At 73.3% G+C, this 222,928-nt stretch carries 214 protein-coding genes and 3 pseudogenes (2 of these 217 only partly in view); 98 read left to right on the top strand and 119 right to left on the bottom strand.

Annotated elements, in window-relative coordinates; translation table 11 throughout:
- A protein-coding gene (locus tag ACIP64_RS17670) for a DUF5709 domain-containing protein (RefSeq protein WP_401587160.1) crosses the window boundary here: on the top strand, positions 1 to 158 show its final stretch. 304 nt of this gene lie to the left of the window's left edge; only the last 158 of its 462 coding nucleotides appear in the window; the start codon falls outside the window, past its left edge; the stop codon is at positions 156 to 158.
- Positions 159 to 174: 16 nt separating this feature from the next.
- Here the strand turns inward: ACIP64_RS17670 and ACIP64_RS17665 are convergent, their stop codons facing one another.
- Complete coding sequence (locus ACIP64_RS17665) at positions 175 to 1,056, bottom strand: SDR family oxidoreductase (protein WP_401587157.1); 882 nt, start codon at positions 1,054 to 1,056, stop codon at positions 175 to 177.
- 214 nt (positions 1,057 to 1,270) lie between these two features.
- Here ACIP64_RS17665 and ACIP64_RS17660 point away from each other — a divergent pair, with 214 nt between their 5' ends.
- Positions 1,271 to 1,696 carry an ATP-binding protein gene (locus ACIP64_RS17660; protein WP_401587155.1) on the top strand — a complete coding sequence of 142 codons (426 nt, stop codon included), beginning with the start codon at positions 1,271 to 1,273 and terminating at the stop codon, positions 1,694 to 1,696.
- Here ACIP64_RS17660 and ACIP64_RS17655 read toward each other — a convergent pair.
- From ACIP64_RS17655 to ACIP64_RS17645, 3 genes are all read right to left on the bottom strand, one after another.
- Positions 1,659 to 2,429, bottom strand: a complete 771-nt coding sequence (locus ACIP64_RS17655) for an NUDIX hydrolase (RefSeq protein ID WP_401587152.1) — start codon at positions 2,427 to 2,429, stop codon at positions 1,659 to 1,661. The genes ACIP64_RS17660 and ACIP64_RS17655 overlap by 38 nt on opposite strands.
- 29 nt (positions 2,430 to 2,458) lie before the next feature.
- Positions 2,459 to 3,232 (bottom strand): hypothetical protein, encoded by a 774-nt coding sequence (locus tag ACIP64_RS17650; protein WP_401587150.1) that lies wholly within the window; start codon positions 3,230 to 3,232, stop codon positions 2,459 to 2,461.
- Between the two features lie 299 nt (positions 3,233 to 3,531).
- Complete coding sequence (locus tag ACIP64_RS17645; protein ID WP_401587147.1) at positions 3,532 to 4,836, bottom strand: PP2C family protein-serine/threonine phosphatase; 1,305 nt, start codon at positions 4,834 to 4,836, stop codon at positions 3,532 to 3,534.
- Between the two features lie 174 nt (positions 4,837 to 5,010).
- Here ACIP64_RS17645 and ACIP64_RS17640 point away from each other — a divergent pair, with 174 nt between their 5' ends.
- Positions 5,011 to 6,567 (top strand): N,N-dimethylformamidase beta subunit family domain-containing protein, encoded by a 1,557-nt coding sequence (locus ACIP64_RS17640; protein WP_401587145.1) that lies wholly within the window; start codon positions 5,011 to 5,013, stop codon positions 6,565 to 6,567.
- 20 nt (positions 6,568 to 6,587) lie between these two features.
- Here ACIP64_RS17640 and ACIP64_RS17635 read toward each other — a convergent pair whose 3' ends face one another.
- Complete coding sequence (locus tag ACIP64_RS17635) at positions 6,588 to 7,469, bottom strand: ion transporter (RefSeq protein ID WP_401587338.1); 882 nt, start codon at positions 7,467 to 7,469, stop codon at positions 6,588 to 6,590.
- A 189-nt stretch (positions 7,470 to 7,658) separates the two neighbouring features.
- Here ACIP64_RS17635 and ACIP64_RS17630 point away from each other — a divergent pair, with 189 nt between their 5' ends.
- From ACIP64_RS17630 to ACIP64_RS17615, 4 genes are all read left to right on the top strand, one after another.
- Entirely contained in the window at positions 7,659 to 8,537 is an 879-nt protein-coding gene (locus ACIP64_RS17630) for an alpha/beta fold hydrolase (protein ID WP_401587142.1), read from the top strand.
- 91 nt (positions 8,538 to 8,628) lie between these two features.
- Positions 8,629 to 9,507: a helix-turn-helix transcriptional regulator gene (locus ACIP64_RS17625; RefSeq protein WP_401587140.1), complete on the top strand. Its 879-nt coding sequence runs from the start codon at positions 8,629 to 8,631 to the stop codon at positions 9,505 to 9,507.
- 103 nt (positions 9,508 to 9,610) lie between these two features.
- Complete coding sequence (locus ACIP64_RS17620) at positions 9,611 to 10,144, top strand: cupin domain-containing protein (RefSeq protein ID WP_401587138.1); 534 nt, start codon at positions 9,611 to 9,613, stop codon at positions 10,142 to 10,144.
- The gene (locus ACIP64_RS17615; RefSeq protein ID WP_401587135.1) at positions 10,141 to 10,914 is read left to right on the top strand and encodes an SDR family NAD(P)-dependent oxidoreductase; all 774 of its coding nucleotides are present in this window, start codon (positions 10,141 to 10,143) and stop codon (positions 10,912 to 10,914) included. Before ACIP64_RS17620 ends, ACIP64_RS17615 begins: the two co-directional genes overlap by 4 nt.
- A 27-nt stretch (positions 10,915 to 10,941) precedes the next feature.
- Here ACIP64_RS17615 and ACIP64_RS17610 read toward each other — a convergent pair whose 3' ends face one another.
- Together ACIP64_RS17610 and ACIP64_RS17605 are read right to left on the bottom strand one after the other, a co-directional pair.
- Positions 10,942 to 12,864 carry an FHA domain-containing protein gene (locus ACIP64_RS17610; RefSeq protein WP_401587132.1) on the bottom strand — a complete coding sequence of 641 codons (1,923 nt, stop codon included), beginning with the start codon at positions 12,862 to 12,864 and terminating at the stop codon, positions 10,942 to 10,944.
- A 498-nt stretch (positions 12,865 to 13,362) separates the two neighbouring features.
- A complete protein-coding gene (locus tag ACIP64_RS17605) occupies positions 13,363 to 13,953 on the bottom strand; it encodes a TetR/AcrR family transcriptional regulator (RefSeq protein WP_401587129.1) in 591 nt (196 codons plus the stop codon).
- Positions 13,954 to 14,099: 146 nt separating this feature from the next.
- Here ACIP64_RS17605 and ACIP64_RS17600 point away from each other — a divergent pair, with 146 nt between their 5' ends.
- The 3 genes from ACIP64_RS17600 (at position 14,100) to ACIP64_RS17590 (ending at position 16,440) form a co-directional block, all read left to right on the top strand.
- Positions 14,100 to 14,999, top strand: coding sequence for an NAD(P)-dependent oxidoreductase (locus tag ACIP64_RS17600; RefSeq protein WP_401587126.1), 900 nt, complete (start codon positions 14,100 to 14,102; stop codon positions 14,997 to 14,999).
- Positions 14,996 to 15,862, top strand: coding sequence for a hypothetical protein (locus ACIP64_RS17595; protein ID WP_401587124.1), 867 nt, complete (start codon positions 14,996 to 14,998; stop codon positions 15,860 to 15,862). The genes ACIP64_RS17600 and ACIP64_RS17595 overlap by 4 nt, the downstream gene beginning before the upstream one ends.
- A gap of 62 nt (positions 15,863 to 15,924) precedes the next feature.
- Positions 15,925 to 16,440, top strand: a complete 516-nt coding sequence (locus tag ACIP64_RS17590) for a protein phosphatase (protein WP_401587121.1) — start codon at positions 15,925 to 15,927, stop codon at positions 16,438 to 16,440.
- A gap of 11 nt (positions 16,441 to 16,451) precedes the next feature.
- Here ACIP64_RS17590 and ACIP64_RS17585 read toward each other — a convergent pair whose 3' ends face one another.
- On the bottom strand, positions 16,452 to 17,426 hold the full coding sequence (locus tag ACIP64_RS17585; RefSeq protein WP_401587119.1) for an NAD(P)-dependent alcohol dehydrogenase: 975 nt from the start codon (positions 17,424 to 17,426) through the stop codon (positions 16,452 to 16,454).
- Between the two features lie 123 nt (positions 17,427 to 17,549).
- Entirely contained in the window at positions 17,550 to 18,167 is a 618-nt protein-coding gene (locus tag ACIP64_RS17580; protein ID WP_401587116.1) for a TetR/AcrR family transcriptional regulator, read from the bottom strand.
- Between the two features lie 194 nt (positions 18,168 to 18,361).
- Here ACIP64_RS17580 and ACIP64_RS17575 point away from each other — a divergent pair, with 194 nt between their 5' ends.
- From ACIP64_RS17575 to ACIP64_RS17565, 3 genes are read left to right on the top strand one after another with little or no spacing between them, the layout of a single operon-like run.
- Entirely contained in the window at positions 18,362 to 18,979 is a 618-nt protein-coding gene (locus tag ACIP64_RS17575; RefSeq protein WP_401587113.1) for a cysteine hydrolase family protein, read from the top strand.
- A 49-nt stretch (positions 18,980 to 19,028) separates the two neighbouring features.
- Positions 19,029 to 19,709: a flavodoxin family protein gene (locus ACIP64_RS17570; RefSeq protein ID WP_401587110.1), complete on the top strand. Its 681-nt coding sequence runs from the start codon at positions 19,029 to 19,031 to the stop codon at positions 19,707 to 19,709.
- Between the two features lie 44 nt (positions 19,710 to 19,753).
- Positions 19,754 to 20,008, top strand: a complete 255-nt coding sequence (locus tag ACIP64_RS17565) for a YciI family protein (RefSeq protein ID WP_401587108.1) — start codon at positions 19,754 to 19,756, stop codon at positions 20,006 to 20,008.
- Between the two features lie 93 nt (positions 20,009 to 20,101).
- Here ACIP64_RS17565 and ACIP64_RS17560 read toward each other — a convergent pair whose 3' ends face one another.
- Positions 20,102 to 20,971, bottom strand: a complete 870-nt coding sequence (locus tag ACIP64_RS17560) for an alpha/beta fold hydrolase (protein WP_401587105.1) — start codon at positions 20,969 to 20,971, stop codon at positions 20,102 to 20,104.
- Between the two features lie 26 nt (positions 20,972 to 20,997).
- Positions 20,998 to 21,390 (bottom strand): hypothetical protein, encoded by a 393-nt coding sequence (locus tag ACIP64_RS17555; protein WP_401587103.1) that lies wholly within the window; start codon positions 21,388 to 21,390, stop codon positions 20,998 to 21,000.
- Positions 21,391 to 21,735: 345 nt separating this feature from the next.
- On the opposite strand from ACIP64_RS17555, the gene ACIP64_RS17550 reads away from it, so the two are divergent.
- The 3 genes from ACIP64_RS17550 to ACIP64_RS17540 all read left to right on the top strand — a co-directional run bounded on the left by ACIP64_RS17550 (position 21,736) and on the right by ACIP64_RS17540 (position 23,788).
- Complete coding sequence (locus ACIP64_RS17550; protein WP_401587100.1) at positions 21,736 to 22,941, top strand: PucR family transcriptional regulator; 1,206 nt, start codon at positions 21,736 to 21,738, stop codon at positions 22,939 to 22,941.
- Between the two features lie 108 nt (positions 22,942 to 23,049).
- Positions 23,050 to 23,292, top strand: a complete 243-nt coding sequence (locus tag ACIP64_RS17545) for a DUF2180 family protein (protein ID WP_360903275.1) — start codon at positions 23,050 to 23,052, stop codon at positions 23,290 to 23,292.
- 52 nt (positions 23,293 to 23,344) lie between these two features.
- Complete coding sequence (locus tag ACIP64_RS17540; RefSeq protein ID WP_401587335.1) at positions 23,345 to 23,788, top strand: Fur family transcriptional regulator; 444 nt, start codon at positions 23,345 to 23,347, stop codon at positions 23,786 to 23,788.
- A 12-nt stretch (positions 23,789 to 23,800) separates the two neighbouring features.
- Here ACIP64_RS17540 and ACIP64_RS17535 read toward each other — a convergent pair whose 3' ends face one another.
- The gene (locus tag ACIP64_RS17535; RefSeq protein WP_401587098.1) at positions 23,801 to 24,715 is read right to left on the bottom strand and encodes an AraC family transcriptional regulator; all 915 of its coding nucleotides are present in this window, start codon (positions 24,713 to 24,715) and stop codon (positions 23,801 to 23,803) included.
- A gap of 71 nt (positions 24,716 to 24,786) precedes the next feature.
- On the opposite strand from ACIP64_RS17535, the gene ACIP64_RS17530 reads away from it, so the two are divergent.
- The gene (locus ACIP64_RS17530) at positions 24,787 to 26,157 is read left to right on the top strand and encodes an FAD-dependent oxidoreductase (protein WP_401587095.1); all 1,371 of its coding nucleotides are present in this window, start codon (positions 24,787 to 24,789) and stop codon (positions 26,155 to 26,157) included.
- A 154-nt stretch (positions 26,158 to 26,311) separates the two neighbouring features.
- The gene (locus ACIP64_RS17525) at positions 26,312 to 28,450 is read left to right on the top strand and encodes a SpoIIE family protein phosphatase (RefSeq protein ID WP_401587093.1); all 2,139 of its coding nucleotides are present in this window, start codon (positions 26,312 to 26,314) and stop codon (positions 28,448 to 28,450) included.
- A 266-nt stretch (positions 28,451 to 28,716) separates the two neighbouring features.
- Here the strand turns inward: ACIP64_RS17525 and ACIP64_RS17520 are convergent, their stop codons facing one another.
- The 3 genes from ACIP64_RS17520 to ACIP64_RS17510 all read right to left on the bottom strand — a co-directional run bounded on the left by ACIP64_RS17520 (position 28,717) and on the right by ACIP64_RS17510 (position 31,101).
- Complete coding sequence (locus tag ACIP64_RS17520; protein WP_401587090.1) at positions 28,717 to 29,718, bottom strand: alpha/beta fold hydrolase; 1,002 nt, start codon at positions 29,716 to 29,718, stop codon at positions 28,717 to 28,719.
- A 100-nt stretch (positions 29,719 to 29,818) separates the two neighbouring features.
- Complete coding sequence (locus tag ACIP64_RS17515) at positions 29,819 to 30,133, bottom strand: hypothetical protein (RefSeq protein ID WP_401587088.1); 315 nt, start codon at positions 30,131 to 30,133, stop codon at positions 29,819 to 29,821.
- A 131-nt stretch (positions 30,134 to 30,264) separates the two neighbouring features.
- Positions 30,265 to 31,101 carry a polysaccharide deacetylase family protein gene (locus ACIP64_RS17510; RefSeq protein ID WP_401587085.1) on the bottom strand — a complete coding sequence of 279 codons (837 nt, stop codon included), beginning with the start codon at positions 31,099 to 31,101 and terminating at the stop codon, positions 30,265 to 30,267.
- A gap of 119 nt (positions 31,102 to 31,220) precedes the next feature.
- Between ACIP64_RS17510 and ACIP64_RS17505 the strand changes: the two genes are divergently transcribed.
- Genes ACIP64_RS17505 through ACIP64_RS17495 form a run of 3 tightly spaced genes read left to right on the top strand, consistent with a single transcriptional unit; the run spans position 31,221 to position 34,767 of the window.
- Positions 31,221 to 31,745 (top strand): PadR family transcriptional regulator, encoded by a 525-nt coding sequence (locus tag ACIP64_RS17505; RefSeq protein ID WP_401587082.1) that lies wholly within the window; start codon positions 31,221 to 31,223, stop codon positions 31,743 to 31,745.
- The gene (locus ACIP64_RS17500) at positions 31,742 to 32,428 is read left to right on the top strand and encodes an ABC transporter ATP-binding protein (RefSeq protein ID WP_401587080.1); all 687 of its coding nucleotides are present in this window, start codon (positions 31,742 to 31,744) and stop codon (positions 32,426 to 32,428) included. Before ACIP64_RS17505 ends, ACIP64_RS17500 begins: the two co-directional genes overlap by 4 nt.
- A complete protein-coding gene (locus tag ACIP64_RS17495; RefSeq protein WP_401587078.1) occupies positions 32,425 to 34,767 on the top strand; it encodes an FtsX-like permease family protein in 2,343 nt (780 codons plus the stop codon). Before ACIP64_RS17500 ends, ACIP64_RS17495 begins: the two co-directional genes overlap by 4 nt.
- 42 nt (positions 34,768 to 34,809) lie before the next feature.
- On the opposite strand, the gene ACIP64_RS17490 is transcribed toward ACIP64_RS17495, so the two are convergent.
- A complete protein-coding gene (locus ACIP64_RS17490; RefSeq protein ID WP_401587075.1) occupies positions 34,810 to 35,838 on the bottom strand; it encodes an alpha/beta fold hydrolase in 1,029 nt (342 codons plus the stop codon).
- Positions 35,839 to 36,101: 263 nt separating this feature from the next.
- Between ACIP64_RS17490 and ACIP64_RS17485 the strand changes: the two genes are divergently transcribed.
- Positions 36,102 to 36,785: a histone-like nucleoid-structuring protein Lsr2 gene (locus ACIP64_RS17485; RefSeq protein WP_401587073.1), complete on the top strand. Its 684-nt coding sequence runs from the start codon at positions 36,102 to 36,104 to the stop codon at positions 36,783 to 36,785.
- Here ACIP64_RS17485 and ACIP64_RS17480 read toward each other — a convergent pair.
- The 8 genes from ACIP64_RS17480 to ACIP64_RS17445 form a co-directional block, all read right to left on the bottom strand.
- Positions 36,764 to 37,045, bottom strand: coding sequence for a hypothetical protein (locus ACIP64_RS17480; protein WP_401587071.1), 282 nt, complete (start codon positions 37,043 to 37,045; stop codon positions 36,764 to 36,766). The two genes, ACIP64_RS17485 and ACIP64_RS17480, sit on opposite strands and share 22 nt — an antisense overlap.
- 43 nt (positions 37,046 to 37,088) lie before the next feature.
- On the bottom strand, positions 37,089 to 38,099 hold the full coding sequence (locus ACIP64_RS17475) for a LacI family DNA-binding transcriptional regulator (protein ID WP_401587069.1): 1,011 nt from the start codon (positions 38,097 to 38,099) through the stop codon (positions 37,089 to 37,091).
- 65 nt (positions 38,100 to 38,164) lie between these two features.
- Complete coding sequence (gene yicI / locus ACIP64_RS17470; RefSeq protein WP_401587066.1) at positions 38,165 to 40,444, bottom strand: alpha-xylosidase; 2,280 nt, start codon at positions 40,442 to 40,444, stop codon at positions 38,165 to 38,167.
- Between the two features lie 173 nt (positions 40,445 to 40,617).
- Positions 40,618 to 41,382: a carbohydrate ABC transporter permease gene (locus tag ACIP64_RS17465; protein WP_360904035.1), complete on the bottom strand. Its 765-nt coding sequence runs from the start codon at positions 41,380 to 41,382 to the stop codon at positions 40,618 to 40,620.
- A 53-nt stretch (positions 41,383 to 41,435) separates the two neighbouring features.
- Complete coding sequence (locus ACIP64_RS17460; protein ID WP_401587063.1) at positions 41,436 to 42,338, bottom strand: carbohydrate ABC transporter permease; 903 nt, start codon at positions 42,336 to 42,338, stop codon at positions 41,436 to 41,438.
- Positions 42,335 to 43,630: an extracellular solute-binding protein gene (locus tag ACIP64_RS17455; RefSeq protein ID WP_401587061.1), complete on the bottom strand. Its 1,296-nt coding sequence runs from the start codon at positions 43,628 to 43,630 to the stop codon at positions 42,335 to 42,337. Before ACIP64_RS17455 ends, ACIP64_RS17460 begins: the two co-directional genes overlap by 4 nt.
- 1,775 nt (positions 43,631 to 45,405) lie before the next feature.
- Positions 45,406 to 46,506 (bottom strand): NADH:flavin oxidoreductase/NADH oxidase, encoded by a 1,101-nt coding sequence (locus ACIP64_RS17450; RefSeq protein WP_401587058.1) that lies wholly within the window; start codon positions 46,504 to 46,506, stop codon positions 45,406 to 45,408.
- A gap of 184 nt (positions 46,507 to 46,690) precedes the next feature.
- On the bottom strand, positions 46,691 to 47,305 hold the full coding sequence (locus tag ACIP64_RS17445) for a TetR/AcrR family transcriptional regulator (protein WP_401587055.1): 615 nt from the start codon (positions 47,303 to 47,305) through the stop codon (positions 46,691 to 46,693).
- 65 nt (positions 47,306 to 47,370) lie between these two features.
- Here ACIP64_RS17445 and ACIP64_RS17440 point away from each other — a divergent pair, with 65 nt between their 5' ends.
- From ACIP64_RS17440 to ACIP64_RS17425, 4 genes are all read left to right on the top strand, one after another.
- A complete protein-coding gene (locus ACIP64_RS17440) occupies positions 47,371 to 48,018 on the top strand; it encodes an ester cyclase (protein ID WP_401587053.1) in 648 nt (215 codons plus the stop codon).
- An 85-nt stretch (positions 48,019 to 48,103) separates the two neighbouring features.
- Entirely contained in the window at positions 48,104 to 48,568 is a 465-nt protein-coding gene (locus ACIP64_RS17435) for a MarR family winged helix-turn-helix transcriptional regulator (protein WP_401587050.1), read from the top strand.
- A gap of 163 nt (positions 48,569 to 48,731) precedes the next feature.
- A complete protein-coding gene (locus ACIP64_RS17430; RefSeq protein ID WP_401587047.1) occupies positions 48,732 to 49,751 on the top strand; it encodes an aldo/keto reductase in 1,020 nt (339 codons plus the stop codon).
- A gap of 71 nt (positions 49,752 to 49,822) precedes the next feature.
- On the top strand, positions 49,823 to 50,242 hold the full coding sequence (locus tag ACIP64_RS17425) for an SRPBCC family protein (RefSeq protein ID WP_401587045.1): 420 nt from the start codon (positions 49,823 to 49,825) through the stop codon (positions 50,240 to 50,242).
- An 80-nt stretch (positions 50,243 to 50,322) separates the two neighbouring features.
- Here ACIP64_RS17425 and ACIP64_RS17420 read toward each other — a convergent pair whose 3' ends face one another.
- Positions 50,323 to 51,330 carry an aldo/keto reductase gene (locus ACIP64_RS17420; protein ID WP_401587042.1) on the bottom strand — a complete coding sequence of 336 codons (1,008 nt, stop codon included), beginning with the start codon at positions 51,328 to 51,330 and terminating at the stop codon, positions 50,323 to 50,325.
- A gap of 63 nt (positions 51,331 to 51,393) precedes the next feature.
- The gene (locus tag ACIP64_RS17415; protein ID WP_401587040.1) at positions 51,394 to 52,620 is read right to left on the bottom strand and encodes an MFS transporter; all 1,227 of its coding nucleotides are present in this window, start codon (positions 52,618 to 52,620) and stop codon (positions 51,394 to 51,396) included.
- Between the two features lie 290 nt (positions 52,621 to 52,910).
- Between ACIP64_RS17415 and ACIP64_RS17410 the strand changes: the two genes are divergently transcribed.
- Positions 52,911 to 53,738, top strand: coding sequence for an aldo/keto reductase (locus ACIP64_RS17410; protein ID WP_401587038.1), 828 nt, complete (start codon positions 52,911 to 52,913; stop codon positions 53,736 to 53,738).
- 113 nt (positions 53,739 to 53,851) lie between these two features.
- Here ACIP64_RS17410 and ACIP64_RS17405 read toward each other — a convergent pair whose 3' ends face one another.
- Positions 53,852 to 54,121, bottom strand: coding sequence for a hypothetical protein (locus ACIP64_RS17405; RefSeq protein WP_401587035.1), 270 nt, complete (start codon positions 54,119 to 54,121; stop codon positions 53,852 to 53,854).
- 201 nt (positions 54,122 to 54,322) lie between these two features.
- Here ACIP64_RS17405 and ACIP64_RS17400 point away from each other — a divergent pair, with 201 nt between their 5' ends.
- The gene (locus ACIP64_RS17400; RefSeq protein WP_401587032.1) at positions 54,323 to 55,279 is read left to right on the top strand and encodes a YihY/virulence factor BrkB family protein; all 957 of its coding nucleotides are present in this window, start codon (positions 54,323 to 54,325) and stop codon (positions 55,277 to 55,279) included.
- Here ACIP64_RS17400 and ACIP64_RS17395 read toward each other — a convergent pair.
- The gene (locus ACIP64_RS17395) at positions 55,194 to 55,646 is read right to left on the bottom strand and encodes a DUF3662 domain-containing protein (RefSeq protein WP_401587029.1); all 453 of its coding nucleotides are present in this window, start codon (positions 55,644 to 55,646) and stop codon (positions 55,194 to 55,196) included. The genes ACIP64_RS17400 and ACIP64_RS17395 overlap by 86 nt on opposite strands.
- Positions 55,647 to 55,762: 116 nt before the next feature.
- Entirely contained in the window at positions 55,763 to 56,899 is a 1,137-nt protein-coding gene (locus ACIP64_RS17390; RefSeq protein ID WP_401587026.1) for a PP2C family protein-serine/threonine phosphatase, read from the bottom strand.
- A 156-nt stretch (positions 56,900 to 57,055) separates the two neighbouring features.
- Here ACIP64_RS17390 and ACIP64_RS17385 point away from each other — a divergent pair, with 156 nt between their 5' ends.
- Positions 57,056 to 57,724, top strand: coding sequence for a response regulator (locus ACIP64_RS17385; RefSeq protein ID WP_401587023.1), 669 nt, complete (start codon positions 57,056 to 57,058; stop codon positions 57,722 to 57,724).
- A 16-nt stretch (positions 57,725 to 57,740) separates the two neighbouring features.
- On the opposite strand, the gene ACIP64_RS17380 is transcribed toward ACIP64_RS17385, so the two are convergent.
- Positions 57,741 to 59,012, bottom strand: coding sequence for a DUF418 domain-containing protein (locus tag ACIP64_RS17380; protein WP_401587020.1), 1,272 nt, complete (start codon positions 59,010 to 59,012; stop codon positions 57,741 to 57,743).
- Positions 59,013 to 59,156: 144 nt separating this feature from the next.
- On the opposite strand from ACIP64_RS17380, the gene ACIP64_RS17375 reads away from it, so the two are divergent.
- Positions 59,157 to 59,933: an MBL fold metallo-hydrolase gene (locus ACIP64_RS17375; RefSeq protein WP_401587017.1), complete on the top strand. Its 777-nt coding sequence runs from the start codon at positions 59,157 to 59,159 to the stop codon at positions 59,931 to 59,933.
- 174 nt (positions 59,934 to 60,107) lie between these two features.
- Here the strand turns inward: ACIP64_RS17375 and ACIP64_RS17370 are convergent, their stop codons facing one another.
- The 3 genes from ACIP64_RS17370 to ACIP64_RS17360 form a co-directional block, all read right to left on the bottom strand.
- Positions 60,108 to 60,374, bottom strand: a complete 267-nt coding sequence (locus tag ACIP64_RS17370) for a DUF4235 domain-containing protein (RefSeq protein WP_401587014.1) — start codon at positions 60,372 to 60,374, stop codon at positions 60,108 to 60,110.
- 9 nt (positions 60,375 to 60,383) lie between these two features.
- Positions 60,384 to 60,725, bottom strand: coding sequence for a hypothetical protein (locus tag ACIP64_RS17365; protein WP_401587011.1), 342 nt, complete (start codon positions 60,723 to 60,725; stop codon positions 60,384 to 60,386).
- 157 nt (positions 60,726 to 60,882) lie between these two features.
- On the bottom strand, positions 60,883 to 61,131 hold the full coding sequence (locus ACIP64_RS17360; RefSeq protein ID WP_401587008.1) for a hypothetical protein: 249 nt from the start codon (positions 61,129 to 61,131) through the stop codon (positions 60,883 to 60,885).
- A gap of 140 nt (positions 61,132 to 61,271) precedes the next feature.
- Here ACIP64_RS17360 and ACIP64_RS17355 point away from each other — a divergent pair, with 140 nt between their 5' ends.
- Both ACIP64_RS17355 and ACIP64_RS17350 read left to right on the top strand, forming a co-directional pair.
- The gene (locus ACIP64_RS17355; RefSeq protein ID WP_401587006.1) at positions 61,272 to 62,558 is read left to right on the top strand and encodes a M48 family metallopeptidase; all 1,287 of its coding nucleotides are present in this window, start codon (positions 61,272 to 61,274) and stop codon (positions 62,556 to 62,558) included.
- 98 nt (positions 62,559 to 62,656) lie between these two features.
- The gene (locus tag ACIP64_RS17350; protein ID WP_401587003.1) at positions 62,657 to 64,342 is read left to right on the top strand and encodes a glycosyltransferase family 39 protein; all 1,686 of its coding nucleotides are present in this window, start codon (positions 62,657 to 62,659) and stop codon (positions 64,340 to 64,342) included.
- A 51-nt stretch (positions 64,343 to 64,393) separates the two neighbouring features.
- Here ACIP64_RS17350 and ACIP64_RS17345 read toward each other — a convergent pair whose 3' ends face one another.
- From ACIP64_RS17345 to ACIP64_RS17320, 6 genes are all read right to left on the bottom strand, one after another.
- Entirely contained in the window at positions 64,394 to 65,317 is a 924-nt protein-coding gene (locus ACIP64_RS17345; RefSeq protein WP_401587001.1) for an SAM-dependent methyltransferase, read from the bottom strand.
- A 55-nt stretch (positions 65,318 to 65,372) separates the two neighbouring features.
- Positions 65,373 to 66,377, bottom strand: coding sequence for a MerR family transcriptional regulator (locus ACIP64_RS17340; protein ID WP_401586998.1), 1,005 nt, complete (start codon positions 66,375 to 66,377; stop codon positions 65,373 to 65,375).
- A 33-nt stretch (positions 66,378 to 66,410) separates the two neighbouring features.
- On the bottom strand, positions 66,411 to 66,947 hold the full coding sequence (locus tag ACIP64_RS17335; RefSeq protein ID WP_401587332.1) for a GNAT family N-acetyltransferase: 537 nt from the start codon (positions 66,945 to 66,947) through the stop codon (positions 66,411 to 66,413).
- A gap of 877 nt (positions 66,948 to 67,824) precedes the next feature.
- Complete coding sequence (locus ACIP64_RS17330) at positions 67,825 to 69,477, bottom strand: FAD-dependent oxidoreductase (RefSeq protein WP_401586995.1); 1,653 nt, start codon at positions 69,475 to 69,477, stop codon at positions 67,825 to 67,827.
- Complete coding sequence (locus ACIP64_RS17325; RefSeq protein ID WP_401587329.1) at positions 69,474 to 70,034, bottom strand: DUF5987 family protein; 561 nt, start codon at positions 70,032 to 70,034, stop codon at positions 69,474 to 69,476. The genes ACIP64_RS17330 and ACIP64_RS17325 overlap by 4 nt, the downstream gene beginning before the upstream one ends.
- Positions 70,035 to 70,147: 113 nt before the next feature.
- The gene (locus ACIP64_RS17320) at positions 70,148 to 70,726 is read right to left on the bottom strand and encodes a hypothetical protein (protein ID WP_401586992.1); all 579 of its coding nucleotides are present in this window, start codon (positions 70,724 to 70,726) and stop codon (positions 70,148 to 70,150) included.
- Between the two features lie 207 nt (positions 70,727 to 70,933).
- On the opposite strand from ACIP64_RS17320, the gene ACIP64_RS17315 reads away from it, so the two are divergent.
- The 4 genes from ACIP64_RS17315 (at position 70,934) to ACIP64_RS17300 (ending at position 73,552) form a co-directional block, all read left to right on the top strand.
- Positions 70,934 to 71,626, top strand: coding sequence for a FadR/GntR family transcriptional regulator (locus tag ACIP64_RS17315; protein WP_401586989.1), 693 nt, complete (start codon positions 70,934 to 70,936; stop codon positions 71,624 to 71,626).
- A 58-nt stretch (positions 71,627 to 71,684) separates the two neighbouring features.
- Positions 71,685 to 72,572, top strand: coding sequence for a DUF3626 domain-containing protein (locus tag ACIP64_RS17310; RefSeq protein WP_401586987.1), 888 nt, complete (start codon positions 71,685 to 71,687; stop codon positions 72,570 to 72,572).
- 119 nt (positions 72,573 to 72,691) lie between these two features.
- A complete protein-coding gene (locus tag ACIP64_RS17305) occupies positions 72,692 to 73,162 on the top strand; it encodes a VOC family protein (protein WP_401586985.1) in 471 nt (156 codons plus the stop codon).
- Between the two features lie 195 nt (positions 73,163 to 73,357).
- Positions 73,358 to 73,552 carry a DUF4236 domain-containing protein gene (locus ACIP64_RS17300; RefSeq protein WP_401586983.1) on the top strand — a complete coding sequence of 65 codons (195 nt, stop codon included), beginning with the start codon at positions 73,358 to 73,360 and terminating at the stop codon, positions 73,550 to 73,552.
- Positions 73,553 to 73,557: 5 nt separating this feature from the next.
- Here ACIP64_RS17300 and ACIP64_RS17295 read toward each other — a convergent pair whose 3' ends face one another.
- Positions 73,558 to 74,160, bottom strand: coding sequence for a GNAT family N-acetyltransferase (locus ACIP64_RS17295; protein WP_401586981.1), 603 nt, complete (start codon positions 74,158 to 74,160; stop codon positions 73,558 to 73,560).
- Between the two features lie 152 nt (positions 74,161 to 74,312).
- On the opposite strand from ACIP64_RS17295, the gene ACIP64_RS17290 reads away from it, so the two are divergent.
- Complete coding sequence (locus ACIP64_RS17290; protein ID WP_401586978.1) at positions 74,313 to 75,056, top strand: HAD family hydrolase; 744 nt, start codon at positions 74,313 to 74,315, stop codon at positions 75,054 to 75,056.
- Positions 75,053 to 77,395 (top strand): glycoside hydrolase family 65 protein, encoded by a 2,343-nt coding sequence (locus tag ACIP64_RS17285; RefSeq protein WP_401586975.1) that lies wholly within the window; start codon positions 75,053 to 75,055, stop codon positions 77,393 to 77,395. Before ACIP64_RS17290 ends, ACIP64_RS17285 begins: the two co-directional genes overlap by 4 nt.
- Before the next feature lie 15 nt (positions 77,396 to 77,410).
- Here the strand turns inward: ACIP64_RS17285 and map are convergent, their stop codons facing one another.
- Entirely contained in the window at positions 77,411 to 78,178 is a 768-nt protein-coding gene (gene map / locus ACIP64_RS17280) for a type I methionyl aminopeptidase (protein ID WP_401586972.1), read from the bottom strand.
- 66 nt (positions 78,179 to 78,244) lie between these two features.
- Between map and ACIP64_RS17275 the strand changes: the two genes are divergently transcribed.
- Positions 78,245 to 78,529 carry a helix-turn-helix domain-containing protein gene (locus tag ACIP64_RS17275; protein WP_401586970.1) on the top strand — a complete coding sequence of 95 codons (285 nt, stop codon included), beginning with the start codon at positions 78,245 to 78,247 and terminating at the stop codon, positions 78,527 to 78,529.
- 400 nt (positions 78,530 to 78,929) lie between these two features.
- Here the strand turns inward: ACIP64_RS17275 and ACIP64_RS17270 are convergent, their stop codons facing one another.
- The 3 genes from ACIP64_RS17270 to ACIP64_RS17260 form a co-directional block, all read right to left on the bottom strand.
- Entirely contained in the window at positions 78,930 to 79,487 is a 558-nt protein-coding gene (locus tag ACIP64_RS17270; protein WP_401586968.1) for a hypothetical protein, read from the bottom strand.
- Positions 79,488 to 85,613 carry an RHS repeat-associated core domain-containing protein gene (locus tag ACIP64_RS17265; RefSeq protein WP_401586965.1) on the bottom strand — a complete coding sequence of 2,042 codons (6,126 nt, stop codon included), beginning with the start codon at positions 85,611 to 85,613 and terminating at the stop codon, positions 79,488 to 79,490. It abuts the gene before it with no gap.
- A 359-nt stretch (positions 85,614 to 85,972) separates the two neighbouring features.
- Positions 85,973 to 90,217 (bottom strand): LamG-like jellyroll fold domain-containing protein, encoded by a 4,245-nt coding sequence (locus ACIP64_RS17260; RefSeq protein ID WP_401586962.1) that lies wholly within the window; start codon positions 90,215 to 90,217, stop codon positions 85,973 to 85,975.
- A 426-nt stretch (positions 90,218 to 90,643) separates the two neighbouring features.
- On the opposite strand from ACIP64_RS17260, the gene ACIP64_RS17255 reads away from it, so the two are divergent.
- Positions 90,644 to 91,348: a TMEM175 family protein gene (locus tag ACIP64_RS17255; protein WP_401586959.1), complete on the top strand. Its 705-nt coding sequence runs from the start codon at positions 90,644 to 90,646 to the stop codon at positions 91,346 to 91,348.
- 22 nt (positions 91,349 to 91,370) lie between these two features.
- Here ACIP64_RS17255 and ACIP64_RS17250 read toward each other — a convergent pair whose 3' ends face one another.
- Entirely contained in the window at positions 91,371 to 92,336 is a 966-nt protein-coding gene (locus tag ACIP64_RS17250) for a zinc-binding alcohol dehydrogenase family protein (RefSeq protein ID WP_401586957.1), read from the bottom strand.
- A 101-nt stretch (positions 92,337 to 92,437) separates the two neighbouring features.
- Between ACIP64_RS17250 and ACIP64_RS17245 the strand changes: the two genes are divergently transcribed.
- Together ACIP64_RS17245 and ACIP64_RS17240 are read left to right on the top strand one after the other, a co-directional pair.
- Entirely contained in the window at positions 92,438 to 92,884 is a 447-nt protein-coding gene (locus tag ACIP64_RS17245; protein ID WP_401586954.1) for a MarR family winged helix-turn-helix transcriptional regulator, read from the top strand.
- A 117-nt stretch (positions 92,885 to 93,001) separates the two neighbouring features.
- Positions 93,002 to 94,639: a phosphonate degradation HD-domain oxygenase gene (locus tag ACIP64_RS17240; RefSeq protein ID WP_401586952.1), complete on the top strand. Its 1,638-nt coding sequence runs from the start codon at positions 93,002 to 93,004 to the stop codon at positions 94,637 to 94,639.
- Positions 94,640 to 94,820: 181 nt separating this feature from the next.
- On the opposite strand, the gene ACIP64_RS17235 is transcribed toward ACIP64_RS17240, so the two are convergent.
- The 4 genes from ACIP64_RS17235 to ACIP64_RS17220 all read right to left on the bottom strand — a co-directional run bounded on the left by ACIP64_RS17235 (position 94,821) and on the right by ACIP64_RS17220 (position 99,938).
- Positions 94,821 to 95,189 carry a hypothetical protein gene (locus ACIP64_RS17235; protein WP_401586949.1) on the bottom strand — a complete coding sequence of 123 codons (369 nt, stop codon included), beginning with the start codon at positions 95,187 to 95,189 and terminating at the stop codon, positions 94,821 to 94,823.
- Positions 95,190 to 95,236: 47 nt separating this feature from the next.
- Complete coding sequence (locus tag ACIP64_RS17230) at positions 95,237 to 96,016, bottom strand: GntR family transcriptional regulator (protein WP_401586946.1); 780 nt, start codon at positions 96,014 to 96,016, stop codon at positions 95,237 to 95,239.
- 156 nt (positions 96,017 to 96,172) lie between these two features.
- Complete coding sequence (locus tag ACIP64_RS17225; protein WP_401586944.1) at positions 96,173 to 98,146, bottom strand: phosphocholine-specific phospholipase C; 1,974 nt, start codon at positions 98,144 to 98,146, stop codon at positions 96,173 to 96,175.
- 25 nt (positions 98,147 to 98,171) lie between these two features.
- Entirely contained in the window at positions 98,172 to 99,938 is a 1,767-nt protein-coding gene (locus tag ACIP64_RS17220) for a hypothetical protein (protein WP_401586942.1), read from the bottom strand.
- A gap of 435 nt (positions 99,939 to 100,373) precedes the next feature.
- Between ACIP64_RS17220 and ACIP64_RS17215 the strand changes: the two genes are divergently transcribed.
- Positions 100,374 to 100,955 carry a dihydrofolate reductase family protein gene (locus tag ACIP64_RS17215; RefSeq protein WP_401586940.1) on the top strand — a complete coding sequence of 194 codons (582 nt, stop codon included), beginning with the start codon at positions 100,374 to 100,376 and terminating at the stop codon, positions 100,953 to 100,955.
- Between the two features lie 143 nt (positions 100,956 to 101,098).
- Positions 101,099 to 102,331, top strand: coding sequence for a PP2C family protein-serine/threonine phosphatase (locus tag ACIP64_RS17210; protein WP_401586937.1), 1,233 nt, complete (start codon positions 101,099 to 101,101; stop codon positions 102,329 to 102,331).
- Between the two features lie 27 nt (positions 102,332 to 102,358).
- Here ACIP64_RS17210 and ACIP64_RS17205 read toward each other — a convergent pair whose 3' ends face one another.
- From ACIP64_RS17205 to ACIP64_RS17170, 8 genes are all read right to left on the bottom strand, one after another.
- On the bottom strand, positions 102,359 to 103,330 hold the full coding sequence (locus ACIP64_RS17205) for an aldo/keto reductase (RefSeq protein WP_401586935.1): 972 nt from the start codon (positions 103,328 to 103,330) through the stop codon (positions 102,359 to 102,361).
- A gap of 72 nt (positions 103,331 to 103,402) precedes the next feature.
- Positions 103,403 to 103,564, bottom strand: coding sequence for a PQQ-binding-like beta-propeller repeat protein (locus ACIP64_RS17200; protein WP_401586932.1), 162 nt, complete (start codon positions 103,562 to 103,564; stop codon positions 103,403 to 103,405).
- Positions 103,565 to 103,741: 177 nt separating this feature from the next.
- Complete coding sequence (locus ACIP64_RS17195) at positions 103,742 to 104,596, bottom strand: DUF4232 domain-containing protein (protein ID WP_401586929.1); 855 nt, start codon at positions 104,594 to 104,596, stop codon at positions 103,742 to 103,744.
- Positions 104,580 to 105,068, bottom strand: a complete 489-nt coding sequence (locus ACIP64_RS17190) for an RNA polymerase sigma factor (protein WP_401586927.1) — start codon at positions 105,066 to 105,068, stop codon at positions 104,580 to 104,582. Before ACIP64_RS17190 ends, ACIP64_RS17195 begins: the two co-directional genes overlap by 17 nt.
- A 55-nt stretch (positions 105,069 to 105,123) precedes the next feature.
- Entirely contained in the window at positions 105,124 to 106,365 is a 1,242-nt protein-coding gene (locus ACIP64_RS17185) for a hypothetical protein (RefSeq protein WP_401587326.1), read from the bottom strand.
- A 196-nt stretch (positions 106,366 to 106,561) separates the two neighbouring features.
- Complete coding sequence (locus tag ACIP64_RS17180) at positions 106,562 to 107,083, bottom strand: AAA family ATPase (protein ID WP_401586924.1); 522 nt, start codon at positions 107,081 to 107,083, stop codon at positions 106,562 to 106,564.
- 390 nt (positions 107,084 to 107,473) lie between these two features.
- Positions 107,474 to 108,355, bottom strand: coding sequence for a YegS/Rv2252/BmrU family lipid kinase (locus ACIP64_RS17175; protein ID WP_401586922.1), 882 nt, complete (start codon positions 108,353 to 108,355; stop codon positions 107,474 to 107,476).
- 46 nt (positions 108,356 to 108,401) lie between these two features.
- A complete protein-coding gene (locus ACIP64_RS17170; RefSeq protein ID WP_401586920.1) occupies positions 108,402 to 109,997 on the bottom strand; it encodes an FAD-binding oxidoreductase in 1,596 nt (531 codons plus the stop codon).
- Between the two features lie 79 nt (positions 109,998 to 110,076).
- On the opposite strand from ACIP64_RS17170, the gene ACIP64_RS17165 reads away from it, so the two are divergent.
- From ACIP64_RS17165 to ACIP64_RS17145, 5 genes and pseudogenes are all read left to right on the top strand, one after another.
- Positions 110,077 to 110,679, top strand: coding sequence for a TetR/AcrR family transcriptional regulator (locus tag ACIP64_RS17165; protein ID WP_401586918.1), 603 nt, complete (start codon positions 110,077 to 110,079; stop codon positions 110,677 to 110,679).
- Positions 110,676 to 112,274, top strand: coding sequence for a glycerol-3-phosphate dehydrogenase/oxidase (locus ACIP64_RS17160; RefSeq protein WP_401586915.1), 1,599 nt, complete (start codon positions 110,676 to 110,678; stop codon positions 112,272 to 112,274). Before ACIP64_RS17165 ends, ACIP64_RS17160 begins: the two co-directional genes overlap by 4 nt.
- 313 nt (positions 112,275 to 112,587) lie before the next feature.
- Positions 112,588 to 112,758, top strand: coding sequence for a hydrophobic protein (locus tag ACIP64_RS17155; protein ID WP_360903042.1), 171 nt, complete (start codon positions 112,588 to 112,590; stop codon positions 112,756 to 112,758).
- 139 nt (positions 112,759 to 112,897) lie between these two features.
- On the top strand, positions 112,898 to 113,116 hold the full coding sequence (locus ACIP64_RS17150; protein ID WP_401586911.1) for a DUF5133 domain-containing protein: 219 nt from the start codon (positions 112,898 to 112,900) through the stop codon (positions 113,114 to 113,116).
- Positions 113,113 to 114,136, top strand: a pseudogene (locus ACIP64_RS17145) (glutamate--cysteine ligase). Before ACIP64_RS17150 ends, ACIP64_RS17145 begins: the two are co-directional and overlap by 4 nt.
- A gap of 23 nt (positions 114,137 to 114,159) precedes the next feature.
- Here ACIP64_RS17145 and ACIP64_RS17140 read toward each other — a convergent pair.
- Positions 114,160 to 114,591 (bottom strand): response regulator, encoded by a 432-nt coding sequence (locus ACIP64_RS17140; protein WP_401586908.1) that lies wholly within the window; start codon positions 114,589 to 114,591, stop codon positions 114,160 to 114,162.
- A gap of 321 nt (positions 114,592 to 114,912) precedes the next feature.
- On the opposite strand from ACIP64_RS17140, the gene ACIP64_RS17135 reads away from it, so the two are divergent.
- The 4 genes from ACIP64_RS17135 (at position 114,913) to ACIP64_RS17120 (ending at position 118,957) form a co-directional block, all read left to right on the top strand.
- Complete coding sequence (locus ACIP64_RS17135; RefSeq protein WP_401586906.1) at positions 114,913 to 116,505, top strand: ATP-binding protein; 1,593 nt, start codon at positions 114,913 to 114,915, stop codon at positions 116,503 to 116,505.
- On the top strand, positions 116,502 to 117,683 hold the full coding sequence (locus ACIP64_RS17130) for a PP2C family protein-serine/threonine phosphatase (protein ID WP_401586903.1): 1,182 nt from the start codon (positions 116,502 to 116,504) through the stop codon (positions 117,681 to 117,683). Before ACIP64_RS17135 ends, ACIP64_RS17130 begins: the two co-directional genes overlap by 4 nt.
- Positions 117,680 to 118,030: a hypothetical protein gene (locus tag ACIP64_RS17125; RefSeq protein WP_401586900.1), complete on the top strand. Its 351-nt coding sequence runs from the start codon at positions 117,680 to 117,682 to the stop codon at positions 118,028 to 118,030. The genes ACIP64_RS17130 and ACIP64_RS17125 overlap by 4 nt, the downstream gene beginning before the upstream one ends.
- Before the next feature lie 123 nt (positions 118,031 to 118,153).
- The gene (locus ACIP64_RS17120; protein WP_401586898.1) at positions 118,154 to 118,957 is read left to right on the top strand and encodes a thioesterase family protein; all 804 of its coding nucleotides are present in this window, start codon (positions 118,154 to 118,156) and stop codon (positions 118,955 to 118,957) included.
- Between the two features lie 18 nt (positions 118,958 to 118,975).
- On the opposite strand, the gene ACIP64_RS17115 is transcribed toward ACIP64_RS17120, so the two are convergent.
- The gene (locus ACIP64_RS17115; RefSeq protein WP_360903017.1) at positions 118,976 to 119,164 is read right to left on the bottom strand and encodes a hypothetical protein; all 189 of its coding nucleotides are present in this window, start codon (positions 119,162 to 119,164) and stop codon (positions 118,976 to 118,978) included.
- A gap of 218 nt (positions 119,165 to 119,382) precedes the next feature.
- Between ACIP64_RS17115 and ACIP64_RS17110 the strand changes: the two genes are divergently transcribed.
- Positions 119,383 to 120,525 carry a glutathione-independent formaldehyde dehydrogenase gene (locus ACIP64_RS17110; RefSeq protein ID WP_401586894.1) on the top strand — a complete coding sequence of 381 codons (1,143 nt, stop codon included), beginning with the start codon at positions 119,383 to 119,385 and terminating at the stop codon, positions 120,523 to 120,525.
- Between the two features lie 71 nt (positions 120,526 to 120,596).
- On the opposite strand, the gene ACIP64_RS17105 is transcribed toward ACIP64_RS17110, so the two are convergent.
- Positions 120,597 to 121,385: a VOC family protein gene (locus tag ACIP64_RS17105; protein ID WP_401586892.1), complete on the bottom strand. Its 789-nt coding sequence runs from the start codon at positions 121,383 to 121,385 to the stop codon at positions 120,597 to 120,599.
- 138 nt (positions 121,386 to 121,523) lie between these two features.
- Complete coding sequence (locus ACIP64_RS17100; RefSeq protein WP_401586889.1) at positions 121,524 to 122,090, bottom strand: nitroreductase/quinone reductase family protein; 567 nt, start codon at positions 122,088 to 122,090, stop codon at positions 121,524 to 121,526.
- Between the two features lie 157 nt (positions 122,091 to 122,247).
- Here ACIP64_RS17100 and ACIP64_RS17095 point away from each other — a divergent pair, with 157 nt between their 5' ends.
- From ACIP64_RS17095 to ACIP64_RS17085, 3 genes are all read left to right on the top strand, one after another.
- Positions 122,248 to 122,595, top strand: a complete 348-nt coding sequence (locus tag ACIP64_RS17095) for a hypothetical protein (protein WP_401586886.1) — start codon at positions 122,248 to 122,250, stop codon at positions 122,593 to 122,595.
- 66 nt (positions 122,596 to 122,661) lie between these two features.
- Entirely contained in the window at positions 122,662 to 123,315 is a 654-nt protein-coding gene (locus ACIP64_RS17090; protein WP_401586883.1) for an RNA polymerase sigma factor, read from the top strand.
- Complete coding sequence (locus ACIP64_RS17085; protein WP_401586880.1) at positions 123,312 to 123,737, top strand: hypothetical protein; 426 nt, start codon at positions 123,312 to 123,314, stop codon at positions 123,735 to 123,737. Before ACIP64_RS17090 ends, ACIP64_RS17085 begins: the two co-directional genes overlap by 4 nt.
- A gap of 21 nt (positions 123,738 to 123,758) precedes the next feature.
- Here ACIP64_RS17085 and ACIP64_RS17080 read toward each other — a convergent pair whose 3' ends face one another.
- From ACIP64_RS17080 to ACIP64_RS17035, 10 genes are all read right to left on the bottom strand, one after another.
- Positions 123,759 to 124,058 (bottom strand): hypothetical protein, encoded by a 300-nt coding sequence (locus ACIP64_RS17080; protein WP_401586878.1) that lies wholly within the window; start codon positions 124,056 to 124,058, stop codon positions 123,759 to 123,761.
- A 29-nt stretch (positions 124,059 to 124,087) separates the two neighbouring features.
- Positions 124,088 to 124,399, bottom strand: coding sequence for a hypothetical protein (locus tag ACIP64_RS17075; RefSeq protein WP_360909207.1), 312 nt, complete (start codon positions 124,397 to 124,399; stop codon positions 124,088 to 124,090).
- Between the two features lie 118 nt (positions 124,400 to 124,517).
- Positions 124,518 to 125,924 (bottom strand): MFS transporter, encoded by a 1,407-nt coding sequence (locus tag ACIP64_RS17070; RefSeq protein ID WP_401586875.1) that lies wholly within the window; start codon positions 125,922 to 125,924, stop codon positions 124,518 to 124,520.
- Positions 125,925 to 125,998: 74 nt separating this feature from the next.
- Positions 125,999 to 127,252 carry a hypothetical protein gene (locus tag ACIP64_RS17065; RefSeq protein ID WP_401586873.1) on the bottom strand — a complete coding sequence of 418 codons (1,254 nt, stop codon included), beginning with the start codon at positions 127,250 to 127,252 and terminating at the stop codon, positions 125,999 to 126,001.
- A complete protein-coding gene (locus tag ACIP64_RS17060) occupies positions 127,249 to 128,490 on the bottom strand; it encodes a glycosyltransferase (protein ID WP_401586871.1) in 1,242 nt (413 codons plus the stop codon). The genes ACIP64_RS17065 and ACIP64_RS17060 overlap by 4 nt, the downstream gene beginning before the upstream one ends.
- A 148-nt stretch (positions 128,491 to 128,638) precedes the next feature.
- A complete protein-coding gene (locus ACIP64_RS17055; protein ID WP_401586869.1) occupies positions 128,639 to 129,280 on the bottom strand; it encodes a hypothetical protein in 642 nt (213 codons plus the stop codon).
- A 26-nt stretch (positions 129,281 to 129,306) separates the two neighbouring features.
- Complete coding sequence (locus ACIP64_RS17050) at positions 129,307 to 129,813, bottom strand: SigE family RNA polymerase sigma factor (RefSeq protein WP_401586867.1); 507 nt, start codon at positions 129,811 to 129,813, stop codon at positions 129,307 to 129,309.
- A gap of 172 nt (positions 129,814 to 129,985) precedes the next feature.
- Entirely contained in the window at positions 129,986 to 130,861 is an 876-nt protein-coding gene (locus tag ACIP64_RS17045) for a LysR family transcriptional regulator (protein ID WP_401586864.1), read from the bottom strand.
- A gap of 69 nt (positions 130,862 to 130,930) precedes the next feature.
- Positions 130,931 to 131,800: an NAD-dependent epimerase/dehydratase family protein gene (locus ACIP64_RS17040; protein ID WP_401586861.1), complete on the bottom strand. Its 870-nt coding sequence runs from the start codon at positions 131,798 to 131,800 to the stop codon at positions 130,931 to 130,933.
- Positions 131,801 to 131,918: 118 nt separating this feature from the next.
- Positions 131,919 to 133,364, bottom strand: coding sequence for a hypothetical protein (locus ACIP64_RS17035; protein ID WP_401586858.1), 1,446 nt, complete (start codon positions 133,362 to 133,364; stop codon positions 131,919 to 131,921).
- Between the two features lie 76 nt (positions 133,365 to 133,440).
- Between ACIP64_RS17035 and ACIP64_RS17030 the strand changes: the two genes are divergently transcribed.
- Together ACIP64_RS17030 and ACIP64_RS17025 are read left to right on the top strand one after the other, a co-directional pair.
- Positions 133,441 to 134,187, top strand: coding sequence for a TetR/AcrR family transcriptional regulator (locus ACIP64_RS17030; RefSeq protein WP_401586856.1), 747 nt, complete (start codon positions 133,441 to 133,443; stop codon positions 134,185 to 134,187).
- Between the two features lie 10 nt (positions 134,188 to 134,197).
- Positions 134,198 to 134,659, top strand: a complete 462-nt coding sequence (locus ACIP64_RS17025; RefSeq protein WP_401586853.1) for a GNAT family N-acetyltransferase — start codon at positions 134,198 to 134,200, stop codon at positions 134,657 to 134,659.
- Positions 134,660 to 134,699: 40 nt separating this feature from the next.
- On the opposite strand, the gene ACIP64_RS17020 is transcribed toward ACIP64_RS17025, so the two are convergent.
- Positions 134,700 to 134,897, bottom strand: coding sequence for a hypothetical protein (locus ACIP64_RS17020; RefSeq protein WP_360909228.1), 198 nt, complete (start codon positions 134,895 to 134,897; stop codon positions 134,700 to 134,702).
- A gap of 164 nt (positions 134,898 to 135,061) precedes the next feature.
- Entirely contained in the window at positions 135,062 to 136,081 is a 1,020-nt protein-coding gene (locus ACIP64_RS17015) for an aldo/keto reductase (protein ID WP_401586850.1), read from the bottom strand.
- Positions 136,082 to 136,222: 141 nt separating this feature from the next.
- Here ACIP64_RS17015 and ACIP64_RS17010 point away from each other — a divergent pair, with 141 nt between their 5' ends.
- Complete coding sequence (locus tag ACIP64_RS17010) at positions 136,223 to 137,200, top strand: AraC family transcriptional regulator (RefSeq protein WP_401586847.1); 978 nt, start codon at positions 136,223 to 136,225, stop codon at positions 137,198 to 137,200.
- On the opposite strand, the gene ACIP64_RS17005 is transcribed toward ACIP64_RS17010, so the two are convergent.
- The 4 genes from ACIP64_RS17005 to ACIP64_RS16990 form a co-directional block, all read right to left on the bottom strand.
- On the bottom strand, positions 137,121 to 137,351 hold the full coding sequence (locus ACIP64_RS17005) for a S1 RNA-binding domain-containing protein (RefSeq protein ID WP_401587324.1): 231 nt from the start codon (positions 137,349 to 137,351) through the stop codon (positions 137,121 to 137,123). The two genes, ACIP64_RS17010 and ACIP64_RS17005, sit on opposite strands and share 80 nt — an antisense overlap.
- A 37-nt stretch (positions 137,352 to 137,388) precedes the next feature.
- Positions 137,389 to 137,742, bottom strand: coding sequence for a hypothetical protein (locus ACIP64_RS17000; protein WP_401586845.1), 354 nt, complete (start codon positions 137,740 to 137,742; stop codon positions 137,389 to 137,391).
- A 110-nt stretch (positions 137,743 to 137,852) separates the two neighbouring features.
- On the bottom strand, positions 137,853 to 139,406 hold the full coding sequence (locus ACIP64_RS16995; RefSeq protein ID WP_401586843.1) for a CehA/McbA family metallohydrolase: 1,554 nt from the start codon (positions 139,404 to 139,406) through the stop codon (positions 137,853 to 137,855).
- Positions 139,407 to 139,545: 139 nt separating this feature from the next.
- Complete coding sequence (locus ACIP64_RS16990) at positions 139,546 to 141,069, bottom strand: aldehyde dehydrogenase family protein (protein ID WP_401586840.1); 1,524 nt, start codon at positions 141,067 to 141,069, stop codon at positions 139,546 to 139,548.
- 171 nt (positions 141,070 to 141,240) lie between these two features.
- On the opposite strand from ACIP64_RS16990, the gene ACIP64_RS16985 reads away from it, so the two are divergent.
- The gene (locus tag ACIP64_RS16985; protein WP_401586837.1) at positions 141,241 to 142,542 is read left to right on the top strand and encodes a GAF domain-containing protein; all 1,302 of its coding nucleotides are present in this window, start codon (positions 141,241 to 141,243) and stop codon (positions 142,540 to 142,542) included.
- Positions 142,543 to 142,563: 21 nt separating this feature from the next.
- Here the strand turns inward: ACIP64_RS16985 and ACIP64_RS16980 are convergent, their stop codons facing one another.
- From ACIP64_RS16980 to ACIP64_RS16950, 7 genes and pseudogenes are all read right to left on the bottom strand, one after another.
- Complete coding sequence (locus ACIP64_RS16980; RefSeq protein ID WP_401586834.1) at positions 142,564 to 143,313, bottom strand: GNAT family N-acetyltransferase; 750 nt, start codon at positions 143,311 to 143,313, stop codon at positions 142,564 to 142,566.
- Positions 143,314 to 143,442: 129 nt separating this feature from the next.
- Positions 143,443 to 143,634 (bottom strand): annotated as a pseudogene (locus tag ACIP64_RS16975) (zinc-binding dehydrogenase); the annotation flags it as partial.
- 48 nt (positions 143,635 to 143,682) lie between these two features.
- Positions 143,683 to 144,660 (bottom strand): NAD(P)-dependent alcohol dehydrogenase, encoded by a 978-nt coding sequence (locus ACIP64_RS16970; RefSeq protein ID WP_401586832.1) that lies wholly within the window; start codon positions 144,658 to 144,660, stop codon positions 143,683 to 143,685.
- Positions 144,657 to 144,905 (bottom strand): helix-turn-helix transcriptional regulator, encoded by a 249-nt coding sequence (locus tag ACIP64_RS16965; protein WP_401586829.1) that lies wholly within the window; start codon positions 144,903 to 144,905, stop codon positions 144,657 to 144,659. Before ACIP64_RS16965 ends, ACIP64_RS16970 begins: the two co-directional genes overlap by 4 nt.
- Positions 144,899 to 145,327: a hypothetical protein gene (locus ACIP64_RS16960; protein WP_401586827.1), complete on the bottom strand. Its 429-nt coding sequence runs from the start codon at positions 145,325 to 145,327 to the stop codon at positions 144,899 to 144,901. Before ACIP64_RS16960 ends, ACIP64_RS16965 begins: the two co-directional genes overlap by 7 nt.
- Before the next feature lie 544 nt (positions 145,328 to 145,871).
- Positions 145,872 to 146,771, bottom strand: a complete 900-nt coding sequence (locus ACIP64_RS16955; protein WP_401586824.1) for an SIS domain-containing protein — start codon at positions 146,769 to 146,771, stop codon at positions 145,872 to 145,874.
- A 202-nt stretch (positions 146,772 to 146,973) separates the two neighbouring features.
- Complete coding sequence (locus ACIP64_RS16950; RefSeq protein ID WP_401586822.1) at positions 146,974 to 147,762, bottom strand: DeoR/GlpR family DNA-binding transcription regulator; 789 nt, start codon at positions 147,760 to 147,762, stop codon at positions 146,974 to 146,976.
- 76 nt (positions 147,763 to 147,838) lie between these two features.
- On the opposite strand from ACIP64_RS16950, the gene ACIP64_RS16945 reads away from it, so the two are divergent.
- The 5 genes from ACIP64_RS16945 to ACIP64_RS16925 all read left to right on the top strand — a co-directional run bounded on the left by ACIP64_RS16945 (position 147,839) and on the right by ACIP64_RS16925 (position 151,570).
- Positions 147,839 to 148,672, top strand: coding sequence for a class II fructose-bisphosphate aldolase (locus ACIP64_RS16945; protein WP_401586819.1), 834 nt, complete (start codon positions 147,839 to 147,841; stop codon positions 148,670 to 148,672).
- A gap of 145 nt (positions 148,673 to 148,817) precedes the next feature.
- The gene (locus tag ACIP64_RS16940) at positions 148,818 to 149,390 is read left to right on the top strand and encodes a hypothetical protein (RefSeq protein ID WP_401586817.1); all 573 of its coding nucleotides are present in this window, start codon (positions 148,818 to 148,820) and stop codon (positions 149,388 to 149,390) included.
- A 43-nt stretch (positions 149,391 to 149,433) separates the two neighbouring features.
- Positions 149,434 to 150,192, top strand: coding sequence for a YqjF family protein (locus ACIP64_RS16935; protein ID WP_401586815.1), 759 nt, complete (start codon positions 149,434 to 149,436; stop codon positions 150,190 to 150,192).
- A gap of 113 nt (positions 150,193 to 150,305) precedes the next feature.
- A complete protein-coding gene (locus tag ACIP64_RS16930; RefSeq protein ID WP_401586812.1) occupies positions 150,306 to 150,656 on the top strand; it encodes a nuclear transport factor 2 family protein in 351 nt (116 codons plus the stop codon).
- 14 nt (positions 150,657 to 150,670) lie between these two features.
- Positions 150,671 to 151,570, top strand: a complete 900-nt coding sequence (locus ACIP64_RS16925; protein WP_401586810.1) for an oxidoreductase — start codon at positions 150,671 to 150,673, stop codon at positions 151,568 to 151,570.
- 18 nt (positions 151,571 to 151,588) lie between these two features.
- Here ACIP64_RS16925 and ACIP64_RS16920 read toward each other — a convergent pair whose 3' ends face one another.
- Positions 151,589 to 152,230: a class I SAM-dependent methyltransferase gene (locus ACIP64_RS16920; protein WP_401586807.1), complete on the bottom strand. Its 642-nt coding sequence runs from the start codon at positions 152,228 to 152,230 to the stop codon at positions 151,589 to 151,591.
- Positions 152,231 to 152,435: 205 nt separating this feature from the next.
- On the opposite strand from ACIP64_RS16920, the gene ACIP64_RS16915 reads away from it, so the two are divergent.
- The 4 genes from ACIP64_RS16915 (at position 152,436) to ACIP64_RS16900 (ending at position 156,471) form a co-directional block, all read left to right on the top strand.
- Positions 152,436 to 153,704, top strand: coding sequence for an ATP-binding protein (locus ACIP64_RS16915; RefSeq protein ID WP_401586804.1), 1,269 nt, complete (start codon positions 152,436 to 152,438; stop codon positions 153,702 to 153,704).
- 47 nt (positions 153,705 to 153,751) lie between these two features.
- Positions 153,752 to 154,936 (top strand): MalY/PatB family protein, encoded by a 1,185-nt coding sequence (locus tag ACIP64_RS16910; protein WP_401586802.1) that lies wholly within the window; start codon positions 153,752 to 153,754, stop codon positions 154,934 to 154,936.
- Between the two features lie 82 nt (positions 154,937 to 155,018).
- On the top strand, positions 155,019 to 156,110 hold the full coding sequence (locus ACIP64_RS16905) for an NAD-dependent epimerase/dehydratase family protein (protein ID WP_401586800.1): 1,092 nt from the start codon (positions 155,019 to 155,021) through the stop codon (positions 156,108 to 156,110).
- A gap of 34 nt (positions 156,111 to 156,144) precedes the next feature.
- Entirely contained in the window at positions 156,145 to 156,471 is a 327-nt protein-coding gene (locus ACIP64_RS16900) for a plasmid stabilization protein (RefSeq protein WP_401586798.1), read from the top strand.
- 20 nt (positions 156,472 to 156,491) lie between these two features.
- Here the strand turns inward: ACIP64_RS16900 and ACIP64_RS16895 are convergent, their stop codons facing one another.
- From ACIP64_RS16895 to ACIP64_RS16835, 13 genes are all read right to left on the bottom strand, one after another.
- Positions 156,492 to 157,052, bottom strand: coding sequence for an SMI1/KNR4 family protein (locus ACIP64_RS16895; protein ID WP_401586795.1), 561 nt, complete (start codon positions 157,050 to 157,052; stop codon positions 156,492 to 156,494).
- Positions 157,049 to 158,068, bottom strand: a complete 1,020-nt coding sequence (locus tag ACIP64_RS16890) for a sugar kinase (protein ID WP_401586793.1) — start codon at positions 158,066 to 158,068, stop codon at positions 157,049 to 157,051. Before ACIP64_RS16890 ends, ACIP64_RS16895 begins: the two co-directional genes overlap by 4 nt.
- Positions 158,065 to 158,949 (bottom strand): SMP-30/gluconolactonase/LRE family protein, encoded by an 885-nt coding sequence (locus tag ACIP64_RS16885; protein WP_401586790.1) that lies wholly within the window; start codon positions 158,947 to 158,949, stop codon positions 158,065 to 158,067. The genes ACIP64_RS16890 and ACIP64_RS16885 overlap by 4 nt, the downstream gene beginning before the upstream one ends.
- Positions 158,946 to 159,581, bottom strand: a complete 636-nt coding sequence (locus ACIP64_RS16880; RefSeq protein WP_401586787.1) for a bifunctional 4-hydroxy-2-oxoglutarate aldolase/2-dehydro-3-deoxy-phosphogluconate aldolase — start codon at positions 159,579 to 159,581, stop codon at positions 158,946 to 158,948. Before ACIP64_RS16880 ends, ACIP64_RS16885 begins: the two co-directional genes overlap by 4 nt.
- 27 nt (positions 159,582 to 159,608) lie before the next feature.
- Positions 159,609 to 160,415, bottom strand: coding sequence for a hypothetical protein (locus ACIP64_RS16875; RefSeq protein WP_401586785.1), 807 nt, complete (start codon positions 160,413 to 160,415; stop codon positions 159,609 to 159,611).
- A complete protein-coding gene (gene dgoD / locus ACIP64_RS16870) occupies positions 160,409 to 161,554 on the bottom strand; it encodes a galactonate dehydratase (protein ID WP_401586782.1) in 1,146 nt (381 codons plus the stop codon). The genes ACIP64_RS16875 and dgoD overlap by 7 nt, the downstream gene beginning before the upstream one ends.
- Complete coding sequence (locus ACIP64_RS16865) at positions 161,551 to 162,306, bottom strand: FadR/GntR family transcriptional regulator (protein WP_401586780.1); 756 nt, start codon at positions 162,304 to 162,306, stop codon at positions 161,551 to 161,553. Before ACIP64_RS16865 ends, dgoD begins: the two co-directional genes overlap by 4 nt.
- Positions 162,307 to 162,356: 50 nt before the next feature.
- Positions 162,357 to 163,115 (bottom strand): SDR family NAD(P)-dependent oxidoreductase, encoded by a 759-nt coding sequence (locus ACIP64_RS16860; protein ID WP_401587321.1) that lies wholly within the window; start codon positions 163,113 to 163,115, stop codon positions 162,357 to 162,359.
- Positions 163,116 to 163,171: 56 nt separating this feature from the next.
- Positions 163,172 to 165,283, bottom strand: coding sequence for an alpha-galactosidase (locus tag ACIP64_RS16855; protein WP_401586777.1), 2,112 nt, complete (start codon positions 165,281 to 165,283; stop codon positions 163,172 to 163,174).
- Complete coding sequence (locus ACIP64_RS16850; protein WP_401586775.1) at positions 165,280 to 166,212, bottom strand: carbohydrate ABC transporter permease; 933 nt, start codon at positions 166,210 to 166,212, stop codon at positions 165,280 to 165,282. Before ACIP64_RS16850 ends, ACIP64_RS16855 begins: the two co-directional genes overlap by 4 nt.
- Positions 166,212 to 167,066: a carbohydrate ABC transporter permease gene (locus ACIP64_RS16845; RefSeq protein WP_401586772.1), complete on the bottom strand. Its 855-nt coding sequence runs from the start codon at positions 167,064 to 167,066 to the stop codon at positions 166,212 to 166,214. Before ACIP64_RS16845 ends, ACIP64_RS16850 begins: the two co-directional genes overlap by 1 nt.
- A 44-nt stretch (positions 167,067 to 167,110) precedes the next feature.
- Positions 167,111 to 168,403, bottom strand: coding sequence for an ABC transporter substrate-binding protein (locus ACIP64_RS16840; protein ID WP_401586769.1), 1,293 nt, complete (start codon positions 168,401 to 168,403; stop codon positions 167,111 to 167,113).
- A 575-nt stretch (positions 168,404 to 168,978) separates the two neighbouring features.
- The gene (locus tag ACIP64_RS16835) at positions 168,979 to 169,818 is read right to left on the bottom strand and encodes a hypothetical protein (protein WP_401586766.1); all 840 of its coding nucleotides are present in this window, start codon (positions 169,816 to 169,818) and stop codon (positions 168,979 to 168,981) included.
- Between the two features lie 193 nt (positions 169,819 to 170,011).
- Between ACIP64_RS16835 and ACIP64_RS16830 the strand changes: the two genes are divergently transcribed.
- From ACIP64_RS16830 to ACIP64_RS16805, 6 genes are all read left to right on the top strand, one after another.
- Positions 170,012 to 170,443: a hypothetical protein gene (locus ACIP64_RS16830; RefSeq protein WP_401586763.1), complete on the top strand. Its 432-nt coding sequence runs from the start codon at positions 170,012 to 170,014 to the stop codon at positions 170,441 to 170,443.
- 76 nt (positions 170,444 to 170,519) lie between these two features.
- Positions 170,520 to 172,022, top strand: a complete 1,503-nt coding sequence (locus ACIP64_RS16825) for an AlkA N-terminal domain-containing protein (RefSeq protein ID WP_401586761.1) — start codon at positions 170,520 to 170,522, stop codon at positions 172,020 to 172,022.
- 96 nt (positions 172,023 to 172,118) lie between these two features.
- Positions 172,119 to 172,628, top strand: a complete 510-nt coding sequence (locus ACIP64_RS16820; RefSeq protein WP_401586759.1) for a methylated-DNA--[protein]-cysteine S-methyltransferase — start codon at positions 172,119 to 172,121, stop codon at positions 172,626 to 172,628.
- 13 nt (positions 172,629 to 172,641) lie between these two features.
- Positions 172,642 to 173,376: a 2OG-Fe(II) oxygenase gene (locus ACIP64_RS16815; RefSeq protein WP_401586756.1), complete on the top strand. Its 735-nt coding sequence runs from the start codon at positions 172,642 to 172,644 to the stop codon at positions 173,374 to 173,376.
- Positions 173,377 to 173,635: 259 nt separating this feature from the next.
- Positions 173,636 to 174,478: an ABC transporter substrate-binding protein gene (locus ACIP64_RS16810; RefSeq protein WP_401586753.1), complete on the top strand. Its 843-nt coding sequence runs from the start codon at positions 173,636 to 173,638 to the stop codon at positions 174,476 to 174,478.
- Positions 174,475 to 175,146, top strand: a complete 672-nt coding sequence (locus ACIP64_RS16805) for an alpha-ketoglutarate-dependent dioxygenase AlkB family protein (RefSeq protein WP_401586750.1) — start codon at positions 174,475 to 174,477, stop codon at positions 175,144 to 175,146. Before ACIP64_RS16810 ends, ACIP64_RS16805 begins: the two co-directional genes overlap by 4 nt.
- Here ACIP64_RS16805 and ACIP64_RS16800 read toward each other — a convergent pair.
- From ACIP64_RS16800 to ACIP64_RS16790, 3 genes are read right to left on the bottom strand one after another with little or no spacing between them, the layout of a single operon-like run.
- The gene (locus ACIP64_RS16800) at positions 175,140 to 175,385 is read right to left on the bottom strand and encodes a PaaI family thioesterase (protein ID WP_401587318.1); all 246 of its coding nucleotides are present in this window, start codon (positions 175,383 to 175,385) and stop codon (positions 175,140 to 175,142) included. The genes ACIP64_RS16805 and ACIP64_RS16800 overlap by 7 nt on opposite strands.
- A 12-nt stretch (positions 175,386 to 175,397) precedes the next feature.
- Complete coding sequence (locus tag ACIP64_RS16795; RefSeq protein ID WP_401586747.1) at positions 175,398 to 175,544, bottom strand: hypothetical protein; 147 nt, start codon at positions 175,542 to 175,544, stop codon at positions 175,398 to 175,400.
- 38 nt (positions 175,545 to 175,582) lie between these two features.
- A complete protein-coding gene (locus tag ACIP64_RS16790) occupies positions 175,583 to 177,151 on the bottom strand; it encodes an MFS transporter (RefSeq protein ID WP_401586744.1) in 1,569 nt (522 codons plus the stop codon).
- 103 nt (positions 177,152 to 177,254) lie between these two features.
- On the opposite strand from ACIP64_RS16790, the gene ACIP64_RS16785 reads away from it, so the two are divergent.
- The gene (locus tag ACIP64_RS16785; protein WP_401586741.1) at positions 177,255 to 177,728 is read left to right on the top strand and encodes a winged helix-turn-helix transcriptional regulator; all 474 of its coding nucleotides are present in this window, start codon (positions 177,255 to 177,257) and stop codon (positions 177,726 to 177,728) included.
- A gap of 535 nt (positions 177,729 to 178,263) precedes the next feature.
- On the opposite strand, the gene ACIP64_RS16780 is transcribed toward ACIP64_RS16785, so the two are convergent.
- The gene (locus tag ACIP64_RS16780) at positions 178,264 to 179,340 is read right to left on the bottom strand and encodes a LacI family DNA-binding transcriptional regulator (RefSeq protein ID WP_401586739.1); all 1,077 of its coding nucleotides are present in this window, start codon (positions 179,338 to 179,340) and stop codon (positions 178,264 to 178,266) included.
- Positions 179,341 to 179,677: 337 nt separating this feature from the next.
- On the opposite strand from ACIP64_RS16780, the gene ACIP64_RS16775 reads away from it, so the two are divergent.
- From ACIP64_RS16775 to ACIP64_RS16765, 3 genes are all read left to right on the top strand, one after another.
- Complete coding sequence (locus ACIP64_RS16775; RefSeq protein ID WP_401586736.1) at positions 179,678 to 180,919, top strand: glycosyl hydrolase; 1,242 nt, start codon at positions 179,678 to 179,680, stop codon at positions 180,917 to 180,919.
- Between the two features lie 58 nt (positions 180,920 to 180,977).
- The gene (sthA, locus tag ACIP64_RS16770; RefSeq protein WP_401586733.1) at positions 180,978 to 182,381 is read left to right on the top strand and encodes a Si-specific NAD(P)(+) transhydrogenase; all 1,404 of its coding nucleotides are present in this window, start codon (positions 180,978 to 180,980) and stop codon (positions 182,379 to 182,381) included.
- 137 nt (positions 182,382 to 182,518) lie between these two features.
- Positions 182,519 to 183,874, top strand: a complete 1,356-nt coding sequence (locus tag ACIP64_RS16765; RefSeq protein WP_401586730.1) for an FAD-binding oxidoreductase — start codon at positions 182,519 to 182,521, stop codon at positions 183,872 to 183,874.
- Between the two features lie 100 nt (positions 183,875 to 183,974).
- Here ACIP64_RS16765 and ACIP64_RS16760 read toward each other — a convergent pair whose 3' ends face one another.
- The 7 genes and pseudogenes from ACIP64_RS16760 to ACIP64_RS16730 form a co-directional block, all read right to left on the bottom strand.
- Entirely contained in the window at positions 183,975 to 184,280 is a 306-nt protein-coding gene (locus ACIP64_RS16760) for a hypothetical protein (protein ID WP_360909325.1), read from the bottom strand.
- Positions 184,281 to 184,681: 401 nt separating this feature from the next.
- Positions 184,682 to 184,936: a hypothetical protein gene (locus tag ACIP64_RS16755; protein WP_360909327.1), complete on the bottom strand. Its 255-nt coding sequence runs from the start codon at positions 184,934 to 184,936 to the stop codon at positions 184,682 to 184,684.
- 289 nt (positions 184,937 to 185,225) lie between these two features.
- Positions 185,226 to 185,861 carry a hypothetical protein gene (locus tag ACIP64_RS16750; protein ID WP_401586726.1) on the bottom strand — a complete coding sequence of 212 codons (636 nt, stop codon included), beginning with the start codon at positions 185,859 to 185,861 and terminating at the stop codon, positions 185,226 to 185,228.
- Positions 185,862 to 186,049: 188 nt separating this feature from the next.
- Positions 186,050 to 187,051: a helix-turn-helix domain-containing protein gene (locus ACIP64_RS16745; RefSeq protein WP_401586724.1), complete on the bottom strand. Its 1,002-nt coding sequence runs from the start codon at positions 187,049 to 187,051 to the stop codon at positions 186,050 to 186,052.
- A gap of 151 nt (positions 187,052 to 187,202) precedes the next feature.
- Positions 187,203 to 191,057, bottom strand: a complete 3,855-nt coding sequence (locus ACIP64_RS16740) for a S8 family serine peptidase (protein ID WP_401586721.1) — start codon at positions 191,055 to 191,057, stop codon at positions 187,203 to 187,205.
- Positions 191,058 to 191,234: 177 nt separating this feature from the next.
- Complete coding sequence (locus ACIP64_RS16735) at positions 191,235 to 191,468, bottom strand: sigma factor-like helix-turn-helix DNA-binding protein (protein ID WP_401586718.1); 234 nt, start codon at positions 191,466 to 191,468, stop codon at positions 191,235 to 191,237.
- Positions 191,469 to 191,488: 20 nt separating this feature from the next.
- A pseudogene (locus ACIP64_RS16730) lies at positions 191,489 to 191,572 on the bottom strand (sigma factor); the annotation flags it as partial.
- A 329-nt stretch (positions 191,573 to 191,901) separates the two neighbouring features.
- On the opposite strand from ACIP64_RS16730, the gene ACIP64_RS16725 reads away from it, so the two are divergent.
- The 5 genes from ACIP64_RS16725 (at position 191,902) to ACIP64_RS16705 (ending at position 195,666) form a co-directional block, all read left to right on the top strand.
- Complete coding sequence (locus tag ACIP64_RS16725; RefSeq protein ID WP_401586715.1) at positions 191,902 to 192,963, top strand: ricin-type beta-trefoil lectin domain protein; 1,062 nt, start codon at positions 191,902 to 191,904, stop codon at positions 192,961 to 192,963.
- 280 nt (positions 192,964 to 193,243) lie between these two features.
- On the top strand, positions 193,244 to 193,816 hold the full coding sequence (locus tag ACIP64_RS16720; protein WP_401586713.1) for a VanZ family protein: 573 nt from the start codon (positions 193,244 to 193,246) through the stop codon (positions 193,814 to 193,816).
- Positions 193,817 to 193,947: 131 nt separating this feature from the next.
- Entirely contained in the window at positions 193,948 to 194,214 is a 267-nt protein-coding gene (locus tag ACIP64_RS16715; protein WP_360909340.1) for a DUF6400 family protein, read from the top strand.
- The gene (locus ACIP64_RS16710) at positions 194,201 to 194,431 is read left to right on the top strand and encodes a hypothetical protein (RefSeq protein ID WP_401587316.1); all 231 of its coding nucleotides are present in this window, start codon (positions 194,201 to 194,203) and stop codon (positions 194,429 to 194,431) included. The genes ACIP64_RS16715 and ACIP64_RS16710 overlap by 14 nt, the downstream gene beginning before the upstream one ends.
- 116 nt (positions 194,432 to 194,547) lie before the next feature.
- Positions 194,548 to 195,666: a chemotaxis protein gene (locus ACIP64_RS16705; RefSeq protein WP_401586710.1), complete on the top strand. Its 1,119-nt coding sequence runs from the start codon at positions 194,548 to 194,550 to the stop codon at positions 195,664 to 195,666.
- A gap of 71 nt (positions 195,667 to 195,737) precedes the next feature.
- Here ACIP64_RS16705 and ACIP64_RS16700 read toward each other — a convergent pair whose 3' ends face one another.
- Positions 195,738 to 196,184 (bottom strand): SRPBCC family protein, encoded by a 447-nt coding sequence (locus tag ACIP64_RS16700; RefSeq protein WP_401586708.1) that lies wholly within the window; start codon positions 196,182 to 196,184, stop codon positions 195,738 to 195,740.
- A 253-nt stretch (positions 196,185 to 196,437) separates the two neighbouring features.
- On the opposite strand from ACIP64_RS16700, the gene ACIP64_RS16695 reads away from it, so the two are divergent.
- Positions 196,438 to 197,958: a S1 family peptidase gene (locus tag ACIP64_RS16695; RefSeq protein WP_401586705.1), complete on the top strand. Its 1,521-nt coding sequence runs from the start codon at positions 196,438 to 196,440 to the stop codon at positions 197,956 to 197,958.
- Between the two features lie 55 nt (positions 197,959 to 198,013).
- Positions 198,014 to 198,757: a class I SAM-dependent methyltransferase gene (locus ACIP64_RS16690; protein WP_401586703.1), complete on the top strand. Its 744-nt coding sequence runs from the start codon at positions 198,014 to 198,016 to the stop codon at positions 198,755 to 198,757.
- Here the strand turns inward: ACIP64_RS16690 and ACIP64_RS16685 are convergent.
- Positions 198,724 to 199,638: a DMT family transporter gene (locus ACIP64_RS16685; RefSeq protein WP_401586700.1), complete on the bottom strand. Its 915-nt coding sequence runs from the start codon at positions 199,636 to 199,638 to the stop codon at positions 198,724 to 198,726. The two genes, ACIP64_RS16690 and ACIP64_RS16685, sit on opposite strands and share 34 nt — an antisense overlap.
- A 47-nt stretch (positions 199,639 to 199,685) precedes the next feature.
- Here ACIP64_RS16685 and ACIP64_RS16680 point away from each other — a divergent pair, with 47 nt between their 5' ends.
- Positions 199,686 to 200,639: a LysR family transcriptional regulator gene (locus ACIP64_RS16680; protein WP_401586698.1), complete on the top strand. Its 954-nt coding sequence runs from the start codon at positions 199,686 to 199,688 to the stop codon at positions 200,637 to 200,639.
- A 41-nt stretch (positions 200,640 to 200,680) separates the two neighbouring features.
- Positions 200,681 to 201,196 (top strand): DinB family protein, encoded by a 516-nt coding sequence (locus ACIP64_RS16675; protein ID WP_401586695.1) that lies wholly within the window; start codon positions 200,681 to 200,683, stop codon positions 201,194 to 201,196.
- A gap of 19 nt (positions 201,197 to 201,215) precedes the next feature.
- Here ACIP64_RS16675 and ACIP64_RS16670 read toward each other — a convergent pair whose 3' ends face one another.
- Positions 201,216 to 202,706 (bottom strand): MFS transporter, encoded by a 1,491-nt coding sequence (locus ACIP64_RS16670; protein ID WP_401586692.1) that lies wholly within the window; start codon positions 202,704 to 202,706, stop codon positions 201,216 to 201,218.
- Between the two features lie 317 nt (positions 202,707 to 203,023).
- Between ACIP64_RS16670 and ACIP64_RS16665 the strand changes: the two genes are divergently transcribed.
- The 3 genes from ACIP64_RS16665 to ACIP64_RS16655 all read left to right on the top strand — a co-directional run bounded on the left by ACIP64_RS16665 (position 203,024) and on the right by ACIP64_RS16655 (position 207,738).
- Entirely contained in the window at positions 203,024 to 204,028 is a 1,005-nt protein-coding gene (locus tag ACIP64_RS16665) for an AbfB domain-containing protein (protein ID WP_401586689.1), read from the top strand.
- A gap of 152 nt (positions 204,029 to 204,180) precedes the next feature.
- Complete coding sequence (locus ACIP64_RS16660) at positions 204,181 to 204,756, top strand: peptidoglycan-binding protein (RefSeq protein ID WP_401586686.1); 576 nt, start codon at positions 204,181 to 204,183, stop codon at positions 204,754 to 204,756.
- Between the two features lie 780 nt (positions 204,757 to 205,536).
- A complete protein-coding gene (locus ACIP64_RS16655; protein ID WP_401586684.1) occupies positions 205,537 to 207,738 on the top strand; it encodes an FUSC family protein in 2,202 nt (733 codons plus the stop codon).
- Between the two features lie 9 nt (positions 207,739 to 207,747).
- On the opposite strand, the gene ACIP64_RS16650 is transcribed toward ACIP64_RS16655, so the two are convergent.
- From ACIP64_RS16650 to ACIP64_RS16630, 5 genes are all read right to left on the bottom strand, one after another.
- Positions 207,748 to 208,266 carry an HD domain-containing protein gene (locus ACIP64_RS16650; RefSeq protein ID WP_401586682.1) on the bottom strand — a complete coding sequence of 173 codons (519 nt, stop codon included), beginning with the start codon at positions 208,264 to 208,266 and terminating at the stop codon, positions 207,748 to 207,750.
- 58 nt (positions 208,267 to 208,324) lie between these two features.
- Positions 208,325 to 209,947, bottom strand: coding sequence for a potassium-transporting ATPase subunit KdpA (gene kdpA, locus ACIP64_RS16645; RefSeq protein ID WP_401586680.1), 1,623 nt, complete (start codon positions 209,945 to 209,947; stop codon positions 208,325 to 208,327).
- Between the two features lie 2 nt (positions 209,948 to 209,949).
- Positions 209,950 to 210,789 carry a potassium-transporting ATPase subunit C gene (locus ACIP64_RS16640; protein ID WP_401586678.1) on the bottom strand — a complete coding sequence of 280 codons (840 nt, stop codon included), beginning with the start codon at positions 210,787 to 210,789 and terminating at the stop codon, positions 209,950 to 209,952.
- 2 nt (positions 210,790 to 210,791) lie between these two features.
- Positions 210,792 to 212,951, bottom strand: coding sequence for a potassium-transporting ATPase subunit KdpB (gene kdpB, locus ACIP64_RS16635; protein ID WP_401586675.1), 2,160 nt, complete (start codon positions 212,949 to 212,951; stop codon positions 210,792 to 210,794).
- A 127-nt stretch (positions 212,952 to 213,078) separates the two neighbouring features.
- Positions 213,079 to 213,486 (bottom strand): SAV_915 family protein, encoded by a 408-nt coding sequence (locus ACIP64_RS16630; protein ID WP_401586672.1) that lies wholly within the window; start codon positions 213,484 to 213,486, stop codon positions 213,079 to 213,081.
- A 240-nt stretch (positions 213,487 to 213,726) separates the two neighbouring features.
- On the opposite strand from ACIP64_RS16630, the gene ACIP64_RS16625 reads away from it, so the two are divergent.
- Positions 213,727 to 214,269 (top strand): universal stress protein, encoded by a 543-nt coding sequence (locus ACIP64_RS16625; RefSeq protein WP_401586669.1) that lies wholly within the window; start codon positions 213,727 to 213,729, stop codon positions 214,267 to 214,269.
- Here ACIP64_RS16625 and ACIP64_RS16620 read toward each other — a convergent pair.
- Positions 214,259 to 215,830 (bottom strand): Na+/H+ antiporter, encoded by a 1,572-nt coding sequence (locus ACIP64_RS16620; RefSeq protein WP_401586666.1) that lies wholly within the window; start codon positions 215,828 to 215,830, stop codon positions 214,259 to 214,261. The two genes, ACIP64_RS16625 and ACIP64_RS16620, sit on opposite strands and share 11 nt — an antisense overlap.
- Positions 215,831 to 216,316: 486 nt before the next feature.
- Here ACIP64_RS16620 and ACIP64_RS16615 point away from each other — a divergent pair, with 486 nt between their 5' ends.
- Positions 216,317 to 218,254, top strand: coding sequence for an amino acid transporter (locus tag ACIP64_RS16615; protein WP_401586663.1), 1,938 nt, complete (start codon positions 216,317 to 216,319; stop codon positions 218,252 to 218,254).
- Between the two features lie 99 nt (positions 218,255 to 218,353).
- Positions 218,354 to 218,866, top strand: a complete 513-nt coding sequence (locus ACIP64_RS16610; RefSeq protein WP_401586661.1) for a hypothetical protein — start codon at positions 218,354 to 218,356, stop codon at positions 218,864 to 218,866.
- Positions 218,867 to 218,882: 16 nt separating this feature from the next.
- Here ACIP64_RS16610 and kdpB (ACIP64_RS16605) read toward each other — a convergent pair whose 3' ends face one another.
- Positions 218,883 to 221,039 carry a potassium-transporting ATPase subunit KdpB gene (gene kdpB, locus ACIP64_RS16605; RefSeq protein ID WP_401586659.1) on the bottom strand — a complete coding sequence of 719 codons (2,157 nt, stop codon included), beginning with the start codon at positions 221,037 to 221,039 and terminating at the stop codon, positions 218,883 to 218,885.
- Positions 221,040 to 221,456: 417 nt separating this feature from the next.
- Between kdpB (ACIP64_RS16605) and ACIP64_RS16600 the strand changes: the two genes are divergently transcribed.
- The 3 genes from ACIP64_RS16600 to ACIP64_RS16590 all read left to right on the top strand — a co-directional run.
- Entirely contained in the window at positions 221,457 to 222,266 is an 810-nt protein-coding gene (locus ACIP64_RS16600) for an SDR family NAD(P)-dependent oxidoreductase (RefSeq protein ID WP_401586656.1), read from the top strand.
- 30 nt (positions 222,267 to 222,296) lie between these two features.
- Complete coding sequence (locus tag ACIP64_RS16595) at positions 222,297 to 222,374, top strand: 50S ribosomal protein bL37 (RefSeq protein ID WP_401587313.1); 78 nt, start codon at positions 222,297 to 222,299, stop codon at positions 222,372 to 222,374.
- A gap of 179 nt (positions 222,375 to 222,553) precedes the next feature.
- Positions 222,554 to 222,928, top strand: the 5' end (the start) of a protein-coding gene (locus ACIP64_RS16590) for a GNAT family N-acetyltransferase (protein WP_401586653.1). It continues 393 nt past the right edge of the window; 375 of the gene's 768 nt are visible here — the first part of the coding sequence; it begins with the start codon at positions 222,554 to 222,556; the stop codon falls past the right edge of the window.

Genomic DNA, 222,928 nt, shown 5'->3' with positions numbered 1-222,928 from the left:
CGCAGGCCGGGGCGGAGCGGGCCGGACGCCTCGTGGCACGGGATGCGGGCACGGACGGTGACGACCTGCTCGCCGAGGACGTCGGCGTCGACGGCGGTGCGGCGGGCGCCGAGGAGGCGGCCGTGCACATCGTCCCGGAGGACACGCCCTGGGAGTGAGGAACGAGGGCCGGGCTCAGGCGGTCGGGCCGTCGCCGGGCATGTCGGCGCGGCCGCCGGGGCCCAGCAGACCGGTCGCCGTGAACGGCGTCCGCTCGGCCAGCCGCGGCAGTTCCCGGCGCGAGAACCGTACGACGAAGGACGGCAGCAGCGCGCGCACCGGTTGCGCCGCCCGGAGCCACGGGGGTGCGTAGACCGCCGGGGCGCGGCGTTCCACGGCGTCGGTCAGCCGGGCGGCCACCGACGCGACCGGGTACACCTTCCGCGCGGGAGGCGGCATGTGGGCGCGCAGTTCGCGCAGCACCGCGTACTCGTCCGCGTCGCGGATCATGTCGGTGTCGGTCCAGTTGAGGTAGGCGATGCCGACCGCCACCCCCTCGTGGGCGACCTCGGAGCGCAGCGACTGCGCGAAGGACTCCACGCCCGCCTTGGACGCGCAGTACGCGCTCATCATGGGCGCGGCGCCGATGGAGGCGAGCGAGGCGACCTGGAGGAGGTAGCCCCGCGTGCGCAGCAGGGAGGGCAGGAAGACCCGGGCCGTGGTCGCGCTGCCGATGAGGTTGACCTCGATGACGCGGCGCCAGACGGCGGGGTCGGACTCCACGAACGGGCCGCCCTCGGCGATGCCGGCGTTGGCGACCACTACCGCGGGGTCTCCCATGCGGGCGGCCACCTCACCGGCGACCTGTCGCATGGTGGCGTCGTCGGTGATGTCGGCCTCCCAGCACAGGGCCTGGGTGGGCAGTGAGCCGGCGACGGCCGCAAGGGTCTCCTTCTCGCGGCCGAGCAGGGCGACGCGGGCTCCGCGCCGGGCCAGTTCTCGCGCCATGCCTGCCCCGATGCCGCGCGCGGCCCCCGTCACCACGGCCACGCGGTCCCGCAGGACGGACTGCTTCACCGGTACTCCCCCGTCCTCGCCGTCCCCGCCGGGCGCGCCGCCCGCCGGGGTCGCTCGCGCCGTACGGCCCGGGTGGGCGTCGTCGGCCGGTCCCCACCCACGATCCGCCCCCGGGCCGCGCTTCGCATCACGGGCCGCCGCGGCCCCGTGCCGCGGCGAAAGCGGGGTAGACGGGAGATGCGGGCCCCAGAAGACCGTGGAAGGGAGAAGCGCGGTGGCCGACACATCGATGAAAGCCGTGGGCTGGGCGCGGTCCTTCCCGGTGTCCGGCGGGGTGCGGGCGGGCCGGCGCTGGACCCGCGAGCACCTGGACACCCTGGAGTGGACCAAGGACGCCCCGGGAACGGTGGACGACATCCTGCTCACGGTGTCGGAGCTGATCACCAACGCCCATGTGCACGCCCGCAGCGACGCCGAGCTCATCCTGACCTGGGACAGCCGGTGCCTGCACGTGAGCGTCCACGACTCGGGCGGCGAGCTGCCCGCCCGGCGTCAGGCCGGGGCGACGGCGACCGGCGGCCGCGGGCTCGCCCTGGTCGAGGCGGTGGCCGACCACTGGCACACCCACACCCAGCCGGACGGCAAGACGGTGACGGCGTGCTTCACCCCGCCCGGCCGGCCGGAGGGTCCTCGCTCCTGAGGCCGTCCTCCGGCTCGCCGGCGCGGCCGGTCCAGCGGCGGACGACCGCGTCCAGGTAGTCCACCGCGCGGGCGCCGAGGGCGGCGACATCCACCGGGGACCCGACGAACGCGAGGCGGTCGAACTCCGGCTCCAGGCCCCGCGCCGTCTCCGAGGCCACCAGGTCCGCGAAGCGTTCCCGCAGCAGGGCCTCGCGGCGCGGCGGCGCGAGGAAGAGGACGCCGACCGTGCCGTTGGCGGCGTGGGTGACGAGCCAGAGCGCCAGGTCGCCGGGCGGGACGACGGTGCCGGTCTCCTCCGCCAGTTCGCGGGCGGCGTGCCGGCGCAGCGCGTCCAGGTCCAGCGTTCCATGGTCCTCCGGGGGTTCGGCGGATCCGCCGGGCAGCTGGACACGGCTGAGGGTCGCGGTCCAGGGCGCCATCCGGCCGACGAGCAGCCGCCCGTCCTCGTCGGGTTGCAGTACGGCGACGAACAGCGAGGGCAGCCAGCCGGTCGCCCCGGGGAAGCGGCGCAGGACGTGCCGCCGGTACGTCGTCCTCGCCCAGGACAGGACGAGGGAGTCCGGCGCGTCGCGCCCGAGCCCGACGCAGGCCGCCACCGGCCCGTCGAAGAGGGCCGGCGCCGACGCGACGGCCGCGTCCCAGGCCCGGTCCATGGCCGACCGCACGGCCGGCGGCACCTCCGGCGTGCCGACCTCGACCAGGCGGATCCGGCGGGCCTCCCGGAGTGCCACGCCGCGTGCGGGCGGTGGCAGCGGCCCGGTCACGGGCCGGTCGCGGGCGCCCGGACCGGGACCGGCCCCGCAAAGCCGGTGAACGTCATGACGCTCTGGTAGCGGCTGTCGTCGGGGTAGACGAGGTCCTCCTCGAAGCGGGTGACGCGTCCTTGGGCGTCCACCCAGGCCGTGCAGGTGACACCCTTCGTCCCGGGGACGTCCTCGCGGGGCACGAGCGTCGCGTAGGTGCGGGGGTCCACGCCCTCGAAGGCCGCGGTGGCGATCCAGCCGGAGAGCCGGTACAGCGGGGGGCCACCGGTGTCCGCACGGAGTTGCTGACGGGCGTTGGCGGGCTGGCGGGCGAGCAGTTGGGCGACGGCGTGGACCTGCATGATCTGGTTGCCGGGCGGCGCCTTGGCGAGCGGGTCGTGCCACCAGCCGCGTACGGTACGCCCGTTGCCGTCGACCTCGCGCACCCAGGCGCCGGTGGGCAGCAGCACCTCCTGGGCCTCCTTGTACCGGTCGGGCTCTACGGACGACACGGTGAACTCGCCGGTCGTGCGGGCGCCGAGGTTGAGGGTCCCCTCGATCCGCTGCACCGGTGAGGAGTTCGCGCCGCGCGGTCGTTCCGTGTGGAAGCGGGCCGAGTAGGGGTGGGCGGCGCGCTCGGCCAGCGCCTGCCCCACGGCGGAGTCCGGCAGCGGCGCGACGGTGCGGAGCGGGTCAGGGGCCGCCGCGCCGGACGGCCCGCCGCAGCCGGCCAGGACGAGGATCGCGGCCTGGGCCGCGGGGCCGGTGAGGCGCGGGGCCGACGGTGTCATGGGCGCAGTATGACGGGCGCGGGTGTGCGGGAGGTGAGCCGTCGGCAACGGTTCCGGACACGGCAGAGCGGCTGCCCGTGCGGCGGGACCCAGTCCGCCCTTCCGCGAACGGGCCGCGCTGGCCCGTGCGGCGGGCAGTCCCGCCCTCCCCGCCGCGTCGGCACGGGCCGCGGCCTGCGCGGCCGTCACCTGGACGACCACCCGCAACCGTTCCGGACCCGGCCGGACGGACGCCCGCGCAGCGGGACCCGGCCTTCCGGCATGCGAACGGGCTGCCGCACGCCGGTACGGCGACCGGCTCAGGCCGGGTTCCGCCGGGCGGGTCCGCCCTCCTCGCCGCGGCGGCGGGGGACGTCGGCGTGGGCCGCGGTCACCTGGACGGCGGGGGCGCGCCGTTCCCGGGGGACCGTCGTCGGCGCGCCCAACTTCCGTTCGGCGGAGCGGGCGTCGGCGCAGCGGCGGCGCACCGCCACCAGCGCGACGTCGTCGTCGAGGCGGCCGCCGGCGTAGCCGGTGACGTCGTCCAGCAGGCGCTCGATGACGTTGTCGGGGGCGCCGCTCTTGGACAGCGAGGCGAACCGGTCCAGGGCGGGGTAGAAGACGCCCGCGCGGTCGCGGGCCTCCAACAGCCCGTCGGTGTGGAGGAGCAGGAGGTCGCCGACCTCGAACACGAAGGTGTCGACGCGGTAGTCCTGGCCGGTGTTCGCCACGCCGAGCGGGGGCGCGGGGTGGGTCAGGTCGAGGAGGTCCACGTCGTGGCCGCGCGCGAACATCGGCTGCGGGTGGCCGCAGCTGATGACCCGGACCACGGGGAGGTTGTCGGGGATCTCCAGCACAAGCGCGGTCACGAAGCGCTCGCCGGCATGCGCGTCCCGTTCGCCGGCCTGCCCGAAATGACGGGCGACGCTCGCCTCCAGCGCGATGGCGACCCCCTTGAGGAACATGTCGCGGTGCGCGGCCTCGCGGAAGGCGCCCAGGACCGCGGCTGCGTCGTCCACTGCCGCGAGGCCCTTGCCGCGTACGTCGGCGATCAGCAGGCGCACGGCCCCGTCGACCCGCTCCGCCGCGTACAGGTCGCCGCCGATGCGCGCGTGGGCGGCGGCCGAGCGGTAGGCGGTCGCCATGTCCACGCATCCCACACGGCACGGCAGCGGCCTCAGCAGGGCGCGCTGCGCGGTCTCCGCGACCGAGCGGACGGCTCTGAGGGTCCTGCGGTCGCTGTCCCGCGCGCGCCAGAAGACCAGCACGAGACCGCAGACGACCAGCAGGTCCAGCACGTGGATCGGCAGGATGAGGGAGTGGCCGAGGCCGTCGTGGACGTCCACCGCGACGGCGCCCGCGCAGGCCAGCACGGTCATGTGGATGGTCGCGAGCGCGCTGTACAGGGTGGCGGTGAGGGCGGGCACCGCGACCAGCAACGAGGACAGGTGGACGCTCATGGGGACGAGCAGCCCCATGAGGACGATGACGAGCAGCGCGACCGCGGCGACGACGAGGGGCAGCCGCCGTCGCAGACCGGGACCGAGCGCCCGGAACGCCGGTCGCGTGGGTGCGGCGGGCCGGGCGCTGCCCGTCGCGAGTCGTGCCTGACCCGAACTCCTCATGGGGACCTCCGACCGCGCGGTGAGGGCGGTTCCTTTGGTCAGCACGGCGGAATGTCGGAAATATTTCCTTTGAAGATATTTGCTGGTGAAAGTTCCCACGGATGCGCGACGCCGCGTCCTCCGCCCGGCCCAGTCCGGCGGGCCGCGTACGGCGTCGCTGTCTAGCCTCGCGATGTGATCGCGCCGTGGGACCGCAGACGTTTCCTGGGAGGAGTGTCGGCGGTGGGCGCGGCGGCCGTCGCCGCGGGCTGCTCGGCCTCCGGTACGCCGCCGCACGACCGCGCGACCGGCGGTCTGGACGTCCGCGCCGAGAACGCGCGGCCCGGCGACCGGGACTGGGGACTGCGGTCCCGCGGCGACGACCGGGCGATCGAGGGCTTCGCCGACCGGGTGAGCGTGCTGCCCGGCGAGGAGTTCCGGCTGCTGGTGTCGACCACGGACCGTACGTACCGCGCGGAGGCGTTCCGCATGGGCTGGTACGGGGGCGCGCAGGCCCGCCGGGTCTGGGCGTCCGGCGACCTGGCCGGACGGCGGCAGGAGGTACCGGGACCGCAGGGGACCACCCGTACGGTGTCGGCGGCACGGTGGGGCCCGGGGGTCGCCGTCCGCACCCGCGGCTGGCCCGAGGGGGCCTACCTGGTGCGGCTCACCGCGGGGGAATCGGGGGCGCAGCGCTACGTGCCGCTCACCGTGCGGTCACGGGCGGCGGCAGGGAAGGTGGTGCTGGTCAACGCGGTGCCGACCTGGCAGGCGTACAACACCTGGGGTGGGCGCAGCCTGTACCACGGCCCCGGCGGCGCGGCGGACTACGCGGGCCGCTCCCTGGCCGTCAGCTGCGACCGCCCCTACGACCGCGACGGGGCGCCGCTGTTCCTGACCTACGAGCAGCCCGCCGTCGCGCTCGCCGAGAGCCTGGGGCTGCCGCTCGCGTACGCGACCGGCATGGACGTGGACCACGAGCCGGGACTCCTGGCCGGGGCCCGCGCGGTGGTGTCGCTCGGCCACGACGAGTACTGGACACCCGCCATGCGCGGCCGGGTGACGGCGGCCCGCGACAGCGGGACCAACGTGGCGTTCCTCGGCGCGAACGCCTGCTTCCGGCGCGTCCGCCTGGAGCCGACCGCCCTCGGCGAGCGGCGCCTCGTCGTCTGCTACAAGAGCGACTGGCCGCGCGACCCCCTGAACGGCAAGGACGACGCTGCCGTCACGACGGACTGGCGCGAGCCGCCGCACCCCCGGCCGGAGAACGCGCTCACCGGGACGCTCTACGAGTCCAACGGCACCAGCGCGGCGTACGCCGTCGCCGAACCGGGCCACTGGCTGCTGGAGGGGACCGGTGCCACGGGCGAAACCCGCTTCGCGAACCTCGTCGGCACGGAGTACGACCGCGTCACCGGCGCGCCGCCGACGCCCCGGCCGATCGAGATCATCGCCCACTCGCCGCTGGTCTGCCGGGGCGTGCGCAGCTTCCACGACACCGCGTACTACACGGTCGCGAGCGGAGCGGGCGTGTTCAACGCCGGCACCATGCGCTGGGTCGGCTCGCTGAAGGGGGACGGCGACCACGGCACGTCCCGGGCGGCGACACGCTTCACCCGGCGCGTCACCACGAACCTGCTGCACGCCTTCGCCGAGGGCCCGGCAGGACGGCGGCACCCCGCCCGGGACAACCTCGACCGCTTCCGTCCGTACGCGGGCGACGCCGTGGCGGAGCGGCACGACCTGTGGTGAGCGCGGTCCTGCCGGGGCCCTCAGGCGTCCTGGCGTGACGCGGCGGTGGCCGCCAGGCCGGATTCGAGATCGTCCAGAGCCCGGCGCAGGGCGTCGATCCGCTCCCGCAGCGCGCGCTCGTCCGGCGGCGGGTCGGGCGGGCCGGCGGCGGCCGCCGCCGCCTCGCGCTCCAGTTCGCGTGCCTCCTCCAGCGAGTTGATCACGACGCCGACCAGGAGGTTGACCAGCACGAAGGAGCCGAGGAGGACGAAGGAGCCGAAGTACAGGATCGACCAGCGGGACACCTCCAGCCCGGCGCGCACCGCGTCGCCCAGGCCGTCGAGGGTGATGAGCAGGAAGAGCGTGAGCACGGCCCGCCCGATGGACCCGTAGTGCCCGGGGTCGGCGGCGGCGAAGAACACCCAGCCGACCATGGCGTACACGTACAGCAGAAGGGCACCGACCAGGAGGAAACTGGCGGTGCCCGGAAGGCTCTTCCCGACGGCCACGATGATGATCCGCAACTGCGGCAGGAACCGGGCGGCCCGGAACACCCGCGCCAGCCGCAGCAGGCGCAGCACCGTGGCGTTGTCCCGTGCGACGGGCAGGAACGCCAGCGCCACCACGGCCAGGTCGAACAGGTTCCACGGGTCGCGCAGGAACTCCCGGGGGCGGTCGGCGTGCGCGGCGGCCCTTAACAGGATCTCCGCGGTGAAGACCGCGAGGAAGCCGTGCTCCAGGAGCTTCAGGGGCCCGTGCCAGCGGTCGGCGAGTCCGTCGTAGGTCTCCACGCCGAGGACGGCGGCGTTGGCCAGGATGACCGCGAAGACCGCGACGCCGAACCAGTCGGCGTCGACGACGCGGCGGCAGCGCGCGGCCACCGCGTGGGCCGGCGGAGGAGGACCGGGGGTGTGGTCGGCCATGTGCTGGTACTCGTTCCTCCGTGCCACTGCCCGTACACCAACTGAGCAGGATCTTAGCCTGCGTTGGCGTGCGGGGAGGGAGGTACGCGGACACCGCGCCCGGCTGCCGGTACCGTACCGACTGGACGGTACCCAAACTCGGCGGCCCACCGTCCGCCCGACCCGACCGACCCCAGCGAGGAGCCCGGCATGCCGCGTGCGAAAGCCAACGGGATGGAGATCGAGTACGACACCTTCGGCGGCCCCGGGCGTCCCGCCCTGCTGCTCGTCATGGGGCTCGGCGCGCAGCTGACCACGTGGCGGCCGGAGTTCTGCACCGCCCTGGCGGACCAGGGCTTCTTCGTCGTCCGCTTCGACAACCGCGACAGCGGCCTGTCGACCGGTCCCGACGGGCGGACCGTCCCCGACATCGGCACGGTCCTGCGCGGCGACACCTCGGGCGTGCCCTATCTGCTGGCCGACATGGCGCAGGACACCGCCGACCTGCTGGGCGCCCTCGGCATCCCGGCCGCGCACGTGGTCGGGGCGTCGATGGGCGGCATGATCGCCCAGCAGCTGGTGATCGACCATCCGGAGCGCGTGCTGTCGCTGTGCTCGATCATGTCGACCACGGGCGCCCGGTCCGTGGGGCGCGCCTCGGAGCGGGCCCGCGCCGTCATGCCCGGTCCGGACGCCGCGTCCCTGGACCGCGAAGGCGTGATCGCCGCCGGCGTCCGGCGCTACGAGGTGATCGGCTCGCCCGGTTTCCCCGTCGCGCGGGACGTGCTCCGTGAGCGCGTCACGGCCGCCCACGACCGCGCGCACCGGCCGGAGGGCTACACCCGCCAGTACGCCGCCATCCTCGCCTCGCCCGACCGCACGGCCGCGCTGCGCTCGGTCGCCGTCCCCACCCTGGTCGTCCACGGCGAGGACGACTGCCTCGTCGACCGCAGCGGGGGCGAGGCGACGGCCGCCGCGATCCCCGGCAGCGAACTGCTCCTCGTCCCCGGCATGGGCCACGACCTGCCGGAGGCGGTCTGGCCGTCGGTCGTCGCCGCGATCGCGCGCAACGCCTCCCGGGCGGTGTGACCGCGCGGCCGCCCGCGGGCTGCGGCAAGGGGGTCCGGCAGTACCCCTTTGCCGCCCGGGCGGCAGGAGCGGCGCGGCGTAGCGTGGGGACATGGACGACAGAGCGGACCACCGAGGGGGCGAACTCGGCGAGTTCCTGCGCTCCCGCCGGGCGAAGATCTCCCCGGAGCAGGCGGGCCTGACGCCGGCCCCGACGGCGCGCCGGGTGCCGGGACTGCGCCGCGAGGAGGTCGCCGGGCTGGCGGGGGTCAGCGTCGACTACTACGTACGGCTGGAGCGAGGCCGCGCCGTCAACGTCTCCGAGAGCGTGCTCGACGCGATCGCCCGCGCGCTGCAGCTGACCGGGGACGAGCGCGGCCACCTGTTCCGCGTCGCCAAGCCGGTGCGGAGCCGTCCGCGTCCGGTGCCGGCGCAGCGGGTCCGCCCCGGGCTGTACCGGATCCTCGACACGCTGACGGAGGTCCCCGCCCTGGTCGTGGGGCGCCGCACCGACGTACTGGCGACGAACCGGCTGGCCCGGGCCCTCTACACCGACTTCGACGCGCTGCCGCAGCGCGAGCGCAACATGGCGCGGTTCATCTTCCTCCACGACGAGGCGCGGACGCTGTACGAGGACTGGGAGGGCGTCGCCCGCACCACGGTCGCCGCCCTCCACCTCTACGCGGGCGAGCACCCGCACGACGCCCGCCTCACCGAACTCGTCGGCGAACTCTCTCTGCGGGACCGGGACTTCCGCACCTGGTGGGCGGCGCACGACGTGGAGCGCCGCACCTTCGGCAGGAAGCTGTTCCATCACCCGGTGGTGGGCGATCTGACCCTGGACTACGAGGCGCTGGCGGTGACCGGGGACGCCGAACAGGTCCTCGGCATCTACACCGCCGAGCCCGGTTCCGCCTCCGCGCAGGCCCTCGCCCTCCTCGCCTCCTGGAGCGGCGAAGCCGCCCCGCGGCCCCGCTTCACCGGCTCCTGACCGCGGCCCCGCCCGTCCGCGCGCCGGGGCCCGTGGCGCGCCTCCGTCTCGTAGGGTCGGCAGCGACGACCGGGGCCCGGTACCGGCAGGACCGAGGGGGACGATGCCGCAGCACCGCGACGACGAGAGCGCCGACGAGGTGGCCGCCCGCTACGGGCTGGAGCCGCTGCCCTTCGAGGGCGGCCGGTTCCGCCGCACATGGGCCGGGCCGCCCGACGGAACGGGGCGCCCGGCGGGCTCCGCGATCCTGTTCCTGCTCAGTGACGACGAGGACGGCTCCTCCACGCCGCACCGCCTGCCCGCCGACGAGGTGTGGCACTTCTACCGGGGCGACCCGGCCGAACTCCTGCTGCTCGAACCTGACGGCCGCTCGCACGTCGTGCTGCTCGGCGACGACGCCGACCGCCGCGTGCAGGCGACGGTACCGGCCGGCACGTGGATGGCGGCACGGGTCGCGCCCGGCGGGCGCTGGTCGCTGTGCGGGACGACGATGGCGCCCGGTTTCGTCCCCGCGGACTTCGAGGGCGGCGACCCCGAGGCGCTGGCGGCCCGCTATCCGGCGCACACGGAGCTGATCCGCGTCCTCGGCCGCCCTGTGCGCCCGGCGTCCGACGGCACGCACGGGGAACGGCCATGACGGGCGGCCCCGGCTTCGGCCTCACCGGACAGGTCGCGCTCGTCACCGGGGCCGGCGGCGGCATCGGAACGGGCGTCGCGCGCGGCCTCGCGGACGCGGGGGCGGCGGTCGTCCTGCACGCCCGTCACCGGACGGACGCCGTCAGGAAGCTCGCCGCCGAGATCGCCGCCGCGGGCGGCCGGGCCCACACCGCGAGCGCGGACCTGACCCGGCCGGACGCGCCCCGCAAGCTCGTCGCGGCCGCGGCCGGCTGGGGCGGACGGCTGGACGCGGTCGTCCACTGCGCCGGGGTCCAGCCCGTGCGGGAGCTCGCCGGGATGGACGACGCGGCCTGGCGCAAGGTGGTCGACGTGAACCTCCACGCGGCCTTCGGGGTGGTGCAGGCCGCCGCCGCGCACATGTCCGCGCGGGACGGCGGTTCGATCACCGCCATCGCGTCGGTCGAGGGCAGCCGCCCCGCCCACGGGCATGCCCACTACAGCGCCGCCAAGGCCGCGCTGATCATGTTCGCCCGGGCCGCGGCGGGCGAGTACGGCCCGGCGGGCATCCGCGTGAACACCGTCTCCCCCGGCCTGGTCGACCGCCCGGGCCTGGCCGACGACTGGCCCGACGGGGTGCGCCGCTGGACCGCGGCCGCACCCCTGGGCCGCCTCGGCACCCCGACGGACATCGGCGCGGCCTGCGTCTTCCTCGCCTCCCCCGCCGCCTCCTGGATCACCGGCCACGATCTCGTGGTCGACGGCGGGGTCGGTACGCGCCCCGGCTGGTGAACCCGGGGCCGGTCCCGTACGGCGCCGTCAGGCCGTGGCGGCGGGCACCGGTTTCGTGGGCGGCGCGGGGGTCGCGGATGCCGAGGACTGCTCGTCGCGGTAGAAGATGTCGATGTCGACCTCCTCGCCGCCGACGATCAGCGTGTCCCACGGACCGCTGTCGAGGAGGGTGCGCAGGGTCTCGCTCCTGAGCGTCCCCAGGTGCGCGCGCAGCGTCTCGTCGTCGGGCATGCCCGGGATGCGCGGCGCGAGGCGGTCGCGGATCGCGCGGAGCTGCTCCATGAGGCCGTCGATGCCGGCCTCGCGGTCCGGTCCGCCCTCCAGGGCGGCGGACTCGGCGATGCTCTGCGCGATGACCTCCTTGATGGCACGGCTGACGCCGTTCTCGTCCGTGGTGATCATCGCGTTCCAGGCGCGGCTCTTGTGCCGGTACTGGAGCATCGACATGGCCGCCTCGTGGCGGACGAAGTCGGCGTCGCGCAGCGGCCGGCCGCGCCATGTCCCGCTGAGCGTCCGGGCGAGCGAAATGGCCGAGCCGAGGCCGCTGTTGAGGCCGCGCCCGGGCCAGAAGTGGATGGCGTTCGCGGCGTCGCCGAGCAGGAAGCCGTACGTGCCCGGGGTGGAGGAGGTGCCCGGGTGGAGGCGGGCGGTGAAGCGGGGACGCTGCACCATGTCCAGCCGGAAGGCGGTCACCGCGCTCAGGTCGTCCTCGGCGACACCGAAGAGCGCCAGTCCCTCCTTGACCCGCTTCCACAGGGCCGAGCCCCTGATGAGCGCGGGCAGGAAGAGGGTGCTGTGGGTGGAGCAGTGGAAGTCGCCGTCCTCGTCGCGTCCCATCACGCAGGGGCGGGAGGCGATGCACTCCTCGAAGACCTGCCGGACGGGGTCGATGCCGACGACCTCCTTGGCCTCGGCGTCGGTGAGGCGCATGTTGAGGAAGCCCTCGCCGCGCAGCGCGTTGAGCAGGAAGCGGTTCTGCGCCACGGTCAGCAGCACCGTCATCGGGTCGGAGAGGGCGGACTTGACGCGCAGTCCGAGGACGACGTCCTGGATGTGCTCGCCGGCAAGGGAGTAGATCGACTTGTCGGCGGTACCGAACTTCTCGGTGAAGTACTCGCGGGTGCGGGAGCGGCCGCCCTCGCAGATCGCCAGCACGTGGTCCCCCGCGACCGAGGCATGGTGCTCGACCGCGTCGAAACGGGCGGGCACCAGGCGGATGCGCTCCGGCTTCTCGTTGGCGAGGGCGAGCAGGGTGTCCTCGATGTAGGCGATGCGTATGTTGCGGGGGCTGAAGCCGCGGATGGAGTCGGGCCCGGCCGGCCACATCTCGGTGTACGTCCCCTCCGTGAACAGCCGGGCCTGGACCTCCTCGGGCAGGTTGAGGTACTGGCGGCTCTGCACGGTGACAACCTGCTGCCGCCGGACGTTGCCCTGCCCCTCGCTCTTCCACACCACCCGGTCGCCGTCCTGCGTCCAGCGGCCGTCGTAGACGGTGACGGAGACCCGGCGGCCCATCAGGTGCTCCAGCAGCAGGGCGAACGACAGGCCCACCGGGCCGCCGCCCGCCACCGTCACGTTGAGCACCGGGCCGGGCTCCTCCGGCTCGGCCGGCTCCATCAGCGACTGGAGGAGGGAGAGGTCGAGGATCGTCTCCATCGGGTCGGCGGCCTCGAAGCAGAACGTCTCCTCGCCGATGGCGATGAGGTCGCCGGGCTGGAGCACGTGCGAGGTCACGCGTTCCCCATTGACCCGCGTCCCGTTGCTGCTGCCGCGGTCGTACAGGACGAAGCCATGGTTCTCGCGACGCACCTCCGCGTGGAACCGCGAGGCGCTCACACTGGCGATCACCACCGTGTTCCCGGACTTGCGGCCGAAGGTGAGCGGCTTCTCGCCGATGCCGAACCTCTCGCCGGCCAGAGAGCCTTGACGCCCAACAATCTCAGGAGGCATAGGTCACTCATTTCCACGTCGCAGTACCGATGAGAACAACGCGAACACCGGCCGCCGAACCGCTGCGCGCCGCGTCGCGCCACACGCCGACCACCCCTCGTGCACCGGGCCCGCAGGCGCCCGGAACCGCACTGATCATCCCGCACCGCGGAAGTCCTGCCCACCTCCGCGGCGCCGCCACCCGTCAGTTCTGGGCGCCAGTTTCCTCCGAAGTGGCGCCAAATCGACTTATCGAAGCTCCAGTTGTCCGAAAGTCGACAAGCGCGCTGCCCGGAACCCGTCGCCGTGCCACGGCCACAAGGCCTGTGGTACGTGCGGCACGGATGCGCCGGAGGACGGCCGGGCTCCGGGAGCGTCCGGTGGGGCGTCGACACACCGGAAACGAGGGGAAGGACCGCACCGGCAACCGGGGGGGGTGGGTAGCGGCCGGTGCGGTCCTGGGGGACGTCTGCCCCTGTTCCGGCCTTCCACTCCAGGTGCCCCGGGAGACGTGTGCCCTCAGCGCGCGACGGCCGCGTCCAGGAGCGGGGCGAGTTCGGCGGCGACGGTGGTGAGGGCGCGTACGTCCTGTTCCGCGCGGGCGATCACCAGGGCCCCCTCGATGGCGCTGATCATCAAGGTGGCCAGCGGTTCGGCCCGTTCCGCTGGCACGCCCATGTCGCGCAGCGCGGCGGCGACCGGCCCGGTCCAGGTCGCGAAGGCGGCGGCCGCGGCCGCGCGCACGGAGTCGGTGGAGGCGGCGCAGTCCACCGTGGCGGCGGCGACGGGACATCCGGCGTCGAATCCGGACGCACGGTACTCGTCGGTCCACTGGGCGACCATGGCGGCGAACAGGCCGCCGGGCGTCGGCTCGGGCAGGCCGGCGAGGAACCGGGCCACCCGGTTCCCGGCGTACCGGCCCGCCCACGCGACGGCCTCGCCGACGACCTGGTCCTTGCCGCCCGGGAAGTAGTGCTGCAGGGACCCGCGGGGTGCCTGGGCGTGGGCGGCGACGTCGCGCAGGCCCGTCGCCGTGACGCCGCCCCGCCGGATCAGCTGCGCCGCGCTGAAGACCATGCGCTCGCGGGGCCCGCGTACCGATTCCGCCATGACCGACCTCCCGGCTTCGTTCGTGACAATCCCCCCCGGCGCCGCGCCGCGGGGCGGCGCGCGTACGGGGTGGCGGCGGGCGCCGTGCCCCCTATTATGACAGCTGTCATAGCGGCGGGATGGACCGGTCGGAACGGCGGTGCGTGATGGACGTGGGATTCATCGGCCTGGGGATCATGGGCCAGCCCATGGCCCTGAATCTGGCGGGCTCCGGAGTACCGCTGGTCGTCTGGAACCGCACCGCGGAACGCTGCGAGCCGCTGCGCGCGGCCGGCGCCCACGTCGCCGCGAGGCCCGACGAGGTCTTCGCCCGGTGCCGGGTCGTCGTCCTCATGCTGGCCGACGGCCCGGCGACCGACACCGTGCTGGACCGCGGCGGACCCGCCTTCGCGTCCCGGGTCGCCGGTCGTGTCGTCGTCGCCATGGGGACCACCTCGCCCGAGTGGTCCCGCGCCCTGGAGGCCGACGTCCGCGCCGCCGGCGGCACTTATGTGGAGGCGCCGGTCTCCGGATCCCGCAAACCCGCCGAGGCCGGGCAGCTGGTCGGGATGCTCGCCGGAGAGCCCGCCGCCGTCGAGGAGGTACGGCCGCTGCTCGCGCCCCTGTGCCGGGAGACCTTCGTGTGCGGGCCGGTCCCGGGGGCGCTGCTGATGAAGCTGTCGGTCAACCTGTTCCTCATCACCCAGGTCACGGGGCTCACCGAGGCCTTCCACTTCGCGGAGCGGCAGGGCCTGGACACCGGGCAGTTCCTCGACGTCCTCGACGCCGGGCCGATGGCCAGCGCCGTGTCCCGGATGAAGGCGCCGAAGCTGAGGGAGCGGGACTTCGCGGCCCAGGCCGCGGCCTCCGACGTGCTGCACAACAACCGCCTCATCGCCGAGGCCGCACGCAGGGCGGAGCTCGCCTCGCCCCTGCTGGACGTGTGCCACGCCCTCTTCGAGGAGACCGTCGAACAGGGCGACGGGCAGCGGGACATGGTGGCCGTGCTCCGCGCGATCGAGGCCCGTACCACCGCCGCTGTGGAGGAAACGGGTGCGCGGCGGTGACCGGCACCGGCACCACCGCGACCGCGACCGCGACCGCCCGGCGGATGTGGCGGCTGCTCGAAGCCGTCCACTCCGTCACGTACTTCACCCCCGAGGCACGCGCCGCCTCGGAGGAAGCGGGCCTGCGGGGCTTCTGGCGCGGCTACTTCGCCTGCCGCGCGGCACCCCTCGGCGCCGTCGGCCCGGCGCCGATCACCGCCGCCTTCTTCTCCTTCGCCCCGGGGATGGTGGCCCGCGCCCTGCCCGGCGTGTGGCGACTGGCCTCACCGGAGGCGGCGCTGGCGGTGCGCGCGCAGGGCGCCGGCGCAGCGCTGCGCCGGCTGCTCGCCGGGTACGAGGCGGCCGCGGAGGAGGCTGCGGCGCTGCTGCGGCCGGTCAGCGGCGGACTCGACATCGCCGGCCGCGTCCTGGCCGCCGCCAACGCGGCACTGCCGTTGCCGTCCGACCCGCTCCACGAGCTCTGGCACCACGCGACGCTGCTGCGCGAACACCGCGGCGACGGCCATGTCGCCGCTCTCGTGGCGGCGGACCTCGACGGCTGCGAGGCCCTGGTCCTCCGCTCGGGCATCGACCTGCCCCGCGGCGAACTCCAGCCCCACCGCGGCTGGACCGACGACGAGTGGACCGCCGCCCGGGCCCGCCTCACCGCCCGCGGCCTGCTCGGCACCGACGGCGCGGCCACCGACGACGGGCGCGCCGCCCACCGTTCCCTCGAAGCCGCCACCGACGTGACCGCCGCCCGCCCCTGGTCCGCGCTGCCCGCGGACGCCCTCGACCGGCTCCTGGCCGTCCTCTCCCCCGCGGCTCACGCCTGCGCCGCGGCACTCCCCTACCCCAACGCCACGGGCGCCCAGGCACCTTGAGGGTGCGGCCGGGGAACGTGCGCGCCCCGCGGTCCGTTGCCGGTGCGGGAAGGACATCTCACGTGAAGACGCGCAGCCGGGCCGGCGGCGTCCCCGCTCCCGGGACGCCCTGGGACGAGATCACCACCGGCCTCTGGATGGGCGGTCACTTCTGGACCGACGGGCACGGCACCGTTCACCCGGTGGTCGTGACCGGCGAGTTCGACGTGGTCGTCGACCTGGTCCACCTGGCCGGGCACGGGCCCCGCGACCCCCACGTCACGCATGTGGTCGCCGAACTCCCGGACGCGCCCCTGACGGCCGCGCAGATCGCCACGGTCGCGCGCCTCGCCCGCGACGCCGCCACGGCCGTCCGGAACGGCCGCACCGTCCTGGTCCGCTGCCGGGCCGGGTACAACCGCTCGGGGCTGGTCGTGGCGCAGGCACTCACCGAACTCGGCCATGGGGCCGCCCCCTCGATCGCCCTCGTCCGGCGGCACCGCTCGCCGTGGGCGCTGAACAACGCCGTCTTCGAGCAGTACCTGCGGTGCGGTCTCGATGTAGCCGGGCTCCTGGCCGGGCTGGAGGCGCCCCCGTAGCGTCCGTGGTGTCACACCGTGACGACGACCTTCGCCCGGGCGTGCTCCACCTCCAGGTAGCGGATGGCCTCCGGCGCCTCCGCCAGGGGGTAACTGCGGTCGACCACGGGGGATATGACGCCCGACTCGGCGAGTTCGCGGAGCGTCGCGAGGTTCTCCGGACCGGGTTGGGCGACCAGGACGAGGATGCGCCGGCGCCCGAGGCGCGCGACGACCTGCCCGCGCATCAGCAGGCCCATCGGCCCGACGAGGCTGCCGCCCTTGGAGACGCCGCCGCCGGACAGGACGAGCGTGCCGGCGGGGTGGAGCACGCGCAGCAGGGCGGTGAGCGAGCGGTTGCCGACGAGATCGAAGACGAGGTCGTGGCGGCGGCCGTCGCGCGTGAAGTCCTCACGGGTGTAGTCGACGACGTGCCCGGCGCCGCAGGACCGGACGAGGTCCGCGTTGCGGGTGCTGCACACGCCGGTCACCTGCGCCCCGTAGCCGGCCGCCATCTGCACGGCGAACGGCCCCACGCCGCCCGACGCCCCGTTGACGAGCACTTTCTGGCCCGGTCGCACCTTGCCCAGGTCGCGCAGGCCGACGAGCGCGGTGTTCGCCGCCAGGGGCAGGCACGCCGCCTCCTCGAAGGAGAGGTTGGCCGGCTTGGCCGCGACCACGTCCTCCGCGGCGCAGACGTACTCGGCGAAGGCACCGTCCGCCTCGCCGAACACCTCGTCGCCGGGGCGCAGCCGCCGCACGTCCGGGCCGACCGCCTCGACCCGGCCGGCGAAGTCGGTACCGCGGACCTTGACCTTCGGGCCGCCGAAGCCGATCGAGGGGCGTGCCAGGTAGGGGTCGCCGCGCATCAGGTGCCAGTCGCGCGCGTTGACCGAGGCCGCGTGGACGCGGACGAGCACCTGGGCGCCGGCGGGGGTGGGGGTGGGGATCTCCTTGACCTGCAGGACGTCGGTCGAGCCGTACCGGTCCTGGACGACTGCCTTCATCGGGACTCCGTGACGGTGGGTTCGGAAGTGCCTCGTCAGCGAAGACGATAGGGGCAGGGCCCACGCCGGGGCATCAGGGGCGAACCCCTGGATTTCTCCGGGGCGCCCGCGACGGCCGGACGATCACTCCCCTGGTGCTGCGGCCCGCTCCCGTGCCGCAGCGAGGATGCGCTCGGAGAGTTCCGGGTCGGCGGCCGCCACGGCCCGCGACAGGATCACGGCGCCGACCATGGTGGACAAGGTCGCGAAGTCGGGTCCGGGGTCCCCCGCCGGCTCCGGTGAGTTCGCCTGCCGCAGCCCGGCCAGCGAGTCGGCCATGCCGGTGACGCCGGAGACGAACAGGCGCTGGAGGTCGGGCCCGCTGCGGCCGGCGTCGCAGGCCAGGGCGGCGACGGTGCATCCCTCCTCGGGTGCGTCGCGGTGCCGCGCGGAGAGGTAGTCGTCGACGAAGCGCCGCAGCGGTGCCTCGACGGCCGCGGTCCCGTCGCCGTCGCCGTCTCCCTCCGCGCCGCGCACCGCGCTGACCGCGGCCACGCTCTCCGCGAGACCGCGCTCGCAGACGGCGGCTTCGAGGGCCTGCTTGGAGTCGAAGTAGCCGTAGAAGCCGCCGTGGGTCAGGCCGGCCGCCTTCATCACGTCCGCGATCGTCACGTCGCCGAAGCCGCGCCGTCTGAACTGCTCGGCCGCGTTGGCGACGATCCGCTCGCGGTTCGCGGTCACCTGCTCACGGGACACACGCATGGCCACACCTCCGGAGGACGTCTCGCTTGACACTTTACATGACGGGCATCATGATTAAGTTATTCATGATGGCCATCATGAAAAAATGGCCCAGCGGAGCGCCCGGCGCACACCCTGTCCCGGCGGACGACGACGTCCCGGCGACGGCGCCGCAGGCGCCGCGCAGCCGCTCCCCCCTTGAGAGGACTCCCCCCGTGCACACCCCCGCCTATCCCCCGGACCGGACGGCCCTGGTCGTCATCGACCTCCTCAACGACTTCCTCGCGGAGGACGGCAAGCTCAGCGGCCAGATCGGCCCCATGCTGGACGCGCTGGACCTGCGGCCCCGGCTGGCCCGACTGCTCTCCGGCGCCCGCGCCGCGGGAGTCACCGTCTTCCACGCCCCGCACGGTCTGCACGACGGCGTCTTCGCGGACATCGAGCACGTCCTGCCGCGCTTCCAATTCGCCGTGGACCACCAGGTGTTCTGGGAGGGCGGTCCCGGCGCCGACTTCCACCCGCCGCTGCGGCCGCGGGACGGGGACGTCGTCGTCGGCCGCCACCGCATGTTCGACGCGTTCACCGGGACCGGCCTCGACGAGCAGCTGAGGGCCCACGGCACCGAGAAGGTCGTCCTCGCCGGGCTCACGTCCCAGACCTGCGTGGAGGGCACGGGCCGGCACGCCCTGGAGGCCGGCTACCACGTCACCTTCCTGACCGACGCGGTCGCCGACTTCACCGAGGAGGCCCATCGGGCCGCACTCGAGATCTCGTATCCCGCCTTCGGGCACGAGGCGATCACCGTGGACGAGTTCCTCGCCGCGACCGCCTGATCCCCGGGCCCCACGGCCGCGCCCGCACCACCGATCCGAAAGCACCACCATGGCAATCCTGACCGTCGTCCACCACTCCCCCCACGGCCACACCCGCGCACTCGGCGAGCACATCGCCCGCGGCGCGCGGACCGTCCCCGGCATCGAGACGCACCTCGCCGAGATCACCGGCGAGCAGGTCACCGCCGGCCGCTGGGCCGACGCCCCCACGATGGAACTGCTCAAGGCCTCCGACACGATCGTCTTCGGCGCGCCCACCTACATGGGCAGCCTGTCCGCCGTGTTCAAGTCGTTCCTCGAAGCCGCCTTCCACCCCTTCCTCGGCCAGGAGTGGAAGGACAAGCTCGCCGGCGGCTTCACGCACTCCGCCGCCCAGAACGGCGACAAACTGTTCTCGCTCCAGCAACTCGCGGTGTTCGCCGCCCAGATGAACATGCAGTGGGTCTCGGTCGGCGACACCGCCGGTGACAACTGGACCGGCGGCACCCGCTACGACGTGAACCGCCTCGGCTCCTGGCTCGGCGTAATGGGCCAGACCAACGCCGACGAGGGCCCCGACGCGGTGAGTTCGCACGGCGACCGGGTCACCGCCGAGCGCTACGGGGAGCGCCTGGCCGAACTCACCGCCCGCTGGGTGCACGGCACGCCGTACGCACCCCGGCGCCACACGCCGGAGGACTTCCGCGCGCTCTCCGCCCGCAGCGCGGCCGAGGCCAGGGCCCGCGCCTGACGCGCCCCAACTGCCGCACCACCCACGAGAGGTACGTACCACCCATGATTCTGCACGTCACCGCCACGATGGACGAGTCGGCCGACCCGGCACCGTTCCGCGAGGAGGAGCACCGCGTCCTTGAGGAACTGCGCGCCGAGGGCACCGTGCTCGCGGCCTTCCGCCGCCACGACCGCCGCGGCGCCTTCCTCGTCGCCGAGGCCGCCGACCCCGCCGACGCCCGCGCCCGGCTCGGCCGTCTCCCCTTCGTCGCCCACGGCATCCTGACCCTGGAGTACGCCGAGGTCAGCCCGCTCTGACCAGCGCCGGCCCGGGCGCGGCACGGGAGGGGCGGGACCGCCGCAATTCGGCCCCGCCCCGCCCGTCCGCCGCCCGGGGGCCGGCCCGGACGGTCAGTGGAAGGCGCCGGTGCGCTCCTCTACGCGGCGCAGCGCCTGCTTGAGGTACCCGGCGAAGCGCGGGTAGTTCTCGCTCATCGGGAAGTGCCCGATCTCCTTCATCTCGATGAACTCCGCCCCGCGGATCTGCCGCGCGGTGCGCGCGCCGTCCTCGGGCGTGGTGAGGTAGTCGTACTCGCCGGTCATCATGATCACCGGACAGCGCTCGCCGTCGATCTCCCCCAGCCGGCCGCGCAGGTCGTGGTCGACGGAGTAGAAGTACAGGTCGCCCTTGAACGCCTCCGAGCCCTGGCTGTAGTAGAACCAGGTGGCCCACCGGTCCTTGTCCGGTGACTGAGGGGCCATCAGGTCCCATACGCCGCTGGCGCACACCTGGGCGGCGTTGGCGTGCGGGTGCTGCCACCAGTCGAGGTAGAAACCCGGTGAGTGGTCGGCGCCCTCCACCGGGATGACGGCCTTGAAGCGGTCGGGGTGGCGCAGGGCGAGTTGCAGTGCCACGTTGCCGCCGAAGGAGGACCCCATGAAGATCGGGTCGTCCAGGCCGAGGGCGTCGCAGAAGGCGGTGACGAAGGCGACGTAGTGGTCGGCGGAGAGCTTGTACTCCTCCTTCCACCACTCCTTGTTCAGCGGCGGGTCGGTCTTGCCGTGACGCGCGAGGTCGTAGGCGATGACGCGGTGGTCCGCGGTGATCTCCTCGTCCTCCAGCAGGCCCATCCACTGGTGGTTGTGGCAGCCGGCGGTGTGCTGGCACACCAGCGGCTGGCCCTGGCCGCTCTCCAGGTAGAACACCTTGTACTGGACGTCCTCCACGTCGATCGTGACGTAGTGGCCGGTCACCGGGGAGATACGGGACGGAGTGCTCATCGGGGGTCCTCTCGGCAGGCGGCGGGTCAGCCCAGTGGCCCGGTGACGCGGAGCAGTTCGAGCTGCCGGGTCAGGCAGCGCAGGTTCTGCATCAGGACCAGCAGATCGCCCTCCAGGCGCATGTCCCGCTGGAAGGTCGCCGCCCAGATGCCGTGGTACATGGGCTTCGGCACCGGTGTGCAGAACTCCGCCCACGTCCCGGCGCTCGCCCTGATGGCGAAGTCGTACCCCGCCAGGGGCTCCGGGTCGGTGACCAGTTCCTCGACCCGGCCGCGGTGCATGCGCACCAGGAAGCGGTGCCGCTCCATGTCGATCAGGTAGGTGCACGAGAAGTACGCGCCGTGGGCCTGTACCTCGGCGTCCCCGTCGCTCAGCCGGCGGAACTCCGCCACCGGGCCGCTGTCCGTCACTGTCGTCATCAGTCCGCTCCTCGGTCGCACCCCGTCGCTTCCGCCGGTCGAGGCCACCCCCGCACGGGCCCACCCGGGGGGCCGCATCCGGACGGGCCCGCGATCGGGGGTGTGCCGCGGCGTGGGCCGGCCGCCCCGGATGAGCTGCGCCGGTCCGTCCGCGTCGCCTCCGTGGGAAGAGGAAGTGCCGTCCAGCTTTCTCCGTCGCCGGGCCACGGGGCTCACCGAAAGCGAGAATTCCGCCGCCGGAGCCCTGTGGAATACGCAAAGGCACAGGCCACAGCACATGAACACAGCCGCGGGCGGGGCTTATGGTGGGTAAGCGCCTGTTCGCGGAAAGAGCGGTGAGCCGCCATGACGACTGCATCCCTGCCCGCGCGCCCGGTACGGGAGGACTGGCGGGCCCTCGCCGATCTGTGCGCGTCGGTACGGGCCGAGGTGCCCCGTCTGGCCGGGGGCATCGTCGACGCCATCCGGGAGGAGATCCCGGACTACCACGTCGTGCCGCGTGACGAGCAGGAGGCGGCCGTCGGCGAGCAGTTCACGGGGCTGCTCACGGGCCTGATCACCCGGCGCGGGCCCTCCCCCGAGGAGAGCGGGCACGCCCGTGCCCTGGGCCGCGACCGCGCCCGCGAGGGGCTGCCGCTGCACGCTCTGATCGGCGCCTTCCACGTGGGCTACCGGGAGATCTGGAACGTCCTGCTCACTCGCGCCGACGCGCGCGGCGGGGACCTGAGCCGGCAGCTGGTGCGTCTGGTCGGCACCGTGTGGACCTGGGTCGAGCAGGCCACGGGCGCCGCCGCCGAGGCCTACAACGAGACGATCCGCGCCCAGGAGGCGGCCCAACTCGGCCTGACGTACCGCTTCTTCGAGGCCCTGTACACCTCGTCCCCCATCGAGGTGGACGTGGCCCGGCTCGCGCACTCCCTGGGCTTCGACCCGGCCGGGACCTTCCAGGCGGTGTGCGCACCGTCCGCGGCGTGGGCGGACGAGCAACTCGCCGACCTGCGCGGGCGCGTCGGGCGCCGGACGGGCAACATGCGGTGCGCCAACCGGGGCGCGACCATGGTCGCGGTCGTGCAGTCCATGCCCGTCGACGTCCTGATCGAGGCGATGCGCCGCCACGACCCGGAGCTGCGGATCGGCACCGGACTGGTGCGCTCGGGACTGGCCGGGGCGGCCGCCAGCATCGTCGACGCGCAGGAGGCGCTCGCGCTCGCGACCGCCGACGGCGAGGCCGTGGCCTTCGGCACCGCCTGGCTCGCGGCGACGCTGCTCCCGCAGGCCGGCCGGCTCATGCCGCTGCTCGATGCCGCCGCGGAGCCCGCCGCGTCCCACCCGGACCTCGCCCTGACGGTGCGGGGCTTCGCCGACAACGGCTTCTCGCTCACCGCGACGGGCCGGGCGCTGCACCTGCACCCCAACACGGTGCGGTACCGCCTGGAGCGCTGGCGGGAGCTCACCGGCTGGGACGTGCACACCTGGCCCGGCCTGTCGGCGAGCCTGCTCGGACTCGGCCTGGTGGAGGCCGGGGCCTTCGGGCGAGCCGACCACGGATGACCGTCCTAGATTTGACTCAGTCCATTCTGCGCCGTACGTTCGCCATATCGCCACAAAAGCACCCACCCGCACGTGGCCCCGCCGCCCCGATACCCCCACGGAGCCGATGTGAAGTGTTACGACTGCCTCCAGGAAGCACGCACGGACGCCGACGGAATCGGCATCTGCTCCCGCTGCAACCTGTTCGTCTGCGCGGACCACGCACAGGTGGTCCGGCAGCTCCTCCACCAGCCGAACGGCCTGGGGCGCTCCACGAGCCGCCTTCCGGCGCGCCGGCTCGTCTGCACCACCTGCCGCGCGGCCGAGACGTCCGCCACCAGCGGTGACTTCGCCGGAACGCGCCAGAAGTGACGTCCCCCGCACCGTCACGCCCGGCAATACGCCGAGAGGCGTGACAGCCGCCATGGAGCAGCCGGCCGGCGAACTGCTCAGGGGCAAGGGGCTGCGCAGTACCGCGCAGCGCCGGGCTGTCCTGACGGCGCTGCAGGGTCACCCCCACTCCACGGCCGCGGAACTGGAGGCCCGCACGGGGCTCGCCCGCTCCGGCGCGGGCGGCGGCCTGTCGCGGCAGGGTCTCTACAACGTGCTGGACGACCTGACGCGGGCGCGGCTGATCCGCTGCATCGAGCCCGCCGGTTCGCCCGCGCGGTACGAACTGCGCGTGGGCGACAACCACCACCACCTGGTGTGCCGCGGCTGCGGGCTGATCGAGGACGTCGACTGCGGCGTCGGCGCCGCTCCCTGCCTGGACCCGGTGGACGACAAGGGCTTTGTCATCGACGAGGCCGAGATCGTCTGGTGGGGCCTGTGCGCGTCGTGCCACCACGCTGCCGCCACGACATCCTGACACCCACGGGCCTCAGGGCTCCCGTTCTCGGGCCGACCTGCGCAGCTTGGCGGGGGTGATGCCGGTCGACGTCCGGAACGCCCGGCCGAAGGCCGACTCGGAGGCGTATCCGACGGCTTCGGCCACCGCCCCGACCGGGCGGTCGGTGCCGGTGAGCAGGTCGGCCGCGAGCAGCATGCGCAGCCGTGTGACGAACTCCCCGGCGTTCATGCCCGTTTCGCGGGCGAAGTGCCGGATGAAGGTGGCCCGGGACATCGCGTTGAGGGCCGCGAGCCGCTCGATGCCCCAGTCGCCCGCCGGGTCGCCGAGCACCGCCTCGGTCACGCTCCGTACGACGTCCTGGGCCGAGGCCAGCCACACCGCCGCTCCCAGGCCGGGGGTCCCGCGCAGCGCCATCGTCAGCAGCACGTCGCACAGCGCGTCGAGGATGGCCTCGGTGCCCTGTCCCGCGGCGGCGGCCTCGCCTCTCATGAACGCGCTCAGCGGCCCCAGCGGCCCGTCCGGGACGGTGCCCAGCGGCACATGGACCACCTCCGGCAGCATGCCCATCAGGATCTGCCCGGGGCCGGGCCCCCAGGTGTAGTGGCCGCAGAACAGGTCCACGGTCCCGCTCCCCGCCGCGGGGTCGTTGCCCAGCAGTTCGTACGGGCCCGTGTCCCGGCGCTCGACGTCGGTGGCGTCCCGGGCGCCGCGCACGCGCATGCGGTGCGCCGTCCCGCGCGGGAGCAGCACCATGTCGCCGGCGCGCAGATCGAGTTTCCGGTCCGGCAGTTCGAGGGTGCACTCCCCGCTCAGCAGCAGGTGGAACGGCGATCTGCCGGTCCCCTCCGCGGGGTTGTCCAGTGTGTACCGGCCCGCGATCAGGCAGCGTACGTCGACGCCGCCGCGCAACCGGGCCAGCCTGATGAGGCGGCTGAGAGCGTCCATGAGACTTTCTCGACAGGAAATGCGACTTCTTCAGCTTGGCATCTCGCCACGGACGCGGCAAGGTCGGAGTCATGGACACCATGCACGTCGATCTCCTGGTCATCGGATTCGGTAAGGGCGGCAAGACGCTCGCCGCACGGCTGGGCCGCCTCGGGCGGCGCGTCGCCGTCGTCGAGCAGTCGTCGCAGATGTACGGCGGCACCTGCATCAACGTCGGCTGCGTACCGACGAAGTCGCTCATCTTCCACGCGGAGCGGCGCCGTCCCGGCGACCGGCCCGAGGACACCTTCCGCGAGGCCGTGGCCGGTACGGACTCGCTGACCACGATGCTCAGGGCGGCGAACTTCGAGAACCTCGACACCCTCGACACGGTCACGGTGATCACCGGCCGCGCGCGCTTCCTCGACGCGCAGTCGGTGGAGGTGACCGGGGGCACCGACCGCATGGTCGTCACCGCCGGGACGATCGTGGTGAACACCGGCGCCGAACCGGTCTTCCCCGACGTCCCGGGCCTGCGCGACAGCGCGTACACCCGGACCAGCACCGACCTGATCCGCGGCACGGACCTCCCCTCCCGCCTGGTCGTGCTCGGCGCCGGGTACCTGGGGCTGGAGTTCGCGGGCATGTACCAGGGGTTCGGCTCCGAGGTGACCGTGCTCGAGGCGGGTCCGCGGGTCATGCCCCGCGAGGACGGCGACGTGGCGGACGCGGTCGTGCGGATCCTGGAGGACGAGGGCGTCACCTTCGTCACCGGCGCCCAGGTCACCGGGGTGACCGACGAAGACGGCCACGCCACGGTCCACTACCGCGTCGGCGGCGAGGAGCGCACCGCCGCCGGGGACGGTGTGCTCGTCGCCACCGGGCGCAGGCCCGCCACCGCCGGACTCGGCCTGGAGGCGGCGGGGGTCCGCACCACCGCGTCCGGCGCCATCGAGGTCGACGAGCACCTGCGCAGCAGCCAACCGCACATCTACGCCGTAGGGGACGTCAACGGCGGCCCGCAGTTCACCTACATCTCGCTGGACGACAGCCGGATCGTGGCCGACCACATCCTCGGCTCCGGCGAGCGCACCACGGCCGACCGCGTCGCCGTGCCGTACACCGTGTTCACGACCCCCGCGCTGTCCCGGGTGGGCCTCAGCGAACGCCAGGCACGCGACCGCGGCCACGAGGTGCGCATCGCCGCGAAGCCCGTGGCGAAGATCGCCTCGATGCCCCGGGCGAAGATCGTCGGGGAGACCCGCGGGCTGATGAAGTTCGTGATCGACGCGGCCACCGACCAGGTGCTGGGCGCCGCACTGCTCAGCGTCGACTCGCAGGAGCTGATCAACACCGTCGCGCTGGCCATCCGCCACGGTGTCACCGCCGGTGAACTGCGCGACGCCGTCTACACCCACCCCAGCTCCACCGAGGCCTTCAACGAAGTGCTCGCCTCGTCCTGACCGGCCCCGCCCCGCGCCCGGCCGCCGGGGCGCGGCCCCGGATGCCCGCGGGCGGGTGCCGGGGATATCGTCCCGGTATGGGAGACCCCCGGCCGCGCCGGACCGGCGCTCCCCGGCGGCGGGCGGCCGCGGCGCCGTCGCCAGGGGCAGGTGGATGATGGCCGGGCACGAGGCGGAACCGGGCGACGCGGCGCAAGCGGCGGCCGAGCTGGACCGGGCACTCACCGAGGTGGTACGGGCGACGGGGTCGCACGCGGCAGCCGTGTTCCTGCTGGTCCGCGAGGAGCAGGCGCTGCGCATGGAGGTGGTGACCGGTCTGTCTTCCGGCGTGGTCAGACCGTGGACCCGGCTGGCACTGGCCGCACCCGTGCCGGTGGCCACGGCCGTCCGCGAGGGGCGCCCGGTGTGGGTGCGCGGCCACGCCGAACTCGCCCGTCGGTTCGCGCGCACGGCGTACGCCCTGCCGTACGAGCTCGCCATGATCGTCATGCCGCTGGCGACGGGCGACGAGAAGTGGGGCGCGCTGCAGATGCTCTGGCCCGGCAACCGGTCCGAGCGGCTCACCCCCCGTGAGGAGTCCGCGATCGGCGCCGCCGCCGACCGGATGAGCCGGGCACTGGCCCGCGCCGCCGCGAGCGGTGCCCCCCTGCGCCCGGCGCCCGCGCCCCGGGTGCTGCCCCCCGAACCGCCCGCCCGCCGCCCGCCCGCCGAGGCCCAGGCCGCCGCCGAACTCACCGAGCGACTGGGGGTGGGGGTGTTCTCGCTCGACCTGGAGGGGCACATCACCTTCCTCAACAACCGTGCGGCGGAACTACTGGGCCGGGCCAGAAAGGACCTCCTGCACACCCGGCCCTGGGAGGCCCTGCCCTGGCTCGACGACCCGGCGTTCGAGGACCCCTATCTCGGGGCGCTGTTCAGCCGGCTGCCCTCGCGGTTCACCGCCCTGCGTCCACCGGACCACTGGCTGTCGTTCCTGCTGCGCCCGGACGCGACCGGCGTCAGCGTCCGGGTCAAGCCGGCCGGGGCACCGACGGCGGACCCCGGGCAGCCGGAACTCCCGTCGGCGGTGGCCCCCACGCGCGCCGGCACGCTCTACCACCTGCTGTACATCTCCGCCGGGCTCACCGAGGCGGTCGGCCTCGGCGACGTCACGGCGGCCGTCACCGACCAGATCGTGCCCGTGCTCGGGGCCTCGGGCTTCGGACTGCTGACCGCCGACGAGGGGCGCTTCGAGGTGCTGGCCACCCGGGGCTTCTCCGCCCGCAACACGGCGTACTTCGACCGCCTGTCGATGTCGGCGGCGACCGCGGGGGCGCGGGTGGTCGAGACGGGGGTGCCCGCCTTCTACCCCCACCCGGAGGAGCTGCGCCGCGCCCATCCCCAGGTGGCCCTCTACCGCGAGATGGAGAGCTGGGCCTTCCTGCCGCTGAACGCCTCGGGCCGGACGATCGGCTACTGCGTCCTCGGCTACGCGCAGCCCCGTACCTTCGGCCCCGACGACCGCGCCGCGCTCACCTCGCTCGCGGGCATGATCGCCCAGGCGGTGGAGCGGGCCCGGCTGTACGACGCCAAGAACCGGCTCGCGCACGTGCTGCAGAACGCGCTGCTGCCGCGGTCCCTGCCGGACGTCCCGGGACTGCGCGTGGCGGCGCGCTATCTGCCGGCGACCCGCGGCATGGACATCGGCGGGGACTTCTACGACCTGATCCGGCTCGACGGCTCCGCGGCGGACGCGGTGATCGGCGACGTCCAGGGGCACAGCGTCGGTGCCGCGGCGCTCATGGGCCAGGTCCGCACCGCCGTGCACACCCACGCCAGCACCGGAGCGCCGCCCGGCGAGGTCCTGGCGCGTATCAACCGGCTGTTCGAGGACCTGGAGACCGATCTGTTCACCAGCTGCCTGTACGCGCGGCTCGACCTCCCGCGGCAGCGGGTCACCCTGGCCAGCGCGGGCCACCTGCCCGCGATCGTGCGCCACCCGGGCGGCGGCGCGGACATCGTGGCGGCGCCCGCGGGGATCCTCCTGGGCATCGAGGCCGACGCCGCGTACCCGACCACCGAGATCCCGCTGCCGCCGGGGGCGGTGCTCCTGCTGTACACCGACGGTCTCGTCGAGCGCCCCGGTACGGACCTCGGCACCGCCGTGCACGATCTCGCGCACCGACTGGCCGACTCTCCGGCCGACTCCCTCGACGTACTCGCGGACAGCCTGGTCCGCGAGGCCCAGAACACTGGCCAGGGCCGCGACGACATCGCCCTCCTGCTGGTCGGCCCCGAGAACCGCAGCCAGTGAGCCCGCCCCCGAGGAGGCGGGCCGACCTCGGGGCACGCCGTACGGGCCGGGACGACATCGCCCTCCTGCTGGTCGGCCCTGCCGTCAGCGCGAACGGCGCCGCGGGCGGCGGCCGACGAGGCGGGCCGGAACCGGTGGCGGCCCGGCAGGCACGGACCTCGGCACCGCCGTGCACCACCTCGCGCACCGACCCTCCGGCCGACCCCCTCGACGTAACTCGCGGGACAACCCGGCCCCCGGAACCCCGGCGGGCAAGCCCGCCCCGGTCAGCGCGAACGGCGGCGCAGGCGGCGGCCGATGAGGACGGCACCCGCGCCGGCGACGAGGGACACGCCGGCGACGCCGCCGAGGCCGGTGAGCTCACGGCGGGGTGCGGCGGACCCGGTGGCCGCCAGGGAGGGGCCGGCGGAACCCGACCCGGAGGCGGTGGCGGTCGCGGCCTGCTGGATCAGGTCGGCGACGGCCTCGGGGTGGGCGATCAGGGAGACGTGGCAGGAGTTGATCTCCACCGTGTGCGAGTGGGCGCGGCGGGCCTGGAAGCGTTCCTGCTCGGGGTTGATGGTCATGTCCTGGCGGCCGACCATCGCCCACGAAGGGATGGTCTTCCAGGCCGCGACCTGGGCCGTCTCGGAGAACGCGGTGGTGGCCGCGGGCCGCTGGGTGATGCCCAGCAGCTCGGCCTGGCTCTCGGGCAGGCAGGCGGCGAAGACCGGGTACACCTTGTCGCGCTTGAGGTAGAGGTCGGTGCCGCTCTGCCCGTGGCCCTCCTGGTAGGGGACGGACCTGGTCGCGGTGGCGAGGGCGCTGGGGAACCGGGCGGCCAGCGACGCGCCGCTCTCGCCCACGTCGGGCATCAGGGCGTTGATGTACACCAGCGCCTTCACCTGGGAGTGGCCGGCCGCGGCCGAACTGATCACGGCGCCGCCGTAGGAGTGACCGGCCAGGACGACGGGGCCCTTGATGCTGTCGAGCACCGACGAGATGTAGGTCGCGTCGTTGTGCAGGCCGCGCAGCGGGTTGGCGGGCGCCATGACGGTGTAGCCGCGCTGTTCGAGCCGTTCCACGACGCCGTTCCAGCTGGAGCCGTCGGCGAACGCCCCGTGGACGAGGACGACGGTGGGCTTGCCGCTGCTCGTGCCGCCTCCGCCGTGCCCGTCGGCGGCGGCGGGGGCCGCGGCTGCCGCGCACAGGACGGTTGCGCACGCCGCGGCGGTGAGGTGTGAGCGCCGGGCGCGCCGTCGCGAGTCGAGGACCGGAGATGCCGTCATGCCGTTCTCGCTTCCCTGGAGGCCTGTGCCACACCAGCGTTCAGGCAGCGGCGGGGCCGGGCCCGGCCCCGCGGTCCATCCGGGTGAAAACGGCGGGGCATCAGGGTGAGAGCGGCGCGCCGGGAGGCCCGGGGAAGGGGCGGCTGAGCTCCATGTGCCCGAGCAGGTCCCGCCGCAGGCGCCGTACCTCGGTCCAGGAGGCGTCGAGCAGCGCGTCGCGCCACCGCTCGAACTCGCCGGGCCGGGATGCCCGCAGCCGGGCGCACCGCACCGCCTGGAGGACGGTGGCGTCGCCGGTGACCAGGAAGTAGACGCGGACCAGCGGGTCGTGGGGGCGTCGCAGCCGGAGCCCGATCAGCCACAGCGCGCCGTGCTCGCCGGACCGCCTGTGCGACGCGGTCTCACTGCCGGCCATCCACCTCACTCCCCGACGGCGGATCACACCCGAAAAGGTCCACGGTGCCTCCGCACGATCCGGAGCGGGCGTCCGCATCCGGCCGAGGTCCCCTCGGATCCGGTCACGGGCCCCGGCGGCGACGGCGGGGGTCAGGGCCGGTAGACGGCGCCCGGGACGGGGACGGCCGGGGCGAGCAGCTGCGGGACGGTGACGAAGGTGAACCCGCGGCGCTCGAGCTCGTCGATGATGCCGGGCACGGCGGGCACCGTCCCCCGGTACCCGGGGGAGCCCGCCGCGGGGACGAGGTCGTGGAGCAGGATGATGCCGTCGCGTCCCGCCTGGTCCAGGACGCGCTGGGTGATCAGGGCGGAGTCGTTGGTCGCGAAGTCCTTGGCGGTGACGCTCCACAGGACCTCGGAGAGCCCCATCTCGCGGGCGATCCCCTGGACGGTGTCGTTGGTGCGGCCCTGCGGCGGGCGCACCAGGGTGGGGCGGCGGCCGGTGAGCCGCTCGATGGCGTCGGCGGGCCGGCGGAGCTCCTCGCGTATGCCGTCGGGGCCGAGGTCCGTGAGGATCTTGTGGTCCCATGTGTGGCTGGCCACCTCGTGGCCCTCGGCGGCCATCCGCTCGACCGTCTCCGGGTAGCGCTCGATGTGCTTCTTCCCCAGGAGGAAGAAGGTGGCGTGCACCTTCTTCTCCTTCAGGATGTCGAGCAGCCGCCCGCTGTCGGGGCTCGGCCCGGCGTCGAAGGTCAGGGCGATGCACTTGGCCTTGCGGCAGTCGACGCTCCCGAACTTCCCGGCGCCGTGGCTTCCCGCCGCGTCGCGCGCCTCGCTCGGGGAGGTGGTGTCCACCCGTGTGCAGCCGGTCAACGTCAACGTGAGGGCGACGGCGGCGGCGGACAGGGCGGTCGCGGTGCGGCGCGCCGTCGCCGCGGCGGACTGCGGACGCGAGGACGACCGTCCGCGGAGGCTGGAGAAGTGCATGCCGGGGAATATACACACCCCGTATACACGGAATTCATAGTGGGGTGGCGGGACGGTTCCCGCGGGCCGGGACCACCCTGTCTACACGAGGTGTATACCTCGTATGTACAGTGACGGCCATGTCCATCGGTCACGCCCTCCTGGGCCTCCTCGAATCCGGCCCGCGCCACGGTTACGACCTCAAGCGCGCGTTCGACGAACGCTTCGGCCACGACCGCCCGTTGCACTACGGGCAGGTGTACTCGACGATGTCACGGCTGCTCAGGAACGGCCTGGTCGAAGTGGACGCCATAGAGCCCGGCGAGGGCCCCGAGCGCAAGCGGTACGCCATCACCGACGCCGGGGTCACCGACGTCCAGCGCTGGCTGGGGACTCCCGAGAAGCCCGAGCCCTACCTGCAGTCGACGCTCTACACCAAGGTCGTCCTCGCACTGCTCACCCGACGCGACGCCGCGGGCGTGCTCGACGTGCAGCGCTCCGAGCACCTGCGGCTCATGCGGACGCTCACCGAACGCAAGCGCACCGGGGACCTCGCCGACCAGCTCATCTGCGACCACGCCCTGTTCCACCTGGAGGCCGACCTGCGCTGGCTGGAACTGACCGCCGCCCGCCTGGACCGGCTCGCCCAGGAGGTCCGCGCGTGACGGCCCCTCAACCCCTGCTCACCGCAACGGACCTGCACAAGAGCTACGGCAGCACGCCGGCCCTCGCCGGGACGGACTTCGCCCTGCGCCCCGGCGAGGTCGTCGCGGTGCTCGGCCCGTCGGGCTCCGGCAAGTCCACGCTGCTGCACTGCCTCGCCGGCATCGTGCCGCCGGACTCCGGCACGATCACGTACGACGGGCGGGAGGTATCCGCGATGAACGACACCGCGCGCAGCGCGCTGCGCCGGGCCGACTTCGGCTTCGTCTTCCAGTTCGGGCAGTTGGTGCCCGAACTGACCTGCGCCGAGAACGTGGCACTGCCCCTCCGGCTGGGCGGCACCCCGCGCAAGGAGGCGGCGCGCACGGCCATGGAATGGCTGCGCCGGCTGGAGGTCGACGACGTGGCCGGACGGCGGCCCGGCGCGATATCCGGCGGACAGGGACAACGCGTGGCGGTCGCCCGCGCGTTGGTCACCACCCCGCGCGTGCTGTTCGCCGACGAGCCGACCGGCGCCCTGGACTCCCTCAACGGCGAACGCGTGATGGAGGCGCTCACCGGGGCCGCCCGCGACACGGGCGCCGCGGTCGTGCTGGTCACCCATGAGGCGCGGGTCGCCGCCTGGTCCGACCGCGAGGTCGTCGTGCGCGACGGCCGGGCCCGCGCCGCGGAGCGTGCCGCATGACCGGCACGGGCCGTGTGCGGGGCCTGATCCGCGACCTGGCGATGGGGATGCGGTTCTCCGTGACCGGCGGACGCGAGGGCTGGGCCCGCACCGTGCTCACCGCCGTCGGGGTGGGCCTCGGGGTGACCCTGCTGCTGCTCACCACCGCCGTGCCCAACGCGCTGGCCCACCGCCACGACCGCGAACGCGCCCGCAACGACATGACGTCCCGTTCGCTCGCCCGTGACCCGGCCGCCGACACGATGCTGATCGCCGTCACCGACACCAGCTGGCGCGGCGAGGACATCCGGGGCCGGCTCGTCCAGCCCGAGGGACCGCGCGCCCCCCTGCCGCCGGGTGTGGACCAACTGCCCGGCCGCGGCACGATGCTGCTCTCCCCCGCGCTGCACCGCCTCCTGGACTCGCCCGGCGGCGCCCTGCTGCGGGAGCGGCTGCCGTACCGCGTCAGCGGGACCATCGGCGAGGACGGGCTGACCGGGCCGGGCGAACTCGCCTACTACGCGGGCGTGTCGGGGCTGCGCCCCGGCGCCGCCCTCGGCCGGGTCGAGCGCATCCACGCCTTCGGTTCCCGCGACCCCGGTCTCGGCCCCGACCCGGTGCTGGTGCTCCTCGTGCTGATCGTCTCCGTGGTCCTGCTGGTCCCGGTCGGGGTGTTCATCGCGTCCGCCGTGCGCTTCGGCGGGGAGCGGCGCGACCGCCGGCTCGCCGCCCTGCGCCTGGTCGGCGCCGACACGCACACGACGCGGCGGGTCGCCGCGGGCGAGGCGCTGGCCGGGGCGACGGGCGGACTCGCCGTCGGCGGCGCGCTGTTCGCGCTCGGCCGCTCGGTGGCCGACCGGTTCACGGTCTTCGGCGTCGATGTCTTCTCCGGCGACCTCGATCCCGTACCCGCCCTCGCCGGCCTGGTGGTGGTCGCCGTTCCCGTGGCCGCGGTCGTGGTGACGCTGTCGGCCCTGCGCGGCGTCGTGGTGGAACCCCTGGGTGTCGTCCGCACCGCGAGGCCGCCGCGGCGCCGGCTGTGGTGGCGGCTGCTGATGCCACTGGGCGGTCTCGGCCTGCTCGCCCCCATGATGGGTCAGGGCCGGAACAACGGGGACTTCAACCAGGCCATGGTCATCGGCGGCACCGTGCTGCTGCTGGTCGGAGTCACAGCCCTGCTCCCCTGGATCGTGGAGGCCGTCGTCCCCCGCCTGGGCGCGGGCTCGCCGTCCTGGCAACTCGCGGTGCGCAGACTCCAGTTGAGCAGCGGCACCGCGGCACGCACGGTCAACGGCATCGCGGTGGCGGTCGCGGGCGCCATCGCGTTGCAGATGCTGTTCGCGGGCGTCCAGGCCGACTACACCCGGCACACCGGCAACGACCTGACGCGCGCCCAGATGGCGGTCGCCCTGCCCGCCGCCGTTCCCGTGGCCGACGCGACACGCACCCTGGAGTCCACCCGGGGCGTACGGGGTGCGACCGGGCTCTCCGAGGGCGTACTCGGCGAACGGGCCAACGCCGCGCAGCGCTACGTCGAACTCACCGTCGGCGGCTGCGCCGCGCTCCGCGAGGTCGCCACGCTGCCCTCCTGCCGGGACGGGGACACCTTCGTGATCGGGAACCGGGAGTACGACCGGGACACGGCCGCTCTCGCCCGCCCCGGCAGAACCGTGTACGTGGACCCCGGCTACGGCGAGGACGCCGCCGCACTGCGCGTCCCCTGGCGGCTGCCGCGCACCCTGAAGGCGGCGTCGCTGCGCAGCGACCCCTCGGGATACGAGCGCGGCGGCGTGCTCGTCACGCCCGGCGCCTTTCCCGCCGCGGCCGGAGCGGCGCTCACCGGCAAGGTGTACGTCTCCCTCGACCCGGCCGTGCCCGACGCCCGGGACCTGCTGCGCAATGCCGCCGCCCGGATCGACCCCCTGGCGTTCCCGGCGGCCTTCGCCGCCACCGAGCAGAACCGGCGCTTCTCCACCATCCGCACCGGCCTGCTGGTCGGCGCCACGTGCGTGCTGCTGCTGATCGGGGCCAGTCTGCTCGTCTCCCAGCTGGAGCAACTGCGCGAGCGCCGCAGGCTGCTGTCGACGCTCATCGCCTTCGGCACCCGGCGCAGCACACTGAGTCTGTCCGTCCTGTGGCAGACGGCCCTGCCCGTCGCCCTCGGCCTCGCGCTGGCCACAGCGGTGGGCATCGGCCTGGGCGCGGTCCTGCTCCGCATGGTCGACGCCGCGGTCGGCGTCGACTGGCCGGGCGTCGCCGCGATGGCCGGCATCGCGGCGGGCGTCGTCCTGCTGGTGACCGCGCTCAGCCTGCCGGCGCTGGTGCGGATGATGCGGCCGGACGGACTGCGCACCGAATAGCCCGGCGGCCGGGCCGCCCCCTCGCGGGCGGCCCGGCCGGGACTACTTCTGCAGGAAGGACTTCAGCAGGTTCGTCACGTCCTGGGGCTGCTCCTCGGTCACCCAGTGGCCCGAGCCCTTGACGACCCGGCCCTCGACGTCCACCGCGTAGGTGCGCCACTGGTCGGCGATCCTGCCGCCGAACGACGACTGGCCGCCCACCGCCAGGACCGGCATCCTCAGCTTGCCCTGGGCCAGGAACTTCTTGTTCTGCTCGACGTCCCCGCGCAGCTCGCGGTACATCTTCATCCAGGCCACCGTACGGCCCGGTTCCTTCAGGTAGTGGGCGTAGAAGTCGTAGTCGGACGGCGTGAACGCGGACTTGTTCTGCAGCAGCTCCCCGACGAAGCCCTCGACGAAGACACGCTCGTGACCGGCGATCAGGCGCTCGGCGAGGGGCAGCTGGAACAGACCGAAGTGCCACATGGACGGGACCTTCGGGTTGGCGTTCAGGGCCGGGAAGCTGTACATGCCGTCGTCCGGGACGGGCGCTTCCATCACGGCCATCCGGCGCACCTCCCGCGGCCACTGGGCCGCGTAGGCGTAGCTGACCCACAGACCGACGTCGTGCCCGACGACCTGCACGCCGTTGTTCAGCTTCAGCTGCTTCAGCAGCTCGTGCACGTCCCGGGCCATCTGCGCCTTCGCGTAACCGCCCTTGGTGACCTCGGAGTTGCCGGCGCCACGCAGGTCGACCGCGATCACCGTGTGGTCCTTGGACAGGGGGCCCATCTGGTCCCGCCACTCGGCCCACGACTGCGGGAACCCGTGGATCAGGACGACCGGTGAGCCCTTGCCGCCCCGCAGGTAGTGCATCCGGAAGCCGTTCACTTCCGCGTACTTGGACGTGAACCCGGCAGGCGGCCGCCCCTGCGGGAAGGACTGCGGCGACGGGGACTGCTCCGACGCCGTGCCCCGCCCGCGGCTGTCGCCCCTGGCTCCGGTGCCCGCGCTGAAGGAGACCAGCAGGACGACCGCCAGCGCTGCCACGAGCGCGACGAGCCTGCCGGCCCTGCCTGCGGAGGTGTCCATGATTCACCTGCCTGACGTGATACGTCTGCGGGAAGCCGATGGATCGGCGGGGGCCACCGCGAGGCGCCGCACACGGAGTGTGCCGGGCCGGCGTGCCCTGGTCTCCCCCACGGGCAGCGTGCACGCGCCCGCACGCCACGCAGTCCCTATCGCACCATCATGGGCACAGCACGCGGGACTGCGCCATCGGGAGGACGGCCCGACGGACCGTGTTCGGGCTGCCGAAGCCCTGGTCTGTCAGTGGGCCCGCGTACGGTCACACCATGGACGATCAACGGACGTCACCCCCGACGCAGGGGACGGCAGACGTACGCGAGGCGTGGGGCCGGGTGACGGCGTGGATGCGGCGGCACGATCCCGCGGGTTTTGCCGCCCTCGGCGGTCCCGGGAGCGAGGCGGCCATCAGCCGTGCCGAACGGCGCATGGGTCTGGAGCTGCCAAGGGACATGCGGCAGTGGCTTCTGGCGAACGACTTCGACACGTGCGACGCGGTCTTCCCCGACGGCCGTCTCCTGCTCGGCCTGAAGGACATCGAGTGGGTCTACCAGAGCCGGATGGGCATGGCGGACGCCTGTCCGTCCGAGGATCCCGACGACCAGTTGTGGCGCCGTGAGTGGGTGCCCATCGCCGCGGAGACGGACGGTCACTACGGGACGTTCCTCGACACGGTCGACGGAACCATCGGCACGTGGAGCGAAGCCGAATTTCCCCATGAGGACGAGTACGCCTCGTTGTCCGCCTTCTTCCACGAGGCGGCGGACCGCCTGGAAGGGGTCTCCTCGGGAGAGTGGAGAGGCCCTGGCGGGCTTGCCCGGGCCCGCGCGCTCGAACCCCGTCCACAGGACGTGCCGGTACGCCTCTGGGCCCACGCCAACGGCTACCTCGTCAATGAGCGTGGGCGTGTCCCCGCAGCCATCCGCGAGGCCTACGAGGCGTCACGGAGGTAGTCGCGCAGGGCGGCGCGCCTGGTCGGGATCTTCCACCGGCGCATGCCGTCCTCGACTCCGAGCGGCCAGGGAGAATCGCGCTTGCCCTGGTGCACGATGTGGTGGGCGAGCTGCTCGATCGGCGGGTACTGGCCCTCCCACACCCCGTCCCCCCGCATCGCCCGGAGGTGTCCGGGGACGTCCTCGGCCGTGCCGTAGGAGTGCCGCAACTGGGCCCAGGGCACGTCGTCCAGGCCGGCCAGAGGGTCGTTGTCCGTCACAACGGCAGATCCTGGCACACCAGGATTCCGGCCTGCGGCCGGACTACCCGGCCGGGGGCGGCGCCGTGGTGGCCCGGGGCGTGAGGCGGGCCGGGAGGACCGTGGTCTCCGGGGCCTCCTCGCCCGCGAGCTTGGCGATGAGCAGGTTCACGGCGCGCGTGCCGATCTCCGCTGTCGGGAGGGCGACGGACGTGATGGGCAGCGGGGTCTGCTCGGCGATCTCGTCGGGGCAGATCGCGGTGACGGAGATGTCCTCGGGCACCCGCAGTCCCATGGCGGTGAAGGCGTCGATGAGCGGCTGGGTGATCGGTTCGTTGTGGACCACGACGCCCGTCAACAACGGCTGCTCCCGCAGCAGTTGTTCGGCCATCGCCCGTGCGGCCGCCGGTGTCTCCGGGCACGGGTGCACGCTGGAGCGCAGGCCCAGCCGGTCGGCTGCGGCCGTGAAGCCGGCGGTGACCCGGCGGGCGAAGCCGGTGCCGCGGACGTAGACCTCGGGGGGCGAGCCGACCAGCGCCACCGTGCGGTGGCCCAGCGAGGCCAGGTGCTCCACGCAGGCCTCGCCGGCCCCGGTGAAGTCCAGGTCGACGCAGGTGAGTCCGGCCGGGTCGGACGGGAAGCCGATGAGCACCGACGGGCGGTCCATGGTCCGCAGCAGCGGGAGCCTGCGGTCCTCCAGTTCGACGTCCATGATGATGAACGCGTCGGCCATGGCGCTCTCGGCGACCCGGATGATCCCCTCCTCACCCTCGCTCTGGGTGAGGAGGAGGACATCGTGGTCGTGCTCGCGGGCGGCGGTGAGCACGGAGGTCGCGAACTGCATCACCACGGGCACGTGGATGCCCTTGCGCAGGGGCAGGACGAGACCCAGCACCCGTGACCTGCTGCTGGCCAGCGACCGGGCACCGGCGTGCGGCCGGTAGCCCAGTTCACGGATGCTGTTCTCGATGCGCTCGCGGGTCTCGGGCGAGATCGGCCGTTTGCCGCTCAGCGCGTAGCTGACCGTGCTCGGGGACACGTTCGCGTGCCGTGCGACATCGGTGATCTTGACCATGCGACTCCCTCGTCCCCTTGCCCTGCCTCCCCCGCCTCCCGCCGCTCACCGCCGCGAACCGCGGTTCAGGATCCCGGCAGCTCCAGCGTGAGCACCGTCGTGCCCGCGGCCGCGCGGGCGGCCGGCCCGCCCGCGACCTCGACGCCCCACGGGTGGCGGGCGTCGGAGGTCTCCGCCCGCAGGGTGGCGCCGTCGCGCACGATGGTGATCTCGGCGGCGGCCGGGCCGTCCTGGCCGGGGACCCGGACGGTGGTTCGGGAGCCGTCGGCGGGCTCGAAGACCCGGACGGTCACGTCGTCCGCCCACACGTAGTCGGGGCGGTCGTCGACCGCGCCGACGGCGATGGCGGAGCCGGGCCGGGCCAGCAGCGGCATGCTCAGGTAGTCGTGCGTCTCGCGCACCCACCTCGGTCCGGTGACCCGCTCGCCGGTGGTGAAGTGCGTCCAGGTGCCCTCGGGCACGTAGTACGACACCTCGCCGTCCTCCGAGAACACCGGCGCCACCAGCAGGTCGCCGCCGAGCATGTACTGGCGGTCCAGCGGCGCGCAGCCCGGGTCGTCGGGGAACTCCAGCACCATGGCCCGCATCACCGGGACGCCCTCGGTGTGCGCCTGGTGGGCGGCGCCGTAGAGGTAGGGCATCAGGCTCAGCTTGAGCTTGGTGAAGTGCCGCAGGACGTCGACCGCCTCCTCGTCGAACAACCACGGCACGCGGTAGGACGAGGAGCCGTGCAGCCGGCTGTGCGAGGAGAGCATGCCGAACGCGGTCCAGCGCTTGAACAGCCCGGCGTCGGGCAGGCCTTCGAAGCCGCCGATGTCGTGGCTCCAGTAGCCGAAGCCGGACAGGCCGAGCGACAGGCCGCCGCGCAGCGACTCGGCCATCGACTCGTACGTGGACTCGCAGTCGCCGCCCCAGTGCACCGGGAACTGCTGGCCGCCGGCCGTCGCCGAGCGGGCGAAGACCACGGCCTCGCCCTCGCCGCGGTGCTTGCGCAGCACGTCGAAGACGGTCTGGTTGTACAGCTGGGGGTAGTAGTTGTGCATGCGCTCGGGGTCGGAACCGTCGAAGTACGCGACGTCGGTGGGCACGCGCTCGCCGAAGTCGGTCTTGAAGCAGTCCACGCCCATCTCCAGGAGCCCTTCGAGCTTGGAGGCGTACCAGGCGCGGGCGTCGGGGTTGGTGAAGTCGACCAGGGCCATGCCGGGCTGCCACAGGTCCCACTGCCAGACACTGCCGTCGGGGCGCCTGAGCAGGTAGCCGGCGGCCCTGCCCTCCGCGAACAGCGGGGAGCGCTGCGCGATGTAGGGGTTGATCCACACACAGATGTGCAGGTCGCGCTCCTTGAGCCGGCGGAGCATCCCCTCGGGGTCGGGGAAGACCCGCGGGTCCCACTCGAAGTCGCACCAGTTGTACTCGCGCATCCAGAAGCAGTCGAAGTGGAAGGCCGACAGCGGCAGGTCGCGCTCGGCCATGCCCTCGACGAATCCGGTGACGGTCTGCTCGTCGTAGGAGGTGGTGAACGAGGTGGTCAGCCAGAGACCGAAGGACCAGGCGGGCGGCAGGGCCGGCCGGCCGGTGAGCGCGGTGTACTTGCGCAGGATCTCCTTCGGCGAGGGGCCGTGGATGACGTAGTACTGCAACTGCTGGCGCTCGGCGCTGAACTGGACGCGCGAGACCTGCTCCGAGGCGACCTCGAAGGAGACCTTGCCGGGGTCGTCGACGAAGACGCCGTACCCGGCGTCGGTCAGGTAGAAGGGGACGTTCTTGTAGCTCTGCTCGCTGCTGGTGCCGCCGTCTGCGTTCCAGATGTCCACGGTCTGGCCGTTCTTGACCAGCGGCCCGAAGCGCTCGCCGAGGCCGTACACGGAGGTGCCGACGCCCAGGCGCAGCTGCTCGCGGACGTGGTGGCCGCCGTCGGCGGTGCTCATCAGCGCCATCGCCTTGACGTCGCTGCTGGTGATCGTGCGGGCGTCGGCGTCGCGGAACTCCATCCGCCACTCGCCGTCGCGGGCGAAGCGCACGCTCAGCTCGCCGGAGGTGAGGACGGCCTCCTTGTCGTCGACGGTCACGACGGGCTCGTGCGGCTGCTCGTGCAGGGCGAAGTGCGGGCCGGCGTCGACACCGCCCTCGAAGTGGGTGATGCGCACGCCGATGACGCCGGGCATCGGCGCGGTGCAGTCGACGGTGACGACCGGGCCCTTGAGGGTGTCGCCGCGGTGCCGGATGTGCTGGGTGGGTGCGTAGATCCGCAGCGTGCCGTTTCCGGGGACGGCATCGAGGACCTCTGCCGGATACGCCGCCGTGACGCCTTCGCGCAGCAGCCAGTACCCGTCGGTGAACTTCATGGCGATGCCTTTCCCGGTGGATGCCCACCGGCGTTCTCGGTACGTGTGGGAAGCATGGGGGGCTCTGCCTCCGGCCCGGGGAGGCGGGGCGGGAGGCAGAGCGGCGGGGGGCCCGCGGGGCGGTCAGCCGCCCCGCGGGCGGGCGGTGGTGGCGGAACCGGCCGGCGGCCGGGTCACTTCACCGCGCCCACGGCGATGCCGCGGGTCAGGGTCCGCTGGAAGACCAGGAAGAAGACGATGGCGGGCAGTGCGCCGAGCAGGCCGGCCGCGTTGGTCATCGTCGCGTCCATCAGCCGCTGGCCCTGGAGGACGCCGAGCGCGACCGAGACGGTCTGGTTGTCGTTCGACGGCAGCATGACGAGGGGCAGCAGGAACTCGTTCCAGGTCCAGATGAAGAAGAACACCATCAGGACGCCGAGGGTGGGCCGGCTCATCGGGACCACCATCCGCCACAGGACCTGCCAGCTGTTCGCGCCGTCGATCCGGGCGGCCTCGATGACCTCCTTGGGGAAGGCCCCGAGCACCGAGGAGAGCAGATAGGTGCCGAACGCCGCCTGGATGACGCTGAACACGATGATCAGGCTGACCCGGGTGTCGTACAGCCCGACCTGCTTGGACAGGTAGTACAGCGGGTAGACCAGGGCCTCCTGCGGCAGCACGTTGGCCAGCACGAAGAAGCCGAGGATCCACGCGCGTCCCTTGATCCGGCCGATGCCGATCGCGTACGCGTTGAGCACCGAGAGGATCACGCCGAACACCGCCACCAGGCCGGAGATCAGCACCGAGTTCAGCAGCATCTGCCCGAAGTCGACCCGCGTCCAGAAGTCGGAGATGGCGTCGAAGTGCAGGCCGTGGGGCAAGGCGAGCGGGCCGTGCGCGGAGTAGTCGGCGGGCGACTTCAGCGCGTTGTTGAGCACGATCAGGAGCGGCAGCACCATGAAGATCGCGCCGAGGATGATCGCCACCAGTACGGGGTAGCGCTTTGCCGCGGTCACTGGGCGTCCTCCGCGCGGGTCTGGAAGCGCAGGCCGACCATGGTCAGCGCCAGGATGAGCAGGGTGAGCACCGTCGCGATCGTCGAGCCGTAGCCGACGTCGGTCTTCTCGAAGAACGTGGCGAACGAGAAGTACGACGGGACGATGGTCGCGTCGGCCGGTCCGCCCTTGGTGAGGACGTACACGGCGCCGAAGACCTTGAGCGCGGCGATGGTGCACCAGAGCATCACCACATAGATCTCGGGGCGGATCTGGGGCAGCGTCACGTGCCAGAAACGCTGCCACCAGTTCGTCCCGTCCAGCTCGGCCGCCTCGTACAGCGCCGGATCGGCCCGCTGGAGCCCCGCCATGAAGATCACGACGGGGAAGCCCAGCTGCACCCACACCATCACGGCCATCACGCTCCACAGCGCGAACTTCGGGTCGCCCAGCCAGTCCTGCTGGAGCGAGCCCAGGCCGACCGCCTTCAGCACCTCGTTGAGGGAGCCGTTCTCGGGAGCGAGGATCCAGCTCCAGACGATGCCGGCGACGGTGATGGGCAGGACCTGGGGCAGGTAGAAGCAGGCGCGCAGCACGCTGGCCAGCTTCGATCCGAAGTGCTTGCCGATGAAGTCGAACAGGGCCGCGGCGACGACGAGGCCGATGGCGGTCGGGACCACCGCCATCGCCACGACCATGGCGAGGCTGTGCCGGAAGGACTCCCAGAAGCGCTCGTCCTTCATCAGTTCCCGGTAGTTGGCCAGGCCCGCCCACTGCGGGGAGCCGACGCCCTGCCAGTGCGTGAAGCTGAACCAGATGTTCATCACGAACGGCACGACGATGACCGCCAGGAAGGCGATGACACCGGGGATCAGGTAGAGCGCGTAGGGGTTGCGCAGCCGAAGCGGTCGGGCACTCATGACGTGGGCGCACCCGCGTCATAGGCCTTCTGGAGGTCGTCGAGCACGTCGTTCGGGCTCGCGCTGCCGGTGATCAGCTTCTGGGTCTCGGTGACCAGGACGTCGTAGAAGCCGGGGACCGGCCAGTCCGGGTAGAAGGCCAGACCGTCCTGGGACGAGACCTTGTTGAAGTTCTCGATCAGCTCCTTGGAGCTGGGGTCGGTGATCGCCGTGGGCTCGGCCGCGACGGGCACACCGCCGTTGTTGCCGAGGGTGTTCTGGATCCCCTTCTTCATCGTGATGTCGATGAAGTCGTAGGCCAGCTGCTTGTTCTTGGCGTTCTTCGGGACGACCCAGAGGTTGCCGCCGGAGCCGAGGGTGAGCTTGGAGCCGGGGAAGAGGAACGAGCCCCACTGGAACTTGTTCTCGTCACGGAAGCGGCCGTACCACCAGCTGCCGGAGAAGAAGATCGGGGACTTGCCGCTGATGAAGGAGACACCGGCGTCCTCGGCCTTGGCGCCGCTGCTCGTCTTGGCGATGTAGCCCTTCTTCACCCAGTCCGAGAGGGTGTTGGCGGCGTACGTCCAGGCGGCGTCGTGGAAGTCGGCCTTGCCCTTGTAGAGCTCGAAGGCGTCGACCCAGCTGCGGTCGGCCTTGGTCAGCGCCAGCTGGTACAGGTACTGGTGGGCCGGGTACTCCGCGCCTCCGTTGGCGAGCGGGGTGATGCCCTTGGCCTTGAAGGCGGCCAGTGCCTGCTCGAACTCCTCGAACGTGGTGGGGACCTGGACGCCGTTCTTCTGGAACAGGTCCTTGTTGTAGTACACCATCGTGTACTCGCCGAAGTTGGGGACGCCGTACCAGTTCCCGGAGCCCATGACGCCCTTGGCGTCGTAGCGGCTGGTGGTGGTCACGCTGGGGCTGAGCAGCTTGTCCCAGCCGTGCTTGGTGACCTCCGGCGTGAGGTCGGTGAGCAGGCCCTGCTTGGCCAGCAGGCCGGCGGTGGCGTTGCCCTTGTTGTACTCCATGAGGTCAGGGGCGTTGCTGGAGTTGAGCACCATCGAGGCGGTCTTCTGGACCTGCTCGAAGCCCTTGGCCTCGAACTCCACCTTGACTCCGGGGTGCGACTTCTTGAACTCCGCTATCGCCTGGTCCCAGGCGACACCCATCGCGCTGTTCGGGGCCTCGTAGTGCCAGAGCTTGAGGGTCTTGCCGTCGCCTTCCTCACTGCCGCCGGAACTGCCGCACGACGTGATGAGCAGGACGCCCGCCAGGGCAGCTGCCGCGAGAGCTGCCGGTCTGCGCACCTTCAACATTGAAGTGACCTCCACCTGGGCTGTACGAACGGAGAGACGCCTCATCGAATGGATTCGATGCGACGCGTCGAAGCGCTTCGACGCAGGACCGTATGAGGGGGCGGGTCATATGTCAATGGTGTTAACAAATGAACGACCAGTGCTTGCCGGCGGGCAGCCGGAAGCAGGTGAACGGCCTTGCCGGCATCGGGGCCGCCCGTGGGGGGCGCAGTGCGACGCGCTCCCCGGCGGCGGCGAAGCGCTTGCCGTCCGGCGCGGCACGGGGGCACGGGCGCACCCCTGAGTGGGCGGCGAAGCCGCCGATCGGCCCAACGCGATGGTCCGGCGGGGCAGTTGGGGGCCCCCGGCGGTGCCGCGCAAGGTACACGGGCTCGACCGCGGCGCCACCGAGAGGCGGCCCGGACCGTTTCCCTGCGTGCGGGCCAATCCTTCCCGGCGGAGCCGTACGGGGTCCTCGCCATGAGCCGACTTCCCGCCGGAACGGCAGTGGGGAGCCGGCGCCGACGCGAGCAAGGCCGCGACACCTCACGGGCCGGCGACGCTGCGCGCGGGCCAACCCCTTCCCGACGGAGTCGGGGTCCACGGGCTCCCCGTCGGACGCGGCCTCACCGCGGGCCGCTCCGTCACCCCCACGCGGCGGGCGCCCGCCGACTTCCCGCCGGAACGGCAGTTGGGAGCCGACGCCGACGCGAGCAAGGCCGCGATGCCTCATGGACCGCGACGCCGCGCGCCGGCCGACCTTTCCGACGCAGCCGCGCAAGGTCCACAGGGGCGGCCCGGAGGAGCAGTTGGCAGCCGTCGGCGCTACCTGCTGGTCAGCCTTCGTGCCGGCATCTGCCCGAGCCGGGCAGGGGTCACAGGCTCGCCGCCGGGACCGGCTTCACGCCGACTCGGCGATCTCGCAGCCCCACTCGGCGGGCGGGCGCCGAGGAATGCGTGCGGACGATCGACCAAAACCGCCCCCGGGGCGAGCCGTCCGCAGTCCCCGCCGGAGCGGCAGGCGGGGGGCCGAGGCCCGTGCCGGCAACAGCACGCGGCGGGCCGGCATCGCTTCCCGGAGCGGCAGTTGTGGCCCGGCGCCGACGTCGTCGCGAGCGAGGGCACGGCGCCCCGCGGGCCTGCGGCGCTGCGGACCGGCCAACCTCTCCGAGCGGAGCCGTACGGGGTCCACGAGTTCACCGTGGGCGGCCCGGACCGGCGCCCGACTGCCCCGAGGCGCAGTTGGCGCCGACGACGTTCCGAGCGAGACGCAACGCCCAACGGGCCGGCGGCCACGCTGCGTGCCGGTCAACTTCTTCCGGCGCAACCGCGCAAGACCCACGGACCACCGGAACCACCCCCGGAGCAAGCCGGACGCAGTCCCCACCGCAACGGCCGACGGGGGCAGAGGCCCGCACCGGCGACGGCACGCGGCGCGACCCACTAAATACGGCACACGGCGGGCCGTGCCCCTCCTCCGGCGCAACCGCGCAACGCCCACGGACCACCGGAACCACCCCCCGGGGCAAACCGGACGCAGTCCCCACCGCAACGGCCGGCGGAGGCCGAGGCCCGCACCAGCGACGGCACGCAGCGCGACCCACTGGGTACGGCACACGACAGACCATGCACCTCCTCCGGCGCAACCGCGCAACGCCCACGGACCACCGGAACCGCCCCCCGGAGCAAACCGGACGCAGTCCCCACCGCAACGGCCGACAGGGCCGAGGCCCGTACCGGCGACGGCATGGGTGGGGGGCGGAGCGCATCCCGCGCTCCGCCCCTCGCACGGCGACCTACGCCCGGTGGTACTGCACGGGCGTGGCGACCTCGCCACCGAGCTTTCGCGCGGCGTGGCGGGCCCAGTACGGGTCGCGCAGCAGTTCCCGGCCGAGGAGCACGGCGTCCGCGCGGCCCGAGGCGACGATGGCCTGCGCCTGCTCGGGGTCGGTGATCAGGCCGACGGCCGCGACCGGCATGCCGGTCGCCGTGCGCACCTGCTCGGCGTAGGGCACCTGGTAGTCGGGGGTGGCCTCGATCCTGGCGTCCGGGACGTTGCCGCCCGTGGAGACGTCCAGCAGGTCCACGCCGCGGGCGTGCAGTTCCTTGGCGAAGCGGACGGTGTCCTCGCCGGTCCAGCCCTCGCGGTCGTCGTCCGCGTTCTCGGCGAGCCAGTCGGTCGCGGAGGTCCGGAAGAAGACCGGCAGTTCCTCGGGCCACACGGACCGGACCGCGTCGACGACCTCCAGGGCGAAGCGTGTGCGGCCCTCGAACGAGCCGCCGTAGGCGTCGGTGCGGCGGTTGCTGTAGGGCGAGAGGAACTGGTGGATCAGATAGCCGTGGGCTCCGTGGATCTCGGCGACCTGGAAGCCGGCGGCCAGCGCCCTGCGGGCCCCGTCGGCGAACTGCTCGACGATTTCGGCGATCTCATCGGTCGTCAGCTCCGCCGGGGTGGTCGAGCTCTCGGCGAAGGGAACGGGGCTCGGACCCACGGGCGTCCAGCCGTGTCCCTCGCCGGGCGGGATCGGCGCGCCCCGGTCGACCCAGGTGCGCTCGGTCGAGGCCTTGCGGCCCGCGTGGGCGAGCTGGATGCCGGGGACGGTGCCCTGGGACTTCAGGAAGTCCGTGATGCGCCGGAACGCCGCGACCTGCGTGTCGTTCCAGATGCCGAGGTCGTAGGGGCTGATCCGCCCCTCGGCGGCGACAGCGGTGGCCTCCGTGATGATCAGGCCGGTGCCGCCGGCCGCGCGGGCCGACAGATGGGCGAAGTGCCAGTCGTTCGGCACGCCGGCCTCGGGGCCGTCCGGTGCGGCACTGTACTGGCACATGGCCGCCATCCAGACGCGGTTGGGGATGGTCAGCGACCTGAGGGTGTACGGCTCGAACAGGGTGGTCACGCGGGGTGTCTCCTCTGATGGCGTCGGGGGGCCTGGGGCATTCGGCGCGGGCGTCCAGGCCGCCACATCAGTGCAACAGCGCCTTACAAGCAGAGACAATAATTGCACGCGCCTATAAATGCAAGCGCATGATAATTGCACGCACAACCAAACCGCCCCAGCCGCCGGCGGCCGCGGCGAGCGGTCAGTAGAGGGTGGCGACGGCCGTGCGGTGCAGCATGTCCTCGGCCCGCTCCCACGGCCAGCCGTTCTCGACGACGAGGGTGCGCCAGCCGGTGGGCCCGAACCAGAACCACAGAAGGTCGGCCGTCTCCTCGACGGCGCAATGGCACGGCGGCTCGTCGAGCCCGTGCAGATGGACGGCGACGGTGCGCAGCGCTTCTCGGTACGCGGCGGTGGCCCGCTCCCACAGCGCCTCGCCGTTCTCGTGCACCGGCAGCGCCTTGCGGATGGCCTCGTGGACCCGGAACTGGCTCTCGTTGCCGGCCCGCGTGCCGTGGGCGACGGCGCGCAGCGCCTCGGCGGGAGTGCGCAGCGCGAGCACGTGGGCGACGGCGTCCCCGTACCCGGACTCGACGACGGCGGTGTCGACGATCCGGTCCAGGATGTCGCCCTTGCTCCCCACGCTGGCGAACACCGTCTTCGCCGCCACACCGGCCGCCGCGGCGATGTCCGCGACGGTCACGCGCGCGTAGCCGCGGTCGGCGAAGAGCGCGGCGGCCCGGTCGAGGATCAGTTCGCGAGTGCGTGCCGCGGCCTGCTCGCGGAGCGGTGAGACGTATGCGCGCTTCTGGGTCACGGGGATCATCCTAGTCAAAATGAGACCCGCTTTGACCTATTCATTGGGCGCTCAGTAACCTCAATATGCGCGGGCCCGCGATCACCCGCGCCACCGAACCGACCGACGCGGGCGAAAGGCACACGACAATGGCGATGGACGCCGTGGAACTGGCACACGGGCTCTTCCGGATACTCGAGACGGGCGACGCCGCGCTGGCCGCCGAGGTCGTCGGCGCGGACAACCACAACCGCGAGGCCGCGGTCGCCCCCGCGGCCTGCGCGATCCCCGGTCCCGCAGGAACCCTGGCCTCGGGCGTGTGGCTGCGGTCCGCCTTCGACGGCCTGCGCTTCCCGATCCTCGGGGTCGCGGCCAACGACCACCAGGTCTGGGTGCGGCTGCGCATGCAGGGCAGGCACACGGGCCCGTTCGTCCGCTTCAAGGACGGGACGCTCGACCAGGCCGTCCCGCCCACCGGCCGGGAGGTCGACTTCGAGCAGGTGCACCTGCTCGACATCCGCGACGGCAAGGTGGTCCGCCACGAGGCCCTGCGCGACGACCTGACGATGCTCGGCCAGCTCGGCGTCTTCCCGCCCTCGCCGGCCGTCGCGCTGCGTGTCGCGGGGTGGAAGATCTCCGGGCGTGCCGCGCGTGCCGCCGCGGAGGTCACGGCGGCGGCCGAGAGGGCGGCACGCGCCCTGGACACCGCGGGCGCCGCCGGCGGCCGGGGCTGACCAGGATGCTTGCGCCGCGGCAAGGCGACGTTCACAATAGTTGCAGACGTTGACTATTGCAGATGTAGATGACTGGGAGGCCGCGATGACCGCGACGGATCCGGCCCTGACCGCGCTCTCGCAGAGCTGGTACGCCCTCTCGGCCCTGCACGGCAGGATCGAGGCGCACATCGAGCGTGCCCTGCAGGCGGGACACGAGCTGAGCGTGCGCGAGTACTCCCTGCTGGAGGTGCTCAGCCGCCAGCACGACGGACCGGGCGGCCACCTGCAGATGAAGCAGGTGGCCGAGGCCGTCGTGCTCAGCCAGAGCGCGACGACCCGCCTGGTGACCCGCCTGGAGGACCGGGGGCTGCTCAGCCGCTACCTGTGCGTCACCGACCGCCGCGGGATCTACACCGACGTCACCGAGCCCGGCCTGGCGCTGCTCGCCGAGGCCCGGCCGACCAACGACGGCGCGCTGCGCGACGCGCTGGACGAGGCGGCGAAGAACCCCGACCTGGCCCCGCTGGTCAGGACGGTCGAGGGGCTGCACCTCCCGGCCTCCGTCTGAGCCCCGGGCAGCACGCGGGAGGCCGGTCGCGTTGCGCGACCGGCCTCAACTCACCGTGAGAAGCGCTGCCGTTCGCGGCACGATCAGGCATGAAGTCCCTTTTGCGATCGTTTGTTCAGTCGTGTCAGGCTGGAATGTCCGGACATCGCTGAAGGGACACGTCATGAGGCTTGCCTCGATCCTTCCCGACCGCATCGGCTTCGGCACCGCCCCGCTGGGCAACATGTTCCGCGCCGTACCGGACAAGGAGGCACGGGCGACCCTCCGCGCGGCCTGGGACCAGGGCATCCGCTACTACGACACGGCGCCGTTCTACGGAGCGGGCCTGGCGGAACTGCGCCTCGGTGAACTCCTGTCCCGGCAGTCCTCGGACACCTACGTGCTGTCCACCAAGGTCGGGCGCGTCGTGTTCGACGAGATGGGCGACCCCAGCGCCCGCGAGCACGAACTGGGCGACAAGGGCGGCCTGTTCGAGCACGGCCGGCCCAAGACGATGGTGACCGAGTACACCGCGGACGCCACCGAGCGCTCGCTCGACGACAGTCTCAAGCGGCTGGGCACCGACCGCATCGACATCGTGTGGGTGCACGACATCGCCCAGGACTTCCACGGCGACGCGTGGCTGGAGAAGTTCGACGAGGCGCGCACCGGCGCCTTCCGGGTGCTCACCCGCCTCCGCGACGACGGTGTCATCAAGGCGTGGGGCATCGGCACCAATCGCGTCGAACCCATCGAGCTCGCCCTGGACTTGCAGGAACCGCAGCCCGACGGCTTCCTGCTCGCGGGCCGTTACACGCTCCTGGACCACGAGCGCGCCCTGCAGCGGCTGCTGCCCACCGCCCGGGAGCAGGGCCTCGGCATGGTCGTCGGCGGACCCTACAGCTCCGGAGTGCTCGCCGGCGGCGACCACTTCGAGTACCGTCCCGCCTCCGCCGAAGTGCTCGAGAAGGTCCGGCGGATCAAGGAGATCGCCGACCGGCACGGCGTGGGGATCAAGGCGGCCGCGCTGCAGTTCCCGCTCGCCCATCCGGTCGCCTGCGCCGTCGTACCCGGGGCGACCCGGCCGAGCCGCATCGCCGAGGACATCGCGGCGGCCCGGGAGGAGATCCCGGCCGCGTTCTGGCACGACCTGCGCGAGGCGGCGCTCGTCAGCCCCTTCGCGCCCCTGCCCGGCGGCGCCTGAACCGCCCGCCCCGCCGGACGTCCCGTCCCCGTGCACCGGTGCACCCAGCCGACGACACCAGGAGAACCCCCATGGCCTCGACTTCGGTGAGCCAGGTCGTCCCCGCGTCCCCCGAGCGCGTGTGGCAACTGATCGGCGGCTTCGGCTCGCTGTCCGAGTGGAACCCCTCCATCACCGAGACCGTCCTCATGGAGGGCGGGCGGGTCCGCCGCCTCCGCACCGCCGACGGCGAGGTCGTCGTGGAGCGCATGGTGTCCTTCGACGAAGAGCAGCGGACCTACGCCTACACCTTCGTGGAGACCCCGTTCCCCGCCACCGGGTACCTGGCCACACTGCGGGTGCACGCGGTCCCCGGCGAGAAGGACGCGGCCGAGGTCCAGTGGTCCGGCCGCTTCGTCCCGCAGGGGGTCGCCGACGACGACGTGGTCGCCCTCTTCACCGGGATCTACCGCGACGGCGTGGACGCCCTCCTCAAGGCACTCCAGGGCTGACCGGCCCACGGACCACCCCGAAGCGGGGCGGGCACCGGCGGTGTGTGCCCGCCGGTGCCCGCCCCGCCGTACGCCGCCGGTCAGGCGGCGGGCAGCGGTGCGTCCTGCGCCACCAGGCCCTGCGCCCGCAGGTCCCGCCAGAAGGCGGCGGGGACCGGCTCGCGGAGCGCGGCGAGGTCCTCGGCGATGCGGCCCGGCTTCGTGGCGCCCGGGATGACCGCGGCGGTCGCCGGATTGGCGAGCGCGAACTGCAGCGCCGCGGCCTTGATGCCGATGCCGTGCCGGTCGGCGAGGTCCCTGATCCGCCCGACCCTGGCGAGGATCTCCGGGGAGGCCTCCGCGTACTCGAAGTGCCGGCCCCCGGCCAGGACGCCGGAGCTGTACGGGCCGCCGACGACGATGCCGACTCCGGCAGCCGCGGCGGCGGGCATCAGCCGCTGCAGGGCCCGTTCGTGGTCGAGCAGGGTGTAGCGGCCGGCCAGCAGGAAGGCGTCCGGGCGCGGTTCGTCGAGTTCGAGGGTGGTCTCCAGCGGCTCGACGCGGTTGACGCCGATGCCCCAGGCCTTGATCACACCCTCCTCCCGCAGCCGGGACAGGGCGCGGAAGGCGCCGGTGCGGGCCTGTTCGAACTTCTCCAGCCAGGCGTCGCCGTAGAAGTCCTGCGCGATGTCGTGGACCCACACGATGTCGACACGGTCCGTGCGCAGGCGCTTGAGGCTCTCCTCGACGGAGCGCAGCGTGGCGTCCGCGGTGTAGTCGTTGACGATCGTGTTGGGGCGGCCGTGCTCGAAGAGGTTGCCCTTCTCGCCCAGTTCACGGGCCGCCGGCTCGACCTCGTCGAGGATGATGCGGCCGACCTTGGTGCTCAGCACGTACTCATCGCGCGGCTTTCCGGCGAGGGCGTCGCCGAGCCGGATCTCGGCCAGGCCGGCACCGTACAGCGGCGCGGTGTCGTAGTAGCGGATGCCCTGGTCCCAGGCCGCCTGCACGGTGGCGGCGGCCTCGTCCTCGGGGATGGCCCGGAACATGTTGCCCAGCGGGGCGGTGCCGAAGCCGATCCGGTCGGTGAGGATGCGGGTGATGTTCATGGGGTCCTTCCGGGACGCGGTGGGGGTGCGGTGGCGCGGGCGCGGCGCCCGCGGTGGGCGGGGTCAGTGCCGGCCGGCGAGCGAGGGCCGCTCGTGGCCGTGGGAATCGGCGACGACCCCGCCGCGGGCGGCCCGGCCCTGGCCGCCGCGGCGCCGGTCGAGGCGCGCGGAGACCACGGCAAGGACCAGGGCGGAGCCGGTGAGGGCCGCGCCGACCACGTTGGGCGCGGTGTAGCCGAGCCCCGCGGCGATGACGATGCCGCCCAGCCACGCGGACAGGGCGTTGCCGAGGTTGAAGGCGCCGATGTTCACGGCCGACGCGAGGGTCGGCGCCCCGGACGCCTGGTCGAGGACGCGCTTTTGGAGCGGCGGCACGGTGGCGAAGCCCAGGGCGCCGATCAGGAAGATGGTCACGGCGGCGGCGGGCCGGCTGTGCGCGGTGAGGGTGAACAGGGCGAGCACGGCGGCCAGGGAACCGAGCGCCGAGAAGAGCATCGGCATCAGGGCCCGGTCGGCGTACCTGCCGCCGATCAGGTTGCCGACGACCATGCCCGCGCCGAACAGGACGAGCAGCCAGGTGATCGACGAGTCCGCGAAGCCGGCCACGTCGGTCATCATCGGCGCGATGTAGGTGATGGCCGCGAAGACGCCGCCGAAGCCCAGCACGGTCATGGCCATGGCCAGCACGACCTGCACGTTGCGGAAGGCGCCCAGTTCGTGCCGCAGGCTCACGCCTTCGGGCTTGGGCAGGTCGGGGACCAGCTTGGCGACGCCGGCCAGGCCGAGGACGCCGAGGGCCGCGACGAGCACGAAGGTCACCCGCCACCCGGCGCTCTGGCCGATGAACGTCCCGAGCGGCACGCCGACGACGTTCGCCACGGTCAGCCCGGTGAACATCAGTGCGATGGCGCGGGCCTTCTTCTCCGGCGCGACCAGTTCGGCGGCGACCACCGAGCCGATGCCGAAGAAGGCGCCGTGGGTGAAGGAGGCCAGGATGCGGCCGGCCAGCATGACGCCGAACACCGGGGCGAACGCGGACACCAGGTTGCCGGCGACGAACAGCGCCATGAGCAGCATGAGCATGTTCTTGCGCGACATCTTGGTGCCCAGCAGCGTCATGATCGGCGCGCCGAGCATGACCCCGAGGCCGTAGCCCGTCACCAGGAGGCCTGCGGTGGGAACGGACACGCCGAAGTCGGAGGCGACCTGCGGGAGCAGACCCATGATCACGAATTCGGTGGTTCCGATCCCGAAGGCCCCGATGGCGAGGGCCAGGAGCGCGATGGGCATGGTGGGGACCTCTCAAAGGTTGCGATGACGCCTAGCGTGCGTCCACAATATTTGCACACGCCACATAACGTCAAGCGCGGCCCATTCATGCCGGCACGGAGGGTCCGTACGCGGACATGCGGCGTGCGCTCCCTTCACACCCTCCCACATATGCCGCGTTTGCAAATACCTTTGAACGCAAATAGCGTGAGGGGCGGAAGCGCGGAAGGTTCCCCCCTCCGCCCGGACGTTCACCCGTCCGCACTCGCCCCCACGGCCCCGCCGGGCCGTGACGCGAAAGGATCAGCGCCATGACCACACCCGTCCCCCACATCACGCTCAACAACGGCGTGACCATGCCGCAGCTCGGTTTCGGCGTCTTCCAGGTGCCCGACGACGAGACGGCCGCCGCCGTCACCACCGCCCTGGAGAGCGGCTACCGCAGCATCGACACCGCCGCGATCTACGGCAACGAGACCGGCGTCGGCCAGGCGCTCGCCGCCTCCGGCATCCCCCGCGACGAGCTCTTCGTCACCACCAAGCTGTGGAACGCCGACCAGGGGTACGACAGCACCCTGGCCGCCTTCGACGCCTCCCTCGCCCGGCTGGGCCTCGACCACGTGGACCTCTATCTGATCCACTGGCCCGCGCCCGCCCACGACCGCTACACGGACACCTGGCGCGCCTTCGAGAAGATCCGCTCCGAGGGGCGGGCGCGCGCCATCGGCGTCTCCAACTTCGAGCCCGCCCACCTGCGGCGCCTGATGGACGACAGCGGCGTCACCCCGGCGGTCAACCAGGTCGAGCTGCACCCGCGGCTGCAGCAGCGCGAACTGCGCGCCTTCCACGCACGGCACGGCATCGCGACCGAGGCCTGGAGCCCGCTCGCGCAGGGCGCGCTGCTCGGGGACCCGGCCGTCACCTCCATCGCCGGCCGCCTCGGCAGGACGCCCGCCCAGGTGATCCTGCGCTGGCACCTCCAGCTCGGCAACGTCGTCATCCCGAAGTCCGTGACGCCCGAGCGCATCCGCGAGAACCTCGACGTCTTCGGCTTCGAGCTCACCGACGCCGACATCGCCGCGATCGACGCCCTCGACGACGGCGGCCGCATCGGGCCGGACCCCGACACCTTCAACTGACCGGCGAGAGGCCCCGCACGGGGCAGCCCGAGCGCTTCCGCCACCGACGACGTGCCGCCCGACCCCGACGGCGGGCGGCCGTCGTTCCGGCGCCGCAGGGTGCGCGGCTGCGGTCACCAGCGCAGCGCGTCCTGTCCGCCGACGTGTCCGACGCGACGCTGGTGCGGGATCTGATCAGGACGCCGGGCCCGCCGCGCGGGGCGGCGGCGCGACCCGCCGGCCCCGTGCGAAGGGGCGACGCCGGCGACCGCGGTGGCGGCACAGAGCAGCGCGGCGGAGAAGGTGTTGACCAGGCCGCCCGTCAACACGGCGCCGATGAGGGCACCGAGCGCACCGCCGGTCAGTGCCGCGCCGAAAACGATCCCGCGAGTCTTCAATTGCACGAAGAATCACTCCCTTTCGCTTTCGTCACCACATTTGCCCCGCTCTGACACCGGTTATTCCAAGGATCGTCTCCCCGGGTGAACCGGTGGGCGACGCCCGTCGAACGGGGGAAACGGCGCATGCCGCACCCCGGCCAGGGCAGACGCGTCACGCGGGACGGGCCCGCCCGGAGCCCCGGAACACAGCGGACGGGAAACGCGATGGCGGAGCAGCGGACGGTGACGGGCGGCGGCCTCCCCGGGAGCCGGGGCCCGCGGCCGGCGGACGGCCGGTACAGGGCGGCGGAGTTGCTGGTCGTCGCACGCCGCGCCGCCGTGGCACTGTGGGACGAGGACGCCTCGGAGAAGGCAGCCGCCCTCACGTACTACGGCGTGCTGACGCTCTTCCCCGGCATGCTGCTGACGGTGTCGGTCATCGGCCTGGCCGACGCGTCGGCCACGGGCGACCTCATCGCGCGGGTGAGCGCCCTCGCCCCCGCCGGGTCCGGGGAGATGCTGGCGCACACGATGCGGGACGTGGCGCGGGAGCGGTCGGCGGCCTGGGTGCTCGCGATCGCCGGCGCGGCGGCCGCGTTGTGGTCCGCGGTGAGCTATCTCGCCGTGTTCCGGCGGGCGTTGCACGCGATGAACCGGGTGCGGGACCACCGGCCGTCCTGGCGCACGGCACCGCGCATCGCGGTGACCGCCTCGGTGCTGCTGGCCCTGCTGGCGCTGGGCCCGATGACCCTCATGCTCACCGGGCGGCTGGCCCGGCGGTCCGGGGAACTGCTCGGGGTGTCCGGGATGGCGGTGACGGCGTGGAACGTCCTCAAGTGGCCGCTGCTGCTGTGCCTGACGACGCTGCTGGTGCTGGTGCTGTTCCGTTCCGGGCCGCCGCAGGTCCGGCCGGTGCGGGTCATGCTGCCCGGCGGTGTGCTCGCGGTCCTGCTGTGGCTCGCGTCGACCCCCGTGCTGACGCTGTACGTGTCGCACGTCGGAACGTACAGCCGCCTGTACGGGCCGCTGGCCGGCACGGTGGTGTTCCTGATGTGGCTGTGGGTGTCCAACCTCGCACTGCTGAGCGGCGCCCACTTCAACGCGGAGCTGCGGCGCCACCGGACGGCCGCAGCCGGGTCCGCGTCGGCGCCCCGGGACGCGGCGCGATCACGTCGGCCCTGATCTGCCGCATGGGGCTGCTGACCACGCGGTAGCGGCCGTTGGGCAGCCGGGCGGCGCGGGTGATGTGCACGGCGAGCGGGCCCGCCCACTCGTAGTCCCGGCGTTCGGCGTGCCGCTGGAGCGCGTCGGTGAGCGCCTCCCCCACCCGTTCGCGGTCCGAGCCGAGTTCCTCGTGGACGGGGGCCGCCAGTTCGACGGTGTAGACGTTGGGCACCACCACCCGGCTGGCACTGCACACCACGGCGTGCCCGTCGCACTCGCGCCGCAGCGCGTCGAGGAGTTCCACGGGCTCGTGATCGAAGACCTTGGCGTACAGCGCCTGCTCCCAGCGCTCGATCGCCCTTTCCCAGCGTCGCAGCATCCCCATGTCCTCGCGCCTGCCCGGCAGAGCGGTCCTGATGCCGCCGGCCCGCGACAGCGGCCGGAAACGGGCGGTCGTACGGAACGGGCGTCCGCGGCCGCCGGGGGGCCACGGGCGGGGCGTCAGTGCTCGCGCCGGAGGGCGACGACGGCCATGTCGTCGCCCAGCGGACCGTGGGCATGGCCCAGCAGGTCCCTGGTGACCGCCTGCACGAGGGTCGCCGGGCCGCCCGAGCAGGTCAGGCCGGCGGCGCGTTCCAGCAGCGGGTAGAAGCCGCCCTGGGCGTCGCGGGCCTCCGTGAGCCCGTCGGTGTAGAGCAGCAGCTGGTCGCCGCGGACGAAGGGGAAGGTGCTGGGGGCGTACGTGCTCTCGACCAGGGCGCCGAGGCCGAGCGGTGGGGCGGGATCCTCGACGGCGAGGAGGGTCGCCCGGCCCTCGTGCAGCAGCAGCGGGGGCAGGTGGCCGCAGCTGACCACATGGACGTACGGCTCGTCGTCGGGGATCTCGACGACCGCGGCCGTCACGAACCGCTCCCCCACGTCGGCCTCGGCCGAGGCGTCGCAGAACTCCGCGAACCCCCAGCGCACGCTGCCCTCCAGCGAGGCGACGAGTTCCGGCAGCGGCTCCTGGCGGTGGGCGGCCGCGCGGAAGGCGCCGAGCACGGTCTCGGTCTCGCCCAGCAGGTTCAGCCCCTTGCCGCGCACGTCGCCGATGAGCAGGCGCGTGGCGTTCGCGGTGCGGGCGACCGCGTACAGGTCGCCGCCGACCCGGGCGCCGTCGTCGGCCGAGCGGTAGGCCGAGGCGATCGTCAGTGGTCCCGAGCGGCCGGGCAGGGGCCGCATGACGACCCGGTGGGCCGCCTCCGCGATCCGGCGTTCACCGGCCAGCTCGTGCCGTCCCCGCTCGGTCGACAGGGCGAAGACCACCAGCAGCACCGACACCATCACCAGGGACGCCAGCTGAACCAGGACGTTCTCGGTGGTCAGGGCGGACCGCTCGGCGCCGGCGGCGATCAGGGCGAGCACCGCGAGCAGCGCGGTCAGCGCGCCGCGCAGGGGCCCGGCGAAGGCGGCGACCAACGCCACCGGCACGACCAGGACGTGCGCGATGTGGATGTTCATCGGAAGGAAGAGATCGGCCACCGGTACGGCCACGATCAGCAGCGCGGCCATGACGGTGATGACGCCGTCACGGGGGCACACGACGGCGGCCTCCCCGCTCCCCGCGTCACGGGGACGGTCACGCCACCACGCGTCCATCCTGGCTCCTTCCCCGCCGGTCCGGCCCGGCCCGGACCCGGTACGACGGCACCAACCATCGTGCAGGGCATGCAACACATTGGCCAAATGTTTCTGTTCCCGGCAAAAAACACCATATCCGGCAGCCCCGGGAGCGCGGCGGGGTAGGGATCGACCGTGATCCGGGTACTGGTGGTGGACGACGAGGCACTGATCCGCACGGGTTTCCAGCACATCCTCGACGCGGCGGACGACATCGAGACGGTCGCCGCGGTGCCCGGGGGACGGGCCCTGCGGGCGGTGGACGAGCTGCGCCCGGACGTCGTGCTCCTCGACATCCGCATGCCCGACGTGGACGGGCTCACCATCCTCGCCGAGATCCGCAGGATGCCCGCGCCCCCCGTGGTGGCGATGCTGACCACCTTCGACACCGACGAGTACGTCACGGCCGCCCTCCGGGCCGGGGCGGCGGGCTTCCTGCTCAAGGACACCGACCCCGAGCAGCTGGCGTACCTGGTGCGGAACCTGGCCGCCGGCGGGGTCGTGCTCGCCTCCGAGGTCACCCGCACCGTCGTGGACGGCTACCTGGAGGGCGAGGAGCAGACCACCGCGGCGCACGCGGTGGCCGGGCTGACCGACCGGGAGCGCGATGTGCTCGTGCTGGTCGCCGAAGGGCTGTCCAACGCCGACATCGGCAACCGGGTCCACCTGAGCACCGGCACGGTGAAGGACCATGTCAGCGCGATCCTGACCAAGCTGGGGGTGGGCAGCCGTGTGCAGGCAGCCCTGCTGGCCGAGCGCGCGGGACTGCTGCGCCACCGGCACGGGGAAGGGCGCACACCGTGAATCAGACTGCCGGCACTCAGGCCACGCAGCGGCTGATGCGGGTCGCCCCGTGCAGGACGTACTCCAGGGGCCCCCGGCGGAAGAAGGACGACCAGACCACGGCCAGCAGCATGGCCGCGACGGCGAACGCCAGCAGGACGGCCATCGGCGGGCCGGGAAGGTCGCCGAGGTCCAGGCCCAGTGCCTTGACGGCGAGGATGTGCAGAACGTAGACCGTCAGCGGCATCGAGCCGACCGCGATCACCGGCATCGCCACCCGCCGAACGGCGCGCCACCGGGCGACGGCGTCCGTGCAGACGACGAGCACCAGCAGGGCGACACCCGTGCCGGCGATCACCGAGAGCGTGGTCTCGCTGTGCGGGGAGGCGGCCCACAGCCACGACGCGCTGTCCCCGTCGCCGCTCGGGAAGCCCGCGGCGTCCGACCACCAGGCCGACCGCGCGCCGCCGCGCACCGCGTCCTGCCCGAACATGGAGATTCCCGGCACCACGCCGGGAATCAGGTGCAGCGCCAGCCATGATCCGCCGTAGCCGACCAGGGCCAGCGCTCCACCTGCCATCGCCAGCCGCGCACGAACGGCCGCCGACCTGAGGTCGAGACGGGCAACCGCCATGCCGGCGATGAGGAACGGCACCCACGCGAGGACGGGATAGTCACCGGTGAACATCAGCCCGATGACACCGTCCGTGCCGCCGACGTGGGCCAGGGGGTCGTGCCGCGTGACCGCCTCGGCCCACGAGCCCTGATCGATCGATCGCTGCACCACGAAGAGCACCTGGGGCAGCACCAGCACACTGCCCGCCGCGATCGCCGCGAGAGCGGCGGGGCGCAGCCGGTACAGCGGGAGAACGAGCAGGAAGCACACGCCGTAGTACGCCAGGATCACCTCGATCGAGGTGCCGAGCATCGTCAGCGCGGTGCCCAGGGCCACCAGAACCACCGCGCGGATCACCACCCGGACGACCGCCTGCCGGCCGGCCCTGCCGGTCGCGGGGGTCCGCCGTCCGGTGAGGAGGACGATCGAGAGACCTGCCAGGAAAGCGAAGAGGGCCGACGACCGGCCCTGCGCCAGTTCCATCAGCCAGCCCCGGAATCCGCCGATCTCGGGATCCGGGCCCACATGGGCCGCGTACATTCCGAGGACCGCGAGTCCACGCGCGAGGTCCACCCCCACCATGCGCCCCACCGGAACGTTCCGGGAGATGGCTTCCGGGGCGCCGGTGGGAGCCGCCCGCTCCGCTACCGGTCGCCCCGGGGCCGACACGGTGAAGAGAACATCGTGCGCCATGTCTCGATGGTCCCCGGGCGGGACCGCCGGCCGGTATCCGGCAGGCGTCCGGTCCTGCCCCGCCGGGCGGAGGGTGCGGGCCCCCCGCCGCCTGGCGGGACCCCGCGGCGGGGGCCGGGCGCACGCCGGGCAGAATGGCCGCGCATGAGCCCCTGGTTCGAGCAACAGCCGTACGGGGACGGCCTGATCCGCCTCACCGAACCGCATGTCCACGAGATCCTCAAGGCCAATGTGTGGTGGCTCCGGGGCACGGACCGCGATGTCGTGGTGGACACCGGGCTGGGCGTCGTCACGCTGCGTGAGGAAGTGCCCGCGCTCTTCGCACGCGACCCGCTGGCCGTTCTCAGCCACGCGCACCTGGACCACGTCGGCGGGGCGCACGAGTTCCGCGAGCGGGCCGGGCACCCCGCCGATGCCGCCGCCCTGGCGGCGGGCGTCCCGGCGAGCCTGGACGGGCCGGAGCTGGCCCGCCTGCTCGGCGCCGGCGAGGTGGGGGCGGACTTCCCCGGCCGGATGATCGACGCCCTCCCCGGGCCGGGGTACGACCCGGCGGCGTACCGCGTCGCCCCGGTGACGCTGACCCGCCCGGTCGAGGACGGGGACCGCATCGACCTCGGCGGCCGGTCGCTCACCGTCCTGCACCTGCCGGGGCACACCCCCGGGTCCGTCGCGCTGCTGGAGGAGCACACCGGGGCGCTGTACCCCGGTGACGTCGTCTACGACGGGTACCTGGTCGACGATCTGCCCGGGTCCGACGTGGCCGCCTACCGGCGCAGCATGGAGTTCCTGTGCGGGCTGGACGTGTCCGTGGTGCACCCGGGGCACGGCCGCAGCTTCGACCGGGCGCGGCTGCACGACATCGCGCGGACGTACCTGCGCCGGACGGCCGGGGACGGCGAACAGCCCCTGACCGCGCGGTAGGCCGTGTCCTCACTCCCCCAGCTACCGCTGGGAGGTGCCCCCACCCCAGCTACCGCTGGGAGGTGCCCGTGCCGCACCGTGCGCGCGGCCGGACGACCGCGAGACGGCTCTGCGTCCTGCGATGCACCCCCGCTGGGGGCAGCCCGGAGCTCCTGTGCCGGCACGGCCTCACCGTCACCCGGGCCAGGTCCCTGTGAGCCGCCGCACGCCCGCCGCGCCGGCCCGGTCGACGGCGGCCTTGACCGTGGCGAAGATCGCGCCGTGCAGGGCGGCGGCGATCAGGATTTCCCGCCATCGGCGGTCCTCGTCGGTGGGCTTGGGCGCCTCGGTCTCGTCGCCGAGGAGCTTCCACGCCCTCGTGAACAGCGCGCCGGCGACTGCGCCGCCGAGCGCGCCGAGGGCGAGGCCCACCGGCCGGTACAGCATCCGGGACGCCCTCATGGCCGGGGTTCACCGCCTGGTGCGGCGCACGGCCAGGTAGATCAGCACGATGCCCGAGACGACGGCGAGAATCTGGTCGCGGTTGCGGCCCGCGACCACGGCGGCCTTCCGGGCCCGCTGCCGGACGGGGGCCGGGGTGCGCTCGTGCACGTGCTCCAGTCCACGTGCGGCCGTGTCCTTGGCCTGCGCCGTCCGTGCGCCGATCCGCTGCCGCGCGGCGGCGGCCCGTTCCCGCGGGTGCACCCTCGCCTCGGTACGAGCCGCGAACCGGGCGACCGCGCCGCCGAGTTCCCGCCGGGCCCGCGCCGCGTCCGTGCGCCACTGCCCGGGCGCCTCTTCCCTGTCCGGCATCGCTCCGCCCTTCCCGTGATCCCGGCCGAACCGGCCCTCGCACCGCGGACTGCACGGTGCTGACGGATCGCCGGCGGAGATTCCCCGCCCCTCGGCCCTCACTGCCCGGCTACCCCTGGCCGGGCACGGCATGCGGGGGGGGCGGCGGAAGCGCCGGTTACGGGCGCAGCTCCGGCGGCTCCTTCTCCCGGCCGAGGTCGGTCTCCACGTCGTAGCCGACCGGCCCGTGCCCCGCGCCGGGGTGGGCGATGTCCGCGCCGAGGTCGAACGCGGCCTCGTCGACCGTCTCCGTCAACTCGTCCTCCTCGTGCTTCCGCACGGCCTCCCAGTGGTGCTCGGCGATCCGCGCGACGAGGCCGCGGACCCCTTCGTGGTGTCCGTCGGCGGGGCGTTCGTCATGGCTCATGCCCCCATGTTCCGTTGCGGCGCCGGAGCGGAACAACCAATCCCGGGTGAACCTCCCTTCCGCGCCCGTCCCTTGCGCGCGCGGCGCCGGTGGCTTGGCCTACGCTCACCACGCAGAGATGATCAAGGGGAGGGCCAGGGGTGGGGAACGACGTGAGCGGGCGGTGCCCGCAGTGCGGGGCGGTACTGCCGTCCGACGACCGGTTCGTGACGTGGTGCGTGGAGTGCGCCTGGAACGTGCGGGGCGGCGCCGACGAGTCCACGGACGACGCCGGCCGCATCGACAGGTTCCGGCGGCGACTTTCGCGGACCTACGGCGAGGAGTTGTTCGGCCGGATGACGTCGGCGCACCCGCCGCGCCCAGGACGAGGCGCCACGTACGCCGCGGCACTCGCGCTGGCGGGGTCGGTGCACCTGCTGACGCTCGCGATCGCGGTGTGTGGCGTGTGGCTCGCCCTGACGGGCTGGGAGGCGGTCGTCCCGGGTGTGGTGGGGATCCTGCTGCTGGTCCTCGCGTGGCTGATGCGCCCGCGGCTGTACTCGGTGCCGCGGGAGGGCGTGCGGGTGGAACGCGCCGACGCGCCCGCGCTGTACGGGCTCCTGGACGAGGTCGCCGACACGCTGGGGGCGCCACGGGCCCATGTGGTCGTGGTGGACGAAGGGGTGGGCGCCTCCGTCGGGGTGGCGGGCCTGCGCCGCCGCACCGTACTGAGCATCGGGCTCGGGCTGTGGGAGGCGCTCACCCCGCAGCAGCGCGTCGCCGTGCTCGGCCACGAGTTCGGCCACCTGGTCAACGGGGACGCCCGGCAAGGGCTGTTCGTGGGCTCCGCGGGCCGCGCGCTCGCCCAGTGGTACGTGTTGCTGCGCCCCTCGGACGACACCCGGGGGCTGGGCCCGGTCGAGACCGTCGCACGGCTGCTGATGTTCCCCCCGGCGTACGTCGCGCTCCTGCTTCTTCGTGTGCTGGAGCACCTGACGCTGCGCGCCTCCCAGCAGGCCGAGTACCTCGCCGACGACCTCGCGGCGCGCATCGGTTCGTCGGCGGCGGCCGTGGAGGTCATGGACTTCCTGCTGCTGGCCGACGCCGCCTCGTTCTGGCTGCACCAGCAGGGCGTCTCGTCCAGGACCCTGCACCGCGGCAGGGGCGGTACCCAGGACCAGGGGTCCGGCGAGGCGGTCTGGGAACGGCTGTGGGAGTACACGGCCTCGATCCCCCCGCACGAGGTCGAGCGGCGCCGCCGGGTGTCGGTCCTGACCGCCCACGCCCAGAACAGCACGCACCCGCCGACCCACCTGCGCAGGGCCGCGCTGGCGGCCCGCTCGACCCGGGAGGCCGGTGTCGTCGCGGACGTCGCGCGGGCCAAGGAGATCGACGCGGGGCTCGCTCCGGCGCGCCGGGAGCTCGGCCGGAAGGTGCTGCGCGGCTGAGAAGGCGGGGCGCGGCCGGAACCCGTGCCATGATGCGGGGCGGAAAGGCACAGGGACGGCCCTGTGCGGCGCGCGGCATTGCACGGGGTGCGGACATCATGGGACCAGGGCCGGCACGACGACAGCCCCTGGCGGCCCCGGACGCGGCCGCGCCCCCCGCCGCCGCACCGGAGCCCGGCCGGACGCGGCGCCCGTGGGACCGGAGGCGATGGCGGCAGTGGCTGTTCGTCCTGGCCGTGGTCGCGCTGCTGGCGCAGATGGCCTTCGCCATGGTGACGACCGCCGTGCAGCAGACCCCCACGATCGACGAGCCGGTGTACGTGGGCACGGCCGAGGTCTACCTGCACGAGCACAGCCTGCGCTTCAACCCCGAGCACCCGCCGCTCGGCAAGCTCGTCGTGGCGAGCGGGCTGGCGTTCACCGACGTGCACTTCGACCGCGGATTCACCGGGAACCAGACGCAGTTGGGACGCCATGTCCTGTACGAGTCGGGCAACGACCCGTGGCGGGTGATGCTCGCGGCGCGCCTGCCGGTGATCGTGCTGACGCTGCTGTTCGGACTGGTGGTCATGGCGTTCGCACGGGACCTGTTCGGCCCTGCGGGAGCGCTGCTCGCCGTGGCGCTGTACGCCTTCTCGCCCGACGTCGTCGCGCACGGCTCGCTGGCCACCCTGGACGTGCCCGCGGCCGGTTTCGTCCTGACGGCGGCGTGGTGCCTGTGGCGCGCCCGCGAACGGCCGCGCCTGTGGCTGCCGTTCGCCGGTGCGGCGCTCGGTGCGGCCCTCGCCACCAAGATGAACATGCTGGCCGTGGTACCGGTGGTGCTGCTCCTGGCCGCCGTCGACCAGGCAAGGAAGGGGCGCTGGGCACGCGGTCTCGCGGCGGCGGCAGGCGTCGCCCTGGTCGCGGTGGCGGTGGTGTGGGCCACCTATCTCGCCGTGGACCCGCGGCTGCGGTGGACGACGCCGGACGGGGTGCCCGCGGTCCACGGACTGCGCGGGCTGGTGACGTCGCTGCTGCCGTTCCCCGAGGCCTACCGGGACGGCATGCGCCTCCAGTTCGGCTTCGAGAACGCGACTTGGGACGGCTTCCTCTTCGGCCGGCACTATCGCGGGGCACTGTGGTACTACCTGCCGGCGGCGCTGCTGGTGAAGACGCCGCTCGGGATGCTGGCCCTGTGGGCGGCCGGTGCGGGCGTGCTGCTCGCCGTGCACCGGCTGCGGCCCGCGGCGGCCTACGTGCTGCTGCCACCGCTGGTGCTGCTGGCCGCGGCGATGACCGGGTCGCGGGACCTGGGTGTCCGCTACGCGGTGTTCGTTCCGGTGTTCGGGGCGGTGGCGGCCGCGGGGGTCACGGCCGTACGGCGGCGGTGGGTCCGGGCGGCGGCCGTCGCGCTGGCCGCCTTCGCCGCGGTCAGCTCGCTGCGGACGTTCCCCTTCTACCTGCCGTACTCCAACGAGGCGTTCGGCGGTCCTGCGGCGACACATCGGCGCCTGCACGACTCCAACGTCGACTGGGGCCAGGACCTCGGGCGGCTCGCGGACCGGCTGAGGGAGCGCTATCCGGGCGAGCGGGTCTGGCTGGTCTACAAGGGCAGCGGCGTGCCGTCGTACTACGGCATCACGTCACGGTACGCGTTGTCCGTGCCCGCTGACGACGTGCACGGCCTGCTCGTCGTGTCCGACTCCGCGGCCGCCAAGGCCGAGGGGCCGCTCGCCGCGCTCCTGGAGAGTGCCGTTCCGGTCGACGAGGTCGGGCACTCCATCACGATCTACCGGCGCTGAACGCCGGGCCGTGGGCCCGGCGTCCGACGTCCGGTTTCGGGGCCGCTCGGCTCAGGGCTTGCGGGCCACCATGCCGTAGACGTTGATGTCGGCGTCCGTCACGTCGTTGATGTCGTTGTAGCGGATCCTGTCGATGTCCTCCATGCCCTCGATGAACGCCGGGTCCATGTCCGCGGTGGAGGCACCGGTGTCCGGGGAGTGGTCCGGACGCCAGTGGTGGACGGGGACGAGCCCGGGCTCGATCAGTTCGAGGCCGTTGTCGCTCACGAAGCGCAGGACCTCGGCGTGCGGCCGGAGCACGAAGGAGAAGCCCCGGTCCTGGTAGGTCTTGGCCACCTTGGCGATCTGCTCGGCGTTCAGGTCGGAGGTGAGGTGGGTCAGGACCACATGGCTGCCCGAGGGCAGGGCGTCCACGAGGTGCTTGACGACTCCGTACGCCTCGTCGTCCTCGACGAAGTGCAGCACGGCCACCAGCACCAGGGCGATCGGCTGGTCGAAGTCGAGGGTTCGGGCGGCCTGTTCGAGGATGGTGGCCGGGTCGCGGAGGTCCGCGTCGATGTAGTCGGTCCGGCCCTCGGGGCTGGAGGCGAGCAGGGCGCGGGCGTGCGCGAGGACGACGGGGTCGTTGTCGACGTACACCACGCGGGCGTCGGGGCTGATCCGCTGGGCGATCTGGTGGACGTTCTCCTGGGTCGGCAGACCCGTGCCGATGTCCAGGAACTGGCGGATGCCCACCTCGCCCGCGATGTGGTTCACCGCGCGGCGCAGCAGGTCCCGGTTGTGCCGGACGTCGAGGTAGCCGCGCGGGTTGGCGGCGAGGGCGGCCGCGGCGGCGTCGCGGTCGACGGGGTAATTGTCCTTGCCCCCGAGGAACACGTCGTAGACGCGGGCCGGGTGGGCCCGCGTGGTGTCGATGCGCTTGCGGAGCTGCTCGGCGGACTCGTAGGCGGTGGAGGCCTCGCTGTCGTTGCCCATGGGACCATCCCCTGAAACTCGAGAAATCGAAAAACCGATCCGATCAATGGACAACTTACCGGGTCCGGCCGCGAGTTGGTGCCCCGCCTCCCCCACTGGTCACAGCGGTGCCCGCCCGATCCGCGGCACCGGCACGACGGGCGGCGAGGGCCTTCAGCGACCAGGCCAGTTCCGGGGCGGCGGACTCCGGTGCCGGCCAGCCGTTGACCGTCGCCAGCAGCACGGCGTAGCGCTCGCGGCGCGGGTCGTCCGCGGCCGCCAGCAGGGCGGGCAGCCGGCCGCTCAGGACGTCGTCGTCCGCCGTGCCCAGCGCCTCGGCGCAGCCGGCGGTCAGCGCCGCCACGACCGGCTCCGCACCCGCGGACAGCGGATCGACTCCGGCCGCGACCGCCGCGCCCACCCGGTCCCGGACCACCGCGACCAGGTCGCGGCGCGGCAGCCCGTCGCCGTCGCGGGCACGCCGGGCCGTCAGGTCCTCGGCCAGGGCGCGCAGACGCGTACGGAAGGCCTCGTCCTCGGCGAGTTCGGCCAGTTCCACCCACGCGCGGAGCTGCTCCGGAGCGGGGTCTTCGGGCAGTTCGGGCGTCAGCGTGCGGCGGATGCCGGGAACCGCGGGGTCGGTCAGGCCGCCGAGCACGGCGTCCAGGAAGCCCTCGATCACCCGGCGCCGCTCCTCGGCGGTCAGCATGGCCAGTCGGTTCAAGCGATCCATCTCCTCGGGTGTGGCGCCGCGTTCGGCGACCGCCGTCAGTACGGCACGCCGCAGCTGCAGCACGCGGATCCGGGCCGCCAGCGCCTCGGCGTGGGCCGCCGCCACCTCGGGAAGCGTGAGTTCGCGGTCCACGACCTTGCGGATCGTGGCGAGGTCCAGTCCGAGGTCCCGCAGGGTCCGCACCAGCTCCAGGCGGGCGAGGGCCCGAGCGTCGTACAGCCGGTACCCGGCCGCGCTGCGGCCGGCGGGGACCACGATCCCGCGGTCGGACCAGGACCGGACGGTCTTGACCGTCAGCCCCGCATGCCGGGCGAGGTCGCCGATGGAATGGAGCGTGCCGTCGTGCATGCCCCCACCCTCGCGTCTCCCCCCGGGGGAGACTCAAGCGGTTTCCGGGACACCGTCCGGCACGTCGCGCTGCCAGCGGCGCTCACCGTCCTGCCAGTGTCCGGTCGGGGCGAGGCCGCAGGCGCGGGCGACGGACGCGGAGGCGCGGTGGTCGGGGTGGATGTGCGCGACGACCGTGCGCACGCCCCGGGAGTCCAGCCAACCGGTCAGGGCGCGGGCCGCTTCCCCGGCCAGGCCGCGGCCCTGCCAGGGGGTGCCGACGACCCAGGCGATCTCGGCCTCGGGGCCCGCGGCTCCCGGGGAGAGCGTCGCCTGCACGTAACCGGTCAGGCACCCCTCGTCGCGCAGCCGGAGCACCCAGGTGAGCCAGGAGACGGCCGGGTCGGGGGAACCGGCGAGCACGCGCCGGTAGCGGGCGCGCAGTTCGTCGAGCGTCTCCGGCCTGCCGCCGATGAAGGCGTGCAGGGCGGGGTCGGACAGGACGCGGGCCATCTCGTCGGCATGGCCGGCGCGCAGCGGCAGCAGGTCGAGGCGGGCGGAGCGCGGGACGCCGTCGACGGCCACGCACACGCCGACGACGCACTCGCCGTCCGCCCACTCACCGCCGCCGAGCCGCACGCGGCGGCCGTCGGCGTCGCCGTCCACGGCGGTCACCAGGTGCAGGCCGTGGACGCCGGCGTCCCTGGCGAGGACGATGTCCCCGGCCGCGACCCGCGCGGGATCGGCCGGGGCCACGACCACCCGCTCCCCGCCGTGCAGCAGCGGCGGCACGGCCCCGACAGCACAGCCGAACTCCACGGTGTGCCCGGCGGCGACCCGCTCCTTGACGTCCTCCAACGTGCCCATGACCCCGATCATGCCCGGTCCCCGCAGGCTCGCGCGGCGGCACCGCGCGGGGCAGGCGGGTCGCCCGCCGGACCGCCACCTCCCGGCACGGATGAGCCCCCCGTCATGTGCGCACGACCCGGACGGCCGACTCCCCCGCCGCAACGCCACCGCCCTGAGCCCGCCCCGCCAGCGGAGCCACACTCGCCGGACAGGCCCATCCCGGCCGCGCACGGCCCGGCCCACTGGCTCCCACGGCGGCACCGCGCCCAGCCGGGCGAATTGCTCGGAGTGCGGTCCCGCACAACGGGCCACAGCCGCCGGACGGACGCCTTCTGGCAGGCCGGCACGGCACGAGCGGCCAACTCCCCCGCCCCGAGGGTGACCGCATCGCCCGGGGCAACCCGGCAGACGAATCACCCGGGGCACATCGGGCCGCGATCGCCCGACCGGCACATCCCGTACGGCGGAGCCCCCCGTCATGTGCGCACGACCCGGACGGCCGACTCCCCCGCCCCGACGGCGACAGCAACGGCACCGCACACCCGCCCTCACATGCGCGGCCCGACACGGCGGCCCACGACCGTCCGAAAGGCACGTCCCGCCACCGCGGAACCGCCCGTCATCCGCGCGCGGCACGGGCCGCCAACTCCCGTGCCGCGACGGCCACCGCACCCCCCTGGGCCCGCCCCGTCAGCGGGTCGCTCGGGGTGTAGTCCAGCGCGACGCCCGCCTGGGCGCAGCGGGCCGCGATCGCCGGGCAGGCGCGTTCGGCGAGGGCGGCGATGGTGAGCGAGGGGTTGACGGTCAGGGAGGTCGGCACGGCGGAGCCGTCGGTGACGAAAATGCCGGGATGGGAACGGAGTTCGTGCAGGTCGTCGAGGGCGGACAGGGCGGCCGAGTCGCCGGTGCGGCACGACGCGAGGGGGTGCGCGGTCACCGTCCCCGTGACGTGCTCGTCCCAGGGGCGTACGGTCGCCAGCCCGTCCTTCTCGAGCACGGACCGCAGATGGGCGTCGGCCGCGTCCCAGCCGCGGCGCGTGCCCGCGCCGGGGGCGAAGCGCATGGTGCCCAGCCCGATCCCGTTGGCCAGTCGCGTGAAGCTGCCGGTGAGGGGCGGGGCGCCGAAGCGGCCCTCGGTCTCGTCCTCCGTCATCGCGAGCACGGTCAGCCAGGAGCGCCACCGCGCCCGCATCCGCTTCTTGTCCACGCCGGACCACAGCCCCGCGGCGGTCTGCGCGAGGGTGTTGGTGACGGTGGGGAAGTAGATCTGCTGGAGGGTGAAGCGGGTGAACTCAGGGGCGGCGGCGTCCAGTCGGTCGTAGGAGGCGGAGGTGATCGGCATGCCGATGGGCAGACCCTCGTACGCCACGGTGGAGCTGCGTGCCAGTCCGAGCAGCGAGCGGACCTTGCCCTCGTCGAGTTCCGCGACGCTGACACGGTCGCCGTTGCCGGAGAACCAGCCGCCGACGGCGGCCGGGACACCGCCGAGCAACGGTGCCGAGCGCTGGAGCAGGACCGGGGTGCCCACGGCGCCCGCGGCCAGTACCAGGGTCCTGGCGTGGATGGTGCCCACCCCGGTGGGGCACGTGTAGTCGTCGGCGTCGAGCGTCGTCCAGTCGACCGCGTAGCGGTAGCCGGGCTCGGTCGACGGCCGTACGAGCTGGACCTCGTGCAGCGGCCTGATCTCCGCGCCGTGCGCCTCGGCGGCGGGCAGGTAGTTGAGCAGCATGGAGCGTTTGGCGCCGAACCGGCAGCCGGACAGCATCCAGTTGCAGTCGGTGCAGCGCGCGCGGTCGACGGCGACCGGCACCGGGTTGCAGGTGTGCCCTGCGCGGTCGCACGCGGCGGCCAGGACTCCGCCCGCATAGGACACGTCGGGCCAGTCCAGCCGGGTCACCGGCAGGGCCTGCTCCACCTGGTCGTACCAGGGGTCGAGGGTGGCCCGGGTGATCGTCGCGGGCCACAGCCGGCGCCCTGCGGGGTCGCGTCGTCCGAAGACGAAGGACGGCGCGCGCAGTGACGCGGCGAAGTACACGACGCTGCCGCCGCCCACGCAGTTGCCGGCCACGACCGAGATGCCGTCGCCCTTGATGACGTCCACGATCCGCGGGTAGGCCCCGAGGTTGAGGTCGTGGGTGAAGTCCTCGGTGGCCAGGCGGGGTCCGCGTTCCAGCACGGTGACCCGGGCACCGGCGGCGGCCAGGTGGTAGGCGGGGATGGCGCCGCCGAAGCCGCTGCCGACGACGAGGACATCGGTGGTCTGCGGGCTCATGCGGGGCTCCCGGAGCGCGTGGTGGCGGGGTGGGGCGCGGCCAGGGCCCTGCCGTACGAGTGGTCGGGGAAGCGCCACAGGCCGTCCGGGCCGGGCGGCGGGAAGCCGATCCACGTCAGCCCGGGGTGGCCGTCGGCCAGGGCCTGCGCGGTGTGCAGGTGGGCGGCGGTGTCGAAGGCGAGCCCGACGAGGAAGGACAGCAACTGCCAGACCGGCCGGTCGGGGTCGTCGGACTGGAACAGCCCCGCGACCACGGCGGTGCGGTGCGGGAAGGCCAGTCCGACGAAGGGCGGCCGGTCCAGGGGCAGCAGGATCAGATGGGTGACGGCGTACGAGGTGGCCCGGGCGTCCAGCAGTGTGGCGATGCCCGGCAGCAGCGGGGCCAGGGGGAGTTCGGGCGCCGTCAGCAGCGTGACGGCGCCCGCCTGGACGGCACCGGGGCCCGCCGCGGCACCCGCGACGGCCCGGTCGGAGGGACCGCGCCGCTCGCCGGGCACCAAGGTATCGGCGAAGGCCTCCAGTGTGGAGACCGGCCAGGAGCCGTATGCCGATGTCACGGCCGTGGCCGCGGCGGCCGCCGTTGCCGCCCCGGTGCCCAGGACCGGCAGGGCGGCGACGGCGGCGGCGAGTCCGCGCAGCAGGGCGCGGCGGTCGATGCCCGCGTCCACCGCTACCGCGCCGGGCAGAACAGGCTGTAGGGCAGCGATATGGCCAGGCCGGTCTCGCCGGCCTCGTCGCCGTAGGCCGCGAGGACGTCCGCGACCTCGGGCAGCCGGGGCCGCAGTGCGGTCACGACGTCGCCGATGCCGACGCTGACGCCGTCGACGCGGAAGTCCGTCAGCCGCATCGCGGCGCGCCGCGCACGCTTGTCGAACCAGTAGCGGCCGTTCCACGTCACGTACGGGACGGCGCCGGTCGTCGCCTGCACGCTCCAGTGGTCGCGCTGGTAGTAGCGGCAGACGGGCAGCGCGAGGGCGAAGCGCGAGGGTTCGGCGAGCAGGAAGCGGATGGCGCCGCCGTTGTCGAGGGTGATGTCGCGCTTGGAGTACTCGACGCACACCGGGTCGGTGAGCCACAGCCAGGGGTCGGGCGTCTCGCCCTCGCCGTAGGAGTGCCAGGCGCACGCATCGGTGAACCCGGGCTCGGTGTACGGCTCCGTGGCCGCGGCGGGGCCGGCGGCGACGGTGAGGGCGACGAGGGCGGCGGCGACCGCCGTCAGCAGGCGGGCGGGGCGGGGGAACGGGGACACGGGCACACTCCGGTGGTCAGTGGGGACGGGCCGGGGGCACCACCGAAGAATGCTCCTGACGTGACGTCAGGGCAAGAGGTTGTACAGAGACTCATTGAATCAGTGGCTCAGCCACTGTCCCTGTATGTTGACGCGCCGCCCCCGGGACGGCTGGGCTGGGACCGCACACCCGCACACGCGGTACGCCTGCTCGAGAGGACGGCCCCGGTGGACCCACTGACCCGCGAGACCCTCGTCGACGTCCTGGAGCGCCGCCTCCAGGACGACATCCTGGGCGGGGTGCACCCCGCAGGCGCCCTCCTGCCGCCCGAGCAGCGCCTCGCCGAGGGCTACGGCGTCACCCGCACCACCGTGAAGCACGCCTTCGGGCGGCTCACCCAGGCCGGGCTGCTGGAGACGCGGCACGGCGTCGGCACCCGCGTGCGCGACTACCTCCGCCTGGGCGGCGCCGACCTGCTGCCGATGCTCGTCCGCCACAACCCCGGCTGGCTGGCCGACATCTTCGAGGTCCGCGCCGGCGTCGGGGCGCTCATCGCCGAGCGCGCCTCCGTCGCCGCGACGGCGGTCCAACGCGTCCGGCTGCGCGAGCTGTTGGACGCGGTCGCTGACGCCCCCGGCCCGGACGCGGCGCAACTCGCCGACGCCGAGGTGCACCGGGCGCTGGCCCACGCCACGGGCAACCGCGTCTACGTCCTGCTCACCAATACCCTCTTCGCGGCCTACCTCCCCCTGCGGGCGCGGCTCGTCGCACCCTTCCGCGACCCCGCCGAGGCCGCAGCCCGCCTCGAACCCCTGGTCGCCGCCGTGGAGTCGGGGGACGCCGCGGCCGCGCGGACGGCGGCGCGGACGTATCTGGACGAGACCCGCCGGATCATGCTGGCGGCGCTCGACCCTGCCTGACCGGCCGCCGCGGAAAACCCCGGTGCGGCGCGATCCGGCGCCCGGGCAGACTGGCTCGATGAACGCCCGTGCCGCCGCCCGCACACCGCAGGAGCACGCCCTGCGCCACGTCGCCGCGCGCTCCTCGGGCGGCCCGCTCGACCCGCGCCTCCCCGTCACCTTGAACTTCCACCCCGACCGGGACGCGGGCGGCGTGCCGACACTGGCGAGGATCGCCCAGGACGGCGTCTACCGCTCGCAGTTCGTGACGGGCACCAGCAACGGGGGCCTGACCGCCCACCCCGGCGGCGACCGCTGGCGCTGGGAGAGCCGCATCTTCGGCGGCGCCTACGACCGGGCCGCCGCCCACGAGCGCCCGGTGTACGGGGCACTGAACCACCGGCGCGACCCCGTCGGCGGCGCGCCGCGCTTCGGCTCCTGCCATTTCCGGCTCGCCCCGCCGACCCTGGCCCGGACCACGTTCTGTTATCCGGACAGCTCCACCGAACCGGAACTGTTCGCGGTGGCGGCCCGCTTCTCCCTGCTGGAACCGGCGGCGGCCGACGGCCTCGACACCCTGGACGGCCACATCGAGGCCCAGGTGCACGGTCCGGTCGTGCTCGACGGCGACGTGGAGGCGCTGGTGCTGGACCCCTCCTTCCGCGGCACCGACGTCGAGACCGCCGCCCGGCGCCTGCCCTGCCGCGTCGAGTGGCACGGCGGTTTCCGGCTGACCGCGGAGCACCTGCTGCGCCATGCGGACTACCGCGGCCGGGAATACACGGACCTGGGCGCGGCCCTGTCCTCCGGCGGGATGCTGGTTCCGCGGACGATCGGGGACGCCGCCCGCTCCGGCCGCCACGACCCGCAGGCGCTCAAGCGGCTCTGGCACGTGCTCGCGCGCTTCGGGGCCCCGGAGGGTGCCGGCGGCGAGGCCGCCGCGTGCGCGTCCTGCCGGGCGGCGTGAGCACGCGGCGCCCCGCGCGGGGAGCGACCCGGCGCCCGGCCGGATAGCGTGGACAGGGCACCGGCCGCGGCTCCGCGACCGGCCGCCGTTCCGTACGGGCCGATGAGACGGGAACCCCGATGACGCCTTCGTCGCCGCACACGGGCACCCCCGCGTCCTCCGGTGGCCAGGACCCCGCGGACGGGAGGCCGCGGCTGTCGGCGCTCGTGATCTACGTACGCGACCTGGACCAGTCGGCCGCGTTCTACGGCGACCTGCTGCGGATGGTGATCGCGACCCGGGACACCACGGCCCTGCTGCTGACGGACGCCGGGGGCTCGATGGTGGTGCTGCGGGCGATGCCGCGCGGCGAGCACTCGCTCGGCGGTGTCGGTGTCCAGGCGACGGTGTGGACCGCGCGGGACGCCGAGGACCTGGGCCGGTGCGAGCGCCTGCTCAGGGAGCGCGACGCGCATGTGGAGACCACCTCGGTCGACGGGCGCACCGTGGTGGAGGGACGCGACCCGAACGGCCTCACGGTGCTGGTCGCGTATCCGCGGCTCGAACCCGTCGTCGCCCAGTTGATCATGAACCGCGCCTACGGGTGGTGACGGTCCCGGTCCGGCCGCGGCACCACGCCCCGGCGGGACGCCGCCGGCGCACGCGCGGCGGGACCCGCCGCGGCCTCCCCACCGGCGGCGCAACGGAAGTGATCTGACGGGTCGTCGGTCATGAAAGTGCCTCCGGGGGGCAGGCGGTCACCAGACGACAACGTCACCGTCCGTACTGCCGTGAGGAGAGCTCGCATGCCCTTGAACTTCCGGAAGTCCTTCCGGATCCTTCCCGGCGTCCGCCTCAACATCAACAAGAAGTCGCTGTCGATCACGACCGGCGGTCCGCACGCGCACCACACCGTGAACACGCACGGGGACCGCACCGAGTCCATGGACCTGCCGGGCCCGTTCTCCTGGCGGCGCACCACGCGCCGCAAGCGGCGGTGACCGCGCTACTCCAGAATCCACCCGGACATCCACCGCTCCTTCACCGCGGGCCACTCGGCGGCCACGAGGGAGTAGTAGACGGTGTCGCGCCATGTGCCGTCGACGCGCCGGCAGTGGCGGCGCAGCACTCCCTCGCGGATGCCGCCGATCCTGGTGACGGCGTCCTGCGTGGGCCGGTCGAGGCCGTCCAGCCGCCACTGCACGCGCCCGAAGCCGAGGTCCTCGAAGGCGTAGTAGACCAGCATGAAGTGGGTCTCCAGGTGCACGGGGGTGTCCCAGAGCGCGGGGTCGAGCCAGCTCCAGCCGATGTCGACGCGCTCGTCGGCGGGCGCGATGCCCACGTAGGCGGCCCAGCCCGAGGGGCGGTCGGTCGAGCGGGGCACCACGGAGAAGGCGACCGCCTCGCCGGCCGCCGCCTGGGCGAGCCGCTGGTCGACCACGGCGCCCATCTCGGCGTTCGAGCGCGGCGGGGTGGTCGACAGCCAGCGCCACACCTCCTCGTCGCCCCGGGCCGCCTGGTACAGGTCGGGGACGTGGCTGCGCGACAGCGGTACCAGCCGTGCGTACCGGCCGTCGATGGTGACGGAAGCAGGGAAGCGTACTGCCATGCCCGAACGCTAAACCGAACGGGCCCGCGGCGGCACCCGGTCGCCGATTCCGGCGCGTCCTACCGCCGGTACGGCCGACCGGCGCTCCCGCGTCCGGCTGGTAGAGGGCCTCGGCAGGCATGCCGGGGTGTCCGGGCGGGGAGGCGGGTTGCATGACGAAGACCGGTCTCCCGGAGGGCATCCGGGCCTGCCTTTTCGATCTCGACGGTGTGCTGACGAAGACCGCGCTGGTCCACGCGGCCGCCTGGAAAGAGACGTTCGACGACTTCCTGCGCCGCCGCGACGGCGCGGACTTCCGCCCCTTCGACAAGGTGGCCGACTACGACGAGTACGTCGACGGCCGCCCGCGCGCCGACGGCGTGCGCACCTTCCTCGCCTCCCGCGGCATCGAGCTGCCCGAGGGCACGCCCGACGACCCGCCCGACCGCGACACGGTGAACGGGGTCGGCAACCGCAAGAACGTCATCCTCCTGGAGAAGATCCGCACCGACGGCGTGGAGGCCTACGAGGGCTCGGTCCGCTATGTGCACGCCGTGCGCGCGGCGGGGCTGCGTACCGCCGTGGTCTCCTCCAGCGCCAACTGCCGCGACGTGCTGGTCGCGGTCGGTATCGAGGACCTGTTCGACGTCCGGATCGACGGGATCGTGGCCGCCGAGCGCAAGCTGCCCGGCAAGCCGCGCCCCGACACCTTCCTGGAGGCGGCGCGCGACCTCGGTGTCGAGGCGGCCGCCGCGGTCGTCTACGAGGACGCGCTCGCCGGGATGGACGCGGGCCGCGCCGGGCGGTTCGGGTACGTGGTGGGGGTGGACCGGGTCGGCCAGGCGGACGCGCTGCGCGAGCACGGGGCCGACATCGTGGTGCAGGACCTCGCGGAGCTGCTGGAGGACCACGCGTGATCACCCATTCCGCGTTCTCGGTCGAGCCGTGGACGCTGCGCGAGACCGGGCTCGACTTCGACGTGCTGGCGCAGAGCGAGTCCGTCTTCGCGCTGTCCAACGGCCATGTCGGCTGGCGCGGCAACCTCGACGAGGGCGAGCCGCACGGACTGCCCGGCTCCTACCTCAACGGCGTGCACGAACGCCATCCGCTGCCGTACGCCGAGGCCGGCTACGGCTACCCGGAGGCCGGGCAGACGGTCATCAACGTCACCAACGGCAAGCTCATCCGGCTGCTGGTCAACGACGAGCCCTTCGACGTCCGCTACGGGCGGCTGCGCTCCCACGAGCGCGAGCTCGATCTGCGCACCGGACTGCTGAAACGTACCTGCGAGTGGACCTCACCGGCCGGCTGCACCGTGCGCGTCCGCTCCACCCGCATGGTCTCCCTGACCCAGCGGGCCATCGCCGCGGTGCTGTACGAGGTGGAGGCCGTCGAGTCCACGGTCCGGCTGGTCGTCCAGTCCGAGCTGGTCGCCAACGAGCAGCTGCCCCAGGTCTCCGGCGACCCGCGCGTCTCCGCCGTGCTGGAGTCACCTCTGGTGCCCGAGGAGAACGTGGCGGTCAACACCCGGCTGCGGCTGGTGCACCGCACCGCCGTGACCGGGCTGCGGGTCGCAGCCGCCGCGGACCACAGGGTGGAGGGGCCGGAGTCCACGGAGAGCTTCAGCGAGAGCAACGAGGAGACCAGCCGGCTCACCATCACCTGCGACCTGTCCCCCGGCGAGACGCTGCGCATGGAGAAGATCGTCTCCTACGGCTGGTCCGGGGTGCGCTCGCTCCCCGCGGTCCGGGACCAGGTGGAGGCCGCGCTCGCCGGCGCCCGCTCCACCGGCTGGCAGGGCCTGGTGGACGAACAGCGCGCGTACCTGGACTCGTTCTGGTCCCGCGCCGACGTCGAGATCGACGGCGACGCCGAGATCCAGCAGGCCGTGCGCTTTGCCCTCTTCCACGTCCTGCAGGCCGGCGCCCGCGCCGAGCAGCGCGCGATCCCGTCCAAGGGCCTGACCGGGTCGGGGTACGACGGCCACTCGTTCTGGGACACCGAGAGCTTCGTGCTGCCGCTGCTCACCTACACCTCCCCCAACGCCGTCGCCGAGGCGCTGCAATGGCGGCAGGCGACCCTGCCCGCCGCCCGGGAGCGGGCCGCGCAACTCGGTCTGAAGGGCGCCGCGTTCCCCTGGCGGACCATCGACGGCTCCGAGGGGTCGAGCTACTGGCCCGCCGGCACCGCGGCCTTCCACATCAACGCGGACATCGCCGACGCGGTGGTGCGCTATGTCGCCGTCACCGGCGACGAGGTCTTCGAGCGCGAGACCGGTGTGGAACTGCTCGTCGAAACGGCCCGGTTGTGGCTCTCGCTCGGCCACCACGACCACCACGGCCGCTTCCACATCGACGGGGTCACCGGCCCGGACGAGTACAGCGCGATCGCCGACGACAACACGTACACCAACCTCATGGCCCAGTCGAACCTGCGCCACGCCGCCGACGCGGTCGAGCGCCACACGGAACAGGGCGCGGCCCTGGGCGTCGACGACGAGGAGACCGCCGCCTGGCGGGACGCCGCCGAGGCCATGACCGTGCCCTACGAGAGCTCCCTGGGCGTCCACGAGCAGTCGTCCGGCTTCACCCGGCACCAGGTGTGGGACTTCTCCTCGACCCGCCCCGACCAGTACCCGCTGATGCTGCACTTCCCGTACTTCGACCTGTACCGCAAGCAGGTCATCAAGCAGGCGGACCTGGTGCTGGCGATGTTCGTGCGGGGCGACTGCTTCGACGACCGGCAGAAGGCGCGCAACTTCGCCTACTACGAACCGCTCACCGTCCGGGACTCCTCGCTGTCGGCGTGCGTGCAGGCGATCATCGCGGCCGAGGTGGGCCATCTGCGCCTGGCGTACGACTACCTCGGCGAGGCCGCGCTGATGGACCTCAAGGACCTGGAGAACAACACGCGCGACGGGCTGCACATCGCCTCGCTCGCCGGCACGTGGATGGCCCTGGTCGCGGGGTTCGGCGGGATGAGGCGGCACGCGAGCGGGGTCCGCTTCGCCCCGCGGCTGCCGGAGAAGGTGCGCCGGCTGGCCTTCACGGTGCAGGTGCTGGGGCGGCGGCTGCGCGTCGCGATCACCGACTCGGTGGCCACGTACACGCTGCTGGAGGGCGACCCGCTGGAGATCCGGCACTTCGACGAGTCGCTGACGGTGTCCAGTACCGCTCCGGAGAGCCGCCCCGTACCGGCGGTGACCGCGCGCCCCGAGCCGGAGCAGCCGCCGGGCCGCCGGCCGGCGAGGCGCTGAGACCGGCAAGGCGGTTCAGAGCGCGGTGAGGATGCGGGGGCCCTCCTCGGTGATGGCGACGGTGTGCTCGATGTGGGCGGCCCGGCTGCCGTCGTCGGTGCGCAGGGTCCAGCCGTCGGGGGCGGCGTGGTAGCCGTCGTGACCGCCGGCCATCAGCATCGGCTCGATGGCCAGGGTCAGGCCGTGGCGCAGGGGGAAGCCACGGCCCGGCCGCCCGTGGTTGGGCAGGTGGGGGTCCTCGTGCATGCGGCGGCCGATGCCGTGGCCGCCGAAGTCCTGGGGCATGCCGCACCGGGCGCCGCGGACCACGCGGCTGATGGCGTGCGAGATGTCGCCGATGCGGTTGCCCACGGTGGCCGCGGCGATCCCGGCGTCCAGCGCGCGCTGCGTGGCGTCGATCAGCTCGGCGTCGCCGGGGCGCGGGGTGCCGACGGTGAAGCTGATCGCCGCGTCCCCGGTCCAGCCGTCGAGTTCCGCGCCGCAGTCGATGCTGACCAGGTCGCCGTCGCGCAGGCGGTAGCCGTCCGGGATGCCGTGCACGATGGCGTCGTTCACGGATGCGCAGATCACCGCGGGGAACGGTGTCGGCGCGAACGACGGGCGGTACCCGAGGAACGGGGACCGGGCGCCCGCCTCGTCGAGGACGGCCCGCGCCGCCTCGTCCAGCTCGCGCAGCGACACCCCGACGCGGGCCGCCTCGCGTACGGCGGCCAGCGCATGGGCCACCACGCGGCCGGCCTCCCGCATGGCCTCCAGGGCCGCATCGGTCTTGATCTCCACCATGTGCCGTGTCCTCTTCTCGGGGGGTCGACGTGACCCAATACTTATACCGGTATTAGTATCACGGTCATGGTGAGAACGCCCCTGACCCCATGGGAACGCGAACGCGGCGAGCGCTTCGGCGCGCTGCTGCGGGAGGCCCGCGGCGACCGCAGCATGGTGGACGTCGCCGCGGCGGCGGGGGTCTCCGCGGAGACCCTGCGCAAGATCGAGACCGGCCGCGCCCCGACCCCGGCCTTCTTCACGGTCGCGGCCCTGGCCGCGGCCCTCGGCATCTCCCTGGACGTCCTGGTCGCCGCGTGCGCGGCCACCGACCCGGGCGCGGGGGATTCGGGGGCGGCGCTGTCGGCCTGAGGGGCTCCGCGGAGGCGGGGCAGAGGCGGATTGCGGGGGCGAGGGCACGTGTCCGCCACGGTACTGCTGGGATTACCCAGCACCTCGATGAGCGCCGGGCGGGGACACCCCCCCCCCGAAGGACGACCGTCGGGGCCAGGGACTCAGAACCGCCCTACTCCCGCCGCCTCGTCGACATCGGCAACGACAGGATTTCCACTTCGTCACCGCGGGGCGAGCACCGACTGATGTCGGCCGACACCTGACGGCGCACGCCGTCGTCACACGAACGGCAAATCCGCATTGCGCCGCCATGTACGCGAGGCAGAGATCCCCCCGGAACGCCACCCGCAACGCCAAGGGCCCCACCGGTGGCATTACCGGTGGAGCCCCTTGACGTCGGACGATCAGGGAAGATCGGTCAGGGCGACGCCACAGACCCACTTCGAAGGTCGACGCGTACGTCCGGCCGATCCATCTGCGAGATCAACGCGCTCTCACCCTCCCAGCGCACATCCGTGACGACATCGAGACTCACCCGCCAATCAATGTCGCCATTACCGCACACAGCGAGCAGTCCGGCTTCGGCGAGAACGAGCAGCCTGTCCAGTCGAGAAATGAACCTGAGGCTGTCGAATCTTGACTCGAGGTCGATCTCACGATCAACGGTCATGCCAGGCATGATTCGATAGAGGTGCGAGTTGCAGCCAATCCAACGCGCCCCACCCCACTCATCACCGAAGATCGTGGGGGACTCAAATTCTGAATCCATTTGAATCCCCACAGCCGATCCCCGGCCCCCCCGCCCGCCACCATCCGCCGACGAGAAAACATACACGGGACCTGAGCCGGATCCGTATTCATTCGCAATGTCCAGATCGGCGGACAATCCGGCACGCGCCTCACCGGAACTCGACCAGACCGAACATTCCATTGAGTCGCTACCGAACGAGATCGCGAACATCGGCACGATCACCACCTACTTTCGGTACCTCGAATTAGATCCGTACAGCTGCCCGGTGATCAATCGATTTCCTTCCCACACCGTCTCTGTCTTGAGCATTCCATCGGGCCCCTTAAGGAAGCCTTCTCGCACTACGCGCCCATTCTCCTGAATCCGCACCAGAGAGTTGGGGTCACTGAAGACCTCCTCAAGATGCTCAGTGAACAGCGCACGCCCTCTGACATTGTCCGCGATCCCGATCCGGTTCAACTGGCTGGCCATGTCGCCACTGCGCTGGATGTTGTGGGCATTCCCTGTGGCGTTCCCGAAGAAGTATTCCAGCTTAGTACCGATTTCGGGACCACATTTTGCACCGCTGCACATGACCCCGCCGACCTTGCTCATCGCGCGGAGGAAGCGGGCGGCACCGACCTCGACGCCGCCGGCGTCGACGGTCGACATGGCCAGGCCCAGGGTGTCGCACTTGTCCTGGTTGTGATTGAACGTGCACTGATACCAGGGCTCGATCATCGTCATGTCGCCGAAGGCGGACGCGACGGTCTTCAGGAGTTGCGTGTCGGAGTCGATCTCCGCCTGGGTTTCACAGACCGTGTACCGGTTGAGCCCCATCGGGTCACCGAAGCACTTCTTCGGCTTGAAGAAGTAGTCGTAGAGCTTCTTCGCTTCCTTCTTCTTCTTGTTCTCGAAGTACTCGTGAGTGCGCCTGTTGGCCTCGTCGACCTTCTTCTTGTTGGCCTTCACACAGGCCGCGTCGCAACTGTTGTCGTGGTGCCCGCACAGTTCCGGCTCGGCGTCGCACTTGGTGCGGCCGGTGGGGTCGCTGAAGGTGACCGGGTTGTTCTCCGTGTAGGCGTAACCGTTCATCTGCTGCGGGTCACCCGTGTCCATGACGGGGTCGACGCTGAGGAAGCGGCCGGTGGCCTGATCGTATTCACGGGCGCCGAGGTGGGTGAGCCCGGTGGTGGGGTCGTCGGTGCCGCCGACGAAGCCCTTCTCGCCCGGCCAGCCGGCCGGGGCGTCGCCGCGGGCACCGCCGAAGGGCGTGGCACGGCGTTGCTGCATGGTCAGGTCGGTGGCGTTGACGGCGAGTTCGGAGGTGCCGTGGTGGTCGCCGAGGAGGAAGGAGAGCTTGCCGTCATCGGTGCGGATGGCCTGGTTGCCGCCGCCGAGGTCGTAGTAGCGGGTCGCCTTCGCGACCGAGGCGCCCTTGGTAAGGGTGAGTTCGGTGGAGCCGAGGTAGAGGGTCGTCTCGTTGTCGGTGCGGCGGATCAGGCGGTTGCCGTCGGCGTCGTAGACGTACGAGGTGGTCTTGGTGCCTTCGGTGACCTTGGCCAGGCGGCCTTCGGCGTCCCAGTCCAGGGTCTGCTGGTCGCCGCCGATGGTGCGGGTATGGGTGTTGCCGACGGTGTCGTAGGAGTACGAATCGATGGCGCTGCCGGTGGGGCCGTCCGTGGTGACCTGGGTCAGGCCGTGCGGCCGGGGGGCCTTGGCGGGCGGGTAGTCGTAGGTGCGCGTGACGTCCTGCGCTGCGTTGCCCGCCGGGTCGTGCTGCGTTTCGGTGCGTCGGTTGCCCGTGGCGTCATAGGCGTAGGACTGCCAGTACGGAGCCGGGCCGCCGAGCAGCGAACCGGCCGACGACGAACAACCGCCGCTGCCCTGGGCCCAGGCCTCGGTGAGACGGCCCAGGTGGTCGTAGCGGAAGCACTGGTTGTCGGTGCCGTCGCGCGAGACGTCGGAGATGGAGGTGATGTCGCCGGCCTGGTCGTACCCGTAGGTGGCGTACTTGTCGACCCCGGGCACACCCTCACGGTCCACCCGTGAGGTGTCCACACGCTGGGTGCCCCACTGGTAGGTGTTGGTGACCTGGGTCTTCTTGCCGCCGCTCTGGTACGTGAACTGCAGCGGCTTGCCGGTCAGGCTGTAAGCGGTGTCCGTGAGGTAGGTGACGCCTCCGGTGCCGGTGAGCTTGATCGGCCGCAGCACGTCGTCGTAGGTCGGGGTCAGTACATCGGAGGCGAGGGAACCGGCCGCCGGGTAACTGGACGACTGGACGGTACCGTCAGGGTTGTACTTCGTGTTGACCTGGTAGGCGCCGGCCAGCGCGCCCTCCGACGCCGGGATCGTGGTGGTGACACGGTTCGGCCGGTACAGCGTGTCGTACACGTTGTAGGTCGTGGTGAACGCCTGCCCGGACGCGCCGCCGATGTAGCGGGTGGCCGCGGCGAGCTGGCCCTCGGCACCGGACGGGTCCCAGACGTGCTTGGTCAGCAGCGGACCGCTCACCGTGCCGTCATGGGTCTCCAGCTCACGGCCCAGCCCGTCGTAGACATAGCTGATGGTCTGCTTCGGGCTGCGCGAATCCGTGCTGGAGGTCAGCAGGTTGCGGTCGTCGTAGGCGTAATCGGTATGGCCCTTGTCCGGGTCGTCATCCGTGACCTTGTTGCCGCGCTGGTCGTAGCCGTACTTCCACTGGTTGCCGACCGTGTCGGTGACGCCGGTCAGGTGCCCGGCCGGGTCGTATCCGTAGTGCGTGGTGACCGGCGTACCGGTCGCGGTGGCGGCGTCGTACTGCATCAGGTCCGTGGTGCGGCCGCGTGCGTCGGTGACCGTCGTGGACGGGGTGCCCCCGTCAGGCGGGGTCACCGTCGTGCGGTCACCGCCGTACACCGTGCTGGTGGTCGCCAGCACCGTGCCACCGTCGCTGTTGCCCGCCACCTGCTGGGATTTCACCACGCGGCCCATGCCGTCGTAGGTGTTCCACGTCTGGGACTCCACAGCCAGCGCGTCATCGAGCTTCAGCAGCTCGGTGGAGGGCGCGGCCGTGTTGTAGTACGGGGCGAAGGCCTTCGCTGTCAGGCCACGTTCGTCGTAGAAGGTGTCGCTGACCAGCCGACCGCCGTTCGGGCCGGGGGCCTGGGCCTGGCGAGGCCGCAGGAAGCCGTCGTACAGGGTGTACGAGGTGCGCTGGCCGCCGTCGTTCTTCACTGTCTTGGAGGCCACGGCCACCGGCTTGCCGTCGGTGATCGTGTACGCGAACTCGTAGTTCGGGGTCTCGTTGTTGGCCTGTGAACGGTTGGGCAGCCACACCTTGAGATTGCGGCCCAGCGCGTCGTACGTGGTGTCGGTACGCTTGTTGTTGGTGTCCAGCACCGTGATCGCCAGACCGCGCGCCGTGTCGTAGGTCGTCGTCGCGGACTGAGCGGTCGCCGCGTTGCCAGGGGTGGCCGGTGGGCCGGTGACGGTCATCGTGGTCGGGAAGCCGGTCGTCGGCGCGTAGACCGTGGTCGTCGTGCGACCGTCGGACCGGTTGGTGCGCGACGGGGTGCCGGTGTCGGTGGCGGTGACCGTTCCGGTGATGTCCGTGCTGGTGAGCATGCGGCCGTACGTCGGGTCGTAACTGGCCCCGGCCTCCAGGTAGGTGGCCGTGGTTCCGTTGTGCGACGTCAGGTTCGCGACGTGGGTGGGGTCGCCCTTGGCCGGAGCGGCGTTGTAGGCCAACCCGTCGTAGGCGGTGCGGACGTCGGAGATGACATCCTTCTTGCGGTCCGGAGTCGCGTCGCACTTCACCGCGACCGTCTCCACCCGGGACGGCTTGGTCAGGATCCAGGCCGTGGTGTTGTCCACGTAGGTCGTTCGGGTGCACCGGTCGTCCGCGGCCGTGCTCGTGTCACCGAAGTCATCGCTGAGGGTGACCCGGCCGGCCGTGTTCTCATGCGTGCTGGTCTGGTAGGTCTGGCGCCAGTCGGTGCCCACGCCGTCGTCGAGCGATGTCCAGGTCCGCTCCGAGGCAGTGCCGGTCAGGTTGGCCGTCGTGGTGCCCCAGGAACGTATGCGCGTGGCGGTGGTGTAGTGCCACGGCGTGCTGACGGTCTTGTTCAGCACCCGGCCGCTCGGCCCGCTGTAGTCCTCGGTCTTGTACTCGAACCCGGCCGCGGAGTCGTGGTCGGTGATCGTGCCGCCGCTGTCGTCGGACACCGTCACGGACTTGGTGCCGTCATCGATGGAGGTGCCCTTGCGGTCGCCGTCCATGCCACGCAGGAACCAGTGGTCGGTCTGCGACTTCATCGCGTCCTGGCCGCCGGTCAGCTCCCGCACGTGGCCATAGCCGCGCCACTGCGACCAGGTCTTGTACTTCTCCTTGGTCAGCCCGTCGTCGTCGGCAAAGTGCCACGCTCCGCCGTCGAGGTACTGGTAGCGGGTGACCATGTCCGGCGAGGAGTTGGTCCGGTCGGTCTCGGTCACCGAGTCGACCACGTATTTGTTGAACCACTGCATCGACGGATCCGCATCACCGGACTTGGTGAAGTACACGGGGTAGCAGCGGGTGGTGTTCGTCTGCGGCGTCGGCAGGTGGTCCGCATCGCATTCGGCCGCCGAATAGTTCACATCGATCTGCCCGCCCGCCTCGTCCGCGACGGTCGACAGGCGCTCCTTGATGAACGGCGCGGTGTCGTCACCGGGGATGTCCAGGCGGTTGGCGGCCTGGCTGTAGCCGAACGTGACCTTCGGAAGGGTGATCGCCGGCGTCGCGGACTTGCCGGTGTGCTGGACCGAGTCCAGCAGCAACTGGTAGTCGATGTCCGCCATGCCCCAGCGCTGCCCCAGCGTCCAGGTGTCGATGGGCGTGTAGGTGCCGTCGGACTTCAGCACCTGCGTCGTGACACCCGTCAGCCGCTTGCGGGTCCAGAAGCTCGGGGAGGCGGACTTGGTGCAGTCCTCACCGGACTTGCAGTTCAGATCCCACGGCGTGTCGTACCAGTAGAACTTCTTGTCCTCGATCGTCGAGGCGTCGCAGGTGACACCGGTCTCCGGCAGACACCGCTCGGCGTTGGCGAACGTCACCTGCCCCAGCGCCTTCGCCGAGTACACGGAGTTGCTGCGCAGCCCGTAATCGATGTGATCGACGTAGCCGCCACGGTCGTAGACCGTCTCGTCCGCGGCCTTCAGGTTCCGGGCGTAGTAGTTGGATTCCTTCTTGTAGTAGTACGCGATCGCGTTGCCGTGCACGTCGACCGCGTAGTCCAGGTTCCAGCGGTACGCCTGCTGGCACCAGGAATCCGCGAAGGCGGACTGGTGGCAGGGCTCGCCCGCGTCGTCGCCGAAGACCGGGGCCGTCCACGTGGAATCGGTGGTGGCCTTGCCCGACGCCCAGCCCGGCAGGCGGTTGTAACCGAAGAAGTACTGGGTGCCGTCGGTCGTGGTCACCTTCCAGTACTCGTCGTTGCGCGCACCATTGCCCCGCACGTCACTGGTCGAGCCGTACACGCGCTGCACCTTGGTGCCGTCGTCGCCCTTGACGCGGAAGGTGTCGGTACCGTCCGGGATCAGCTCACCCGCGTGACCGTCGAAGGAGATCGTGGCGTTGTCGTACGCCCAGCACATGTCGCCCGGCTTGTTGCCGTCCGCGTTCTTCACATCGTCGTCGGCGCAGGGCTTGTAGCTCCGGTCGATGGAACCCGGCCACAGGCTGAAGCCGTCACCGACCCATGAGGACTGGTTGTTGGACGAGGACGTACGGCCGTCAATCGCCCCGGAGGAGTACGACAGGCCCACCTTCGGGGCGAACTTGCCCGGCACACCCGGCACCGGCATGTCATAGGACCAGGAGAAGCTGCCCGAGTTGAGACTCGTCGACCACGTCGCCGACGCGGACAGCGAACTGGCCGTGTAGTCGCCGTGGTCGCTCGACGTGCCGCCCGCGGCGGCCGTCGTCGCCGCGAACAGCGCAGGGCCCGTGGCGGAAAGAGTCGTGGTGGCGGACAGCTTGCCGCCGTCGTTGCGTGTCGCGACCGGCTGACCCGCACGGCACTGCGCGAGTTCCGGCGTCGTCGCCGCGCACGCCGGCAGCCGCACCAGCTTCAGGCGCGCCGCGTACGCACCGCCGTAGCTCTGCGCGAACGCGGACGTGTCCACGTCCACACCCACCCGGCCGGCCGTCGCGCCCGGCTCACGACCGACCGAGAACAGCAGGCCGTCCACGCCGGCCTTCCGCGTGGCGGCGGCGTCCAGCACCCGCACCGTCGCCCGCCCGTCGACCACCCCGGACGACTTGCCGGCCACAAGCGTTGCGGGCGTCGTCAGCGACACCGGCAGCGAACCCGCCCGCCGCGTCACCGCCTTCGCACCCGCATGCAGCGTCACCGTCGCCGACCCGGCCTTCGGCAGCGCATGCCGCGGCGCACCCGCGGGCATCCTGCGCTGACCGTCCGTGCCACGCGGCGACGACTTCACGCCGTGCCCGCTCAGCGGTTTCTCCGAAGCCGGAATCCCCGGCATGTCGTCGGCCACCGCCGTCGGCGACGCCACACCCTGCAGCACCGTCCCGACCAACACTCCGGCGACGGCCACCGCGATTCTGCGGCGCAACCGAAGCCTTGACTGCCTGCGCATTCCCTACCCGTCCTGTCGAATCCGTGCATGCCGAAGAAGCCCCCACACGCGGGGGCGACCCAGTGGGTTCGCCCCCGCGCGGGGAGGATGCTGCTGGTGGTGCCGGGTTGTTACGGCCCGGGGACCGTGGCCAGGTCCTCGCCGTTGGCGAGGCGGGCGATCTGGTCGTCGGAGGCGACGCCCTGGAACGTCCACACGTCGTCGATCACACCGGGCCAGTACTCGCCCCAGGTGCCGTCGGTCCTGCCGCGGCCGAGCTGGAGCCCGGCGGTGGCGTTGAACGGCAGCACGTTGGAGTTCCAGGACACCGCGTCCGTGCAGCCGGGCACGTCGGGGTCGCCGTCCTGGTCGTCGTCGGCGCACACGACCTGCTCCAGGTTGCCGTCGACGTACAGCCGCATCTGGTCGGCGAAGGCGTCGTAGACCACGGCCAGGTGGTTCCAACTCGTGTTGTTCATGAAGTTGGGGTGCTCGGCCGTCGCCACCGTGGCGCCCTTCACGTCCGAACCCGGCATCGCCAGCTGCCATCGCCCGGCGTTCGCCGGATCGGTGGCACTCGGTACGTAGCGCACCGAGAAGCCGCTGTTGACCGAGCCGGCCTGGGAGAACACCGTGACGGGGTGATCGGGGCGGGCCGCGGTGCTGACCCATGCCGCCGCCGTGAAGCTGGTGCCCGTGGACACCGGCGAGGTGGCGGTGGACGCGTAGTCGCCGTCACCGTCCAGCGACAGGCCGCCCGTGCCGACCCAGTTCGAGTTGCCGGAGGTGTCGATGACGGCGTTGCCGCCGAGCGTCAGTGTGCGCTTGCCCGAGGAGTCGTCCGGGGACGTGACCGGCGTTCCGGTGCCCGTGTCGAGCTTCCAGCGGCCCTGGACCACCGGGCGTGCCTTGTTGAGGTCCTTGACCTCGTCGTCGGACAGTGCCCGGTCGAAGACCCGCACGTCGTCGAGGTCGCCCTTGAAGAAGCCCTGGGCACCGCCGGTCTCCTTGTAGCCGAGCGTCATGTGCGACACCGCCAGCCACGGAGTGGTGAACGGCTGGGTGTCCTTGAGCACGCCGTCGACGTAGAGCCGGATCTGCGCGGCGTCGAGGTCGTACACGCCGACCACGTGGGTCCATTCGCCGAGCCGGGCAGCCGCGCAGTTCACGTTCGGGTCGCAGGCGTTCTCCTGGGCCCGGATGAGACCCGCGGTCGTCGTGTCCTCCTTGGCCCGCATGAACACCCAGCCGCCCAGCGCGGAGGAGTGGTAGAGCTCGAAGCCCGCGGTGTTGAGGGAGCCCTGGGTGGCCACGGTCATGGCCTTCTGGGCCTTGTCCTTGGGCAACCGCGCCCACAGGGAGATCGCGAAGCTCTGGTACGTGTCCAGTACCGGCTGCCCGGTGACGATGCCGTCGTCGACCCCGTCGAAGGTGGCCGCCGTGCCGTCCACGCCGGCGGTGCCGAGCAGAGCCCCGCCGTTGACGGTGGCGTTGACCTGCTGGGCCCGGCCCACAACCGAGGTCGCGCCCGCGTCCTCGTCCAGCGGCCAGACCAGCTTGGCCGGACGCGCGGTGTTGACGGGCTGCTTGGCGTAGAGCTTGGCGATCTGGCTGTCGGTCAGCTGGTAGTCGAAGAGCTGGGCCTCGTCCAGGTCGCCGGTGAACCAGTTGCTCACCACGCCGTAGTGCTGCGCGGCGCCGATGATCGTGCGGCCGCGGGCGTCCCAAGGATTGGGGAAGCTCGCGGTGCCGACCTGGGCACCGTTGACGTACAGCTTCAGCTCCTTGGTGGTGTTGTTGAAGACACCCACGACATGCGTCCAGGTGCCCAGGCGGGACGCGGCGCAGGCGGTGTCACCGGCCGGGCACGGCGGCTGGGAGGCCCGTACGGCGGTCGTGCCCTGGGCGTCCTGGACGTGCCGCAGGAGCTGCCAGCCGCCCAGCGCGGTGGAGTAGTAGATCTCGAAGCCGCTGGTGTTGGCGCCGGCCTCGGAGATGGCTACCGGGGCTCCGCCGGGGTAGTCGGCGGGCAGTTTCGCCCAGATCGACACGGAGAAGCTCTTGCCGGTGTTCAGGACGGGCGAGGCGGTGGCCGCGTAGCCGTCGACGCCGTCGACGTGCAGGCCGTGACCGGAGACTCCGTCGCCGCCCGTCGTCGCGCCGCCGTACAGCTGGGCCGGCCACTCGCCGCCGGAGCCGCTGACCGTGGTCGCGCCGGCGGACTCGTTGAGCTTCATGTTCAGCCGGTCCGGCTGGCCGGCGTTGACCCGGAACTGGTAGGTGCGGATCTCACTGCCGTTGCCGGCGCCGTCGAAGGCCTGCGCGGTGATGAAGTTGACGCCGGACTTCGTCGGCATGAACTTGGTGGTCTGCGCCGCGCCCGCGGTCGTCGTGAGCGTGTGGGCGCTGGTGGGGTCGCCGTTGATGCCGAACCAGTACTTCACCACGTCCGTCGCGCTGGAGTCGATGGTGAAGGTGCCGTAGCGGCCGACGCCGTCCAGCCAGGGGTCGTTGGGGTCCTCCGGGTCGGAGGCCGGGTACTGGGTCGAGGTGATGGAGGGACCGGCGGGGGCGTTCGGGTCGTAGTAGACCAGGCAGTCGGTCGCGGACCCCGAGTAGCTCCACGGCGACCACTGGGCGCTGTCGTACGAGCGCGCGTGCCAGCCGATCTTCTTGCTCTTGGGGAGCGTCGAGGGCAGCTTGATCGAGAAGTCGGAACCCGACTTCTTGTACGTCGTCATCGCCGACGTCCAGCGCGCCGTGTAGCCCTTGCCGTCACCGGTGTCCCACGAGGCCTGGAACTGCACCGCGACGTTGTCGCCGTCCGGGTCGGTGACGTCGTTGGCACGGATCGTCGGCAGGCTCCTGACCTGCTTCATCGTCGAGGAGCACGCGCCGCCCGGGTCCTGGGTCAGCTGCGACATGCGGATCTGCGTCGGCGGACGGTTGTACTCCACCCGCAGCCACGCGTCGTCGGAGAACCGCTTCCAGCCCGAGGAGGAGTTCTCGTCCTTCGCCCTGAGGCCGAACGTCGTGGTCGACCACCCGTTGGCCGCGGCCTGCTGGACCGCGCGTCCCGCCCAGAACTCCACCGTGCCGCCGGGGCAGTTGCTGCCCCAGCCCTTGGCCTCGCTCAGCGTCTGCTGGAGGTCGATCCAGAAGCTGTCGTTGTTCTGCGTGTTCCACGTCGTCGAGGAGCTGACGCCCTTGGTGCGCCACAGCTGCACGTCGGACTTGGTGCAGCTGTCCGAGTACGTCTCGTTGGCCACGAAGGTCGCCGACAGGATCGACTTCCCGGAGAACTTGGACGTCGGGATCGTGTAGAAGATCCGCTTCACGTCCTCGGGGGCGCACCGCACGTCACCCGCGCAGTACCCCATGCCGGAGTCGGAGTTGCCGTTGAACTTCCACTGCGGGGAGGAAGCCCAGAAGCGGGACACGAAGGTCCAGTTGGACGCCTTCGGGGAGTACCACTGCGGGTCGATGAAGACCGGGAACGTGGCGTTCTTCAGCAGGCCCTGGTCGGGCCGCAGCACGAGCCGGTCGTCGGCCGCGGGCACGCTCACCGCGATCGGGGCGACGTTCGCGGAGGCGTCCGGGCCGTCGGCGGGGTTGGCGGGGCTGACGGGGGCGTCGGCCACGGCCGCCTTCGCCGACCGCGCGGCGGAGGCCGGGGCGGCGGGGGTCGTCGCGGAGTCCCACATCACGGGCCGCGGCGCCACGAAGACGGGGCCGCCCGCGCCCTTGTCGACGGCCGCGAGGCCGCCGTCGGCGGTGGTGCGCACGTCCATGCCGTCCGCGTCCATCGCGAGCTTCAGCTCGGCCAGCTTCGGGTCGGCCGCCGCCTGCGGGGTCTTGACGACCAGCACCTCCGAGGCGCCGTCGACGCTCGCCCTCACCTGGAGGTCGACGTCCTTGAGCACCGACCGGTAGGTCGCGGTGCTGCCGTCGATGACCGGCTCCGGCAGGGCCGTCGGCCAGGACAGCGACAGCGTCCGTCCCACCCGGCCCAGGGTGATCAGCGGCTGCTTGTCGCCGCCGCCGGAGAAGGCGATGTCCATCGTGGCCACCTTCGGCCCGACGGAACCGTCCGCGCGCTTCTCCAGGCCGGTGTCGACCGGCTTCCACGCGCCGTCCACCCGGGCGCGGACCGGACGCACATGCTCGATCGCCTCGAAGTTGCCGTTCGGCAGCGCGTACGTCTCACTCATCTCGCCCCGCAGGGAGGCGATCTCGACCTTCTTGCCGGAGCGCTTCGCCTGGCTGAAGGCGGCGTGCTCGGACGCCGTCCCCACCACCGGGGTCTTCGCCGGCGCGGCGGCGTGCGCGGCCGGGGCGGAGAACCCCAGGGCCGGCAGCGCGGCGAGAAGCGCCAATGACGTAGCGGCAGATGTCCAACGTTTCGCCGTACCCGGCTTCACGCCGTCAGCACGGCGTGACCTGTCCCACTTCATAGCCCCCACCATGGACTCACAAGATCTACACAGCAGCGGCTGATCAAACCCTGGGCCTCTTCGGACGGTCAACGGTCAACCGGCGGCAGGGGACGACCTGTAAGGGACATGACCGGATCAGGAAGGGGAACTGTGAATATCACCTTTTCCCTGAGTGAACGGACGGCCAATCGGCATGGTCCGGCGGGGGCCGCTCGGGAGTGGAGTCCGGTCCGACCTGGGAGGATCCGTCCGGCGCACTCCCCCGCGGCGCCGCGACCGGCACCCCGGTCGGCACGGACCGGACGCGCCGGCCGACGGCCCGCGGCGCGCCCGGCGCACCGCGAACCTGTCCGTAAGATCCCTTGCATGACGGGCCAACACCATGGTGACCATGCGTCGGATTCGTCCGGTGAGGGCGGTATGCGCCTGTCGGACACCGGCCGGGTCGAAGCCTTCAGCGACAGCGTCTTCGCCATCGTGATCACGCTCCTGGTGCTCGACCTCTACGACCACGACGTCCGGCCCGGCGACCTCGCGTCGGACCTGCTCGCGCGGTGGCCCGCCTATGCGGCGTTCGTGGTCTCGTTCGTCTACGTCGGCGTCATCTGGCTCAACCACCACGCGCTCTTCCGCCGGATCCACCGGATGGACGGCGGCCTGCTGTGGATCAACCTCGCGATCCTGTTCAGCACGGTGATCGTCCCCTTTCCCACCTCCGTGCTCGGGGACGCCGTGGCCGAGGGCGGGGGCACCGACGACCAGCGGGTCGCCGTCGTGCTCTACGCCCTGGTCGCCGCCGTCATGTCGGCACCGTGGTGGGGGGTGTTCTCGTACCTGTGCCACCACCCGGAACTGCTGGAGCCGGGCGTCCCGACCGGCTACCTCCGCGCGCAGCGGATCCGGCCGTTGACCGGTCTCGTGCTGTACGTGGTCTGCGGGGTCGGAGGCTGGTTCGTCGGCCCGGCCTTCGGGATGGCCTGCATCGCCGTGGTGATCCTCTACCACGCGCTCACCAGCGAGGGCCTGCGGGAAGGACCGGCCGGCCGCCTCCTCGGCGCCTTCAGGCGCTGACCCCGGTCGTACGTCGGGCGGGTCAGGCGTCCGGGGTCAGCACGGTGCGCTGCCCGGGGGCCTCCGGGGTGGTCCAGGCGTGTTCGACCCGGGAGAGCGGGACCGGCAGGGTGTCGACGGCGAAGGTGCCGGAGTCGATGAGGCCCGCCAGGGAGGGGAGTTCGGCGAGGATGCCCTCGGTGCTGACGGAGCCCTGGCCGCTGCCCATGAGCCGCAGGTTCGCGCCGCGCAGGTAGGCCGAGGGCAGCGTGATGTCCGGTCCGGCGACGGAGCCGATCTGGACCCAGGCGAGGGGCTTGGCACGCTCGGCACGGGCGGTCAGCACGGCGGGCAGGGCGTGCTCGGTGGCGGGGCCCCACAAGTAGTCCAGGACGACGTCGGCGTCGCCGGCCGCGCGCCCGAGCCGGCCGGCGGTCCGCTCGGGGTCGCCGAGGAGGGGGACGGTCTCGTCGGCGCCGAGACCGGGGAGGAGCTCCAGGCGTTCGGGGTCGCGGCCGGCGGCGACGACACGTGCGGCGCCGAGGTGCTTGGCGACCTGGACCGCCAGCCGGCCGGCGCTGCCGGTGGCGCCCAGGACCAGGACGGTGGCGCCGGGCGGCAGGGGGGCGCGGCGGCGCAGGGCGATCCAGGAGGACATCGCGGGGTTCATCGCAGCGGCCACCGCGACCGGGTCGGTGCCCGCGGGCAGGCCCACGGCCCGGCGGCGGTCGACCACGGCCCGCTCGGCCATGGTGCCGGCCACCCCGTCCGGGGCGACGAAGTAGAGCAGTTCGCCCTGCGGGGTGCGGCCGACCGCGTCGATGCCGGGGACCAGCGGCAGGACGCCCTCGGAGGTGTAGTGGCTCCCGTCGGCTCCCGAGCGCACCCGGGGGTGGAGCCCGGCGGCCAGGACGTCGACGAGGAGCTCGTGCTCCCCGCGCGGCTCGGGTTCGGCGACGGTGCCGTAGCGGGGAGGTGCGTCGAAGGAGTGGACGACGGCTGCGTGCATGGCGGCCTCCAGAGAGGTGGGAGGGGCGGACGCATATAGTTTGTATCGCGTACCACTTTCAAAGTAGTTTGCGTCACGTACCAAGTCAAGCGGAGGCAGCCATGACCGAACAGCGCGAACCGGACCTCACCGACGGCCCCACGAACACGACCGACGCGCTCGCCCAACTGTCGTTCCTGGTCCACGGAACGCTGGCACGCGTCGCGGCGCGGCACGACCTGTCCCTCGTCCAGATCCGCCTGCTCGGCATCCTGCGCGACCGCCGGCCGGGCATGCTCGAACTGGCCCGCCACCTGGACCTGGACAAGTCCTCGATGACGGGGCTCGTCGGCCGCGCCGAGAAGCGCGGACTGGTGGAGCGGCTGCCCTCGCCCCACGACGGGCGCGGCGTCCTGGTCGCCCTCACCCCGCTCGGGAAGCGGCTCGCGGAACAGTGCACCGCCGAGATGGACGAGCACGTCGCGGCGCTGACCGAAGTCCTCACGCCCGGCGAGCGCGCGGCGATCCGCGCCGTGAGCACAAAGCTCCTGCGTGCTGCCGGAAAGTGACCGAGTCCCGCGGGTCGGCGGGGCTTCGCCGCACCGACATCTCCCGGTCACCGAACGGTCGTGTCGCCCTGTGACGGTCGGGGAAGTTGGCTATACAACTTTCGCCGAGGAGTGAGCATGACCCCCCTGACCGCCTTCCCGGTCGCCGAGCTGCCCGCGATGTGGCTGCGCGACAACTGCCCCTGCACGGACTGCCGCGACCCGCGGTCGGGCCAGAAGCTCTTCCAGATCGGCGCGCTGCCCGACGGACTCCGCGTCGAGACGGCAACCGATGCCACCGGCACCGCCGGGGAGCCCGCGATCGAGGTCGTCTGGGCGCCCGACGGCCACCGCTCGACGTACCCCGTCACCTGGCTCACGGCCCACCGGCCCGGCGGCACCTCGTACGGCGACCGGCGCACCGAGGACGGCAAGGAGCTGTGGAAGGCCCGCGACCTGGCCGGGCGGCTGCCCGAGGCGGACTGGGACGCCTACATCGCCGAACCGGGCCTGCGGGCGCGCCTGCTGGAGTCCGTCCTGCGGCTCGGCTTCATGCTGCTGCACAAGGTGCCCGAGCGCGACGAGCAGGTGCTCGCCGTGGCCGAGACCTTCGGCTTCGTCCGCGAGACCAACTACGGCAAGCTCTTCGACGTGCGCGTCGAGCCCGACCCGAACAACCTCGCCTTCACCTCGGTCGCCATCACGCCGCACACCGACAACCCGTACCGCGACCCGGTCCCGACGATCCAGCTGCTGCACTGCCTGGTCAACGACGCCGAGGGCGGCGACTCCGGCCTCGTCGACGGCTTCGCCGCGGCCGCGCTGCTGCGCCGCGAGGACCCGGAGGCCTTCGCCGTCCTCAGCCGGACGCCCGTGCCGTTCGTCTTCCGCGACGCGGGGACCGAGCTGCGCGCCGATCACCCCCTGATCGGCACCGACGCACTCGGCCGGGTGCGCGAGGTGCGCTTCAACAACCGCTCGATCAGCGCGCTGCGGCTGCCGGCCGCCGAGCTCGACGCCTTCTACGCGGCGTACCGCACCTTCGCGGAGCTGCTGCTCCGCCCCGAGCTGCAGCTGAACTTCCGCCTGTCGCCGGGCGACTGCCTGGTCTTCGACAACACCCGCCTCCTGCACGCCCGCACGGCCTTCGCCCAGGACGGGGCACGCCACCTCCAGGGCTGCTACGCCGACCTCGACGGCCTCGCGAGCAGCCTGGCCGTGGTGCGGCGCGCGGACACCGTGGAGCCGCTGGCCGAGCTGTTCGCCGGGGCGGGCTCCGCGGAGTACCTGGGCGAGGCGGTCTCCATGGCCGAGCACATGCTCCAGGCCGGCGCCCGCGCCGAGGCCGCCGGCGCCCCGCCGCACCTGGTGGCCGCTGCGCTGCTGCACGACGTCGGGCACTTCGCCGGCGAGGACACCGGCCAGGACCTCATGGACGGCACCGACAACCGCCACAGCCACACCGGCGCCGACCTGCTGGCCCGCTGGTTCGGGCCCGAGGTCACCGAGCCGGTGCGGCTGCACGTCGCGGCGAAGCGCTACCTGTGCGCGGTGGAGCCGGAGTACTACGACCGGCTGTCGGAGGCCTCCAAGCACACGCTGGCGGTCCAGGGCGGCCCGATGACCCCCGAGCAGGCGGCCGTTTTCGCCGCCCTCCCGGGCGCGGCCGACGCGGTCGCCGTCCGCCGCTGGGACGAGGCCGCGAAGGACCCGGAGGCCTTCACGCCGGCGTTCGAGCACTTCGTCCCGCTGCTCACCGCGCTGGTGCGCGGCTGAGGTTGCCGTTCCGGTTCGCCGGGTTGGTCGGGTGCGGGTGCGCGGGGGCTGGTCGCGCAGTTCCCCGCGCCCCCACCCGGGCACGAACCCACCGCGCCGACACGCCCGGCGCTACCCCCGGCCGGTGGGTCAAGTGCCGGTCCGCGGGGGCTGAGCGCGCAGTTCCCCGCGCCCCCGCCGGTCAGCGGGCGCGCCCGGAAGCCAGGCGGCGGATGCGCTTCGTGCGGCCCGTGGTGGCGAGGCGGTGCAGGACGGCGGGTTCCTGCGAGGAGGCGGCGAGGCGGAGTTGGAGCCAGTCGGACCAGGAGTCCTGGACGGACGGGTCGGCGAGCTGGGCGGACAGCGACGGGCTTTCGAGGACGCCGAGTTCGCGGGCGCGGCGGGCGGCGTAGGCGCGGGCGCGCGCGGTGCCGAGGCGGTCGGTCCAGGCGGGGCGGTCGGCGGCCGGGACGTGGCCGAGGGCGTGCAGGACGATGCCGAGCGCGATGGCGTCGTCGGGCTCGGTGGCGACGGCGTCGAAGAGTTCGGGCAGGCGGGCGGGGTCGTCCATGGCCAGGCGGTACCGGGCCCACCGTTCGTGCTCGCCCGGCGGCCCGGTCAGGCCCGGTCCGTGCGCGGGCTGTGGTGGCGGCCGAGGGTGGAGGCGGCGACCGAGTTGTGCACCGTGAAGGCGATGGTGCCCGGCAGGTAGCGGTCCTCGGACCACTCGACCGGCACACCCGCCGGGTCCGTCGTACGGCGCCGCTCGCGCAGCAGGACCTGGCCGGCCGGGCACTTCAGGAGCCGGACGTCGTCCTCGTCGGCCCACGCGATGTCGATGGTGTGGTCGGCGTCGGTGAAGAGCACCCCGTGCCCCACCAGCGCCTCGGTGTGCGACACGACGTCGGGCGCCAGTTCGGCCACCAGGGCGCCCACCCGGGCGGGGTACAGGGAGCGCTCGACCATGACCGGTTCGCCGGACAGGGTCCGCACCCGCAGGACGAGGTGGACCTCCGCGCCGGGTTCCAGGCCCAGTTGCGCGGCCTCGGCCGGTTCGGCCGGCCGCCGTACGACGCGGTCGACGCGCCCGCCCGGCGTCTCGCCGAGGGAGCGGGCCCAGTTGGTGAAGCTCAGCAGTTCGGAGAAGCTCTGCGACCGCGGGCCGCCGAGCACCGTGCGCGGGGTGCCGCGCCGCGAGGTGACCAGGCCGTCCGACCGCAGCACGGCCAGGGCGTGCCGCACCGTGCCGCGGGAGACCCCGTAGCGCTCGGCCAGTGTGCCCTCCGGGGGCAGCTTGGAGCCGGAGGCGTACTCGCCGGCGATGATCGCCGCGCGGAGTTCGGCGGCGACCCTGCGGTACCGCAGGTCGCTGTCGCCGCTGCCCTGGTCCTCACGCAACGTGTCTCCCGGCCGCTCTCGTGTCCACCGGGCCGGCGGTCCGGCCGGCCACGGACAGACCTTATCCGGCCCGGACCGCCGGTCCAGGCGCAGGTGGGACACGACGAGGGTCCGGGCCGGGGCGAGTGCCCCGGCCCGGACCCCTCGGGACGTCCGTCACACGGCGTGGACGGTGCCCGCGTACCGCTGGACGAAGCGGGTGCCGGTGCCCGCCGTGACGGTCACGTCGTACCGGCCGTCGTCGGTGCGCCACTTCACGGTGTCCTGGTGACCGGCCCGGACCCAGACGATCTCCTCCTCACCGTCGAAGTCGTTCGGCGTGACGGTGAAGGCCACGTCGGAGCCGCCATCGTTGCGCAGCTCCAACTCGACCGTGGTGTGGCCCGGGTCGTCGGCACGGCGCAGCGCCGCCCCGACGAGCGGCGCGGCCACGTCGTCCTGGCCGTCGCGGACGACGGTGCCCGCGAAGCGGCGGACGAAGCCGTCGGCGCCGTGCACGGAGAAGTCGTAGCGGCCGTCGGTGGCCGCCGCGTCCCACACGTAGGTGCGCGACGAGTGCGGCTGCACCGTGAACGGGGTGCCGACGCGCGGCAGGGCGATGTTGGGCAGCACGGTGAAGTGGTAGCCCACGGTGCCGTCGTTGGTCAGCGTGCAGGTGACCTTGCCGGTGGCCCGGTCGACCGTCACGTCGGCCCACGGCAGGTACGGCAGCGGGCGGTGCGGCCGCTCGCCCTCCTCCTGCGCCGGCATCGACTGCGCGGTGGGGATCTTGACGCCGGGCAGGGAGTTGCCGGCGTCCGCCTTCGCCATCAGCGCGACCGTGTCCGGCAGGGCCGGGATGCTGTAGTCGGGCTTGGTGAAGTCGAAGGCGCTGGTGAGGTCGCCGCAGACGGTGCGCCGCCACTCGGAGATGTTGGGCTCCCGCACACCGGTCACGCGCTCCAGGAACTGCACCACCGACGTGTGATCGAAGACCTGGGAGTTGACCCAGCCGCCGCGCGACCACGGCGAGACGACCCACAGCGGCACCCGGCTGCCCAGGCCGATCGGCTTGCCGTTCGCGAACTCGTCCTTGGTGCCCGCCTCGGGCATCGGCGGGATGACGTGGTCGAAGTAGCCGTCGTTCTCGTCGTACATGACCAGGAAGACGGTGTGCTTCCAGACCTCGGGGTTGGAGAACAGCGACTGGAGCGCGGTGTTGACCCAGTGGGCGCCGTAGTCGGGGCCGGCCGACGGGTGCTCACTGAACAGGTACGGCGCCACCAGCCAGGAAACGGTGGGCAGGGTGCCGTCCTTGCAGTGCTTGTCGAACGCCGCGGGGTCGAACTTCGTCATGGCGTTGACGTAGCGCGGGTCGTCCTTGGGGAACGCGTGGAACTGCTTGAAGTACGACAGCGCGTTGTCGTCGTAGTCGCCGTAGCGGTCGTCCGAGCCGTCCGGGTTGTGGTAGACGCGCCAGCTGACGCCGGCCTCCTCCAGCCGCTCGGCGTACGTCGTCCAGTCGGCCACCGGGTTGTCGGTGACCGGGGTGTTGTCGGTCCACGGGCCCGTGGTGCCGTCGACGCCGGGGCCGGCGGTGCCGGTCCACAGGTAGAGGCGGTTGGGGTCGGTGGGGCCGTTCAGGGAGCAGAAGTATCCGTCGCAGAGGGTGAAGGCGTCGGCGAGGGCGTACTGGTAGGGGATGTCCTCGCGGTTGAAGTAGCCCATGGTGCGCTCGCCCTTGGCGGAGACCCACTTGTCCATGGAGCCGCTGTTGACCGCGGAGTGGCCGGTGTCCCAGTCGTGCGGGAGGCCGCCCGCGTTCTGGGCGTTGTACTTGGTGGTGTCCATCCGGAAGGGCAGCAGGTAGCCCTCGGAGCGGCTGCGGTCGGGCTGGCGGAACACGGAGTCGCCGCTGGGCAGCACGACGGCCTGGCGGTCGCCGAAGCCCCGCACGCCGTTGAGCGTGCCGAAGTAGTGGTCGAAGCTGCGGTTCTCCTGCATCAGGATGACGACGTGCTTGACGTCGGCGATGCTGCCGTCCCGGTCGTCGTGGCTCGCTGCCTCGGCCGTGCCGGGCAGTCCGACGGCTGCGACGGCAGCCCCGGCGGCGGCGGTGCCGATGAAGGCGCGGCGGCTGAACTGGGTCATGGGGTGGTCCTTCGGGTCGTTCGGGTCAGCCGCGGGCGGACAGGGAGAAGGTGACGACGGCGGCGGCGTGGTCGGAGGGCCAGCCGTTGGCCGCCGTGCCGGGCACGGGCCGGGGCCAGCCGGTGACGAGGCTGTGGGCCTCGACGACGCGCAGCGGTCCCGCGTACTGGATCTGGTCGACGCGGTCCTGCGGCTCGGCACCGCTGCCGCTGTCACGCTGCGGCCTGACGGGGGACCAGGTGGTGCCGGGCTCCGCGACGGGGTCGGTGTGCACGGCGCGGAAGGCGTCGGTGAGGCCGGCCTGCTCCAGGGTTCCGGTGACGGGCCAGCGCACGCGGCCCACTCCCCCGTGCTGGTCGGCCGTCTTGGCCGTCCAGTCCAGGTGCGAGGGCGAGGCGAGGCCGGCGGCCAGGACGACCGCGCCGCGGGAGGCGATGTCCGCCCGCATCGCGGCGACCAGCGCCACGGCCTGCCGGTAGCGGAGCGTCTGCTCCTCGGCCGCCTCGACCTGGGCGGCGCTGCTGCCCGCGAGGAGCGCGTACGGCCCGTAGGCCGCCTCGTCCAGCTGGGCGGCCCACAGCCGCACCGCGGGGCCGCCGGGCGGCTGCAGCGTGGCGGCGGCGGCCGGCAGGTCCGCGGTGGGGGCGACGACGTCGGTGAGCGGGTAGCGGCTGACGATGCCGAGGCCGCCGGCCTGGTGGACGTCCCAGCCGAGCGCCTTGGCCAGGTTGCCGGCCGCGGTGCCGCCGGACTCCTGGAGGGCGACGACGTCGAGGCCCTGGGTGAGCACCAGGCTCAGCAGCTTCTCCGCGAAGCCGTCGATGTGGGTGCCGGCGTCCCAGAGGTTCAGCGAGGCGACCTTGAGCGGGATGCGGTCGCGGTTGTCGCGGACCGGCACCTGCACGGTGATCGTGTCGCTGCCCGCTGCGCTGTCGGTGACGGAGACGACCACGCGCCCCGGGTTCTTGGGCGTCGCGGCCGGCGCCTTGCCGGTGACGGTGCCGTCCGCGGCCACCGACAGCCAGGAGTCGCCTCCGGCGCGCCGGAACGTCGCGCTGCCGGCGGGGTTGCCCTCGGGACGCGCCCACAGGCCCGCCAGCGGCACGGAGATGTCCGTGCCCGTCAGCTGGGGGGCGGTCGTGAGGGCGTCCACCACCGCGTGCGGGCGCGGGATGACGGGGCGGGGGACGAAGCTGAACGGCGCGGTCTTGGCGAGGATGCCGTAGCCGTCCTTCGCCAGCAGGTAGCCGGTGTACGGGCCGCCGGTCAGGCCGGCGGTGTTGATGGTGATGTCGCCAGAGGCGGCGGGCGTGTACTCCCAGGCCAGCGAGCCGCCGTTGCCGGGCTGCCGGTTGCCGTCGTAGACACCGACCCAGTTCGTGGCGTACGGCGTGTCGGTGGTCCAGTGGAAGACGACCTGGTCGCCCTCGTAGGGGTTGGGGGTCTTCAGCGTGATGGAGTCGCCGGTGGGCGCACCGGCGAAGCTGAACGGCGCGGTCTGCGCGAGGATGCCGTAGCCGTCCTTCGCGAGGAGGTAGACGGTGTACGGGCCGCCGCTGAGGCCGGAGGTGTCGAGCGTCACCTGCCCGGAGGCACCGGGGGTGTACGTCCACACCAGGGAGCCGCTGCCGCTCGCGGGCTTGCGGTTGCCGTCGTAGACGCCGATCCAGTTCTTCGGGTCGGGGGCGTCCGTCGTCCAGGTGAAGGTCAGCTTGTCGCCCCGCTGCGGGGACGTCGGGGAGCTGAGCGCGATGGTGCTCCCGGACGCGGCGTCACGAGTGAGAGGTGGCACGGTGATGGGTCCTCTCCGCCCGGGGACCGCCGCGGCGGGACCCGGGTGAGCAAAGTTGTCTATATAACTTCGCTCCAGCAAGCCGTCTCGTGGCGACGTCCCGGTGAACGAGGGATTGCCGTCCGCGGGGCGGCAAACGGAATTCTCGCTCCGCGCCGCGCCCGCCCCGCCGTGCACGAGAGGCGGTGAAACACCAGGCCAACTGCGGTTGTCGGGCGGGCGGTGGCGTGCGCCGGGGGTGCGGCGGCACGTGGCGCGCCCGCATCCGGGATGCCGGTGCCTGGTGACGGGGTGGCGGGGTCCGGTCGAGCACACTGTGCGCAGCCCGGCCGTTTCCGGGCCACGGTCCTGACCCGTTCCCGCCGATGGATTTCCTGCACGTGCGGCCGCTCACCACCGGCTAATTTGGGGCACCCCGAAGCAGAGGAGAGCGCCGTGGGCAAGGTGGTCATGTACAGCACGGTGTCGGTGGACGGCTTCGTCGCGGACGAGAACGACCAGCCCGGACCGCTGTTCGACTGGCTGGTCAGCGGTGACGTCCCATTGGACGGGAGCGGCGCGCTGAAGGTGTCGCAGACGTCCTACGACCACACCCGGCCGTACTGGGACCGGATCGGGGTGACCGTCGTCGGCCGCCATGTCTTCGACATGACGGACGGCTGGGACGGGAAGCCTCCGGGCGGGATCGAGCACGTCGTCGTCGTGACCCACCGGGGCAGGCCCGAGGGCTGGCACCCCGAGGCGCCGTTCCACTTCGTCGACGGCGTCGAGGCAGCAGTCGCCAAGGCGCAAGAGCTCGCGGGTGACCGCGTCGTCGAGGTCGCCGCCGGCGACGTCGGTGGCCAGGTGCTTGCCGCGGGCCTGGTCGACGAGGTGCGCATGGACGTCGTACCCGTGGTGTTCGGGTCGGGCAAGCGCTATTTCGGATCGGTCCACGCGCAGCACCTGCTGGAGGATCCCGACGTGGTGATCCAGGGCGACCGGGTGCTTCACCTGAGCTATCGCGTGCGCCGTTGACCGATCCGAACGCGAACCATGACACCGGACCGGAGGCCCGCCCGTGTGGACTCGCGCGGCGCGCGCCCCGGGATGAGCGCCGCGCCGGGGTCCCGTTCGTATGATCGCCAGGCTCAGGACGTCGGCACCGAGGCGGTCGGGACGTGGCACAACCGGGAATCGACTACGAGGCGGTCTTCCGCGGACTGCCCAGCGCGGTGGCGCTCCTGACACCGCAGTTGTTCTTCGTCGACGCCAACGAGGAGTACCTCGCCCTGTCGGGCCGGCCGGCCGCGGAGGTGATCGGGCACTTCCTCTTCGACGTGTTCCCCGACAACCCCGACCACCGCGGGGCGTCCGGGATGCGCAATCTCGGGGCCTCGCTGCGGCGCGTCGCGTCGACGGGCGAACGGGACGCCATGGCGCTGCAGCAGTACGACGTCGAGGACCCCGAGCACCCCGGGCGGTGGGAGGAGCGGTACTGGAGCCCGGTCAACATGCCGGTGTTCGGGGACGACGGGCGCGTGGCACTGCTGGTGCACCGGGTGGAGGAGGTCACCGAGCTCATCCGCGCCCGGGGCGGCCCCGACCGGGACCGCTCCAGGGTGCTGGAGGCCGAGCTGTACGGCAGGGCGCGCGAGTTGCAGGAGGTCAACGAGCGGTTGCGGCGCGCCCACGCCCGCGAGCGGGAGGTGGCGCTCGCGCTCCAGTCGGCGATGCTGCCCGCCCCGCAGCCGCTGCGGCAGCACCGCGTGGCGGTGCGCTACCGGCCGGCCACGGGGGCGCTCAATGTGTGCGGCGACTGGTACGACCTGGTGGACCTGCCCGGCGGGGGCGACCGGATCGGGGTCGCGGTCGGCGACGTCGTGGGGCACGGCCTGCCGGCGGCGTGCGTCATGGGGCAGTTGCGCAGTGCGCTGAGCGCGGCCTCACGGGTCGCGGACGGCCCGGCCGGCGCCCTGGAGGTCCTGGGGCTGTACGCGCGCTCGGTGCCCGGTGCCGAGTCGACGACGGCGGTGAACGCCTTCGTCGACTGGGACGCGCGGACCGTCACCTACAGCAGTGCCGGGCATCCGCCGCCGGTCCTGCTGCACGCCGACGGCACCGTGGACTTCCTCGACCAGGCCACCGATCCGCCGCTGGGTGCCCGTCCGGAGCACGACTCCCGGCCGCAGGCCGTGATCCCGTTCACCGAGGACGACACGCTCGTGCTCTACACCGACGGCCTGGTCGAGCGGCGCGGCGAGGACATCGACACGGGTCTCGCCCGCCTCGCCGGCGTTCTCGGCCGGCACCGCGGCGCCGGGCCGGAGCGGCTCGCCGACGCGGTGCTCGGCGAGCTGCTGCCGCCCGGCGGGATCACCGACGACACGGCACTGGTGGTCGTCCGCCTGTGAGCCGCGGCGCGACGCACTGACGGGCCGTCAGTTGAAGCCGACGACGGAGTGCGGCCGGTAGGGCTCCTCCAGGGACTTCGCTTCCGCCTCGTCCAGGGACAGGTCGAGCGAGGCCACCGCGTCGAGCAGGTGCCGCTCCTTGCCGACGCCCACGATCGGCGCGGTCACCCCCGGTTGCCGCAGCAGCCAGGCCAGTGCCACCTGGGCGCGCGGCACGCCGCGCCGCTCGGCGACGGCCGCCACCGCGTCGACGACGACGCGGTCCTGCTCGTCGTACAGGCCCCGCCCGTAGTCGTCGGTCTCCTGACGGGCGCTGCCCGCGTCCCAGTCACGGGTGAGCCGGCCGCGGGCCAGCGGGCTCCACGGCGTGACGCCGACGCCCTGGTCGGCGCAGAGCGGCAGCATCTCCCGCTCCTCCTCGCGGTAGAGGAGGTTGTAGTGGTTCTGCATGCTGACGTACTTCGTCCAGCCGCCGCGCTCCGCGGTGTGCTGGGCCTTGGCGAACTGCCAGGCGTACATGGAGGACGCCCCGATGTAGCGGGCCTTGCCCGCCTTGACCACGTCGTGGAGTGCCTCCATCGTCTCCTCGATGGGCGTGTCGTAGTCCCAGCGGTGGGTGATCAAGAGGTCGACGTAGTCGGTGCCGAGGCGGCGCAGGCTGGCGTCGATCTCAGTGTGGATCGCCTTGCGCGACAGCCCCGCGCCGTTGGGCCCGGGGCGCATGCGGCCGTGCACCTTCGTGGCCAGGACGATCTCGTCGCGGTTCGCGTGCTCGGCCAGCACCCGTCCCACGATCTCCTCGCTGGTGCCGTCGGAGTAGACGTTGGCGGTGTCGAAGAAGGTGACGCCCGCTTCGAGGGCGGCGCGGATCAGCGGGCGCGCGGCGTCCTCGTCGAGCGTCCAGGGGTGGTTGCCGCGCTCGGGCACGCCGTAGCTCATGCAGCCGAGGCATATGCGCGAGACGTCAAGACCGGTGGAACCGAGTTTCGTGTACTGCACGTTGCTGCTACCTCCGCGAAAGGTGTGTCGTCCGGGGCGGACAGGACGGGCGTGGGCCTGGCTGCCTGGCGGTCATACGCGCACCGCCCAGAGGGTGCCGCCGCCGTCGAGGACGGCGATCAGGTCGCCGCTCGCGGCGGGCGCACCCACGGTCGTGCTGTCGAACTGGCCCGACCAGAGCGTACGGCCGCCCTCCACGTCGACGATCCGCGCACTGGCCCATCGCCGGAACACCCGTGCCTGAACCGTGTCGGAGAGCAGGGCATAGGGGCCGCTGGCCCGCAGTCGTCCGCCTCTCCTTCAGGCCCGAGTCCCCCGGTGGTGATGGGTTTTCACTCGGCAGCGTTGATCGTGGACTGTGCCTCCCGGCTCCCGGGCGCACAGGACCCGGGCGGGAACGCACCGGCCGGTTCAGTGCGACGCGGGACCGTGCACGGCGGTGACCGACAGGGTCTTCACGCCGGTCGCGGCGCAGCCCAGCAGCGCGTCGTCCGGCAGGAAGAGCGCGTCACGCTCGTCGGGCGGGTAGACCCGCAGGCCCCGTGCCTTCTGCGGGTCGCACACCTTCTGGTCGTAGTTGTCCACCTGGGTCATGCGCAGCAGGGCCTCGGCGGAGCCGCCGCGCGGCAGCAGGACGGCCTTGCCGGGACCGCCCGTGCGCTCGGCGGGGTTGCCGACCTGCCGGCCCGCGGCGCCGTCGACCAGGGAGACCCCCGGGAAGCCGTACAGGGTGCAGGAACGCGGCCCGGAGTTGACGAAGACCAGCACGCGCTCCACCGAACCCGCCGCGCCCTGGGAGCCGCCGAAGGCGATCTTGAGCTGTGCGGACCGGCAGCCGGTCACCTGGGACACCGAGGTGGAAGAGGCGGACGAAGGGGACGAAGAGGACGAGGTGGAGGGCCGCACCGAGGGCGACCCCGTCGTTCCGGACGGCGCGGGCGCGGCGGTCGCCGTGCCGCCCTCCCCGGAGGGCAGGCCGCTCACGGACGGCGCGGCGGGCCGCACCGTCGAGACGCCACCGCCCCCGCCGGGCACCGGCGCCAGGAACACTCCCGCTGCCAGGCAGCCGGCCACCGCGGTGCCGAGCGCGAGCGCCCGGCGCCGTCGCACCGACCGGGCCCGGCGCCGGACGGCGTCGAAGGCGCCGGGCGGCGGTGCCAGGAGGACGACGGGCTGCCGGAACACCTCGGCGATCTCGCTCGGCTCGTCCTCGGCGCTCCCCCCACGGGACCCGGGGAGGTCGCCCGGGTCAGACGGTCGTTTCATGAAGCCCCCTGAGAGAGGCCCGCAGGTGCTGCCGGGCGGCGTGGAGATCGCTCTTGATGGTGCCGGGGCGCCGGTGGAGGGCCACCGCGATGTCGTTCACCGACAGGTCGGCGTAGTAGTGCAGCAGGACGGGGACGCGCAGCCGTCCCGGCAGGGCCTCCACCAGGGCGCGGATGTCGGTGCCGTGGTCGGCGGCCGGGGCATGGTCCACGGTCACGACCTCCAGCTGCCGCACGGTGACCTTCTCCCGCTCCTGGCGGCGCCAGTGGTCCTTGACGAGGTTCGCCGCTATGGAGAAGAGGTACGGAGCGGGTTCCCGGACCGTCGTCCACCGGGACCACAGTCTCGTGAACGACTCGGACGCGATCTCGTGCGCGACGGAGTCGCTGTCCACGAGCTTGCGGCACCAGCCCGCCAGCCGCGGGTAGAAGGACTCGAAAAACTCCTCCGCCTCCTCCGCTGCGCTGCTCACACCGAACCCGCCATTCCTGATCTCGCTCCCCCTCACGCGTGCGACGGCACCTCCGTCAGACGGTGACGACGCTCTTCCAGCCGCCGACGGGGCGTTCTCCCAGGTTAAGGCCCTGCAGGTTGCGCACGACGGTGGGGTGCTGCGCCTCCAGCCAGTCGCAGAACTGGCGGAAGGACACCATGCGGACGTCGTCCTTCTCCGCCATGTCGCCGATCACCTGCTCGACGGCGTCCATGTAGATGCCGCCGTTCCACTGCTCGAAGTGGTTGCCGATGAAGAACGGGGCGCGGTTGGTGGTGTAGGCGCGCTCGAAGCCGGCCATGTAGGCGCCGCGGGCCTGGTCGCGCCACGCGGGACGGCGTGCCGGGTCTCCGTGGGTGGTCCCGGACTGGTTGGCGAGCATGTTGTAGTCCATGGAGAGCACTTCGAAGCTGTGCCCGGGGAACGGCACGGACTGCAGCGGAAAGTCCCATATGCCGAGTTTGCGGCGGGGCCAGACCTGGAGTCCGCCCGGCGAGCTGGCGTCGTACCGCCAGCCGAGGGCGGCCGCGGTGGACAGCAGGTTGAACTGGCCCATCAGGCAGGGAGTGCGGCCGCCGACGAGTTCCTTGGTGTAGTCGAAGGGCAGCGGCTCCAGGTCGTCGAAGCCGGTGTTGGTCCGCCACTCCCGCACGAAGCGCGTGGCCTGCTCTATCTCGCTGCGCCACTCGGCGGGCGACCACCGCTTCACCGAGCCGTAGCCGCCGCAGAAGTGGCCGTTGAAGTGGGTGCCTATCTCGTGGCCCTCCAGCCACGCGGCCCGCAGCTGCTCCAGTGTCAGGCGTATGTGGGCGTCGGTCAGGTAGCCGATGTCGGAGGCGCCGACCGGATTGCGGGGCGGGTCGTACAGGTGCTTCTTGGACTCGGGCAGCAGGTACAGCCCGGAGAGGAAGAAAGTCATGGCGGCGCCCGCCTCCTCGGCGACCTTCCGGAAGCGCGCGAAGAGGCCGTTGTCGAGTTCACCGGCGCCGTCCCAGGAGATGACGACGAACTGCGGCGGCCGCTCCCCCGGCTCCAGCCTGCGCACCTCCGGCTGCCGCGGCTGGGCGCCGGTCAGCGAGGTCGAGCCGTCCCCTATCAGCCGCGGCGACTCCACGCTCGGGGGCAGGGGGCGCGGCGGCGCGGAGGTCGCGGGGGCGGAGGGCGCCGAGGGGGACGGCGACGGGGAGGAGTTGCCGCGCGCGAAGGCCTCGCCGCCGGCGCCGCGGTACAACGCGTAGCCGCCGGCCGACAACAGGCCCGCGGCTCCCAGTCCCATGAACGCCCTGCGGGGCAGCCGGGACGGTTCCTCGTTCGGACGACCTGACGCGCTCACTTTGTCTCACTCACTGTTGACGGCCGATCACCGGAAGCCATCGCCTTCTTGCGACGCCACTGGTATAGAGACCGGTGCGGTACCCGTGGTTGTCACGGAACGGCAAAAAAGGCGGTCCGCCGGGTCGGGGGCGGGCTGTTCACCCCGTGGTGCCGAGCCAGTCCCGCGCCGACCGCGGGCTGCGCAGCCGTACGACGCGCAGCGGCGCGAAACGCCGGTCCAGGGAGCGCCGTTCGATCTCGGCGCGCCGGGCCGCGTGCTGGGCCCAGGCCCATCGCACCGGGTGGTCGGCGCGGAACCACGAGGCCGCGGTCTCGACGTTGCCGCCGAAGACGCGCTCCCGCAGCACGGTCCTCCGCAGCGACCTGCGCAGGACCCGGGGCATGACGACCGACCTGGGGTAGTCGAGCCAGACGACGGTGTCGGCGTGCGTCCACACCAGGTCCCGGACCTCCGGGTAGCCGAAGGAGTCGAAGACCCACCCAGGGCCGGCGGCGATCTCCGCCACCCGCTCGCGGAACGCGGGGTCGGCGGCCCATCCGGGCCCGGTGAACTTCAGCGCGTCCATCTCGTGGAACGTCAGGCCCAGGCGCGCGGCCAGCGCGCGGGCCATGGTGGTCTTGCCCGCCCCGCTGATGCCGACGACCAGGATGCGTCTCATCCGCGCAGGTTATCCGGGGCGTGACGGCCGCCTCCCTCCCCGGGGGGACCGGCGCCCCGGCCGGTGGCGACGCGACGGTCCTCGGCGGGGGGCTACTGCCGATGCCGTGCCGGACGGCGCCTGAACGCCCTTCGCCGGCGAGGCGCTGGCGGTACCAGGCCCGGCGGCGCAGCGCCTACCGTGGCGGTCACGTCAGGCCGACCAGTCGCACCACCGGTGGAACTGCCGTGCGCCCGGCGGCGCTCGGCCGAATGGACGTGACTCGTGAAACGGCAGCGGCCCGCCGCCACCCGTGCGGCCGGGCGGGGCGGGTCCGGTGAGCCGCGTGGCCCCTCACCCCGGCTCGAAGCCCGCTCGCCCGCGCTTCGGCAGAGCCGGTGGGCAGGCCTGTCAGCACAGCACCTTGAGCGCTCCCGGCCGGATGCGCGCGGTGACCGGGAGGACGGCGTCGACCTCCCCGTCCGCGCCGTAGGGGACGTCGCGGTCGGCCTCGATGCGGATCTCCCTGCCGCGGAGGATCTCGACCTCGGGCCGGTTCACGTGGGCGCCGGTCTTGAGTTCGTTCATCAAAGTGAAGAAGAGCCGGCGCGGCGCGTCGCGGATCATGACGACGTCGAGCAGCCCGTCGTCCACGCGGGCGCCGGGCGCGATCGCGCGACCGGAGCCGTAGAAGCCCGAGTTGGCCGCCACGACGGTGTAGCCCCGGCGCTCGTGGAGCTCCCCGTCGACGGTGACGCGGTAGGCGGCCGCGCGCCAGCCGGCGACCGCGCGCAGGCCGCCCGCGTAGTACGAGGCGGCGCCGCTCAGCAAACGGGAGGCGTTGGCGTGCCGGTTGGCGAGGGCGTCGACGCCCGCGTAGACACTGCCCAGCACGACCGTACGGTGGTGGACCGCGGAGTCGACCTCGATGGTGTCGACCGGGCGGGGGTCGCGGTCGAGCAGGACGCGGGCGAGTTCCTCCGGCCCCGTGGGCAGGCCGAGGGCGCGGGCGAAGTCGTTGCCGCGGCCGGCGGGCACGAGGCCGAGGACGGCGTCCGTGCCGCTGAGGGCGCCGCCGACGCCGCCGGCGATGCCGTCCCCGCCGACCGCGAGCACGACGCGGCCCCGCTCGCCCGCGCGGCGGGCGAGTTCCCGCGCGTGCGCCAGGCTCGTGCTGTACTCCGTCTCCAGCTCCGCTCCGGCCTCGCGCAGCAGCCGGGCGAGCGGCAGGAGGGCGGCGGCCCCGGTGGAGCCCCCGGCGGTGGGGTTGACGACGGCGGTGAACTGTCGCATGCGCGTGCCTCCGTGACGGGGACGGGGACCGGAACGGGGACGGGGCTCAGCGGCCCGGGAGGAGGATGCCGGGGTTGAGCAGCCCGGCCGGGTCGAGCGCGTCCTTCACGGCCCGCAGCGCGGCGATGCCCAGCGGGCCGGCCTCGCGCACGTACCAGTCGCGGTGGTCGCCGCCCACTCCGTGGTGGTGGCTGATGGTGCCGCCCGCGGCGATGATCGCCTCGTTCGCGGCGGTCTTGGCGGGCGCCCAGTGGGCGACGGGGTCCTCGCCCTGCGCCGAGACGACCGTGAAGTACAGCGAGGCGCCGTTCTCGTACACGTGCGAGATGTGGCACATGACCAGGGGCGGCGTGCCGGCGCCCGCGAGGGTGGCGGTCAGGGCGTGGCGCACCGAGTCGTACAGCTCCGGCAGGCGCGACCAGAACGTCGCGGTCTCCAGGGTCTCGGCGAAGGCACCCGCGTCCAGGAGGGCGTCGCGCAGATAGGGCGCGGAGTAGCGGCCGTGGGCCCAGCGCTGCCCGGGCTCCTCGCCGATGTACTCGCCGCCGCAGTCGCGCAGCACGGCCGCGGCCCGCGCCCGGCGGTACGCGGTGTCCTCCTCGGTGCCCTCGTAGCCGGTGATCGCGACGCAACCCGCCGCCGAGGGCCCGCCGGAGACGCCGATGGCGTCGGGCTGGGCCAGGCCGATCATCGTCTCCGTCTCGTCGGACAGCCGCAGCACCGTGGGGCGGGGGCCGTCCTGGGCGAGCCGGCGCAGCGCGGCCGTGCCCTCGGCGAACCCGGGGAAGCGCCAGCCCTCGTAGACCGCGACCTGCGGGACCGGGCGGATGCGGACGGTGACGGAGGTGATGACGCCGAGCGCGCCCTCGGAGCCGAGGACGAGCTGACGCAGGTCCGGGCCGGCGGCGGAGCGCGGCGCGCGGCCGGCGTCGAGGGTCCCGCGCGGGGTGGCGACGGTCAGGCCGAGCACCATCTCGTCGAAGCGGCCGTACCCGGCGGACGCCTGGCCGCTGGAGCGTGCCGCGGCGAACCCGCCGATGGTGGCCCATTCGTAGGACTGCGGGAAGTGGCCCAGGGTGAAGCCCTGTTCGGCCAGCAGTGCCTCGGCCTCCGGGGCGCGCAGGCCGGGTTGGAGGATCGCGGTGCGCGACACCGGGTCCAGGGACAGCATCCGGTCCATGCGGCGCAGGTCGAGGGCGACGAAGGGGCGGCCGCCCTGCGGGGCCAGGCCGCCGACGACGGAGGTGCCGCCGCCGAACGGCACGACGGCCAGGTCGTGTTCGGCGCACACGGCCAGCACGGCGAGCACCTCGTCGTGGCCGGCGGGCAGCACGACGGCGGCGGGGACGTCGGCGACGTCGCCGGCCCGGATGCGCAGCAGGTCCGGCGTGGACTTGCCACGGGTGTGCCGGATGCGGCTCTCGGGGTCGGTGCGGACGAAGGACAGGCCGCCGACGGCGTCGGCGAGCGCCTCGCGGGCCTCGTCGCCGAGCGGGCTCTCCGGGACCTCGATGTCGGCCAGGCCGGCCGGAGCGGCCTCCCGGGGCTTGACCCCGAGCAGATCGCGCAGCAGGCCGATCACGGTGTCGGGCAGTGGGGCCGCCTTGGCCGGGTCGCCCCAGCCGCTCCACAACATGTCCACGTCGTCGTCCTCATCGGTCGAGGGATCGGGGGTCAGGGGGCCATCTCCCTTTGTTTCCCGGGGCGTTACACTGTGACACATGACGCCTATTCGTCACAACACTCGGACAGCGGTGGATCCGGTGCTCGACGCGGTCCGCGACTGCGTCCTGGCCGTCGGCGTGCGCCGCACGACCCTCACCGACGTGGCCCGCCGCGCCGGCGTCTCGCGCATGACGCTGTACCGGCGCTGGCCCGATGTGCGCACCCTGGTCGGGGATCTGATGACCCGTGAGTGGGTGAACGTCGCGACGGACGCGATCCCCGGGCACGCCGGCGACCGCGACGCCCGGTCTCAGCTGGTCGGCGGACTGGTCGACGGCATCCGCGCGTTCCGGGCGCACCCCCTCTTCGTCAAGATCGTCGACGTCGATCCCGAACTGCTCCTCCCCTACGTGCTGGACCGCCGCGGCGCCAGCCAGGACGCGCTGCTGCAGCTGATCACCACCGCGCTGGAGACGGGCCACGCCGACGGCTCCGTCCGCCGCGCCCACCCCGCCCGGCAGGCGCGGGCGGTGCTGCTGCTGGCGCAGTCGTTCACGCTGTCGCTGCGCACCATGACCGACGAGGACGACCCCGACCTGAACTCGGCCGCGTTCCTGGAGGAGTTGCGGACCATGCTGGAGAGGACCCTGACGCCATGAGCCCCACGAGCAGCCCGGTTCCGCCCCGCCCCGCCGCCACCCCCTCCCCGCCCGGGTCGTCGCTGTCCGCGGCCCGGCGCGCCCGTGAGCTGGCCGAACTCGCGGATGGCGGCGGCGTGGTGGACGTCCTGGTGGTCGGCCTCGGCGCCACCGGCGCGGGGGCGGCGCTGGACGCCGCCTCGCGCGGTCTGTCGGTCGCCGCCGTCGACGCGCACGACCTGGCCTTCGGCACCTCCCGCTGGAGCTCCAAGCTGATCCACGGCGGTCTGCGCTATCTCGCCTCCGGCCAGCTGGACGTCGCGCACGAGAGCGCCGTCGAGCGCGGCGTGCTGATGGAACGCACCGCTCCCCACCTCGTCCAGGCGCAGCCGTTCGTGCTCCCGCTCACCCCGCTGGTCTCGCGCGGCCAGGCCGCCGTGGCCTGGACCGGCCTCCGGGCCGGCGACGCGCTGCGGCTGGCGGCCCGCACCTCCCGCGCCACGCTGCCGGCCCCGCGCCGGCTCTCCGCCGTGGAGACCCGGCACTTCGCCCCCGCGCTGCGCCCGTCCGGGCTGCGCGGCGGGCTGCTGTCCTGGGACGGCCAACTCGCCGACGACGCACGCCTGGTGACGGCGATCGCCCGTACCGCCGCGGCGCACGGCGCACGCGTCCTCACCCGGGTCCGCGCGGTCGCGCTCACCGGCTCCGGCGCCCTGATACGCGACGAACTCACCGGCCAGGAGGCCACGATCCGCGCCCGCGCCGTGATCAACGCCGCCGGTGTGTGGGCGGGCGGGCTGGTGGACGGCATCCGGCTGCGGCCCTCGCGCGGCACCCACCTCGTCCTGCGCTCGGCACCGCTGGGCGACCTCCCGGCGGGCCTGCACATCCCGATCCCGGGTGAGTCCAACCGCTTTGTGCTCGTCCTCCCGCAGGGCGACGGGCGGGTCTACGTGGGTCTCACCGACGAGCCGGTCGACGGCGACATCCCCGACGTCCCGGAGGTCCCCGAGACCGACATCGGCTTCCTCCTCGACGTGCTCGGCACCGCGCTGGACACCGCCGTGGGACGCGAGGACGTCGTCGGCGCCTTCGCCGGGCTGCGGCCGCTGCTGGACACCTCCGCGGACGGCGCCGGGAACACGTCCGACATCTCCCGCAAGCACGCGGTCCTCACCTCGGGCGACGGCGTCGTCACCGTCGTCGGCGGCAAGCTGACCACCTACCGCCGGATGGCGCAGGACGCGGTCGACGCCGCGGTCTCCACCCGCGGCCTGGGCGCCGGGCCGTCCCGTACGGCGTCCCTGCCGCTGGTCGGCGCGGCCCCGGCCGCGGAGCTGACCGGACTCGCGGCGCCGCGCCGCCTGGTGCGGCGGTACGGCACCGAGGCCCCGGCGGTGCACGCCCTCGGCGCGGCGGAACCGGCCCTGCGCGAGCCCGTCGTGGCGGGGCATCCGGTGACCCGGGCCGAACTGGTCTGGGCGGTGCGCCACGAGGGCGCGCTGGACGCCGCCGACCTCCTCGACCGGCGCAGCCGCATCGGCCTGGTCCCCGCGGACCGCCAGCATGCCGTCGAAGCGGCGGAGGACGCTCTGGCCCGCCCGGCCGCGGAATGACGCCGCCGCTCCGAGCGCGGCGGGAAATTCACCGGGCCGCATTCCCGGCCGCGCGACCCGGCAATTCCGGGGCGGAATTCCCGCGTCGGGCACGTGCCGCCGGCGTCGCGGAAAGGGCGGGCGGGCGCGCCGAGTGAAACAGCCCGCGGCGGCGGGTGTTTGCAGGCCGGCATCCGGGGCACCCGAAAAGCGCGGTGAACGGTGCAGCCGGGTGCCGGACACCTCTCCGGCCGGTACCCGGCTGCGCACCCGGATCGTCCGGTCGCGTGTTCACCGCGTCATATCGTCGTGCATTCGTTCACGGGAGGCGCACGTGGTTCCCCTTTTGCTGGTTCTGCTTCTGGCCGTCATTCTTTTCGGGGCCGGATTCGCCCTCAAGGCCCTGTGGTGGGTCGCCCTGATCATCCTGGTGCTGTGGCTGCTCGGGTTCGTCATGCGCGGCACCTCCTCGGGTGGCGGCAGGTCGCGCTGGTACCGGTGGTGACCTCCTGCTGACCCCTCGCGGAAGGCGGCGGCCCTCGGGCCGCCGCCTTCCGCATGTCCGCGTGATACCCCGAAGCGGGGGTAAGCGGCTCTCGGACACACCGTTCGGCCCAGTGCCGCGGACTATCGAGGAGAGAACCATGCTCTTGGCCCACCCCGCTGTGCTGAACGACCTCGTCGACCGCTACGAGACGCTGCGCGTGCTCGACCCGGCGGACGCCGAGGTCCGGCGCCGGCTGGAGGACGTCTCGTACACACTGTGCGTGGCGACGGGCACCGGCGACGTGGACGCCGCTCTCGCCGCGGCGCGGCTGCGCCTGCCGGGAGCGAGGCCGCTGGACGACTCGGCCGTCGCGTGAGAGACGTCCGCACCGTCGGCGTCGAGGAGGAACTGCTCCTGCTGGACGCCGAGTCCGGCGAGCCCCGGTCCCTGTCGACAGCCGTCCTGGTCGCGGCGCGCCGCGCCCCGGCAGCCGGGGACGACGTGTTCGAGACGGAACTCCAGCGCCAGCAGCTGGAGTTCGCCACCCGGCCGCAGGTACGGATGGAGGACCTGGGCGCCCATGTGGCCGCGCTCGCCACATCGCCGCTGCCGGTGGATCCCGCCCTCAGCGCCGGCGAGCGCTGCCGCCGGCTGGGCGAGCGGTACGGGCCGACCACGCAGGAGCAGCTCACCTGCGGCTGCCACGTCCATGTGTCGGTGGAGTCGGACGAGGAGGGCGTCGCGGTCCTGGACCGGATCCGCCCGTGGCTGCCGGTCCTGCTGGCGCTGAGCGCCAACTCGCCCTTCCCGCAGGGCCAGGACAGCGGGTACGCGAGCTACCGCAACCGGGTGTGGGGCCGCCGGCCCTCGGCGGGCCCGGTCGAGGTCTTCGGTTCCGCCGACCGCTACCACGCACTGGTGGCGTCGATGGTGGGCACGGGAGCGCTGCGCGACGAGGGCATGGTCCACTTCGACGCCCGCCTGTCCCGCACCTGGCCGACGGTGGAGGTCAGGGTCGCCCACGTCTGCCTCAAGGCATGGCACACCGCCCTGGTCACCACCCGCGTGCGGGCCCTGGTGGAGACCGCGACCCGGCAGTGGGAGGACGGCGAGCCGCCGGCGCGGCACAGTGTCGCGCTGCTGCCGCCGGCGACATGGCGGGCGGCTGCTGCACCCGCTGGGCATGGAGCCCGTTCCCGCGGAGGCGGCGGTGCGCGCCCTGTTCGAGCACGTACGCGACGCCCTGGAGGACAACGGCGACCTCGTCCCGGCGCAGGACGCCCCGGCCGGCCTGCTGAAGGCGGGCAACGGCGCTTGTTTCCAGCGGGACCGGCCGGAGCGGGACGGCGACCTGCGGGCCGTGGTCGCGGCCTGCGTCCGGCACACCCGGGGATGAGCCGCGACGCCGCCCCGCGGCGGTCAGTCGCGCGGCAGCTTGGTCACGGTGTCGAGGTAGAAGGCGTCGATGCTCTGCACCGCGCGGTTGAAGTCGTCGAGGTTGACCGGCTTGGTCACATAGGCGTTGGCGTGCCGCTGGTAGGCGCCGGCGACGTCGTCCGGCGCGGCGGAGGTCGTCAGGACGACGACCGGGATGGCGCGCAGATCGTCGTCGGCCTTGAGGATCTCCAGCAGCTCGCGGCCGTTCATGCGGGGCATGTTGAGGTCGAGCACGATGAGGTCGGGGCGGGCGTTGCTGTCGTCGCGCAGGTAGTCCAGGGCGGCGACACCGTCCTCGACCTGCGTGAGGTTGCGGGCGCCGCGCTCGGACAGGGCGTCCCCGATGAGCATGGCGTCGGCGAGGTCGTCCTCGACTAGGAGCACGTCGTAGGGGCGGGGTGAGGCGATCATCATCGTCGGCTCCGGGTCCGGTCGGTGCCTCGCACGAGGCGGTGGGGGGATGGTGCGGGCCCGGCCGGTCCGCGGACGGTCCGTGCCGGCTGCCGCGGGCGGGCCGGTTCGTGGAGGTGGGCCGGCGCCTCCGCGGCGGTCCCCCGCCCCGCAAGGCGCAGGGGGAGGTGGATGCCAGGCATGGCCCCCACCCTAGGGGGTCGCGATCAACCAGGACAACAGACGTTGTCGCGGGGACGGCTACAGTGAGTGCCTGCCGCACGGATTCCGGGCGGCCGCGGAGGCGGGCAGGAACACGGATTCGGCATCAGAAGGGGCTGCGACGTGGTGGACGAGACGGGCCGGCTTGCGCGGTGGACCACCCGCCGCTGGCTCCGCGTGGGGGTGAGTACGGCCCTCGCGGTGCTCACCGTCCTCGGGGCGCTGGGCATATGGTCGCTCGACCGGAACACCACGCTCACCCGCCAGCTGGTCGACACCCGCTCCCCCGCCCTGGTCAACGCCGTCCGGCTGGAAGCCGCCCTGGTCAACCAGGAGACCGGTATCCGCGGTTACGGCCTCACCGGGCAGAAGGACTTCCTCACCCCGTACACCGAGGGTCTGGCGAACGAGAGGACGGCGCTGGAGCGGCTGCGCCCCCTGGTCCGCGGCGACGCGACGGGAAGCGCGGACCTGGCCGCGGTGGAGAACGCGGCGGACGCCTGGCAGCGGACCATCGCCGACCCCATCGCCGGGGCCCCCGCCGAACAGGCCGTCCGGCTGGCCACCGACCGCGCGGACGCGGGCAGGACCGCCTTCGACGTCGTACGAAAGGCCATGACCCGCCAGCAGAACCATCTGCGGGACGCGCGCCTGGAGGCGGGGGACAAACTCGACCGGTCCATCGTGCTGCGCAACTGGGTGTTCGCCGCGGCGGCGGTGCTGATCGTGGTGCTGGCGGCGCTCGTCTTCGAGGGCCTGCGGCGCGGCATCACCGACCCGCTGACCCGGCTCAGCGACGACGCCCGCAAGGTCGCGCGGGGCGATTTCGACCACCCCATCACCCCGACCGGCCCGGCCGACCTGCGGCAGCTGGCCGACGACGTGGAGGCGATGCGGCGGCGCCTGGCGGACGAGCTCGCGTTCGCCGAGCGGGCCCGGCAGATGCTGGACGAGCAGTCCGCCGAACTCAAGCGCTCCAACGCCGAACTGGAGCAGTTCGCGTACGTGGCCTCGCACGACCTCCAGGAGCCGCTGCGCAAGGTGTCGAGCTTCACGCAGCTGCTGCAGCGCCGCTACGGCGGCCAACTGGACGACCGCGCCGACCAGTACATCGGTTTCGCCGTGGACGGCGCGAACCGCATGCAGACCCTCATCAACGACCTGCTGGCCTTCTCCCGGGTCGGGCGGATCCACAACGAGCACAGCACCGTGGACCTGGACGCCGTCGTCGACCGCACCCTGGACTCGCTGAGCGTGGCCATCGAGGAGTCCGGCGCCGAGGTCACCCGGGACCCGCTGCCCAGCGTCGTCGGGGACACCACCCAGCTCGGCATGCTCTGGCAGAACCTGGTCTCCAACGCGGTCAAGTTCCGCCGCCCCGACGTCCGTCCGAGGATCCACCTGGAGGCGGTCCGCGACGGCGACCTGTGGCGCTTCGCGGTCGCCGACAACGGGATCGGCATCGACCCGGAGTTCGCCGAGCGGGTCTTCGTGATCTTCCAGCGCCTGCACACCAAGGACGCCTATCCGGGCAACGGCATCGGCCTGGCCATGTGCAAGAAGATCGTGGAGTTCCACGGCGGGACGATCGGGGTGGACCCGGAGCACACGCCCGGCACCCGCATCACCTTCACCCTCCCCGTTCCCGTCCCCGCCGCCGCGGACTCCGCCGCGGACTCCGGTGCGGACGACACCGGGGAGCCCGACGCCGGATGAACCCCGCCCCCGCTCCCGTGCAGGAGGAGCCGCGGTACCGCATCGTGCTCGTGGAGGACGATCCCGGTGACGCGCTGCTCGTCACGGAGCTCCTCGCCGACACCGGTCTGCGGTACGAACTGACCTGGCACAAGACGCTGGCCGAGGCACGCTCAGAACTCGCCGCGCAGGCCGCCGACTGCGTGCTGCTCGACCTGCACCTGCCCGACGCCAGCGGGCCCGCGGGCGTTTCCGCGGTGCAGGGTGCGGCGCCGGACGCCGCGGTCATCGTGCTCACGGGTCTCGCCGAGTCCCAGGCCGGCGCCGGGGCCATGGCGGCGGGTGCCCAGGACTACCTGGTCAAGGGCAAGGTCGAACCCGAACTGCTGCAGCGCGCCGTGCGCTACGCGGTCCAGCGCAAGCAGGCCGAGCGCGCGGCGGTCGCCCTGCAGGCCGGTGCCCTGCGCGCGGAGGAGAACTCGCGTCTGGAGCGCGGGCTGCTGCCCCAGCCCCTGCTGACCACCGACGAGGTGACCGCCACCACCCGCTACATTCCCGGCCGCGAACGCGCCCTGCTCGGCGGCGACTTCCTCGATGTCGTGCAGACCGGCGACGGGCTCGTGCACGCCGTCATCGGGGACGTCAGCGGCCACGGCCCGTACGCCGCGGCGCTGGGTGTCTGCCTGCGCATCACCTGGCGGGCGCTCACCCTCGGCGGCCACCGGGGGCACGACCTGCTGCGCCTGCTGGAACGGATCCTGGTCGCCGAGCGCGCGCAGCCGGACCTGTTCGCCACCTGCACCCTGCTCACGCTGGACCTGCCGGCGCGGACGGCGACGCTGCACCTCGCCGGCCACCACGAACCGCTGCTGACCTCGGACGGCGCCACCGGACCGGTCGAGGCCGGGCACGGCATCGCGCTGGGCATCATGCCCGACCTGGCCCACTGGCCGTCCACCACGTTCGCCCTGCCCGCACGCGGGGCGCTGACCCTCTACACCGACGGCCTCGTCGAGGGCCACACCGGTGAGGACGGCGAGCGCCTGGGCCCGGAGGGCCTGCTCACGCTGATCGGCCAGTTCTCCCAGGCCGACCCGGACGCCCATCTCGACCGGCTGATCGCGCGGATCCGCGATCTCGACGCCGACCGCCACACCGACGACCTGGCCGTGCTGCGGCTGGACTGGAGCGCCGCGTGACCGCCCCGCCGACGACGACGCTCTGGCGCCCCACGGGCCCGGTGGAACTGGACCTGGTCCGCGAGCTCGGCTGGCGCGCCTGGCCGCCCCGCCTTCCGGAGCAGCCGATCTTCTATCCGGTGCTCAACGAGGACTACGCGATCAGGATCGCCCGGGACTGGAACGTCCGGCACGACGGAGCCGGTTTCGTCACCCGCTTCGAGGTCGACACCGCGTTCCTGGCGCGCTACCCCGTCCAGCAGGCCGGCGGGCGCACGATCCTGGAGCTGTGGGTGCCGGCCGAGGAGCTGCCGGAGTTCAACGCGCACATCGTCGGGGAGATCCAGGTCGTCCACGAGTTCCGGTGACCGCCACGGCGGACCGGGGGTACGGGGCGGAGCCTTGCCCGGCGGCCAGGGGCACTGATCTACTGGCCCCGCAGGTTCTACCGGCGAGTAGTTTGTGTGCCGTCCACGGACAGGAGAAGCGTCGTGACCGTCCCGTCCAGTGCCGAGGCCTTCTTCGAGCGGGTGGCCGAGGAGCGCTTCGCCCCCACCGCGTACACCCGGGGCCCGTGGGACGCGCACAGCCAGCACGCCGGGCCGCCGGCGGCCCTGCTGGGCCGTGCGGTGCGCGAGCGCCCCGGAGCGCGCGAGGACATGCGGCTGACGCGGATCACCTTCGAGATCCACCGTCCCGTGCCGCTGCTGCCTCTCACCGTCACCACCCGCGTGCTGCGCGAGGGCCGCAGTGTGGAGCTGACGGAGGCGTCGCTCGCCGCGGACGACGGCAAGGAGATCATGCGGGCCAGGGCGCTGCGCATCCGCACGGAGCCGGGCTCGGTGCCCGAGGTGGCGCCCGGGCCCTCGGTGCCGGGGCCGCAGGAGTCGCGGACGGTGCCGTTCTTCCCCGTGCCGTGGGACGTCGGCTACCACACGGCGATGGAGTCGCGCTTCGCCGCGGGCTCCTACCGGGAGCCGGGTCCCGCGACCTGCTGGCTGCGGATGCGGGTGCCGCTGGTCGCGGGCGAGAAGACGGCGCCGCTGGACCGGGTGCTGGTGGCGGCGGACTCCGGGAACGGGGTGAGCAATGTGCTGGACTTCTCGGCCCATCTGTTCGTCAACCCGGACCTGACGGTGCACCTGCACCGTCATCCGGTCGGCGAGTGGGTCTGCCTCGACGCCCGCACCGTGATCGACGGGGCGGGGATCGGCATGGCCGAGGCCGCGCTGCACGACGAGCGGGGGCCGATCGGCCGCGGCGTGCAGAGCCTCTTCGTGGCCCCGCGCGGCTGACCGGGCGGGCCGGCGGCGTCAGAGGTCGGTGGCGTCCTCGGCGTGCCCCTCGGAGAACTCCCACCACGCGAGCGGGAGCCAGTCACCGTCCACGAAGGCGTCGACCGACGACCCGCGCCCGTTGATCACGACGGACGTGCCCACCGGGTAGGTCGTGCCGGACAGCCCCGGCACGGGGACCAGGAGGGTTCCCAAACGCTGCGCCACTGTTCCCGCCTTCCTTGGAAAACAAACCGAAATCAGGCAATACAGGGTAAAGATTAGCTGGCTTGTCCCATTCCTCCCACGGGGGCAGCATGAGAAATAGGTCACGCGGGTCGAAACGCCGCGGCCCGCTCACCATGCGCGCTCACCGCGACACGGTGGGCTGACGGCGGCGTTCGCCCCTGGAACGTACGAGAGCACGACACCAACGGAGGTGTCAGGTGAAGGCCGTAGTCTACAAAGCACCGTTCGAAGTAGCAGTGGAGGAAGTCGAGAAACCCCGGATACAGCACCCCAACGACGTGGTCGTACGGGTGACGTCCACCGCCATCTGCGGGTCCGACCTGCACATGTACGAAGGACGCACCGCCGCCGAGGCGGGGATCGTCTTCGGGCACGAGAACATGGGGATCATCGAGGAGCTCGGGCAGGGCGTCACGTCCCTGAAGAAGGGCGACCGCGTGGTCATGCCCTTCAACGTCGCCTGCGGATTCTGCAAGAACTGCTCGGACGGCCTCACCGCATTTTGCCTCACCGTGAATCCGGGATTCGCCGGCGGAGCCTACGGATATGTCGCCATGGGCCCCTGGCCCGGCGGCCAGGCGGAATTCCTGCGGGTGCCGTACGCGGACTTCAACTGCCTGAAGCTGCCCGCCGGCTCCGAGCACGAGACGGATTTCGTCCTGCTGGCCGACATCTTCCCGACCGGCTACCACGGCAACGAGCTCGCCGACGTCAAACCCGGCGAGAGCGTCGCGGTGTACGGCGGCGGACCCGTCGGGCTGATGTCCGCGTACTCGGCCCTCATCCGCGGCGCGTCCAAGGTGTTCGTGGTCGACCGGGTGACCGAGCGGCTGCAGAAGGCCGAGGAGATCGGCGCGGTCCCGATCAACTTCGCCGAGGGCAACCCGGTGGAGCAGATCAAGGAGCACACCGGCGGCACGGGCACCGACAAGGGCATCGACGCCGTCGGCTACCAGGCCCAGGCGAAGAGCCAGGACCGCGAGGAGCCCGCGGCCGTGCTGAACTCGCTCATCGACACGGTGCGCGCGACCGGGGCACTCGGCATCCCGGGCCTGTACGTGCCCTCGGACCCCGGTGGCCCGGACGCGCAGGCCAAGAGCGGCCGGCTGCTGGTCGCCATCGGCCGGCTCTTCGAGAAGGGGCTGCGCCTGGGCACCGGCCAGTGCAACGTCAAGCGGTACAACCGGCAGTTGCGCGACCTCATCATCGAGGGGCGGGCCAAGCCGAGCTTCGTGGTCTCCCACGAACTGCCGCTGTCCGACGCCCCCTCGGCGTACGAGAAGTTCGACAAGCGCATCGAGGGCTACACCAAGGTGGTCCTGCACCCCGGTCAGAAGTAGTCGCGGGGCGCACGACCGTCACGGCCGGGGCCGCCGCCCCGTGATGGGCGGCGGCCCTGGCCGGTGCGCGCTCAGGGAAGTTCGGGACCGGCGGCGTCGATGAGCCCGAACACCGCGCCCTGCGGGTCCTGGACGACCGCGAGGCGGCCCGCCGACATGTCGAACGGCGGGGCGAGCACATTGCCGCCCGCACGGACGAGGGCGTCCACGGTGCTGTCGGTGCTGTCCACGCAGAAGTACGCCAGCCAGTGCGGCCCCGCCTGCGGTGGCAGGTTGTCCAGCCCCTGCGCGCCCCCGACGACCCGGCCGTCCACCGTGAGGGAGAAGTAGTCGGAGGCGCCGTCCATCGGCACGGTCTCCAGGCCCAGGGCCGCGGAGTAGAACGCCGAGGCGGTCTTGAGGTCGCCGGAGGCGAGCTCGCTCCACACCAGCGATCCGGGCTCGTTGACGATCTGGGCGCCCAGGAACTCACCGGCCTGCCACAGCCCGAACACCGCGCCGGTGGGGTCGGCGGCGATCGCCATACGGCCGAGGCTCATGACGTCCATGCCCGGGGAGAGCACCGTGCCGCCGTGCTTGGTGATCGCCTCCGTCGCGGAGTCGGCGTCCGCCGTGGCGAGGTAGGTGGTCCACGCGGTGGGCGGGGTGGGGGCGCCGTCGGGCGCCATCGTCGCCATGATGCCCGCGACGGGCCTGTCCTTGAGCGTGCAGACCGAGTAGCCGCCGGTCTCGGGCGGTCCCACTTCGCCCTGCCAGCCGAAGAGGTCGCGGTAGAAGTCGAGTGCCGCCTGCTGGTCGGGGACCATGAGGTCGATCCAGCAGGGTGTTCCGGGCCGATAGGGGGACGTGGCGTACGGCATGGGGCCTCCAGCGCGTCAGGGTCAAAGGTGCCGCCGTTGCGGTCATTCTGCGCCGTACGTCACGGTTCGCGGGTGCGCCCCGCCGGATGCGTCCGCTCCCGGCCACGCGCAGCCGCCGGCGTCGGGCCCCGGCGGGCGTCAGTCGCCCGGGCGCAGCACGGCGACCGGGATGACGCGGCCGGACTTCTCCTGGTACCGGCCGAAGAACGGCGCGCGGGCCAGCACCACCGTGGTCCACAGATGGTCGCGCGTCCCCCCTTCGGTGATGCGCGCGCTCATCACATGGCTCTCGCCGCCGAGTTGCACATGCGCCTGCCGGGCCGCCCTGAGGTTGGAGATCCATCGCGGATCCCGCTTGGCGCCCCCGGCCGAAGCGGTGACCACGTAGCCGCCGTCGTGGGGGAAGTACCCCACCAGGACGCTGCGAGGTCTGCCGGTCCTGCGGCCCGGAACGGTCAGCAGCAGGAGCGGAACGCCCTTCGCGCTGCCCGCGACCCGGCCGTTCGTGCTGCGGTAGAGCCGGACGGCGACCGCGTTGGCCGCTCGCCCCGCCATCCTGACCGCCGGGTGCATGCCGCGGGGCGGTGCGCCGCGCACGCGCCGGATGTAGCGGGCGTACTGTCCGCGGCCCAACAGCCGCCACATCGCGCGTGCGGGCAGCGGAAGCCTGCCGAGGAACAGTCCGGGCGGGGTACGTCGGTCCACGCGTCGGCCCGCTGTGGATTCGCCGGGCGGCAGGGCCCCGCCGGGCGGAGGCCGGAACATGTCGTGGGTCACATCCGCAACCTCGGACGGCTCCGCGCGTCTGTGGGAGTGAAGGCGCCTTCGACCCCGCTCTCCCCCTGATGATTCGAGGAACGGTATGACCGCACGTCACGCCCTCGCGGGCCTGGCCCGCCGGCACCGGGCACGTATCGTGGTCGGCACGTCCACGGTCGCGGCGGCCCTGGCCCTCGGCGGCGCCGCCATGACCGCGAACGCCGCCACGCCGAAGCCGGCGCCGGCGCCCGCCGCGCAGGCCGACACGGACCCGGAGGCGTCCGCGCCCACCCCCGCCCCGGCCCCGGCGCAGGGCAAGGGCCGCACCGCCCCGGCCCCCGCGACGGCTCCCGCCCACGGTGCCGCCCCGGCGCCCGCGAAGGCCGGCACGGCGCCCGCTCCGGCGCAGGCCGGGACCGGCACCGTGCCGGCGCCCGTCCCCGCGCGCTGATCAAGGGCGGTCGCCGGGCCGGGCCCGGCCCGGCGGCCGCCTTCCGAACCGCTCTCCAGGAGATCCATGAGCACAGCGGCGGTGGGGTCGCGCCCCGCCTTCCCGGCACACCCGCTCCGGCACGTCTGGGTGCGGCTCCGCGGCGTCGTGTCCGGGGAAGCCCGGCGCCCCGCGGCGGAGCGGCCGGTCCGCCCGTCGCCGCAGGCGCGTACCGGACCGGCCGGTCACACCTCGCCGCCGGAGATCGACGAGCTGTACCACCACCGCAGGCTGGACCTCGTACGGCTGGCGCTGTTCCTGGTCGACGACCTGCCCACCGCGGAGGACGTCGTTCAGGACGCCTTCGCCGCGCTCTACCGGCGGCACGGCGAACGGCTGGCCGGCGTGGACGACCCGGAGGCGTACGTGCGCACCAGCGTGGTCAACGGCGCCCGGTCCGTACTGCGCCGGCGCAGGACGGTGCGGGCCCACGTACCGGAGCGCGAGGGGCACGCGCCGCCGCCGGAGGAGTACGTGCTGCTGCGCGAGGAGCACCAGGAGGTGCTGACCGCACTCGGCCGGCTGACGCGCAGGCAGCGCGAAGTGCTCGTCCTGCGGTACTGGTCGAACCTCACCGAGGCGCAGATCGCGGACACGCTGCGGCTGTCCCGCGGCACGGTGAAGTCCACCGCGAGCCGGGCGCTGGACGCCCTGGCCCGCCACTTGGAGGCATCGTCATGACCGCTGTCGTCGACCGGCCCGACCGGGCCGCGACCGAGGAGCGCCTGCGCGCCGCCCTGGACGCGAAGGCCCGCACCGTGGGCCCGGACAGTCTGCGCCGGGCGGTCCCGCCGTCCGCGCTGGCCCGCCCGCGGGTCCGCATGCGTACCGCCGCGGTGGCCGTGCTGGGGCTGGCCGCGGCGCTGGCGTGCGTGCTGCTCGCCGTGACCGCCGCGCAACGGGACAACCGCCCCGTACCGCCGGCCAGCCCCACCCACTCCCCCACCGTCCCCGAACAACGCCGGGACGGCCCGCACCCCTCACCGGTACCGACCGGCAGAACACCGACCGGCGAGGGCACACCCGGCACCGCGCCGCTCCCCGAGCCGGCCGAATCGGGCGCCGCGCAGAGCGGGCCGGGACCGGCCGCCGTGACAAGGTGAGCCGCCCGGGGCAGGCGGTGATCAGCAGAACCAGCCGTCCTGGACCCAGCCGTGGCGGTTGATGTCGCCGTAGGCGAACCCGTAGGCCCAGCCGCTCTGCTTGCTCTCCACGGTGAAGGTCTGGCCGGTGTAGAGGGTCCCCATCCAGGCGCCGCCGGGGGCAGTGCGCACGTACAGGTCCTGGGCGCAGACGGTCTCGCGCTTGCCGATGGTGCCGTTGGCCGCCTGGGCTGGACCCGCGGTCACCAGCAGACCCGCGGTCAGGGCGACGGCGACCGCGGCCGCGCGGACGGTCCGGTGTGTGCGGAGTACGGGGGTCATGGTGGTTCCTTCCTGCGTCGTGGGACGGCTCACCAGGAGCCGTAGCCGCCGAGGCACTCGATGCGGACGTAGCCCCAGTCGCCCTTGCCGAAGTCGAAGGTGGCGGCCCAGCCGTTGTAGACGGGGTGGGCGCCGCGGGTGTGGCCGACCTTGTTGCCGTAACCCAGGACGCGGATCAGGCCGCTGGGTCCGGAGGAGCTGTCGTAGTTGGCGTAAAAACTGGCGCTCTGGCACACGATGACCGCGTGCTCGGGCGGCACCACCGCGTGCGCCGGCTGGGCCACGACGGTGAAGGCCGCGGCGGTGGCCGTCGCGGCCAGCGCCTTCGTCAACGTCCTCATGTGTCGTCCTCTCGTGCGTCGCCTGGATCACCGAGTCCGCGCATCAGAATGACGTGACGAGATCTATGCGGGTAGAGCGGCGAGATGAATTTTACGTGGCCATGACACTCGTCCCCGCTCACTGCCCTCCGGCACGCTCCGACGCCGCCCCCGCGGGCGTCCCGCGCCCGGCGGGCACACCGTCCTCGCACGCCTCGGCGCGGCTGAGGGCCGCGGCGCGGGTGTCCGGCATGAGCACGTAGACGACGAGCGAGACCAGCGCGCAGCCGGACACGTACCAGAAGAACGCGCTCTCGTGCCCGGCGTTCTTGAACCACAGGGCCACGTACTCCGCCGTCCCGCCGAAGAGCGCGTTGGCGAGCGCGTACGGCAGCGCGACGCCCAGCGCCCGGACCCGGGTCGGGAACAACTCGGCCTTCACCACGGCGTTGATGGAGGTGTAGCCGGTGACGACCGTGAGGGGGATCAGGCACAGCCCGAGGGCGGGCCAGTAGGACGTCACCGAGCCGAGCGCCGTCATGACCGGGTAGGTGCAGACCGCGCAGCCGACGGCGAAGCCGATCAGCAGGGGACGCCGGCCGACGCGGTCGGACAGCGCGCCCGCGAGCGGCTGGAGCAGCGCGAAGACGGCCAGGGCCGTGAAACTCACCAGCGTGGCCGTGGTCCTGGCCATCCCCGCACTGCCGATGAGGTACTTCGTCAGGTAGGTGGTGTACGTGTAGTAGGCGACCGTCCCGCCGAGGGTGAGCGCCATGACCAGCAGCGCCTGGCGCCGGTGCTGCCACAGCAGGAGCAGCGATCCGCGCGCGTCGGCGGGCTCGGCGGCCGCCTCCTCCGCGAAGGCGTCCGTCTCCTCCAGCCGGCGCCGGATCCACAGCACCACGACGGCGAGGAGCGCACCGAACACGAAGGGGATCCGCCAGCCCCAGTCCGTCAACTGGGCTTCCGTCAGCACCTGCTGAAGGGCGATCAGCACCGCGAGCCCCAGCAACTGCCCGCAGGTCATGGACACGTACTGGAAGGAGGAGCCCAGCCCGCGCCGGTCGCGGGCCGACGCCTCCGTCAGGTAGGTGGCGCTGGCCGCGTACTCGCCGCCGATGCTCAGTCCCTGCACCAGCCGGGCGGCGAGCAGGACGACCGCACCGAACGGACCGGCCGAGGCGTGGGCCGGCGCGACCGCGATCAGCAGCGCCGCGACCGACATCATGGTGACGCTCAGCGTCAGCGCGCTCTTGCGGCCGTGCCGGTCGGCGGCCCTGCCGAGCAGCCAGCCGCCGACCGGGCGCATCAGGAAGCCGACGGCGAAGACCCCGGCGGTGTTCATCAGCCGGGTGGTCGGGTTGCCGCCGGGGAAGAAGGAGTCGGCGAAGTAGACCGCGAAGCTCGCGTAGACGAACCAGTCGTACCACTCGACGAGATTGCCCAGCGAACCGCCGGCCAGGGCGAGGCGGCGCCTGCCGCGCTCGTCCCCCGGCGGCCGCTCCGCCTTGGCGGGAGGCTGCGGCGTGGCGGCGTTCGACGGCATGGCGGCTCCAGAGGGAAGGCCCGGTAGGGGACGGGGTCCGGTGCCGGGGTCCAACGCGCCGCGCGGCGCCGCGGTTACGGGACGCCGAGCTCGAAGAGCGCGTACCCCGCGTACGAGCCCGAGGCCAGGGCGGCCATCCCCAGCAGCACGGCCCGGTGCGGGGCCCTGAGCCGGCCGAGGGCGAGGGCGAGCGGGATGAACAGCGGGAAGGCCGGCAGCAGGTAGCGGGAGACATTGCAGAAGATCTGCTGGGTGCCGAGCACCGTGAGGACGGTGAGCACCGTGTAGACGACGAGTTCGACGGGCGGCCGCAGCCGGATCAGCAGCGGGATCAGCGCGATGTCCAGCAGGACCACGGCGACGCCGATGAGGTCGGCGAACGGGAACGCGGACAGGTAGTCGAAGCGGCCCACCGGCACCGAGGTGAACACGTCGACCGTGTAGCGCCCCCAGTCGAAGGTGTGCGCCCAGGCGCCTTCTTGGAGCTTGAAGTAGCCGCCGTAGTCGCCCATGCGGTACCCCACCCAGCCGAGGTAGCCGAACAGCCCGAGCGGCGCGACGGCGATCGCGGTCAGGGGGCGCAGCACGCCGGAGCGCCGCCGGTCGCGCACCACGGCGAGCAGCGCCGCGACCGTGAGGGCGGCGATCAGCGCGGTCGCGGTGGGCCGGGCGAGGCCGGTGGCGAAGGTCAGCAGTCCCGCCGCGATCCAGCGGCGGTCCATGACGGCGTGGCAGGCCCAGACCGCGAGGGCGACGTAGAGCGATTCGGAGTACCCCGTCCACTCCATGCCGGAACCCGGCCACACGGCCCACAGCCCCGCGGCGGCCAGGCCCGCCCGGTGCCCGCCGAAGCGCGCGGTGACGGCGTACACGCCGAGTGCCGCGACGAACGAGCAGACGACGGAGACGAGCATCCCGGCGCCGTACAGGCCGAGGCCGGTGCACTCGGCGACCAGCCGCATCACCGCGGGGTACAGCGGGAAGAAGGCCGCGAAGTTGCCTTCGAGGGTGATCAGGCCGGTGGCCCCGGGCACGGGGACCAGGGCGGGGTGGTAGCCGTGGGCGGCGATCTGCTGGTACCACCAGCCGTCCCAGCTGGCGAGGACGTCCCAGGGGTGGGCGCCGCCCCCGAAGCGCGGGTTCTTGGTGCGGTAGTCGCCCGCCCACGACAGCAGCAGCAGGAAGACCGCGAAGCCGGCGAGCTTCAGCGTCCCGTACGTCGCGAGGACCTGGAACCGGCGGGCGGCGCGGGAGGGTTCCGGGCGCGGGTCGGCGGCCGGGGGGCAGGCGTCGGCGGGCACGTCGAGGGTGCCGGGCGCGAGGGTCATCGGGAACCGGCCTCCGTCCGGGGAGCGTGCCGGCCGGGGAAGACCCAGGACCGCAGCAGCAGGAAGCGCAGGAGCGTGGCGGCGAGGTTGGCGGCCACCAGCGCGCCGGTCTCGACGCGGTGTCCGGCGCCGGGTGCCGCGTGGTGCAAGGCGGCCAGCGCCCCGCTGGTGAGCGCCAGCCCGATCAGGAACGCCGCGAGCCCGCGGGCGTGGTGACGGGCGGCGCCCGCGCGGCCGCGCACGCCGAAGGTGAGCCGGCGGTTCGCCGCGGTGTTGGCGACCGCGCAGACCAGCAGGGCGAGCGCGTTGGCGGCCTGCGGGCCGGCGGCGGGGCGGAGGGCCGCGTACAGCAGCAGGTAGCCGGCGGTGCTGACGACGCCGACGGCCGCGAAGCGCAGCAGTTGGGGAAGCAGGCCGCCCGGCGGCCCGGTCTCGGCGGCGCTGCGGCGCAGTTCGGCGAGCGGGAGCCGGCCGGCGGCCAGCGCGCGGCCGATGCGCGCGATGCCGCGCAGATCGGCGAGGGCGGTGGACAGGATGTGCACCCGGCTGTCGGGGTCGTCCACCCAGTCGACGGGCACTTCGTGGATGCGCAGACCGGCGCGCTCGGCGATCACCAGCAGCTCGGTGTCGAAGAACCATCCGCCGTCCTCCACCATCGGCAGCAGCCGTTCGGCGACGTCCCGGCGCACGGCCTTGAAGCCGCACTGCGCGTCGCTGAAGCGGACGGCGAGGGTGGAGCGCAGGATCGCGTTGTAGCAGCGCGAGACGACCTCGCGCTTGGGTCCGCGGACGACGCGGGAGCCGCGGGCGAGCCGGGTGCCGATGGCGATGTCCGAGTGCCCGGAGATGAGCGGGGCGACCAGCGGGAGCAGGGCGGTCAGATCGGTCGACAGGTCCACGTCCAGGTAGGCCAGGACGGGCGCCGTCGAGTGGGACCAGGCGGTGCGCAGCGCCCGGCCGCGCCCCTTCTCGGCCAGGTGCAGCCAGCGTGCCTCGGGGAGTTCGTCCGCGAGGCGGGCCGCGATCAGCGGGGTCCGGTCGGTGCTGGCGTTGTCGGCGACGGTGATCCGGAACGGGTACGGGAACGTCTCGCGCAGATGGGCGTGGAGCCGCCGCACGGACCGCTCCAGGTCCGCTTCCTCGTTGTGGACGGGGACGACCACGTCCAGGACCGGTTCCTCGTGCCGGGCCGGCAGCGGGAGGCGTTCCCTCAGTGCGCCGGGAGGTTTGTTTCTCATGGTCTGTCCGCATCTGCTCTCTGCGTCGGGGCATGCCGGAGCGCGCCGGAACATGCCGGGCCGTGCCGGGGCCGCCTCTTGGGCGTGCCGACGGCACCGGGGGCGTTCGGTGGGGTGGTGGCGTGGGGGGCGGCGGGCGCCCGGGGGGCTATCCCGTGCCGGTCGCGTTCCCGTACGGGCTGACCGGCGGGGAGGTCGTGGAGGTGGCCCCGCCGGACGCGGTGCCGCCTGCGGTGGCACTGTTCGTGGCGCTGCCGGTGGCGCTGCCCGTGGCGCCGCCGCCCACCGACGCGGTGGCGGTCGACGGGCTCACGGGGAGGTCCGAGCCGGCCGCGGTCGAGGTCCCGCCCGTGGCCGGGCCGCTCGGTGGCGAGAACGTGGGGCTGGAGGTCGCGCTGCCGCTGGGGCTCGGGGCGTCGGACGAAGTGGAACTCGGGTACGAGGTACCGGACGTCGGCGCACCGCCGGGGCCCGCCGGTACGACCTGGCCGGACGAGGAACCGGGCAGCAGGACGAGTGCGCAGGCGATGGCAGTCACCGCGACCGCCGAACTCCCGGCCTGCCAGACGGTACGCACCCGGCGGCGTGAGGCGACTCCGCCGCGCAGCCGTTCCCGGTGCCGGGGCTCGAAGGGGGTGTGCCGCTCGGAGGCGTGCATCATCCGCGCGAGCCGCCGCTCGAAGTCGTCCATGGAGCCCGTCGAGTCCATGGAGTCCACAGGGCCCGTCGAGTCCATGGGGGGCACGGGGTCCGTGCGGTCGCCGGCGTCACTGCGGTCCATGGGGTCCATCCCCTCTCCCTCCTCCCTCATCTCCCTCACCCCACCGGCTCGGTGACGTCGGCCAGCAGCTGCCGCAGTCGCGCGATGCCGCGTGAGGCGTGCGACCGGGCGGTGCCCAGCGGGCAGCCCAGCGCCTCGGCGACCTGCGCCTCCGGCAGGTCCTGGTAGTAGCGCAGCACCACCGCCGCGCGCTGCGGTGACGGCAGTTGCGCCAGCGCCGCCTCCAGCCGTGTGCGTTCGGCGACGGCGGCGGAGACGTCCCCGGCCGCGGCCCGTTCCGGTACCTCCCCCACCGGCCGCTCCCCCCACCAGCGACGCCGCGCGGAGCGCGCCGCCGCCCGGGCCAGCACCTTGCGCACATACGGCTCGGGTGCCTGGGAGCCGACCCTCGGCCAGGCGAACCACAACTTGACCAGCGCGTCCTGGAGCAGGTCCTCGGCCCGGTGCCGGTCGCCGCCGGTCAGCAACCGTGCAAGGTGGAACAAAGCGGACCAACGGGCTGCCACGAACTCATCGAACTCGTCGGTCCGCGTCGAACCCATCAGCACCGCCCCTGCCCTTCACAGCCTCTTGCACCTCTTGAAAGACGCCGGACCCCGCGCCACTATGCGGCCGACGGCCGTGATCCCCGTCACACGCCTGTGCCCCCGGTCCACGAGGGCCGGGGGCACGGGAAGCGGGAAGCGGGAAGCGGGAAGCGGGAAGCGCACTGGGCTACGGGACGGGGTGGCGGTGCGCGAGGGCGACGGAGACGAACTCCTGGACGAGCGCGTCGTGACGGCTGCCGTCCCAGGCCAGGCACACACGGTTCGGCCCGATGTCGGACAGCTCCACATGGGTGACGTCGGGCCGGGTGTAGTACGAAGCGGTGGACAGCGGCAGCACAACCACCCCGCGTCCGGCCGCGACGCTCTCCAGCTTCTCCTCGACCGTGCGGAACGCCGGGACCGGGGCCGGGCCGGCGGTGCGCAGCTCCCGGGCGATGTCGCGCCACTCGGGGACCGCGTCGGGATCCTGCAGCAGGTGCTCCCCGGCGAGGTCGGCGATGGAGAGGGAGTGCTTGCCCGCGTAGCGGTGGTCGGCGGGCAGGACCGCGACGCGCGGTTCGGTCATCAGCTCGCACATGCCGAGGCCCCGGGCGTCCAGCGGCATCCTCACGTACCCGACGTCGACCCGGCCGTCCCGGACGGCCTCGGCCTGGTCGTTCCAGCCGGTCCTGACGACCTCGACGGACAGCCCCTGGTGGCGCCCGGAGAACTCCCGGACCGCACCGGTGACGATCAGGCCCGGCATGAATCCGACGGTGAACGTCCCGGGGCCGCCGTGCGCCGCGCGGGCCACCCGGCGCTGCGCCGCCTGCGCCGCCGCCAGCAGGGGCCCGGCGTCGGCGAGGAGCTGCTCCCCCGCCGGCGTCAGTGCGGTGCTGCGCCGGTCGCGGGAGAACAGCTGCGCCCTGAGCTCGTGCTCCAGCGACCGGATCTGCCGCGACAGCACCGGCTGCGCGATGTGCAGCCGCTCCGCGGCACGCCCGAAGTGCAGTTCCTCGGCCACCGCGACGAAATACCGCAGCTTGCGCAGATCGAGGTCCACGGGCACCTCCTCGCGGCGGGACTCCTCCCGACCGAGCCTATGCGCGTTCGGGCGAACGGACGACGCGGTTCAGGAGCCGTTCGCGAGGGCGGCCAGCGGGTCCAGGCGGGTCGGGGCCCAGCCCAGCTCGCGGCGGGCGCGGGCGCCACTGATCCGCTGGTCGAGGGCGAAGGCCTGGGCGATCGGGCCCATCCGCTCCTCGGCCTCGGCGAGCGAGAGCCGGCGGACCTCGCCGGACCGGCCGATCGCCCGGCTGACCGCCTCGCTGATCTCCGCGGCGGTCGGGAACACGTCGATGGTGCCCGCGTAGACCGAGCCCGCCGGGGCGCCCAGGGCGAGCGCGTACAGCTCGGCGATGTCGTCGACGTGCACGACGGACCAGTGGTTGGCGCCGTCCCCGATGCACGGCACGGCGCCGTCGGCGCGCCCCGTCCCGGCGTAGAACGTCTCGACCAGACCGGCCGAGCGGCCGAGCACCACGCCCGGCATCACGACCACCGGACGCTCGCCGGTGGCGGCGCGGGCCAGGACCCGCTTCTCGTTCTCCAGCCGCCAGGCGGTGAGCCGCGGCGGGTCGAGGGGCGCGTCCTCGTCGACGACGCCGTCGGTGTCGCCGTACACCCAGATCCCACCGGTGTGCACGTACGGGCGGGGGCCGGCCCCGTCCTGCAGCGCCTCGGCGGCCGCCCGGTCGACGTCCGCGGTGTCCGGGCCGGCGTGCTGGCCCAGGTGGACGACCCCGTCGGCGGCCCGGGCCGCCTCGGTGAGCAGGGCGGTGTCGGTCAGCGTGCCGCGGACGGCGGCCGCCCCGAGCCCGTTCACGACCGCCGCCGACTCCTCGCTGCGCACCAGGGCGCTGACCTGGACTTCCCGGCGCACCAGCGCCTTGATCGTCGCCTGTCCGATGTACCCGGACCCTCCGGTGACGAAGACCTTCATGCCGCTCACCTCTCTGGTCGGCCCGCCGGCTCCTGGCGGATGCGCTGCCATCGAGTCTTGCCGCGCGTCGCGGGGGCGGTCCAAGACCTGTCCCGGCGTCTGTGATGCCCCGCGGGTATCACTCCTGGCCTGCGGGGGTCAGGAAGAGCGGCGTGACCGAGACCGGGACGCGGACGGTGCCCTCGCCGCCCTCGACCACCACCGGGGCACCGAAGGCGTCCACCGCCTCGGGCACGGCGTGCGGCCACGGCAGGTCGAGGGGCACGGCGGGCAGGTCCTCGCCCGTGAGGAGATCGCCCGCGGACCACAGGACGTACAGCGGCGCCCTGCCGTCACGGGTGATCTCGAAGGCGTACGGACCGGTGTCCGCGCCCGTGTCGAAGGGGCGCACGGCCGTGGCGCCGTCGAGGTGGGCGGCGAGGCGGGCGAAGGCCTCGCCGGAGGGGTGTCGCCGGGTGAGAACGCTGCCGTCGTAGTCCATCAGGGCCAGCTTGCCGAAGAGGAATCCCATCACGTTGAGGCGGTCGCGGTACCCGGGGATCTCGGGGGCCAGGTTCCAGCAGACCGTACGGGTCACGCCGGAGGCGAGGGCGAGGATGTTGCGCGTGACGATCTGGCGGCAGTTGATCCGGTCCCGACGCGCGGCGAGCCCGGGCGGGCAGTCCTCCATGAACATCCGCAGTTCCGCGGGCAGTTCGTCCGCGCGTGCGTAGAGGTCGCGCATGGTGCGGCGGTCCGGGGTGTCCTCGGGGTCGGCGGGGTCGGCCGGCGCGGCCCGGCCGGTGAAGGCCGCCGTCATCGCCCGCTCGAACTCCGCCTGAGCGGCAGGGAGTTCGAAGAGCGTGGGCCCGTTGTACTCCCCCGCCACCACGGGCCGTTCGTAGCCGTGCCGGCGCATCATCGCGCGCGCCAGCCCGATCTGGGCGGGGATGTCGTGCGGGTTGCCGTACAGGTGGACGGAGAAGAGGTCGAAGGCGTCGCGGCCGTGCTCGACGAGGTGGTCGAAGAAGAGCCGGGCCGGACCGTCCTCGGGGCTCGACCACACGTCGTACCCGCAGCCGCCGAGCACCACGTGGGCGCCGGGGTCCGCGCCGCGCACGGCGCGGGCGAAGGCGGTGAGCTGGGCGACGTACTCCGGCGCCGTCCCCGCCCACAGCAGGCCGGTGTTGCTGGGCTCGTTGTCGCACTGCCAGTACGCCACGCGGCCCCGGCAGCGGCTCACCAGGCGGGAGACGAAGGCTTCGTACCGCCGTATGTCGTGGGCGGGCGAGGAGGGCAGGAATCCGGTGGGCCGGCGGGTGGCCCACGGGGAGCTGGAGCACACCGTGATCCACACCTCGGCCGCGGGGTCCAGCTGGGCGAGGATCGCGTCCACGACCGTCCAGTCCTCGCGGTCCGGTTCGGGCTCGACCCGGCCCCAGTGGACGTAGACGCGGACGAGGCCGGCGCCGAGTCCGCGCGCCTGCGGCACGAAGCCGTCGGGCGCGCCGAACAGGCCGTAGCCGATGCCCCGGGCGATGCCGAGGCGGATGCCGGGCGGGCCGGCGGTTGCGGTGCTGTTCATGAAGACCTCCTGGTGCGGGCGCCGCGACTGCTTACGTATATGACATAAACTCTACCTGACGCGATAAACTCGCCTCGTGAAGGAGACCCCGCACGGCGCACCGGCGCCGTTGATCTGGACCCGGCCCGCCCCGCGCCGGCGTCAGAGCCCGCTCGACCGCGACGACATCGTCCGGGCCGCCGTCGAGGTCGCCGACGAGGGCGGCGCGCAGGCGCTGACCATGGCCGCGGTCGCCGGTCGCCTCGGGCCGTACACCCCGATGGCGCTCTACCGGCACGTCCTCAGCAAGGACGGCCTGGTCGACCTCATGCTCGACGCCGTGACCGCCGAGATCCCGCTGCCCGACGCGCCCGGCGACGACTGGCGCGCCGACCTGCGCACGGTCGCCACCGGCAGCTGGGCCATGGTCAAGCGGCACCTCTGGTACGCGCGGCTCGCCCCCACCCGGCCCCCGCTCGGCCCGCACACCATGCGCCGCACCGAATTCCTGCTGCGGGTCCTCGTCGGCCGGGGCGCGAACGTCGGTGAGGCGATGACCTACGCGGCCCTCCTCGACCGGCACATCCTGGGCAGCGCCCAGCAGGAGGCCGAGGAGCTGGCCATGCGCCACCGCCACGGGCTGCACACCCCGGCGCAGCTCGCCGAAGCGGTCACCGCCGCCCGCGAGCTCGCGGCGGAGGGCGGCCGGCACCCCCTGCTCGCCCAGTGGATGGCGGCGCCCGAAGGCCCGGGCCTGGACGAGCAGTTCGCCCTGAGCCTGACCTTCCTCATCGACGGCATCGCGACCCGCCTGCCAGGCGGCGGCGGGAACCCGGATCGGTAGTCTGCCGATCATGGCGGAATGGGAGATGCGACCCGCTGCGGCAGCGGACGTCGAGGCGGTGGCCGAGTTGCGGGCCGTGGTGCTGCGGGCGGACCTGCAACGGCTCGGGCGGTACGACGAGCGGCGGGTACGGCAGCGGCTGCGCGAGGGCTTCACCCCGGCGCACACCCGGGTGATCGAGGTGGGCGGCGCCTTCGCCGGATGCGTGGCACTGCGCCCGTCCGCCGCCGTCCACTGGCTGGAGCACTTCTACCTCGCCCCGCACCTCCAGGGCGGCGGCATCGGCACGGCGGTGCTGCGGGCGGTGCTGGAGGAGTGCGACCGCGAGGGCACATCGGTGCGGCTGAACGTGCTCCAGGGCAGCCCGGCCCGGCGGTTGTACGAGCGGCACGGCTTCACCCTCGACACCGAGGACCCGGTGGACGTCTTCATGGTGCGCCCGCCGGCCGCGCCGGCTCCGGCGGCGTCCTGAACGGCCCGCGCGGGGGCGGGGAGTTCCCCGCCCCCGCGGTTCAGCTGCGGCCGGCGCTGTGCTCCTTGCGGGCACGCCGTTCCAGGGTGCGGCGCCGGCGCTCCGCGGCCGCCGCCTTCAGCCCTTCCTCGCGGCGCTTGTTGTACCCGGGGGGCTCCACGGTGAAAAGGCACAGGCCGCAGACGTAACCGCCCTCGGGGCCTTCGATGACGGGTTCGAGGCAGCGCTCACAGTCCATGCCGACCTGTCCTTACTCCTCAGCCGGATGCGCCGCAGTTGTTGCAGGACCAGCGCCCTCCGGGGCCCTGGAGCACGGACGCGCCACAGTTCGTACAGTTCACTCGTGCAGTCGTACCGTACAGGGCGCCGGTGTGCCAGCGGTTCCGCTGAGTTCGCAGAGCGTCACGCCCTGTTGGGGAGCCGGTCCGAGAAGCCGTGGATCCAGCCCGGGTACTCCACCGGGAGGCGGCTGGCGGCGTCCAGCTCCTCCAGGTCCTGCGCGGAGAGCTCCAGGTCGAGGGCGGACAGGTTGTCGGTGAACTGCTCGGGGCGGCGGGCGCCGACGATCGCGCTCGTGACGCCCGGCCGGCCCAGGACCCAGGCCAGCGCGACGCTCGCGACGGAGGCTTCGTGGCGCGCGGCCACCACGCGCAGGACGTCGACGACGTCGTACACGCGCTCTCGGTCGACGGGCGGGAAGTCGATCGTGGTGCGGCGGGCGCCCGCGTCGCTCCGGCCGCTGCGGTCGAACTTGCCGGTGAGCATGCCGCCGGCGAGCGGGCTCCAGACGAGCATGCCCAGCTTCTGGTCGCGGACCAGCGGCAGGATCTCGCGCTCGATGTCGCGCCCGGCCAGCGAGTAGTACGACTGGAGCGAGCAGTAGCGGGCCAGGCCGAGGCGGTCGGAGGCGCCGAGGGCCTTCATCATGTGCCAGGCGGCGAGGTTGGAGGCGCCGATGTAGCGGATCTTGCCCTGGCGCACGGCGTCGTCGAGGGCGCCGAGGGTCTCCTCCACCGGCGTGATCGGGTCGACGTTGTGGATCTGGTAGAGGTCGATGTGGTCGGTGCGCAGGCGCCGCAGGCTGTCCTCCAGCGCCTGCATGATGTGCAGCCGCGACTGGCCGACCTCGTTGGGCCCGGGGCCGATGCGGGCGGTCATCTTCGTGGCGAGGACCACGTCGCGGCGGCGCTTGCCCAGCACCTCGCCGAGCAGTTCCTCGGACTCGCCCGCGGCGTAGACGTTCGCCGTGTCGATCAGGTTGATGCCGCTGTCGAGGGCGAGGCCCACTATCTCGTCGGTCCGGCGGAGATCCAGCCCGCCGACCGAGTCGTAGGGCGGGGTGCCCGCTCCGCCGAAGGTCATCGCGCCGAGGGCGATGCGGGACACGAAGACTCCGGTGCTGCCCAGCTGCTCGTACTGCATTGCTGTATCACTGCCTCTTGTGGTGCGTGCGGAACGTCTGCCGGAGGCCCGCGGCGCCTCCATATGTGCACGTTAGGACGGTGACGGCGGACAATCCATGAGAGAAAGTCCTTCGAAGTTGCGTGATCGTCCGGAGTGACCATGGATCCGCTGTCCGACGTCCTGAACCTGCTGCACCTGCGCGGCGCCGCGCCCTCCCGGATGGAGGCGGGCGGGCGCTGGGCGCTGCGCTTCCGCGCGTATCCGTACGTCAAGGTCGGTGCCGTCCTCGCCGGCACCTGCGTGCTCGCCCCGGACGGCACCGATCCGCTGCGGCTGGAGGCGGGCGACTGCTACCTGCTCACGGGCAACCGGCCCTACCAGGTGGGCAGCGACCCGATGCCGGAACCGGTCGACGGGCACGCCGTCTACGCGGCCGCCCGGGCCCGGGCGGCCGGCAACTCCATGACGGTGCGGTACGGCGATCCCGAGGCGCCGGACCGCACGGTCCTGGTCGGCGGCAGCATCGAGTTCGACGACGTCACCGCCGGACTGCTGCTCAGCAGCCTGCCGCCGACCGCGCGCATCGCCGCCGACAGCCCGCAGGCACTCGTGCTGCGGCCCACGCTGCGCCTGCTCGCCGACGAGACCGCGGCCGAACGCCCGGGCTCGGCCGTCATGGCGGCCAGCCTCACCCAGATCCTCTTCCTCCAGGCCCTGCGCGCGTACCTCGAACTGGCCGCCGAGGCGGGCGAGTCCGGCACCGGCTGGCTCGGCGGCCTGAGCGACCCCCAGATCGGCGCCGCCCTCGGCCACATGCACCGGCAGCCCGCCCACCCCTGGACGGTGGGCGAACTCGCCTCCGCCGTCGGCATGTCACGCTCGGCCTTCGCCCAGCGCTTCAGGTCGCTCGTCGGCCGGCCGCCCCTGGACTACCTGATGCGCTGGCGCATCCAGCGCGCGGCCGCCGCCCTCCGCGGCGGCGACCGCACCGTCGCCTCCGTCGCAGCCGAGTGGGGCTACGCCTCGGAGAGCGCCTTCAGCAACGCCTTCAAGCGCGTCACCGGCCAGCCGCCGGCCCGCCACCGGGCGCTGGCGCTGCGCCGGCCGGAACGGGGCGCGGCGACGGCGACAGGGTGAGACGGCGTCGCGGGAGATCGACATCGGCGACCACGACGAGGACCTCGTCACCGACCGCCGCATCCGCGGCGAACGCCTCCGCGGCCGGCACCAGCCCCTCGACGTGCTCCGCGACACGGACGAAGACCCCGAACGGCAGCCGGGTGGTCACCGTCCCGGCGAGGATGTCGCCGACGGGGCCCGGCACGTCAGAGGCTCTTCCGGGCGGGGCGGGCGCCGTCGAGGAGGACGAGTGCGGCGCCGGTGGCCGCGGCGGCCGTGGCCGCGGTGAGGATGGCGCGGGAGGAGCGCCAGGACAGGACGGACCAGCGGGACTGGGCGGACAGCAGGGAACCGACGCTGAGCCACGAACCGGCGGACAGCAACGAGATGCTGGAGCCGATGGAGGCCGCGGACAGCGCGCTGCCGACGGAGCCCACGGAGAGGACGGAGCCCACGGAGCCGATCGAGAGGACGGAGTCGACGGAGCCGATGGACAGGACGGAGCGCTTCGACCACAGGGAGAGCGAGGACCCCTCGGGAATGGCAGTCATGAGTGCCATCCTGCCGGACGCGGCGGGGCGGCGCGGGTGCTCCGGGAAGGGGGCCGGCCCGGCCCCGGCCGGGCGTACGCCGGCCTTCGGCACCGCGGTGCCGAAGGCCGGCGCCCCGGTTACTTCCGGCCCAGCCAGATCGGGTTGGTGATCGCCAGGGCGGGCCCCGGCAGGCCCGAGGCGCCCCCGTCGGCGGCCGGGCGCCGTACCTCGGCCCGGACGTAGGAGGCGATCGACGCGGTGGTGTTCCACTCCAGGACACCGGAGGCGGGCAGCAGCGCGCCCACCATCTGGCCCTCGTCGGTCATCAGCCGTACCACCGCACCGGCCGGCACGCCGCTCGCCTCCAGGCGGACGGTCACCGACGCGTCGCGCGCCACCGGCAGCCGCTCGCCGATGCCCGCGTGCTCGCCGCGCGGACCGCTCGCGGAGAACGAGACCTGGACGGCGGCGCTCTCGGCGATCCAGGAGGTCCCGGCCCGCAGACCGGCCTGCACGGCCCGGCGGTTGAGGCCGTCGGCGAGCACCACGGTCTGCGGCAGGCCGACGACGTCGGGGTCGCGGTGCGCGTCGGAGTTGCCCATCGCCGGAATCCAGTGGCCGTCGCCGCGACGCGCGGCACCGGTCAGCAGGTTGTCCCAGGTGAGGAGCGTGAGCTCGTCGTCGAGGGTCCAGGGGCCGTTCCACACCTCGATGGCGTCGACGTCGTCGTAGCCGAACTTCCACTGGCTGGCCAGGCTCGGCGCGTACGGGTGGGCCGGGACCACGATGCCGCCGGCCCGCCGGATCTGCCGGGTGAAGCGGCCGAAGGCGTCGTCGCGGGCGCGGTAGCGCCAGTCGATCCACTCGCCGGCGTCCAGGCCGATCGCCAGGTAGTGGCCGTTGCGGGTGGTGACCTCCTCGCCCGTGAGGACCAGCAGGTCGTCGCCGGACACGTCGCCCAGGTAGGCGTGCGCCGACGTGGTGTTGTGGTCGCTGGAGTTGATGAAGTCCAGCCCGGCGGCGCGGGCGAGCGCGGCCAGCTGCTCCACGGTGCGCTTGCCGTCGGAGTGCACGGTGTGCAGGTGGCAGTCGCCCCGGTACCAGGCGCGGCCGCGGCCGGGCGCGTGGTCCGGCGGGTAGTTCGGGACCTGCGGGGCGGCCGGGGCGCCGTAGGTGAGGGTGACGGTGACGGAGTAGTCCAGGCCCTGCGGCGCCACCGTGTACGGCCCGAGGACGACGTGCCAGGTTCCCGTCCCGACCGGTCCGGCCAGGTAGCCGGGGGTCGCCGTCTCCGCGCTGATCGTGAACTCCGTGCGCGCGCCGCCCGACCAGCCGCGGAAGCCGCGCCCGCCGACGTCCGTGCCGTGCTGGTCGAAGATGCCGATGTCGCAGGCGTTGCCCTGCGTCCCCGGCGGCACGGCGGGCCGGTCGTAGCTGTACGACACCGCGATCTGCCGGACGCCGCGCGGTACTTCCACGGGCAGGTAGACGAAGTCGGCCGCGCCCGTAGGCAGGTGGCCGGTGACGACCCGGCTCTGCACGGTCCCCTCCGGGGGGACGCCGCCGGAGCCGTGGGAGTGACCGCCCGCCGATGCGGAGTCGGATGCGGCCGCGAAGCTCACGGGGGCCAGCGTCAGCACGCTGGTGGCGCCCGCGAGCGCGGAAAGCTTCAACACATCGCGTCGTTCCATCCCTTCAGCCTCACGCGTCCGGGTAACGGGAGCGTGGCGGCCTGTTGTGCGCCGGGCTGACGGACGCCGGCTCCGCAGTGGCCGCGCACAGGCGCCCGGCCGGGCCGACGGGCCGGGCCGGGCGCCTGCCGCCGCGCTCCTAGAAGAAGCCGAGCTTCTTCGGCGAGTAGCTGACCAGGAGGTTCTTGGTCTGCTGGTAGTGGTCGAGCATCATCTTGTGGTTCTCGCGCCCGATGCCGGACTGCTTGTAGCCGCCGAAGGCGGCGTGCGCCGGGTAGGCGTGGTAGCAGTTGGTCCACACCCGGCCGGCCTGGATCGCGCGGCCCGCGCGGTAGGCGGTGTTGCCGTTACGGGTCCAGACGCCGGCGCCGAGGCCGTAGAGGGTGTCGTTGGCGATGGAGACGGCGTCGTCGAAGTCGTTGAACGACGTGACGGCGACGACCGGGCCGAAGATCTCCTCCTGGAAGACCCGCATGCGGTTGTCGCCCTCCAGGATAGTGGGCTGGACGTAGTAGCCGCCCGCCAGTTCCCCGCCGAGCTGGGCGCGCTCGCCACCGGTGAGGACCTTGGCGCCCTCCTGCTGGCCGATGTCGAAGTAGGAGAGGATCTTCTCCAGCTGGTCGTTGGACGCCTGCGCGCCGATCATGGTGGCGGTGTCCAGCGGGTGGCCCTGGACGATCTTCTCGGTGCGGGTGATGCCCGCCTCCAGGAAGGCGCTGTAGTGGCCGCGCTGGATCAGGGCGCGGGACGGGCAGGTGCAGACCTCGCCCTGGTTGAGGGCGAACATCGTGAAGCCCTCGAGCGCCTTGTCGTAGAAGTCGTCCTCGGCGGACGAGATGTCCTCGAAGAAGATGTTGGGGCTCTTGCCGCCGAGTTCGAGCGTCACGGGCTTCAGGTTCTGCGACGCGTACTGCATGATCAGGCGGCCGGTCGTGGTCTCGCCGGTGAAGGCGACCTTGGCGACGCGCGGGCTCGACGCGAGCGGCTTGCCGGCCTCGACGCCGAAGCCGTTGACGATGTTGACGACACCGGGCGGCAGGAGGTCGGCGATCAGGCTCATCCACACGTGGATGGAGGCCGGGGTCTGCTCGGCGGGCTTGATGACGACGGCGTTGCCGGCGGCCAGGGCCGGGGCGAGCTTCCAGGTCGCCATCAGGATGGGGAAGTTCCACGGGATGATCTGGGCGACGACGCCCAGCGGCTCGTGGAAGTGGTACGCGACGGTGTCGTCGTCGAGTTCGGCGAGGCTGCCCTCCTGGGCCCGGACGGCGCCCGCGAAGTAGCGGAAGTGGTCGATGGCCAGCGGGATGTCGGCGGCCAGCGTCTCGCGGACCGGCTTGCCGTTCTCCCAGCTCTCGGCGACGGCCAGTTCCTCCAGGTGCTGCTCCATGCGGTCGGCGATCCGGTTGAGGATGTTCGCGCGGTCGCCGGCCGAGGTGCGGCCCCAGGCCGGTGCCGCCGCGTGCGCGGCGTCCAGGGCCCGCTCGACGTCCTCGGCGGTGCCGCGGGCGATCTCGGTGAAGGGCTGTCCGGTGACGGGCGTCGGGTTCTCGAAGTACTGCCCGCGCGCGGGTGGGACGTACTCGCCGCCGATCCAGTGGTCGTAGCGGGGCTGGAAGCTGACGACGGAGCCCTCGGCACCGGGGTTGGCGTAGCGGGTCATGGGGCGGCCTCCCATGGATGGGCCGCCCGCTCCGTTGCGGACGGCGGTGGGGGGACCGTAGAACGCGGAAGGTTGCAGGAGGGTTGCGACACGGCGTACCTGCGGAACTACACTCGGCAGCAGCCGGCCGGTGCCGCCGGGCGCCGGCCCACCCCCGACCCAGGGGCGCTCATGACTGCCTCGTACGCGGCCTCGTACACGGCCTGGCCACCCGGGACCGATCCGCAGTTGCTGCGCCGGGACGTCGCGCGTGCCCACGAGGAGTTCCTCAGCACCGGGAGAGCGCCGCGGCCGGTGCGCGACGTGGTGCGGGACTCGTGGCAGCGCTCCCGCAGCCGCGGGGTCGACCCGGAGGTCGCGGGGCCCAGCGTCCCCGCCCTCGCGGGGCCGGAACTGCGGGCCTACCGCGAGAGCCACCCGCTGGCGGCCGTGCTGCCCGTGGTCCGCCGGCTGCTGGTCGAGTCGGCGCAGGAGAGCAACGAACTGGTGGCCGTCGGCGACGAGCACGGCCGGCTGCTGTGGGTCGAGGGAGCGCCGGGCCTGGCGGCGCGCGCGGAGCGGATCGGCTTCGTCGAGGGGGCCGTGTGGGCCGAGGAGGCCGCCGGCACGAACGCGCCGGGCACGGCGCTCGCCCTCGGCCGGCCCTTGCAGATCTACGCGGGAGAGCACTTCGTGCGCCCGGTGCACCCCTGGAGCTGCTCGGCGGCGCCGGTGCGGGACCCGGACACCGGCCGGGTCATCGGCGTGCTCGACCTGACCGGCGGCGACCACATCGCGGCGCCGCACGCGCTCGCGCTGGTGCGTGCGACGGTCGCGGCGGCGGAGGCGGAGTTGCGGGTACTGCGGCTGCGGGGGCAGATCCCGGCGGCGGTTCCGGGGTCGGTTCCGGGGTTGTCCGCCCCCGCACCCGCGTGCCGGCTGGAGGTGCTGTCACGCGACCGCGCGCGGTTCGTCTCGCCTTACGGCAGCACCGAGTTGAGCCCCCGCCACTCCGAGATCGCGTTCGTCCTCGCCCTGCACCCCCGCGGGCTCGGCGCCGACGCGCTCGCCGTACGGCTGCACGAGCACGAGGCGGCCCGCGTCACCGTGCGCGCCGAGATGTCGCGGCTGCGGCGCCTGCTGGGCCCGCACGTCCTCGGCTCGCGCCCCTACCGGCTGCTGCTGCCCACCTCCAGCGACGCCGCGCAGGTGCACACGCTGCTGGCCCGCGGGGCGTACCGCGAGGCGCTCGCCGCCTACCCGGGGCCGCTGCTGCCGGGGTCGGCCGCGCCCGCGGTCGCCGAGGCGCGCGACGAACTCGACTGCGAGATGCGCCGCGCGCTGCGGCACCGCGGCGACGCGCGGCTGCTGCTCGCCTGGCTGGAGCGCCCGGAGAACCACGTCGACGCCGAGATGCTGCAGGCGGCGATCAACGCCCTCCCGCAGGGGTCGCCACGTCGGCTGACGCTGCGGACGCTGCTGGAGCGGGCCTGAGCGGCGCGGCCCCGGCCGGCGTCACGCGGTGGCGTCGCCCGGCGCCCTGACCAGGAGGAAGAGCGGGCGGCGGCGGAGCGTGAAGCCCATGGACTCGTACAGCCTGATGGCATTGGCGTTGTTGCCCGCGGCGTGCAGGAACGGCAGCTCCCCGCGGTCCGCGATGACCGCGCCGACCGCACGGATCAGCCGGCTCGCCAGGCCGCGCCCGCGATGGTCCGGGTCGGTGCAGACGGCGCTGATCTCCGTACCGCCCGCCGGGCGCATGCGCTCGCCGGCCATGGCGATCAGGCGCCCGTTCTCCCGCAGCCCGAGGTAGGTGCCGAACTCGATGGTGCGCGGCATGAAGGGGCCGGGCTTCGTGCGGTCGATGAGGCCCATGACCTCGGGGACGTCGCCGGCGCCCAGCCGGACGGCCTGCGGATCGTGCGCGACCGCCAGGTCGGTGCCGACCAGTTGCACCGCCTCGCCGCCGTCCAGGATCTGCCAGTCCTCGGGTACCACCGGCGAGCCCGTCACGAGCGCGGTCCCGCCGGGGCCGAGCAGCGCGGCCAGATCCGCCCAGGCCGCCGGGTCGGCCTGGTCCTCGACAGCGGCGAACGGCGACATGTCGCCGGGGTAGCGGGCGGCCCGGCCGTGCCGCTCGGCGAACTGCGCGTGCGCGCCGGTCAGCGAGGCCCACGCGGGGTTGTCCAGGGGGTGCGGCGCACCGGTGGCGAGCGGTTCCGTGCCGGGGTCGGACGGATGGGCGGGGTGGACGCTGGTCGACATGGCGGGGCGGTTCTCCGATCCGTGGGGCGGTGCGGGCCACTGGGTGCAACGGCCACGGAGCCGCTTCCCTTCCTGCCCTGACGAGCGTTTCCACCCTACGGCCCGGCCCCGCGGCCCCCGGTCCCGCCCTCACACCCGCAGCACCGGCTTGCCCCGCACCTCCCCGGCCCGCAGCCGGCGGACCGCCTCGGGGGCGTCCGCCAGAGACGGATACACACGGTCGACCGCAGGGGTGACCGCACCCGCGTCAACGAGTTCCGCGAGGCGCTCGAGATCGGCGGCCGGGTGCGTATCCGGTGCCGGACGACGGACGACAGCAGCAGCCCGCGCAGTTGCCTGCCGATGCCCCCGCGCCCGCCGGGCGCGCCCTCACACCCGCAGCACCAGCTTGCCCCGCACCTCCCCCGCCCGCAGCCGACGAACCGCCTCGGCAGCGTCCCCCAAAGACGGATACACACGGTCGACCGCAGGAACGACCGCACCCGCGTCAACGAGTTCCGCGAGGCGCTCGAGATCGGCGGCCGGCTGCGTCGCCACCAGGGTGCGTATCCGGTGCCGGACCACGGACGACAACAGCAGCCCGCGCAGTTGCCTGCCGATGCCCCCCGTCCAACGGCCGCCGTGCTCACCGCCGACGATGACGAGGGTGCCGTCGGGGGTGAGGGCGCGGCGCAGCAGGGAGAGCCGCCGGTTGCCCGCGATGTCGAGGACGAGGTCGTACCTGCGGGCACCGTCGGTGGGGTCGTCCTGGGTGTGGTCGACCACCTCGTCGGCGCCAAGGGAGCGGACGAAGGCGGTCTTCGCCGTACCGCACACGCCGGTGACGTGTGCCGCGCCGAGCGCCTTGGCCAGTTGCACGGCGTACGAGCCGACACCGCCGGACGCGCCGATCACGAGGACGTGCTGCCCGGCCCGCAGGCGCCCGCTGTCGCGCAGGGCCTGGAGCGCCGTGCACGCCGAGACGGGGACGGTCGCCGCCTCCTCGAAGCCGAGGCGGCGCGGCTTGGGCGCGAGGTGCGCGGCCTTGGCGCGGGCGTACTCGGCGAAGGTGCCGGCCCCGCTGCCGTACACCTCGTCGCCCGGGGCGAAGCCCGTCACCCCGGGGCCGACGGCCTCGACCCGGCCCGCGAGGTCCGTGCCGCGCACGCGGTCGCGGGGCGCCCGCAGCCCGAAGCCGAGGCCGCGCAGGAGGTAGGGCATGCCGGCCATGAGGTGCCAGACACCCTGGTCGACGGCGGCGGCGTGGACGCGTACAAGCACCTCGCCCGGGCCGGGAACGGGCCGGGCGGTCTCCTCGACCCGCAGGACGGACGGGGGTCCGTAAGTGTCCTGGACGACGGCCTTCACCGGGGCTCCTCGGGCTGCTCGGGGGCGGACTCGGGGGGGTACTGGAACACGGCGTCGAGCGGCACGCCGAAGACGTGGGCGATCTGGAACGCCATCTCCAGGGACGGCGAGTAGCGGCCCTGCTCGATGGCGATGACGGTCTGCCGGGTCACGCCGATGCGCCGGGCGAGTTCGGCCTGCGTCATCTCGTCCTTGGCGAAGCGCAGGGCCCGGATCTCGTTGGTGACCCTGGTCGGCCTCACCACGGGTGGAAGCCCAGCCGGTAGGAGACGATCTTCGCCGCCGACCCCACGACCGCCGACAGGACGAAGGCGAGGTATATCGCGTTGGCGATCCAGAACCGGTCGGACCCGGCCATCGCCAGGACGAGTCCGGCCACCGCCCCGGCGACGACGAACGAGTGGCCGACGTACTCGCCGAAGCGGTGGATCTCCCGGTCGCGCTGGTCCTTCACGCGTCCCTCCCGGGCGGACGTCACCGACATCGCGATGTGCAGCAGGACCGACGCCGCGATCGCTGCGCCCACCGACCACACCAACGCGGCCGCGTAGGGCGCGCCGGCCGGCGACGCGCCTCCCGCCCGGCCGAGGACGACGGTCAGATACGCCGCGTACGACGCGATCGTGACCACGACCATGATCCAGGCGCGTTTTTCCTCGACGGCCATCACAGCCCCCCATGTAAAGAAAACCTGACACCGCCGAGTGTCAAACACTCTTGACTCCATGTCAAGGATTTTTGACCTCGCTACCCTCGCGGACTCGGGCGACGCCGTTGCGAGGGCCGCGCGCACAGCGCATGCGGCCACCGGCGGAGCCCTGGGTGCCCGGCACGAGGCGGCGGCCGCACGCGAGTTGGAGGCACGGCAGGCGCCGACTCCCGCCGCGCGGGCTCCGCCGCCCCCGCGCCCCCGTCGGCAGGCGTCACGGTGCAGGCAACGCCCTGAGCGCCGACACAAAGGCCGCGCTCACAGCGCGGGCGGGCACCGCCGGGGACACGGTCCGAGCACGAGGCGGCGACCGCCGCGCGGAGGGCCGCCGGCCGGCCGGTGGGCAACCGCCGGACTCTTCCCGTACCCCCGCCGCCGGCGCGGCACCGGCACCGCGTGCCGCAGACCCCCGCCGAGGGCGCGCCGCGCTACCGGCGCCCGGGCCTCGCGACCCGCGGACGGCGCACCAAACCGGCGCCGGACCGCACGGCCTGAAGGGCCGTCACGTGAGGATCACGGAACGGGTGAGGTGGCGCGGGGAGTCCGGGTCGAGGCCCCGGGCGGCTCCCAGGGCGGCCGCGAGGCGCTGGACGACGACGAGGTCGGCGAGCGGGTCGCGGCCGGCCGCGACGAGGCGGCCGCCGGTCGCGGCGATCTCCTCCGGCAGGCCCGGCGGCAGGTCGGCCGGGTCGCCGAACCACCAGGCGACGCGGCCGGGTCCGGTGATGCTGATCGGGCCGTGGCGGTACTCCATGACGGGGTACGCCTCGGTCCAGGCGCCCGCCGCCTCGCGCATCTTGAGGGCGGCCTCCTGGGCCACTCCGTACGCCCACCCCCTGCCGAGGAACGTGAACTGCTCCGCCTCCAGCAGTTCGTCCGGCAGCGGGTCGGCGAGCGCCGACTCGCCCTGCGCGGCCAGCCCGTCCAGGTCCTCGCCGAGCAGCGCACGCAGGAGCACGAGTTCGGTGGTGGCGAAGCGCGTCTGCACCACCGACGTCTCGTCGGCGAAGTCCAGGACCGCGGCCGCGTCGGCGAGTTCCATGACGGGGGTGGCCGGGTCGGCGGTGACGGCGACGGTGGGCGTCACGCCGCGCAGGCGGCGGAGTACGTCGAGCACTTCGGTCGTGGTGCCGGAGCGGGTCAGGGCGAGCACCCGGTCGTAGGCGCGTCCGGCCGGCATCTCGGAGGCGGCGAAGGCGTCCGTCTCGCCCAGGCCCGCGGACTCGCGCAGTACGGCGTAGGCGTGGGCCATGAACCATGAGGTGCCACATCCAACCACCGCGACGCGCTCGCCGGGGGCCGGCATCGCGGCGCGCCAGGGGGCGTTCGCGTCGGCCGCCAGGGCGACGGCCCGGCGCCAGCAGTCGGGTTGGGTCGCGATCTCGATCTCGGTCTGGCTCATGGGACTCCGTCCGCTCGCTGTGATCCGCTGCCGCCGGTGCTGTCGGGGCCGGTACGGGTGGCGCTTGCGCCGGTCTTGACACGCTGCCCGCCCGATCCAGCATGATGAGCGAAACTGCTCGACTCTTGCAATGTTCGCGCACAAACGCGCACGGCGGAAGGTGGTGACGCTCCGCGTGGACAACGGCCGACGCGGCGCGCGGTCAGGCGCGGACGACCTCCACACCGGCCGCCGCGAAGGGCTCGGTGAGCGCGCCGGGCGCGTCCGCGTCCGTCACCAGGACGTGCACGTCCTCGACCGGGCAGATCCGCGCGAACGCCCGCCGGCCGAGCTTCGAGGCGTCCGCGACGACCACCACGCGCTCGGCGCGCCGGGCCAGTTCGCGGTTGACGCCCGCCTCGCCCTCGTGGCGGGCGGTGGCGCCGTGCGCGACGTCGAGGGCGTCGACACCGAGGAAGACCACGTCGAGCGTGATCTGTGCGAGCAGGTCGGCGGCCAGGGGGCCGATCAGCTCGTACGAGGCAGGGCGGGCCACCCCGCCGGTGACGACGAGCTTCACATGCCGGCGCACGGCCAACTCCGCCGCGATGTTCAGCGCGTTGGTGACCACGGTCAGCGTCGGCTCGCCCGCGTCCGCCGCCAGTTCGCCCCGTTCGGCCAGCGCGCGGGCGACCGCCGTCGTCGTGGTGCCGCCGTTCAGGCCCACGACGGCGCCGGGCTTGACGAGGGCCGCGGCGGCGCGCGCGATGCGCTCCTTCTCGGCGGCGCGGCGGGCGGACTTGTAGCGCAGCGGCAGGTCGTAGGCGATGGCGTTGATCGTGGCGCCGCCATGGGTGCGCGTGACCATGTTCTGGCGTGCCAGCTCGTCCAGGTCGCGCCGGATCGTGGCGGCGGAGACGGCGAGTTCGGCGGCCGCGGCCTCGACCTCGATGCGTCCGTCGCGGGTCAGCATCTCCAGCAGCGCGCTCCATCGGGCCTGCGGTGCCGCCATCGTCTCGCCCCTTGTCGCCGGACCTGGCGGCCATGAAACCACAGGCCATCGCCCCGCCGAGAGGAACAACGAGCCCATGCCGCTGATCGGGACCGCCGCACTCGTCCGCTCCGCCCGCGCCGAGGGCCGCGCCGCGGGGGCCTTCAACGTCATCACCCTGGAGCACGCGGAGGCGATCGTCGCCGGGGCCGAGGCCGCGGGGCGTCCGGTCATCTGCCAGATCAGCGAGAACGCCGTGCGCTTCCACGGCGGCGCGCTCGCGCCGATAGCGAGGGCGACCGCGGCGGTGGCCGAGTCCGCGCGCGTGCCCGTCGCCCTGCACCTGGACCACGTCACCGACGACGCGCTGCTGCGGCAGGCCGCCGACTGCGGTTTCGGCTCGGTCATGTACGACGCCTCGGCGCTGCCGCACGAGCGGAACGTGGCCGCCACCCGTGCGGCCGCGCAATGGGCGCACGGCGCGGGCCTGTGGCTGGAGGCCGAACTCGGCGAGATCGGGGGCAAGGACGGCGTCCACGCCCCCGGGGCCCGCACCCACCCCGACGGCGCCCGCGCCTACGTGGCCGCGACCGGGGTCGACGCGCTCGCCGTGGCCGTCGGCAGCTCCCACGCGATGACCACCCGGACCGCGCGGCTCGACCATGACCTGATCGCCCTCCTGCGCGCGGCGGTCGCCGTGCCGCTCGTGCTGCACGGTTCGACCGGGGTGCCCGAGGACGAGCTGCGGCGCGCCGTCGCGGGCGGCATGGCCAAGATCAACATCGGTACCGCACTCAACATCGCCTTCACCGGGGCGATCCGCGGCTTCCTCGCGGCGGACGGCGCCACCGTGGATCCGCGCCGCTACCTCGCGCCCGCGCGTACGGACATGGCGGCAGCGGTGGAGCGGGCCCTGCGCGTCCTGGGCTGAGCCGGCCCGGGCCACCCGTGACGGGACACTTCGCCGCACATTCCAACATTGACAGGTCTAACACGACTCCTCTAGCTTCGACATGTCAATCATGACATGTCGCGCTGCCGAGCGGCGGCGCACTCCGTGAACCTGGAGACCTACCGTGGGTTACCTGCGCGGCTTCATCCCGTGGATCGCGTCCGGCGTCATCTCGTCCTCCGACTGGCGCTGGGGCGCCGTGGCGGGTCTCGTCACGGGCCTGGCGCTGTTCGCGCAGGACCGGCGCCGCGGCGTCGCGCCCGAGGCGATGATCCTGGAGCTCAGCGGCAGCCTGTTCTTCGCCGTCGTCGGGACCGTCGCCCTCGCCTCCCCCGACTCGCCGCTGAAGACGTACGACGACGCGCTCTCCTTCGCCTGGCTCGCGCTGACCGCCTGGGGGAGTCTCGCCGTCCGCCACCCCTTCACCCTGGGCATCGCACGCCGCCGGACCTCGCGCGAGTACTGGGAACTGCCCGGCTTCATCGCGGTCAACAACGTCGTCACGGCGGTCTGGGGAGCCGGCTTCACCTTCATCTGCGCCGCGCTGGCGGTCTGCCACCTGACCGGCGCCCCGGGCTGGGCCGGCATCGCCGCCCATGCGGCCGGCCTGGCGGGCCCCGCTGTCTTCACCTCCCGCTACCCCGCCCGCGTCCAGGCCCGGCTCCAGGCGGCGGGTGCCGCACCGGTCGAGGTGTGACAGGTTCCCGCCGGGCCCTGCCCGGCTCTGCGATGCTGGCTGTGTGCTCGCCCCGGAACCGATAACGGCCGACCCGCCCGGCGCCACGGCGAATCCGCTGCTGACACAGTCGTGGCTCGACCTGGCGTTCCTGCACTGGGCCGCCGATCCCGCCGACGTGGCGCCCCTCCTGCCGGCCGGCACCGTGCCGGACACCCTCGGCGGGGTCACCTACGTCGGGCTGGTGGCCTTCCGGATGCACCGCGTCGGCTGGTTCCGGCTCCCCGGCGTCCCGTACCTGGGCACCTTCCCGGAGACCAATGTCCGCCTGTACTCGGTGGACGAGCACGGCCGCCGCGGTGTGGTCTTCCGCTCGCTCGACGCGTCCCGGCTGATCCCGGTCGCGGTGGCGCGGGCCGCGTTCCGGCTGCCGTACCAGTGGGCGCGCATGGACATCCGCCGCGACGGCGACACCCTCAGCTACACCAGCCGGCGGCGCGGGCCCGGGGCGGGCGGGGCGTACGCGCGGATCACCGTGCGGGTGGGCGAGCCCGTCGCCGAGCCGAGCGAGCTGGAGCACTTCCTCACGGCGCGCTGGGGTCTGCACAACACGTTCTTCGAGCGGCCCCTGTACCTGCCCAACACCCATCCGCGCTGGCCGCTGCACCGCGCCGAGCTCCTGGTCTGCGAGGAGAACCTCGTCGCCGCCGCCGGACTGCCCGCGACCACCACCTCGGGGCCCCCGGTCAGCGTCCTGTACTCCGCCGGCGTCCCCGTCCGCTTCGGGCGCCCCGCCCGGCCGGCCGGTATCCCGACCCCCTGAGCCGAGCTGCGCCGATCCGCGGTCGACCACGGCCGCCGAGTTGCTGCTAATATCGAAGCAACTTGCTTCCGTTTTAGCAGCCACTTGCCCACCGCACCCCGAGGAACAGCACCATGACCGCTCAGTCCATCACCCCCGCCGACCTGCCCGGCACCGTCACGCGCTACCTGCGGGCCCACGTCGCCCGCGACACCGCGACGGCGATCGGCGCCTTCACCCCCGACGCCACCGTGACCGACGACGGCAGGACCTACGAGGGCCGCACCGCGATCGAGCAGTGGCTGGACCGGGCGGCGAGCGAGTACACGTACACGACCGAACTGACCGCCGCCGAGCGCGCCGACGCCGGGCACTACGTCGTGACCCACCACCTGGAGGGCGACTTCCCGGGCGGCGTGGTCGACCTGCGCTACCGCTTCGCGCTCCGGGACGGCCTGATCGAACGCCTCGACATCGCGCCGTGAGTCATGCTTCCCCCATGACGAGTGCACCCATCGAACCGCCCTCCCCCAGCTCGACCCTCGCCCTCGACGGGACGACCACCGTCCCGCGCCTGGGCTTCGGCGCGATGCAGCTGCCCGGCCGGTGGAACGGACCCGCCGCCGACCGGGCGGTGTCGGTGGCGGTCGCGCGCCGCGCCGTCGAACTCGGCGCGCGCCACATCGACACCGCGGCCTTCTACTTCTCCGGCGGCAACCGGGCCAACGAGATCCTGCGCGAAGCCCTCCACCCCTACCCGGCCGGCGTCACCATCGCCACCAAGGTGGGCCCGCTGCGCGACGCCGGCGGACGGATGACCGGGGAGGCGGAACCCGGGCAGCTGCGCGGCCTGGTCGAGGAGAACCTGAGGGAACTCGGCGTCGACGTCCTGGACCTGGTCCACCTGCGGGTCGGCCGCCTCGGCACGGACCGGGCCGACTCGCTCGCCGAACGCTTCGCCGTGCTCGCCGCCTTGCGGGAGGAAGGACTCGTACGGCACCTGGGCGTCAGCAATGTGACGCGTGGTCAGCTGGACGAGGCGCGAACCGTCGCGCCGGTCGCGGCGGTGCAGAACCAGTTCGGCGTCCTGGACCAGCGGGACGGCGATCTGGTGGACTTCTGCGCGACCGTGGACATCGCGTACATGCCGTTCTTCGCCCTCGGCGGCGGCCACTCCCCGCTCGACGGGGACGCCCTCGCCAAGGTGGCCGAACGGCACGGCGCGACGCCGTTCCAGATCGCCGTGGCCTGGGGTCTGGCCCGCTCCCCCTCGATCGTCCAGATCCCCGGCACGGCCTCCCTCGCCCACCTGGAGGAGAACATGGCGGCCGCCTCGATCGTCCTCGACGCCGACGACCTGTCCCTGCTGGCCGACGGCGGCCGGTCCGCCGGCGCGTGACCGGCCGCCCCGGGGCCGTCAGCCGGCCGCGGGCAGGCGCCGCACCTTGACCACGTTGTCCCGGCGCGCCGTGGGACGGCCCTCCGGGTCGTTCTGCACGCGCTCGTGCTCCTCGCACAGCAGCACGTCCCATTCGCCCTCGGCGAGTTCGAGATCCCTGAGGACCTCGTCGGGGGTGGGGAAGTGCACCTCCGGGTGGTGGTTGTGCTCCCAGGCGGGGAATCCGCCGTGGCCGGTGACGAGCAGGACGCCCCCGGGGGCGACGGCGGCCGCGGCGGAACGCAGGATGCGCTCACGCGGCATGTAGCCGACGGTGTGCAGGAAGTGGGCGGCGACCAGGTCGAAGGAGCCCTCGGGGAAGGACTCGCCGAGGTCGTGGCGCTCCCAGGTGATCAGCTCGCCGACCCCCGCGTCGGCCGCGTGCCCCGCCGCGCGCCGCAGTGCCACACCGGAGATGTCCACGGCGGTGACGCGCCAGCCGTGCCGGGCCAGCCAGATCGCGTCACCGCCCTCGCCGCAGCCCAGGTCGAGGGCGGTGCCCGGCGTCAGCTCGGAGGTCTCGCGGACCAGGACGTCGTTGGGATTGCCGCTCCACACGCGCTCGGTCGAGGCGTAGCGGTCGTCCCAGTAGTCCTCCTGCGAGGCGATGTCGTCGGTCATCGGTGGATCGGGTCCCTTCACACGTGCGCGGCGCGGCGCCGTCGCGGGCGCCGCCTCGGGCCGACGATGCGCCCGGCCGGCGCCGGGCGACAAGATTCCTTGCCGGTTCGGCAACATCGGCCGGGCGGACGGGGCCCGGGGGGCGCCCGCGTGCCGCGCGGCCGATGATGGGGGGACGGCAGGACGTCGCGCGTGGAGGCTTGCCATGGCCGTGTGGCACGTACGTGATTTCACCCCGGACGATCTCGAGGCTGTGGTGCGCCTGGACGCCGAGAGCGGCACCACCGACCAGCCCGCCGTCTTCCGTCTCTCCGAGGCGGTCGCCGCCCTTCAGGCGCAGCACCCCAGCGTGGTGGCGATCGCCGACGGCCACCTCATCGGGGCGGCGATCGGCCGGGTCGACGGGGACCGGGCGTGGGTGCTGCGGATCAGCCTCCATCCGTCGTGGCGCAACCTGGGCCTGGGCACCGCGCTGCTGTCCGCGGTCGAGCACCGGCTCCAGGCCGCCGGGGCGCGGACGCTGGCCGCCGTGCTGCCCGAGGAGGAGACGGGTACCGCCGCGCTGTGCAACTCCGGTTTCACCCGGCGCCAGGGCCTGACGTACTTCGAGAAGACCCAGGCGGTGACGGCCCAGGACCCGGCGCTGCTGGCCTCGCTCGGCGCGCTCGTGCCGCCCGCCGGGCTGTGGGAGAAGCTCGCCGGGATGGGACGGGAGAAGTCCCTGATCGAGCGCCGGATCGTGCTTCCGCTGGCCCATGCCGAGCTCGCCGACGAGCACGGGGTCGAACCGCCGCAGGCCGTCGTGCTGTTCGGGCCGCCGGGCACGGGCAAGAGCACCTTCGCCCAGGCGGTGGCGAGCCGGCTGGGCTGGCCCTTCGTGGAGCTGTTCCCGTCCCGGCTGGCCCTGGAGGGCGGCATCGCCCCGGGACTCGGCAGGCGCTTCGACGAGATCGCGCAGCTCGACCATGTGCTGGTCTTCATCGACGAGGTGGAGGAGGTCGCCGGCCGCCGCAATCTCGCCGACCCGGCCTCCGTGGGCGTGGTCAACGAACTCCTCAAGTCCATCGTGCGGTTCCGCGACCGCGACGGCCGGCTGCTGATCTGCGCGACCAACACCGTCGCCGCGCTCGATCCGGCGTTCCTGCGGCACGGCCGGTTCGACTACGTGCTGCCGGTGGGCCCGCCCGACCACGAGGCGCGTCGCGCGCTGTGGGGGAGCTATCTCGCCAAGGCGGGCGCCGACGCGGACACCACGGCGCTCGCCGACGCCAGCGAGGGCTTCACGCCCGCGGACATCAAGCAGGCCGCGCGCGCCGTCGCGCAGACCACGTTCGAACGGACGCTGGACACGGGGAACAGGACCCAGGCCACCACGGACGACTATCTGCGCACCATCCGTTCCACCCGCCCCACGGTCACCAGCGACATGGCGCTGGAGTTCGCGGAGCACAGCGTCCGCTACGGCCGCACGTGAGCGTCGCGAGGGGCGGCACGGACGCGGTTCCGCCCTATGTTGGTGTCATGACCACGCCGTCAGCCGCACCCGCGTCCGCTCCCGGCCCCCTCCACCGGCTCACGCTCGACCAGCTCCGGCGCCGCACGAGCATGAAATGGCGGTCCTACCCTGCCGACGTGCTGCCCCTGTGGGTGGCCGAGATGGACGTCCCGCTCGCGGAGCCGGTGGCGCGGGCGCTCACCGAGGCCATCACGATCGGCGACACCGGCTACCCCGCGGGCACCGGGTACGCCGACGCGCTGGCGGCCTTCGCCCGCGACCGCTGGGGCTGGGACGGTGTCGTGCGCGAGCGCGCGGCGATCGTCCCCGACGTGATGCTCGGCGTCGTCGAGATGCTGAAACTCGTGACGGCGCCCGGTGACCCGGTGATCGTCAACTGCCCTGTGTACCCGCCGTTCTACCAGTTCGTGACGCACATGGACCGGAGCGTGGTGGAGGCGCCGCTCGGGCCGGACCTGCGGCTGGACCTCGACACCCTGGAGCAGGTCTTCGCGCGCTGCGCCGCGGACGGCGGGCGGGCCGCGTACCTGCTGTGCAGCCCGCACAATCCGACCGGCACGGTGCACACCGCCGCGGAGCTGGAGGCGGTGGCGGCGCTGGCGGGCGCGTACGGGGTACGGGTGGTGGCCGACGAGATCCACGCCCCCGTGGTGGCCCCGGACGCGGTCTTCGTGCCGTACCTGAGCGTGCCGGGCGCGGAGAGCGGGCTGTCGCTCATGTCGGCGTCCAAGGGGTGGAACCTGGCCGGGCTCAAGGCGGCGCTCGCCCTCGCCGGGCCCGCCGCGGCCGAGGACCTGGCCCGCATGCCGGAGGAGGTCGGGCACGGCCCGAGCCATCTGGGCGTCATCGCGCACACTGCGGCGCTGCGGGAGGGCGGCGACTGGCTGGACGCCGTCCTGGCGGACCTGGACCGCAACCGCCGGCTGCTCGGCTCCCTGCTGGCCGAACAGCTGCCGTCCGTCGGCTACCGGCCCGCCCCGGGGACGTATCTGGCCTGGCTGGACTGCCGCGCGCTGGGCCTCGGCGAGAACCCGTCGGAGGTGTTCCTGGACAAGGGCCGGGTGGCGTTCAGCCCGGGCCCCGACTTCGGCACGGGCGGCACCGGCCACGTACGGCTGAACCTCGCGACCGGCCCGGAGGTGATCACGGAGGCGGTGCGCCGCATGGCGGCCGCCGCCGCAACCGTCTGAATCCGGCACGCACGGGTAGCCGCCCCTGGAACGCGGAACGCGGGAACGCGCGACGTCGAGGAGCAGCGAGGAGGCGAGCGCCGTGACCAGCACTCCAGCACACGGGCCCCGCGACGGGCTGCACGTCGTGGTCGTGGGGGCCACGGGCAATGTCGGCACCAGCCTGGTGCGGGCGCTCGGCGAGGACCCCGCGGTCGCCCGGATCACCGGGATCGCCCGCCGGGTGCCCGCGGACTGGCGGCCGCCGAGGACCACGTGGGTCAGTGCCGACATCACGGACGACAGCACCCGGCTGTCGGGCCTCTTCGACGGCGCCGACGCCGTCGTCCACCTGGCCTGGCTGCTGCAGCCCAGCCACGACCCGGCGATCACCTGGCGCACCAATGTCCTCGGCGGCATCCGGGTCTTCGACGCCGTGGCGGCGGCCGGCGTCCCGGCGCTGGTGCACGCCTCGTCGGTGGCCGCGTACTCCCCCGGCCCCAAGGACCACCCGGTCGACGAGTCGTGGCCCACGCACGGCTGGCCGGGTGCCGCGTACTGCCGCGAGAAGGCGTACATCGAGCGGTATCTCGACGGGTACGAGGCGGACCATCCGCGGGTGCGGGTGGTGCGCATGCGGCCCGGCTTCCTCTTCAAGAAGGAGGCCGCCGCGCAGCAACGCCGCCTGTTCGCCGGGCCGTTCCTGCCCGGACGGCTGGTCCGGCCGCGGCTGGTGCCGGTCGTGCCCGACATGCGGGGCCTGCGCTTCCAGGCGCTGCACACCGACGACGCCGCCGATGCCTACCGCAGGGCGGTCCTGCGGCCGGTGCGCGGCCCCTTCAACCTGGCCGCGGAGCCGCCGCTCGACGCGGCGGAACTGGCCTCGATCTTCGGCGCCCAGGTCGTGCGGATGCCGCGCGCCGCCGTGCGTGCCGCCCTGGCGGGCGCCTGGCGGCTGCACCTGGTGCCGTCCTCCCCCGGGCTCTTCGACGCGGTGCTGCGGCTGCCGCTGCTCGACACCGGCCGGGCCCGGCGGGAACTCGGCTGGCGTCCCCAGCACAGTGCGACCCACGCGGTCGAGAAGTTCCTGGAGGGCCTGCGCGAGGGCAGCGGGGCGAACACCGCGGTGCTGGCTCCGAGCGGGGCCGTGGGGCGGCTCCACGAGGTCGCGACGGGCGTCGGCTCGCGGCCCTGAGCGCGCATACGAGACGAATGGTGAGGTGACGGCGATGCCGGCAGGTTCCAGCCCCAAGCGGGAGCGGCAGTACGAGCACATCAAGGAGAGCGCCGAGGAGCGCGGCGCGAGCGAGAAGCGCGCGGAGGAGATCGCCGCCCGCACCGTCAACAAGGAGCGCGCCCGCGCGGGCGAGTCGAGGACGGCGAGCCGCAGTTCCCTGGACGACATGTCCTCGGGCCGCCGCGGCGGCCTGCGCTCGGGCCACGGCCCGCAGGGCCCCACGTACGACCAGCTGTACGCGGAGGCGCGGCGACGCGGCGTCGACGGCCGCTCGCACATGAACAAGGCCGAACTCAAGCGGGCTCTGGGCGAGAACTGACGCCTCCCACCCGCTCCGCGTCACGCCGCGTCGAACCAGGGCTTGTCCGCCGCCCAGTGCAGGACCCAGCCGGCGAAGCCGGGTTCACCCGTGCTGAAGCCGAACGGTGCCCCGAAGGGAGCGGCACCGACGTCGGTGACCTGCCAGACGTGCCCCCGGTGGGGGCCGGTGACAACGAGGTGCCAGTTCATCGCGCAGCCGTCGGTGCCGAGCACGACCGAACCATGGTTGAGGACCTGGTGGATCATCTCGTCGGAGTCACCGGACGGAGCCGGGTCCTCCTCCCACAGCCACGCCCCGGTCAGAGGGAACGGCTTGCCCAGGTCACGGTCCTGCCCGTCACTGCCCCAGTCGGCGGGCAGCTCCGCCGCCGGCAGCAGTCCGTGGTCCGGCGGCCCTGAGGACGAGCCGTCCGTCTCCTCGGCGACGAACGTCCGGTACGGCTCGGGCAGCACGATCCCGTGTGCCGCCTCGAAGGCACGGACACCCTCCCAGCCGAGAGCCGACTCGCCGCCGTCGTCGACCCCGAATGCCGCCCGCAGTGCGGCGAGTTCCCCGGGGTCGGCCTGCTCACTGTTCATGCGGTACGGATATCACCCGGCTGCGACATCTCGAACCCCACGGACGTCCGGCGCCAGGTCGCCTCGTCGGCATCCAGCAAGGCGGTGAGGACGCCGGGGGCCGGGAGCGGGCCGTGGTCGGCGGGGACGCGCAGGGCCGAGGCGGCGGTCAGGTGGCCGAGGCGGAGGGCCCGCTCGACGGGGAAGCCGCGGTGCAGGCCCGCGAGGAAGCCGGCGGCGAACGCGTCGCCCGCGCCGACGGGTTCGGCCACGCGGACGGTCAGCGCGGGCACCGTGCGGGCGTCCGTGCCGACGAAGGCGGTCGCGGACCTGGCGCCGTCCTTCACCACGAGGACCCGTGGCCGGGCCAGCAGCGCGCGGACCGATGGGGCGTCGGTGACGGCATCCCCCCACAGCGCCTGGGCCTCGTCCAGTCCGACGAGCACGATGTCGGCGCGGTCGGCAAGGGGGCGCAGCACCTCCGCGGCGGCGGCGCGGCCGCTCCACAGGGCGGGGCGGTAGTTCACGTCGAAGCTGACGGGGCACGGACGTCCGGGGCGCAGCGCGCGCTCGACGAGGGTCCGGCAACCGGCCGACAGGGCGGGCGTGATGCCGCTGAGGTGGAGCAGCGCGGCGCCGTGCAGGGCCGGGTCGTCGAGCAGGTCCTCGGTGAGCGCCGACGCCGCCGAGTCGCGCCGGCGGTAGTGGACGCGGGTGCCGTGCTCGCCCGGGTCCTTGAACAGCAGCCCGGTGGGGCGGTCCGGGTCGACGCGCACACCGTCGACGTCCACCCCGCCCGCGGCGATCCGCGCGAGGACTCGGCGGCCGAACGGGTCGTCGCCGACGGCCGACACCCAGCGTGCGGGCACGCCGTGGTCGGCGAGGTAGAGGGCGACGTTGGACTCGGCGCCGGCGACCGCGACCCCGAGCCGGTCGGCGCTCTCCAGCGGCCCGAGGGGGTCCGGCACGAGCGCGGCCATGGTCTCCCCGACACAGACCACGGGGCCCGGACCGAGCTTCGGCGCGGCGGTGTTCACGGGCCGTCCTCCGGTTCGGGGCCGACCGGGCGGTAGGGCGCGGCGGGAGTGCCGGGGACGTCGACGCGGACGGTGAAGACGGCGCCGTCGAGCGGGCCCGGGGCGTCGAGGCCGATGGTGGCGCTGGTGACATGGAGGGTGCGGCCGTCCGGGCCGCCGAGGCACAGTCCGGCGGGCTGGACGGCGGGGAGTTCCACGACGCGGTCGAGCGTGCCGTCGGGCAGGTGGCGGCGGACCTGGCCGGTGCCCCACACCGCGGTCCACAGGGCGCCCTCGGCGTCGACGGCCATGCCGTCCGGGCTGCCGGAGTCCAGGGTCACGAAGGTCTCGGGCGCGCCGAGTTCACCGCCGGCCACGTCCACCGGGTAGCGCCGGACGACACCGCGGGCGCTGTCGGCGAGGTACATCGTGCGGCCGTCGGCGGTGAAGGCGGGCCCGTTCGGCACCGTGATGCCGCGCAGGACGCGGGTGACGCTGCCGTCGCGGTCCACGCGGTACAGGGAGCCCGCGTCCTCGGTCGCCGCGTAGGCCATGCTGCCCGCCCAGAAGCGGCCGTACGCGTCGGCGGTGCCGTCGTTCATGCGCATGGGCTCGAACGCGCCGTCCTCGGGCCGGGCGAGCCAGCGCACCCGCCCGGCGGGGTCGATGCGGCAGACGCCCGTGCCGGCCGCCGCGATCCAGTGCCCGGGGCGCCCCTCGACGGGGGCCACCGCGCCCAGCGGCACCGACAGCCGGGCCACCGTCCGGAAGTCGGGGGCGGTCAGCAGACGGCCCGTCAGGATGTCGGTGAGCACAACGCGGCCGTCGGTCCACCGGATGCCCTCGCCCAGTTCGAGGCGTTCCTCGCCGACGACCTCGTACGCGGTGCCGGTGGCGGTCACGGCGCGGGCTCCGCGCGGACGACGTCCAGGAACTCCCGCGCCCGCTCCCGCAGTGCGGCCAGGCTGCCTCCGGCGGCGGCGTCCGCCACCAGTGGCGAGCCGACGCCGACCGCGAGGGCGCCGGCGGCCAGGTAGGCGGCGGCGGCCGGCGCGTCCACGCCGCCGACCGGCACGAACGGCAGGTCGGGGAAGGGCGCGCGCAGGTCCCGCAGGTAGGCGGGGCCGCCCGCGCTGCCGGCGGGGAAGAGCTTGAGTGCCTGGGCACCGAGCTTCAGGGCCTGGAGGACGTCGGTCGGGGTCATCACACCGGCCAGGACGGGCAGTCCCAGTTCGCGGCCGGTGGTGACGCCGTCGCCGAGCGCGGGGGTGACGAGGAAGGCGGCGCCGGCGCGGTGCGCGGCGTGGGCGTCGTCGGCGCTGAGCACGGTGCCCGCGCCGAGGGTCGCCCCGGGCCCGAGCGCGGCGCGGGCCTGGGCGATCACGTCGAGCGCGCCGTACCCGGTGAGGGAGACCTCGATGAGGGTGACGCCCTCCTCGGCGAGGGTGAGCACAGTCTTGAGTGCGGCGTCCGGGTCGTTGCCCCGGACGATGGCGAGCAGCCGGTGGGTGCGCAGCGCGGCGAGCAGGTCCATCCGACATCCCTTCTGCTGGTGGGTGGTTCAGGTGCGGCGGGTCGCGGTGGCGGTCAGCCGCCAGGAGACCTCGCCGGAGGCGGGCACGACGGCCGTGTCGCCCTCGTTCGCGTCCGCGCGGTCGAAGACGCGGCCGAGCATCGGCTCGACGCCGGTGGAGCGGTACGGTGCGTCGGCCGGGAAGGCGCCGAGGTTGCGCCACAACGCGACGGCGACCGGCTGCCCCTCCGCCTCGAGCGCCAGGTGCAGCGTGTCGGGGCCGTCGGTGACCGTCATCCGGCCCGTGTCGACGACGGCGCCGACCGCGGTCCCGTCGTCGGGCCCGAGCACGTCGAGCGGGAAGCCGCCCACGGTGGGCCAGGTGCCGGGGACCTGGGTCGCGCCCTCGTCCGGGTAGAGCCGGGCGGCGGGCCGCCCGTCGACGCCGAGCCGGGCGGCGGGCGACAGGTCCAGCAGCGCGTGGGCGGCCCACACGAAGCGGTAGCCGGGTTCGGCGCGCAGCGTGTACGCGGCGACGACGGCGCCCGCCTCGGCGGTGACGCGGCGGGTCAGCCGGAAGTCGGGGCACTCCACGGTGTACCCGTCGCCGTCGCCGTCGGCCCGCCACGGCCGCGACCAGGCGTCCCCGTGGTCGGGGAGTCCGCGCACGGTCGGCACGCACTCCTCCAGTCCCCCGGCGTCGGCGAACGCGTCACCGGGCGCGACGCCCGCGCGGCGCGGCTCCTCGCGGTGCCACAGCCATTCGCGGCCGCCGCCCGCGAGCGAAGTCCAGCGGCCGCCGTTCGCCGGGTCGGTGGCGACGGTGAGCGGCACCGGCCGCGGCGCGGTCACCATTCGGCGAACGAGCCGTCGGCGTGCCGCCAGACGGGGTTGCGCCAGGCGTGCCCGGCGCGGTCCGCGGCGCGCACGGCCTCCTCGTCGACGTCGATGCCGAGACCGGGCGCCTCAGGACGGCGGGCCTGCCCGTCGACGAAGCGGAACGGCTCGGGGTCGACCACGTACGACAGCAGGTCGGCGTCCTTGTTGTAGTGGATGCCCCGGCTCTGCTCCTGGATCAGGAAGTTGGGCGTGGCGAAGGCGACCTGGAGGCTCGCGGCGAGCGCGATGGGCCCGAGCGGGCAGTGCGGCGCGAGGTGGGCGCCGAAGGTCTCCGCGAGCGCGGCGATCCGGGTGACCTCGGAGATGCCGCCCGCGTGCGAGAGGTCGGGCTGCACGACGGCGACACCGGCGTTGAGCACGGTGAGGAAGTCGGCGCGGCCGTAGAGCCGTTCACCGGTGGCGACCGGGACGTTGGAGGCGGCGACCAGGCCGGGAAGCAGGTGCGCCTGGTCGGGCAGCACGGGCTCCTCGACGAACAGCGGGTGGAGCGGGGCTATCTCGTGCAGCACGCGCCGCGCGTTGGCCGCGGTGAAGCGGCCGTGGAAGTCCACGGCGACGTCGCGGTGGGCGCCCAGCGCCTCGCGCGCCACGGCGACGCGCTCGACGACGGCGGCCGTCTCGGCGGGGCTGGTGAGCGGCGGCGTGGCGCCCGCGGCGTTCATCTTGACGGCGGTGAAGCCGGCCTCGACCTGGGCGGTGATCTCGTCCTTCAGCCGGGCGGGTTCGTCGCCCCCGACCCAGGCGTACACGCGGACGGTGTCGCGCACCGGCCCGCCGAGCAGGGTGTGCACGGGGACGCCGAGGGTGCGGCCCGCGATGTCCCACAGGGCCTGGTCGATGCCCGCGACGGCGCTGGAGAGCACCGGCCCGCCGCGGTAGAAGCCGCCCTTGGTCAGCACCTGCCAGTGGTCCTGGATGCGCAACGGGTCCTTGCCGATGAGCTGTTCCGCCAGCACCTCGACGGCGGCCCGCACCACCTCGGCGCGGCCCTCGACGACGGGTTCGCCCCAGCCGACGACACCGTCGTCGGTCTCGATGCGGCAGAACAGCCAACGGGGCGGCACGAGGAACGTCTCGATGCGCGCGATCTTCACTTTGCGGGGTCGTCCTTCTCTTCGGTGGGGGGCTGCTCGCTGCCGTGCGGTCCGCTGACCTTGTCCAGGTCGCGCATCGCCTGGTCGAGCAGGGCACGCATGGCGTTCTCCGCCGCGTCCGCGTCCCGGTCGCGCACGGCGTCCAGGACGGCGCGGTGGCTCGGCACGGGGTCCTCGCTGTGGGGGGCGCTGTGCACGATCTCGTCACGCTGGGCGAGACCGGACTCGATGACCATCTCCATGCGTTCCAGCAGTTCGTTGTGCGTGGCCGCCAGCAGCGCGCGGTGGAAGGCGAGGTCGGCCTCGACGGCGTGGCTCGCGCTGCCCTCCTCGCCCATGGCGGCCAGGGCCGCGTCGAGCGCTTCCAGGTCCTCGTCGGTGCGGCGGGACGCGGCCAGCCGTACGGCGGCGGGTTCGATGATGCCGCGCACCTCGCCGAGGTTGCGCAGCAGCGCCTGGTCGGCGCCGGAACCGTTGCTCTCGGAGAACTGCCAGCGCAGCACGTCCGCGTCGAGCAGGTTCCAGTCGGCGCGCGGCCGCACGAAGGTGCCGCGCTTCTGCCGGGCGTCGACCATGCCCTTGGCCGCGAGCACCTTCAGCGATTCGCGCAGGGCCGTCAGGCTGACGTCCAGTTCGTCCTGCAGGGCCGCCATGTCGAGCGTCGCTCCCTCGGGGATCTCGCCGCTGAGCACTCGGCGGGCGAGGGTCTCCACGGTCTGGCCGTGCACTCCGCGGCGCGCGTATGGCGTCATGTGTATGCCTTTCTTGCTGGTCGTTCGGGACGGGAGCGGCTCTCCGGGTGTCAGGCGGAGGACTTGACGACGCTCCAGCCGCCGTCGACCACCAGGCTCGTTCCGGTGATGTACGAGGCTTCCTCGGCGGTGAGGAAGGCGACGGCGGCGGCGACCTCCTCGGGGGTGCCGAAGCGGCCGGCCGCCGTCTCGGCGACGCTCTGCTCGCGTTCGTCCTGCGGTACCCGGTCCCATGCGGCGGTCAGGATCGGCCCGGGCAGCACGGCGTTGACGCGCACCTCCGGTCCGTACTCGACGGCGAGCTGCGAGCACAGCGACAGCAGCGCGCCCTTGCTTGCCGCGTAGGCCGGGTGGCCGGGGATGCCGTGGTGGGCGTGGACGGACGAGGTGAGGACCGCCGCGCCGCGCTCCTGGCGCAGGTCGGGCAGGACCGCCTTGAAGCCGAGGAAGGCACCGGTGAGGTTGACCGACAACTGCCGTTCCCAGGACGCGAGGCTCGTCTCGTGAGCGGGGGCGACCCGCACCGTGTAGGCGTTGCTGACCAGGACGCCGACCGGCCCGAAGCCGTGGGCGGCGTCGACGACCCGCCGCCAGTCGTCCTCGCTCGCGACGTCGGCGGCGACGAAGGCGGCGCGCGCGCCGTCCTTGCGCAGCCGGGCGGCGGTCTCCTCCCCGCGGTCGGCCGCGATGTCGACGAGCACGACGGCGGCGCCCTCGGCGGCCAGTCGCGCCGCGGTGGCGGCGCCGATGCCGGAGGCGGCACCGGTGACGACGGCGACGCGGTTGGTGAAGCGGGCCGCTGGGTTCATGGGGCTGGTCGTCTCCTGTTCGTTCCGTGCCATGGGTGCAGATTGTCGCCCGGCCGTCACTGGCGTGCCAGGACGACGAGCTCCGCGTCGTACTGTGCCGTCCACGCGAACGGCAGTCCCGAGTGCAGCAGATGGGCGCCGCTGTAGCGGGTTCCGGTGGCCGTGTCGGTCCAGACGGAGTCGGGCGCGAGGCCGCGCAGCCGGAGCCGGGCGTGCCTGCCGGACACCAGGGGCGCGCCGTCGAGGGTCCCGGTGTTCCAGGCCGTCACGACCAGGCGGGCGCCGCCCGGTTCCTCGTACTGGATGCCGCAGGTCGGGTCGGCGGGGCTGCCCAGCAGGTGGACCTCGCCGTGGTGGACGACGTCGCGGACCTCCTTGTAGCGGGCGATCCACCGCGCGGCCTCGGCCCGCTGCTCGGGCGTCCAGTGCCGGATGTCGGCGCCGATGCCGAGCACGCCGGCGGCGGAGTTGACGAACCGGAAGGCCAGCGAGCGGGGCCGCGGGTCGAAGACGCCGGGGGCGTCGGTGACCCAGGAGCTCATGGTGTGCGGGGCGTGCGCGTGGAGGTATCCGTACTGGATGCGCAGCCGGTCCATGGGCGCTGTGTTGTCGCTGGGCCACACCACGTCGGTGCGCGCGATGGTGGCGTGCTCGACGCGTCCGCCGCCGCCCGCGCAGCCCTCGACTGTGACGTGCGGGTGCGCGGTGCGCAGGTGGTCCAGCACCCGCAGGTAGCCGGCGACGTGGGCGGCGTCGAGGTCCTGGAGCTCGGGGTCGGCGCCCGCCGGGTGGCCGGGGCGGCCGCGCTCGGTGGGGGGCCGGTTCATGTCCCACTTGAGGTAGCTGATGGCGTGGGAGCCGAGCAGCCGGTCCAGCGTGCCGATGACGAAGTCCTGGACGTCCTCGCGGCCGAGGTCGAGCAGCAGCTGGTTGCGCACGAGCGTGGCGGGCCGGCCGTCGATCCGGTACACCCACTCGGGGTGCTCGGCGTACAGCTTCGAGCGGGGGCTGATGCCCTCGGGCTCCACCCACAGGCCGAAGTCCATGCCCAGCGCCCGCACGTCCTCGACGAACCGGTCGAACCCGCCGGGGAACTCGGCCGGGTCCGGGTCCCAGTCGCCGAGGCCGCCGGTGTCGTCGGGGCGTCCCACGAACCAGCCGTCGTCGACCACGAAGAGTTCGGCGCCGAGTTCGGCGGCGACCTTCGCCAGTTCCAGCTGGTTCCCGGCGTCGACGTCGAAGCCGGTCGCCTCCCAGGAGTTGTAGAGCACCTTGCGGGGGCGGTCCATGCGCCCGCCGGTCAGGTGCCGCTCGTAGCGGTGCCAGACGCGGGCCAGCCCGTCGAGCCCGTCGGGGCTGAACGCGCAGGCCAGCCGGGGCGTGACGAGCGTCGCGCCGGGGGCGAGGCGGACCGCGCCCTCGTGGGGCACCCGGCCGGCGCGCACGCGCACCGCGCCGCCGGGCTCGGCGTCGGCGGTGATCCGCCAGTTGCCGGACCACTCCAGGGCGATGCCGTAGGTGGGGGTGGCGCCCTCGGCGGGGGACGCGGCGTCCTGGACGGCGAGCCAGGGGTGGTAGGCGTGTCCGGCCGAGCCCTGGGTGCTCTCCATCTCGAAGCGCCCGCGCTCCAGGGTGACGTCCTTGAGCTGGAACTCCTGCGACCACTGGCCCGACAGGTAGCTCAGCCGCGCTCCGCCCTGGACGGGGACGTTGACGGCGGCGGAGTCGAAGCGCTCCAGCCGTACGTCGCTGTCCCCGGTGCAGGTCAGCTCGGTCCAGCGCAGGACGACGTCGGTGCCCGGCACCGTCTCGTAGCACAGCGTGGTGCGCAGCCCGAGCAGGTCGTCGGCGAAGTCCAGACGCAGTGCCCGGTCGCCGTCCTGCGTGGCGCCGGTGAACCGCCACCAGCTGCCGCGGTCGCCGCCGGGGCGGGAGGCGATCAGGTCGGCGCCGGTGAACGGCCGCAGCCCGTGCGGGATGTACTCGGCCGGGGCGGCGTCGGCGGGCGTGATGAAGTGGGTGCGGCGCGACCAGTCCAGGGGCGACGGGCCGTCCTCGGCGCCGTGCGGCCCCCAGGCGGCGAGCTCGGCCCAGCGGCCCTCGCCGCCGAGGGTGACGGCATAGGTGGTGGTGTCGGTGCGCAACAGCCACCGGTCGTGCGCGGTCACTTGACGGCTCCGAGGTTGAGTCCGGCCACGAAGTGGCGCTGGAAGCGGAGGAAGACGGCCACCGTCGGGGCGGCGGCGATCACCGAGCCGGCCGCGATGACGTTCCACATCGACACGTACTGTCCCTGGAGTCCGATGAGGGACGCCGTGATGGGCATCTGCGTGTCGGTGCGCAGCACCGTGATGGCCCACAGCAGGTCGTTGAAGATCCAGGTGAACGACAGTGCGCACAGCGCGGCCAGCGCCGGGCGGGCCAGCGGGAGGATGATCCGCCAGTAGATCTGCCAGGGGTTCGCGCCGTCGATGACGGCGGCCTGCTGGATCTCGCCGGGGATCGACCGCATGAAGCCGTGCAGGACGAAGACGTAGAAGCCGACGCCGAAGCCGACCTGCACGCCGATCAGGGCGTACAACTGGTCGTAGATGCCGAGCACTTCGCTCAGCTTGGAGACCGGGATCAGCAGGATCTGCGGGGGCAGCAGGTTGCCGCCGAGCATGATCAGCAGCAGGACGCGCCGGAAGGGCAGGTCGTAGCGGCTGAGCGCGAACGCGGCCATGGAGGCGAGGCCGAGCGAGAGCAGCACGGTGGGAACGGTGACCAGCATGCTGTTGATGAGGGCGCGCTGCTGGCCGCCGTCCACCCACGCCTGACGGAAGCTGTCGAAGGTGAACGAGTGCGGCCAGCTGCCGACACCGTGCGCGGCGATGTCGTCGAACGTCCGCGTGCTGGTGACCAGGACGAGGGCGATCGGCAGCAGCCACAGCGCGGACAGCAGTCCCGCGGAGAGGTGGAAGCCGGCGGTGCGCAGGGCACGGCCGCGCCGCTGGGAGAGGTGCGGCCGCACGGCCGGGACCCCACCGGCCCGGTCCGCCGCGTCCTTGTGGCCCTCGTGGTCCTCGGCGCGCGAGGTGGCGTGGGTGGCGGTCATCAGTCGGCCTCCCTGAAGGCACGCACGAGGTAGCTCGCGATGACGCCGAAGGCCAGCACGAAGATGACGACGGCGAGCGCGGAGCCGTATCCCAGCCGCAGCGACTGGAACGCGGTGGAGTACATGTAGGTGCTCAGCACTTCGGAGGAGTGGTACGGGCCGCCGCGGGTGAGCGCCCACACGACGTCGAAGGAGCGCAGCGAGTCGATGACGATGACCGACAGGACGACCGCGTTGACACTGCGCAGCTGCGGCAGGGTGATGTGCCGGAACTGCTGCCAGCGGGTGGCGCCGTCGACCTTCGCCGCCTCGTACAGCGCCGGGTCGACGCCCTTGAGCCCGGCCAGGTACAGCACCATGACGTAGCCGACCTGGCGCCACAGCGCGGGCACGATCACCGCGTAGAAGGCGGTGTCCTGGTCGGCCAGCCAGGCGTGCTTCCAGCCGCCGAGGCCGATCGCCTCGAGGACGTTGTTGATCAGGCCGTCCGGCTGGTACATCGCCTGCCACACCAGGGCGGTGGCGACCAGCGAGAAGACCACCGGCAGGAAGAGCGCCGCCCGGTAGAACGCGATGCCGCGCCGCTCCTGCTGGAGCAGCAGCGCGGCACCGAGTCCGAGGACGGCGGAGAGCCCGCCGAAGAGCAGCAGCCACAGCACCGTGTTGATCGCGGCGGTGCGGAAGACCGCGTCGTGCACCATCTCGCTGAAGTTGCCGAGGCCGACGAACTTCGGGGCGCCCAGCCCGTCCCAGGAGGTCAGGGAGAGGTAGAACCCCTGGAGGGCCGGCCAGAAGACCCAGAACGCCTCGACGAGCAGCGGGATGAGGACGAAGGCCAGGACCACCGGGGGCACCCGAGTGGCCCTGGACCGTCGTGTGGAGCCGATCAGCGCCATTGTCACTGGCTCCAGATCTTCTGTGCGCTGCGCTGCCACGTCGTCAGGATGGAGCCGATCTCCTTGGGCTTCGCCAGGTAGTGCACGAGCGCGGTGTCCGCGGTCGGCTGGAGGGCGTCGCTGGAGTCCCGGTTGAAGAACTGGGTGAGGTCGGCGGCGCTCTCGATGAGCTTGCGGCCCTTGAGGACCAGCGGGGTGCCGGCGTCCTTGGCGTCCGGGTGGGTGGGCAGCGTCGTGCCGGACGAGCTCTTGAGGTAGAGCTCCTGCGCCTCGGCGGTGGCCAGGTAGCGCAGCAGCTCCTTGACGCCGTCGGCGCGCTGGGTGCGGGCGCTGGCGAAGTAGCCGTCGGTGGGCGCCTCCTCGGCGACCGGCACCTTGGGGTCGATGATCGGGAACTGGAAGAAGTCCAGGTCCCCGAGGGCGTCCTTCGGCGCGGCGTCGGCGAAGAAGGTGCCGATCAGCATCATGCCGGTGCGGCCCTGGAGCAGGGCGGTGGTGGCGTCCTGGAAGGGGATCGCCGTGCCGTTGGGGTCGAAGAACGGGCGCGCCTGGTCCCACGTGTCGAAGACCTTGCGCACTTCGGGGTCGTCGAAGCGGTGCTTGCCGGCGAGGAGTTCACGGTGGTACGTGGCACCGTTGACCCGGATGTTCAGGTAGTCGAACCAGGCGGAGGCGACCCACGGGGTGTCGCCGCCGGCGCCGAGGCCGATGGGGGCGACACCCTTGCTCTTGAGCTTGTCGCACAGGTCCAGGAACTCGTCCCAGGTCTTGGGCTCCTGCACGCCCCACTTCTCGAAGTTCGACTTGCGGTAGAACATGCCCCACCAGTAGTAGCTGGTGGGCACGAAGACCTTCTTGCCGCTGGAGGCCGAGGTGCACAGCTTCTTCAGGGCGTCGGAGTAGCCGGCGAGCTCGGGCTTCTCCCAGACGTCGCTGATGTCGAGGAGCAGGTCCTTCTTGGCGTACGACTCCGCGACGGAACCGGGGTACCAGGTGTACGCGTCCGGCGGGTTGGCGGAGGTGAGGTACGTCGGCAGCTGCGTGCGGAAGGTCTCGGAGGCGACGGTGTTGAGCTGCGCCTTGGTCGTCCCGCGCTTGTCGAACGCGGCGACGATCTCCTGCATCGCGGTCTTCGCCTGCGGGGAGGAGAGGTTGGACTGCAGGGTCACCGGGCCGCCGGACTTTCCTCCGGATGCGGCCGGGCTCTGGGTGACGCAGCTGCTCAGCAGTGCGCCGGCGCCGACTGCGCCGGCTCCCACGAGGAACCGGCGGCGGCTGGCGTTGATGGCGGTCATCTGTGTACTCCTAATGTGCCCACGGAACGGAGCTGAGGCCCCCTGACGGCCCGGCTCTGGGTGCGGCAGGAACAGACTGTCGCAGTGGTCAGCGCGCCGTCAAGATTAATTACTAATTTATTTCTGGGGTGGTGCGCCTCGGGTCGAACGAGGCCCGGGGGCGCACCAGATGGAGCGAACAAGCTGGTCAAGCGCGGGGCGAGGTGGACCGGCGGAGCGACGCTCAGAGCCCGGCCCGGTGGACGCGGCCGCCCACCCCTGTTAACCCGGCGAGCACACCGTCGCCCCGGCCGGCGATCCCGCGGAGCGTGCCGCCGAAGGCGCTGCCCACCCCTGCACGATGCGAAGCCACTGGTCTCTCCCGGGAGTTGGGTTGCACGGGCACCCACGCCGGTCCGGCCGGGCGTCGGTGCCACGGCGGAAACTGTGGCGGCACGTCCGGAGCCTGTCAATATTAATTGCTAATTAACTTAAAAACGGGGCCGTGAACCCATGGCTGCGGGCACGTCACGACACGCGAACGCCCCCGTCCGCGGCGCGCGGACGGGGGCGTTCGTGAAGCGGTCGTGCGGCGGTCAGGACCCCGACTGGGCCGCCCGCACCTGGGCGCTGAGGTCGGCGGTGTCCGACGCCGGGGGCGCCGTCACGGTCTTGGCGTCGCCGAACCCCAGAAAGTCGATGGTGACCTTGGCCTTGCCCATCACCTGGATGATCCGCACCGGCAGGTCCTTGCCGTCGACCCAGACGTCCATGTCGATGCTGTTGACGGAACCCGTCATGGAGCTGAGGAGGTTCTTCTTCTCGTCCGCGGACATCGCGTCACCCACGGCTCCCAGGTCCTTCTTGCCCACGGTGGCGTGGTAGTGGTGGGCCTTGGTGCCGCGCACCGACTCCTCACCCAGGTCCTCGGTGTCCTTGGACAGGCCGATGTAGCGAAGCCCCGAGGTCGGGTCGCCGGACTGCTCGGTCGCCGCGGCGGCCTTGTCGCCCAGAAGCGCCGACATGTCGATGCGCGCCCAGTGCTTGCCCTTGAGCGGGCCCCCGGGCTGCGGGTCCACGTTGTAGTAGTACGCGCCGTCGACCAGCAAGGCGCGGGTCTTGGCGTCGTTCTGCACCGCCTGCATCTGCGCCGCCTTGGTGTCCATCATGACGTCGTAGGCAAGGCCCTTGCCCCACGAGTAGGTACCCACCATGTTGATCGGGGTGCCCTGGCCGAGGTCGGTGGTGAAGTCGACCTTCGCCGACCCGACCTTCTCGGTGCGGTCGGTGACCCGCGCGAGGATCTGCGCGATTGTGTCCGCCTTGCCCACGGCCTCCGCCGTGTCGTGCGCCGCCTCGCAGCCCGCCGTCGCGGTCAGCGCGACGACCGCGGCCCCCACCGTGACGGCAAGGCGCATGCGCCTGGACGTGCCCATCGGATCCCCACCCCTGTTGCGTGTTGATGTTGTGCGTTCGCTGTGCGGACTGTAGTGCGCGGCACCGACAGGGCCGTAACCATTTACCGCCCGCACCACCGCTCCCAGGTGTCCAGCGGGGGACGGCACGCCTCCGGAAACCCCGTGGTCGCGGGGGTGCCCACCGGGCGGGACAGGCCGGTACGCTCCGGGCATGTCGGAGGAGGAGACGGCCGCGACCGGCCCCGTGACGTACCGGGCCCGGGACCTGCTCGTCTCTGTCGTCGCGTTCCTGATCGTCGGGCTCGTCCCCCTGACGGTCCTCGGACTCATCGCCTGGCCGCTCGGACTGCTGCCGAGCAGTGCCGTCCCCACCGCCTGGCTCGTTGTCTTCGCCGGTGGCGCTCCCGTGGCGGAGCTGTACCGGACCCGGCCGCCGGGCCGGCGCGGCGCGGCGCTCGCCGCCTTTGCCATCACGCTGGCACTCACCGCACTGGGAGAGGCCGTGGAGTGGTGGATCTCGCCGGACTCCACCCTTGGCGTGGGCTCCTCACTCGGCGCGCTCGCCGGCCTCTTCCTCGGCGCGGCGGTGTTCGCGTGGCGGATCGGCCACGTGGCCAGCGCCCGCACGGCCACCGACGCCTGATCGGCCACCGCCGGAACTCCGTGTCCGATATCCGCCGGTGTTCGCCCGCGGGATGCCGCACAGTGGAGTGGTGACGATGGACGACCGCAGGTACGAGGCGGTGCGCAGCCGGGACGCCAGGTTCGACGGGGAGTTCTTCTTCGCCGTCACGACGACGGGGATCTACTGCCGTCCCAGCTGCCCCGCCGTGACACCCCGGCAGCGCAATGTGCGCTACTTCCCGACCGCGGCCGCCGCGCAGGGCTCCGGTTTCCGGGCCTGCCGGCGGTGCCGCCCCGACGCCGTGCCCGGCTCGGCCGCGTGGAATGTGCGGGCGGACGTCGTCGGCCGGGCGATGCGGCTGATCGGCGACGGCATCGTGGACCGCGAGGGCGTGGCGGGCCTCGCCGCGCGCCTGGGATACAGCGCCCGCCAGGTGCAGCGGCAGCTGAACGCGGAAGTCGGCGCAGGCCCGATCGCCCTGGCGCGGGCCCAGCGGGCGCACACCGCGCGCATCCTGCTCCAGACGACGGGGATGCAGGCGGCCGGGATCGCGTTCGCCGCCGGTTTCGCGAGCGTGCGGCAGTTCAACGACACGATCCGCGAGATCTACGGCATGACTCCCACCGAACTGCGCGCGGCCCGGCCCCGGAACGGGCGTTCCGCGGCCGTCGCCACCGGCGGCGCGGAGGGCGCGACCGCCGCCGGGGTTCCGCTACGGCTCGCCTACCGGGGCGCCTACGACACCGGGCAGGTCTTCGACCACCTGGAGCGGCGCGCCCTGCGGGGCATCGAGGAGGTCACCGGCCTCCCCGGCGGCCGCACCTACCGCCGTACGCTGCGCCTGCCGGGCGGTCACGCCGTCGCCGAGGTGGGCGAGTCCGCCCGCAGCGGCAGCGGCTGGCTGGAGTGCCGCCTGCACCTGAGCGAGCTACGCGACCTGACCACCGCCACCCAGCGCATCCGGCGCCTGTTCGACCTGGACGCGGACCCGTACGCGGTGGCCGAACGGCTGGCCGCGGAACCGGCGATGGGGGCGCTGGCCGCGCGCCGCCCCGGCATGCGCGCGCCCGGCACCGCCGATCCGCACGAGACGGCGGTCCGCGCCGTCCTGGGGCAGCAGGTCACCCTGGCCGCGGGCCGGCATCTGGGCGCCGCGCTCGTGGCGGCGTACGGGACGCCGCTGCCCGCGCCGAGCGGCGGCCTCACCCATCTGTTCCCCGCGGCGGACACCCTCGCGGGGGCGTCGCTGGAGGAACTCGGCATGCCCGGTGCCCGCCGGGACACGCTGCGCGGCCTCGCCGCCGCGCTCGCCGGCGGCACCGTCGCCCTCGACCCGGGGGCCGACCGGGACGCCGCCGAGAAGGCGCTGCTGGCCCTGCGCGGCATCGGCCCCTGGACGGCCGGCTATCTGCGGATGCGCGCCCTGGGCGACCCGGACGTCCTGCTGGAGGACGACGCGGGGGTGCGCGCGGGCGCCGCGCTGGCGGGCGTACCGCTGGAGGAGGCCGAGGCCTGGCGGCCCTGGCGCAGCTACGCCGTGCACCACCTCTGGAACGCCGCGCAGACCCTGTCCAGGGGCGGACCGCCGGGTGCCTGAGCAGCGGGAATGCGACGTCCGAATCCCGCCAGCACCGCCCTCGCCGAGGGACCAGACTCGTAGCCGTACCGCACGAACGACGGAAGGACCGGACCGATGACGGTCTACACCACGACCCCCAGCCCGCTCGGCGAACTCCTGCTCGTCGGCGAGGAGTCGGCGACCGCCGAGGGCGGCACGGCGCTCACCTCGCTGTCCGTTCCCGGGCAGAAGGGCGGCGTCGCCTCCCCCGCGCCCGGCTGGCGCGAGGACCGGGCCGCGTTCGCCGGGATCCTCGACCAGCTCACGGCGTACTTCGCGGGCGAACTGACCCGCTTCGACATCGAGTTCACCGCGGCCGGAACTCCGTTCCAGCAGCAGGTGTGGAAGGCGCTGGAGGGCATCGACTACGGCACGACCCTCTCCTACGCCGACGTCGCGGAGCGCTGCGGCATCCCGCGCAGTTCGTCCCGCGCGGTGGGCGCCGCGATCGGCCGCAACCCCCTGCTGGTCGTCCGGCCGTGCCACCGCGTGATCGCCTCCAGCGGCGCGCTGACCGGCTACGCCGGGGGCATGGCCCGCAAGGAGCACCTGCTGGCGCTGGAGTCCGGCCACCGCGCCGGCTGAACGGGAGGACCGCATGACCCCCACCACCCACGCCCCGGCGGCCGTTCCCGCGCGGGTCGCCGCCGCCGACTGGCCCGCGCTCGCGGATGAGCTCGACGCGCACGGCAGCGCCCTGACCGCCGACCGCGTCCTCACCCCCGCCGAGTGCCGCGCGGTGGCCGGCCTCTACGACGAGCCGGCGCGCTTCCGCTCGACCGTCGACATGGCCCGGCACCGCTTCGGTTCCGGCCAGTACCGCTACTTCGCCCACCCGCTCCCGGAGCTCGTACGGGAGTTGCGCGAGGCGTTCTACCCGCGCCTGCTGCCCGTCGCCCGCGACTGGGCGGCGCGGCTGGGCCGTCCCGCGCCCTGGCCGGACACCCTTCAGGAGTGGCTGGCGATGTGCCACGCGGCGGGCCAGCGGCGGCCGACGCCGATCCTGCTGCGCTACGGCCCGGGCGACTGGAACGCGCTGCACCAGGACCTCTACGGGGAGCTGGTCTTCCCGCTCCAGGTCGTGATCGGCCTGGACGAGCCCGCCGGGGACTACACCGGCGGCGAGTTCCTGATGACCGAGCAGCGGGCGCGCGCCCAGTCCCGGGGCTCCGCCGTCGCCCTCCCCCAGGGCCACGCCCTGGTGTTCACCACCCGCGACCGCCCCGTCCGCACCGCACGCGGCTGGTCGGCCGGCCCCATGCGCCACGGCGTGAGCACCGTCCGCTCCGGCCGCCGGCACACGCTGGGGCTGGTCCTCCACGACGCGACTTGAATCCTCCCCCAGCTGAAGCAGGGGGATTCCTGGCTCACGCCGCCTGCAGGTCAGCGACCCGACAGGTCTTCCACGATCAACACCAGCCGGGTTGCGATCAGCACGGCGTACGCGCTTGGCTCTCGCAACGCACGAGAGCGATCTCACCCTACGTGTCCGTGCGGTTTCTCCCTGGAGCCGAACCGACGTTCCTGCCCCGCTCCGCAGGGAGTCCGATTCCTCCCCGGCCTGAAGTCCGGGGCATCCTCGGAGGCCGTCGGTGACCGGCTCCCGCCCCGCCAGGACGTACACGCTGACCGGACCGGACGGGCTGCCGTACCGCAGCACCACGCCCGGCGCCCTCGGCGGGCACCGGCGCGGCCGCCTCTACGGCAGGCTGGACTGCCCGAGCGCGCTGCGGGCGCTGGCCCGCGGCGGCTACGTACGGGAGCGGGTGTTCTTCGCCGACGAGGCGACGGCGGTGGCGGCCGGCCACCGGCCCTGCGCACGCTGCCTGCCGCGGCAGTACGCACAATGGAAGGCGAGCCGAGCGAACCGGGACCCCGACACCATGGCACTGCCGTACCTCTCCGACAGCGGGACGCCATCCTCGCCGCTGCTCGCGGCCGGCGACCTGGCCGCGCTGGAGGGAGCGGCGGCGCCCGCGGCTCACACGGCGGAGGAACTCGCCGCTGTGCTCGGGCTGCTGGGCGGTGCGCGGGTCGTGGCGGTGGGGCACAGCCGCGACGCGGCCTCGCGCGATGCCGCGGCGGCCTTCGCGGCCGCGTGGCGCACGGCGGGCCGCGAGATCGCCGCCGTCGTGGACTGGCCCGAGGCGGCGGCCTCCTGGCTGCGGCCGGCCCTGCGGCTGACCGCGGACGCGCCCGACGCCTGGGCGGTCGCCGCGGCCCCCCGCGGCTGGGCCCAGCTCGTCCGCCGGCTGCGGCACAGCACCGGCTGGGACCCCGCCCGCACGGTCGGCTTCGCCGCGCTCGGCGATCCCCGTGTCGCGGCCGCGACCGGCGCGGCGGCGCTCCAGGGACTGCGCGCGGCGGCGGCCGATGGCGGCGTCTGGCGCTTCGACCGCGGCTGGGTCGTCCGGGACACCGGAGGCACGACATGAGCGCGCTGATCCCCCGCCCCCGGCTGGAGCTCGCACCGGGCGCGGTGCACGTACCCGGCTGGCTGGACCTCGACGAGCAGCGCCGGCTCGTGACCGCCTGCCGCGCCTGGGCCACCGGACCGGTTCCCATGCGGCACACGAGACTGCCGCAAGGCGGAGTGATGTCGGTGCGGACGGTCTGTGTCGGCTGGCACTGGCAGCCGTACCGCTACACACGGACGGCGGGTGACGTGAACGGTGCCCGGGTCGCGGAATTCCCCGGCTGGCTGGCCGAGATGGGCCGCCGGGCGCTGGTGGACGCGTATCAGGACGCGGCGGCCGGCGACGGCTACGCGCCGGACACCGCTCTGGTCAACTTCTACGACGCCGACGCCCGGATGGGCATGCACCAGGACAAGGACGAGCGCTCCGGCGCCCCCGTGGTGTCGCTGACCATCGGCGACAGCTGCGTCTTCCGCTTCGGCAACACCGAGAACCGCAACCGCCCCTGGACCGATCTGGAGCTGGCCTCGGGAGACCTGTTCGTCTTCGGCGGGCCGTCGCGTTTCGCGTACCACGGGGTGACGAGGATCCTGCCCGGGACCGGTGACCCGGCCACCGGCCTCACGGCCGGGCGGCTGAACATCACCATGCGGGTCACCGGTCTGACGGACACCGCCGGTCAGTGACCGGGCAGGTCGCGGTTGAACAGCCGCACCTGGCCGCGGGCGATGGGCGTGCCGGCCTCGTCCGCGATCTCCACGAGCCACAGTTGCAGGCTCCGGCCCTGCTGGAGGGGTGTGGCGACCACGTCGAGGCGCCCGGCGACGTGCGAGCGCAGGAAGTCGGTCTGGTTGCCAACCCCGACCGCGAACTGGCCCCGGGACCGCACCGCGAGCGACGCCCCCACACTGGCCGCGCTCTCGATGACCGTGATGCCCTACGGGGTGTGGTGCTCCGCGGTCACGTCCACGTGACCGCGGACCTCGGTCGGGGAGGCGGAGTCGAACCGCAGGCCGACGGCGCGGAGGAAGGCCCCCGAGTTCTCCGGGGCGAGGGCGGCGTCGGGCTGGGCTGCTTCGGGCACGGCGGGCTCCTGGTCCGCCCGCGGACGGGGCGACGGGATCAGTGCTGCTGCGGGGTGGGACGGTTGCGCACCAGTGTGGCGGCCGCGACGGCCGCCGCGGCGATGGCGACACCCGGGATGACGACGGCCACGTGCAGCGCGCCGGAGAAGGCGGCGCCGACCGCGGAGTCCACGGTGGCCCGCAGGTTCGCGGGCAGGCCCGCCCCCGAGGAGCCGCTGGCGACCGCCTCGACCACCTGGCCGGTGACCGCGGACGGGGTGCCGCGCTCGGTGAGCGCGTCGGGCAGCCGGGAGGCGAGGCCGCTGGTGAGGACGGTGCCGGTGACCGTCGCACCGAGGGTGCTGCCGACCTGGCGGAAGAGGTTGACCGTTCCGCTGGCCATGCCGCCGTCGGTGTGCGGCACGCTGATGACCGCCACAGCGGTGCCGGGCGGCAGGATGAGCCCGGCTCCGGCACCGAACAGGGCCAGTTCCACCCCGATGACGGTGATCGACGTGGTGGCGGACTGCGCGGTCATCAGCAGGGCGGCGACCGCGGCGAGCACGGTTCCGGTGACGAGGGTCGTCTTGAAGCCGACGCGGCGGGCTATCGCGGCGGCCACGTAACTGACCAGCACGTACGCGATCATCACCGGCAGGAGCAGCAGTCCCGCGTGGAGGATCGTCTCGTGCCGGACGCGCTCGAAGTACAGCACCTGCGCGAGGGCGACGGCCACGAACGAGTACTGGCCGATCATGGCGACGACGTTGGCCGTGGCGAAGGTGCGGTTGCGGAACAGCCGCAGGTTGAGCATCGGCGTGCGGGTACGCGACTCCTGCACGATGAAGGCGGCCACCGCGACGGCGGCGAGCACGAACGCCCCTGTCGCCTGCCAGGCCCCGTATCCGCTGTGACCGCCTTCGACCAGGCCGTAGTTGAGCGCGGCGATGGCGATCACGCCCAGCACCAGGCCCGGCGGGTCGAGGTGCCGGCCCGGCTGCTTGCTCTCGGTGACGAAGCGCGGCGTGAGGATCAGCACGACCACCGCGAGCACCACGTTGACCAGGAACACCGCGTTCCAGGAGAAGCGCTCCAGGATCAGGCCGGCCGCCACGGGACCGAAGGCGAGCCCGATGCCGGACACGGCCACCCAGATGCCGACCGCCCGGGTGCGCTCGTGCGGGTCCGGGAACATGTGGGTGACCAGGGAAAGGCTGTTGGGCAGGATCGCCGCGCCGCCGATGCCCATGAGCGCCTGGCCCACGATGACCGTCCCGGCGCCGGACGCCAGGAACACCACGAGGCTTCCCGCGCCCAGGAGCACCATGCCGAGGGCGAAGACGCGGCGGCGTCCCAGGATGTCGCCGACGGTGCCGGCGGAGAGCACGAAGCTCGCGACCATCATCGAGTAGATGCCGGCGATCCAGACGAGCGCCGAACCGGATACGTGCAGATCCTGCTGGAGGGGCGCGAGAACCGCCGCGGTCTGCGTGATGTTCACGAACATCGCCATCTGGCCGAGGCTGGCGACGACGAATCCGATCCATTGCCGCCGGCTCTGCCGGGCGGCGGTGGGCTGTGTGACGGGCGGTGCGACGGACGCGCCGGTGGCGGTCGGGGGTGTCATGAGCGTGTTCCCTCCTCAGCTGAGTACGACTCTCGAACCCAGCCGTGGGGTCGTACGCTACCATGTCTAAGTTCTTCTGCAGAACTCAGATAGGATTCACCGCATGGACTACCTGGACCAGGACACCTCCAACTGCTCGGTGGGCCGCGCCGTCGATCTCCTCGGCCAGCCGTGGGTGCTGCTGATCCTGCGCGAGGTCTCTCGCGGGATCCGGCGGTTCAGCGACATGCAGAACCATCTGGGCGTGTCCCGCTCGGTCCTCAGCGACCGGCTCAACGGCCTGGTCGAACGCGGCGTGCTGGAAATGCGCGACTACCAGGAACCGGGGACGCGCCGGCGCTCGGAGTACGTGCTCACCCCGATGGGGAAGGACCTCTACCCCCTGATCACGGCGCTGCGCAATTGGGGCGACAAGTACCTCGCGGACCCGGAGGGCCCGTCCCTGCTGGCGACGCACCACGGGTGCGGGGCGCCCGTGCGGGTGGCGCTGATGTGCGAGGACGGGCATGTGGTCGCCTCCGGCGACGAGGTCGATCGCCGCCCCGGTCCGGGTGCGCGGGCGCGTGTCCGCGCCTGACGCCCTGGGTTTCTCCCCCGCCCTCCCGCCCGAGTGCCCGGCGCGGTAAGTGCGGCCCCCGCTGCGTGCGTTGTGGGGTCGGCGCCGCGCCGGGGTACGTCCTCAGCGCTCGCGGGTTACGCCTGCAATCCGTGTACCGCGGTCACCGCTCGTCGCTTCCGGGCGCACCCCGCCACACCCCCTCCCGGGCCGGTTGGGGCGACTGACGGCCGGTGGGGTGTCTGTAGGCGGTGACGGCGGAGCATGTCGTTGGCGCGGCGCCAACAGGTGCCCGAGCACGGTGCCGCTTCACACCACCCACCGGGGATCAGGCGCGATACGAGACGGAGGGGGCGGGGTCGTAGGGGTGGCGTTCTGGACACTGGAGCATATTTGGGTGCACAACCCGGAGTGATCAAGTCGGGTACCTGAGGCACCTAAATGTGCTGTCCAGAATGGCAGCCCCGGAGGGCCCGCACCCGGCCCCCCAACAACGCGCGTCGGGGCGCCCGGACCTTGCCGGGCACACGGGAGGGCGGGCGGGGGAGAAACGGGTCTACAGCGGACGCGGGCCCGTGCTCCCGCGCGGGCAAAGCGTCGGCGTCGGCACCTGCGACCGCCGCGCGCTCCCCCCATCCAGCAGCGCCAGCAACTCCCCCGCCGCATGCCGCCCCACCCCCGGCGTGTCCCGTACCAGCGCCGTCAGCGGCGGGTGCGTGGCCCGGCACAGCGGGGAGTCGTCGAAGGCGACGAGCGACAGGTCGCCCGGTACGGACAGCCCGCGCCGGGCGGCGACGGCCGCCCCCGCGACCGCCATCACGTCGTTGTCGTAGACGATCGCCGTGGGCGGATCGGCCCCGGCCAGCACGCGGTGGGTGACCTCCGCGCCCTGGTCGCCGGAGTAGTCCGTGGTGACCGAGCGGGCCGCGGTCAGCCCGAGGCGGGCGGCCTCGGCCCGCAGTGAGGCGATGCGGCGGGCGGTGTGCGCCAGGTGCGGCAGGCCCGCGACGTGGACGACACGGCGGTGGCCGAGGGCGTGGAGGTGGCGGGCGATCGCGGCCATCGCGGCGGTGTCGTCGGCCCACACGGTGGAGATCCCGGGGTGCTCTGCGGCGCCGTCCGGCGTGGTGCCGATGACGACGGCGGGCAGGCCGAGGGAGTCCAGGAGTTCGGGGCGCGGGTCGCCGGCGTGCGGGTCGACCACGACGACCCCGTCGACCCGCTGCTCGGCCCACCACCTGCGGTAGACGGCGCACTCCTCCGTGCCGTCCTCCACCACGCGGAAGAGCAGGCCGAGTTGGCGTGCCGACAGCACTTCCTGGAGGCCCGAGACGAGTTGCAGGAAGAACGACTCGAGCCCGAGGGTGTTCGCCGGACGGGCCAGCACCAGGCCGACCGTGGCGGCGCCCTCCCCCGACAGCGCGCGAGCGGCGGTGCTGGCCCGCCAGCCCAGTTGCTCGGCGACGGCACGGACGCGGCGGCGCGTGGCGTCGGACACTCCCGGCCGGTCGTTGAGGGCGAAGGAGACCGCGCTCTCGGACACGCCCGCCCGGCGGGCGATGTCCTTCATCGTGGGGCGGCGTGCCGACGGGCGCCGGTCGGCGCGGCCCGGGGGCACCGGTTCCGCCGTCATCGGGTACCTCCCGCCGTTCTCCGCCGCGTGTTCCCGTTGTGGGGTGCCAGTATCCACCAGGGGAACACCACGCGTTGCTATAGCGCTTGAGCGGATTGCCTCTAAAGCGCATTAGCAGTCCCTGCTCAATTTCTTCACCTGCGGCATGACCTGCGGTTTCCCTCGGCCAAAAAGCCTTTGCCCGCGTTGAGTTGACTTTGCCGGGGGAGCGATGCGAGTTTGGCGTGGGCGCCGGCGGCCGGCCCCCCGGCCGAAGCCGGTCGAGGCACGGCTCTCCCCCGCCCGCCCGACAGCCCCGGCGTGCCGCCGCGCCCGCCCTTCGCCACCTGGAGCCGCCATGACCCCGCGTCTGGGCGTCAACTACACCCCGAGTCAGGGCTGGTTCCACCACTGGCTGGACTTCGACCTCGACGCGGTCCGCGCCGACCTCGACTCCATCGCCGGTCTGGGTCTGGACCACATCCGGGTGTTCCCGCTGTGGCCGCTGTTCCAGCCCAACCGCGCGCTGATCCGGCCGCGGGCGGTCGAGCAGCTGGTCGCGCTCGCCGACGCCGCCGCCGAGCGCGGCCTGGACGTCAACGTCGACGGGCTGCAGGGCCACCTGTCCAGCTTCGACTTCCTGCCCGCCTGGACCGGCACGTGGCACCGCCGGAACATCTTCACCGACCCCGACGTCGTCGCGGCGGAGGCCGAGTACCTGCGCACCCTGGCCGCGGCCCTCGCCGACCGGCCCAACTTCCTCGGCATGACGGTCGGCAACGAGATCAACCAGTTCTCCGGACCGCCGCACCCGGACCCCGACCGGATCGGCCCCGCGCAGGCCGAGGCGTGGCTGCGCCTGATGCTCGACGCGTGCGAGCGCGGCGCCCCCGGCAAGCTGCATCTGCACGCCGAGTACGACGCCGCCTGGTACCAGGACGACCACGCGTTCACCCCCGGTCAGGCCGCCCGCCTCGGCTTCGCCACGGCCGTGCACTCCTGGGTCTTCAACGGCACCGCGCAGCGCCACGGCCACGCGGGCGTCGCCACCGAGCACCATGCCGCCTACCTCGTCGAACTCTCCAAGGCGTGGGCCACCGACCCGCACCGTCCGGTCTGGCTCCAGGAGGTCGGCGCGCCCGCGCCGCTGATCCCGCCGGACCACGCGGCGGCCTTCGCGTCGGCCACCATCGCCAACGCGCTGGACTGCACCGATCTGTGGGGCATCACCTGGTGGTGCTCCCACGACGTCGCGCGGAGCCTCGCCGACTTCCCTGAGCTGGAGTACACGCTCGGCCTGCTCACCAACGACCGCCGGGTGAAACCGGTCGGCGCCGCCGTCGCCCGCGCGGCCGCCGAACTGCGTTCGGCGCCGGTCCCGCTCCCGCGCACCACCGCGCTCGTCGTGGACGTCGGCGATCCCGGGACGGCTCCGCGCCGCGCCACCTGCGCCCCCGGGGGCGAGGTCTTCGAGGCCTGGGCGGCCCTCACCGCCCGCGGGGTGCGGCCGGCCCTCGTCCTGGCCGAACTCGCCCAGGACCCGGTGCATCTGGCCGCGCGCGGCATCACCGAGGTCGTCACCGCCGACGACGCCCGCTGAGGCCGCCGGTCCGGGACCTCTCTTTCCCCGGGGCATCGCCCCCTGTCAGACTCGGCCCGTGACCGAATTCGACCTGCTCGTCATCGGATCCGGCCCGGGCGGCCAGAAGGCCGCCATCGCCGCGGCCAAGCTCGGCCGCCGGGTCGCCATCGTCGACCGCCCGGACATGCTGGGCGGCGTCTCCATCCACACCGGCACCATTCCGTCCAAGACCCTGCGTGAGGCGGTGCTGTACCTCACCGGCCTGACCCAGCGCGACATGTACGGGCAGAGCTACCGCCTCAAGGAGGACATCACCGTCGCCGACCTCACCGCGCGCACCCAGCACGTGGTGAGCCGTGAGGTGGACGTGATCCGCAGCCAGCTGGCCCGCAACCGCGTCACGATGCTGCCGGGCACCGGCCGCTTCGTGGACGAGCACACCGTCGCCGTGCGCGACGCCTCCGGCCAGGACTCGCTCGTGACGGCGGCGCACATCGTGATCGCGACGGGCACCCGGCCGGCCCGGCCGGCCAGCGTGGAGTTCGACGACCGCACGGTCATGGACTCCGACAGCGTGCTGAACCTGGAGCGGGTCCCCCGCTCGATGGTGATCGTCGGCGCCGGGGTCATCGGCATCGAGTACGCCTCGATGTTCGCCGCGCTCGGCACCAAGGTGACGGTGGTCGAGCAGCGCGACGGCATGCTGGACTTCTGCGACGTCGAGGTCGTCGAGTCGCTCAAGTACCACCTGCGGGACCTGGCGGTGACCTTCCGCTTCGGCGAGACCGTGGCGGCCGTCGAGCGGCACGCCACCGGCGCGCTGACCCTGCTGGCGAGCGGCAAGAAGATCCCCGCGGACACCGTGATGTACTCGGCGGGCCGGCAGGGCCTCACCGAGGAACTCGACCTCGGCAAGGCGGGGCTGACCGCGGACAAGCGCGGCCGGATAGCCGTCGACGAGCACTACCGGACCGCCGTGCCGCACATCTACGCGGTGGGCGACGTGATCGGCTTCCCCGCGCTGGCCGCCACCTCCATGGAACAGGGCCGGGCCGCCGCGTACCACGCGTGCGAGGAGCCGGTGAACGCGATGCGCGGCCTCCAGCCGATCGGCATCTACACCATTCCCGAGATCAGCTTCGTCGGCCGTACCGAGGACCAGCTGACCGACGACAACGTGCCGTTCGAGGTGGGGATCTCGCGCTACCGCGAGCTGGCCCGCGGCCAGATCATCGGCGACTCGCACGGCATGCTCAAGCTGCTGGTGTCGCCCGAGGACCGCACGCTGCTCGGCGTGCACTGCTTCGGCTCCGGGGCGACCGAGCTGCTGCACATCGGGCAGGCCGTGATGGGCTGCGGCGGCACGGTCGACTACCTGGTGGACGCCGTGTTCAACTACCCGACGCTCGCCGAGTCATACAAGGTGGCCGCGCTGGACGCGACCAACAAGATCCGCCAGATCGACCGGCTCACCGGCTGATCCCGCGCCGCGGCCGCGGCTGCCCGGGCCCTGCCCCGGGGCCCGCGGCCGGTGCGGCCGCGGGCGGCCCGCGGGGCCTGCGGTTAGCCTGGGACGACGCATGCGCCACACCGCCTGACGGCGGCCAGGAGGTCGTCATGAGCGATCCCGTACGGGTTCCGGGCGTCGAAGGGGCGATCGTCCGCAGGGGCGACGCCGGCTACGAGGACGTCCGCGCGAGCCGTCTGTGGAACGGGTACCAGCCGCGGCGCCACCCCGAGGTGATCGTCCGCGCCGCGACCGTGCGCGACGTGCCGGCGGCCATCGCGCTGGCCCGTGCCGAGGGCCTGCGGGTCGCGGTCCGCACCGGCGGCCACAGCTGGTGCGGCACGCCCCTGCGCGACGGCGGCATGCTGCTGGACCTGTCGGCCCTGCGGCGCTGCACCGTCGGCCCCGGGCAGGCCACCGCGACCGTGGAACCCGGGATCCGGTCCGCGGAACTCACGCGCATCCTCGCGGGCGCCGGCTTCGCCTTCCCCACCGGCCACGCCCCCGCGGTCGCCCTCGGCGGCTACCTGCTCGGCGGCGGCCTCGGCTGGAACTCCGGTGAGTGGGGCCCCGCGTGCGCGAGCGTGCGGGCGATCGAGGTCGTCACCGCGGAGGGCGAGGTCGTGCGCTGCGACGAGCGGGAGAACGCCGACCTGTTCTGGGCGGCGCGCGGCGCGGGACCGGGGTTCTTCGCCGTCGTGACCGCCTTCCGGCTGGCACTGCGGCCCCTCCCGGCGGCGATCGCCGCGACCTCGTACGTGTGCCACCTCGGGGAGGTCGAGAGCCTCACCGACTGGATCGCCGACGCCGCCGAGGAACTGCCGCCAAACGTGGAGGTCGCGTTCGTCCTGCTGACCGATCCCGGCTCCGGTGAGGTGGTCGTCTCGCTGACCGGTACCGCGTTCGCCGGCTCGCACGACGAGGCGGCCCGGGCGCTGGCGCCGCTGGCGCGCGCGCCGCTCAGCACCGCCCCGCTGCACCGGGCCGTCGCGGAGCCCACGTCCATGGAGGCCCTGTACGCGCGGGCCGCGGCGGCCTGGCCGGAGGGGCACCGCTACGCGGTCGACTCGCTGTGGTCCCGGGCCGACCTGGGCACGCTGCTGACCCGGCTCGGCGACGCGCTCGGCCGCGCGCCCTCGGCGAAGTCCCTTGTCCTGGCGCCGCTCGCCCCGGCCTCGCGGAACCCGGAGCTGCTGCGGAACATGGCGTTCGGCGTTCTGGGCGACGCCAAAGTCGCGCCGTACGCGATCTGGGACGATCCGTCACGGGACGAGGCCAACGTCCGCTGGCAGCGCGAGGCGACGGCGTCGGTCGCCCCGCTGGGGACCGGGCACTACATCGGTGAGGCGGACCTGTCGGCGGACGCATCGCACGCCCGCAGGTCGTACCGGGCGGCCGACTGGGCGCGGCTCGGCGAACTGCGCGCGAAGTACGACCCCGACGGGGTCTTCCACACGTTCCCTTAGTGCCGGCGCTCACCGGACGTGGCAGGGCCGCCACCTCCTGCGAGGTGACGGCCCTGCCGTACTGTCACTGCGTTGCTCGGTCTGCTCCGATCGTCAGACCTCAGCGGTAGAAGCCGTAGCCGCCCCAGCCGCCATAGCCGCCGTAGCCGTGGCCCCAGCCACCGCCCCAGCCGCCCCAGCCGCCGTGGCCCCAGCCACCGTAGCCGCCCCAGCCGCCCCAGCCGCCGTGGCCCCAGCCACCGCCGCCCCAGCCGCCGCCCCAGCCGCCGTGCGCGACGACTGCCTGCTGCGTGGCTGACTCATGCGGCGTGGCCGCACTTGCCGCGGACGCTCCGGCGAATGCCAGCAGCGGAGCAACAAAGGCCGCTGCGACAATCCTGCGAGTGGTGTTCTTGTTCGCGCGCATGTCGTTCCCTTTGAGGTGTGAACGTTTAGGGGTGCGACCATAAGGACTGGTCGCCGCCGCACCGGCTTCGTGCGCGTGATTCCGGTGCGACCGGGATGTGCCCGGGTCCTTGGGACGGGGCACACCATCACTGGTGTGGAACGCCGTATCCGATGTGCCTAGTTGGAAGCGTCCCATTTGCACCGTAGGCACGTTCGTGGCCCAGAGTCAAAGGTTTCCGACAAATTACGCGAACTCGGACAAATAAACATGCTTTTCGAGGGGTGGGAACGGCTCCTTCTGACGTGCCGTCCGCAGCCCAAATCCCTTGTTCATGAAGGGATTTGGGCGCCGCCTCAGGACCGCCGGACGCACACGGTTCACACCGGCGACACAGCGTCACGACTACCGAGAGTGCGCGATCAGCCTGAGGAGAGTTGCTCGGAGAGCTTCTCCGAGACAGTGTCGACGAGGTCGCCCACCGTCCCCATCCGCTCGACCTCGGCGGCCAGCAGCATGACCCCCACCTTGCGCTCGACGGCGTCGGCCGCCCGCTGCTTGCCCCGGTCCCCCAGGCGGAGCCCGCCGAAGGTGGACTCGGCGCTCACCTCGTCCACCGTCACGCCCGCACATTCGGCGACGGCCTTGCGGACGATCTGTGCGACGTCATGCGCCATGTCCCTGTGTCCTCTTCCCATCGGCCCATCGGCTGCTGCGGGATACGTGTACCCCGGCGGTCGCACGGCCATTACCCCGGGAGCAGCGGGCCACGCGCCCGCGGCGGTCACAAATCGGAGGCGTGCGGGAGCGTCCCGTACGCACGCCGGAACGCACGGGAGCGGCGGGATCACAGAGAGAGGGGGGAGAGGGGAAACGACGTCCGGACGGGCCGGCCCGCGCCGGCGGGGCAGCCGGCTGTGCGAACAGGCAGCGGCGACGGGCAGCGCGAGCGGCGGCCGGAACGGGTCAGCGGGTCTCGTCCGGATGCAGATTCTTGATCTTGATCCAGTCGCGGCTGCGCCGCCCCGGCAGATAGGGACTGGTCAGCCGCTTCGCCACGATCCCGTCGTACCCCTCCTGCCGGATGTGCTGCAGCGCTTCCGCCGCCATGGCCGGCCAGTAGGGCGGGACGGCGACGAAGGGGCCGGACATGTCCAGGTCGTCCAGCAGGGCACGGCGTGCGGTGTACGGGGAGTGCAGGACCGGCTCCCCCAGGTGGAGGATGTCGTAGACCATCAGCCGGGCCGGCATGTCCGCGGCCGCCTGTTCCACGGCCGCCGGGTGCCGCAGGCTCATCCGCCGCTGGAGCCGTTCCATGGACGGACCGCCGTGCTTGCCCAGGGTGATGATCTCGCCGTCGAGCACGGCGACCAGCCCCGGTGGCAGCACGTCGGGCAGCTGCTGCAGCTCGGGATACACGCTCGTGACGTCCTGGCCGATCCCGGAGATCAGCCGAACCCGGCCGTCCCCCGGCAGATGGACAAGAACTCGGGCACCGTTGAAGAGCGGCTCGAACCCGTACTGCGCCTCGTCCTCCGGCCCGGGCAGCGGACCGGCCACCGCCAGCATGGGCGACCAGGACGGCAGGGCAGCCTGCTCCACGGAACCCGCTGGTAGGCGGGTACTCATACGTCCAGCGTCCCACCAACCGGCCGGGTCCGCGACGAGGGCGGAAAGCTCTGGCCAGTGGTGGGGGTGCCGGGCCCGCCACCCGGCTGCTTCCCCGGCGACCGGCGGGGACCCGCCCCGCGTAACTGATGATCCGTCAGGTCACCTGAGGGCGGCGCGACTCAGAGCCAACCGCGGCGGGCGGCCTGCCAGGCGAGCTGCATCCGCGTGTCGGCACCCGCGAGCGTCATCATGTGCTGGATGTGGCGCTGCACGGTGCGCCTGCTCAACCCCATCTGACTGGCGATGGCCTTGTCGGCGACACCCGCCACGAGCAGCGAGAGCAGCCGCCGGTCGGTCTCGGTGAGCGGATCCGCGTCGACGACCCCGTCGCTTCCCTCGACCCCGCCGGAGGCGCTGACGTTCAGCGGGACCGCGGTCTCCCAGTAGCGCTCGAAGAGCGAGATGAGCGCCTCCAGCAGACTGCTGCCGCGCACGAGAGCGGCCGTCGCCACACTGGGACTGCCCTGGGGCCCGCCGGGCACCAACGGGCAGATGGCGATGGCCCGGTCGGCGACCGCGAGCCGCAGCGGAAGGTGCGGGACCGACCGGGCGACCTCGCCGGCGCGCACCCCCTCCACGACGTTGTCGACGGCGCCCTCGTCGTCGAAGAAGGCCTGCTCGTACAGGACGCGGTAGCGCACCCCGCGGGCGAGGGCGTCGTACTCCGCGCGGTTGCTGCCCGAGGGCATCGCCACGTACTGCGCCTTGCAGAACCAGAGCATCTCGTGGCGCGCGTTGTCCTGCATCTGCCGCAGGTGCTGGCGCAGCGCCTCCGCCCCGGTGATGACCTCGATGAGCTGGCCGGGGTCGTGCCTGCGGCGGGTGCTGCGGTAGCTGTCGAGCAGGTCGGTGACGGCGGTACGGGCCTTGTCGAGCGCGTCCGCGTTGCGCTGAAGCCGCGGCAGCAGCGCCACGTCGGGCGGTACGGCGGCGTAGTGCAGCGGATCACGGTCGGTGGGGCTGGCGAGTCCCTTGCCGCGCAGGGCGTCGAGGACGTCCTCGACGGAGTCGCGCGGGAGTCCGGTCCGGTCGGCGACCTCCTGCGCCGACGCGGTCGCGGTCCCGACCAGGAGCCGGTACACCGTCTCCTCGATCGCCGTGAGACCTGCCGCCTCCAGCATGCCGTGCCCCTCCCTCGCCGCTGCCGGCCCTCATAAGCGGAACGGCCCGTTGAAGTTTGCACCGCGAGCCACCACCGGGCAAGCAAACAGCGGGTGCCCGGGGCTTCCGCCCGGGCACCCGCCGTCGTTCAGCCGTTCCGCGAGGCCGGCGTCACCGCCCCGAGGAGGGGCCGCGGTGCAGGTACGCGCGGTCGACCGTCTGCCGCACGGAGTTGCCCGCCGCGTCCGCCGCCGTCACCCGCAGGCTGACGTACGCGTCCCCGCGCACACCCGACGGGCGCTCGACCGCGGCGGTGAAGTGCGTGCCGCCGTGCTGCGCGGTGCGGGCCCGGTGCCAGGTCCTGCCGTCGTCGTACGACGTCTCCAGCGTCAGCGTGACCCCGCGCGGGGCGGCCAGACCGTCCGGCATCCGCACGTCCAGACCCAGCGTGTGCGACCGCCGTGCGTCCACCGCGTTGCGGACGTCCACGGGCGCGTTGCAGTCGACCTGGAGCAGCGGCAGCAGCGTGGCCGTCGCCGCGGTGTCCGAGGTGAACGTCCAGGACGTCCTGGTGCCGGTGCCGAACTGCCAGTCGGCGGAGGTGCGGGCAGTGGTCAGGTCCAGCCGGTAGCCGGCCTTGCCCGCGGGCACCTCGAATCCGCCCCAGGCCCCGGTGTCGGACTGCGCCACGAGCCGGCCGTTGCGGTACACCTCGGCGCGGGCCACGTCGTTCGGGTCGCCCACCGCGGAGACCGCGGCACCGGTGCCGACACCGCCACCCAGCGAGCTGGCCTCCGCGAACGACCAGTGGCCGGACTGGGAGTCGGTGAATTCCGGAATGTACAGGGACAGGGTGTCCCCGTTGCGCACCGAACCCGGCCAGCCCGTCACACCGTGCGGGATCGACGGGCGCACCGGCCCCGCGAACCACTGCTCCGCGGCGTGCTGTCCGGGCCTGTAGGTGTGGGCGGCGTCCTGCATGCCGACGCCCAGCTCGATGTCACGGTCGAAGACGGTGTCGTGGTGCACGGTGTGGCTCCACAGCGTGTCACCGGCCGTCACGTACTCGATGCGCTGCTGTCCCGCCGGCACGTCGCGGCTGTACTGGTTCCAGGCGAAGTCCTGGTAGGGGCGCCAGCCGAAACGCTGCTCGCTCGCCCAGGCCGAGGCGCCGGTGCGGGTGTAGGAGGCCTTCACCACCGCGCTGTTGCGTTCGTCGACGGTGTACACCACCTTGTCGGGCACACGCTGCTGGGACACCTGCAGCACGTCGTACAGGTAGGGGCTCTTCACCGTGCCGGAGAAGTCCACCGTGGTGGTGCGCTTGCCGGCGCGCGCCAGCAGGTCGGTGCCCTCCTGGAAGCCGGCGCGCATGATCGGCAGTGCGAGGCGGTCGCCCTCCGGCGCCCAGCGCGTCCAGGGGTAGAAGCCCTCGGGCATGACGAGCATCAGCGCCTTGGCCCCGGCGTCCGCGGCGGCCTTCGCCAGTTCGCGGTCGTTGCCGAAGTCGTAGCGGACGACGGCGAGCTTCCCGCGCACGTGGGCGGCCTTGAGGTCCGCGGCGGTGCCCGCACCGGCGTCCACCGCGGTCAGCCGGACGCCCTTGTCGTCGAAGACCGGAGAGCTCGGCAGGTAGTACGGGGCGAAGGGCGCCGAGGTGCCGGACACCTTCGCCCGCAACTGCGGTGCCGTCATCTGCCAGCGCGAGGCGAACTCGAAGGTGCCGTCGGTGACCTGGGCGGTCGGGCTGACGTAGATGCGCTTGGCGACGTCGAAGAACATCACGCCCTGGATCAGGCCGTGGCCCTCGATGCGCCGGTACGTCTGGTAGCTGAGGATCCCGCGCTGCTCGGCGGGCCGGGGCGTGCGGATCTGCACCGGGGTGACCTTGGAGGCGTCCAGCGTCACCGTGGTGTCCTTGGCCACCTTCACCTGCGGGTTGATCACCTCGACCAGTTCCTGGCCGTCCGAGGCCCTGTCCAGGGTGCTGAAGTCGACCTGGTAGGTGCCCTCCTCGACGATCGCGACCGCGGGGTCGGCGCTGGTGTACGAGACGAAGCCGTCCTGGCCCCAGATCGTCGGCATCCAGCCCGGCAGCACCTTGCCCGCGCGGTCGCGGGCGATCACGGTGAGCCGGTGCAGCGGCGCGTGCACGACCAGGGAGAGCGTGGTGTGGGCGAGGACGGTGCCGTCCGCGCCGGTCGCGGTGACGTAGCCGTAGTAGGCGCCGCGCCTGGCGTCCTTCGCGTCGGTGCTCAGCGGCACGTCGGCGGAGGCTCCGGGGGCCAGGTGCACGGTGCTCGCGCCGGGCGCGACGACACCGGCCGTCAGGGCCACGCCGTCGGAGTTGGCCAGCGCCACGCCCAGCTTCAGGTCCACCGCCTTGTCACCGGTGTTGGTGTAGTGCAGGGTCGCCGACTGCTGCTTGCCACTGCCCACCTGGACGGCGGGGAGCAGCACACTGCCGGTGGCCGTGACCGCGCCCATGGCCGCGGCGACGTCGATCCGGCCGCCGCCCTGCTCGGTCACCTTCGTGCCCGGAACGGTGTGCGCGGTGCTGGTCAGCGCGTCCTTCAACTGCTGACCGGTCCAGTCGGGGTGCATCTGGGCGATCAGCGCGACGGCGCCCGCCACGTGCGGGGTCGCCATAGAGGTACCCGACGCCGCGGTGTAGTTCGCGTCGACCGGGTCGCCCATCGTGGTCCCCGCGGCGCGCGCGGCGACGATGCCGACGCCCGGCGCCGTCACATCGGGCTTGACGGCCTTGTCGCCCAGGCGCGGGCCGCGGCTGGAGAAGGAGGCGAGGGAGTCGTCACGGTCCACGGCGCCCACCGTGAGCGCGGCGTCGGCCGCACCCGGCGAGCCCACGGTGGACTCGCCGTTGTCCCCCGCGTTGCCCGCCGCGACGACGAAGAGGGTGTCGCCCGAGGCGGAGAGCGTGTTGAGGGCCTGGCTCATCGGGTCGGTGCCGTCGGTCTCCTCGTCCGAACCGAGGCTCATGTTGACGACCTTGGCGTGCTCGGCGGCCGCCCACTCCATGCCGTCGATGACCTGCGACTCCGAGCCGAAGCCGTCGTCACCGAGCACCTTGCCGATCAGCAGCTCCGCCTTCGGCGCCACGCCCTTGCGGGAACCGGAGGACGCCGCGCCCGTGCCGCCGACGATCGACGCCACGTGCGTGCCGTGCCCGAAGTGGTCCACGGTGTTGCCGCTGTCCGAGAAGTCCTTCGACTCCGCGATCCGGCCCGCCAGATCGGGGTGGCCGGCGTCCACGCCGGTGTCCAGCACGGCCACCTTCACGCCCTGGCCCTCGTACCCGGCCTGCCACGCCGCCGGCGCGTTGATCTGCGCCGTGCTGCGGTCCAGCACCGGCGCGACCCGGCCGTCCAGCCACACCCGCGGGGTCGCGGCGGCACGGGCGGTGCCCTGGGCGTCGCCCGGGGTCAAGGCCTTCCAGAAGGCGCCGAGGTCGCCGTCCGCGACGCGCAGGGACCGCGCCCCGATGCTGGCGAGGGTCCGTGCCGGGGCCGACGCCTCGTTGAACGCGGCGACCCGGTCCGCGACGGCGGCCGCGGCCTTCTCGCTCTTCGCCGTCGTCCGGGCGACGCCGCCGCGCGGGGCGCCGGAGACGATCAGCGGGAGCGCGGAGGTGCGGGCCTCGTCGTAGCCCTGGGCGATCAGGGTGGAGACGTCGAACAGCCGCCGGTCCAGCGTCCCGGCGGAGACCAGGTCCGCGGCGTCCGACGGCAGCACCGTCAGGTCGCCGCCGTCCTCCTGGTACGTGCGGAACACGATGCCCTCGCGACCGGGGCCGGGCTCCACCGAGGCGGCGCTGCGGCCGTCGGCCGCCGGCGTCACCGTCACGCGGTCGCCGGTCACCAGGCGTACGGTCACGGGCGGGGAGCCCGGGCCGCCGGCGGGTCGCGCCGCGGTGTCCTGGGGCGTCCGGGCGGAGGCGGTCGGTACGCCTCCGGCGGCGAGCAGCAATCCTGTCGATATTGCCGCCGTCAGGCGGATCCATGCCATCAGCCAAGCACCTTTCGTACAGCTGGGGGTCACGCGCTGTCCGACAGAATCTGCTGTGGCGGTGGGCATGTCACTGACCTGCGGTGTCACAGCTGCGACATGTCCCAACGGCGCCACGGGGTGCGGTCGTGGCGCCGTTAAGGTGTCAGCGCGGCGTTCTGCCGCGCGAGCGGGTGCTCAGGCCGCCGCGCCGCGGTAGCCGCGCCGTGCCGGCTCCGCCCGCAGGGCACGGACTCCGTGGTGGGTGCGGGACGTGACCGTCCCCCGCGGGACGCCCGGCTGCGCGGCGACGTCCTCGCCCTCCTGGCCCATGACGTGGACGCGGACCACCACTTCACGGTGCGCGGGGGCGAGCGCGTGCAGCGCGCCGACCAGGACCGGGCGAGATTGCGGGCCACGCGGAAGAGCCACATGCGGATCGGCCGCCCGTCGGAGTCGAGGCGCCCGGCACGCTGCCAGGTCCGCAGCAGGGTCTCCTGGAGAACGTCCTCGGCGGTGTGCACATCACCGCCCATCAGGCCGCCGACGTAGCGTCGCAGGCCCTCGGTCTCGGCAAGGAGGCGGTCCGCGAGGTCCCGTCGCCCCCTTCCGCGTCGTGTGGTGCGGGGGTCACGGCGCCGGCTCCCGGAGGATCTCATCTGCCCTGGCGCACCGACTCGTTCCAGCAGGTGGGGTGAACGATTTCGCCCGCCAGGGCGTGCTGTACTTACGAGGTTGGCGAACGGTCGATCATTCGGCGAGGCTCTTAAGACGACGTTCGCTCACTGTGCATGTTCCGGCAGAAGTTGCGCGGACCTGCGCCTCCATGCTTCCCGGCAGCCTCACCGATACGACAGGAGACGATGTGCCGTCCCCATCCGAGCCACGGCACCCCGAGGTGCTCGAAGGAGCACCCGAACGCTTCAGCGAGCAGTTCGCCCGGCGCCCCGCACTGCCCCGCCGGGGGCTGCTGCCGGGCAAGCGGGTATGGGCCGCGACAGCCACCGCGGCCGCCGTCGTGGGCTGCGCGGTGCTGGTGGTTCCCCTACTCGCGCAGATAGACCTGTTCCCCGATCACGGCACCGACGGCAGCACGTCCGTGGCCGTCGGCCTGCCGGCCGCCTCCGTGTCCGCCGGCACCCCGGAGGACACGGCATCGAACCCGTCCGCGCCCTCCGGGTCGCACTCCGCCGGCAGCAACACCGGCCCCCAGAACTCCGGTCCGCGCGGCCAGGTGAACGGCACGGCCGGCGGCTCCGGCACGGTCTTCACCGGCGGCGGCTCCACCGGCACCGTCAGCGGCGGCGGCAGCACCGGCGGCGCGGGCGGCACGGCCACGGGCGGCGGAGGCACCGGCGGCGGCGGAACGACCGGCGGCGGCAGCACGGGCGGTTCGGGCACGAGCGGTTCGGGCTCGTCCGGCTCCGCCACCGGCTCGGGCACCGGCGGCGGCACCAAGTCCAATTCCGGATCGGGCGGTTCGCCCGCCAAGCCCACCGCCACGCCCACCAAGACACAGCAGAGCGTCTCGGCCCCCGGCGTGCGCATCCGCAGCTCCGCCACCGGGCGGTGCATCGACATCACCAACGCCGCGGACGGCATCGGCCGCGACGGCAGCCGCCTGCGGATCTGGGACTGCGGTGGCAGCGCCTCACAGAAATGGGACTTCCGCTCCGACGGCTCGGTCCACTCCCTCGGTCTGTGCATGGACCTGGCCTGGGCGTCCACCGACAACGGCACGGCCGTCCAGCTCGCCAAGTGCAACGGCGGCTGGGCCCAGCAGTTCGTGCTCAACAGCGCCGGCGACCTGGTGAACCCGCACGCCGACAAGTGCGTCGACGTCGTCGACAAGGGCACCGCCAACGGCACGAAGCTCCAGCTGTGGACCTGCTACGGCACCTCGAACCAGAAGTGGTACCGCGGCTGACGGATCGTCATGCCGGGTCCGGGCCCGCCGGTTCCTCCGCCGCCCGTGTGGCGCGGTGGGCGCCGGCGGGCCCAACTGCTGTGACGGCCGCGCACATGCCGCGCGCACTCCGGAAACCGTCCCCGGCCGGAGAATCCTCCCCTGCTTCCGGGGTATCCGTCGAAGGCGGGGTCACGACCGGAGGAGGGGCTCAGTGGTGCGGTCAGTGTGGGGTCGGAGAACGTCGAAGCCAGCCAAACCGACCAAGGCAGCCAAGGCACCGGCGCCGAGGCGCCGTTCGGTGCTGGCGACGGTGGGCCGCTGGGCCGCGGTGGCGGTGGCGTTCGTCGCCATGGTGGCCTTCGGGGCGGTGCTCGCCCGCGCGACGCTCTCCCCCTCGTACGCCTCCGAGGGCCTGGCGCACGCCAATCTGCACCCGGGGGCCTCGCTCCGCCAGTACTACGAGCGCTACACGGTGGCGGGCGCGGTCCGGCAGGTCGGCGGCAACGTGCTGCTGGGCATGCCCTTCGGTGTGCTGCTGCCGGTGCTGGCCCCCAAGGCGCGCGGCGCCCTGCGGGTCGTGGTGACCACCGGGCTGGTCATGGTCCTCGTGGAGCTCGCGCAGGGCGCGGTGGTGCAGGGCCGGGCCTTCGACGTCGACGACGTGATCATGAACACCACGGGCGCCCTGCTCGGCTACCTGCTCCTCGGCCGCCGGCTCGGCCGGGTCGTGCACGCGCTGCCCGAGCCCGCCCCGGCCCCCGCCCCGGCGGCCGCGAGCACACCGCGCAGGACCGCCCCCGGCCCCGCCGCCCCGCGCAAGTCCTTCCGGCCCTTCGCGACCGTCCGGCGCGGGCTGGCCAAACGCCCCTGAGCAGTCCCTGACCAGCCCCTCACCAGCATGGAATGCGTCACATTCGGGGCGGGAACGCTTCCCAGCAAGTCCGGCATTTTGATACACACGTTTGATTCACCCCCGAGTGCCGCGGGAGCGGGCGAGCGACCATGAACCACAACGATTCCCCGGACCAGCTCCACACCTTCGAGCTCGACTTCACCGAGCACGAGACGGCCCGTCGCGCCGAGGTCGTCGCCGCCCTCGGCGACGACTGGGATCCCGTCGAGGTCCTGCGCGGCGAGGACGAGGCGCACCGGCTGCTGTACTCGGGCCTGGACGAGGAGCAGGAGGCGGTGCACCGCATGCTCGTCGCGGCCGGCGTCCTGCCGGCCCGCGAGGAGACCGGGAAGGACGACGGTGCTGCTTCCGATTGATCCCTCCGCGGACCCGGGCCGCCGGGCCTGGATCCCGTGCCCCCGCTGCGAGGACCACGCCGAGTGCGCCACGTGCGCCGCGGGCCGCAACTGCCCCGACCACTGGCGCTACTTGCTCTCCAACCAGGGCCCCGTGGTGCATCTGCAGTGCCCGTCGTGCACGCACATGTGGTCCTGGGACAGCGGCTTCGGCGCCCGCCACCGCACCGCCGGCTGAACCACCACAGGGAGCCGTTCTCCTCCGGCAGGCGACCCGGCGCGGGGTGTGAAACGCTCGGGAGGTGGGCTGCCCCCGTCCGCCGGGGAGCAACCGTGGACCTCGAGGAGGCAACCATGGAAACCGACGCCCTCACGGCCGGAACCCTGCGGGAGCTCCGCGCGACCAGGCCGTACCCAGCGGTGTCGCTGACCATGCCTACGCACCGGCGTCCGGACAACGCCCAGGACGCGGTGCGGCTGCGCAATCTCATCGCCGAGGCCGAACGCCGGGTCGAGAACGACCCGGACGCGTCCCGCCGGACCCGGATGAACATCAAGGGCCAGCTCCAGCGGGTCGCGTCCGAGGTGGACCTGCGGCATTCGCTCGACGGTCTGGTCATGTACGCCACAGAGGACGACCACCAGTTGTGGGTGCTGCCGCGGCCGGTGCCCGAGCGTGTCGTCATCAGCGACAGTTTCCTCACCCGGAACCTGGTCGCGGCCAAGGCCCGCGCCCGCCCGTACTGGGTGCTGGGCGTGGCCGCCGACCGGGCGACGCTGTGGAGCGGCAGCGGGCGGTCGCTCCAGCCCCACGAGGGCGACGGCTTCCCCGCGGAGCCGGAGCACCTGGAGTGGGACCCGGAGCGGCTGGAGCAGATCGGCGACTACCCGAGCACCTTCAGCAACGAGGAGACCCGACGCTTCCTGCGCACCGTCGACAGTGCGCTGGCCGCGCTGCTGGGCGCGGACGCCCGCCCGCTGTACCTGGTGGGGCTGCCCGACGCGGTCGGGCTGCTCAAGGAGGTCGGCACCGCCTCCGACGCCGCTGTGGCCACCGTGCTCAAGGGCGGTCTGACGGACGCCCCCGAGCCGACGCTGCTGGAGGAACTCGCCCCTGCCCTGGAGGAGTTCGCGCGCCAGGAGACCGAACGGGTCGGCGCGCGGCTGGAGGAGGCCCGGAGCCGCCGCACCTTCGCCGCGGGACTGGACGAGGTCTGGGAGTCGGTGTGCGAGGGCCGGGCCGAGCTGGTCGCGGTCGAGGAGGACTACCAGCGCATCGTGCGGCTGTCGGACGGCCACCTGGTCCCGGTCGACGGCGACGCCGAGCAGGCCGGCGGCTTCGAGGGCGGTGTGCGCGAGGACATCGTCGACGAGGTCGTGGAGACCGCGCTCGACAAGGGCGCCGAGGTCGTCCTCCTGCCCCCCGACACGCTCGCCGGGCACGAGCACATCGCCGCGGTACTGCGCTACTGACGCGGTCCCGGCCGCACCCGCGGACACCGCGGGTGCGGCCGCGCCCGTCGGCGCGGCTGCGTCCGCCGGGGTCAGGAGGCCTCGACGGCCGCCTTGATGCGCTGCCCGAAGGCGGGCGCGTCCTTGCGGGCCGCGCTCAGGGCCAGCCCGGCGAGCAGCTTGCCGATGCCGTGCCCCTCCAGCTCGTTGAAGATGCGCACCCGGGTCATCCGTTCGCCGACCGGCTCCAGGTCGTAGCCGCCCTGCACCGCGGTGACCAGGTTCTTGGACTGCTCCGCCCAGCGGATCCGGTTGGGCGCGTCCAGCACCGTGATGCGGAACTCCCGCCGGGACTTCATGCCGGCGTCCTTGACCACGCTGGTGAAGATCGTGCCGACGGTGGTCGGACCGGCCGGGCTCTTCCTGATCTCCTGCACCCGGGGGCTGAACTCGGGGTCGTGCGTTCCTTCGGCGAGGTAGGCGAAGACCTCGCCGACCGACCGGTCGATCTCGACCACTGCCTCGAACTGTCCGCCCATCCCGACTCCTTGATGGCTCACCCCCGCGACGCGGACGCGCCGTCGCGGGCGGCGCCCGCCTGGCGCCTCTCCGTCACGATAGGTCCTCGCCGGTGCCCGGGCACCCGGGACGCCCGGTCCCGCCCCCCTCGGACAACGGTCGCCGCGGCGGTGAGCACGCGGCGCGTACCGCACGTATGGAGGGTGGGCCCGGGTCGCGGGTCCGCGTACGGATGCGGAAGTAGGGGTCTGGGTGAGGCGCACACGGCGTGGCGTGCAGCGCGCGATACGGCTCGTGGCCGTCGCGGGAGTCGTCTGCGGCGGGGTGATGGTGTCGCAGTCCGGGGCGAACGCGTCGCAGGACGGCGGTGGCGGACGGCGGGTCCTGGACGCCCCGGCGGACGGCGCGCAGAGCGTCGGCAGCGCCGCCACCCTCGCCAGAGAGCTGGAGAGCCGGCTCGGCGACTCCCGTACCGCGGGCAGCTGGGTGGACGCGCAGGGCCGCCCGGTGGTCGCCGTCACCGATGACGCGTCGGCGGCCGAGGTGACCGGGGCGGGCGCGCAGGCGAAGGTCGTGCGGTACAGCATGCGCGAGCTGAGCGCGGCCGGGGAGACGCTCCGTGAGGCACCGCGGGTGGCGGGCACCGCGTGGTCGGTCGACCCCAAGTCGAACACGGTGGTGGTCCTCGCGGACGCCACCGTCTCGGCCGCCGACTGGTCGCGGCTGAAGGAGGTGGCCGACGGCATCGGCGGCGCGGTCCGCATGGAGCGGACCACGGACACGTTCACCGTCCGCACCGCGGGCGCCGCGCCCATCTTCACGCGGGGCAGCCGCTGCTCCGCCGGTTTCAACGTCACCAACGGCAAGGAGACCTTCCTGCTGACCGCGGGGCACTGCGGCCCGGTCGGCACCACGTGGTTCGGCGACAACCGGGGCGCCATCGGGGTCGGTACGACGGTGGCGAGCTCCTTTCCCGGCGGGGACTTCTCCCTGATCCGCTACGGCGGTCCCGGCGACGGCACCACGGACGACGACCGGACGAGCGCGGTGAACCTGGGCGACGGCCGGGCGGTACGGATCAACGGCGCGGCCGAGGCCCTGGTGGGACAGCAGGTCTTCCGCAGCGGCAGCACCTCGGGCCTGCACTCGGGCCAGGTCACCGGCCTGAACGCGACGGTCAACTACCCCGAGGGCCAGGTCGGCGGCCTGATCCAGACGACGGTGTGCGCCGAGCCCGGGGACAGCGGCGGCCCGCTGTTCGCCCAGAGCCTCGCCCTCGGCGTCACCTCGGGCGGCAGCGGCGACTGCACCTCCGGCGGCATCACGTTCTTCCAGCCCGTGACGACCGCGCTGGCCGCGCTGGGCGTGGGCATCCCCCGTGCCACGGACAGCGACGGCACGGCCCCGGGCGACCAGAACGGCGGGCCGGCGGCCCCGGTCTCCTCCGCGCCCGCCGCGGACCCGGCCACGGGCACGGGCACAGGTGCCGGTGGCGCCACCCCGGGCGGCGGGAATCCACAGGACACCCCCAACGGCCAGGCGACACCGGCGGCCCCGGCCGCGCCGGCCGCTCCCGGGGCGCAGGGCGGGGCGAACGCCCCGGCGGCTCCGGGGGCCGCAGGCTACCCGGGCACCGCGGCCGACACCTCGGCCTTCGCCGCCATCAGCAGCGGCCGCGGCATCGGCCCGGGTGTGCTCGTGATCGCCATCAGCTTCCTCGGGCTGCTGGCCACGCTGTGGATCAGGCCCGCGGGCGGCGGAGGCGGGCACGCGTACCGCCGCCAGTGGAATTGACCACGGAAGGGCAAAGCTTTCGCCCGCCGGGCGCGCGGCGACGCAGGATGGAGGCATGACGATCATTTCCCGCGCCCGTTCCTTCGACAAGGCGGCCGCCCTGTACGCGGCGAACCGCCCCTCCTACCCGGTGGCCCTGCTGGACGCCCTGGAGGAGGTCGCCGGGCGGCCGCTGGCCGGTGCCCGCGTGGCGGACGTCGGCGCGGGGACCGGGATCGCGACGGCCCTGCTGCACGCCCGCGGCGCCCGGGTGGTGGCCGTCGAACCGGGCGACGGCATGGCCGCCCAGTTCCGCCGCTCGCTGCCCGGGGTGCCCGTCGTGCGCGGCGAGGGCGACCGGCTGCCGCTGGCGACCGGCGCCCTGGACTTCGTCACGTACGCGCAGGCCTGGCACTGGACGGACCCGGCGGCCTCGGTGCCGGAGGCGCTGCGGGTGCTCCGTCCCGGCGGCGCCTTCGCGGTGTGGCGCAACGACTTCGACCGCTCGGCACCGTGGCTGGCGGACCAGGAGGCCCGGCTGCGGGCGTACTTCGGGCACGGCGGCGGCGCCCTGGGCGGCGGGGCGAAGGACCGGGTGCCGGAGGGGCCGGAGTTCACCGTGCGCCGGGTGGCCTGGACGCGGCGGGTGCCGCTGGACGTCCACCTCGGGAGCCTCGGCAGCCATTCCGCGTTCCTCGTGCTCGGCGAGCAGCCGGCCCGGGACTTCCTCGCCGCCGAACGGGAGCGGCTGACCGCGCTCTTCCCCGACGGCACGGTCGAGGAGCCCTATGTCGTCACCTTGGCGGTCGCGTTCCGCTGAGCCCGTCCCCGGGTGGCCCCCGCCGCGGGCCGCCGCCGGTTGATCAGGACGACTCCGGCGATCCCGAGCACCCCGCCGGCCAGTTCGGCCCAGTGCGGCGTCTCGCCGAGCCACACGAAGGCGACGGCGATGGCGACCGGCGGGACGAGGTAGAGCGCCGCGGTCGAGACGGCGAGCGTCGTCCGGGCGACCGCGTACCCCCAGAGCACGAAGCCGAGCGCGGAGGGCAGCAGCCCGAGCCAGACGGCCGCCCCGAGGGCGGCGGCGGGCGCGTGGACCGCCGCCGTCACCGTCCCCGGCGCGAGCGGCAGCAGCAGCGCCGTCCCGGCCCACATCGCGTAGCAGGCGACCTCCAGGCCCGTGCGATGGCGCAGCAGCGGCTTCGTGGCCACGTGGTAGATCCCCTGCACGACGGCCGCGGCGAGCACGACGAGGGCCCCCGCGGAGACGCGCGCGCCGCCGTGGGCGAGGGCGATGACGGCGGCGCCCGCGATGGCCACGAGACTGCCGGCGACGATGCGGACGGTCAGCGCCTCACCGAGGCAGGCGGTGGCCAGCAGCACGCTGAACACGGGCGCGAGCGCGACGAGCAGGCTCGCGGTGCCGGCGGGGACGTGGACCTCGCCCCAGTTCAGCAGCACCTGGTAGGCGCTCATGCCGGTCAGCCCGCACAGCACGATGAGCGGCAGGTCGCGCGCCCGCGGCGGCCGCACCCCGGTCAGCGGTGCCACGACCGCCAGTGCCACGGAGGCGACGGCCAGGCGTAGGAACGACAGCCCCGCGACGCCGAGACCGTCCAGCCCGACCCGGATCGCGGGGAAGGCGGACGCCCAGAGCACGACGGTGCCGGCGAGGGCCAGGGTGTGGCGGGCGTTCTTCACGTCCCCACTGTCCCCAGTAGAATGACAAAGATCCAGTTACTCTTTCTATGCGGAACGAGAAGGTGAGCTTCGTGCTCGATGTCCGCCGGCTGGCCCTGCTGCGCGACTTCTCCGTGCACCGCACCATCGCCGCCACCGCCGAGGCCCTGCACCTGACCGGTCCCGCGGTCTCGCAGCAACTGGCCGCGCTGGAGCGCGAGGCGGGCGTCCCCCTCCTGGAGAAGCACGGGCGCACCCTGCGGCTGACCGCCGCGGGCCGGCTGCTGGTGAAGCACGCCGAGGTGGTCCTCGGCGACCTCGCGTCCGCCGAGGCCGCCCTCGACGGCCTGCGCGGCGGGGACCGGGCACCGGTGCGCGTCGCCGCCTTCCCGTCCGCGGCACGCGTCCTGCTGCCGGACGTCTGGGCGCGCCTCGCCGCCGGGGCCGCCGCGGACGGCACGGGACCTGCCGAACTGCGCATCGCCGAGCACGAGCCGGACGCCGCCGTGGGCGCGCTGCGCCGCCGCGAGGCGGACATCGCGGTGGTCCACGCGTACAGCCTGCTGCCCCGCGACGTCCCCGCGGGGTGCGAGCAGCACCGGCTGCTCGACGAGCCGGTGCTGCTGGCCCTGCCGGCGGCCCTCGCGGACCGCCTGCGGCTCGCCGCCGGGGAGAGCGCCGACCTCGCCGGCCTCGCCGCGGAGAACTGGCTGATGCCCGGTCCGGAGACCTCCTGCCACGAGCTGACCCGGCGGGCCTGCGGGGCCGCCGGGTTCGTCCCGCGGCCGGTGGCGCTGGCGAGCGACTTCGCCGTGCTCACCGCCCTCGTCGGCGCCGGGGCGGGGGTCGCGCTCGTGCCGCGCATGGCCCTTCCCGCCGCCCTCGACGGCGTCAGCCTGCACCCGCCGGCCGACCCGGTGACCCGCACCGTCTCCGCCCTGCTCGCCTCCGGCACCTCGCGGCAGCCTGCACTGCGCCGGGTCCTGGAGTGTCTCGTGGCCGCCGCCGGGGCAGCCGCCTAGCGTGGAGCGCAACCCGGCCCACCGAAACGCAGGGAGTACCCGTGAAGAGCGCCCAACTGCTGGTAGACGCCTTCGGCCGGATCCAGGAGGTCGTCCATGAGGCCGTCGACGGCCTGACCCCCGACGAACTGCACGCCCGTCTGGACGACCGCTCCAACTCCATCGCCTGGCTGGTCTGGCACCTCACGCGGATCCAGGACGACCATGTCGCCGACGCCGCCGGCACGGAGCAGCTGTGGACCGCCGACGGCTGGGCCGGCCGCTTCGACCTGGGCCTGCCGCCGTACGACACCGGGTACGGGCACGTCCGCAAGGAGGTCGACGCGGTGCGGGTGGCCTCGGGCGAGCTGCTCACCGGCTACCACGACGCCGTCCACGACCACACCGTCGGCTATCTGCGCACCCTGCACGAGGCCGACTTCGAGCGTGTCGTCGACGAGAGCTGGGACCCGCCCGTGACCCTCGCCGTCCGGCTGGTCAGCGTCGTCTCGGACGACCTCCAGCACGCCGGCCAGGCCGCGTTCGTGCGCGGCCTGGTCGCGCGCCGCACCCGCTGAGCGACCGGGCCGCGGCGGATCAGCCCTTGGTGGCGGCGGTCCGCCCGGACTCGTCGACGGCGCTGAGCGGCGCGGCCAGCGACTCCAGGCTGCGGCGCTCGGCGCGCACGCCGATGGCCGCCTCCACGCACCCGGCGACGATCATCAGCACCGCGCCGATGCAGAAGGCGAGCGTCGTGTCGGACGGCTTCCCGCTGCTGACCAGCCCGTTGAAGAGCAGCGGCCCGGTGATGCCGCCGAGCGCCGTGCCGACCGCGTAGAAGAACGCGATGCACAGCGCCCGGGTCTCCAGCGGGAAGATCTCACTGACCGTCAGATACGCGGCGCTGGCACCGGCCGAGGCGAGGAAGAGCACGGCGGTCCAGCACGCCGTCATCGTGAACGCGCTGAGCATGCCCTGCTGGAACAGCCAGGCGGTGCCCAGCAGCAGGATGCCGGAGCCGATGTAGGTGCCGGAGATCATCGGCTTGCGGCCGACCGAGTCGAAGAGGTGGCCGAGCAGCAGCGGCCCCATGAAGTTGCCGACCGCGATCACGGCGAAGTAGTAGCCGGTCTTGCCGTTGGGGACGTCGAAGAACGTGGTGAGGATGACGGCGTAGCCGAAGGTGACGGAGTTGTAGAGGAAGGCCTGGCCGGCGAAGAGCGCGAGGCCGAGCACCGTGCGCCGGGGGTAGGTGCGGGTCACCGTCCGGGCGATGGTGACGAAGCCGATGTCGCCGCGCGGGGTGATGAGGATGCTGCCCTCGGGCTCCGGGAGGGGCCGCCCGGTCTTCTCGTGGATCTCCCGCTCCACGTCGGCGACCAGGCGTTCGGCCTCCTCGGCCCTGCCGTGGACGAACAGCCAGCGCGGACTCTCCGGGACATGGCGGCGCACGAGCAGGATCACCAGGCCCAGGACCACACCGATGGCGAAGGAGAGGCGCCAGCCGACATCGGTGGCGAACAGCGCGGTGTTCAGCAGGGCGATGGACGCGAAGGCGCCGACCGCCGCGCCGATCCAGAAGCTGCCGTTGATGATCAGGTCCACCCGGCCGCGGACCCGGGCCGGGATCAGTTCGTCGATGGCGGAGTTGATGGCCGCGTACTCGCCGCCGATGCCGAAGCCGGTGAAGAAGCGGCACAGGATGAAGAACCAGGCGGTCCACGAGAACGCCGTGACCGCGGTCGCTGCCAAATAGACGGCCAGGGTGACCATGAACAGCTTCTTGCGGCCGAGCCGGTCGGTGAGGCGGCCGAAGAACAGCGCTCCCAGGCACGCACCCGCCACGTACACCGCCGCCGCGAGGGTGGTCACCTGGGCGGTGGTGATGTCGATGCCGCTGCCGGACTCCGCGAGGCGGCCGGCGATGTTGCCGACGATCGTCACCTCCAGGCCGTCGAGGATCCAGACCGTGCCGAGGCCGATCACGATGCGCCAGTGCCAGCGCGTCCAGGGCAGCCGGTCCAGCCGTGCCGGCACGTCCGTCCGCATTGCTCCCGGTGGATCGGCGTGAGCGGTCGACCCTGCCATGGGGCCACCTCCTGGGCGTTCGGCGTGCGGGGCGGGTTCCGCAGGCGCGCCTTCCCGCAGGTGGGACCGTTCATGCCGGGGTCGGGGCCGGTGCGGGCCCGGACGAGGGGCCCGCCGCCGGTCCGGACGGAACGTCAACCACATTGAGAGGAAAGGGAGTTGACGGGTCGACGACGACGGGATCACCGGGTAACGGTTTTCACGGAAGCCCCGCAGAAACCACCCGGTCTCGCTAATCTCGCCGCTCACGGAAGGCGTCCGTCCGGCAGCCCGGCACCGCCGCCGTCCCCCGGTCCGACAGCGACGGAGCACCCCACGTGACAGCCGCAGAGCCCGACGGCCCCGAAGGCCCCGAAGGCCCCGAAGGCCCCGACGACGAGGACCTGGACGTCTTCCAGCCGCGCCGCCACACCCCCGGCACACACCACCACCCGTTCCCCGGCTTCGACGACGAGGCCTGGACGCGGGCGGCGTCGCGCAGCCGGCTGGGCGTCGCCCTCACCGCACCGGGGCGGGCGGAACCGGCACCCCGGCGCCAGACGCGGGCGCTGCGCCTGGTCACGGGCACCGCGGTGGTCGCGGTGTGCGCCCTGCTCGCGCCGGTGGTGTTCCACCACGCGGCGCCGGCGCCCGGCGAGACGGCCGCCGAGCAGGCCGCGCCCGGCCGGCCGTCGGGCGGCGTCCCGGCCGCGGCGAAGGCGTCGCCGTCGCGCTCCCTCCCGCCCTCCGCCCCGCGGATCCAACCGGTCACCACCCGGCTCCCCGCCGTGACCCCGCCTCCCGCGAGCCGCGGCTCAGAACCCGCGCACAGCACGCCCGCCGCGCCCCGGGCGACACCGAGCCACCACCACCGGGCGGACGGCGCGGACGGCGACGACTCGCGGGCGCCGCGCGGCCACAGCCTGTCCCTGCAGTCCGCCGACCACCCCGACCGCTACTGGAGCGCTCCCGGCGGCACCGTCCGCCTCGACCCCGTCGGCCCGTCGTCCTCCCGTGCGACACGCCGCGCCGCCACCTTCGTGCTCGTCCCCGGCCTGGCCGACGCGCGCTGCGTCTCCTTCGCCACCCCGGACGGCGACTACCTGCGGCACCAGGACTTCCGCCTCCGCGTCGGCCGGCCGGACGGCTCCGCGCTCTTCCGCGAGGACGCCACGTTCTGCGCCCGGCCCGGTGCCTGGCGGGGCACGGTCTCCTTCGCGTCGTACAACTACCCGGACCACCTGCTGCGGCACCGCGACTTCCGCCTGCGCATCGACCCTTACCGGCACGAGGCGGGGTACCGCGCGGACACCTCCTTCCGGATCGCCCCGCCCTGGGCGTAGCGCAGTACGGCAGCGGGCGGGGCGGATTCACCGATTCCCGGCGGGGGCACGGCAGTTCGTTCCTAACGTGGGCGAATCAGCAGGACCGAGGGGGGGAGACAAGGGGTACCCCAGTGCCGAACCCGTCCGCCGGAGGGCCCTCACGGCGCCGCATGATCGAGCCGACGCGGGTCATCCCCGCACGTGAGTCCGCGGCCGCGGGCGATTCCTGGGAGGAGTCCCTCGACCTCTTCCGCCCCGCCGGCGCCGCCCCTCGCCCGGCCGGATCGCAGCGCCCGCGACCGGCGCCCGCGCCGCCTGCGGCTCCCCCCGCCGGCGAGGCCACCCGGCGGCACGCCTCGTCCCGCGCCTTGCGCCTCACCGGTCTGGGCGCCCTCGTCGCGGGCGCCGGCGCGGCCGGCTTCGGGCTCGCGCTCGCGCTGTCCTCCCCCGGCGCCACCCTCACACCGGCGGCCCCCGCCCCGCCCGTCACCACGGCGCCGCCCGCCGCGGGAACCGCCTCCGGCGTGCTCCGGGAGGGCGACAGCGGCCCCGCCGTCAGCGAACTCCAGGCCCGCCTGCTGCGCATTCCCGACGTCTACACCGGCGGACCGGTGGACGGCCGCTTCGACCGGCGGCTCACGGCGGCCGTCGCCCGCTTCCAGGTCTGGTACGGCATCCGCGGCGACGAGAGCGGCGAGTACGGCGACGCCACCCGCCGCGACCTGGAGTCCCGCACCCCGAGCTGACCCGTCCGGCGCCACCGCACACTCACCAGGGCGGGGAAACCCGCCCTTGCGCCTGTACGCGCCACACCCCTCACCCCCGACCGCCCCGAAGCGGCTGCCGGGCCACCCACGTCCCGCCGACCGGCCTGGCCCCACCCCGCCCCGAAGCCGCCGCCAGGCCACCCACCGCCTCGCCAAGGGCAGCGGCCACAACCGGCCACGGCAACCCGCCCTTGCGCCACCGCGCCTCAGCACGCAGCACACCGACCACCCCCGAGCGGCTGCCGGGCCACCCGGCCAGACGCCCACCGAGACCGGGGACCACACCCGCCACACCCCGAAGCTGCCGCCGGGCCAACCCCACCGCCTCGCCAAGGGCAGCGGCCACGACCGGGCACGGCACTCACGCTCGCGCCGCCACTTCCCGGCACGCACCCCACCCAGGCACGGGCACAAGTTGCGTCGCGCCAACCGCCCGACGCCACCCCGCCCTGAAGCGCCCGCCGGGCCACCCGGCCGCACGCCGGCCGAAGGCCGCAAGCTCACGCCCGGCCCCGCGCCACCGCGACCCACCACGCGCCGAAGCGACGCCTCGGCAACGGCCCCGGAGCGGCTGCCGGGCCACCCGGCCAGATCCTCGCCGCGACCGGGGACCACATCCACCACGGGCGTGAGCGACGCCGCGCCGACCGGCCCGGCGCCACCCCGCCCCACAGGCGGGCGGGCCACCTGAGCGGACGCCTCAAGGCCCGTGACCGCGGTGCGGTGGCCCGGCGTCAGCGGGCGTCCTACCGTTTGACGATGGGAGTGGCGCGCCGGAGCGGACTGGAGTGGCTGCGGGCCCGCGATCCGGGTCTCGCGGCGGTGCGGCGCTCGGCGCGGGTGACCGTGGTGGCCTGCACGGGCTTCTACGCCGCGCGGTACGGCCTGGGCGACCGGACAGTGGCCATCTACGCCCTGTTCGGCGCTGTCGCGGCCGGCGGGCTGTCCTCCGTGCCCGGATCGCCGCGCGAGCGGGCCCGCACGCTGATGGCCGCACTGCCGGTCGGTATGGCCCTGGTGACGCTGGGCACGGTGCTGGCGGCGCACGCCTGGACGGCGGCCCTGGGGATGCTGGTCGTGGGCTTCCTCGTCACGTTCAGCGGGGTCGGCGGGCCGAAGCTGGTGGGCCTCGCCAACGGGCTGCAGTTGTTCTACATCCTCCCCTGTTTCCCTCCGTACGCGCCGTCGACGCTGGGACACCGGCTGGCAGGCCTGGTCGCCGGGGTCGTGCTGATCGGCCTCGCCGAGTGCTTCCTGTGGCCGGCGCCGTGTCCCGCCCGGTACGAGCAGCGGGTCGCGCGGGCGGCGCGGACGGCGGCCGAGACGCTGTACGGGCTGGCGGCGGACCCGCCCCGGCGGGGTGATCCGGATGCGCTGCTGAAGGCCTCGCAGGAGTTGCGGATGAGCCATGTGCCGACGGACGAGCGTCCGGCGTCGGCGTCCGCACGGGACCGGGCGCTGTCCGAGGCGGCCTCGCAGATGCGGCATCTGCTGGCGCAGACATGGCAGCTGACGGAGTCGGCCGGTGAGGGCGCGGCCCCGCCGGAACCGGCCGCCATGGGGCTGCTGCTGACCTCGGCCGCGGCCTGCGAGGACGTGGACCGGGCGCTGACCGGCCGGGCCCCGCCGCCCATGCAGGCCGTCTGCGGTGCCGCCGCGAGCGCCTTCGAGTCGCACCGCGTGCGGCCGCGCGGGACGGGCACGGACTCCGCCACGATGGTGCGCAACGGCGCGATCGCCCTGGACATCACGCACACGGCCGACTTCGTCGTCACGGCGGTCCGGATCGTGCTCGGGGCGCGTGTGCCGGCGGACGGTACGCCGCTGCCGGCCCGTCCCGGGGCCTTCTGGTACGCCGGGCGCCCCACGGCGGAGCTGTACTACCACCGGCTGCGCGCCCATCTGACGCCGCGGTCGGTGTACTTCCAGAACGCGGTGCGGATCGCCGTGGCGCTCGCGGCGGTCCGGCTGGTCGTCGGCGCGCTCGGTCTGGAGCACGGCTTCTGGGCCCTGCTGACCACGCTCACGGTGATGCGCACCAGCGCCGTCGGCACCCGCACCGCGCTGATGCCGGCGCTGCGCGGAACGCTCGCGGGCGCCGTGGTCGCGGCGCTGATCCTGTACTTCGCCGCGGGGACGCCGCTGGTGTTCGCCGCGCTGCTGCCGCCGTGCATGCTGCTGGCCTTCGCCTCGGGCAAGGTGCTCGGTCCCGGCTGGGGCCAGGCGTTCTTCACGCTGACCGTGGCCGCCGCGTTCACCCAGATCGCCCCGAGCGGGCCGGAACTGGCCGCCGCCCGCTTCCTGGACGTGCTGACCGGGGCCGTGACGGGGGCCGTCGTCGGCCTGCTCGCCTGGCCGCACGGCGGCACCGGCGAACTGCGGCGCGCCTGCGCCCGCGTTCTGGACCAGGGCACCCGCGCGGTCGCCGACATCACCGAGAGGATCACCGAGGGGGCACGGGCCACCGACGCCCTGCCGAGGGCCCGGCTGGCGCAGCTGATCGTCGAGGCGACCTACGCCCAGTACGCCACCGAGCGGCACGACGCCCGGCACGCGGCGTCGGGGGACACCGACTTCCAGGTGATCATGCTGGCGGGCAACCGCGTCATCACCATGGGGCAGGTCCTGCTGGACAACTGCCCGCCGGGCGCGCTGTCCGCCTGGCCGCTGAGCGCCGCGCATCTGCGCGACGCCGCGCACCGCCTGCGGGGCCTGGCGCTGCCGTTCAGCTACGACCTGATCCTGGGCCGCGAGCGCGCCTTCCCCGAGAACCCGCACCCGGACGACGCGCCGACGGACCGCACGGTCATCCACGACGTCTGCACCGCCTCGGCGGGCGGGGCCCCCGATCCGCTGCTCTACTACGCGGTCGACGCCGCGATCTGGCTGGCGAGTCTCCAGGCCGCGATCGCCGCGGCCCGCCCGGCGTCGCGGGAGCCGGCGACGGCCGGCCCGGACTGAGCCGCGTCGTCAGGGCGTGCCGTCGTCCGCCGGGAGTTCGGCGAGCAGGTCCGGGTTGACGACGGCGAGGATCGCCGCGATGTCGCCGCGCGCGGCGGCCGGCCACAGGACGGCGCGGGCGGCCCGGTACTTGGCGGCGAGCCGTTCGCGTGCGGCCGGGTCGAGGCGGGCGGCGCGGTCGGCCCGGCTGTTGTGGGCGTTGTCGGCGATCTTGACCAGGGTGGCGTCCCGGTCGGCGGCGATGCGCCGCAGCTTGTCCGCGTAGGCGACGCCGGGCTGGTTGGTGACCTGCTCGACGACGGCGACGACGCGGTCCGGAACCCCCGCGGCGCGCAGCCGCTCAGCGGTCCAGGGCGTGTCCTCGACGATGTCGTGGAGCAGCCCGGCCATCTGCAGTTCGGGCCCGAAGGGCGCGAGCCCCGCGGCGACGGCGCGCACGTGCTCGACGTACGGCACGCCGATGCGGTCGGTCTGGCCCTCGTGCGCGCTGCTCACCAGCGCGTCGGCGTCGGCGACGCTGTTCACCATCACGGCACCCCATCCTCGGGGGCGCCGCCCGGTCCGTCCAGCGGTTCGGGCGGCGCGGCTAGAGCAGCCCCTCCGCGACCGGTCCGAGGGACAGCGCCGGCAGGAAGTTGAGCAGCGCGAGGACGAGCGCGGCCCCCGTGGCCAGGACGACGAAGTTGACGCCGTACGGCCGCAGGGTGCCGACCGTGACCACGCCGGGGCGCTGCCGGGCCAGGCGCCCGGCGAGGGCGAGCACGAAGACGATCGGCACGTAGCGGCCGAGGAGCATCGCGGCCACCATGAGCAGGTTGTGGAAGTCGGTGGCCCCGTTGAACCCGGCCATCGCGCTGCCGTTGCTCGCCGCGTTGCTGGTGTAGGCGTAGATCAGTTCGCTGAGACCGTGCGGACCCGTGTTGCCCATGGACGAGCGGCCCTCGGGCAGGGCGACCGCGATCGCGGAGCACACCAGGACCGTGGTCGGGGCGACGAGGGCGTAGAGCACCACGTGCCGCATCTCGCCGAAGCCGATCCGCTTGCGCAGGTACTCGGGCGTGCGGCCGACCATCAGCCCGCCGATGAAGACGGCGACCATGACCGCCATGAGCAGGCCGTACAGCCCGCTGCCGGTGCCGCCGGGCGCGATCTCGCCGAGCATCATGCCCGCGAGGAGCACGCCTCCGCCGAGGCTGGAGAAGCTGTCGTACGAGGCGTTGGCGGCGCCGTCGGCGGAGGCGGTGGCCGAGACGCCGAACAGGGTGCTCGCGGGGACGCCGAAACGGGTCTCGGTGCCCTCGGTCTGGCCGCCGACGGCCGCCGTGACGGTGCCGGTGTGCAGGTTCTGCACCAGGTTGCCGGCGACGAGCAGCAGGCAGAACAGGATGCCCACGACCGTCAGCAGGGTCCAGCTCTGGCGGAGGCTGCCGACCATGCGGCCGTAGGTGCGGACGAGCGCGGTCGGGATCAGCAGCATCAGCACGATCTCGACGGTGTTGGTCCAGGCGGAGGGGTTCTCCAGGGGGTGGGCGCTGTTGGCGTTGAAGAAGCCGCCGCCGTCGCCCGACATGAGCTTGAGGGGCTCCCAGGAGCCGACCGGGCCCGCCAGCTGGTCGACGCCGGAGAGGTGCTGCGGCACGCCGGCCGCCATGAGCAGCAGTCCGAAAACAACGGAGAGCGGCAGGAAGACGCGCAGCACCGAACGGATCAGGTCGACCCAGAAGTTGCCGAGTTCGTCGGTACCGCGCCGGACCAGGCCGCGGACCAGCGCGAGGGCCGCGCAGATGCCGACGGCGCCGGACGCGAAGGCCTGGGTGCCCAGGCCCGCCATCACCGCGAGGTGGCCGGTGGTGGACTCGCCCGCGTAGTTCTGCCAGCTGGTGTTGGTGGTGAAGCTGACCGCGGTGTGCAGCGCGAGCGGCCAGGGCATGCCGTCGCGGCCGAGCGACCACGGCAGGCGGTCCTGGAAGGTGAACAGCGCGAAGAGGGCGGCGATGCTCGCGGCGCTGAACGCCAGGAGCGCGAAGAGGTAGTGCCGCCAGTTCTGTTCGCGGTCGGGGTCGATGCCGCAGACGCGGTACAGCAGCCGTTCGGGCGCGAGGTGCCGTCCGCCGTCGAGAGCGCGGGCGACATAGTCGCCGAGCGGTACGTGCAGGCCGACGACGACGGCGATGACGAGGGTGGCCTGGAGCCAGCCGAAGACGGTCATGCTCAGGCTCCCTGGAGCGGACGGGCGCGGTCCAGCGCGCTGTTGAGGCCGGCGACGTCGACGGCCGGCTCGCCGAACACACCGAGTGCGCGGCCGGTGGTGCAGCGGGCGACGAGTGCGCGCACGGTGCTCTCGGGCAGGCCGCGCTCGCGGGCGACCCGGGGGGTCTGGAGGCGCGCGTAGGCGGGGCTGATGTCCGGGTCGAGGCCGCTCCCGCTCGCGGTGACGGCGTCCGCGGGCACCACGGGGTGCGCGGGGGCGCCGCCGCGCACGGGGACGACGACGGCCTTCGCGTAGTCGGCGCCCGCCGCGGCGCACGCCACGGCCACGCCCTCGTACGAGGCGGTGAACGGCCGCGCGGGGCACGGCTGGTTGAGGCTGATCACGCGCTGGACGTCACCGATGGTGCCGTCCGCGCGGAAGACGCCGAGCACGGCGCCGACGCCGTCGGCGGTGCAGTAGGGGCGGGAGCCGTCGACGCCTTCCAGCTCGCCGACCGCCTTGCTGCGCGCGCAGACCTGGGTGAGCAGGCTGGGCTTGTCCGGAGTGTCGACGACGCTCTCGGGGCCGAGGTTGCCGGCCGCCGAGGCGGCCGGGTCGTAGCCGGCACCGGCGTTGGAGGGCCGGGACTGGAAGTAGCCGGGCAGCGGGCGGCCCTTGGTGTCGGTCCAGGACCTGCCGAGGGCGGTGCCGGGGGACGTGTGGCGGAGCCCCGGCAGTTGTCCGAGCGCGGTCATACCCAGCGGGTAGGCAAGGCCGACGAGCACGGTGAGCGCCACGACGACCCGTACGGCGGCCAGATGGTGGGCCGCCCAGTGCGGGAGGCGGGGATGGGGAGGCATGGTCAGATCCCGGGGACGAACTGGACGAGGACGAGGTCGATCAACTTGATCGCGAGGAAGGGGACGACGACGCCGCCGAGGCCGTACACCCACAGGTTGCGGGTGAGCAGGGCGGACGCCGAGGACGGCCGGTAGCGCACGCCCCGCAGGGCGAGCGGGATCAGCGCGACGATCACGACGGCGTTGAAGACGACGGCGGACAGGATCGCGGAGCCCGGCGAGTGCAGCCGCATGATGTTGACGGCGTCGAGCGCGGGGTAGACCCCGACGAAGATGGCGGGGAGGATCGCGAAGTACTTGGCGATGTCGTTGGCGATCGAGAAGGCCGTCAGCGCCCCGCGGGTGATCAGGAGTTGCTTGCCGATCTCGACGATCTCCACGATCTTCGTGGGGTCGGAGTCGAGGTCGACCATGTTCCCGGCCTCCTTGGCGGCCGAGGTGCCGGTGTTCATGGCCACGCCGACATCGGCCTGCGCCAGCGCCGGGGCGTCGTTCGTCCCGTCACCGGTCATCGCGACCAGGTTGCCGCCCGCCTGCTCCCGCTTGATCAGGGCGAGTTTGTCCTCGGGGGTGGCCTCGGCGAGGAAGTCGTCGACGCCCGCCTCCTCGGCGATCGTGCGGGCGGTCACCGGGTTGTCGCCGGTGATCATGACGGTGCGGATGCCCATGCGCCGCATCTCGTCGAAGCGTTCGCGCAGTCCGGGCTTGACGACGTCCTTGAGGTGGATGACGCCGAGCACCCGGGCCGGGCCGTCGGACGTGCGCTCGGCCACGGCCAGCGGGGTGCCGCCGGAGGACGACACCTGCTCGACGTAGACGTCCAGGCCGGCCGGCACCGTGCCGCCGTTCTCGCGGACCCAGCCGGCGATCGCGGACGCGGCGCCCTTGCGCAACTGCCGCCCGCCCCCGGGCAGGTCCACCCCGGACATGCGGGTGACGGCGCTGAAGGGCACCCACGCGGCCTCGGGCAGCTCGAGTTCGTCGGCGCGGTGGTGGCTCAGCTCGAAGTGCTCGCGGGCGTGGGCGACGATCGACCGGCCCTCGGGGGTCTCGTCGGCGAGGCTGGACAGCAGGGCGGCCTGCGCGAGTCGCTCCGGCTCGACGCCGCCGATCGACAGGAACCCGCCGGCCCGCCGGTTGCCGTAGGTAATGGTGCCGGTCTTGTCGAGCAGCAGGGTGTTGACGTCGCCCGCCGCTTCCACGGCGCGGCCCGACGAGGCGAGGACGTTGCGCTGCACGAGCCGGTCCATGCCCGCGATGCCGATCGCCGAGAGCAGGGCCCCGATGGTGGTCGGGATGAGGCAGACCAGCAGGGAGACCAGGACGATGCCGGTGACGCCGTCGGCGGTCAGCGCGGTGCTGTCGGGGGCGGCGCCCGTGATGCCCTTGGAGAAGATCGCCATGGGCTGGAGGGTGACGACGGCGATCAGGAAGACGAAGGTCAGCATGACCAGGAGCAGGTTCAGGGCCAGCTCGTTGGGGGTCTTCTGCCGGTTGGCGCCCTCGACGAGGGCGATCATCCGGTCCAGGAAGCCGGCGCCGGGATCCTGGGTGATGCGGACGACGATGCGGTCCGAGAGCACCTTGGTCCCGGCCGTGACGGCGCAGCGGTCGCCGCCGGACTCGCGGATGACGGGCGCGGACTCCCCCGTGATGGCGGACTCGTCGACACTGGCGACACCCTCGACGACGTCGCCGTCACCGGGTATCAGCTCGCCGGCCTCCACGACCACCATGTCACCGCGGCGCAGCGCGATCGCGGGGACGGTCCGCTCCCCCTTCTCCGTCAGCCGCCGGGCGGTGGTCTGCCGGCGGGTCCGGCGCAGCGAGTCCGCCTGCGCCTTGCCGCGGCTCTCGGCCACGGCCTCGGCGAGGTTGCCGAAGACGACGGTGAGCCAGAGCCACGCGGTGATCAGCCACGCGAACAGCGAGGAGTGGGCGATCGCGAGCCCGGTGGTCAGCGCCGCGCCGATCTCGGTGACGAACATGACCGGATTGCGGAAGAGCGTGACGGGGTTGAGCTTGCGCAGCGCCTCCGGCAGGGCGAGCCACAGCTGCCGGGGATCGAGCAGGCCCCCGCCGACACGGCGGTTCCGGCCGGGACCGGGTGTTTCGGCCTCGCCCTCCGGGGCCGGTGCGGCGAGGGTGGGGGCTGTGGTCATCTGAGGTGCTCCGGGAAACTGTGCGGTGGTGCGGAAAGGGTCGGGCACCTCCGGGCAGGGCAACGCGGGGACGGCACCTGCCCGGAGGGCGTAGGAGGGGCCCCTTGCGGGGCGGGCTGCGGACTCGTCAGCGGATCCACAGACACAGGGCGTCGACCAGGGCGAACGCACCGGTCACCCGCAGGACGCCCATCAGCTGGGAGCCGAACCGGTCGGACGACGCGTCGGGGTCGTCCTTGACGGCGGGGGCCGCGAACTGGGGGTCCACCGTGAGGGCGGTGACACCGAGCGGCCGGGCGAGCGAGCGCAGCGCGGGTTCCGACAGGCTGATCCATTCCTGTTCCGCGCCGAGGGTCGCGGAGAGGCGTTCCGGCGTGGTGAAGGCGACCGCTGTGCGATCGCCCAGCGGGGTGCGGAACATCCGCGTCACGCAGCCGGCGGGTCCCGGCCGGACGGGGACGCAGAGCATCCCGCGGTCTCCGGCCGGGTCGGGTTCGCAAGGCTCGGGGTCGTCCTCGGACGCGGGTTCGGTCATGGATTCCTCCAAGAGGGAAGACTGGGCCCCGGTCCGGGCACGTCGGGCCGGGGCGCAGCAGGACGCTAATCCCTGGCGCCGGGGGGCGGCGGCCCTCCCTGACGGGACGTTGACGGCGCGCGTCGATTTGTTGACGCCGCGGTCGCGGACGGGTCAGGGCTCCGTCAGGCCCGGGGGCGGCGGCGTCAGGATCGCGACAAGGACCGTTGCCCGCTCGCGGCACGGCGTTTGCATGGAGTCATGCGTGAGTCCCGCGAAGACCGTGTCGTCGTCGGTGTCAGCGGATCCCTGGGCAGCCTGGCGGCTCTCCACAGGGCCGTCGAGGAGGCACGCCGCCGGTCGGCGGCGCTGACGGTGGTGATCGCCTGGGAGACCGTCGGTGTCGACCTCGGTTCCGGCCGGCCGCCGTCGCCGCCCCTGCTCGACCGCTGGCACTCCCTCGCGCGGCGGCAGTTGTTCGCCGCCTTGGACACCGCCTTCGGCGGCAGCATCCCCCTGGACCCGCAGCTGCGCCCGGTCATCGCGCTGGGCATGCCCGGCCCCACCCTGGTCAGGGTGGCCGACCAGGAGTCCGACCTGCTGGTGGTGGGCACGGGCTCGCACGGCCTGCTGCGCCGCCTGCTGTCGCCGTCGGTGGCCCGGCACTGCCTGGACCACGCCCGCTGCCCCGTGCTCGCCGTACCGCCGCCGCCCCTGATGTCGGAACTCGTCGAGGCCGAGCGCCGCGGAGGACGCGCACGCCTCGGCCTCGGACGCGGGCCGCACGACTCCTTCATGCCCTGAGCCCGGCCTCCTCCAGGTCCAGGGACCGCTGGACGGCGCGCTGGGTGGCGTCGCTGACCTCACCGGCCTCGTACAGCCGCCGCAGTTCCCCGGTCTGCACGCCGATCAGCGCCCGGCGCAGGTCCCGGTGGGCGGCCACGGCCTCGGCGAAGGCGGCGGCGCGGCCCGACCCCGGGCTCTCGTCCCCCTCGTCGAGTCCGGCCTCCAGATGGCGGCGCAACTGGACCACGGCGGACGCCGGCGCGGCTTCGAGGTCGTGCAGCTGGTCGAGGTAGCGCAGGCCCGCGCGGGACAGCGCGTCGCGGGTCCTGGCCTCCTCGCGGGCGGTGTGCTCCGGTTCGAGGGCGATGCCCGAGCGCCGGACGACCGCGGCGAGGGTGAATCCCTGGACGACGACGGTCAGGACCACCACGCCCGTCGTCAGGGTGAGCACGAGCGAGCGGTGCGGCAGCGGCGCGCCGCCGGCCGTCACCAGGGGCACCGACAGGGCTGCGGCCAGCGGCATGACCCCGCGGGTGCCGGCCCACGAGGTCACCAGCGGCACCCGCCAGGAGACGGGGCCGTCCTTGCGGCGGTGCTGCATGACGGCCGACAGCGGGAAGACCCAGACGAGCCGCAGGAGGACGACCGTGGCAGCCACCGCGAACACGCCCACGACCAGCGGCAGGCCGCGCTCCGACGGATCGAGCTCGCGCACGAGCGTGGGCAGTTGGAGGCCGATGAGCGCGAAGACGGCGTTCTCCAGGAGGAAGACGACGGTGGCGTACACGGCGTGGATCTGCAGCCGTATCGGCGCGTTCGTGATCCGGTGCCCGGTGCTGCCCAGCACCACGCCCGCCAGGACGACCGCGGTGACCCCGGAGGTGTGCAGGTCCTCGGCGAGCACGTAGACGCCGTACGGCGTGACCAGGGAGACGACGGTCTCCAGCACCGGGTCCTCGGTGCGCCGGCGCAGGAGCGTGACGAGTCCGGCGACGGCGGCCCCGACCAGCGCGCCGCCACCGCCCAGTTCGAGGAAGCGGCCCGCGGCCGCGGGCGTCAGCAGCGAGCCCGAGGCGACCGCGGCACCGATGGCGACCTTGAACAGCACCAGGCTCGTGGCGTCGTTGAACAGGCTCTCGGACTGGACCAGCACCTTCACCCGGTTCGGCAGGGACAGCCGGCGCCCGAGGGCCGTCACGGCGACGGGGTCGGTGCTGGCCAGTACGGCGCCCAGCACCAGCGCCATCGGTCCGCCGAGCGGGGTCACGGCCGCCGCGACGGCGGCCACGGCCGCGGCCGAGGTGACCACGAGTCCGAAGGCCAGGACCGTGACCGGGCGCCACACGCGGCGCAGTTCCCGCCAGGAGATCTCCTCGGCGGAGGCGTACAGCAGCGGGGGCAGGACGACGACGCTGATCGCCTCGGGCGCGACGTGCACCGCGGGCACCCACGGCAGCAGGCCGACCAGCAGCCCGGCCACGACGAGGAGGGAGGGAGCCGGGACCCGCCAGTGCCTGGCGCCGGTCGCCACGGTGGTCGCCAGGGCCACGAGCAGGAGGACGGCGGTCAGGACGGTCATGTGAGGGTCCCCAGGGAAAGAGATGGTACGGCTGCTGCGCATGTCTTCGCCGACCAGACTTCCCGGCACTCCACGGGAGAATCTACCCGGTTCCGGCAACGGTCGGGGAGCCGGGGGGAGGCAGGGCGTTAAGAACGCGTCAGGATTGCGCGTCAGCCGTATGGAGCCCGTCAACGGCGGACCCGCTCCGGCGGGCGGGACCCTACTGTTCCGCGGCCCGTCACCGGCTCGCCGCGACGTGCTCCCCCGCCGGCCCCGACTCCCGTCCCGACCTGGGGAATTGATCATCGGGTGGGCCGCCCCGGCCCCCGCGGCGCCGCCCCCGGCACGCCCCGGCCGCGGGGCACGGGAGCGGCCGCGGCGGTGCCCCGCCGCCCTCGCGCGGCCGTGGCGTGCGCCGACGGCCCCGGCCGGGCTGCGTACGCTGACGTGGCCGTCCGCCGACGGCGGATTCTTGACTGTTGTCGACGGGAGTGCAACGTGGCCATGTCCGCTCATCCGAGTCGGCTGCGCGCGTGGATGCTGGAGGGCCTGTCCGACATGGCCCGGCACCAGCAGGGCGGGCAGCCGGTACCCGAGAGCGCCCACCGCGGGCAGCGGTGGTGGCGGGTCATGTGCCTGACGGGTGTGGACTACTTCTCCACCCTGGGCTACCAGCCGGGCATCGCGGCGCTGGCCGCCGGCCTGCTGTCGCCCGTCGCCACGATCGTCCTGGTGGTCGTGACGCTCGCGGGCGCGCTGCCGGTGTACCGGCGGGTCGCGGAAGAGAGTCCGCGCGGTGAGGGCTCGATCGCGATGCTGGAGCGGCTGCTGTCGTTCTGGCAGGGCAAGCTCTTCGTGCTGACGCTGCTGGGCTTCGCGGCCACGGACTTCCTGATCACGATCACGCTGTCGGCGGCCGACGCCTCCACCCACCTGGTGGAGAACCCGCATCTGACCAGCGTGCTGCACGGCCACGAGATGATCATCACGCTGTTCCTGGTGGCCCTGCTCGGCGCGGTGTTCCTCAAGGGCTTCCTGGAAGCGATCGGCGTCGCCGTGGCCCTGGTCGGGCTCTACCTCGCGCTGAACGTGGTGGTGGTCGTCGTCGGGCTGTGGCACGTGGCGACCGCGTCGCACGTCGTCACCGACTGGTCCAGCGCCCTGACCGCGGAGCACGGCAACGTGCTGGCGATGGTCGGCGTGGCCCTGCTGGTCTTCCCCAAGCTGGCGCTCGGCCTGTCCGGCTTCGAGACCGGCGTGGCGGTCATGCCCCACGTGCAGGGCGACGACAGCGACACCGAGGAGAAGCCCGCCGGGCGGATCCGCGGGACGAAGAAACTGCTGACCACGGCCGCGGTCGTCATGAGCTGCTTCCTCATCGCCACCAGCTTCATCACCACGCTCCTCATCCCCGCCAAGGAGTTCGAGTCCGGCGGGCAGGCCAACGGCCGCGCCCTGGCGTACCTGGCGCACGAGTACCTGGGCAATGCCTTCGGCACCGTCTACGACGTCTCCACCATCTGCATCCTGTGGTTCGCCGGCGCCTCGGCCATGGCGGGCCTGCTCAACCTCATGCCGCGCTACCTGCCCCGCTACGGCATGGCCCCGCACTGGGCGCGCGCCGTGCGGCCGATGGTGCTGGTCTTCACGCTGGTGGCGTTCCTGGTCACCTGGATCTTCGACGCGGACGTCGACGCCCAGGGCGGCGCGTACGCGACCGGTGTGCTGGTGCTGATCAGCTCCGCGGCGATCGCGGTGACCATCGCGGCCCGCAAGGCCCACCAGCGCGGCTGGACCATCGGCTTCGCCGTGATCTCGGCCATCTTCCTCTACACCACCGTCGTCAACGTCATCGAGCGCCCGGACGGTGTGAAGATCGGTGCCTGCTTCATCGCCGGCATCATCCTCATCTCCCTGCTGTCGAGGCTGGCCCGCGCCTTCGAACTCCGCGTCACCAGCGTGACGCTGGACGACATGGCCCAGCGCTTCGTCCGCGACATGTCGCACCGCAGGATCCGCTTCATCGCCAACGAGCCGGACCGCCGGGACATGGCGGAGTACCGCGCCAAGATCCAGCAGATCCGCGCCGACAACGACATCCCGGCGGAGGACGACTTCGTCTTCGTCGAGGTCACGGTCTCCGACCCGTCGGAGTTCGAGTCCGGCCTCACCGTGCGCGGCGACGTGCTGCACGGCCGCTACCGGGTGCTCACGCTGGAGTCCTCGTCCATCCCCAACGCGCTGGCCGCCCTGCTCCTGCACGTGCGGGACGCCAGCGGGCAGCGTCCGCACATCTACTTCGAGTGGACCGAGGGCACTCCCTTCGCGAACTTCCTGCGCTTCTTCCTCTTCGGGCAGGGCGAGGTGGCCCCGGTCACCCGCGAGGTGCTGCGCGAGGCGGAACCGGACCGGACCCGCCGCCCGCGCGTGCACGTCGGCTGATCCGCCGGCCGTCAAGGCCGCGCCAGGATCGCGCGGCGGGCCGTCAGGGGCGCGTCAGCCGCCGGCCGTGCGGAAGGGGCCGCTCCTACGGTCGGCGGCATGACACGGACCGCCTCCGGCCACACCGACCGCCGCTGGGCCGGGCACGCCCGGTTCGCGGCGCTCTGCGCGCTCGGCTTCCTCGCGCTCGCCCTGGCCCTCGACGCGGCCGCGGGCACCCTCGGCGCGGCCCGCGCCGGGCTCTGGGCGGTTTTGGCGGTCCTGGTGCTGGCGGTGCTGGTGCCGCCGCGCGTGACGGCGGGCGACGGCTGGCTCTCCGTGCGCCGCTCGCTGCGCACCCGCACGGTCCGCACCGATGCCCTGGTGGCGGTACGGCAGCACCAGGGGCCCGCGGCGCACCTGCTGCTGTACGACGCCTCGGGCCGCTGTGTGGAGGTCGATCCGCGGACGCTGGCCGCCGACCCCCTGCTGTGGCACCTGCTGGAGGCCGGCGCCCACCGCTCCCGCGACCGCGGCGTGCTGCGGCACGGTTCCCGGGTGCTGGCGCACCTCGGCGACGGCGTCGACGGGCCCGCGGCCCGGGCGGTGTTCCGCGTGTCGGGGCTGGTCTGACGGACCGCTCGCGAGCTCAGCCGAGGCCCGGCACGAACTGGACGACGGCCATGTCGATGAGCTTGATGCCGAGGAACGGCAGCACGAGCCCGCCCAGTCCGTACACCAGCAGGTTGCGCCGCAGCAGTTCGGCCGCCGACGACGGCGTGTAGCGGACTCCGCGCAGGGCCAGCGGGATCAGCGCCACGATGATGAGGGCGTTGAAGACGATCGCCGAGGTGATCGCCGACGTGGGGCTGTGCAGGCGCATGATGTTCAGTGCCCCGAGCCCCGGATGGGCGCCGGCGAACATCGCGGGGATGATCGCGAAGTACTTCGCCACGTCGTTGACGATGGAGAACGTCGTCAGCGCGCCGCGGGTGATCAGCAGCTGCTTCCCGACCTCCACGATCTCGATCAGCTTCGTCGGGTTGGAGTCCAGGTCCACCATGTTCCCGGCCTCCTTGGCAGCCGAGGTACCGGTGTTCATCGCCACGCCGACGTCCGCCTGGGCCAGCGCCGGCGCGTCGTTGGTGCCGTCACCGGTCATCGCAACCAGGTTGCCGGCGGCCTGCTCCCGCCTGATCAGGGCGAGTTTGTCCTCGGGGGTGGCCTCGGCGAGGAAGTCGTCGACCCCGGCCTCGTCCGCGATCGCGCGGGCGGTCAGCGGGTTGTCACCGGTGACCATCACCGTGCGGATGCCCATCCGCCGCAGTTCGGCGAAGCGTTCGCGGATGCCGTTCTTCACCACGTCCTTGAGGTGGATCACCCCGAGGACCTGGGCCTGGTCCCCGTCGTCGAGGGCGACCAGGAGCGGGGTGCCGCCCGAGGCGCCGATGCGGTCCACGATCGGATCCACCTCCGCGGGCACCAGACCACCGCGGGCGGTGACCCACGCCGCCACGGTCGCCGCGGCGCCCTTGCGCACGGCGACTCCGGCACCGTCCTCCCAGCGCAGGTCGACCCCGCTCATCCGGCTGCGGGCGGAGAACGGCACGAAGCGGGTCTGCCCCAGCTCGCCCGGGGCGGGGGCGCGCAGCCCGTAGCGCTCCTTGGCCAGGACGACGACCGAGCGGCCTTCCGGGGTCTCGTCGGCGAGGCTGGACACCTGGGCGGCCTGCGCGAGTTGCAGGTCGTCGACCCCGGGCAGCGGGACGAAGGCGGTGGCCCGGCGGTTGCCGAAGGTGATGGTGCCGGTCTTGTCCAGCAGCAGGGTCGACACGTCGCCCGCCGCCTCGACGGCGCGCCCGGACATCGCCAGCACATTGCGCTGCACGAGCCGGTCCATGCCCGCGATGCCGATCGCCGACAGCAGCGCCCCGATCGTGGTGGGGATCAGCGTGACCAGCAGCGCCACCAGGACGACCGTGTCCTGGGCGGCGCCGGCGTAGGCGGCCATCGGCTCCAGGGAGACGACGACGAGGACGAAGACGACCGTCAGCGACGCCAGCAGGATGTTCAGGGCGATCTCGTTGGGCGTCTTCTGCCGGGAGGCGCCCTCGACCAGGGCGATCATCCGGTCCAGGAAGGTCCTGCCGGGGCGCGAGGTGATACGGACGACGATGCGGTCCGACAGCACCTTCGTCCCGCCGGTCACCCCGGAGCGGTCGCCGCCCGCCTCACGGACGACCGGGGCCGACTCCCCCGTGATCGCCGACTCGTCGACGGCCGCGATGCCCTCCACCACCTCCCCGTCACCGGGGATGGTCTGCCCGGCCTCCACGGCCACCACGTCGAACCGCCGCAGCTCGCCGGCCGGGACCGCCTCTTCGGTGAACTCCCTTCCGTACGGCCGCCAGCCGCGCAACCGCCGGGCCACGGTGCCGGTCCGGGCCCGGCGCAGGCTCTCGGCCTGGGCCTTGCCGCGGCCCTCCGCCACGGCCTCGGCGAGGTTGGCGAAGACGACCGTCAGCCACAGCCAGCCGGTGATCACCCAGGCGAAGACGCTCGGGTGCAGCAGTGCCGACAGGGTCGTGAGCGCCGCGCCGGCCTCGACGACGAAGAGCACCGGTTTGCGGACCATGCCGCGCGGGTGGAGCTTGCGCACCGCCTCCGGGAAGGCCGTCCACAGCTGCCGGGGGTCGAGCAGTCCCGCCGCCACCTTGCGGCGTCTGCCGGACCTCCTGCCGGGGCGTGGCGGCTGAGGGGCGGTGCGGTCTGTCCCGGGGGCGTGGGCGGGGGCCGGCGGCTGCATGGACGAGGGCCTTCCGAAGGTGCGGGAGTTGGGGGGGGTACGCACGCCAGCAGATCGCGACCGCGGGGCCCGGCGGACGTCCCTGACAGGACCTTTGCGCCCGCGGCTCGGCTTTATGACGGCGCCTTGACGGCACCTCAGGCCGCGCCGTCAGGACCGTGTCAGGAACGGGCGGCGGATCTTGCCTGCCACGGCGGCGGGCGGTGGGATGAAGGGGTGAACAGCGGTCGGCGCCATGACGACCGGCCACCCCATCGGGTGCCGCCGGTTCCGCGCGCTGTTCTCCTGCCGGCTCCCTGACGAGCCGGTGTCCCGCGGCCATGCCTGACGGCCGCATTCCTTCGCGTACGGCGCGCGCCCCCACGACCCGTGGCCAGGGCGCGCGCCGACGCGTCGTTCCCCGGAGGGATCCCACCCATGTCCGTATCCGCCCTGTCCGCCGTCCCCCCGAGGACCGCCCTGGTCACGGGGGCGACCTCAGGCATCGGGTGGGAGACCGCCCGCCTGCTCGCCGAACGGGGGCGCACGGTCATCGTCCACGGCCCCGACACCGAGTCCGCCCACCACGCCGTGGAGCGCCTGGTGGCGGCCGGCGCCGACCGGGCCCGACTGCGCCTGGCCGTCGCGGACTTCCGCCGGCTGACGCAGGTCAGGGCGTTGGCCTCCGAACTGTCGGCCACCCATCCCGTCCTGGACGTCCTGGTCAACAACGCGGCGGTCGCGGCCCCCGAGGAGCACACGGTCACCGAGGACGGCAACGAGGTCTCCTTCCAGGTCAACTTCCTGGCCGCGTACCTGCTCACGCGGGAGCTGCGCGGCCCGCTGACGGCGCGTCCGGGCAGCCGGGTCGTCAACGTCTCCTCCACCACGTACCGGTCGGCCTCCCTCGCCTGGAACGACCTCAACCGGGCCCGCCGCTACTCCCGTTACGCCGCGTACGCGCAGTCCCAGCTGGCCCTCACCGTGTTCGCCGGTGCGGCGGCGCCCGCGGGCTGCACTGTGGTCAGCGTCGACCCGGGCACCTGCTCGACAGCCCTGCTGCCGCTGTACGCGCACGAGGGCGAGCCGCCGGCCGAGGGCGCCGCCCGCGTGGTGCGGCTCTGCGACCCGCGGACCCCGCTGGTCCCCGGTGCCCACTACGACGCGGACGGCCCGTCCACCGCCGGCCACGGGGAACGCACCGCGCGCCGCCTGTGCAAGGCCGCCGACCTGCTCGTCACCGCCTGAAAGCCCGTCACCACCACAAGGAGGAAACCGGTGTCCAAGCGCGCCCGCAAGAAGAGGGCCCGTCGCAAGAAGGGAGCCAACCACGGCAAGAAGGCCAACCAGGGCTGAAACCCCCCGCGGCGGTGCGGACCTCCGGACGATCCGGTGGTCCGCACCGCCGTCGGCATGAGGCACCCGGCAGGTCGTGGAGCGACGCGGCGCGGCCCGCGGCGCGTCAGGCGCCCGGCCCGGCCGGCGATACCCGAACGCCGGAGCGCCCCGGGCCGGCACACCGAAGAGAGGCGAGCATGATCGAGTACACAGGACTCCCGGTCCCCGGGGGCTGGTTCCCGGCGGACGTTCCCGGGCCCGTCGGCCTCGCGGAGCACGTGCGCGCCACCGGGCACGGCCGGTGGTGGGCGGACCGGGCCGTCGCGCCACGGGTGGTCGCCGTGGCCTGTGCCGGCCACGTCCTGCTGGACGGCGACCCGCGCCACACCGATCCGCGGGCCCTGGCCCCGCTGGGTGACAGCTACGTCCTGGCCCGGCCGGGGTTCCTGCCGCTCCTCGGGGCGGCGTTCGACCGTGTCGTGCCCTGGGAGCGCATGATCTGGCTGCGGTCGCACCCGGTGCCGCGCCGCCGCCTTCCCGCTGACGTGGTGGTGCGCCGGCTGACGGCGGCC

It is taken from the genome of Streptomyces sp. NPDC088733, from assembly GCF_044751185.1.
In the GTDB taxonomy this organism is placed as follows: Bacteria; Actinomycetota; Actinomycetes; order Streptomycetales; family Streptomycetaceae; genus Actinacidiphila.
The sequence above is the reverse complement of the archived record's forward strand: the minus strand, read 5'-3'. Positions and strand labels throughout refer to the sequence as shown.

Bases quoted from the DNA above. Each gene is read 5' to 3' on its own strand.
- ACIP64_RS17650 (WP_401587150.1), bottom strand. From the start codon at position 3,232: ATGACACCGTCGGCCCCGCGCCTCACCGGCCCCGCGGCCCAGGCCGCG.
- ACIP64_RS17645 (WP_401587147.1), bottom strand. From the start codon at position 4,836: ATGAGGAGTTCGGGTCAGGCACGACTCGCGACGGGCAGCGCCCGGCCC.
- ACIP64_RS17635 (WP_401587338.1), bottom strand. From the start codon at position 7,469: ATGGCCGACCACACCCCCGGTCCTCCTCCGCCGGCCCACGCGGTGGCC.
- ACIP64_RS17630 (WP_401587142.1), top strand. From the start codon at position 7,659: ATGCCGCGTGCGAAAGCCAACGGGATGGAGATCGAGTACGACACCTTC.
- ACIP64_RS17625 (WP_401587140.1), top strand. From the start codon at position 8,629: ATGGACGACAGAGCGGACCACCGAGGGGGCGAACTCGGCGAGTTCCTG.
- ACIP64_RS17620 (WP_401587138.1), top strand. From the start codon at position 9,611: ATGCCGCAGCACCGCGACGACGAGAGCGCCGACGAGGTGGCCGCCCGC.
- ACIP64_RS17615 (WP_401587135.1), top strand. From the start codon at position 10,141: ATGACGGGCGGCCCCGGCTTCGGCCTCACCGGACAGGTCGCGCTCGTC.
- ACIP64_RS17610 (WP_401587132.1), bottom strand. From the start codon at position 12,864: ATGCCTCCTGAGATTGTTGGGCGTCAAGGCTCTCTGGCCGGCGAGAGG.
- ACIP64_RS17605 (WP_401587129.1), bottom strand. From the start codon at position 13,953: ATGGCGGAATCGGTACGCGGGCCCCGCGAGCGCATGGTCTTCAGCGCG.
- ACIP64_RS17600 (WP_401587126.1), top strand. From the start codon at position 14,100: ATGGACGTGGGATTCATCGGCCTGGGGATCATGGGCCAGCCCATGGCC.
- ACIP64_RS17585 (WP_401587119.1), bottom strand. From the start codon at position 17,426: ATGAAGGCAGTCGTCCAGGACCGGTACGGCTCGACCGACGTCCTGCAG.
- ACIP64_RS17580 (WP_401587116.1), bottom strand. From the start codon at position 18,167: ATGCGTGTGTCCCGTGAGCAGGTGACCGCGAACCGCGAGCGGATCGTC.
- ACIP64_RS17570 (WP_401587110.1), top strand. From the start codon at position 19,029: ATGGCAATCCTGACCGTCGTCCACCACTCCCCCCACGGCCACACCCGC.
- ACIP64_RS17565 (WP_401587108.1), top strand. From the start codon at position 19,754: ATGATTCTGCACGTCACCGCCACGATGGACGAGTCGGCCGACCCGGCA.
- ACIP64_RS17560 (WP_401587105.1), bottom strand. From the start codon at position 20,971: ATGAGCACTCCGTCCCGTATCTCCCCGGTGACCGGCCACTACGTCACG.
- ACIP64_RS17555 (WP_401587103.1), bottom strand. From the start codon at position 21,390: ATGACGACAGTGACGGACAGCGGCCCGGTGGCGGAGTTCCGCCGGCTG.
- ACIP64_RS17550 (WP_401587100.1), top strand. From the start codon at position 21,736: ATGACGACTGCATCCCTGCCCGCGCGCCCGGTACGGGAGGACTGGCGG.
- ACIP64_RS17540 (WP_401587335.1), top strand. From the start codon at position 23,345: ATGGAGCAGCCGGCCGGCGAACTGCTCAGGGGCAAGGGGCTGCGCAGT.
- ACIP64_RS17535 (WP_401587098.1), bottom strand. From the start codon at position 24,715: ATGGACGCTCTCAGCCGCCTCATCAGGCTGGCCCGGTTGCGCGGCGGC.
- ACIP64_RS17530 (WP_401587095.1), top strand. From the start codon at position 24,787: ATGGACACCATGCACGTCGATCTCCTGGTCATCGGATTCGGTAAGGGC.
- ACIP64_RS17525 (WP_401587093.1), top strand. From the start codon at position 26,312: ATGATGGCCGGGCACGAGGCGGAACCGGGCGACGCGGCGCAAGCGGCG.
- ACIP64_RS17520 (WP_401587090.1), bottom strand. From the start codon at position 29,718: ATGACGGCATCTCCGGTCCTCGACTCGCGACGGCGCGCCCGGCGCTCA.
- ACIP64_RS17515 (WP_401587088.1), bottom strand. From the start codon at position 30,133: ATGGCCGGCAGTGAGACCGCGTCGCACAGGCGGTCCGGCGAGCACGGC.
- ACIP64_RS17510 (WP_401587085.1), bottom strand. From the start codon at position 31,101: ATGCACTTCTCCAGCCTCCGCGGACGGTCGTCCTCGCGTCCGCAGTCC.
- ACIP64_RS17505 (WP_401587082.1), top strand. From the start codon at position 31,221: ATGTCCATCGGTCACGCCCTCCTGGGCCTCCTCGAATCCGGCCCGCGC.
- ACIP64_RS17495 (WP_401587078.1), top strand. From the start codon at position 32,425: ATGACCGGCACGGGCCGTGTGCGGGGCCTGATCCGCGACCTGGCGATG.
- ACIP64_RS17490 (WP_401587075.1), bottom strand. From the start codon at position 35,838: ATGGACACCTCCGCAGGCAGGGCCGGCAGGCTCGTCGCGCTCGTGGCA.
- ACIP64_RS17485 (WP_401587073.1), top strand. From the start codon at position 36,102: ATGGACGATCAACGGACGTCACCCCCGACGCAGGGGACGGCAGACGTA.
- ACIP64_RS17475 (WP_401587069.1), bottom strand. From the start codon at position 38,099: ATGGTCAAGATCACCGATGTCGCACGGCACGCGAACGTGTCCCCGAGC.
- yicI (WP_401587066.1), bottom strand. From the start codon at position 40,444: ATGAAGTTCACCGACGGGTACTGGCTGCTGCGCGAAGGCGTCACGGCG.
- ACIP64_RS17465 (WP_360904035.1), bottom strand. From the start codon at position 41,382: ATGGTGCTGCCGCTCCTGATCGTGCTCAACAACGCGCTGAAGTCGCCC.
- ACIP64_RS17460 (WP_401587063.1), bottom strand. From the start codon at position 42,338: ATGAGTGCCCGACCGCTTCGGCTGCGCAACCCCTACGCGCTCTACCTG.
- ACIP64_RS17455 (WP_401587061.1), bottom strand. From the start codon at position 43,630: ATGTTGAAGGTGCGCAGACCGGCAGCTCTCGCGGCAGCTGCCCTGGCG.
- ACIP64_RS17440 (WP_401587053.1), top strand. From the start codon at position 47,371: ATGCGCGGGCCCGCGATCACCCGCGCCACCGAACCGACCGACGCGGGC.
- ACIP64_RS17435 (WP_401587050.1), top strand. From the start codon at position 48,104: ATGACCGCGACGGATCCGGCCCTGACCGCGCTCTCGCAGAGCTGGTAC.
- ACIP64_RS17430 (WP_401587047.1), top strand. From the start codon at position 48,732: ATGAGGCTTGCCTCGATCCTTCCCGACCGCATCGGCTTCGGCACCGCC.
- ACIP64_RS17425 (WP_401587045.1), top strand. From the start codon at position 49,823: ATGGCCTCGACTTCGGTGAGCCAGGTCGTCCCCGCGTCCCCCGAGCGC.
- ACIP64_RS17420 (WP_401587042.1), bottom strand. From the start codon at position 51,330: ATGAACATCACCCGCATCCTCACCGACCGGATCGGCTTCGGCACCGCC.
- ACIP64_RS17415 (WP_401587040.1), bottom strand. From the start codon at position 52,620: ATGCCCATCGCGCTCCTGGCCCTCGCCATCGGGGCCTTCGGGATCGGA.
- ACIP64_RS17410 (WP_401587038.1), top strand. From the start codon at position 52,911: ATGACCACACCCGTCCCCCACATCACGCTCAACAACGGCGTGACCATG.
- ACIP64_RS17400 (WP_401587032.1), top strand. From the start codon at position 54,323: ATGGCGGAGCAGCGGACGGTGACGGGCGGCGGCCTCCCCGGGAGCCGG.
- ACIP64_RS17395 (WP_401587029.1), bottom strand. From the start codon at position 55,646: ATGGGGATGCTGCGACGCTGGGAAAGGGCGATCGAGCGCTGGGAGCAG.
- ACIP64_RS17390 (WP_401587026.1), bottom strand. From the start codon at position 56,899: ATGGACGCGTGGTGGCGTGACCGTCCCCGTGACGCGGGGAGCGGGGAG.
- ACIP64_RS17380 (WP_401587020.1), bottom strand. From the start codon at position 59,012: ATGGCGCACGATGTTCTCTTCACCGTGTCGGCCCCGGGGCGACCGGTA.
- ACIP64_RS17375 (WP_401587017.1), top strand. From the start codon at position 59,157: ATGAGCCCCTGGTTCGAGCAACAGCCGTACGGGGACGGCCTGATCCGC.
- ACIP64_RS17370 (WP_401587014.1), bottom strand. From the start codon at position 60,374: ATGAGGGCGTCCCGGATGCTGTACCGGCCGGTGGGCCTCGCCCTCGGC.
- ACIP64_RS17365 (WP_401587011.1), bottom strand. From the start codon at position 60,725: ATGCCGGACAGGGAAGAGGCGCCCGGGCAGTGGCGCACGGACGCGGCG.
- ACIP64_RS17360 (WP_401587008.1), bottom strand. From the start codon at position 61,131: ATGAGCCATGACGAACGCCCCGCCGACGGACACCACGAAGGGGTCCGC.
- ACIP64_RS17350 (WP_401587003.1), top strand. From the start codon at position 62,657: ATGGGACCAGGGCCGGCACGACGACAGCCCCTGGCGGCCCCGGACGCG.
- ACIP64_RS17345 (WP_401587001.1), bottom strand. From the start codon at position 65,317: ATGGGCAACGACAGCGAGGCCTCCACCGCCTACGAGTCCGCCGAGCAG.
- ACIP64_RS17340 (WP_401586998.1), bottom strand. From the start codon at position 66,377: ATGCACGACGGCACGCTCCATTCCATCGGCGACCTCGCCCGGCATGCG.
- ACIP64_RS17330 (WP_401586995.1), bottom strand. From the start codon at position 69,477: ATGAGCCCGCAGACCACCGATGTCCTCGTCGTCGGCAGCGGCTTCGGC.
- ACIP64_RS17310 (WP_401586987.1), top strand. From the start codon at position 71,685: ATGAACGCCCGTGCCGCCGCCCGCACACCGCAGGAGCACGCCCTGCGC.
- ACIP64_RS17305 (WP_401586985.1), top strand. From the start codon at position 72,692: ATGACGCCTTCGTCGCCGCACACGGGCACCCCCGCGTCCTCCGGTGGC.
- ACIP64_RS17300 (WP_401586983.1), top strand. From the start codon at position 73,358: ATGCCCTTGAACTTCCGGAAGTCCTTCCGGATCCTTCCCGGCGTCCGC.
- ACIP64_RS17295 (WP_401586981.1), bottom strand. From the start codon at position 74,160: ATGGCAGTACGCTTCCCTGCTTCCGTCACCATCGACGGCCGGTACGCA.
- ACIP64_RS17290 (WP_401586978.1), top strand. From the start codon at position 74,313: ATGACGAAGACCGGTCTCCCGGAGGGCATCCGGGCCTGCCTTTTCGAT.
- map (WP_401586972.1), bottom strand. From the start codon at position 78,178: ATGGTGGAGATCAAGACCGATGCGGCCCTGGAGGCCATGCGGGAGGCC.
- ACIP64_RS17275 (WP_401586970.1), top strand. From the start codon at position 78,245: ATGGTGAGAACGCCCCTGACCCCATGGGAACGCGAACGCGGCGAGCGC.
- ACIP64_RS17255 (WP_401586959.1), top strand. From the start codon at position 90,644: ATGACGGGCCAACACCATGGTGACCATGCGTCGGATTCGTCCGGTGAG.
- ACIP64_RS17250 (WP_401586957.1), bottom strand. From the start codon at position 92,336: ATGCACGCAGCCGTCGTCCACTCCTTCGACGCACCTCCCCGCTACGGC.
- ACIP64_RS17245 (WP_401586954.1), top strand. From the start codon at position 92,438: ATGACCGAACAGCGCGAACCGGACCTCACCGACGGCCCCACGAACACG.
- ACIP64_RS17240 (WP_401586952.1), top strand. From the start codon at position 93,002: ATGACCCCCCTGACCGCCTTCCCGGTCGCCGAGCTGCCCGCGATGTGG.
- ACIP64_RS17235 (WP_401586949.1), bottom strand. From the start codon at position 95,189: ATGGACGACCCCGCCCGCCTGCCCGAACTCTTCGACGCCGTCGCCACC.
- ACIP64_RS17225 (WP_401586944.1), bottom strand. From the start codon at position 98,146: ATGACCCAGTTCAGCCGCCGCGCCTTCATCGGCACCGCCGCCGCCGGG.
- ACIP64_RS17195 (WP_401586929.1), bottom strand. From the start codon at position 104,596: ATGAAACGACCGTCTGACCCGGGCGACCTCCCCGGGTCCCGTGGGGGG.
- ACIP64_RS17185 (WP_401587326.1), bottom strand. From the start codon at position 106,365: ATGGGACTGGGAGCCGCGGGCCTGTTGTCGGCCGGCGGCTACGCGTTG.
- ACIP64_RS17180 (WP_401586924.1), bottom strand. From the start codon at position 107,083: ATGAGACGCATCCTGGTCGTCGGCATCAGCGGGGCGGGCAAGACCACC.
- ACIP64_RS17175 (WP_401586922.1), bottom strand. From the start codon at position 108,355: ATGCGACAGTTCACCGCCGTCGTCAACCCCACCGCCGGGGGCTCCACC.
- ACIP64_RS17165 (WP_401586918.1), top strand. From the start codon at position 110,077: ATGACGCCTATTCGTCACAACACTCGGACAGCGGTGGATCCGGTGCTC.
- ACIP64_RS17160 (WP_401586915.1), top strand. From the start codon at position 110,676: ATGAGCCCCACGAGCAGCCCGGTTCCGCCCCGCCCCGCCGCCACCCCC.
- ACIP64_RS17150 (WP_401586911.1), top strand. From the start codon at position 112,898: ATGCTCTTGGCCCACCCCGCTGTGCTGAACGACCTCGTCGACCGCTAC.
- ACIP64_RS17140 (WP_401586908.1), bottom strand. From the start codon at position 114,591: ATGATGATCGCCTCACCCCGCCCCTACGACGTGCTCCTAGTCGAGGAC.
- ACIP64_RS17130 (WP_401586903.1), top strand. From the start codon at position 116,502: ATGAACCCCGCCCCCGCTCCCGTGCAGGAGGAGCCGCGGTACCGCATC.
- ACIP64_RS17105 (WP_401586892.1), bottom strand. From the start codon at position 121,385: ATGCCGTACGCCACGTCCCCCTATCGGCCCGGAACACCCTGCTGGATC.
- ACIP64_RS17095 (WP_401586886.1), top strand. From the start codon at position 122,248: ATGACCGCACGTCACGCCCTCGCGGGCCTGGCCCGCCGGCACCGGGCA.
- ACIP64_RS17090 (WP_401586883.1), top strand. From the start codon at position 122,662: ATGAGCACAGCGGCGGTGGGGTCGCGCCCCGCCTTCCCGGCACACCCG.
- ACIP64_RS17085 (WP_401586880.1), top strand. From the start codon at position 123,312: ATGACCGCTGTCGTCGACCGGCCCGACCGGGCCGCGACCGAGGAGCGC.
- ACIP64_RS17080 (WP_401586878.1), bottom strand. From the start codon at position 124,058: ATGACCCCCGTACTCCGCACACACCGGACCGTCCGCGCGGCCGCGGTC.
- ACIP64_RS17075 (WP_360909207.1), bottom strand. From the start codon at position 124,399: ATGAGGACGTTGACGAAGGCGCTGGCCGCGACGGCCACCGCCGCGGCC.
- ACIP64_RS17070 (WP_401586875.1), bottom strand. From the start codon at position 125,924: ATGCCGTCGAACGCCGCCACGCCGCAGCCTCCCGCCAAGGCGGAGCGG.
- ACIP64_RS17065 (WP_401586873.1), bottom strand. From the start codon at position 127,252: ATGACCCTCGCGCCCGGCACCCTCGACGTGCCCGCCGACGCCTGCCCC.
- ACIP64_RS17060 (WP_401586871.1), bottom strand. From the start codon at position 128,490: ATGAGAAACAAACCTCCCGGCGCACTGAGGGAACGCCTCCCGCTGCCG.
- ACIP64_RS17055 (WP_401586869.1), bottom strand. From the start codon at position 129,280: ATGGACCCCATGGACCGCAGTGACGCCGGCGACCGCACGGACCCCGTG.
- ACIP64_RS17050 (WP_401586867.1), bottom strand. From the start codon at position 129,813: ATGGGTTCGACGCGGACCGACGAGTTCGATGAGTTCGTGGCAGCCCGT.
- ACIP64_RS17040 (WP_401586861.1), bottom strand. From the start codon at position 131,800: ATGAAGGTCTTCGTCACCGGAGGGTCCGGGTACATCGGACAGGCGACG.
- ACIP64_RS17035 (WP_401586858.1), bottom strand. From the start codon at position 133,364: ATGAACAGCACCGCAACCGCCGGCCCGCCCGGCATCCGCCTCGGCATC.
- ACIP64_RS17025 (WP_401586853.1), top strand. From the start codon at position 134,198: ATGGCGGAATGGGAGATGCGACCCGCTGCGGCAGCGGACGTCGAGGCG.
- ACIP64_RS17020 (WP_360909228.1), bottom strand. From the start codon at position 134,897: ATGGACTGTGAGCGCTGCCTCGAACCCGTCATCGAAGGCCCCGAGGGC.
- ACIP64_RS17015 (WP_401586850.1), bottom strand. From the start codon at position 136,081: ATGCAGTACGAGCAGCTGGGCAGCACCGGAGTCTTCGTGTCCCGCATC.
- ACIP64_RS17010 (WP_401586847.1), top strand. From the start codon at position 136,223: ATGGATCCGCTGTCCGACGTCCTGAACCTGCTGCACCTGCGCGGCGCC.
- ACIP64_RS17000 (WP_401586845.1), bottom strand. From the start codon at position 137,742: ATGGCACTCATGACTGCCATTCCCGAGGGGTCCTCGCTCTCCCTGTGG.
- ACIP64_RS16995 (WP_401586843.1), bottom strand. From the start codon at position 139,406: ATGGAACGACGCGATGTGTTGAAGCTTTCCGCGCTCGCGGGCGCCACC.
- ACIP64_RS16990 (WP_401586840.1), bottom strand. From the start codon at position 141,069: ATGACCCGCTACGCCAACCCCGGTGCCGAGGGCTCCGTCGTCAGCTTC.
- ACIP64_RS16985 (WP_401586837.1), top strand. From the start codon at position 141,241: ATGACTGCCTCGTACGCGGCCTCGTACACGGCCTGGCCACCCGGGACC.
- ACIP64_RS16980 (WP_401586834.1), bottom strand. From the start codon at position 143,313: ATGTCGACCAGCGTCCACCCCGCCCATCCGTCCGACCCCGGCACGGAA.
- ACIP64_RS16960 (WP_401586827.1), bottom strand. From the start codon at position 145,327: ATGGCCGTCGAGGAAAAACGCGCCTGGATCATGGTCGTGGTCACGATC.
- ACIP64_RS16955 (WP_401586824.1), bottom strand. From the start codon at position 146,771: ATGAGCCAGACCGAGATCGAGATCGCGACCCAACCCGACTGCTGGCGC.
- ACIP64_RS16950 (WP_401586822.1), bottom strand. From the start codon at position 147,762: ATGGCGGCACCGCAGGCCCGATGGAGCGCGCTGCTGGAGATGCTGACC.
- ACIP64_RS16945 (WP_401586819.1), top strand. From the start codon at position 147,839: ATGCCGCTGATCGGGACCGCCGCACTCGTCCGCTCCGCCCGCGCCGAG.
- ACIP64_RS16930 (WP_401586812.1), top strand. From the start codon at position 150,306: ATGACCGCTCAGTCCATCACCCCCGCCGACCTGCCCGGCACCGTCACG.
- ACIP64_RS16925 (WP_401586810.1), top strand. From the start codon at position 150,671: ATGACGAGTGCACCCATCGAACCGCCCTCCCCCAGCTCGACCCTCGCC.
- ACIP64_RS16920 (WP_401586807.1), bottom strand. From the start codon at position 152,230: ATGACCGACGACATCGCCTCGCAGGAGGACTACTGGGACGACCGCTAC.
- ACIP64_RS16915 (WP_401586804.1), top strand. From the start codon at position 152,436: ATGGCCGTGTGGCACGTACGTGATTTCACCCCGGACGATCTCGAGGCT.
- ACIP64_RS16910 (WP_401586802.1), top strand. From the start codon at position 153,752: ATGACCACGCCGTCAGCCGCACCCGCGTCCGCTCCCGGCCCCCTCCAC.
- ACIP64_RS16900 (WP_401586798.1), top strand. From the start codon at position 156,145: ATGCCGGCAGGTTCCAGCCCCAAGCGGGAGCGGCAGTACGAGCACATC.
- ACIP64_RS16895 (WP_401586795.1), bottom strand. From the start codon at position 157,052: ATGAACAGTGAGCAGGCCGACCCCGGGGAACTCGCCGCACTGCGGGCG.
- ACIP64_RS16880 (WP_401586787.1), bottom strand. From the start codon at position 159,581: ATGGACCTGCTCGCCGCGCTGCGCACCCACCGGCTGCTCGCCATCGTC.
- ACIP64_RS16875 (WP_401586785.1), bottom strand. From the start codon at position 160,415: ATGGTGACCGCGCCGCGGCCGGTGCCGCTCACCGTCGCCACCGACCCG.
- ACIP64_RS16865 (WP_401586780.1), bottom strand. From the start codon at position 162,306: ATGACGCCATACGCGCGCCGCGGAGTGCACGGCCAGACCGTGGAGACC.
- ACIP64_RS16860 (WP_401587321.1), bottom strand. From the start codon at position 163,115: ATGAACCCAGCGGCCCGCTTCACCAACCGCGTCGCCGTCGTCACCGGT.
- ACIP64_RS16850 (WP_401586775.1), bottom strand. From the start codon at position 166,212: ATGACCGCCACCCACGCCACCTCGCGCGCCGAGGACCACGAGGGCCAC.
- ACIP64_RS16840 (WP_401586769.1), bottom strand. From the start codon at position 168,403: ATGACCGCCATCAACGCCAGCCGCCGCCGGTTCCTCGTGGGAGCCGGC.
- ACIP64_RS16835 (WP_401586766.1), bottom strand. From the start codon at position 169,818: ATGGGCACGTCCAGGCGCATGCGCCTTGCCGTCACGGTGGGGGCCGCG.
- ACIP64_RS16830 (WP_401586763.1), top strand. From the start codon at position 170,012: ATGTCGGAGGAGGAGACGGCCGCGACCGGCCCCGTGACGTACCGGGCC.
- ACIP64_RS16825 (WP_401586761.1), top strand. From the start codon at position 170,520: ATGGACGACCGCAGGTACGAGGCGGTGCGCAGCCGGGACGCCAGGTTC.
- ACIP64_RS16820 (WP_401586759.1), top strand. From the start codon at position 172,119: ATGACGGTCTACACCACGACCCCCAGCCCGCTCGGCGAACTCCTGCTC.
- ACIP64_RS16815 (WP_401586756.1), top strand. From the start codon at position 172,642: ATGACCCCCACCACCCACGCCCCGGCGGCCGTTCCCGCGCGGGTCGCC.
- ACIP64_RS16805 (WP_401586750.1), top strand. From the start codon at position 174,475: ATGAGCGCGCTGATCCCCCGCCCCCGGCTGGAGCTCGCACCGGGCGCG.
- ACIP64_RS16790 (WP_401586744.1), bottom strand. From the start codon at position 177,151: ATGACACCCCCGACCGCCACCGGCGCGTCCGTCGCACCGCCCGTCACA.
- ACIP64_RS16785 (WP_401586741.1), top strand. From the start codon at position 177,255: ATGGACTACCTGGACCAGGACACCTCCAACTGCTCGGTGGGCCGCGCC.
- ACIP64_RS16780 (WP_401586739.1), bottom strand. From the start codon at position 179,340: ATGACGGCGGAACCGGTGCCCCCGGGCCGCGCCGACCGGCGCCCGTCG.
- ACIP64_RS16775 (WP_401586736.1), top strand. From the start codon at position 179,678: ATGACCCCGCGTCTGGGCGTCAACTACACCCCGAGTCAGGGCTGGTTC.
- ACIP64_RS16765 (WP_401586730.1), top strand. From the start codon at position 182,519: ATGAGCGATCCCGTACGGGTTCCGGGCGTCGAAGGGGCGATCGTCCGC.
- ACIP64_RS16760 (WP_360909325.1), bottom strand. From the start codon at position 184,280: ATGCGCGCGAACAAGAACACCACTCGCAGGATTGTCGCAGCGGCCTTT.
- ACIP64_RS16755 (WP_360909327.1), bottom strand. From the start codon at position 184,936: ATGGCGCATGACGTCGCACAGATCGTCCGCAAGGCCGTCGCCGAATGT.
- ACIP64_RS16745 (WP_401586724.1), bottom strand. From the start codon at position 187,051: ATGCTGGAGGCGGCAGGTCTCACGGCGATCGAGGAGACGGTGTACCGG.
- ACIP64_RS16740 (WP_401586721.1), bottom strand. From the start codon at position 191,057: ATGGCATGGATCCGCCTGACGGCGGCAATATCGACAGGATTGCTGCTC.
- ACIP64_RS16715 (WP_360909340.1), top strand. From the start codon at position 193,948: ATGAACCACAACGATTCCCCGGACCAGCTCCACACCTTCGAGCTCGAC.
- ACIP64_RS16705 (WP_401586710.1), top strand. From the start codon at position 194,548: ATGGAAACCGACGCCCTCACGGCCGGAACCCTGCGGGAGCTCCGCGCG.
- ACIP64_RS16700 (WP_401586708.1), bottom strand. From the start codon at position 196,184: ATGGGCGGACAGTTCGAGGCAGTGGTCGAGATCGACCGGTCGGTCGGC.
- ACIP64_RS16690 (WP_401586703.1), top strand. From the start codon at position 198,014: ATGACGATCATTTCCCGCGCCCGTTCCTTCGACAAGGCGGCCGCCCTG.
- ACIP64_RS16680 (WP_401586698.1), top strand. From the start codon at position 199,686: ATGCGGAACGAGAAGGTGAGCTTCGTGCTCGATGTCCGCCGGCTGGCC.
- ACIP64_RS16670 (WP_401586692.1), bottom strand. From the start codon at position 202,706: ATGGCAGGGTCGACCGCTCACGCCGATCCACCGGGAGCAATGCGGACG.
- ACIP64_RS16660 (WP_401586686.1), top strand. From the start codon at position 204,181: ATGATCGAGCCGACGCGGGTCATCCCCGCACGTGAGTCCGCGGCCGCG.
- ACIP64_RS16655 (WP_401586684.1), top strand. From the start codon at position 205,537: ATGGGAGTGGCGCGCCGGAGCGGACTGGAGTGGCTGCGGGCCCGCGAT.
- ACIP64_RS16650 (WP_401586682.1), bottom strand. From the start codon at position 208,266: ATGGTGAACAGCGTCGCCGACGCCGACGCGCTGGTGAGCAGCGCGCAC.
- kdpA (WP_401586680.1), bottom strand. From the start codon at position 209,947: ATGACCGTCTTCGGCTGGCTCCAGGCCACCCTCGTCATCGCCGTCGTC.
- ACIP64_RS16640 (WP_401586678.1), bottom strand. From the start codon at position 210,789: ATGCCTCCCCATCCCCGCCTCCCGCACTGGGCGGCCCACCATCTGGCC.
- kdpB (WP_401586675.1), bottom strand. From the start codon at position 212,951: ATGACCACAGCCCCCACCCTCGCCGCACCGGCCCCGGAGGGCGAGGCC.
- ACIP64_RS16630 (WP_401586672.1), bottom strand. From the start codon at position 213,486: ATGACCGAACCCGCGTCCGAGGACGACCCCGAGCCTTGCGAACCCGAC.
- ACIP64_RS16625 (WP_401586669.1), top strand. From the start codon at position 213,727: ATGCGTGAGTCCCGCGAAGACCGTGTCGTCGTCGGTGTCAGCGGATCC.
- ACIP64_RS16620 (WP_401586666.1), bottom strand. From the start codon at position 215,830: ATGACCGTCCTGACCGCCGTCCTCCTGCTCGTGGCCCTGGCGACCACC.
- ACIP64_RS16615 (WP_401586663.1), top strand. From the start codon at position 216,317: ATGTCCGCTCATCCGAGTCGGCTGCGCGCGTGGATGCTGGAGGGCCTG.
- ACIP64_RS16610 (WP_401586661.1), top strand. From the start codon at position 218,354: ATGACACGGACCGCCTCCGGCCACACCGACCGCCGCTGGGCCGGGCAC.
- kdpB (WP_401586659.1), bottom strand. From the start codon at position 221,039: ATGCAGCCGCCGGCCCCCGCCCACGCCCCCGGGACAGACCGCACCGCC.
- ACIP64_RS16600 (WP_401586656.1), top strand. From the start codon at position 221,457: ATGTCCGTATCCGCCCTGTCCGCCGTCCCCCCGAGGACCGCCCTGGTC.